This window comes from Streptomyces sp. JLYT201, assembly GCF_059448825.1.
Map to the genome: position 1 here is coordinate 6,325,101 of NZ_CM182551.1, position 223,589 is coordinate 6,548,689.

Consider the following 223,589-nt stretch of genomic DNA (forward strand, 5'->3'; position numbering starts at 1 on the left):
CGGATCAGGCGCTCGGCGCCGTCTCGCGGCCCTCCGCCATCTTCTGCCGTACGTAGCCCACGACCATCAGGAGCAGCGTCAGACCGCCCGTGTAGTACAGCTGCGTACGGGTCTCCTCCTCGCGGGCCATCAGGACGAACACGGTGGCCATCCCGGCGAGCGCCACGTACGTCAGCCAGGGGAAGAGCCACATCTTCACGACGAGCGTCTCGGGGGCCTCGCGCTCCAGCTTCTTGCGCAGCCGCAGCTGGGCGGCGGCGATGAAGAACCAGACGACGAGGATGATCGCGCCGATGGTGTTGAGCAGCCACTGGAAGATGTCGTCGGGCCGCCAGTAGCTGAGCAGCACGCACAGGAAGCCGAAGGCCGACGAGGTGAGGACCGCGATCCGCGGCACGCCGTTGAAGAGCCGCCCCAGGGCCTTCGGGCCCTGGCCGCGCTGGACGAGCGAGTTGGCCATGCGGGAGGCGCCGTAGATGTTGGCGTTCATCGCGGAGAGCAGGGCGATCAGGATGACGACGTTCATGATCTGGCCCGCGCCGTCGATGCCGAGGTGGTCGAGCGTGGCGACGTACGGGCCCTTGGTGGCGACCTCCTCGGAGGTCCAGGGGAGCAGCGTCACGACGACGGCCATGGAGCCGATGTAGAAGATGGCGATGCGCCACATCGCGGTGCGCACGGCCTTGGCCACGCCCTGGACGGGGTGCTCGGACTCGGCGGCCGCGATGGTGACCGTCTCCAGGCCGCCGTAGGCGAAGACGGAGGCGAGCAGGCCCACGATGAGGCCGTCCACGCCGTTGGGCATGAAGCCGCCGTGCCCGGTGAGGTTGGTGCTGCCCGGCGCCTCGGTGTCGGGGAGCCAGCCGAGGATCGCGAGCACGCCGATGGCGAGGAAGAGGACGATCGCGGTGATCTTCAGGGCGGCGAACCAGAACTCGAACTCGCCGAAGTTCTTCACGGCCGCGAGGTTCGTGGCGCAGAACATCAGCATGAAGAGGGCGACCCAGGCCCACTCGGGCACGCCGGGCACCCAGCCGTGCACGATCTGCGCGGCGCCGATGCCTTCGAGGCCGACGGCCACGCAGAGCAGGAACCAGAAGGACCAGCCCGCCGTGAACCCGGCCCAGGGGCCGAGGGCCCGCTCGGCGTGCACGGAGAAGGAGCCGGACGCGGGGTTGGCCGCCGCCATCTCGCCCAGCATGCGCATGACGAGCATGACCAGGGCGCCGGACAGCGAGTAGGCCAGGATGATCGAGGGCCCCGCGGCGGCGATGGCCTTCCCGGAGCCCACGAAGAGCCCGGCGCCGATGACGCCGCCGAGGGCGATCATCGACAGATGACGCTGCTTGAGGCCGTGCCCGAGAGGTGCGTCGGCCTGGGGTGGTGCGTCTTTCACGGACGTCTGAGACATGGGCGTCCCTGTTCGCTAGCGGGGAGACGGAAGGAAGGAACCGCGCGGGAACCACAGGGGGAAGTGGGGCACAGTCTGAGCACTGGCACCGCTCACAGGGAACAGTTGACCGGTATACGGACACGACGCTCACACAAGGTGAAGACGTCTTCACGATTTCGTCATACTCGCGTGATCCGGCGGGGTGTTCCGGCCGTGATGTCGCGCCGGTGTCATACGCCGTTCGTAGAAGAGTTACGTACGGCGCGTACGACGCGTCGCCCACTCCCGCAGCAGCGCCACGGCGATCACCGCCGCCGTGGCGCCCGCCGACCACAGCAGCTGCGGGCGCGCGCCGTCGTCGCGCAGCATCAGCGCGATCACCACGCCCATCCCGGCGAGCGCCGCCCACGTCAGCCAGGGGAAGAACCACATCCGCAGGGTCAGCCGCTCCGGTGCCTCGCGCTCGATGCGGCGGCGAAGGCGCAGCTGCGAGACGGCGATCAGCGCCCAGACGAAGAGGAGGGCCGCGCCGACCGAGTTGAGCATGTAGAGGAAGACGGAGTCGGGCCACTTCAGATTGAGCAGCACCGAGACGAAGCCGAAGGCCACCGAGGCGAGCACCGCGCGCCGCGGCACCCCGCCCCGCGACACCTTCAGCAGGCCCCGCGGCGCCTCGCCGCGCTCGGCGAGCGAGAAGACCATGCGCGAGGCGCCGTACAGATTGGCGTTCAGGGACGACAGGAGCGCCACGAACACCACGATGTTCATCAGGGTCCCGGCCGCGGGGACGCCGATGGAGTCGAGCACCTTCACATACGGGCTGAACCCGGCCTGCTGCGCCGTCCACGGCAGCACCGTCACGATGACGAGCATCGAGCCGACGTAGAAGAAGAGGATGCGGTACACGGCGCTGCGCACCGCGCGGGCCACGGCGCGCACCGGGTCGTCGGACTCGGCGGCCGCGATCGTGACGATCTCCAGGCCGCCGAAGGCGAAGAGGACCACGACCACGCCGGAGACCACCCCGTCCCAGCCGAGCGGCAGGAAGCCGCCCTCGCCGGTGAGGTGGGTGAACCCGACCGGGTCGGTGTCCGGGAGCAGCCCGAAGACCGCGAGGAGCCCGAGCACCAGGAACGCGACGATCGCGAAGACCTTCAGGGCGGCGAACCAGAACTCGAACTCGCCGAAGTTCTTCACCGCCGCGAGGTTGGCGCCGGTGAAGAACACCATGAAGAGGAGCACCCACGCCCACTGCGGCACGCCCGGCACCCACGCGTGCGCGATCCGCGCCGCCCCCGTCGCCTCCACGGCGAGCACGACGACGAGCAGGAACCAGTACATCCAGCCGACCGAGAACCCGGCCCAGCGGCCCAGGGCCCGCTCGGCGTGCACGGAGAACGCGCCCGAGGAGGGCATCGCCGCCGACATCTCGCCGAGCATCCGCATCACGCACATCGCGAGCGCGCCCGCGATCAGATACGACAGGACGATGCCGGGCCCGGCGACCGCGATCCCGGCGCCCGAACCGACGAACAGGCCGGCCCCGATGACGCCGCCGAGGCCCAGCATGGTCAGGTGGCGCTGCTTGAGGCCGCCGCCGAGGGGCTCGGCGGGGCCGAAGGGGTCCGCGGGAGCCGTCGAGGACACCCCCGAGTCGGGCCGCTGGTGATCGTGCATCGGGCTCAGCTGACTCTCAGGGTGCTCGTGGTGCTCGGGGTGCGCGTGGTGCTCAGAGGCGAGTTGGTGAGACTCCACAGTCTCACCGGCGCGTGCCCCTGAACGCAAAACCCGGCCCCGGCATTCCTGACCTCCGTGACCAGCATCACGCCCGGCCGGGTGTGGGCCGTGCCCTTTGTACGGAGCCCACCAAGCCGGAGCCGCTCCCTTTGTCATCCGCGCCCCCTGATGGGGTGCCCGCCCCGGGGTTAGGGTCAGGTCGTCCCACGCACCACCTGCCCCCAGACGTCCCAGAACCGCGGAGTCCCGATGAGCACAGCCGCCGCCACCACCCGCCCGGGCCAGGTCCTGGCCGACCTGATCCCCGCCTCCCGTCTGCGCGACGCGACCCTCGTGCTCGGCGGCGCCGCGCTCACCGGCCTGGCCGCCCAGCTCTCCGTGCCCGTGCCGGGCTCGCCGGTGCCGGTGACGGGGCAGACCTTCGCCGCGCTCCTGGTCGGCACCGCGCTCGGCGCGCGCCGAGGCTTCCTGTCGCTCGCGCTGTACGCCCTGGTGGGCATGGCGGGCGTGCCGTGGTTCGCCGAGGCCAAGTCCGGCTACGGCATGCCCTCGCTCGGCTACGTCCTCGGCATGATGCTCGCCGCCGCCGCGGTGGGTTCCCTGGCCCGGCGCGGCGCCGACCGGAACGTGCTGCACACGGCCGGGACGATGGTCCTCGGCTCCGCGATCATCTACGCCGTCGGCGTGCCCTACCTGGCCGCGTCCACCGGCATGTCCCTGACCGAGGCGGTCGCCGCGGGCCTCACGCCGTTCCTGATCGGCGACGCCCTCAAGGCGGCCCTCGCCATGGGCGCGCTGCCGCTGTCGTGGAAGCTGCTCGGCGACAAGGGCTGACCCGGCGACAAGGGCCGACCCGGCGACGGGGGCCGGGCGGCCCGGGCCGCCGCCCGGCGGCTCAGCCGACGTTGTAGTTCCGCCTGAAGAGGTTCGCCGGGTCGTACGTGGCCTTCAGCCCGGCGAGCCTCTTTCGCGTGTCCGCGTCGTACACGCCCTCGGGGCGGTCGCCGCCCGCCAGCGCGAAGTTCACCGCCCGCCCCACCGCGTGCCGGGCCAGCGGGGCGAACGCCCGCGCGTACAGCTCCCGCAGCGCCTCGCGGTCCGTGCCCTCCAGGGGCGACAGGATCCGCACCGCCCAGGCCGCGCTCCGGTGCGGCACGGCGTTGTCGTGGCGGACGGGCCGGGCGAGCGCGCCGCCCAGGTGGTTGAGCTGGACGACGTGCATGTGGTCCGCGGCGGGCCCGGTGAGCGCGAGCAGCCGCTCGGCGCCCGGCAGGTCCAGCTCGGTGAGCATCAGGTTGTCGCCGTAGTAGGAGTGCGGGAAGTCCGGGTCGTTGTGGATCGTGTGGCTCTGGGCGTACGGCAGCTCGCGCAGGGTGTCCGAGACGGTCGGCCCGAGCGCGCGCAGCGGCGCCACGAGCCGCTCCCCGTCCTCGGCCGTGCCGGTGTAAGCGATGCGCACCGTCACCAGATAGCGGCCCCGCAGGTGCGGCGGGAGCTGGTCGAGGTCCGGGTAGACCAGGGCGGCGAGCGACGAGGTCAGCTCGTCGGGCAGGGTCTCGGCCCAGGCGGCGTAGCCGCGCAGGACCGCCGCCGGGTCGACCGCGCGGCCGTCGAAGGTGAGGGCCCCGCCGTACAGGCGCGCCACCGGCACCAGGCCGATCTCCAGGGCGGTCACCACGCCCAGGTTCGCGCCGCCGCCGAGCAGGCCCCAGAACAGCTCGGGCTCGTCCGCCGCCGTCACGTGCCGCAGCGTGCCGTCCGCCGTCACGACGTCCACCGCGCGCACGTGGTCGGCCGCGTAGCCGAACTCCCGCGCCAGGATGCCGATCCCGCCGCCGAGCGTGTACGAGACGACACCCACGCCCGGCGCCGAGCCGTTCAGCGGGGCGAGGCCGTGCTCCGCCGCGGCCGCCACGACCTGGCCCGAGCGCGCCCCCGCGCCGACCCGCGCGGTGCGCGCCCCGGCGTCGACGGTCACGGAGTCCATGCGGCGCGTGCTGATCAGGACGCCGCCCCGCGCGGCGTCCGGCAGGCCGTGCCCGGTGGCCTGGACGCCCACGGGCAGGCCCGCGGCGGCCGCGTACCGCACGGCGGCCACGACGTCCTCGGCGTCCGACGCGGCGAAGACCACGTCCGGCCGCTGGGCGAAGCCGGTCTGGAAGCCCGCGATCTCCTCCTCGTACCCCTCCTGACCGGGGCGGAAGGTGAGTCGCTTGGCGGTGGGGTCGCTGAGTTCCACGGGTTCCTCCGTCGTGCGTGGTGCGCGGCGATCGCGCTGACGGAGGTCACCCTGCCGCCGAAACCTGACAGGTGCCGTCAGGTTTCCCCGCACCTCGGCCGGTCCGCCCGCACACGGCGGCGGGGTGCCGCCCGGACCTGAGCCCGGACGGCACCCCGCCGCCGTGAACCGATGAGTACTCCTGCGTGCTCCCTCGTGTTACGAGGAGACCCGCCCCCGGGGCGCCACCTTCTCGCGGACCAGGGCGATGCCGAGGACCAGGGCGCCGACGAGCAGCGAGAGCACCATCTGCTTGCGCCCGGCGTCGTCGTACAGCATGTAGACGATCACGAACGAGATCATGCCGATGGTGACCCAGGTCAGATACGGGAACAGCCACATCTTCACGACGAGCTTCTCCGGCTGCTCGCGCAGGATGATGCCGCGCATCTTCAGCTGCGTGAAGCAGATGACGAGCCACACGAACAGGGCGACCGCGCCGGACGAGTTCAGCAGGAAGTCGAAGACGGTCTCGGGCCACTGGTAGTTGAACCACACGGCGGCGAAGCCGAAGACGACCGAGCCGAGGATCGCGGTGCGCGGCACGCCCGAGGCGGTGGTGCGGGCGAACGCCTTGGGGGCGTCGCCGCGCTCGCCGAGCGAGAAGGCCATGCGCGAGGCCGTGTACAGACCGGAGTTGAGGCAGGAGAGCACGGCCGTCAGGACGATCACGTTCATGACCTGACCGGCGTGCGGGATGCCGATCGAGTTCAGCGCGGCGACATAGGAGCCGTCCTTGACGATCGTCTTGTCGTTCCACGGCAGGAGCGTGATGACCACGAAGATCGAGCCGAGGTAGAAGACGCCGATGCGCCAGATGACGCTGTTCGTGGCCTTGGTGACGGCGCGCTGCGGGTCCTCCGACTCGCCGGCGGCCAGCGTGACGATCTCCGAGCCCATGAAGGAGAAGACCACCATCAGGACGCCGGTGAGGATCGCGCCCGCGCCGTTGGGCATGAAGCCGCCCGCGTCGGTGAGGTGCTTGAAGCCGTCGCCCGGGTTGTCCGAGCCGGGCAGGACGCCGAACACGGCGAGCAGGCCGATGAGGACGAAGCCGCCGATCGCGACGACCTTGATGCCCGCGAACCAGAACTCGAACTCGCCGTAGGAGCCGACCGAGACGAGGTTGGTGGCCGTGAGCACCACCATGACGATGAGCGCCCAGCCCCACTGCGGGACCGCGGGCACCCACTCGTTGAGGATCACGGCACCGGCGGTCGCCTCGACGGCGAGCACCACGACCCAGAAGAACCAGTACAGCCAGCCGATGGTGAAGCCCGCCCAGCGCCCGAGGGCCTGGTCGGCGTAGGCCGAGAAGGAACCGGAGGACGGCCGCGCCGCGGCCATCTCGCCGAGCATCCGCATCACGAGCACGACCATGGTGCCCACGAGCGCGTACGACACCAGGATCGCGGGGCCCGCGGCCTTGATGCCCGAGGCGGACCCGACGAAGAGACCCGCTCCGATCACGCCACCGATGGCGATCATCGACAGATGGCGGTTCTTGAGACCGGCCTTGAGGCCGTCACCGTCGCCGTTCCCGCTCCCCGGCTGGGATTTCACAGGCCCGCCGGGGGTGCTGTCTTCCTTCGCAAGGGACGGTTGCGAGGTCATAGGCAGATCCTTTGGTTCACGGGCAAGAGCTTCCGCATTAAAAGCTCATGGGCGTACGGGACGAAAGACCCGTCTCCGGATCGTTGTATTCAGCGGAATGCAGAGTGAACGATCGGTCACTGACGATGACCGGACACCGGATTGGCCTGAACCAATCGGCGCCCGAAGAGTCGCCGAAGACCTCCCGGAGCCCCCTCGAAGCACCGCCGGGGAACTGCCGAAGAGCGGCCGAAGACCGGACCCACGACGGCTTCCCGCCGCCGCTCGTGCCACACTCGGAGCCATGCGCGTGTACCTCGGCTCCGATCATGCCGGTTACGAACTCAAGAACCACCTCGTCGAATGGCTCAAGGCCCACGGCCACGAGCCCGTCGACTGCGGGCCCCACATCTACGACGCCCAGGACGACTACCCGCCCTTCTGCCTCCGCGCCGCGGAGAAGACGGCCGCGGACCCCGACTCCCTCGGCATCGTCATCGGCGGTTCCGGCAACGGCGAGCAGATCGCCGCGAACAAGGTGAAGGGCGTACGGGCGGCTCTCGCCTGGAGCGAGCAGACGGCGGCGCTCGGGCGCGAGCACAACGACGCGAACGTGATCTCCATCGGCGGGCGCATGCACACCGAGGCCGAGGCGACCAAGTTCGTCGAGATCTTCCTCGCGACGCCGTACTCCGGTGAGGAGCGGCACACCCGCCGCATCAAGATGCTGTCGCGCTACGAGACCTCGGGCGAGCTGCCCCCCGTCCCGCCCCACCACCCGCAGGCCTGACCCCACAAGGGCTTCGCCCCGGACCCGCCGCTGAAGTGCCAGCCTCTCCGGCGTTTGAGGAGCGGGGGTCTGGGGGCGGAGCCCCCAGTTCGGGAAGGGGCGCCCGCGCGCGGAGCGCGCTAATGGACACGGCGGGGCGCCCCCGCGAGGGACCCCGACAGGAGGCGAAACCGTGCCGGAAGGGCACACCATCCACCGGCTCGCGGCCGATCACCGGAGCCGGTTCCAGGGGCACCCCGTGCACGCCACCAGCCCCCAGGGCAAGTTCTCCGACGGCGCGGCCCTCGTGCACGGCCAGCCCCTGGACACCGCGGAAGCGCACGGCAAGCACCTCTTCCTCGGCTTCGCCGCGTCCGGCTGGGTCCACATCCACCTGGGCCTCTTCGGCAAGTACACCTTCGGCGACGCCCCCGCCCCGCCGCCCACGGACACCGTCCGCCTGCGCCTGGCGAACCCCCACCACTACAGCGACCTGCGCGGCCCCACCACCTGCGCGCTGATCACGGACGGCGAGAAGCAGGAGATACACGCCCGCCTCGGCCCGGACCCGCTGCGCCCGCAGGACGGCGAGAACGACCCGGACCGGGCCTGGCGCCGCGTCTCCCGCAGCCGCACCACCATCGCCGCCCTCCTCATGGACCAGAAGGTCATCGCGGGCGTCGGCAACGTCTACCGGGCCGAGGTCCTCTTCCGCCACGGCATCGACCCGTACACGCCCGGCAAGGACCTCACGCACCGCCAGTGGACCGCGATCTGGGCGGACCTGGTGGAGCTGATGCGCGAGGGCGTGCGCAACAACCGCATCGACACCGTGCGGCCCGAGCACACCCCCGAGGCCATGGGCCGCCCGCCGCGCGTGGACGACCACGGCGGCGAGGTGTACGTGTACCGCAGAGCCCGGATGGCCTGCCACATCTGTGGCGGCGAGATCCGCACCGCCGATCTCGCCGCCCGCAATCTGTTCTGGTGCCCGGAGTGCCAGCGCGGCCCGTCCGGCGCCTGAGGACGAGCGCGCGGCGCGACGACCCGCGCGGAGCCCCCGGCTAGAACCCGTGCGGCAGCCAGGGCGCGACCTGCGACCCGAAGGCCAGGCCCGCCTCCGCAAGCGCCCCGGGGCGCAGCTCCCGCACCCGGCCCGCCCGGGCGAGCTCCGCGAGGGACACACCGCCCAGGTACGCCGAGCCCAGCTCCCGTACGGACAGGGCGAGGTCGGCGGGCGCGTCGTCGTCGACGCGCTTGCAGGAAGCGCCCTTGGGATCGCCCGTGAGCCGCCAGCGCCCCTCGTTCCAGGGACAGAACGCGTCCGCGACGTCCAGGACCACGTCCACGGGCGCCTGGTACGTGCGCGCCTCCAGGGCCGCGCCGACCTCCACCAGACGTACGTGCAGCGAGTCGCGCATCACGAGTCCGCAGCGCCGCACGTCCGAGACGAGGTGGAACAGCGGGTCGTCCACCGGGAGGTTGAGCGACTCGACCCGAGAGGTCAGGTCGATGTCGCAGAGGAAGCGCCACAGCGCGGCGTGCGCTGCCGGGTCCAGCGCCTCCACGGCGCGCACCCGGACCACGCCCTTCGGGCCCTGGACCTCCCAGTCGGACTTGACCGCGAAGTGCGCGTACCCGACGACCTCACCGGCGCGCTCCGCGAGCACGCACTGCAACGGCGAGGCGCCGTCGCGGTCCCGCTCCGGGTCCAGGAGCGGCAGGCGCTCCCAGCCCGGCTGCCGCGCCAGCATCCCGGGACGGCCGGGCACCACGCGCGCGTACACCGCCTCGCAGGCCGCCGCGGCCTCGGCCGGGACCGCGTACCGCAGACGCACCTCGTCCGTGCCCTCGGGCACGGTGAGACGCACCCGCGGCGTGTCGATCGACACGTTGAACAACCACGTCGCCACGCCGTACCCGAACCGGCCGTAGATCGCGGGTTCGGAGACCGTCAGGGCGGCCAGCGCCTCCCCGCGCTCCCGCAGGTCGTCGAGCTGCCGCCGCATCATCGAGGTGAGCAGGCCGCGGCGGCGGTGCGTGGCCGCCACGCTCACCATCGTGACGCCCGCCGTGTCCACCAGGGCCCCGCCGGGCACCGTCATGCGGAAGCTGAAGGCCCCGGCCGTACCGACGCACTCCTCGCCGTCCCAGAGACCGAGGCAGCGGTCGAGTTCCGTCAGCGCGTCCCACAGCTCGCGCTCCTCCGGCGCCTCGTGGAGCCCGCCGAAGGCCCGCTCCAGCGTTCCGTACCAGCGGTCCCAATCGCTCTGGCCCAACTCCCGCAAGTCTGCTGTCATATGCCATGCCTACCAGGGCTCCTGGGACGCGGCGACATGTTTTCCGCGTACCGGAACGCGCGTGTGGACGCTGGGCGCGGAGATACGGGCGAGGTGCCCCTGAAGGGGGACAAGAGGTACCTCCCGTGCGAAGCGCCTGGCCCGGTGGATAGGGTCCACGAGCAATGGCGGTACGACGAAACAAGCGCGAGCGGCGCGCACCGCGTGAGCGGCGCGCCGCAGCCGAGACGTTCCCGGCCCGGATGAAGAAGCGGCTCCACCGGGCCCGCATAGGGCTGCGCAAATCCGGAGTGGACTACTTCCGGGGCGACGGCTCGGACTGGGTGGCGCTCGCCGCGCTGCTCCTGACCGTGCCGGTGATCACCGTGTGCACGATCGTCAACCCGGTGTGGTTCTCGCCCTCCGTCCTCGTCCTGCCGATCGTCGCGGGCGGACTGCTGCTCAGGCCCTCCAGCCTCCTCGGCCTGTACGCGGCGTCCGCGGCCGCCCTCATCGTGGAGTCCGCCCGGCTCGGGCCCTACACCGAGGGCCCGGCACGGGTCACTCCCGGCACCGTCCTGACCGTCGCCGCGTGCGGCTTCTTCGGGCTGCTCATCGCCCAGTTCCGCAGCCGGGTCGGCGTGCCGTGGCGCGGCGGCGGAACGATGCTGTTCGACCTGCGCGAGCGCATCCGCGTACAGAGCAAGCTGCCGAAGCTGCCGCGCGGCTGGCACCGCGAGATGGCGCTGCGCCCGGCGGGCGGCCAGTCCTTCTCCGGCGACTTCGTCGTCGCCGCCCGCACCAACGGCGGCCGGACCCTGGAGGTCGTCCTCACGGACGTCTCCGGCAAGGGCATGGACGCCGGGTCGAGGGCGCTGCTCCTGTCCGGCGCGTTCGGCGGCCTGCTCGGGTCGCTGCCGCCGCACGCCTTCCTGCCCGCCGCCAACGGCTATCTGCTCCGCCAGGACTGGGACGAGGGCTTCGCCACGTCCATCCACCTCGTCCTCGACCTGGAGACCGGCGACTACGAACTCCTCTCCGCCGGGCACCTCCCCGCGCTCCAGCTGAGCGCGGGCACGGGCCGCTGGGAGGAGAAGGCCGGGGAGGGCCCCCTCCTCGGGGTGTACGACGGCGCCCAGTTCGACCCCGTCAAGGGCTCCCTGCGCCCCGGTGACGTCCTCATGCTGTTCACCGACGGCATCGTCGAGACCGCCGACCGCGACATCGGCGAGGGCATCGACCGCCTCACCGGCGAGGCCGACCGCTACGTCGCCGGCGGCTTCCACGGAGCCGCCTGGCACCTCATCGAAGCCGTGGCCAAGGACGTCAACGACGACAGGGCCCTCCTGCTCCTCTGCCGCGACGCCTGACCTGGCCCCTGGGCCTTGAACCGCCCCCACCGCTACCGCGGCGGGGTTTCCTCCCACCCGCCCACCCGTGCCCCCGCCTTTTCGGTGCTTCGCGCCTCGTCCTCAAACGCCGGACGGGCTGGATCTGTCGCCGGTCGCGGCAGATCTTTCAGCCTCTCCGGCGTTTGAGGAGCGGGGGTCTGGGGGCGGAGCCCCCAGGATCGGGAAGGGGTGGGTCTGGGGCGCGCCGCGAGGGCCCGGCCTGGCGCCCCCCGGGGGCAGGTGGGGGAAACCCCACCCCTCATTCGCCGGTGCACCTCATGGCCCGGGCAGGGCCCTGATCCGTAGGTTCGATGCATCGAGCACGCACCGGACGACGGAAGGGCTGGGCAAGCCATGGGGCTGCGCAAGAAGAGGCAGCGGGGCGAGCGGACCACGACCCCCGCCCCCGCGGAGAGGGCACCGTACGGCGCCCCGTCCGACCGGGCGGTGGAGCTGCGCGGCGTCCGCCGCCAGTACGGCCGCGGCGACCGGGCCGTGCACGCCCTGCGCGGCATCGACCTCGCCCTGCCCCGCGGCAGCTTCACCGCCGTGATGGGCCCCTCCGGCTCCGGCAAGTCCACGTTCCTGCAGTGCGCGGCGGGCCTGGACCGCCCCACGGCCGGCACGGTCCACCTCGGCGGCACCGAGATCACCGGCATGAGCGAGAACAAGCTGACGGCCCTGCGCCGCACCCGCCTGGGCTTCGTGTTCCAGGCCTTCAACCTGCTGCCCTCGCTCACCGTCGAGCAGAACGTCCTGCTGCCGATGCGCCTCGCGGGCCACCGGCCCGACCACCGCAAGGCCGCCGACGTCCTGGCCCGCGTGGGCCTCGGCGACAAGGGCAGGCGCCGCCCGGGCCAGCTCTCCGGCGGCCAGCAGCAGCGCGTCGCGATCGCCCGCGCCCTGGTGACCGAGCCGGACGTGGTGTTCGCCGACGAGCCGACGGGCGCCCTGGACACGACCACGGCCGCCGAGATCCTCGGCCTGCTGCGCTCGGCCGTCGACGGCATGGGCGCCACCGTGGTGATGGTCACCCACGACCCGGCCGCCGCCGCGTACGCGGACCGCACGCTGTTCCTGGCCGACGGCGAGATCGTGGACCGCCTGGAAGGCGCGTCGGCCGCGCGGATCGCGGACCGGATGCGTGCCCTGACGGCGCCCGCGGCCACGCCCGCGCCCCCGTACGCGGGAGTGGCGGCGGCATGAGCTTCGTCCCGAACGGCCTGGCCCGCGCGGCCGTCCGCTTCAAGCCCGCCGCGTTCGTCGGCACGTTCGTCGCGCTGATGATGGCGTCCCTGATCGTGTCGGCCTGCGGCATCCTCCTGGAGACGGGCCTGCGCGCCTCCGTGCCGCCCACCCGCTACGCGGACGCGCCCGTCGTGGCCGCCGCCGACCAGCGCGTCCACTTCGGCAGCGGCGACAGCGCCTCCACCGAGCCGGTCCCGGACCGGGCCCGCCTCGACGGCTCCCTGGTCGCGAAGGCCGCGGCGGTGCCCGGGGCGCGCACGGCCGTCGGGGACGTCACCTTCCCGGTGGCGCTCGCGGGCGGGGGCGGCGGCAAGGCCCTGACCGCGCACGGCTGGGGAGCCACCGCCTTCACCGGCGAGAAGCTCACGGCGGGCCGCGCGCCCGCCGCGGGCGAGGCGGTCCTGGCCCGGGCCGGGGCCCGCGTCGGCGACCGCGTGACGCTGACCACGGCCGCGGGCCCGCGCGAGGTCCGGGTCTCCGGCACGGTCTCCGGCGCCGCCGAGCCCACCGTCTGGTTCCCCGACGCCGACGCGCTCCGCCTCTCCGGGCACCCGGGCCGCGTCGACGCGATCGCGGTCCTGCCCGAGGACGGCGTCACCGAGGCGGCCCTGAAGGCCCAGGTCGCCAAGGCCCTCGACGGCAAGGCGAAGGTCCACACGGGCGAGGACCGCGGCGGCGTCGAGGACCCCTCGCTCGTCGGCGCCGAGGAACTGCTCACCGGCCTCGGCGGCTCCTTCGGCGGCATCGCCGCGGTGGTCGCGGTCTTCACCGCGGCGGGCACCGTCGCGCTCTCCGTCGGCCAGCGGGCCCGGGAGTTCGCCCTGCTGCGCGCCATCGGCACGACCCCGCGCCAGGTGCGCCGCACCATCGCCACCGAGACGCTGCTCGTCGCCCCGCTCGCGGGCGCCCTCGGCTGTCTGCCCGGCATCGCCCTGGCGAGCTGGTGGTTCGGGCAGCTCAAGGACCGCGGCGCCGTCCCGGACGCGGTGGACCTCGCCGTGTCCTGGATCCCGCTCGTCGCGGCGGCGGGCACGGCCGTCCTCACCGCCCTGCTCGCCGGGTACGCGGCCGCGCGCCGCCCCTCCCGCATCAAGCCGGGGCAGGCCCTCAGCGAGGCCTCGGTGGAGCGGCTGCGGCCCGGCTGGATCCGTACGCCGCTCGGCATCGCCGCGACCGTGGGCGGCATCGTCCTGTCCCGGGTCGCCGCCACCTCGACCGGCGACGACGCGGCGAACGCGGCCCTCGGCGTCGTCATGCTGTTCATGCTGGCGGTGGCGCTGCTCGGCCCGCTGGTGGCCCGCGGCTGCGCGGCCCTCTTCGGCCTGCCGCTGCGCGGCGCGGGCGCCTCCGCGTCCCTCGCGGCCGCCAACTCCCGTACGAACGCCCGCAGGCTGGCCTCCGCCATCACCCCGATCGTCCTCGCCATGGCGTTCGCCTCCACGCTCGTCTTCATGCACACCAGCGAGGACAAGGTGACGGCCGACCAGCAGCGGGAGGGCATCACCGCCGACCACATCGTCACGTCCGGCGCGGGCTTCGGCCCCGGCGCCGTGCGCGAGGCGGCGAAGGCCCCCGAAGTGACCTCGGCGGTCGGCCTGTTGAAGACGTCCGTGCTCATCCCCATGGGCTCCGGCGGCGACCGCTGGCTGCAGTCCGCGTCCGCCCAGGGCGTCACCGGCTCCGCCGCGGACCTCGCAGAGGTGCAGGACCTGAACGTGGAGACCGGCCGACTGACCCTGCGCGAGGGCGAGATCGGCCTCGACGCGAACCTCGCGACCTCCGCGCACCTGAAGACCGGCGACCGCGTCGAGCTGCGCCTGCCCGACGGCACGAAGATCCGGCCGACGCTCACGGCGACGTACGAGCGGGGCCTCGGCCTCTCCCAGGTCACGCTGCCCGCGGCCGCGGTGCGCCAGCACGTCACGGCCGCGCTCGACACGGAGATCTGGACGAAGGGCGGCACGGCGGCCGGGCTGAAGTCCCTCGGCACGGTCAGCGACCGGGACGGCTACACCACCGCCCAGTCCCTCGACCGGAAGCTCAACGCCTGGGCCAACACCGTCATGGCGGCCGTCCTCGGCGGCTTCGCGGCCGTCGCCGCCGTCAACACGCTGGTGATGACGGTCCTCGACCGGCGCCGCGAGCTCGGCATGCTGCGCCTGATCGGCTCGACCCGCCGCCAGGTCATGCGGATGGTCCGCTGGGAGGCCCTGCTCGTGACCTGCGCGGGCGTGCTCATCGGTACGGCCATCGCGCTCGCCACGCTGGTGCCGATGGTGCGCGGCCTCACCGGGGAGTCCCCGTACGTCCCGCCCCTGCTCTACGCGTCCTTCGCGGGCTCGGCCATCCTCCTGGGCCTGCTGGCCACCGCGCTCCCGGCCCGCGCGGCCCTGCGGCACTCCTAGGGCCCGGCCGACGGGCCGGCCCCGGCCGCGAGCACAGCCCCAGGCTCCGAGCAACTGACGGCCTGGGGCTGTGCGTTCGGGGGGGCCTAGCGGGCGGACGCTCCCGTCCGCTCCCGCGCGACCTCGGTGGCGTCGCGGCGGAACGCCCACTCCATCCGGGGTTCCATCGCGAAGCGGAACACCCGCCGCACCACCGGCGTGCACAGCGCCGTGACCACCGCCGCGGCCACCACCGAGACGAACACCTCGCCCAGCGGCCGGTGCAGCCACGGGTAGTCCTCGAACCAGCCCCAGAACCGGGAGCCCTTCGCGAGGAACCCGTGCAGCAGATACCCGTACAGGGTGCCCGCGCCCAGGACGGTGAACCACATCTTCCGCCGCGGCACCCATGCGAAGAAGCACGCGGTGAGCACCACGGAGCAGCCGAAGAGCGCCAGCGTCATCACGACGCCGACCCACCACGGCACGCCCAGCTCCTGGGCGCTCTCGCGCCGGTAGAACCACACCGACGTCATCCGCGGCGCCGCCCAGTAGGCGAGCGCGACCGCGCAGGCGAAGACGGGCACCGACAGGATCCGGACCTCGCGCCGCCGCACCAGCTGGAAGTGCTCGGGCTTCAGGAACAGGCCGAGGACGAAGAACGGCATGAACTGCAGGACCCGTTGGAGGTCCAGGTCGTCGCCGATGTCGGGGGAGATGACGGCGAGCAGGGCCACGCACAGGGACAGCGGCACCGGCCAGCGCACGACCTTCCACAGCGGGACCGTGAGGCGCCACACGAACAGGGCGATCAGGAACCAGGTCAGGTACCAGGGGTCAAGCAGGCTGATCGGCTGCGTCGGGTCGTCGTCCGCCCACCGCTTGAAGAAGGTGTAGGCGACCTCGAAGACGACGTACGGCACGGCGACGCCCGTCACCAGGCGCTTGAGCCGGTCGGGCCGCATGTCGAAACTGCGGGAGAAATAGCCGGAGATCAGGATGAAGGCCGGCATGTGAAACGTGTACACGGTCATGTACAGCGCCTCGGCGGTGCGGCTGTGGTCGGTCAGCGGCTCCCATGCGTGGGCCATCGCGACGAGCACGATCGCCAGGTACTTGGCGTTGTCGAAGAACGCGTCGCGCTGCTTGGCGGGGCGTCCGGCGGGGCCGGTGGCGGAGCGCGGGGCGGGAGCGGCGGGCTGGGGGGAGGGGCGGGAAGCGGGTCCAAAGGAGTGCGGGGCCGTCTCCTGTACGGGGGGCAGCGGTGCCCGGTGCCGGCCGTGCGGCTGCACGGAGTTCGTCACGGGCCCTCCCACCCAGAGCTCGGTGGGACGATCCGGGACCGCACTGCGCTTACGGGGGTCATGGCAGCGTGGAACATCTGGGGCACCCTAGCGCCGCCCCGCTGTTCCCGTAAAACTCTCGGCTCATTCATTCGTGCAATGCCTCGCCAATACGCTCGTAACGACGTCGACAACCCCGGCCGGTCCGTCTGTCCGCCGCTCGGCCGGGTTCCCGCAATTAGGCCCCGGGTACCCGCGGCGAAAGACCGAAAACTCACTGATCGCTGTCCGATACGTCACCACTCGTACCGCTTAAATCGTGCATAACGCCTGCGGGCGACTCTGGTGAAATGTCCTGGTTGATCGGTCCGTGATGGGTTATGGGAACCCGTGCGATGTGTTCTCGGCCACCATTCGAATTCCCGGTGAACTGCCGGTGCGGGAACCGGGGCGCGGGGTCGTACGGCGATGGCTGGCCATGGAAACGATCACGTCGAATTCGCCCTCCAGTGGAACCGTCGAATTGCCGTACGGATGCGGGCGGCATCCGTGCGGCGCGCGCCCCGCGACCCTCCGGAACGCGGGTGGGACGGGTGCGTCACTGGTCAACGCGTGGCCGACGATGTGTCACCGGCCGCATAGGGCGGTCGTGTTGGTGGCACGATGGTTCCTGGCGGGGGTGTGCGGGGCCGTACCCCCCGGGCGGGAGAGCGACCGACCTAGGGTGTGATGAGTGTGGCCATTTCGCTGTCAGTGGTACTGCTGTTGGCGATCGTCCTCGTCTTGATGATTCGTCAAGGGAACATCAAGGTATGGCCTGCCATCGTCGCGGCGACTTTCGGCTTCACGCTCGCCTCGACGGGAATGGCGGACGACATCCAGGAGCTTCTCAACTCCTTGGCGGAGACCATCGGCGACATACAGTTCTGACGGCTGAAGGCCGGCCGCGGCGACACTGGGGGGTCTGGGAGCGGTGGCGCTGCGGGAAACGGACCCTGAGGACGTCGGCGGCTATCCGGTCGAGGACCGCCTGGGCTCGGGCGGGATGGGCGTCGTCTATCTCGCGCGCTCCGCGTCCGGACGGCGCCTCGCGGTCAAGGTCGTGCACGCCCAGTACGCCGATGATCCGGAATTCCGCGCCCGGTTCCGCCGCGAGGTCGAGGCCGCGCGGCAGGTCAGCGGCGCCTTCACCGCCCCCGTGGTGGACGCCGACGCGGACGCGCCGAGCCCGTGGATGGCCACGCTCTACATCCCGGGCGAGAACCTGGGCGAGTACGTGCGCCGCCACGGCCCGCTGCCCGCGGAGCGCCTCCCGGAGCTCGCGGCGGGCCTCGCCGAGGCGCTGCGCGACATCCACCGCGTGGGCGTCGTCCACCGCGATCTGAAACCGGCCAACGTGATGCTGGCCGACGACGGCCCCCGCGTCATCGACTTCGGCGTCTCCCGCGCCGCCGAGGCCCTCGCCGGGGACCCCCTCACCCAGACCGGCCGCGTCATGGGCACCCCGCCCTACATGTCCCCGGAGCAGCTCACCTCGCCCCGTGACGTGGGCCCCGCGTCCGATGTCTTCTCCCTCGGCTCCGTCCTGGTCCACGCCGCCACGGGCCGGGGTCCCTTCGACGACGTCTCCCCGTACGAGACGGCGACCCGCGTCGTCGAGGGCGACGCCCGGCTCGACGCCGTACCCCCCGACCTGCGCGCCCTGGTCACCCTCTGCCTGGCCAAGCACCCCAAGGAGCGCCCGACCCCGGACGAACTCCTGGCCCTGCTGCGGGGCGACCCCGTGCCGCCGCGACCCGCACCGCCCGCCGACGGCGAGCCCGCACCGCGCCCGCGCCGCCGCAGGCTGCTGATCGCCGGGGCGGTGGGCGGGGTGCTCGCCGCCGCGCTGACCCTGGGCGCGGTCCAGTGGCTCAAGCCCGACGGTGCCGCGGCCCGGGACCTGCCGTCCGGCTGGCGGGCGTGGCAGGCGCGGGACACCCGCACCGAGGACGGGGACGACAGCCCGTTCAGCCGCTGCGTCGTCGCCCACGCCGGGTTGGTCTGCGCGGGCGGCGGTGCGAAGGCGGTGCGCTTCTCCCTCGCCACCGGGAAGCTCGCCTGGGGCGGCGAAGCCGCCGCGGGCGCGGGCGGAGTTCCCGGCGAAGGCACCGTCTTCGGCACGTCGGGCGACCGTGAGCGCGTGTACGTATACACGGACAAGTCGGTCGAGCCCGCTGGGGGCGATCCCCCCGATCCCGCCTACGAGCTCCAGGCCCTCGACAGCCGGACCGGCGCGGTGCTGTGGAGCCGGGCGCCCCTGTGGAAGCAGCGCGGTCCTGCCCCGCCCAACTCCGATCCGGAGCTCGGCGACGCGGCCGTCGTGAACGGCGGCCTCCTCGCCCGCTACGGCGTCGCGGCGGACCGGTACGCGCTGCTCGCCGACCGCGCGCAGGGGAAGCCCCGCTGGCAGCGCCCCCTGCCCGTCCCGGACAGCTGCGGCGTCAACGCCGCCGCAGGGCAGGGCTATCTCGTCTGCCTGTCCGAGAAGGAGACCCGGGTCTCGCGCCTCGACCTGACAACGGGCAAGCCGACCTGGACCGTCCGGTTCCCCGGCGTGCTGCGGCTCCTCGGGCAGGCGGACGGGCGGCTGGTCTTCGGGCAGAGCGGCGTGGGGCGGCTGGGCGGGAACCTGGTCTTCTCCCGGAAGGAGGAGGGCGCGGCGCACCGCACCCTGGTGACCGTCGACGTGACGTCCGGCGGGCACGCGGTCCGCTCCGTGCGCCTCTCCCACCGCCAGCCCTCGGCGGCGACCGCCACCCTCAGCGGCGGCACCGTCTACTACACGCTCTGGAGCGGCCGTGTGAGCGCCGTCGACCCCCGCTCGGGCCGTCAGCTCTGGAGCAGCGACTCCGAGGTGGAGAACCCGGGCCCGCCCCTCGCGGGGGAGCACCACGTCTTCCTGACGTCCCCCAGTGGCCGCCTCGGCGCCCTCGACCGGCGCACGGGCAAGGTGGACTGGTCGCGCCCCGCGCGCAGCACCGACGTGCTGTCCTCCTCGGACACTCCCGGCGCCCCGCTGACCCTCGTCGGCGACGCCCTCTACGTCCCCTACGGCGTCCGCTCCGTCTACAGCGTCGACATCCGCAACCCGTGACGCCTGCGCACGGGTGCGAACACGGGTGCGCGCGGGCGTGAAAAAGCCTCCGGCCTGGTGTCCGGGGATGAACCTGGACGCCGGGCCGGAGGCCGTGGAGCGGGCGACGGGAATCGAACCCGCGTAGCTAGTTTGGAAGACTAGGGCTCTACCATTGAGCTACGCCCGCACAGCTGGTGCAGCGGCTCGCAGATCGGCGAGCGCGGCACGGCATGCATCGTAGCGGGTCACGGCGGTCCGCCGCACACCCCCGTCCCCGCGCTCCTCGCGCGCTCCCGCAAGCGGGCGCCGCACCCCCCGCGGGCATGTACCCTACGTGTCGCACCGACGGGGTGTGGCGCAGCTTGGTAGCGCGTCCGCTTTGGGAGCGGAAGGCCGTGGGTTCAAATCCCGCCACCCCGACCAGCAGGATCTTTCCAGCTCAGTGGCCGGTTTCCCGGGCCGAAGATCCGGATGTGGGCGCTCCGGCCGGATTCGCGGCCTGTCTTCGGCCCGTCTTTCAAGATCGCATTGTGGGTCGGCTCCCGCGTGCCGTTACTATGCAAGCTGTGTGCCCGTGTGTCTCTCGACCGGGCAGAAACCCAAGCAGTCAGCCCACAAGGAGACCGAACCGTGAAGAGCGCCGTGGAGACCCTGAACCCGACCCGGGTTCGGCTCACTGTCGAGGTGCCCTTCGAGGAGCTCAAGGACAGCCTCGACGCGGCGTACAAGAAGATCAACCAGCAGGTCACGGTGAAGGGCTTCCGTAAGGGCAAGATCCCGGCCCGGGTCATCGACCAGCGGTTCGGCCGCGGTGCTGTGCTGGAGGAGGCCGTCAACGACGCCCTCCCGAAGTTCTACACGGAGGCGGTCAACGAGGCCGAGCTCAACGTCCTGGGCCAGCCCGAGGTCGACATCACCGAGCTGAAGGACAACGAGACCCTCAGCTTCACCGCCGAGGTCGACGTCCGCCCGACCATCGAGATCCCGGACTACTCCGGCATCGAGGTCGAGGTCGACGCGGTCGAGGTCAGCGACGAGGACGTCGACAAGGCCGTCGAGGACCTGCGGGGCCGCTTCGCGTCCACCGCGCCGGTCGAGCGCGCCGCCGAGGACGGCGACGTCGTGACGATCGACCTGGAGGCCAAGGTCGACGGCGAGGTCCTGGAGGACGGCGTCGCCAGCGGCGTCTCGTACACCATCGGCTCCGGCGAGCTCCTCGAGGGCATCGACGACGCCGTGAAGGGCCTGGCGGCCGACGGCGAGGCCACCTTCACCTCCGAGCTGAAGGGCGGCTCCGCGGCGGGCAAGGAGGCCGAGGTCACCGTCAAGGTCACCCAGGTCGCCAAGCGCGAACTGCCGGAGCTGGACGACGACTTCGCGCAGCTGGCGTCCGAGTTCGACACCCTGGACGAGCTGAAGGGCGACAGCCGCAAGCGCCTGGAGACGGCCCGCCAGTTCGACCAGGCCACCCAGGCCCAGGAGCGCGTCCTGGACAAGCTCCTGGAGCTCGTCGAGGTGCCGGTCCCCGAGAAGCTCCTCGAGGACGAGATCCGCACCCGCAAGCACAACCTGGAGCACCACCAGCTCGGCCAGATGGGCCTCGACCTCGGCAAGTACCTGGAGATCCAGGGCAAGACCGAGGAGGAGTTCGACGCCGAGACCCGCGAGCAGGCGGTCAAGGGCATCAAGACCCAGTTCATCCTCGACGAGCTGGTCAACAAGGAGAAGCTGAACGTGAACCAGGAGGAGCTCACCGAGCACCTCATGCGTCGCGCCCAGTCCTCCGGCATGAGCCCCGACCAGTTCGCCCAGGCCGTCGTCGAGGGCGGTCAGGTCCCGATGCTCGTCGGCGAGGTCGCCCGCGGCAAGGCGCTCGCGGTGGTCGTCGAGGCCGCCACGGTCAAGGACACCAACGGCCAGGTCGTCGACCTCGACGACGAGGACGAGGACGAGGCCGCCGAGGGCGAGGCCGCCGAGGCCGCCGCCGAGGCGGACAAGGCCGGTGAGGAGAAGGCCGAGGCCTGATCCCCCCAGTAGTACGTGAAGGGCCCCCGGGACACCCGTCCCGGGGGCCCTTCACGCCCCGCGGGGGCTACGCGTCCGCCTCTTCCGGAGCGTCCGCGGGCGCTGCTCCGCGGCGGGCCGGACGGGCAGTTCCCCGCGCCCCTGCGGGCGCTGTGCGCAGGGCGCGCTACCTGCGCTCACAGCGAACAGTTGCCCTTGCGGGATTCCCCGAAGGGGGCCGCGCGTTAGGGTCCATGAATACGGGGGCAGTGGAGTCGTTGCCCTCAGAACGAAGATGCTGAGACGGCCGGTGCCGTCAGAGACGAGCAGGTGGATACGTGACGAATCTGATGCCCTACGCAGCCGGTGAGCCGTCCATCGGTGGTGGCCTCGGCGACCATGTCTACAACCGGCTGCTCGGCGAGCGCATCGTCTTCCTCGGCCAGCAGGTCGACGACGACATCGCGAACAAGATCACGGCGCAGATGCTCCTCCTCGCGGCCGACCCCTCGAAGGACATCTACCTCTACATCAACAGCCCCGGCGGCTCGGTGACCGCCGGCATGGCGATCTACGACACCATGCAGTACATCCCGAACGACGTGGTGACGATCGGCATGGGCATGGCCGCCTCCATGGGCCAGTTCCTGCTGACCGGCGGCACCGCGGGCAAGCGCTTCGCCCTGCCGCACACGGACATCCTGATGCACCAGGGCTCCGCGGGCATCGGCGGCACGGCCTCGGACGTCAAGATCCAGGCCGAGTACCTGCTGCGCACCAAGCAGCGGATGGCCGAGATCACCGCCCGCCACTCCGGCCAGACGGTCGAGGCGATCATCCGCGACGGTGACCGCGACCGCTGGTTCACCACCGAGGAGGCCAAGGAGTACGGCCTCATCGACGAGATCATCAGCGCCGCTTCCGGTGTTCCGGGCGGCGGCGGCACGGGCGCCTGAGAAGGCGCCCAGGGGGCCCGTGGAGGCCCCCGCCCGGGGCGGCCCGCAGCCGGCCGGCCCCAGCCGACCAAGCCCACGCTCATCACCAGGACGGAACACCTCAGATGAACAGCTTCCCCCTCAGCGGCCAGCCCGCGGGCCTGCACACCGGCCCCCAGGTGGACAACCGTTACGTGATCCCGCGCTTCGTCGAGCGCACGTCGCAGGGCGTGCGCGAGTACGACCCGTACGCGAAGCTCTTCGAGGAGCGCGTGATCTTCCTCGGCGTCCAGATCGACGATGCCTCCGCCAACGACGTCATGGCGCAGCTCCTGTGCCTGGAGTCGATGGACCCCGACCGGGACATCTCGGTCTACATCAACAGCCCGGGCGGCTCCTTCACCGCCCTGACGGCCATCTACGACACGATGCAGTTCGTGAAGCCGGACATCCAGACGGTCTGCATGGGCCAGGCGTCCTCCGCCGCGGCCGTGCTCCTGGCCGCCGGCACCCCCGGCAAGCGGATGGCCCTGCCGAACGCGCGCGTGCTGATCCACCAGCCGTCCGGTGGCACCGGCCGCGAGCAGCTCTCCGACCTGGAGATCGCGGCCAACGAAATCCTCCGGATGCGCACGCAGCTCGAGGACATGCTGGCCAAGCACTCCTCGACGCCGATCGAGAAGATCCGCGAGGACATCGAGCGCGACAAGATCCTCACCGCCGAGGACGCGCTCGAGTACGGCCTGATCGACCAGATCATCTCCACCCGCAAGATGAACAACTCCGCGGTCGCCTGATACTCGTCCGGGGAAACCGCAGCACCAACTGCCCGCTCCTTGGCGCGGTCGCGTCGGTCCGTGGCGATCTGCGACATTTCGTAGTTCTTCACGGTTCCGCGTAGCAGCGAACCGCGCCAAGGGGGGCCCGAACGGGGGGCCAGGCAAGGTACCGTCGGATACAAGGCACCAGGAGCCGCTGGACCAACGGCGTCTCCCAGGCGAAGGGGAAGCACACCGTGGCACGCATCGGTGACGGCGGCGATCTGCTCAAGTGCTCGTTCTGCGGAAAGAGTCAGAAGCAGGTCAAGAAGCTCATCGCAGGCCCGGGCGTGTACATCTGCGATGAGTGCATCGACCTCTGCAACGAGATCATCGAGGAGGAGCTCGCCGAGACGAGCGAGGTCCGCTGGGAAGAGCTGCCCAAGCCCCGCGAGATCTACGAGTTCCTCGAGGGGTACGTAGTCGGCCAGGAGCCCGCCAAGAAGGCCCTCTCCGTCGCCGTCTACAACCACTACAAGCGCGTCCAGGCCGGGGAGAACGGCGGCGCGCAGGGCCGCGAGGACGCCATCGAGCTGGCGAAGTCCAACATCCTGCTGCTCGGCCCCACCGGCTCCGGCAAGACGCTGCTCGCCCAGACCCTGGCCCGCATGCTGAACGTCCCCTTCGCCATCGCGGACGCCACCGCGCTCACCGAGGCGGGGTACGTGGGCGAGGACGTGGAGAACATCCTCCTCAAGCTCATCCAGGCCGCCGACTACGACGTCAAGAAGGCCGAGACGGGCATCATCTACATCGACGAGATCGACAAGGTCGCCCGGAAGAGCGAGAACCCGTCGATCACGCGTGACGTTTCGGGTGAAGGCGTCCAGCAGGCCCTCCTCAAGATCCTGGAGGGCACGACGGCCTCGGTCCCGCCGCAGGGCGGCCGCAAGCACCCGCACCAGGAGTTCATCCAGATCGACACGACGAACGTGCTGTTCATCGTGGGCGGTGCCTTCGCGGGCCTGGAGAAGATCATCGAGGCCCGGGCGGGCGCGAAGGGCATCGGCTTCGGCGCCACCATCCGCTCCAAGCGGGAGCTGGAGGAGAAGGACCAGTTCGAGGACATCATGCCGGAGGACCTGGTGAAGTTCGGGATGATCCCCGAGTTCATCGGCCGCCTGCCCGTCATCACCTCGGTCCACAACCTCGACCGCGAGGCCCTGCTCCAGATCCTCGTCGAGCCGCGTAACGCGCTGGTGAAGCAGTACCAGCGACTCTTCGAACTCGACGGTGTGGAGCTGGACTTCGAGCGCGAGGCCCTGGAGGCCATCGCGGACCAGGCGATCCTGCGCCAGACCGGCGCGCGCGGCCTGCGCGCCATCATGGAGGAGGTCCTCCAGTCGGTGATGTACGAGGTGCCGTCCCGCAAGGACGTGGCCCGCGTCGTCATCACGGCGGACGTCGTCCACTCCAACGTGAACCCGACGCTGGTCCCGCGCGAGGTGCGGGGCCCGGGCGCGGGCGAGCAGAAGTCGGCCTAGCCCGACCCCGTCCGAACGACCAGGGGCGCCCAGCGAGTTGACCTCGCCGGGCGCCCCTGTCGCATGTGCCGCTCAGCCGCGGCCGTGCGGGCGGCTCACCGCTTCACCCGGACCTCGGAGCGCAGCTTCCTCGCCGTCTCCGCGGCGTCGTCAAGGGACGGGTTCTTGCCCGCCACGACGTCCGCGATCGCCATCGGCATGGAGAGGCCGACCGTGCTGTGGTCGCCCCAGATGCACACGGCCATCCGCGCCTCCTTGGGGCCGGAGCCCGAACCGCCGCTCGTGCCGGAGCCCTTCTCGACGCGGGCCTCCTGGCACTTGAGGACGAAGCCGTCGGCGCTGAAGTCCCGGGGGCTGCCGACCATTTCGCCGGAGCTGCCGCCGTTCGCGCTGTCCTTCTTCGCGTCGGCCTTGGCACCGGCGAACAGGGCGTCGACGGTCTTCTCAGGGTCCTCGATCTCTCCGTAGACCCCGCCGAACTGGATCAGCTTGCCGCCCAGCGGATTGGCCCGGTCGCGCACCTCGTAACCCGCGTGCACGGAGGTGGGGTCCTTCACCCCGTGCTTCTCGGCGTCGTCGAGGTCGTCGAAGCCGCCCGACATGGTGCCGCTGCCCTTCTTGTACTCGCCGAGCACGGTCTCGGGCGCGATCAGCTTGTGCGGCCCGTCGTCCTTGACGGCCACGGAGGCGCTGTCGCCGCCACCGAGCACGAAGTACGCGCCGACGCCGATCGCCGCGACCACCGCGACCGCGCCGATGATCAGGCCCGCCTTCTTGCCGCTGCCGCTGCCGCTGCCGCTCTGCGGGGGCGGGGGCGGCGGCACCTGCCCGTACGGCATCTGCCCGTAGGGCGCCTGCGGAGGCTGTCCGTAGCCGGGCGGCGGGGCCTGGGGTGGCTGGGGCGGCTGCTGGCCGTACGGGCCCGGCTGGTACTGGGTCATCGAGGTTCCTCTGTGCTGGTGCTGCGCGAAGGGCCCGGCCGGAGCACCCGGCCGGACCCTATCGCTGGTGCTGACTGACCCTGCGGGTCAGGCCTTGACGCGGACTTCCTTGCGGAACTTGGCCGCGGTGGTGGAGGCCTCTCCCAGGTCGGGGCTCTTGCCGCCGAGCGCGCCCGCCACGTCCGTGGTGATGACGACGCCGATCGTGCTGTTGTCGCCCCAGATGCACACGGGCATCTTCATCTCCTTCGGGGCCTGGGACCCGGCCGACGAGGACGAGCCGGAGCCCAGGTCCACCTTCATCTCCTGGCACTTCATGATCGCGCCGTCGAGTTCGGAGGGGTTGTACGACTTGGGCTCGCCGATCGGGGTGAGCTTCTGGCTGCTCGATCCGGCGCCGGAGGACGAGTCCGACTCCTCGGAGAAGCCGTCCTGCGCCCTGGTGAACATGTAGTCGACGACCTTCTCCGGGTTGTCGATGTCCCCGTAGAGGCCGTTGAGCTGGAGCAGCTTCTGTGCCAGCGGGTTGTCCTTGCTGCCCGACTCGTACTGCACGGTCAGGTCCTTGGCGTTCTTCACACCGTTCTTCTCGGCCTTCGCGCGGCTCTCGGAGGTCATGGAGTCCTCCTTGGACTCCTTCTTCGTGTAGTCGCCGAGCACGGTCGCGGGCGCCGTCAGCTTGTGCGGGCCGTCGTCCTTGACCGAGCCGCTGCCACCGTTGTCGTCGCCCGCGAACAGGAAGTAGCCGCCGACCGCGACCGCCACGACCACCGCGACCGCGCCGATGACGGCGCCCGTCTTCTTGCCGCCGCCTCCGCTCGGCGGCGGGGGCGGGGGCACCTGCCCGTAGGGAGCCTGCGGCGGCTGCCCGTAGGGGGCCTGGGGCTGGCCGTAGGGGGCCTGCTGCGGCGGGACGCCCTGGGGCGCCTGCTGCGGGTAGCCGTAGCCGGGCTGCTGCGGGGCCTGGGGCGGGTAGCCGTAGCCGGGCGGCGGGGCCTGGGGCGGCTGCCCGTAGGGGCCCGGTTGCTGCGGCTGGCCGCCGCCGTACGGACCGGGCTGCTGGCCCCCGTACGGACCAGGCTGCTGGCCGCCGTACGGGCCCGGCTGGTTGAAGCTCATTGCTGGGGTTCCCTCCGTTAACTGCTGCTGCGAGCGCGTGCGCGCGTCACTTCTTCACGCGGGCCGCGTCGCGGTACTTGGCGGCGAGGTCGGCGACGTCGTCCGTCGCCATGCCGTCCCCGCCGGAGATGAAGGCGGCGGCGTCGGTGGCGGTCACGATGCCGGCGGTGCTCCGGTCGGACCAGGCGCAGATCGGGATCTCCAGGCTCTTGCCGCCCTCGGAGACCTTGGCCCGCTGGCACTTCATCAGCGCGTTGTCCAGGGCGTCCGGCGAGACCGACTCCGGGCTGCCCTGCCAGGTGACCTCTTCCTTGCCGCCGTCGCTGTCCTTCTCCGTCTGCTCGTGTATCTTCTCGAACGCCTTGTCGATGGTCTTCTCCGGGTCGCTGATCTCACCTGACATGCCGACGACATTCAGGCCCTTCGTCTTGAGCCCGGAGCCGGACTTGTAGTTCGCCTTCTCCTGCACGGCGTCCTTGATGCCGATCTCGGCGGCGTCGTCCTTGCCCGCGCTGTCCAGCGGGCCGCCGGAGGAGTCCGACGAGGTGTCCTTCTGGTACTCGCCGACCGAGGCCGGGGACACCAGCTTGTGCGGCCCGTCGTCGCTGACCGAGCCGGAGCCGCCGTCGTCGCTCCCGACGACGAAGTACGCGCCGACGCCGATCGCCGCGACCACCGCGACCGCGCCGATGATCAGGCCCGCCTTCTTGCCGCCGCCTCCGCTCGGCGGCGGGGGCGGCGGGACCTGTCCGTAGGGAGCCTGCGGCGGCTGCCCGTAGGGAGCCTGGGGCGGCTGCCCGTACGGGGCCTGCGGCTGGCCGTAGGGGGGCGCCTGCGGGGGCTGCTGGGGGTAGCCGTAGCCGGGCGGCGGGGCCTGCGGCGGCTGGCCGTACGGGGGCTGCGGGGGCTGGCCGCCGTAGGGGCCGGGCTGCTGGGGCTGCCCGCCGCCATACGGCCCCGGCTGCTGCGGCTGCTGGCCGTCGTACGGGCCCGGCTGGTTGTAGCTCATGCTGAAGCTCCCCCTCGAACGCGTGTGTGCGCCTACGTTCTCCCGCACGTTTATGTGTTCCCGACATCCTGACCGACGCCTGGAGCACCGTGGGGCCCGGGGAGTCAACCGTTACTGAAGATTCCGGTTTCGGGACCACACTGTGACACCCCTAAACTGGGCCCGTGACCGAGAACGCTCAGCAGCAGCCTCCAGCGACCACTCCCGAGCTCCCGACGCAGTACGCACCGGCCGAGGTAGAGGGGACGCTGTACGAGCGCTGGGTAGAGCGCGGTTACTTCGACGCGGACGCGAAGAGCGACAAGGAGCCCTTCACCGTCGTCATCCCCCCGCCGAACGTCACCGGCAGCCTGCACCTGGGCCACGCCTTCGAGCACACCCTCATCGACGCCCTCACCCGCCGCAAGCGCATGCAGGGCTACGAGGTGCTGTGGCAGCCCGGCATGGACCACGCCGGCATCGCCACGCAGAACGTGGTGGAGCGCGAGCTCGGCAAGGAGGGCAAGTCCCGCCACGACCTCGGCCGCGAGGCCTTCGTCGAGCGCGTCTGGCAGTGGAAGGGCGAGTCCGGCGGCCAGATCTCCGGCCAGATGCGCCGCCTCGGCGACGGCGTCGCCTGGTCCCGTGAGCGCTTCACCATGGACGAGGGCCTCTCCCAGGCCGTCCAGACGATCTTCAAGCGGCTCTACGACGACGAGCTGATCTACCGCGCCGAGCGCATCATCAACTGGTGCCCCCGCTGTCTGACCGCCATCTCCGACATCGAGGTGGAGTACCAGGACGACGACGGCGAGCTCGTCTCCATGACGTACGGCGAGGGCGACGAGACGATCGTCGTCGCCACCACCCGCGCCGAGACCATGCTGGGTGACACCGCCGTCGCCGTGCACCCCGACGACGAGCGGTACAAGCACCTGGTCGGCAAGCAGATCAAGCTGCCGCTGACCGACCGCTCCATCCCCGTCGTCGCCGACACGCACGTCGACCCGGAGTTCGGCACCGGCGCCGTCAAGGTGACCCCGGCGCACGACCCGAACGACTTCGAGATCGGCCAGCGCCACGACCTGCCGAACATCACGGTCATGGACGAGCACGCGGTCATCACGGTCCCCGGCCCCTTCCAGGGCCTGGACCGCCTGGAGGCCCGCTCCGCCATCGTCGGCGCGCTGCGCGCCGAGGGCCGCATCGTCGCCGAGAAGCGCCCGTACTCCCACTCCGTGGGCCACTGCTCGCGCTGCAAGACCACCATCGAGCCGCGGCTCTCCATGCAGTGGTGGGTCAAGGTCGGCCCGCTCGCCAAGGCCGCCGGTGACGCGGTCCGCGACGGCAAGGTCAAGATCCACCCGCAGGAGATGGAGAAGCGCTACTTCGACTGGGTCGACAACCTCCACGACTGGTGCATCTCGCGCCAGCTGTGGTGGGGCCACCGCATCCCGGTCTGGTACGGCCCGAACGGCGAGATCGTCTGCGTCGGCCCCGACGAGCAGGCGCCCACCGGCGAGGGCTGGACGCAGGACACCGACGTCCTCGACACCTGGTTCTCCTCCGGTCTGTGGCCGTTCTCCACGCTCGGCTGGCCGGAGCGGACGGAGAGCCTCGCGAAGTTCTACCCGAACTCCGTCCTGGTCACCGGCTACGACATCCTCTTCTTCTGGGTCGCCCGGATGATGATGTTCGGCCTGTACGCGATGGACGGCACCCCGCCGTTCCACACCATCGCCCTGCACGGCATGGTCCGCGACCAGTTCGGCAAGAAGATGTCGAAGTCCTTCGGGAACGCGGTCAACCCGCTGGACTGGATGGACAAGTACGGCTCCGACGCCCTGCGCTTCACCCTGGCGCGCGGCGCCAACCCCGGCGTCGACGTGCCGATCGGCGAGGACTGGGTCCAGGGCTCCCGCAACTTCGCCAACAAGATCTGGAACGCGACCCGCTTCGCGCTGATGAACGGCGCCACGGTCGAGGGCCCGCTGCCGGACGCCGCCGAGATGTCGGCCACCGACCGCTGGATCCTCTCGCGCCTCAACACCGTGGTCGCCGAGGTCGACGCGTACTACGAGGACTACCAGTTCGCGAAGCTCTCCGACGCCCTCTTCCACTTCGCGTGGGACGAGGTCTTCGACTGGTACGTGGAGCTGTCCAAGACCACGTTCATGGCGGGCGGCCCGGCCGCCGAGGTCAGCAAGCGCGTCCTCGGCGAGGTCCTCGACGTCACGCTGCGCCTGCTCCACCCGGTCGTGCCGTTCGTGACGGAGACCCTGTGGACCACGCTCACCGGCGGCGAGTCCGTGGTCATCGCGGAGTGGCCGACCGACTCCGGCTTCCGTGACGCGGGCGCCGAGAAGGAGATCGCCTCCGTCCAGGACCTGGTCACCGAGGTCCGCCGGTTCCGCGCCGACCAGGGCCTCCAGCCCGGCCAGAAGGTCCCGGCCCGCCTCACGCTCGACGGCACGCCGTTCGCCGCGCACGAGGCCGCCGTCCGCCAGCTCCTGCGCCTCCAGCCGGAGGGCGAGGGCTTCGCGGCCACGGCGACCCTCCCGGTCGCGGGCGCCACGGTCGCGCTCGACCTGTCCGGCACGATCGACGTGGCGGCGGAGCGCAAGCGGCTCGCCAAGGACCTGGCCGCCGCCGAGAAGGAGAAGGCCCAGGCCACCGCCAAGCTCGGCAACGAAGCCTTCCTGGCGAAGGCCCCCGACCAGGTGGTCGACAAGATCCGCGGCCGCCTCGCCAAGGCCGACGAGGACATCGCGCGCCTCCAGGCCCAGCTGGACAACCTCCCGGCGGCGTAAGGCAGTCCGCCCGCAGGCACGCGAAGGCGCCCGGAACTCACCTGAGTTCCGGGCGCCTTCGTCATGCCCCCGCGCGTACTCCCGGCCGGTCAGGCCTCCGTGGCGACCGGCCCCGTGCCCACCGCCTCCGCGTTGCGGCGCGTCTTCGCCCAGCCGTTGCGGCCGCGCAGCAGGCGCAGGAAGCCGCGCGCCGCCACGATGAACACGTGGTACGCGTACACCCACAGGGCGAGACCCCACAACAGGCCCGTGAGCCGGGAGCGGTCGGGCGCGTAGTCACGGCGGTAGAGCGGACCCCAGGCCACGAACGGCAGCACCGACAGGGCGCACAGGCCCAGGATCAGCGGCCACGCGCCGAGGAACGCGTCGCGCATCGAGCCGCCCACGACGACGCTGCCGAGCAGCAGCACGCTGAGGACGAGCGTCGCGACGTGCGCGAGGGGCTGCATGAACGTGTACAGGGTCTCCAGGACGCCGCGGCCCGAGTAGTGGCGCGACGCGACGATGCGCGGCGCGTACCGCACGCACTGGAGGTTGCCCTGCGCCCAGCGGGTGCGCTGGGTGAGGAAGCGGCGCAGGCGCGGTAGGCCCTCCTGCGAGACGTAGGTGTCGGCGATGTGCGCGATCCGGTAGCCGCCCAGGATCATGTGCAGGCCCAGCTCGTAGTCCTCCAGGAGCGCGTCGCGCTGCCAGGGGCGGCGCTCGGTGGCGGCGATGTGGTCCAGGGCGGTGAGCCGGGTGAACTGGCCGTTGCCGCCCAGGCCCACGGAGCCGGTGCGGCCGCGCAGCAGCTGCATGCCCGCGTTGGACACGGCGAACTCCATGTCCTGCATGCGCACCAGGAGCCGCGCCACGGCGTTGGCGAGGCGCCCGCGCTCGGGCAGCGGCGGCCGCTCCTCGTCGACGTTGCGCATCCGCACGCTGACCTGGACGCCGCCCACCTCGGGGTCGGCGAACCCGGCCGGGCCGCTGACCCGGGCGAGGGCGTCCGGGGCGAGCCGCCCGTCGGCGTCCACGACGCACACGACGACCAGGGACCGGTCGGTGTCCGCGGGCAGGAAGGCGTTCAGCGCCGCGTACGCGGAGTTGAGGGCCGCGCCCTTGCCGATGCGGGCGTCGGGGCGGCGCCGCGAGACCAGGTGCACCCGGGCGTCGTCCGCCGCGAGTGCGGTGACGACGGCCGCGGTGGTGTCCTCGCTGTCGTCGTCGACGACCCAGACGTGCGCGGCCGGGAAGTCGGCCCGCAACTGGGCGACGGTCGTGCCGATGACGGTCTCCTCGTCGCGGCACGGCACGAAGAAGTGCCAGGTGAAGGGGGCGGAATCGCCTTCCGCGGCCTCGGGGCGGCGCACGTAGGCGTGGCGCGATCCGGCCCAGTACAGCAGGAAGCAGGCGAGCAGCAGGAACGGCAGGGCGTAGAGCAGGACGTGGGGGGTGATCATGGAGTCCTCGGGCGGGTGGGGGACGGGGGAGGGGCCGGTCAGGCGGCGGCGGGGAGCTCGCGTTCGGTGCGGCCCGCGGCGAGGGCGCCGAGGAGGACGGCGATCCGCTGAGAGGCGAGCCCGTCGCCGAACGGGGACGGCAGCCCGGCGAGGTGCCGCAGGCCCTCCTGGCCCTCCGCGAGGCGGCGGCGCGCCGCGCGGCCGATCTCCCGGCCCGGCGGGACGAGCTCGGCGAACCCGGCGTCCATGGCCTCGGGCCGCTCCGTGGACCGGCGTACGACGACCAGGGGCCGGCCCAGGACGGTGGTCTCCTCCTGGATGCCGCCCGAGTCGGACACGATGACGGCGGCGTGCCGGGCGAGGCCGAGGAACTCGCCGTAGCCGAGCGGCGCCAGCTCGGTGAGCGGTTCGAGCAGGTGCGTGAGCCCGGCCGCCTCGATCCGGGCGCGGGTGCGCGGGTGGACGGCGAACAGGACCGGCAGCTCCTCGGCGAGGGAGGCGAGCTCGCGCAGGACGGCGGCGAGCGCGGCGGGGTCGTCGGTGTTCTCCGGGCGGTGCGCGGTGGCGAGGACGTAGCGGTCGGCGCTCACGCCGTGCGCGGCGAGCAGCGCGGCGCGCTCGTCGGCGGCGGGCAGGTGCTCCTGGACCGCCTCGACGACGGTGTTGCCGGTGACGGTGATCCGCCCGGCCGGGACCCCCTCGGCGCGCAGCAGGTCGCGGTTGTCCTCCGTGGCGGCGCAGAGCACGTCCGCGAGCTGGTCGATGACGACGCGGTTGTGCTCCTCGGGCATCGCCCGGTCGTGGCTGCGCAGGCCCGCCTCGACGTGGACGAGCGGCAGCGAGCGGGCGTTCGCGGCGAGCGCTCCGGCCAGGGCGGCGTTGGTGTCGCCCTGCACCACGACGGCCAGCGGCGGCTCCTCGGCGAAGAGGGCGTCGAGCTGGGCCAGGGCCGCGGAGATCTGCACGGCGCGGGGCTTGCCGCCGATGCCGTCGAGCAGGGTGGGCTCGGGCAGGCCAAGCTCGGTGAGGAAGCGGCCGGAGAGCGCGGCGTCGTAGTGCTGGCCGGTGTGCACGAGGTGTGCGGCCGGGCCGAGCACGCGGACCAGGTGGGCGATCTTCACCAGTTCGGGGCGGGTGCCGATGACGATCGCGACCGAGCGGGGCGGGAGGGCGGGGGCGTGCAACGGGGCTCCTGGCGGGTGGGGCTTGGGGATACGCAGGAGCTTGTGGGGCGTGGGTTGCGGGGGTGGCTCGCCTTCGGTTGCCCAACGGTTGCGGAGCCTGCGGCCGCGCGTGTTCAGGTCCAAGGCCCTGGCCCACTGGTCCTGCCGGCGTGGGACCTAGGTCCCGCGCGGGGCGCCCCTGGCCCGCCCCTTCCCGATCCGGGGGCTGCCGCCCCCGTGCCCCCGCTTTTCGGCGCTTCGCGCCTCGTCCTCAAACGCCGGACGGGCTGGATCTGTCGCCGGTTGCGGCTGTGTTTCAGCCTCTCCGGCGTTTGAGGAGCGGGGGTCTGGGGGCGGAGCCCCCAGGAAGCGGGAAGGGGCGGGTCTGGGGCGTCCCACGCGGGATCAGCCCTCGCCCCGGTAGCGGTAGCCGAGGCCCCGTACCGACTCCAAGGGGTCGTCCCCCTCACCGACCGCGAGCTTGCGGCGCAGCCGGAGCACCGCGAACTTCACCCGCTCCCGCCCGGACCCGCCCGGATCGTCCCAGACGAGGTCGAGGAGCTGCTCGATGGTGACGACCCGCCCCCGGTTGCGGACGAGGACCTCCAGGAGCCGGTACTCGATCGCGCTCAGCCGCGTCTCGTGGCCCTGCCACACCGCCGACCGCCGCTCGGGCACGAGCCGCAGGCCCGCCTCGACGTAGTCGCCCCGCCACTGCTCGGGGTTGGAGCGCCGGAGCAGCGCCTCCACGCGGGCGAGCAGCTCGACGTGGTCGAAGGGCTTGCACAGGTAGTCGTCGGCGCCGGAGCGGAGGCCGCGGACGCGCTCGGCGGGGCTCGTGCGGCCGGACAGGATGAGGACGGGCAGGTCGGTGAGGTCGCGGGTGCGGTCGAGGACCTCCCAGCCGTCGAGGCCGGGCAGGACCAGGTCGAGCACCATGAGCGCGGGCCGCCGGGCGAAGAGGAGCTTGAGCGCGGCCTGCCCGTCGTCGGCGGTGACGACGTCGTACCCGGCGCGGGTGAACAGGACGCGCAGGGCGAGTCCCAGGTCGGGGTCGTCCTCGACGAGCAGCAGCCGGGTCATGCCGGGCCGGTCCCGGGCGGACCGCCGAGCGGCAGCCACACCTCCACGCTGGTGCCGTGCCCCTCGTCGCTGTGGACGGCGACGGTGCCGGAGTGCAGCCGTACGGCGTCGCGGACGACGCTCAGGCCGAGGCCGGTGCCCGGGTAGCCGCCGCGCCGGGCGTTCGGGGCGCGGACGAACTCGGTGAAGACCTCCTCCTGGAACTCCTTGGGGATGCCGATGCCGCTGTCGGCGACGGTGATGCGCCAGCCGGGCGGCGCGGGCGGCTCGTCGGTGCCGGGGCCCTCGCACGGCCGGGCGGTGACGGTGACGGTGCCGCCGGCGGGGGTGAACTTCACGGCGTTGTCGAGCAGCGAGGTCAGTGCCCGCTCCAGCTGGTCGGCGTCGCCGGTCAGCGGGGGCGGCTCGCCGCCGGGCAGGTCGAGGGCCACGAAGACGCCGTCGCGGGTGGCCCACGGGGTGATGTCGTGCACCAGGCGGGTCAGCAGGCGGCCCGGGTCGAGCGGGGCGAAGGACGGCGGGGCGCCGCTCGCGGCCTCCGCGTACCGGTGCAGGAGCCCGTCGGCCATGTCCTGCATGCGGGTTGCGGCCCGCCGGATCGTGTCCAGGTACGCGCGCTGGGCCTCGTCGAGGGCACCGCCCGCGGGGTCGCTGAGGAGTTCGCAGAAGGTGAGCACGGTGGCCAGCGGGGTGCGCAGCTCGTGCGAGGTGCGGGCGGCGAACTCGGCGCGCTCGCGGGCGAGGTCGCCGAGCGTGTCGATGTGCCGGTGCAGGTCGGCCTCGTAGCGGCGCTGCTCGGTGACGTCCTCGACGAGCCACAGGACGCCCAGGTGCCGCTCGCCCGCGTCGATGGGCTGGCGGCTGCGGCGCAGCGTGCGCCCGTCGCGCAGGCGGAGCTCGGCCTTGCGGACGAACTGGCCGCGCAGCGAGCGCAGCGCGGCGGTGTCGCGCTCCGGGAGCAGCCGCGTCACGGCGTCGGCGATGGGGTCGGCGGGGGCGCCCGTCGAGGTGTCGACGCCGTGCAGGCCGCAGATCTCCGTGAACTGGGGGTTGGCCGCCACGACGCGGCCGTCGTCGCCGACGAGCAGCGCGCCCATCGGGATGGCCCGCAGCACGGCCGCGGAGAACGGGGCGTGCAGGCCCCGGGGCTCCGTCGTCATGCGCCGGGCCTAACCGGCGGGCTCGGCCGCGGGCGGGCCCAGCGGTTCGGGGCCCGGCGCCGGGGCGAGGCCGAGCCGCTCCAGCTCGGCGTCCGCGAGGGCGTCCAGGGTGCGCGGGTCGGCGGTGCGCCAGCCCTCGGCGAGGCTGCCGGGGGTCGCGCCCGGCAGGGCGGCGGCGGTCTCGGCCACCTCGTCGAGGGGGCGGAGCAGGGCGCGCAGGGCGAGCAGCTCGCGCCCGTTGGCGAAGGCGCCCAGTTCCCGGGCGGCGGCGGCCTGCCGCACCCAGCGCACCCGGCGCGGCAGCCAGAGCGCGAGGACGAGGCCGACGGGCAGCAGGAACAGGCCCGCGGCGGCCACGGCGAGCGCGGCGCGCAGCGTCACCGGGTCGACGTCGTCGACGAAGCCGACCACCGAGCGCAGCGCGGCGCCCACGTCGTCGCCGACCAGGGGCAGGCGCGCGGCGGGGGACCGCGACGAGGCGACGCCCGAGTCGGGGCCGGGGTGGCCGAGCAGCACGGCGAGCCGGTAGGCGACGAGGGCGGCGGCGGTCCACAGCGCGGTCCACGCCAGGACGGCCGCGTCCCCGGCGAGCTGACGGGCCCTGCGACCCGGATTCTGGGCATACCACATGGTCCGATTGGAACGCCGGTCCGCGCGGGGACGGGGCCGCCGCGCCGGGGAGTACACCCGTTGTCGTACGAGGACGGCGCCCGGCCCCGGCCCCCGCGGTGCGGCACGTCACGCCCCGCGGTGCGGCACGTCACGCCGTCGGGCGGGCGCGAGGGACGAAAGTCTGATGTGTCGGGTCAAAAGCCTCAGCGATGATGGAGGGGACATGCACGAGTGGCCCGCCGCTGTCACGGCGCTCAGCCAGGCGGCGGCCGCGGGCCGTCGCCTCGCTCGGCGTTGCACGCGGGAACCTCGTGTACTGGATCTCCTCACGGCGGGCTCCTGCCTCGCCCTGATGGCCCTCGACGTGCCGGGCCTGGCCGCGGCCGACAACTCGCTGACCGGGGTCACGGCCGCGCTCGTCCTGACGGCGGGCGCGGCGACGCTGCTGCTGCGGCGGGTCGCGCCGTGGGTGCCGTACCTGGTGGCGCTGGTGCTGCTCGGCTGGCTGCACGAGCTGACGCTCGCGCAGTTCGCCCTGTACTCGCTGGCCCGCTACCGCGGCCGCCTGGCCGGGGCCGTGGGCGTGATCGGCTATGTGTCCTTCGCGTACGTGATGTTCAATCTGCCCGGCTGGCCGGTGCACAGGGGCGACACGCTCAGCGAGTTCCTCAGCCTCGTCGTGCCGATCGGGGCGCTCGCCGCGGGCGTCGGCGTCGCCGCCAACCGGCAGGACCTCGTCCGCGCGCTCCAGGCCCAGCGGGCCGAGACGGAGGCGCTCCAGGCGGTGCAGCGGGAGCGGGCGCGCATCGCGCGCGACGTGCACGACTTCGTCGGCCGCGAGCTCACGCTGCTCAGCGTCCGCTCCCAGGTGCTCGCGCGGCGCGCGGCGGGCGGCCCGCACGCCGACGGCTTCGAGGAGCTCTCGGAGACCGCGCGCTCCGCGCACCGCATGCTGAACGAGATCATCGTCCAGCGCGGCGTCGACGGCCGCCCCACGCCGGGTGTCGAGGCCCTCCCCGAGCTGGTCCGGCGCAGCGCCCTCGCGGGCAGCCCCGTCGACCTCCACGTCGACGCCGCGGCGCACCGCCTGTCGCCCCTGCGCCAGGCGGCCGTGCACCGGGTGGTGCAGGAGTGCCTCACGAACGCGGCGAAGTACGCGCCCGGGGAGGTCATCACGGTCCGCGTCACCGTCCGGGAGGGCCGCCTGCGCGTCCGCGTCAGCAATCCGCTGCCCGCCCCGTGGGGTGCCGGGGAGCCCGAGGGGCCCGCGGCGCCCGTGTCCGCGGGGACCGGGACGGCCGGGATGGGCGAGCGGGTCTGGACCCTGGGCGGCACGTTCTTCGCGGGCCCGCGCGACGGCTCGTACGAGGTCGACGCCGACCTGCCCGCCGACGAACCGGCCTGACCTTTCAGCCCGTCCGGCGTTTGAGGACGAGGCGCGGAGCGCCGTAAGGAGCGGGGGCACGAGGGCGGCAGCCCCCGGATCGGGAAGGGGCGGGTCCGGGGCGCTGCCCGCGAGGGCTCACGCCGCCGACATCACCCGCTCCAGGCCGTCGAAGTCCTCCACGCACTTGCCGCACCCCAGCGCCACGCTGTCCAGCGGATCGTCGGCCGCGAAGACGGGAATCCCGGTGGCGGAGGCGAGCCGCAGATCGAGCCCGGGCAGCAGCGCCCCGCCCCCGGTGAGGACGATGCCGTGCTCCATGACGTCCCCGGACAGCTCCGGCGGACACTCCTCCAGGGTGGCCCGCACCGCCGCGATGATCGCCTCCACGGGCTCGTCGAGGGCGGCCCGCACCTCCCGCACGGTCAGCTCCACCGTCTTCGGCAGGCCGCCCACCTTCTCGCGGCCCCGCACGGTGAAGGTGCGGTCCTCGAAGGAGTCCTCGCCGGGCACCGGCCACGCCGAGCCGATGCCGACCTTGATGTCCTCGGCGGTGCGCTCGCCGACGAGGAGGGCGTGCTCCTTGCGGACGTAGTCGGTGATCGCGGTGTCGAGGCGGTCGCCGCCGACGCGCAGGGACTGGGCGGTGACGATGCCGCCCAGGGAGATCACGGCGACCTCGGTGGTGCCGCCGCCGATGTCGACGACCATGGAGCCGCGCGGCTCCGCCACGGGGAGCCCCGCGCCGATCGCCGCCGCCATCGGCTCCTCGACGAGGTGCACGGCCCGCGCCCCGGCCCGCTGCGCGGCGTGCACGATGGCGCGCCGCTCGACGGGCGTGACGCCGCTGGGGACGCACACCACCATGCGCGTGCGCGGGCGGCGCCCCGGGACGGCCTTGCGCACGAAGTGCCGGATCATCTCCTCGGCCGCCTCGAAGTCGCTGATCACGCCGTCCTTGAGGGGGCGGATGGCCCTGATGGAGCCGGGCGTGCGGCCGATGGTCTCCTTGGCCTCCGTCCCGACGGCGAGCGCGGCGCGCGCCCCGTCCTTGACGGCGACCACGGACGGTTCGTTGAGCACGATGCCCTGACCGCGGACGTACAGAAGCGTGTTGGCGGTGCCGAGGTCGATCCCTATGTCCATGATCGCCAAGTTTGCCGGGTCCGTTCGGGTGACGGAGGGACCAAAGTCCCGAATCGGACAGGTCTGAAGTCCCGACCCGTGGCGGAGACGGTCCGCGCGGCCTCCGCGGGCAGCAGCCGGGGGCCGGTCGGGCCCGGGGGAGCGGGGCCCGGGGCGGGCGGGGCCCCGCCCGCCCGGCCGCTGTCGGTGGGTCTCCGTAGACTGGCGTGCGTGAGTGACCTCCCTCCGAACGACAGCCCGCGCGACGACGAGACCGGCCCGGCCGACTCCTTCGACCAGTTCGACGACATCGTCGCCGCCGAGACCGAACGCGACCCGGACCTCGCCGTGATCGAGGCGGGCAGCCGCACCCTGCGCACCCAGGGCGGCCCGCCGCAGGGCGACGTCCCGGCCCGCCCCGCCGACCCCGAGGTGGACAGGGCGCTGCGCGAGGTCGAGAGGGAGCTCGCGGCCCGCTGGCCCGAGACCAAGCTGGACCCGTCGCTGCGGCGCATCGCCCTGCTGATGGACGTCCTGGGCGAGCCCCAGCGCGCGTACCCGTCGATCCACATCACGGGGACGAACGGCAAGACGTCCACGGCCCGCATGATCGAGGCCCTCCTCGGCGCCTTCGAGCTGCGCACCGGGCGGTACACGTCCCCGCACGTCCAGTCGATCACGGAGCGCATCAGCCTGGACGGCGCCCCCATCGACCCCGAGCGGTTCATCGAGGCGTATCAGGACATCAAGCCGTACGTGGACCTCGTCGACGCCAAGGAGGAGCACCGCCTCTCCTTCTTCGAGGTGCTCACGGGCATGGCGTACGCCGCCTTCGCGGACGCCCCGGTCGACGTCGCCGTCGTCGAGGTCGGCATGGGCGGCACCTGGGACGCGACGAACGTGATCGACGGCGCGGTCGCCGTCGTCACCCCCATCGACCTGGACCACACCGACCGCCTCGGCAGCACGCCCGCCGAGATCGCCGTCGAGAAGTCCGGGATCGTCAAGCAGGACGCGACGGTCATCCTGGCCCAGCAGCCGGTGGACGCCGCGCAGGTGCTCCTGAAGAAGGCCGTCGAGGTGGACGCGACGGTCGCCCGCGAGGGCCTGGAGTTCGGGCTCCTCGGCCGCCAGGTCGCCGTCGGCGGACAGCTGCTCACGCTGCGCGGCCTCGGCGGGGAGTACGAGGAGGTGTTCCTGCCGCTGCACGGCGAGCACCAGGCGCACAACGCGGCGGTGGCGCTCGCCGCCGTCGAGGCGTTCTTCGGCGTCGGCGCCCAGCGCGTGGAGCCCCTGGACATCGAGACGGTCCGCAAGGCCTTCGCCTCGGTGGCGTCCCCGGGCCGCCTCGAAGTCGTCCGCCGCTCGCCCACGGTCGTCCTCGACGCCGCGCACAACCCGGCGGGGGCCCGTGCCGCCGCCGCGTCCATCAGCGAGGTCTTCGACTTCAGCCGGCTGATCGGCGTCCTCGGCGTGAGCGACGGGAAGAACGCGCGCGGCATGCTGGAGGCCTTCGAGCCGATCTTCGCCGAGGTCGTCGTCACGCAGAACTCCAGCGACCGCGCGCTCGGCGCCGACGAGCTCGCGGCCATCGCCGTCGAGGTCTTCGGCGACGACCGGGTCCAGGTCGAGCCGCGCCTGGACGACGCCCTGGAGGCGGCGATCACCCTCGCCGAGGAAGAGGGCGAGTTCGCGGGCGGCGGCGTCCTGGTCACCGGCTCCGTCATCACCGTGGGCGAGGCCCGACTGCTCCTGGGGAGGGGCTGACCGCTGTGCGTACGCTCTGCTCTTCGACCCTCATCGGCGAGTTCCTCGTCATCGGCTTCGCCGGTCTGGTCGCCATGAAGGACCCGGACCTGGAGACGAGCACGGTCTGGACGGTGTGCGGCGTCGCGATGGCCCTGTCCGTCCTGCTGTGCGGCGTGGTCACCCGGCCGGGTGGGGTCCAGCTCGGCTGGGCCCTCCAGGTCGCGCTGATCGCCAGCGGCTTCGTGGTGCCGATCATGTTCTTCATGGGGGCGATGTTCGCCGCGCTGTGGTGGGCGTCCGTGCACTTCGGCCAGAAGATCGACGAGGCGAAGGCGCGCTTCGCGGCCATGGCCGAGCAGGGGGAGGCCTCCGGGGGCTGACCCGGCCTCCCCCCCGGGGCCCCAGGGCCGTGCGTCGCGCTGCGCGCTCGCCTCAACCGCCGGACGGGCTTTCTTCGGCCTCCGGCCTCGTCCTCAAACGCCGGACGGGCTATTTCCCCGAACTGCCGGAGTGGCCCGATATCGCGCTCACCCGATGGCCACCCTCCGTAGTGCCCCCGGTATCGTGCGGAATCCATCCCATGTGATCGTGAAAACACCTCTTGGAGCCGCACACCATGAGCCAGCGCACGCTCGTTCTTCTCAAGCCCGACACCGTCCGCCGGGGACTGATCGGGGAGGTCCTCGGCCGAATCGAGCGCAAGGCCGGCTGGACCATCTCCGCGCTGGAGCTGCGCACCCTGGACCAGGACACGCTGGAGGCGCACTACGGCGAGCACAAGGGCAAGCCGTTCTACGAGCCGCTGGTCGCGTTCATGGCCTCCGGCCCGGTGGTCGCCCTCGTCGTCGAGGGTGAGCGCGTGATCGAGGGAATGCGCCAGCTCGCGGGCCCCACCGACCCGATCGCCGCCGCGCCCGGCTCCATCCGCGGCGACTTCGGCAGCATCGTCCGGGAGAACCTCGTGCACGCCTCCGACTCCGAGGAGTCCGCCGAGCGCGAGCTCAAGATCTTCTTTCCGGGTCTCGTCTGAGGCTCCGGGTTCTGACATGTAGTCAGTGCGATTAGTCAGTGCGATCGCTCCACCGACCAGGGACGGCCGAAGAAATTCGGCCGTCTTTTGGCATATGCGCCCCGATTGGGGGAACCCGTGCCTCGGATGGCACGTCTCCAAGAGCGGGGCACCACATCATCTGCTGACAATGGCGGAGACCCTCGCGCCGTGTGCGTGCGGGCGAGACTACGATGGAAGCCTCCACGCCACACAGCACCCACCTCGCCTACCTAACAAGCCATCACACGCTCCACTAGGGAAGGCCAGACGCATCCTCATGGGGAACAACATGTCGTTCATCGGCCGTGACATGGCTGTCGACCTCGGGACCGCCAACACGCTGGTGTACGTCAGGGGTCGGGGGATCGTACTCAACGAGCCGTCCGTCGTCGCGATCAACACCAACACCGGCGGCATCCTCGCGGTCGGCGCAGAAGCGAAGAAGATGATCGGGCGCACGCCCGGCAACATCGTCGCGGTGCGTCCGCTGAAGGACGGCGTCATCGCCGACTTCGAGATCACCGAGCGGATGCTCCGCTACTTCATTCTGAAGATCCACAAGCGTCGCTATCTGGCCCGTCCGCGCGTCGTCGTCTGTGTGCCCTCCGGCATCACCGGGGTCGAGCGCCGCGCCGTCATCGAGGCCTCCTCGCAGGCGGGTGCCCGCCAGGTGCACATCATCGAGGAGCCCATGGCCGCGGCCATCGGCTCCGGCCTCCCGGTCCACGAGGCCACCGGCAACATGGTGGTGGACATCGGCGGCGGCACCACCGAGGTCGCCGTCATCTCCCTCGGCGGAATCGTCACGGCACAGTCCATCCGCGTCGCGGGCGACGAGCTGGACAACGCGATCATCCAGCACATCAAGAAGGAGTACTCCCTCCTCCTCGGTGAGCGCACGGCCGAACAGATCAAGATCACCATCGGTTCCGCGTACGACATGGACGCCGACGAGCACACCGAGATCCGCGGCCGCGACCTGGTCTCCGGCCTGCCCAAGACCGTGGTGATCTCCGCGGCCGAGGTCCGCAAGGCGATCGAGGAGCCCGTCAACGCCATCGTCGACGCGGTCAAGACCACGCTCGACAAGTGCCCGCCCGAGCTGTCCGGCGACGTCATGGACCGCGGCATCGTCCTGACCGGCGGCGGCGCGCTCCTGCGCGGCCTGGACGAGCGGCTGCGCCGCGAGACGGGCATGCCGATCCACATCGCCGAGGACCCGCTGGACAGCGTGGCGCTCGGCTCCGGCAAGTGCGTCGAGGAGTTCGAGGCGCTGCAGCAGGTGCTCGACGCCCAGCCGCGTCGCTGACCCCTGCGGGACGCGCCGAGAAGGCGGCGGCCCGCCGTGTGACACCAGGCGCCCGGTCACTACAGTGGCCGGGCGGCCGCGTCCGCTGACCGGACGTCACGACCCGCACACGACCTGACGTGAAAAGGTCCGCCGTACGAGTGCCTGCCGCCTCGTGCGGCGGATCGTTGATATATAGGCAAGGCATAAGAATTCCGCGGACTTCGGGGCTCCGGGGCCCCCGCGGGCTCACATTCCGCAGATTCCTACTTGAGGAAGGCACGGCCGCCGCACGTGAGGGACACACGAGAGAGCCGGCTGCTCCTGGTGCTGCTGATCGCCATCGCGTTCGCACTGATCACGGTGGACATCCGTGGTGGCGAGGACTCACCGGTCGACGGTGCCCGACAGGCCGCCGCCACGGTCTTCGGCCCGGTCGAGGACGGCATGGCGGGCGCAGTGGACCCGATCGGCAACGCCATCGGCGCGGTCCGCGACTCCGGTGGCCGCCACGACCGCATCGCCCAGCTGGAGCGGGAGAACGCCGCGCTCAAGGCCAAGCTCGGCAGCGACGACCGCAACCGCAGCCGGGTCAAACAGCTCGACTCCCTGCTCAAGACGGCGGGCGCGGGCCAGTACGGCATCAAGGGCGCGGAGGTCATCGGCATAGGAGCAGCCCAGGGCTTCTCCTGGACGGTCACCATCGACGCGGGCGCGAACGACGGCCTCAAGCGCGACATGACGGTCCTCAACGGCGACGGCCTGGTCGGCCGCGTCACCACCGTCGGCCCGTCCACCGCGACGGTCCTGCTCGCCAACGACCCCGACTTCACCGTCGGCACCCGCATGGAGAAGACCGACGAACTCGGCTTCGCCTCCGGCCAGGGCGACCGCCCGCTGCGCGTCCAGATGCTCAACGGCAAGGCGAAGATCAAGAAGGGTGACCGGCTGGTCACCTTCGGCTCCCAGGCCGACAAGCCGTTCGTGCCGGGCGTCCCCGTCGGCCAGGTCGTCCGCGTCGACCCCTCCGGCGGCGACCTGACCCGCAACGTATACGTCCGGCCGTACGTCGGCTTCACCAAGCTGGACGTCGTCGGCGTCGTCGTCGAGGCCCCCCGCAAGGACCCCCGCGACACGGTCCTGCCCGACAAGCCCGCCAAGCCCAAGCCCGCCCCGACCGTGACGGTCACCGCGACGCCGTCCGGGCAGGCCCCCGCCGACGGAGCCGACGGCACCGCGCAGAACGAGCAGTAGGAGCACTGACACCATGCGCTTCAACCGGATCCTGCTCTCCGGCGCCCTCGTCGTGGTCGCCCTCGTCGTCCAGGTCAGCGTGCTCGCCCGGCTCCAACTCCCGGGCGCCGTACCCGACCTGGTCCTGCTCACCGTCCTCGGCCTCGCCTTCGTGTACGGCCACGTCGGCGGCGCCCTGATCGGCTTCGGCGCGGGCCTGCTCACCGACCTGGCGCCGCCCGCCGACCACGCCGCGGGGCGCTACGCCCTGGTGCTGTGCGTCATCGGCTACCTCGCGGGCCTCGCCAAGCCCGAGACCGGACGACTGCGCTCCGCCAGCGGCCCGCTCTTCGTCGTGGTCGGCGCCGCCGTCGGCTCGACGCTCCTGTACGCGGGCGTGGGCGCCCTCGTCGGCGACGACGCGGCCCGCCACGTCGGCCTCGGCGGACTCCTGTTCACGGCCGCCCTGTACGACCTGCTGCTCGCGCCGTTCACCATTCCGCTGATCATCGCGCTCGCCCGCCGCGCCGAGAACGACCCGCTGGGCGAGACCGCCTCGGGCGCCAAGGCCGCCGACGTCTCCTCGGGCTTCCTGTCCTCCGGCACCGGCCTGAGCATCGGCAGCCAGCGCGGCGGCGGCCTGCGCACCAAGGCGGCCAAGGTCCGCGCCGCCCGCGCCGGACGCATCAAGGGGGTCAAGCGCCTGTGAGCGCACCGCAGTCGACGCACGCCGAGGCCGCGCACCCGTCGGCGTACGGAACCAGGGGAGGAGCGCAGCAGTGACCAACGCCCACCCGTCGCCCGCCACCGCCCTTCCGAAGAATGGGCCGCGCCCATGACCAACATTCCTGAGACGGGCCGCACACCACGCGTCCAGATCCGCCTCGTCGTCATCCAGATCCTCGTCGTCTCGCTGCTCCTCACCCTCGGCGGCCGCCTGTGGTACCTCCAGGTCCGCAACGGCGCCGAGTACGCCGAGGAGGCCTCAGGGAACCACGTCCAGCAGGTCGTCCAGCCCGCCGTGCGCGGCGAGATCCTCGACGCCCGCGGCGTGCCCATCGCCGACAACCAGACCCGCCTCGTGGTCTCCGCGTCCCGCACCGAGCTGATGAAGATGAAGGACGACGGCAAGGGCGTCCTCGCCAAGCTCGCCGACGTCCTCGGCATGAGCGCCAAGGACGTCTCCGACAAGGTCCGGCTCTGCGACTCCAAGACCCCGCAGCCCTGCTGGAACGGCTCGCCCTACCAGCCCATCCCCATCACCGACGAGGCCACGCCCAAGCAGGCCCTGCAGATCCGCGAGCGCTCCGAGGACTTCCCCGGCATCACCGCCGAGCCCACCGCCGTGCGCCGCTACGCCGCCCCCGGCAAGTCCAACACCGCCCAGGTCCTCGGCTACCTCTCGCCGGTCACCGACGAGGAGATCAACAAGGCCAAGGACACCGACTCGCCGTTCCTGCGCTCCGACCAGGTGGGCCGCTCCGGCCTGGAGCGGACGTACGACAAGCAGCTGCGCGGCAAGGCGGGCGTCACCCGCTACGAGGTCGACAACCTCGGGCGTGTCATAGGGAAGGCCAAGTCCGACAAGGCCGAGCCCGGCTCGAACGTCGTGACCAGCATCGACGCCCGCGTCCAGGCGGTGTCCGAGTACTGGCTGAACAACGCCATGAAGAAGGCCCGTGACGAGTTCGACAAGAACACGGGCGAGAACTACAAGGCCGACGCGGGCGCCGTCGTCGTCATGGAGAACAAGACCGGGCGCGTCGTCGCCATGGCCTCCAACCCGACGTACGACCCGAACGCCTGGGTCGGCGGCATCTCCGGCAAGGACTACGCCAAGCTCACCGGCAAGAAGTCCAACTACCCGCTCCTGAACCGCGCCATCCAGGGCCAGGCCGCCCCCGGCTCGATCTTCAAGGTCATCCCGACGACCGCCGCGGTCAACGCGGGCTACGAGTTCAACGGCCGCTATCCCTGCCCCAGCTCGTACTCCATCGGCGGCCAGGTCTTCAAGAACTTCGAGTCCCAGGGCCACGGCAGCATCACCCTCGGCCAGGCCCTCGAAGTCTCCTGCGACACCGTGTACTACAAGCTGTCGCACGACGAGTGGCGCAAGGACGGCGGCAACAAGCCCGCGAAGGACCCCAAGGACTGGTTCTACAGGACCGCCCACCAGTTCGGCCTCGGCAAGGAGACCGGCATCGACCTGCCGAACGAGGTCAGCGGCCGCGTCCCCGACCGCCAGTGGAAGAAGGACTACTGGAAGGCCAACAAGGACGCCTGGTGCAAGCAGGGCAAGAAGAGCGGCGACTACGCCGAGCGCATCGCCTACGAGAACTGCCTCGAAGGCATGAAGATGCGCGCCGGTGACTCCGTCAACTACTCCATCGGCCAGGGCGACACGCTCGTCACGCCCATCCAGATGGCCACGATCTACTCCGCCATCGCCAACGGCGGCACCCTCTACAACCCCACCGTCGGCAAGGCGATCATCAGCCCCGACGGCAAGCACGTGGAGGAGATCAAGCCCCAGGCGCACGGCAAGCTGCCCATGGACGCGGCCCTGCGCAAGGACATAGACGGTGCCCTCGCCGACGTCGCCACCAAGGGAACCGCCGCCTGGCGGTTCGGCGGCTGGCCGCAGGACAAGATCCCGATGCACGCCAAGACGGGCACCGCCGAGGTCTACGGCAAGCAGACGACGTCGTGGTTCGCGACGTACACCAAGGACTACTCGATCGTGATGACGATCTCCCAGGGCGGTACGGGCTCCGGCGCGTCCGGGCCCGCCGTGCGCCAGATCTACAACGCGCTGTACGGCCTGGACGACAGCGGCAACCAGGACCTCAAGAAGGCCCTGCTGCCCCACCCGCAGAAGTCCCTGCCGAAGATCGAGGCCGACGGCTCCATCGACGCCCCGAAGATCAAGCCGTACAAGCCCGGCAAGCCCAAGCCGCCCCAGGAGCTGACCGACCAGCAGCAGGACCAGCAGCAACAGGACCAGCAACAGGACCAGGACCAGCAGCAACAGGATCAGCAGGACCAGGACCAGCAGGAACTCGCGGGCGCGCCCGCGGGCTGGAGGCGCGACTGATGGCCGGCACCAGCGGTTTCTCCGTCTCGGGCTACGGCCCCGAGCGCTCCACCATGGCCCGCCTGTTCGCCCGCGACTCGCTGCTGCGCAGGCTGGACTGGTGGATACTGCTCGCCGCCCTCGCCCTCTCCGTGATCGGCTCGGCGCTCGTCTACTCGGCGACCCGCAACCGCACCGAGCTGGTCGGCGACGACCCGTACGCCTTCGTGACCAAGCACGTGATCAACATCGGCATCGGCCTGGCGCTGATGGCGGGCACGATCTGGCTCGGCCACACCATGCTGCGCACCGCCGTGCCGATCCTCTACGGCATCTCGGTCTTCCTGATCCTGCTCGTCCTGACCCCGCTCGGCGCGACCGTCAACGGCGCCCACGCGTGGATCGTCATCGGCGGCCAGTCGCTCCAGCCCTCCGAGTTCTGCAAGATCACCATCATCCTGGGCATGGCGATGATGCTCGCGGCCCGCGTCGACGCGGGCGACCGGGAGCACCCCGACCACCGCACCGTCGTCCAGGCCCTCGGCCTCGCCGCCGTACCGATCATGATCATCATGCTGATGCCCGACCTCGGCTCGGTCATGGTGATAGTGATGATCGTCCTCGGCGTGCTGCTCGCCTCCGGCGCCTCCAACCGGTGGGTCTTCGGACTGCTCGGCGCGGGCGCGCTCGGCGGCGTCGCCATATGGCAGCTCGGCGTCCTCGACGACTACCAGATCGCCCGCTTCGCCGCCTTCGCCAACCCCGCGCTCGACCCGGCGGGCGTCGGCTACAACACCAACCAGGCCCGCATCGCCATCGGCTCCGGCGGCCTCACCGGCACCGGGCTCACCCACGGCTCCCAGACCACCGGCCAGTTCGTGCCCGAGCAGCAGACCGACTTCGTCTTCACCGTCGCGGGCGAGGAACTGGGCTTCGTCGGCGCGGGCGCGATCCTGCTCCTCCTGGGCGTCGTCCTGTGGCGCGCCTGCCGCATCGCCCGCGAGACGACCGAGCTGTACGGCACGATCGTCGCCGCCGGAATCATCGCCTGGTTCGCCTTCCAGGCCTTCGAGAACATCGGCATGACCCTCGGCATCATGCCCGTGGCGGGCCTGCCGCTGCCCTTCGTCTCCTACGGCGGAACCTCCATGTTCGCCGTCTGGGTGGCCGTCGGCCTCCTCCAGTCGATCAAGGTCCAGCGGCCGCTGTCGGCCTGATCCCGTCGCCGGGGCGCCCAGGGACTGCCGGGCGCCCCGGAACGCGTCTAGATTCGGCTCATGGCGGAGACGAAGCGCGAGATCGAGCGGAAGTACGACGCCGGGGCCGGGCAGGGCCTCCCCGACCTACGCGGCGTCGCCGGAGTGGCCGACGTCATCGACAAAGGCGTCGCCGACCTCGACGCCGTCTACTACGACACCCCCGACCAACGCCTGGCCGCCGCCGCCATCACCCTGCGCCGCCGCACCGGGGGCTCCGACGCGGGCTGGCACCTGAAGCTCCCCGTCTCCCTCGCGGACGACGTGCGCGACGAGATCCAGGCCCCCCTGTCGGACGACGTGCCGCCCGCGCTCACGGGGCTCGTCCGCGCCCGGGTGCGCGACACCCCCCTGGTGCCGGTCGTGCGCCTCCGCTCGGCGCGCGCCGTACGCCACCTCGTCGACGCCTCCGGCACCCTCCTCGCGGAAGTCAGCGTCGACGACGTACGGGCGCAGCGCCTGCACGACGGCTCCGCCACGGCCGCCTGGACGGAGATCGAGGTCGAACTGGCGGAGGAGACGGCCCTGGCCCTCCTGAACAAGGTCGAGAAGAGGCTGAACAAGGCGGGGGTGAGCCGCGCGAAGTCGACGTCGAAGCTGGCCAGGGCCCTGGCGGAGACGGCGGGCCCCGCCGGGAGCGAGCGTCCGGCGCGGCCCCCGGCGCCCGGCACGGACGACTCGGCCGGCACCCACGTCCTGGCGTACCTCCACGCGCAGCGCGACGCCCTCGTGGCGATGGACCCCGCCGTCCGCCGGGACCTGCCCGACTCCGTCCACCAGATGCGCGTGGCGACCCGCCGCCTCCGCAGCGCCTTCAAGACGTACCGCAAGATCCTCGACCGGACCGTCACCGACCCGCTCGGCGAGGAGCTGAAGTGGCTGGCCGGCGAACTGGGCGTGGACCGCGACCGCGAGGTCCTCACCGAGCGCCTGACGGCCGCCCTCGCGGACGTCCCCCGCACGCTGCGCCTCGGCCCGGTCCGCGCCCGCCTGCGGATCTGGTCGGTCGCGGGCCGCACCGGATCGCGCCGCAAGACGGTCGCCGTCCTCGACTCGGCGCGCTATCTGGCCCTCCTCGACGCCGTCGACGCGCTGCTCGCCGACCCGCCGCTGCGCGAGGCCGCCGCGGCCCCCGCCGGGGACGCCCTGCCCAAGGCGGTGCTCAAGGACTTCGACCGGCTCGCGGCCCGCGTGGACCAGGCCCTCGCCCTGGCCCCCGGCGAGGAGCGCGACCTGGCGATGCACGAGGCCCGCAAGGCCGCCAAGCGCGCCCGGTACGCGGGCGAGGCCGCCAAACCCGCCTTGGGCAGGCCCGCGAAGCGCTTCGCCAAGCGGATGAAGGCCGTGCAGAGCGTCCTCGGTGAGCACCAGGACAGCGTCGTCGCCCGCGAGGCCCTGCGGAACCTGGCGATCCAGGCGCACGCGGCGGGCGAGTCCGCGTACACCTGGGGCCTGCTGTACGGCCGCGAGGAGGCGGCCGCGGCGGACCGGGAGCGGGAACTGCCCGAGGTGTGGGCCAGGGCGGCGGCACCGAAGGTGCGGGGCGCGCTCGGCGGCTGAGCCCGCGGCGGGGTGGGCCGATCGAGGTACGGGGCGCGGCCCCGATCACGTTAGGCTTGAGGGTCACCCCTGTCAGCTCACGAAGGTCCAGCGATGTCTGTCGAGTCGGTTTTCCCGCAGCTCGAAGCCCTGCTCCCGCATGTGCAGAAGCCGATCCAGTACGTAGGCGGCGAGCTCAACTCCACGGTCAAGGAGTGGGACGCCTGCGACGTCCGCTGGGCGCTCATGTACCCGGACGCGTACGAGGTCGGTCTGCCCAACCAGGGCGTCATGATCCTCTACGAGGTCCTGAACGAGCGCGAGGGCGTCCTCGCCGAGCGCACGTACAGCGTGTGGCCGGACCTGGAGGAGCTGATGCGGGAGCACAAGGTCCCGCAGTTCACGGTGGACAGCCACCGGCCCGTCAAGGCCTTCGACGTGTTCGGCCTGAGCTTCTCCACGGAGCTCGGCTACACGAACATGCTGACGGCCCTGGACCTCGCGGGCATCCCGCTGGAGTCCAAGGACCGCACCCTCGACGACCCGATCGTCCTCGCCGGCGGCCACGCGGCCTTCAACCCCGAGCCGATCGCGGACTTCATCGACGCGGCGATCATCGGCGACGGCGAGCAGGCCGTGCTCGACATGACGGAGATCATCCGCGCCTGGAAGGCCGAGGGCCGCCCCGGCGGCCGCGAGGAGGTCCTCTTCCGCCTCGCGAAGACCGGCAGCGTCTACATCCCGGCCTTCTACGACGTCGAGTACCTCCCGGACGGCCGCATCGGCCGCGTCGTGCCGAACAAGTCCGGCGTGCCGTGGCGCGTGTCCAAGCACACCGTCATGGACCTCGACGAGTGGCCCTACCCGAAGCAGCCCCTGGTCCCGCTCGCGGAGACCGTCCACGAGCGCATGTCCGTGGAGATCTTCCGCGGCTGCACGCGCGGCTGCCGCTTCTGCCAGGCGGGCATGATCACGCGCCCGGTGCGCGAGCGCTCGATCACGGGCATCGGCGAGATGGTCGACCGAGGCCTGAAGGCCACGGGCTTCGAGGAGGTGGGCCTGCTCTCCCTCTCGTCCGCCGACCACTCCGAGATCGGCGACATCGCCAAGGGCCTCGCGGACCGCTACACCGAGGACAAGATCGGCCTGTCCCTCCCCTCCACCCGCGTGGACGCCTTCAACGTCGACCTGGCCAACGAGCTGACGCGCAACGGCCGCCGCTCCGGCCTCACGTTCGCCCCCGAGGGCGGCAGCGAGCGCATGCGCAAGGTCATCAACAAGATGGTCTCGGAAGAGGACCTCATCCGGACCGTCGCCACCGCGTACGGCAACGGCTGGCGCCAGGTGAAGCTGTACTTCATGTGCGGCCTGCCCACCGAGACCGACGACGACGTCCTGCAGATCGCCGACATGGCGATGAACGTCATCCAGAAGGGCCGCGAGGTCTCCGGCTCGAACGACATCCGCTGCACGGTGTCCATCGGCGGCTTCGTGCCGAAGCCCCACACCCCCTTCCAGTGGGCGCCGCAGCTCAGCGCCGAGCAGACGGACGAGCGCCTGGCCAAGCTGCGCGACAAGATCCGCGGAGACAAGAAGTACGGCCGCTCCATCGGCTTCCGCTACCACGACGGCAAGCCCGGCATCGTCGAGGGCCTCCTCTCCCGCGGCGACCGCCGCATCGGCGCCGTCATCCGCGCCGTCTACGAGGACGGCGGCCGCTTCGACGGCTGGCGCGAGCACTTCTCCTACGACCGCTGGATGGACTGCGCCGACAAGACCCTGCCCGCCTTCGGCGTGGACGTCGACTGGTACACCACCCGCGAGCGCACCTACGAGGAGGTCCTGCCCTGGGACCACCTCGACTCCGGCCTCGACAAGGACTGGCTCTGGGAGGACTGGCAGGACGCCCTCGACGAGACCGAGGTCGAGGACTGCCGCTGGACCCCGTGCTTCGACTGCGGCGTGTGCCCGCAGATGGACACCCACATCCAGGTCGGCCCGACCGGCAAGAAGCTGCTGCCGCTGACGGTCGTCAAGTAGGCAATCCAGGTCGTCGCAGTTCGGAAACGGGGGGAACGGGGGGCCGGTGACGGCGTCTCACTAGGTATGGACCTTGAGAAGGGGCTCCCGCCGGAGCCGCGGCCGCAGCCGCAGTGGGAGCCGTGGCCCGAGCGGGTGCCGGAGGCGGCTGCCGAGGCGGTGGCCGGCTCGCCCGTGTCGCTGGCGAAGGACGTCCCCGAGCCCGCCCCGCGGGCCGAGGGGTGTCTCGTGGTGGCGCTGCGGCTGCCGGTGCGGATCGTGGTCCTGGTGCTCGTGGTGCCGGTGCGGATCGTGTGGGACGCCCTGGTGGTGTGCGCGCGGTTCGTGTACGACCGGGCGCTGCGGCCGGTCGGGCGGGCGCTCGGGTGGGTCTGGCGGGGGATCGCCGCCGTCCTCGCCTTCATCGGCAAGGTCCTCTTCGTCTGGCCCTGGGTGGCCCTGTGGCGCTATGTGGTCAGGCCGCTCGGGCTCGGGCTCCTCTGGCTGGTCCGCCTGCTGGTCGTCGTCCCCGCCGTGTGGGCGTACCGGCGGGTGCTCACACCGGTCGGGCACGGGCTCGTGTGGCTGGGGCGGATGCTCGTGGTGGTGCCCGCGCGATGGCTGTACGCGCGTTTCCTGACACCGCTCGGGCACGGTCTCGCGTGGCTCGCGCGGGGCGTCTGGTGGGTGGTGCGGGGCATCGGCCTCGGGTTCTGGTGGGTGCTGCGGGGCATCGGGATCGTCGTCGGCACGCTCTTGCGGTGGATCTTCGTGGTGCCCGCCGTCGCCCTGTGGCGGTGGGCGCTCGCGCCGGTCGGCCGGGCCGTCGCGTTCGTCGCGGGGGAGATCGGGGACGCGTTCGGACACGCATGGCGGATCGCCGGGCACGTCTCGCGGGCCGTGTGGCACTTCCTCTGCCGCCTCTTCAAGCTGCTGTGCGTGGAGCCGGTGCGCTGGGTGTACCGGCACCTCTTCACGCCGGTCGGGCACGTCCTGCGCGACGCGCTCTGGCGCCCGGCGGGCCGGGCGGCCCGGGCCGTGGGCCACGTCGCCCGTGCGGCACTCGGCTCCGTGCGCGAGAGCGCGCGGGAGGCCCGGGCGGACTTCCGGCGGCTGCTGTTCGGCACGTCCCGCGAGAAGGTGCCCGTCACCGGCGCTGCCGAGGCCCGGCGGGAACCGGACACTGTCCGGGGACGTACCCTAGGCAGTGGTACGACCCCACTCACGAAGGACTAGACCACTGGGCAAGCGACAGCCCGAAGGCCCGCCGCCCGCGCCCGTGGCGCAGCGCATCCGTCTGCGTTACACCAAGCGCGGCCGCCTCCGGTTCACCAGCCACCGCGACTTCCAGCGCGCCTTCGAGCGGGCGCTGCGCCGCGCCGAGGTGCCCATGGCGTACTCGGCGGGTTTCACCCCGCACCCGAAGGTGTCGTACGCCAATGCCGCACCCACCGGCACGGGCAGCGAGGCCGAGTATCTGGAGATCGCGCTCACCGAGCCCCGCGACCCGCAGAAGCTGCGGGAGCTGCTCAACGAATCGCTGCCCGCCGGGCTCGACATCACGGACGCCGTCGAGGCCCGCACCTCCGGGCTCGCCGACCGCCTCACCGCCTCCGTGTGGGAGCTGCGCCTCGACGGCGTGGAGACCGCCGACGCCGAGCGGGCCGCCGCCGCCTTCCGCGCCGCCGAGACCGTCGAGGTCCAGCGGCGTACGAAGAACGGGATGCGCACGTTCGACGCCCGCGCCGCCGTCGTGAGCCTGGGCGCCCTCGGCCCGGAGGAGCTCGCCTCCGTCGCTGATAGGCCGACCGACAAGCCCTGTGCGATACTGCGGCTGGTTGTACGGCACGTGACACCTGCCGTCCGACCCGACGACGTCCTGTCCGGTCTCCGAGCTGTGGCCGACCTGGCGCCGCCGGTCCCCGCAGCGGTGACCAGGCTGGCGCAGGGGCTTTTCGATGAAGAGACCGGCACGGTGACCGACCCGCTCGCGCCCGACCGCGAGGCAGTCACGGCCGCCCCGGCCGATCGGCATCCCGATGCGGGGGCCGCCGCAGCTGCCGCCGCGAAGGCGCCGGTGCCGGAAGGTCCCGCGTAGGGGCGCTCGCCGAGCACACCGCAGCGCCGCCCTTGGTACTCGGGAGCCACCTGGGCCGGGCGGCGCACTGACCAGAAGACTTTCGCCAGGCCGTCCGCCAGGAGCGTACGGAACCGGCGAGACAAGACATAGACAGCTCCCGTGCGGCGCCCACGCCCTCGGATGGCGGCCCCGCGCGACACGCGAGGGCCGCGGGTACGTCCGGTTTACGGCGCGGCGCCCGGGAGCGTGACGGGAGAACCGCCCGCATGCTTGAGCCGAACGACCCCACTGAGGGCTCGCAGAACAGCAGCACCCCCAGCGACACGCTGCCGCCGCGCCGTCGGCGCCGCGCCGCGTCGCGCCCCGCGGGACCGCCCGCGGGCACCGCCACGGACGCCGCGCCGGCCATACCGGCCGCCCCCGCCACCGTGGACCCGGACGCCGAGGAGACGGACGAGACGGCCGCCGAGGCCCTCGCCGCCGAGCAGGCCGAGGCCGAGGCCGCCCAGCCGTCGGTCGCCGAGGCCGCCGAGACCGTTGAGGCGGCTCCTGTGGCGCGTACGCGTCGGCGTGCGACGCGCAAGGCGTCCGCTCCGGCCGGTGCGCCCAAGGCTGCCGAGGAGGCCCCGCAGGAGGCCGCTCCCGCTGCCGCCGAGCCGGTGGCCGCCGACGCCGCCGAGACCGTTGAGGCGGCTCCTGTGGCGCGTACGCGTCGGCGTGCGACGCGCAAGGCGTCTGCCCCGGCCGGTGCGCCCAAGGTCGCTGAGGAGGCCCCGCAGGAGGCCGCTGCCGCTGCCGCCGAGCCGGTGGCCGCCGAGACCGTCGCCGTCGAGCCGGTCGCCGTCGAGCCGGAGGCCGAGGCCGCGCTGCGGCGTGCGCGCCGCCGTGCCACCCGTGGCGTGACCGCGCCCACCGCCGAGCCGCAGGCCGAGGCCGCGCGGGCCGAGGAGCCCGCCGTCGAGGCCCCGCAGGCCTCCCAGGCCCCCCAGGCCGCGGAGGAGGCCGAGTCCGCCGCGCCGCGCCGTTCGCGCCGCCGTGCCACGCGTGCCGTCTCCGCCCCCGCCGCCGAGCCGCAGGCCGAGGAGACCCCCGACGTGCCGGAGACCCCCGCCGCCGAGGCCCCCGCCGCCGAGTCCGAGGCGCCCCGCCGCGCCCGCCGCCGGGCCACGCGCGCCGCGGCCGCGCCCGCCGCCGAGGCGGAGACCGCGCAGGCCCCGAAGGCCGCCGAGGCGCCGCAGGCCCCGCAGGCCGCCGACGAGGCCGACGCCTCGCCGCGCGCCCGGAGCCGTCGTCGCGCCACCCGCAAGGCCGCCGCCGGGTTCACCGCGCCGCCCGCCGAGTCGCGTACCCGGGGCGAGGACGAGGGCGGTCGGCGCCCCGCGCGCCCCGCCGTCGCCATGTTCCAGGCGCCGGTGTTCACCGAACCGATGTTCCAGACCCCGGAGCGCGCCGCCGCCGCTGCCGCCGCCGAGGCGGCCGAGGCGGAGACCGCGCCCGAGCCCGCCCCCGCGGCCCCCGCCGCGCCCGCCGCCGAGGAGGAGACGGGCCCGCGCCGCCGCCGTCGCCGCCGCGCCGCCGACGAGCAGCCCGTCGAGGCCCCGCAGCCCGTCGAGGCCGTGGAGCCCGCCGAGGCCGAGGAGCCGCAGGACGCCGACGCCGAGGCCGAGACCGGTGACGCCGCCGAGGGCGAGGAGGCCGGCGAGCGCCAGGGCCGCCGTCGCCGTCGTGGTGGCCGTCGCCGCCGTCGCGGTGAGTCCGCCGACGCCGACGGCATCGACGGCTCGGACGAGGACGTCGCCGCCGAGCAGGCGGAGCAGGACGCCGAGGACACCGCCGAGCAGGCCGCGGAGGACGCCGAGGAGGCCGACGAGGCCGCCGAGGGACCGGCGGGCTCCAGCAGCAGCCGTCGCCGTCGCCGCCGTCGTCGCCGCGCCGGTGACGCCGCCGAGAGCGAGCCGGGCGAGGGCGACCCGGAGCGCACGGTCGTGAAGGTCCGCGAGCCGCGCAAGAAGTCCGCGGACGACGGCACGCCGAGCGACGAGGTGCAGTCCATCAAGGGCTCGACCCGTCTGGAGGCGAAGAAGCAGCGCCGCCGCGAGGGCCGCGAGCAGGGCCGCCGCCGGGTGCCGATCATCACCGAGGCCGAGTTCCTGGCCCGCCGCGAGGCGGTCAACCGCGAGATGATCGTCCGCCAGAACGGCGACCGCACCCAGATCGGCGTCCTCGAGGACAACGTGCTCGTCGAGCACTACGTCAACAAGGAGCAGTCGACGAGCTACGTCGGCAACGTCTACCTGGGCAAGGTGCAGAACGTCCTGCCGTCGATGGAGGCCGCCTTCATCGACATCGGCAAGGGCCGCAACGCCGTCCTGTACGCCGGTGAGGTCAACTTCGAGGCGCTCGGCATGGCCAACGGGCCGCGCCGCATCGAGTCCGCCCTGAAGTCCGGCCAGTCCGTGCTCGTGCAGGTCACCAAGGACCCGATCGGCCACAAGGGCGCCCGCCTGACCAGCCAGGTCTCGCTGCCCGGCCGTTACCTGGTCTACGTGCCCGAGGGCTCGATGACCGGCATCAGCCGCAAGCTGCCCGACACCGAGCGGGCGCGCCTGAAGACCATCCTCAAGAAGATCGTCCCCGAGGACGCGGGCGTGATCGTGCGCACCGCCGCCGAGGGCGCGAGCGAGGACGAGCTGCGCCGCGACGTCGAGCGGCTCCAGGCGCAGTGGGAGGACATCCTCAAGAAGTCGAAGATGACCACCACCAGCTCGCCGAGCCTGCTGTACGGCGAGCCGGACATGACCGTCCGCGTGGTCCGCGACATCTTCAACGAGGACTTCTCCAAGGTCATCATCAGCGGTGACGACGCCTGGCAGACCATCCACGGCTACGTCTCGCACGTCGCGCCCGACCTGGCGGACCGGCTCCAGCGCTGGACCTCCGAGGTCGACGTCTTCGCGACGTACCGGATCGACGAGCAGCTCGCGAAGGCGCTCGACCGCAAGGTCTGGCTGCCCAGCGGCGGTTCGCTGGTGATCGACAAGACCGAAGCCATGGTCGTGATCGACGTCAACACCGGCAAGTTCACCGGTCAGGGCGGCAACCTCGAAGAGACCGTCACCAGGAACAACCTGGAGGCGGCCGAGGAGATCGTGCGCCAGCTGCGCCTGCGCGACCTGGGCGGCATCGTCGTCGTCGACTTCATCGACATGGTCCTGGAGTCCAACCGCGACCTGGTCCTGAGGCGGATGCTGGAGTGCCTGGGCCGGGACCGTACGAAGCACCAGGTCGCCGAGGTGACCTCGCTGGGTCTCGTCCAGATGACCCGCAAGCGCGTGGGCCAGGGCCTGCTGGAGTCCTTCTCCGAGACCTGTGTCCACTGCAACGGCCGCGGTGTGATCGTGCACATGGACCAGGCGACGTCGGCCGGTGGCGGCGGCAAGCGCAAGAAGCGCGGCCGCGGCGGTGCCGAGCACACGCACGAGGCCCCCGCCGCCGTCGAGGCCGAGGACACCGCCACGGAGACGGCGGCCGAGGTCGAGGCGGAGACCGCCGCGCCGGTGGCCCTGCCCGAGCCGGACTTCGCGGCGGACGAGGAGCTGTACAGCAGCGCCGCGGAGGCCGAGGCGGCCGCGGCGTCCCGGGGCCGTTCGCGGCGCCGGGCCACGCGCCGCGCGTCGGCTCCGGCGGGCGCGCCCCAGCAGGAGCAGGCCGCCGATGCTCCCTCCGCGACCGCGCGGGCCGAGCAGCCCGAGCAGTCGCCCGAGGCCGAGCGCCCGGAGTCCGGAAGGAAGGCCAAGAAGGCCAAGTCCGGCACGGCGAAGGCACGGTCCGCGAAGGCCGAGGCCGCGCAGGCCGAGCCCGTGCGGAGCGAGCCCGTGACGGCCGAGGCCGATGCGGTGGAGCCCGTCGAGGCCGCCCCGGTGGCCGAGGCCCCGGCGCCCGCCGTCGAGGACGACGCCGCTCCCAAGGGGCGTACGCGCCGCCGCGCGACCCGTAAGGCGTCGGCTCCGGCCGGTTCGCCGAAGGCCGCGGGCGACGCCGAGGTGATCGTCACGGAGGCCGCCAAGCCGGAGCCGACGGCCCCGGCCGAGCCGGAGCCGGTGGCCGCTGCCGCCGAGCCCGTCGCGGAGCCGGTCGCACCGGCCGTCGCGGAGCCCGTCGCCGAGGCCCCGGCCCGGCCGCGTCGCCGCGCCGTCCGCAAGGCGACCGCGCCGACCGCGTCGGAGGACGCGGCCGTGGTGGTCCTGCCCGCGGCGGACAAGCCCGCGGAGCAGCCCGGCACGGTGGAGCGGACGGACGAGGCCGAGCAGGCCGCCCCCGTCGCCGAGCCGGAGCAGGCCCCCGAGGCCCCGTCCGCGACCGCCGCCGAGGCGGCCACGGACGAGGCCCCCGAGGCCGAGGCCAAGGCCGCCAAGAAGACGGCCCGCAAGACGGTCAAGAAGGCCACTGCCAAGAAGGCCGCCACGAAGAAGACGGCGGCCAAGAAGACGGTGGCCAAGACGGCGGCGGCCAAGAAGACCGCCGCCAAGAAGACGACCGCGAAGAAGACGACGGCCAAGAAGGCGGCGAAGAAGACCACCGCCAAGAAGGCCGCGGCGGCCGAGCAGTCGTCGCCGTCCGCTGTCGCGGCCGACGCGAGCTGACCCGCGAGGGTTCAGCGACCGCGGAGGTCAGCAGCTCGGAGCCCCCGCCCGGCGTACGCGCCGGGCGGGGGCTCCGGCGTTCCCGCGCTCCACCATCACCTATCCGTTGGGGATGTCCGCTTGAGGCCCGTACTTGGTGCCGGGGCGGGATACCTGTAAGACTCACGGGGTCCGTTGAGCAAGGGGAGGGATGGACATGGCGGGAGCACGTCCACACGGGATACGCCTGAGGGGCACGGGGCGCCACCGGGCGGTACGCCCCGCCAGGGGAGGGCGCCAGGCAGCCGCGCTGGCCACGGTCCTGTCGGCCGCCACCCTGCCGGGCGCGGCCACCGCCACCGCCGCGCCCGCCGGGACGCCCGCCTGGCCCGAGGGCCCCGTCTTCAACGACCCGCTGGGCACCGTCGACCAGCAGCACGCGATCCAGACCCGGCTCATCGAGCTGACCGACGCGGCCGTGGAGGGCTCGACCATCAAGGTCGCCGTCTACCACGTCTGGGAGGCGCCCATAGTCGAGGCGCTCGTCGGCGCCCACAAGCGCGGGGTCAACGTACAGATCCTGCTCGACTCGACCAGCAAGACGGACCGCCCGGACAACACCGCGTACGCCACGCTCGTCAACGAGCTCGGTGCCAACCGGACCAAGTCCTCCTTCGTGACGCTGTGCCCGCCGAACAAGTCGTGTCTCGGCGACCCGCAGTACGGCAAATCGATCATGCACAACAAGTTCTGGCTGTTCTCCGAGGTCAAGGGGGCCCGGGACGTCGTCGTCCAGACCACGTCGAACTCGACCCCGTCGGCGCACACCAAGTTCTTCAACGACGCGCTGCTGCTGCCCGACAACCCGGCCATGTACGACGCGTTCTCCGAGTACTTCACCGACATGGTCGGCAGGAACTGGGAGGCCTGGGACTACCGCACGGTCAGCAGCGGCCGCTACAAGGCGTACTTCTTCCCGCGCGTCGGCACGGTCAACGAGACCGACACCATGTACTCGGTCCTGAACAACATCTCGTGCACCTACAAGGACGCGCGCGGCGTCAAGCGCAGCACCAAGGTCCGCGCCTCCATCTTCAAGATCACGCGCAAGCAGATCGCCGACAAGCTGGTCTCCCTGCAGAAGGCGGGCTGCTCCGTCGACCTGGTGTACGCCGAGACGGACAGCGCCAGGAGCCAGAACGGCAGGCCCGGCACCTGGGAGGGGCTGCACAAGCCCGGCGGCCCGGCGCTGCGCTGCTTCAACGACGACCGGGACCCGCTCAGGCCCGGCCAGAAGCTCGTCACGCCGTACATCATCCACAGCAAGTACGTGCTGATCGACGGCAAGTACGACGGCAAGATCAAGAAGGTGTCCTTCACCGGCTCGCAGAACTACACCGCGCCCGCGCTGCGCGAGAACGACGAGCTGATCGTCAAGGTCGACGACGACGCCGTGCACAACACGTACCTCAAGCACTTCAACCGCGTGAAGAAGGTGGCGTGGCCCGGCACCAAGGACAAGACGGACCTGTGCCGCGGCGTGAAGCCGCTGCCGCCGGACGGTGAGAAGCCCACGCACTAGGGCGCGGGTCACAGGGGGCGGAGCCCGGTTTGACCCGTACGGGTGGGCCCCGTAATCTTGACCGTCGGCGTGTCCATACGTGCGCCCATCCTCGTAAACCTTCTTCCCTCCCGGAATTCCTACGGATCTTCGGGAGAGGCCGACCGCGCTGTCGCGCCGGGCGGCTGGACTGCGGGGATTCCGTTCCGAGCGAGAGAGAGATCCGCGTGTACGCCATCGTGCGCAGCGGTGGTCGCCAGCACAAGGTTGCTGTCGGCGACATCGTTGAGGTTGACAAGATTTCCACCGCCAAGGTTGGCGACACGGTCGAGCTCTCGACCCTGCTCGTTGTCGACGGCGAGTCCGTGACCAGCGACCCGTGGGTCCTGGCCGGCATCAAGGTCACGGCCGAGGTCGTGGACCACCACAAGGGCCAGAAGATCGACATTCTGCGCTACAAGAACAAGACCGGCTACCGCCGTCGCCAGGGTCACCGTCAGCAGTACACGGCGATCAAGGTCACCGGCATCCCCACGGCTGCGAAGTAAGGGACTGAGACAAGATGGCACACAAGAAGGGCGCATCGTCCACCCGGAACGGTCGCGACTCCAATGCTCAGCGGCTCGGCGTGAAGCGCTTCGGCGGTCAGGTCGTCAACGCCGGTGAGATCCTGGTCCGCCAGCGCGGCACCCACTTCCACCCGGGCTCGGGCGTCGGCCGCGGCAAGGACGACACCCTGTTCGCCCTGGACGCCGGCGCGGTGGAGTTCGGTACCCACCGCGGCCGCAAGGTCGTGAACATCGTCCCGGTCGCCTGAACGGCACTCTGACCGGAACTTTCGCGAGGCGGACCTCACTTCCCTGTCGGGAAGCGGGTCCGCCTTTCGCGTGTTTTGAATAGACACAGCACAGCTAGACACTTTCGTACTCCTCCGGCCCCGCGGCCGGGGGGACCCTTCCAGGAGGCACTGAACCATGACCACCTTCGTGGACCGCGTCGAGCTGCACGTCGCCGCGGGTAACGGGGGCCACGGCTGTGCCTCCGTCCACCGTGAGAAGTTCAAGCCGCTCGGCGGCCCGGACGGCGGCAACGGCGGCCGTGGCGGCGATGTGATCCTGGTCGTCGACCAGTCGGTCACCACCCTGCTCGACTACCACCACAGCCCGCACCGCAAGGCCACCAACGGCAAGCCCGGCGAGGGCGGCAACCGCTCCGGCAAGGACGGCCAGGACCTGGTCCTGCCGGTGCCGGACGGCACGGTCGTCCTGGACAAGCAGGGCAACGTCCTCGCCGACCTCGTCGGCCACGGCACCTCCTACGTCGCCGCCCAGGGCGGCCGCGGCGGCCTCGGCAACGCGGCGCTCGCCTCCGCCCGGCGCAAGGCCCCCGGCTTCGCGCTGCTCGGCGAGCCCGGTGACGCGGGCGACGTGGTCCTGGAGCTCAAGACCGTCGCGGACGTGGCGCTCGTGGGCTACCCGAGCGCGGGCAAGTCCTCGCTGATCTCGGTCCTGTCCGCCGCCAAGCCGAAGATCGCCGACTACCCGTTCACGACGCTCGTGCCGAACCTCGGCGTCGTCACCGCGGGCTCCACCGTCTACACCATCGCCGACGTGCCCGGCCTCATCCCGGGCGCGAGCCAGGGCAAGGGCCTCGGCCTGGAGTTCCTGCGCCACGTCGAGCGGTGCAGCGTGCTCGTGCACGTCCTGGACACCGCGACCCTGGAGTCCGACCGCGACCCGGTCTCGGACCTCGACGTGATCGAGGCCGAGCTGCGGCAGTACGGCGCGGGCCTGGAGAACCGCCCCCGGCTCGTCGTCCTCAACAAGGTCGACATCCCCGACGGCCAGGACCTCGCCGACATGGTCCGGCCCGACCTGGAGGCGCGCGGCTACCGCGTCTTCGAGGTCTCCGCCGTGGCCCACAAGGGCCTCAAGGAGCTGTCGTTCGCGCTCGCCGAGTTCGTCGCCGGGGCGCGGGCCGCCAAGCCCCAGGAGGAGGCCACGCGCATCGTCATCCGGCCCAAGGCCGTCGACGACGCGGGCTTCACCGTGACGCGCGAGGACGACGAGGGGGCGCCGCTGTACCGCGTCCGCGGTGAGAAGCCGGAGCGCTGGGTCCGCCAGACCGACTTCAACAACGACGAGGCCGTCGGCTACCTCGCCGACCGGCTCAACCGCCTCGGCGTCGAGGACCAGCTGATGAAGGCGGGCGCCCGCGCGGGCGACGGCGTCGCCATCGGCCCCGAGGACGACGCCGTCGTCTTCGACTGGGAGCCGTCGATGTCCGCCGGCGCGGAGATGCTCGGCCGCCGCGGCGAGGACCACCGCTTCGAGGCGCCGCGCCCCGCCGCGCAGCGCCGCCGCGACCGCGACGCGGAGCGCGACGAGTCGGAGCGGGAGTTCAAGGACTTCAACCCGTTCTAGCGGTACGTGGCCGCCGTCACCCCACGGCCCGCACAGCGAAGGGGCCCGGAGCGAATCACTCGCTCCGGGCCCCTTCGGCGTACGAAGAGCTACGCGGACTCCAGCTCCTCCGCGGCGGCCTCGGCCGCCTCGGCGGCAGCCTCCTCCGCGGCCTCCTCCCGCTGCGCGGGGATCTCCGCGGCGACCCGCGCGGCGGCGCGTGCGCGCCGCGCGTCGGACTTGGCGCACAGCGCCATCGCCGCCGCGTTGAAGCGGACCAGGGAGGGCGGGTCGGAAGGACCGAGGAGGTGCTCCTTGAGCTCGGCGCGCGCCTCGGCGTACACGTCGAGGGCGGGGTCGCGCACGGCGGCCAGGAGCGCGGGCACGCCCTCGGCCTCGGGCGACAGGATGGCCGCGGCCCGCACCGTCGGGAAGCCGGCGCGGAAGTCCGCCTCGCTCAGACCCGAGGTGTTGGCCACCGCGTACGGCTTCTCGCTGCTCAGCCAGTCGGACACGACCGAGGAGACGTCGCTGATGAGCACGTCGGCCTGGTTGAAGCAGGAGAAGATCGCCGGTCGCGACTCGGTGATGATCTGGTGCTCCCACTCCGGCAGGGCCGCCCAGTAGGCGGTCTCCCAGGCGAGCGTCGCCTCGATGATCGCGGCGCGGATGTCGCCGTCGGGCTTGCCCTGGAGCATCATGCGCTCCTGTTCGTCCGCGCCCTTGCGGAACTTCTTCGCCGTGAGGAGGTTCAGCTCCTCGGTGCGCCGGACCAGCTCGGCCTCGGCCTCGGGGCCGGGCCGGGCGCCGGAGCGCCGGCCGTTGGCCTCGCGGATCATGGCCTTGATGCGCTCGTTGGCGGCGCCCGCGGCCGGGATCTGGGAGCCGGTCATCGGGTGCGGCTTGTAGATCAGGCGCACACCGGGGTCGGCGAGCAGGTTCCGGACGATGTTCTCGCCCGCGAGGATGACCGAGGTGTTGCCGGGGTTGCCGTCCCAGCCCTCCCAGGTGGGCGCGTACAGGACGGTCGTGTACGCACCGGTGGGCGGGCCCGCGTACGGGCGGATCGGGGACAGCTGCGGACGGCCGACCTCGACGACGTCCTGGTCGGCCACGCCGATGTCGGCGAGCTGGTAGCGCTCGCGCGCGGCGGGACCGGCGACCCACACCTCGTCGTACGCCTTCGCGTACGGGTTGCAGGAGGACAGCTTGTCGCTCTCGCCGTGGTTGATGAAGGCGTGCTTGATCGACGGGATGCGCAGCACCTGCGAGGTCTTCGCGGCGTTCGCCGGGTGCAGGAGCATCTTCAGCGTCGACTGCTCCAGGGAGAACATCGTGGCGACCTTCGGGAAGCAGATGATCGGCACGTCCGTGGAGTCGATCTTCTGGACCATGAAGCGCTCACGGAGCACGATCAGCGGGTTGCCGTCGAGCTGCGAGAGCGTGGAGAGCCACATGTTGGCCTGGTACGCGGAGGTGGTGCCGCCGGAGAAGTACATGCCGACGGTCGGCTGGTAGTCGGCCAGCCACTGGTCGAGCCACTCCATGACCGCTTCGGCGTTCTTGGCGCGCTTCCTGGGAAGCAGCCAGGTCATGAGGTGGACGACGCTGCCGCCCAGGAGCGCCAGGGAGATGCCGAGGCCGATGCCGCCCCAGTACGCGTCGGTGGTGGCCGCCGTGAGCAGCAGGCCCAGGGTCGTCGGCACCGAGAACAGGAGCAGGCGGCGCGCGTGCTGGCGGGCCAGCAGGCGCGGCGGCGCGGCGGTGAGGTGCAGCGCGGACGTGTCGATGTTCCGCGTGAGCACCGGCAGCTGACGGCTGCGGCGGACCATGACGGCGGTCGCCGTGCAGGTGAAGTGCAGGGCGAAGAAGACGAGCAGCGAGACGGTCAGCGGCGACTGCTCGGCGAGCGGGTCGATGCCGTCGATGCGCAGCAGGCCGACGAGGATCAGCATGTCGCGCAGCAGCTGCCGGACGATGACGTCGAAGCGGACCTTGCCGAGCAGGGAGAGCAGCCCCGGCTGCTTGTACTGCAGGTAGATGTCGAGCGCGAGGTTCGCCGCGGAGGCGGCGATGAACACCGGGACGTACGGGATCAGCGCGGTGGCGAGCTGTGCCGCGAAGAGTGCGAACATCGTCAGCAGCGCGGTGAGCTGCACGATGCGGCGGTTGGCGAGTCCGGCGGAGGGCACGGGCTTGAGCTCCTGGCGGGGGGCGGTCGGACAGGGCGGGGGCGGTGCGGGAATCCGGGTGAGCGGACGAGGTCATCGCGCACTCGGATAAGTAGAAGACCCCTGACCGTATGACGCCGGGTGCCTCCCTAGCAATCTTCCGTGATGCTAATCACCGCATACAGGGGCAAAGGTCACAGGCTGGATGGGCCGAAATCCCGCCGCGTGGCTGCTTGACGTCCCCGGGGAGTCCGCGGGGCGTCCTCGTACGGTCCACCGGCCGGAACGCCGGGGCACCCGGCCCCGGTCTTCGCGTAGATTCGCAGGACCAGCAGCATCGGGATCATTTGGGGAAGCGCGTGACTAGGCAGGGCGTGGCAGAGGCGCACCGGGTCGTCGTCAAGGTGGGGTCCTCCTCGCTGACCACCGCTTCGGGGGGCCTCGACGCGGATCGCGTTGACGCGCTCGTCGACGTGCTGGCCAAGCACCGCAGCGGAGGGGAGCGCGAGATCGTGCTCGTGTCCTCCGGTGCCATCGCCGCCGGGCTCGCGCCGCTCGGCCTGCCCCGCCGCCCCAAGGACCTGGCCCGCCAGCAGGCCGCGGCCAGCGTCGGCCAGGGCCTGCTCATGGCCCGCTACACGGCCTCCTTCGCGCGCTACGGCCTCCGCGTCGGGCAGATCCTGCTCACCACCGACGACACCAGCCGCCGCGCCCACCACCGCAACGCCTCGCGCACCCTCGACGAGCTCCTCGCCATGGGCGCCCTGCCGGTCGTCAACGAGAATGACACCGTCGCGACCGACGAGATCCGCTTCGGCGACAACGACCGGCTCGCCGCCCTCGTCGCCCACCTCGTCCGCGCCGACCTGCTCGTGCTGCTCTCGGACGTCGACGGCCTGTACGACGGCGACCCCGCGGCCGAGGGCACCGCCCGCATCGGCGAGGTGCGCGGCCCCGCCGACATCGCGCACGTCAAGATCGGCAGCGCGGGCAAGGCGGGCGTCGGCACCGGCGGCATGGTCACCAAGGTCGAGGCCGCCCGGATCGCCGCGGCCGCGGGCATCCCCGTCGTGCTGACCTCCGCGAGCCACGCGGCGGACGCCCTCGCGGGCCGGGACACGGGTACGTACTTCCACGCCACCGGGCGCCGCTCGGCGGACCGCCTGCTGTGGCTCCAGCACGCCTCCGCGCCCCGGGGCGCCCTCACGCTCGACGAGGGGGCCGTCCGCGCGGTCGTGGAGGGCCGCAAGTCGCTCCTGCCCGCGGGCATCGCGGCCGTCGAGGGCGACTTCGTCGCGGGCGACCCGGTCGAGCTGCGAAACCCCGCGGGGCGGGCCGTCGCCCGCGGCCTGGTCAACTTCGACGCCAAGGAGCTGCCCCGGCTCCTCGGCCGCTCCACGCGCGAGCTCGCCCGCGAGCTCGGTCCCGCGTACGAGCGCGAAGTGATCCACCGCGACGGCCTGGTGGTCCTGCACCCCTGAGGCGCCCGGCCGCCGGGCCGCGCCCCGCCGCTCCCGCGCCCCTGAACACGCGCTCCCGTGAACCCCTGTGCGGCCCGCCCCGGTATCCCCGCCCACCCCATCGACACCAGCGGAAATCAGGCCGAAAACAGGCACGAACGCCGTTCATGGACCGGCTCGCCCGAGGGGAAACTCCGGAAAATCGCCCCGAGAGACCGCTTGTCCTGCTCAACTTTGTGGCAAGGCAGTTCCGCACGACCGTTGCGTAACGACCGTTGCGCATCCGCATGAGGACTGGTTGAAGGAGGCCGTCGTGAGACGAGTGCGCCCAGGGGCGGCGTCCCGCGGGCCGGCTGAGCGCGCCCTGACGAGCGTCGCCGCGGGGGCGGCGTACACCGGGGACGCGGGCGGTGACCACGACCGGGAGACAGGCGCGCGGCAGCCGGACGAGAGCCCCCGGGAGACGGGCGGCGAGCGCGCCGAGGCCCCGCGCCTGTGGCACGTGACACTCAGCGTCTCCGGCACCAGGACCCCGTTGCAGGAGGTCAGGCGCGGACTCGAACAGCTCGCCCATGACCACCCCTTTCTGCTGACCAGCCGGTACGCCCAGGACCACGCGGAGATCCGCTACTGGGAAGAGGCCCGCGACCTGCACGACGCCGCGGCGGTCGCGCTGCGCCTGTGGGGCGAGCACCGGCAGACCGCGCAGCTGCCGCCCTGGGAGATCGTCGGCCTCGAAGTGATCGACCGCGACACGTATCACCAGCGCATCGCGGAGGGGTACGGACCGCTGCCCGCGACCCCGGTCGGCGTCCACCCCTTCTGAGCAGGGGGAGCGCCCGTAGGGGCGCGGGGAACCGCGCGACCCGGCCACGACGCCCCCGCGCACGCCCGACACCCTGGTGCGGCCCGCCCTGAAAGCGCCCCCACCGGCGGGGTTACGCACCACTGGTCATTACCGGCCATGTCTCGCGGACTGGGAAACCGGCTGGACTGCCCCGGGCACGCGGTTACCCTGCCCCCATGACCGCGCCGCTCTCTCCGTACGACAACATGACCCCGGTCGCCCAGGCCGCCTACCGTGCCCGCGCCGCCGCCGCGCAGCTCGCGCCGCTGCCACGGGCCGCGAAGGACGACGCGCTGCTCGCCGTCGCCGACGCCCTGGAGGTGCGCACGGCGGAGATCGTCGGGGCCAACGCCGAGGACGTCGAGCGCGCCCGCGCGGCCGGGACCAGCGAGGCGATCGTCGACCGGCTCACGCTCACGCCCGAGCGCGTGCGCGCCATCGCCGCCGACGTGCGGGACGTCGTCGCCCTGCCCGACCCCGTCGGCGAGGTCGTGCGCGGCTCCACGCTGCCCAACGGCATCGACCTGCGCCAGGTCCGCGTCCCCCTCGGCGTCGTCGGCATCATCTACGAGGCCCGCCCGAACGTCACCGTGGACGCCGCGGCCCTGTGCCTGAAGTCCGGCAACGCGGTCCTGCTGCGCGGTTCGTCGTCCGCGTACGCCTCCAACACGGCGCTGGTGCGCGTCCTGCGCGACGCCGTCGGCGGCGCCGGGCTCCCGGCCGACGCCGTCCAGCTCGTGCCCGGCGAGAGCCGCGAGTCCGTGCGCGAGCTGATGCGCGCCCGCGGCCTCGTCGACGTCCTGATCCCGCGCGGCGGCGCCTCGCTGATCAGGACGGTCGTCGAGGAGTCCACCGTCCCCGTCATCGAGACCGGCACCGGCAACTGCCACGTGTACGTCGACAAGGACGCCGACCTCGACATGGCCGTCGAGGTCCTCATCAACTCCAAGGCGCACCGCGTCAGCGTCTGCAACGCCGCCGAGACCCTCCTGGTGCACGCCGACGTCGCCGACGCCTTCGTGCCGCGCGCCCTGGACGCGCTCGCCGAGGCGGGCGTGACCGTGCACGCCGACGAGCGCGTCCAGGCGTACGCCCCCGCCTCGAAGGCCACCGTCGTCCCGGCGACCGCCGAGGACTGGGAGACCGAGTACCTCTCGTACGACATCGCGGCCGCCGTCGTCGACTCCCTGGAGCAGGCCGTCGAGCACATCCGGCTGTGGACCTCCGGGCACACCGAGGCCATCGTCACCACCTCGCAGCAGGCGGCCCGCCGGTTCACCCAGCTCGTGGACTCCACGACGGTCGCCGTGAACGCCTCCACGCGGTTCACCGACGGCGGCCAGTTCGGCTTCGGCGCCGAGATCGGCATCTCCACGCAGAAGCTGCACGCGCGCGGGCCGATGGGCCTGCCGGAGCTGACCTCGACGAAGTACATCGTGACCGGCGACGGACACGTGCGCTGAGCCCTTCCGGCCCCCGCCCGTCGGGCGGGGGCGTTCGGGGTCACAACCGCTGAATTCCCTTTCCGTCTGCCCAAATCCACCACTCCAGGTCTACGCTGGACGCGTGCCGGAGGACGTGGGGGGCACGCCGTTCGCAGGCGGCGGGGAGCCCGACGACGACCGCGACCACGGGGGTGCGGACGACGAGTTCGCCTCCGTGGTCTTCGACGAGGACTTCGTGCGGGCCGCGGAAATCCACGAACCCACCGCCGTGGAGCGCCTCCTGGCTGCCGCCCAGGCCCGCGCCGAGGCCGAGGCCCGCCGCGGCCGAGCCCGCCGCTCCGGCTCCGACGCCCGGGACGCGGCGGACGACGACTTCGACGACTACGCCTACGACGGATACGGTCCGGACGACGGCGTCTTCGGCCCCGGCCGTGACTTCGACGAACTCGACGACCTCGACGACGCGGAGCTGATGGAGGACGGCCGCGGGCGCTACGGCCGGCGCGGCGGCAAGGTCCGCTGGCACCGCCCCGTCGCCTGGATGCTCGCCCTCCTGATGGGCATAGGCATGGTGGCCTTCGCCTTCGCCGCGGTGTACCGGGGGGCGTCGTCCGGCCGCCAGGACCGCATACCCCCGCCCGCGACCACCGAGGTCGAGCAGACCAGGGGCGCGGGCGAGGCCGGCGGCCCCTCCGCGTCGGCGGAGTTCGGCCAGCCCGCCGTGCCGGCCGAGCCGCGCACGCCCTGACACCCTCCCGCGAACCCCCGCGCGAGCTCGGCGAACGTGCTGACGCTGCACGTGAGGAGTTGTCAGAACTTGTCGTGTACCAGGGCGTTTACCGCGCGTCCCGGAGACCTACCCTGAAGGTATGGGCGGGCCAGGAGAACCACCTGCGGGGACACCCGAGGGCGCTCCCGGAGGTGAGGACGAGTACCGATCCGTCGTCTTCGACGAGTCGTTCGTACGCGCTGCGCGATTACAGGAGCTCTCCGCGCGCGAGCGGATGGGCGACCACGCGCGCGCCGTCCGCCGCAGGCCCGGCCCGCACCGCAGGCTCTCCCGGCAGGTGGTGATCCTCGTCGTCCTGATCACCGTCGCCTTCGGCACCGCCATCTACATGGGCGTGCGCCACCCGTACGAGACCCCCGTGGCCCGCCGCCCCGAGCCGCTGCGCATGACCGTCATCCCGCTCGCCCCGCAGGGCCGCGTGCCCGGCGCCGAGAAGGCCGCCGACCTGTTCGCGAGGAGCCCGGCCGCGCAGTTCGGCGTCGGCGCCAGCGGCATCGCGCTGCCCGCCGCCCGCCGCACCGCGCACTTCACCGAGGACCAGGTCGTCGCCGCGCTCGCCACCGCCAAGGACTACCTCGTCGAGTCCTCGCTCGACCCGGACGTGCTCAGCGGCCGCTCCGTGCGCTCCCCGCGGGTGCTGCTCGACCCCGCCCAGCTCGACCAGTTCGACCGCAGCTTCAGCCGCCCCGCCGCCGACGGGCGGCACGCGCCCACCGGCTGGCTGGTGCGGTTCGACCCGGCGCGGACCGCGCTCGCCGACCCGGGGGTGCGGGTGAACGGCACGCTGCGCGCCGACGAGACCGACAAGGAGACCCTCGAAGTGGCCTCCGACCACACCTTCGTCTACGCGCTGCGGCCCGCGGGCGCGGACAGCCACGCCCGCGCCTCGCTGTTCACCGTCCGCCGCGAGCTGCACTTCCGCTTCGACCGCGACGACCTGCGCATGCACCAGGCCGAGCTGCTCGTGAGCTACGTCCAGGCCGGGCCGCTGAGCTGCGCCGCCGACAGCACGCGGCTGCTGCGGCCGCTGCTCGCGGGCCAGGCGGCGGGCCCCGGCGGCCCCGCGGGCACCGACCCGTACGCGACGGGCCGGGCGACGGCGCTGTGCGGGTCGCTGGCGGGGGCGGGCAGGGCCGGGACGTAGCGGGCGGGCGGTCGGCGGGGCGTGCCCGACCGGCCGGGGCGTGGCCGACCGCCGGGGGGGCGTGGCCCCGGCCCGGGGCTACTTCTCGCCGGGGCCTTCCGCGGGCCCGGTGCCGCCGGGGCGCTCGGAGGAGCCTCCGCCGCCCTGGCCCGTGAACCGGCCGCGCAGCTTCCCGCCGAGGTCGCCCGCGCCGCCCGCGATGTCCGTGACCAGCTTCATCAGCGGATCCTTGCTGTTGCGCACGGTGTCCGCGTACGACGACGCCGACTGCCGGAACGAGTCGGAGACGGAGGTGTCCTTGTCGTCCTGGCGGCGCGGGTAGTGGCCGTCCATGAGGCGCTGGTAGTCGCGGGTCGCGGCCCACTTCTTCAGCTCGGCGGCGCGCACGGTGGTGAAGGGGTGGGAGCGCGGCAGCACGTTCAGGATCTTCAGGACGGAGTCGCGCAGGTCGCCGCCCGCCTCGTACTCCTCGGCCTGCTCCAGGAAGGCGTCCACGTTCATCTCGTGCAGGTGGTTGCCGCCCGCGATCTTCATCAGGCCGCGCATGGACGCCTGCAGGTCCTGGCCGACGAGCAGGCCCGCGCGGTCGGCGGACAGCTCCGACTTGCGGAACCACTCGCGCAGCGCGGTCACGATCGCCATGATCGCCACATTGCCGAGGGGGATCCACGCCACCTTCAGGGCGAGGTTCGTCAGGAACAGCAGGATCGTGCGGTAGACCGCGTGGCCGGACAGGGCGTGGCCCACCTCGTGGCCGACGACCGCGCGCATCTCCTCCTCGTCGAGCAGTTCGACCAGGCCGGTGGTGACCACGATGATCGGCTCGTCGAGGCCGATGCACATCGCGTTGGGCTTCGGGTCCTGCGTGACGTACATCGGCGGGACCTTCTCCAGGTCCAGGATGTAACAGGCGTCCCGCAGCATGACGTTGAGGTGCGCGAACTGGGCGTCGGACACGCGCACGGAGTCCGAGAGGAACAGCAGCCTGAGGCTGCGCTCGGGCAGCAGTCCGCTGAGCGCCTTGAAGACCGTGTCGAACCCGCTGAGCTTGCGCAGGGCCACCAGGGCCGAGCGGTCCGCCGGGTGCTCGTACGCCCGGGACGAGATGCCGGGGAAGCGCCTGCGCTGCCTGCTCGGCACGCTCTCCTGGCCGGTGCCCGTGCCGTCGCCGCCGCTGCCTGTGCCGTCGTGGCCGCTGCCCGTGCCGTCGTGGCCGGTGTGGCCGTCCTGGCCGTCGTGGTTGCCGTTGGTCATGCCGCATCCCCCATGTCGTGTCCGTCCGTCGCGTCCGCAATCGTGCCCCCGAGACGGGGCCCAGCCTAGGCGGAGATACCGTGACGGGGCAGCGCACAGAAGGAGCCATCCGCCATGGAGTACATCTCTTCCGCCGACGCCCTCACCCTGGCCGCCCACGCGGCCGACAAGCAGGGCCCGGGCAACCTGCTCCGCGTCGTACTGATCGTGATGGTCGTCGGCTGCGTCCTCGTGGGCTGGCTGTTGCTGCGGGGATACCGGAAGTGACGGGCCCGGGGAGCCCCGGCAGGGCGCCGTCGCCGCACCGGCACACCCCGCATACGATGTGCCCAAGTCTTTACCCCGATCCCACACCGGATAGGTCCTGCTGACGATGAGCCTCCACAGCACCGCCGCCCAGCTGGTCACCCTCGCGTCCTCCGAGGGCGGCGAGCACACCGACCAACACGCGAGCCTGAGCCCCTACGTGACCGGCGGCGGCGCCTTCGTCGTCCTGCTCCTGCTGCTGTGGATCACCACGCGCTTCAACCGCGACCGCTGAGCCCCGCGCTCCGGGGCCGTACGGCTGGAATCCGGGTCGCCCGGCGGGGCCGGTAGTGTCTGCACGCATGGGAGAGCAGGACATGCCGACCGGCCCGCAGGGCGGACCTGGCACAGGCCCGGCGAGCGCCGCCAAGCGCCGCCTGGGCGTCATGGGTGGAACGTTCGATCCGATCCACCACGGACACCTGGTGGCGGCCAGTGAGGTCGCCGCCCAGTTCCACCTCGACGAGGTCGTGTTCGTACCGACCGGGCAGCCGTGGCAGAAGAGCCACAAGCTGGTCTCGCCCGCCGAGGACCGCTATCTGATGACGGTCATCGCGACCGCCGAGAACCCGCAGTTCTCGGTCAGCCGCATCGACATCGACCGCGGCGGCCCCACGTACACCACGGACACCCTGCGCGATCTGCGCCGCCTCAACCCCGACACGGACCTGTTCTTCATCACGGGCGCCGACGCGCTCGGTCAGATCCTCACCTGGCGGGACACCGAAGAGCTGTTCTCGCTGGCCCACTTCATCGGCGTCACCCGCCCCGGCCACACCCTGGCCGACCCCGGCCTGCCCGAGGGCGGCGTCTCCCTCGTGGAGGTCCCGGCCCTCGCGATCTCCTCCACGGACTGCCGCTGCCGGGTCGCCAAGGGGGAGCCCGTCTGGTACCTGGTGCCGGACGGCGTGGTGCGTTATATCGACAAGCGCGAGCTGTACCGCGGCGACTGAGCCGAGAGGGGCACCGGTGAACGACCGACAGTACGACCCGTACGGCGGCGAGTACGAGGGTGACGCGGCGGCTCAGTACGAGATCGTCGGGTACGACGAGTACGGGCGGCCGGTCTACCAACTGGTGCCCCGCCAGGCGGCGGCCCCCGCGTACGACACGTACGCCGCGCAGCCCCAGCACCAGCCGCAGCCCCAGCAGGCGTACGGGTACGACCCGTACGCCCAGGGGACGGGGCAGCAGCCCGCCGCGACCGGGTACCCGCAGGCGTACGACGCGTACGCCACCGGAGCTTCATACGACACCGGAACTTCGTACGGCACCGGTACCTCTCACGACACCGGTACCTCTCACGACACCGGTACCTCTCACGACACCGGTACCTCTCACGACGGCGGGACGTCCCACGACGGCGGGACCGCGTACGGCACGGCGGAGCAGACCGGCTGGATTCCGCAGCAGCAGCAACAGGAGCAGCAGCAGGCTCAGGTACCGCAGCAGGCTCAGGGGCAGCAGGCCTACCCCGCGCCGGAGGCGGCGGCGGAGGACGGGCGCGGCGGGCAGGGCGGCGCCGGGGCCCAGGGCACCGACGAGCCCCGCGAGTACCGCACCGAGCAGTTCTCCTTCATCGAGGAGCCCGACGAGGACTCCGAAGACGTCATCGACTGGCTGAAGTTCACGGAGAGCCGTACCGAGCGGCGCGAGGAGGCCAAGCGGCGGGGCCGCTCACGGATCGTCGCGCTGGTCGTCGTACTCGCGCTCGCCCTGGTCGGCGGCGTCGGCTATCTGTGGGCCGCGGGCGACCTGCCCGGCCAGTCGGACGAGAAGTCCGGCGGCGCGGCTGCCGCCGGGCCGCAGAAGCGCGACGTCGTCGTCGTGCACCTGCACAACACCAAGGGCGGCGGCACCTCCACCGTGCTCCTGGTGAACAACACCACCACCAAGCGCGGCTCCGCCGTCCTGCTGCCCAACTCCCTCGCCCTGACCGGCGACGACGGCACCACGACCACGCTCGGCAAGTCCGTCGACGACGACGGCTCGACCGGTACGCGCGAGGAACTGGACACGCTGCTCGGCACCAAGGTCGAGGGCACCTGGCGCCTCGACACCCCCTACCTCAACAACCTCGTCGAACTCGTCGGCAACATCGACATCGACACCAACGCCGACGTGCCCGACCCCAAGGCCAAGCGCAAGGGCGAGGCGCCGCTCGTCAAGAAGGGCGAGCAGCAGACCCTGAGCGGGCCGATGGCCGTCGCCTACGCCACCTACCGCGCGGCGGGCGAGGGCGAGAACGCGCAGCTCGCCCGGTTCGGCCAGGTCATGCAGGGTGTGCTGCGCAAGCTGTCGTCCGACCCGCAGGCCGCCACGGTCACCGTGCAGTCGCTCGCGCAGATCCTCGACCCGTCCCTGAAGGAGAAGGACCTCGGCACCTTCCTCGCCAAGCTCGCCGACCGCGCCAAGGGCGGCGACTACACCACCGCGCTCCTTCCGGTGCGCCAGGACGGCACGCTGACGGACAAGGCGGCCGCCGGTGTGGTCAAGGACGTGCTCGGCGGCGTCGTGAAGAGCCCGGAGCAGGGCGCGTCGGTGCGCGTCGGGGTGCGCAACGCCACCGGCGCCAAGACCGCCACCGAGAACGCCCGCATCGCCCTCGTCAACGGCGGCTACACCTTCGTCGACGGCGGCACCGGCTCCGCGCCCGCCACGTCCTCGCAGGTCACCTACGGTGACGCGGACAAGAAGAAGGAGGCGGCGGAGGTCGCCAAGACCCTGGGCCTGCCCGCGAGCGCCGTCCGCAAGGGCGACCCGGCGTCGAACGCGGACGTGTCCGTGGTGCTCGGCCGGGACTACAAGGGCCGCTGACGCCGCTGAGCCGCCGGGCCCGCTGAGCCGCTGGGCCCGCTGAGCCGCCGGGCCCGGCGGCAGGGCTGTCTAGGTCTTCGCCGGGTCCCGCCGGGGCCGTCGGCAGGGCTGCCTCCAGGGGCCGCGCGGTGGCGTCCGTTCCGCCCGGCTCCCCGGTGATCGAATAATCGTCTGGGGAGCCGTCCGTAGTCCGTGAGACCCTTGACGGGTATTGCCCATCTGAAGGAAAGCTCTCTAGTGACCGCCACGGACCGCTCCACCGAGCTCATCACCGTCGCCGCCCAGGCGGCCGCCGACAAGCTCGCGCACGACATCATCGCGTACGACGTCAGCGACGTGCTGTCGATCACGGACGCCTTCCTGCTCGCCTCGGCGCCGAACGACCGCCAGGTCAAGTCGATCGTCGACGAGATCGAGGAGCGCCTGAACAAGGAGCTCGGCGCCAAGCCGGTGCGCCGCGAGGGCGACCGCGACGCCCGCTGGATCCTCCTCGACTACGTCGACATCGTCGTCCACGTCCAGCACAGCGAGGAGCGCGTCTTCTACGCCCTCGAGCGGCTGTGGAAGGACTGCCCCGAAATCGAGCTGCCCGCCGACGCCAAGGCCACGCGCGGCAAGGCCGCGGAGCACGCCAAGCTCCAGCAGGCCGCCGAGGAGGCCGAGGAGATGCGTCACCTCGGTGGTGAGCTGCGGTGACTGCCCGCGGCTGCCGCATCATCCTGTGGCGGCACGGCCAGACGTCCTGGAACCTGGAGCGCCGCTTCCAGGGCTCCACGGACATCGAGCTGACCGAGGCCGGTGTCGCCCAGGCGCGGCGCGCCGCCCGGCTGCTCGCCTCGCTGAAGCCGGACGCGATCATCGCCTCCGACCTCAAGCGCGCCGCCGCGACAGCCGCCGAGCTCGCCGCCGTCACAGGCCTCGACGTCACGCACGACGAGGGCCTGCGCGAGACGTACGCGGGGGAGTGGCAGGGCCTCACCCACGAGGAGATCATCGACCGCTTCGGCGAGCAGTACGCCGCCTGGAAGCGCGGCGAGCCGGTGCGGCGCGGCGGCGGTGAGCTGGAGACCGAGGTCGCCGACCGGGCCGCTCCCATCGTGCTGCGGCACGCGGAGAAGCTGCCGGAGGACGGCACACTCGTCGTGGCCAGCCACGGCGGCACCATCCGTACGACCATCGGCCGCCTCCTCGGCCTGGAGTCGCACCACTGGGAAAGCCTGGGCGGGCTCTCCAACTGCTGCTGGTCCGTCCTCGGCAAGGGCGCCCGCGGCTGGCGCCTCCTCGAGCACAACGCGGGCACGCTGCCCGAGCCGGTGCTCGGCGACGACGACTAGCCCGCAGGTCACGCCCCTCGTGGCCGGTCCCGACGCGGATTTCGCGTTTGGGCAGGTGGCAGGCTAAAGTTCTTCTTGTTCGCCCCGCAGAGCGGGAAGAACACAAGGGGCTATAGCTCAGTTGGTAGAGCGCTTGCATGGCATGCAAGAGGTCAGGAGTTCGATTCTCCTTAGCTCCACAGTCCCGGTCCCGTCCCCGTCAGGGGGCGGGACTTTTTGTTGTCCGTGGTTTTCCTGTCCAGCGTTTCTCGCGCTCGGCGTTCTTGTGACGGGCGGTCGCGAGCTCGGCGTTCTCGTGCTGGGCGATCGCGAGCTCGGCGTTCTCGCGTCTGGCGATCTCGCGCTCGGTGTTCCGTCGCTCAGCGGCCGGTCTTCGCGTGCCGCAGCTCCCGGAGCCGGGCCGTTCCCCTGCGGGTCTCCTCGTCGTCCGGGGTGTAGGCCACGATCCGGCACTCCGGCATGCCGTTGATGGACAGCGAGACCGACGTCATCCGCAGCTCGCCGACCGCCGCGTGGCGGAACGTCTTCACCCGCGGCCCCGGGGGTATGACGTTCCCGCTCGCCCAGAGCTCCGCGAACTCCGGGCTGGCCAGGGACAGCCCGCGGATGAACTCCTCCCAGGCGGGTTCGCCCACGTGCCGCCCGTACGCGCCGCGCAGCGTGGCCACCATCACCGGCAGCTCCGCGTCCCGGAAGACCAGCGGACAGTCGCACTTGCGGATCACGAAGAGCGTCCACAGGACGTTCGACACGCCTATGGCCTCCGTCTCCGGGACCATGAACAGGTCCCGGTAGGCGGGGTTGGTGGCGAGGATGTCGTACCGCGTGTTGTAGACCACGGCCGGGTGCGGGTCCAGGGCGTCGATGATGCCCTGGATCTCGGGGCCGACCGTCTCGGCCACCGCCTCGTGCCGGACGGCGTACGGCACCTCGGCCAGGTGGTACAGGTGCTCGCGCTCCGCCCGGTCCAGGCGCAGGGTGCGGGCGACGGCGTCCAGGACCTGCGCGGAGGCGTTGATGGGGCGGCCCTGCTCCAGCCATGTGTACCAGGTCACACCGACGCCGGAGAGCTGGGCGACCTCCTCGCGGCGGAGCCCCGGAGTGCGGCGGCGCGGGCCCGGCGGCATGCCCACGTCGGCCGGGGTCACCCGGGCCCTGCGGCCGCGCAGGAAGGCGGCCAGCTCGGGGCGCCGCCGGGTCGCGGAGGTCGCGGCCGTGGGGGTGCGGGCGGCCGTGGAGGCGGCCCCGGCGTCGGCCGTGCGGGGCGCCCGACCAGTGGCCGACCCCCGTGCGGCACCGGCCGGACGCCCTGCACCGTGGACGCCGGGGAGCGCCTGCGGGTTCGACGGGCCCGGCGGGGTGCGCGGGGCCGCGCGGCCGGGAGCGGCTTCACCGGACGTGGGGCCCGGTGTGGAGGCGGGGGCCCGCTGGTCGGACGTGGGGCCCGGTGCGGAGGCCGGGGCCGCTCGGCCGGGCAGGGGGCCTGGAGGCACGGCGCCGGGCGCCGGCGCCGCCGCGCCGGGCGCGGGTCCCGGTGCGGCGCGGCCCGGTGCGGAGCGCGGGCGTGCCCTGCTCGTCGTGTCCATCGTCGTCACGTCCCCCACCGTCACGTCCCCCACCGTCACGTCCCCCACCGTCACGTCCCCCACCGTCACGTCCCCCCATCGTCAACGTCCGGCCCGCCCCGTGCCAGGTGCTGTCAGTACCAGCATCCGCGGGCTCTCACTACCTGTACCGAACCGTCGGCACGCTCATGTGCATGACGACCACAAGACCATCGGCCCCGAGTCCGGTCTCAACTCCCGCATCCAGTAAAGCCCCTGGCACTGACAATCGCCCGGGACGCGTGCTCGCGGCCGTGCTCGCGGCCCAGTTCATGGCGCTGCTCGACGTGTTCATCGTGAACGTCGCGGCGCCCACGATCCGTACCGACCTGCACGCGTCCGGCGCCGGGCTGCAACTCGTGATCGCGGGCTACACCATCACGTACGCCGTCCTGCTGATCACCGGCGCCCGGCTCGGCGAGCTGCTCGGGCACCGGCGCGTCTACCTCACCGGGCTCGCCCTGTTCACCGCCGCGTCGCTGGCCTGCGGCCTGAGCCAGAGCACCGGCCAGCTGATCGCGTTCCGCCTGGTCCAGGGCGCGGGCTCCGCGCTGCTCATTCCGCAGGTCCTGAGCCTCATCCAGCGCACCTTCACCGGGGAAGCCCGGGTGCGGGCCCTCGGCGCCTACTCGGCGGTGCTCGCCACGGGGGCCGCGGCCGGGCAGGTGGTCGGCGGCGTCCTGGTCAGCGCCGATCTGTTCGGCACCGGCTGGCGCCCGGTGTTCCTCGTGAACGTGCCGGTCGGCGTGGTCCTGCTGGCGCTCGCCGCCCGCGTCCTGCCCGCCGACAGCGCCCCGCCGGCCGGGCGCGCCCGCGGCCTCGACCTGCCGGGCCTCGTCCTGCTCGGCGCCACCGTCTCGCTCTTCACCGTGCCCCTGGTCCTCGGCGAGCAGAAGGGCTGGCCGCTGTGGACCTGGCTGTCCCTGGCCGCCTGCGCGGTGTTCTTCGCCCTGTTCTGCGGCTACGAGTCCCGCCTGGCCCGGCGCGGCGGGGCGCCGCTGATCTCGCCGAGGCTGCTGCGCGCCCCGGGCATGGGCGTCGCCGTCCTCCGCCTCGCCGTCATCATGGCGGTCAACGCGGGCTTCCTGTTCGTGCTCACGCTGCACTTGCAGGGTGGGCTCCACTACAGCGCGCTGCGCGCGGGGCTGACGTTCGCCCCGACCGCCATGCTCTTCGGCGCGGTCGGCCTGACCTGGCGGAAGTGGCCCCGGGCCGTCCAACCGGCGCTCGTCCCCTGCGGATTCGCGCTCACCGCGGTGGCGAGCCTCGCCGTGGGGCTGCTGCTGCGCGACGGCCGCGACGTCGGCGGCTGGCTGTACGTGGCGTTCGTCGCCGTGGGCGTCGGGATGTCGCTCGGCTTCAGCCCGGTCCTCACGCGCGCGTTGGCGACGGTCAGGCCCGAGGACGCGGCGGACGCCAGCGGCCTCCTCGCGACCGTCACCCAGCTCGGCCAGGTGACGGGTGTCGCGGTCTTCGGCGCCCTCTTCCTCGGCCGGCTCGAGTCACCGGGGGCTCCGGGAGCGTATGCGTCGGCGGACGCGCTCCTGGTGTGCTTCTACGCGCTCGCCGCGGCGGCTGCCCTCGGGGCCGTGTCCGGACTGGTACGTATGCGTCGCTGACCGGCTCGCCGTGGTCGTGGCAGAATTCGGGGGGCCGGAAGGGGTCTGCACCAGTGCGCCGACGGTGACCCGACGGGAGGGAGAGCGCGATGCCTGCGAGCATCCTCGAGGAGGCCGGCGGCCTCCCCGAAGTGGCGAAGATACGGTCCGGTGACGCCACGCTCCTCAACTGCCCTTCCTGCGGCTCGTCCCACGTCGCCCAAGTCCTCGGTGACAACGGCGGAGTCAGTTACGTGTGCACGGCCTGCGGCCACAGCTGGAGCTGATCGATGGGTGCACACAGGCGTAAGTGCGACTGGTGCGGCAGCGGTACGCCGATCGTCCGCGACATGGAGCCGGTGAACCCGGACTACCAGTACTGGTGCGAGGAGTGCGCGCGGGCGCTGATCATAAAAGGCGACCCCATCGAGACGTACCGGGAACTCGAAGGCGAGCCGATCTACGGCCGTCTGCTCGACGAGCACTGCACGCTCAAACGCTTCTACTCCTTCGCCACCGCCTGAGCGCGGACCCGAAGGGGCCTCTCCAGACACTCCGCGCGCCCGCGGGGCCCGCGCCGCACGGCGGCCGCCGCCGCCGCGAGGAAGCCGAAGGCCGCCAGCGGGTACACCGCCGACAGACCCATCTGGCCGACGCTCTGGCCGAGTTCGGGCCGCCCCGGACGGTGCGGAACCCACCACAGGGCGTACGAGCAGAACACCACGACCAGCCCGCCCGCGGCCACCCCGCGCACCGGCCCGCCCCGGCGCGCGGCCCGCGTCCACAGGAGCAGCGCCATCGGCACCCACCACACCCAGTGGTGCGACCACGACACGGGGCTGACGAGCAGCGCCGTCGCCGCGCAGGCGGCCGCGCCCCAGGCCCGCTCCCCGCGCACCGCGGCGGTCACCGCGACCCCGAGGCCGCCCGCGCACACCAGCACGGCGCCCGCCGTCCACCACGGTCCGGGCTCCCCGGTGTGCAGCAGCCGGGCGAGCACCCCGCGCAGCGACTGGTTAGCCGTCTGCTCCGTGTGTCCGGCCCGGCCCGTCTCGAAGACCACGCGGGTCCAGAAGCGCCGGGAGTCGTCCGGCAGCACCACGGCACCGGCCGCCGTCGTCGTCAGGAACGCCCCGGTGGCCACGCACGCGTGCCGCAGGGCGGGCGGCCACCCGCCCCGCCGTACCGCCTCCACGACACCGACGAGCAGCAGGAACACCGCGAACAGCGCCGGGGTGAGCTTGATCGCCGCGGCCACCCCGATGCCCACTCCCGCCCACCGGTGGTCCGGGCGCCGGGTCAGGTCCCACAGCACCAGGACCGCGAGGAGCAGATTGATCTGCCCGTAGCGCAGTGTCGTCCACACCGGCTCCGACCAGACGGCGATCGCCGACACCCACAGAGCGGTCTCCACGCGCGCGTGCCCGGGCTGCCCCCTTCCGGGCGCGTGCCCCCGCCCGTCGATCAGCCGCAGGCACAGCCGGACGAAGACGACCAGCAGGAGCAGGTTCCCGGCCGTCGCGAGCATCCGTAGGTCCGCGACGTCCGGCACGGTCAGCGGCGTGAAGAGCAGCGCGGCGAACGGCGGGTACGTCATGGGCAGGTGCGCCTCGGTCGCGCGCAGCGCGTACAGGTCGCCGCCCGCACGCGCGGTCGCGCCCTCCGCGCGGTAGACCATCAAGTCGATCATCGAGACGTCGGCAGCGCGCTGAGCCGCCCAGAACGTCACGAAGGAGAGCACGCAGGCCCCGGCGGCGAGCGGTACGCGGCGGCGGGCGGCGACGGACACGATCACGGTCACGACGCGGGACGGTAGCCCCGCCGTGCGTCCGGAACGGAAACGATTTGGTGGTGCGGGGGGTCCACCGTGTAATGTTGGCGGAGCCGCCGGGGAAACCGGGCGGAACACAGCAAGGGGCTATAGCTCAGTTGGTAGAGCGCTTGCATGGCATGCAAGAGGTCAGGAGTTCAATTCTCCTTAGCTCCACAGTGAATGAAGAGCGGGCCACCCGGATCGGGTGGCCCGCTCTCGTGTGTCCTCCTCGTGTCCTACGCCCGTCCGCTGCCCAGGGCGCGGCGTCCGCGCCCGCGCGAGAGCATCGGCAGGGTCCGGGGTGCGCCGGGCGCCGCCGGGTCCTCCTCGACGCGCAGGGCGAGCGCGGGGCAGCGTCGCACGGCGCGCTGGGCGCGGGCTTCCGCGTAGCGCGGCACCGCCGCCTCCGCGACCGACGGGAAGCCGTCGGGGCCCAGCTGGATCAGCTCCGGGACGATGTCGGCGCACAGGCCGTGTCCCTGGCACAGCGTCCAGTCGACGGCGAGCTTGCGGCCGCTGGGCGCCTCGCCCTGCGGCGCGTCGTCCTGGAGGGGCAGCACGCCCTCCACCGGGCGCCCGCAGCCGTCCCCCAGGACGTGTGCCGCCAGGTCGTCGGTGAAGGCCGCGATCGTGGACTCCAGGAAGGCCGCCGAGCCGTCGGGATGCTTGCAGGCGCCGCGCCGCTTCACCGCCCGCGTCACCTCGCGCAGCGCCTCAAGGGCGGTCGGTCCGCCGCCGTCCAGGACGTCCGCGAGGCCGCGCGCGGCAGCGGGCAGGCCCAGGTAGCAGGGTCCGCACTGGCCCGCGCTCTCGGCCGCCAGCCAGTGGGCCACGCGCAGGGACTCGCCGAGCGGGCAGGTGCCGGGGCCGATCGGCAGCACGGCGCCCGCGCCCAGCGCGCCCCCGCAGGCCTCCAGGGCGGCACGGGAGACGACGGCGTCGTGCGCGGTGACCGGGTCCAGCCACTTGCCGTGGTAGCCGCCCGTCAGGACGCCCTGCGGCAGCGGGGGAGCGCCCGCGAGCTGCAGAACGTACCGCAGCGGGACGCCCGTTGGGACCTCCACCACCATGGGGCGCGCGACGGCCCCGGAGACGGTCAGCAGGACGGTGCCGGGCTCGTCGCGCAGCCCTGTGCGGCGGTAGCGGTCCGCGCCGGTCCGGGCGGCGACCGCGAGCTGCGCGAAGGTCTCCGCGTTCGACAGGAGCGTGGGCGCGCCGCCCACCCCGGAGTCCGCGGTGCGGACCTTGCGTCCCGGAGGTAGCGCGGGACCGCCGTCCGCAGAGCGTACGAGCGCGGAGGACTCGCCGGTCACCATGCGCACGGGGTTGCGCTGCACGCGCGCGCGAAGGCGCGAGCCGCGCCGGTCGCTCAGGCCCCGCTCGGCGAGCGCGGCACGCACCGACGCCTCCGTGGAGTCACGGGTCACACCGACGATCAGGGTGCGTGCGCCGAGGGCCTCGGCCGCGAGCAGGGCGCCGTCCAGGATGAGGTGCGGCGCGCGGTTGATCAGGACGGTGTCCTTGCGGCAGGCGGGCTCGTCCTCGCTGCCGTTGACGACGACCACGGGGCGTACGCCGCGGCGGATCGCGGACTCGGCGACGGCCCGCAGCTTCGTGGCGAACGGAAAGCCCGCGCCGCCGCGGCCGCGCAGCCCGATCGCCTCCGCGAGCCCGGCCAGCTGCTCGCCCGCCACGGGCCTGAGCGGTCCGTGCACCTTCAGGTGCATGGCGAGGTCGAGCCGCTCGACCAGATCGAAGCCCGAGGTCAGCAGCGGAAGCCCGACGACGCGGACTTCGGGGACGTCGGGCAGGGACGCGTTCACTTGCTGCCTCCGGCGGGCGCGTTCCAGGGCTCACCGGTGCTGGGTGCCTGGAACGGGCCTAGTAGGGGTTGCGCGGCGGCCCCGTCGCCTTCGCGCGCGGGCTCGTAGGGCGGGTCGTCCGCGGGCGGGTGGTAGACGGGCCGGGACCCGGTGTCGTAGCACCCCTCGGAGTGCGGGCCCGGTCCGTCGGGGCCGAACCGGGTGTCTCCGTAGTCGTGTTGCGTGTCCTGAGGGCCTACGGAGTCGTATCGCACGCCCGGGGATTCGTATCGGCTGTCTACGGAGTCGTACCGGGTGTCTACGGAGTCATACGAAAACGGGGGGCCGGGCGCCTCGGCGGGAGGCGGGGGCGAGGGCGCGGGCCAGCGGGGCGCGACGGTGGGCAGGACCTCGGTGGTCCTGAGGTCCGGTGGGAGGTCGGCCTCGTCCTGGTCGGGGGGTGTGGCGAGCGCGCGGTAGGCGGCGGCGATGCCGGTGACGGGGGCCTGCTCGGCAGGGATGCCGCGGTCCCCGGGGGCCGTGCCGGGGAGCGGGGCGGTCCCGGGGTCCCGGACGGCCGCCCGGGCGCGGCGGCGCGACCGGCCGGGCGCCCCGCGGCCGTCGGGTTCCAGGACGGCGAGGATCCGGGCGGCCGCCTTGCGCTTGACCGGGGGCGGTGCCGCCCGCAGCGCCATGGCTCCGGCCACCGCGACGAGGCACAGGCAGTACAGGGCGACCACCCACGGCTTCGGCGGACGGCCCGCGTACAGGCCGTGGATCAGGGCGGCGCACCAGGCCGGGTAGGCGAGCATGTGCAGGGCCCGCCAGCGCGAGGCGACCTGGACCGGTGAGGCGAAGGCGCTGCGCAGGGCGCCGGTGACGGCGGTGGTGACCATCAGGAGGCCGGCGAGCGACCCCAGGCCGATGAGGCCGTCGCCGCCGGTGAGTCCGAGGCCGAAGGGGATGACCGCGCCCACCAGGGACACGTGGTCGAGCGCGAGTTTGACGGTGCCGTGCAGGAGCAGGAAGCCGACGGCGCCGACCGCGGTGGCCCGGTGCACGGCCTGGGCGAGCAGGCGCTGGCGGGAGCCCAGGAAGAGGCGGTCCGAGGCGACCAGGCCCCAGGCGACGGACGCGGTCAGGGAGACCAGGGACAGGACGCCGGTGGTGTAGTCGAGGGCGGCACGGAAGTCGTCGCCTCCCGCGAACACCAGCAGGGGTATCAGGAGCAGCGCGGCCGTGGTCAGCAGGCCGCGGGCCGCTCTGCCCGGCCCGGCGAACGAGCCGGTGAACGGCCCGGCCGACGAGCGGAGCGAGGGGGAGCCGGATAACACGGGGCTCCGGGGACGCTTGCGGTGCGGGTGCAGAGGGTTCATGGGGGCGACTCCGAAATGGTCCGGTCGCCGCATGCTAAGTCGCCCCATACCGGCGGGTACGTGGTTTGAGTTATTGCGTTGTTATCAAAGTGCGACTCGATCTTGGTGTTGCCCCGATAGTGGGCGGTACGCGGGGTAATCCTTGGCCAAGGGTGAGCCTCCGCTTTCCGTGCGGTACCGCGGTCCGGATCCGGCCGGAGCGGGACGAACTGCGTCGCCCGGGCTCGGGGCCCTGCGGTACTCTGACGCCATGCGTGCCGTACGCCTTCTGCTTAGCGGGCCGCGCTGATCAGTCCCGACCGCCCAGTGAGCGTGGTCGGAATCGGCGCGGCGTCCCCTCCTGTGCGAGGGGCATTTTTATTTGGCCGCACGGCCGTTTCCGCAGGCAGAGACGATCGATGGAGCTTTGAGGACCATGAGCGAGACGAATTCCTCCGCCACCGCCGAAGGCGCGGGGGGCGCCCCTTCGGCCGCCGAGGCGGCCGCGCCGCACCGCTACACGGCCGCCCTGGCGGCCGAGATCGAGGCGCGCTGGCAGGACGTCTGGGACGCCGACGGCACGTACGAAACACCCAACCCGAGCGGTGACCTGGCCGGCGACCCGGAGCTGGCGGCCCGCCCCAAGAAGTTCATCATGGACATGTTCCCGTACCCCTCGGGTGCGGGCCTGCACGTGGGTCACCCCCTGGGGTACATCGCCACGGACGTGTTCGCGCGCTTCCAGCGCATGACGGGCCACAACGTCCTGCACTCCCTGGGCTTCGACGCCTTCGGCCTGCCCGCCGAGCAGTACGCGGTGCAGACCGGCACGCACCCGCGCGTGTCCACCGAGGCCAACATCGCCAACATGAAGGCGCAGCTGCGCCGTCTGGGCCTGGGCCACGACAAGCGCCGCTCGTTCGCGACGATCGAGCCGGAGTACTACAAGTGGACCCAGTGGATCTTCCTTCAGATCTTCAACTCCTGGTACGACGACGAGCTGCGCAAGGCCCGTCCGATCGCCGACCTGGTCGCCCAGTTCGAGACCGGTGAGCGCGTCGTACCGGACTCCACGCGCGCGTGGAGCGAGCTGTCCGCCACGGAGCGCGCCGACGTCCTGAGCGGCTTCCGCCTGGCCTACGCCTCCGAGGCCCCCGTCAACTGGTGCCCGGGCCTGGGCACCGTCCTGGCGAACGAGGAGGTCACCGCCGACGGCCGCTCCGAGCGCGGCAACTTCCCGGTCTTCAAGTCCAAGCTGCGCCAGTGGAACATGCGCATCACGGCGTACGCCGACCGCCTGCTGGAGGACCTGGACGCGCTGGACTGGCCCGAGGCCATCAAGCTGCAGCAGCGCAACTGGATCGGCCGCTCCGAAGGCGCCCGCGTCGACTTCCCCGTCGGCTCCGGCGACGCGGCGATCACGGTCTTCACCACCCGCCAGGACACCCTGTTCGGCGCCACGTACATGGTCCTGGCGCCCGAGCACGAGCTGGTCGACTCGCTGGTCCCGGCCGCCTGGCCCGAGGGCACCCACGAGGTGTGGACCGGCGGCCACGCGACGCCCGCCGAGGCCGTCGCCAAGTACCGTGCCGTCGCCGCCGCCAAGTCCGACGTCGAGCGCCAGGCCGACGCCAAGGAGAAGACCGGCGTCTTCACCGGCGTGTACGCCACGAACCCGGTCAGCGGCGAGCGCGTCCCGGTCTTCATCGCCGACTACGTCCTGATGGGCTACGGCACCGGCGCGATCATGGCCGTCCCGGCGCACGACACCCGCGACTTCGCCTTCGCGCGCGCCTTCGAGCTGCCGATGCGCTGTGTGGTCGAGCCCTCCGACGACCGCGGTACGGACCCGTCGACGTGGGACGAGGCCTTCGCCTCGTACGAAGCGAAGATCGTCAACTCCTCCGGTGACAACGTCTCCCTGGACGGCCTGTCCGTCGTCGAGGCCAAGGCCCGCGTCACCGAGTGGCTGGAGCGCGAGGGCATTGGCCGCGGCACCGTCAACTTCCGGCTCCGCGACTGGCTGTTCAGCCGCCAGCGCTACTGGGGCGAGCCCTTCCCGATCGTCTACGACGAGGACGGCGTCGCCCACCCGCTGCCCGAGTCCATGCTGCCCCTGCCGCTGCCGGAGGTCGACGACTACTCGCCGCGCACCTTCGACCCGGACGACGCCGACACCCGGCCGGAGACCCCGCTGTCCCGCAACGAGGACTGGGTCAACGTCACGCTGGACCTGGGCGACGGCCCCAAGAAGTACCGCCGCGAGACCAACACCATGCCCAACTGGGCGGGCTCCTGCTGGTACGAGCTGCGCTACCTGGACCCGCACAACGACCAGCAGCTGGTCGCCCCCGACATCGAGCGCTACTGGATGGGCCCGCGCGCGGGCCAGCCCACCGGCGGCGCCGACCTGTACGTCGGCGGCGCCGAGCACGCCGTGCTGCACCTGCTGTACGCGCGCTTCTGGTCGAAGGTCCTGTTCGACCTGGGCCACATCTCGTCGGCCGAGCCGTTCCACAAGCTGTTCAACCAGGGCATGATCCAGGCGTACGTCTACCGCGACAGCCGTGGCTTCCCGGTCCCGGCCACCGAGGTCGAGGAGCGCGACGGGCAGTACTTCTTCGAGGGCGAGCCGGTCAAGCGCGAGCTGGGCAAGATGGGCAAGTCCCTGAAGAACGCGGTCACCCCGGACGAGATCTGCGAGGAGTACGGCGCGGACACCCTGCGCCTGTACGAGATGGCGATGGGCCCGCTGGACGTGTCCCGCCCGTGGGACACGCGCGCGGTCGTCGGCCAGTACCGGCTGCTGCAGCGCCTGTGGCGCCTGATCGTCGACGAGGCCACCGGTGAGGCGACCGTCGTGGACGCGGAGCCCGGCGAGGACGCGCTGCGCGCCCTGCACAAGGCGATCGACGGCGTCCGCCAGGACCTGGAGGGCATGCGGTTCAACACCGCCATCGCGAAGATCACCGAGCTGAACAACCACCTGACCAAGGCCGGCAGCGCGGTGCCGCGCTCCGTGGCCGAGCGTCTGGTGCTGCTGGTGGCGCCGCTGGCCCCGCACATCGCCGAGGAGCTGTGGCGCCGTCTGGGCCACACCGACTCGGTCGTCCACCAGGACTTCCCGGTCGCCGACCCCGCGTACGTCGTGGACGAGACCGTGACCTGCGTCGTGCAGATCAAGGGCAAGGTCAAGGCGCGCTTGGAGGTCTCCCCGGCCATCTCCGACGACGAGCTGGAGAAGGTCGCCCTGGCCGACGAGCGGGTCGTGGCCGCGCTGGGCGGCGCGGGCATCCGCAAGGTCATCGTGCGGGCGCCGAAGCTGGTGAACATCGTTCCCGCCTGACCCTTCCCAGGCGCCCGCCCGGACGCTCGCCGCGCTCCGGACGGTCGGTGAGGCGATGAGTGACCGGCCGGACCCCGCACGGGGTCCGGCCGGTCAACTGTTCGTCGGGCGGGGTACGTTGCCCCGAGCACGCCGCGGCGTCGGGCCGACGTCTCCGGGTAGTCCCCTACGGGCAGGTTCCGGGTTCCGCTGGAACCCTCGACCGGCCTGCTGCGTTTACCGTGGAGAGGCAGACGGGCCCGTCCGCCGACGACCTCACCGACCGCCCCGCCCGGCCGAAGGAGAAGCATCGTGGAAGCCGTGATCGCAGTGGTCGCGCTGCTCTTCGTGCTGTTCCTGGCAGTCGGGGCGTATGCGGTGGTCAAAGCCGTGGGCGCCGCCAAGCGCGGCGTGGACCGCACCCTCTCGCAGGCCCGCCGGACGGTCGAGGACACGACGCTGCGCGCGAAGACGTTCGCGCAGCCCGGCGCCGTCGGTGAGCTGGCCCAGCTCCGGCTCACCCTGCGCACATCGATGCGGGCCACCCAGGACGCGCTGCACGCGGGCGTCGCCGAGGACCCCTCGCTGCACGAGTCCCTCGCGCTCTTCGAGCGCCTGAGCGTCCACGGCCACGAGCTGGACGACGAGCTGAAGCGCCTGGAGAGCGAGCCGGACCGGATCACCCTGAGCCAGCGCCTGCCCTCCCTGAAGGAGCGCACACAGCAGATCACGAAGGCGGCGGACTCCCTGCGCTGGGCGGCCCGCGACCGCGCTCACAAGTTCGCGGACGACGATCTGGACCTGCTGCGCACCCAGATCGACATGGAGGCGGGCGCCCTGCGGCACTGGACGACGGAGCCGTCCGACCCCCAGCCCACCGCGTCCTCCGCGCCCTCGGCCTCGCCGTCCTCCACGTCGCCGTGGCCCGACCCGGCCCCGGCGGAGTCGTCGCCCCAGCCCGGCGCGACGGCCCCCACGGAGCGCTCCGACCGCACCGCCCAGGAGCCGACGAGACCCGCGATCACGCCGCCGAGCCCGCAGCCGACGTATCCCTGGGAGAAGCAGACCAAGCCGGAGAGCACCACCTGAGCCCGTGTGATCCGCTGTCGGCGCCGTCGCGAGGCATCGGTCCGCCCGGAGTCTGCCCGGCGCCGCCCGGCCCGTCATGGGGGCCGTCGCCCGGGTGACGGGGTCGGACTGCCGCGTCAGGGTTCCTGCGGGTAATCTCCAGCTCATGTCCCGCCATGTCGCGATCGTCACCGATTCAACGGCCTACCTGCCGCAGCGGACGATGGAGCGGCACGGCATCACCGCGGTGCCGCTGACCGTGGTACTCGGCAATCAGGCCCTCGAAGAGGGCACCGAGATCTCGGCCCGTTCCCTCGCGCTCGCCCTGCAGAAGCGTCGGCCCGTGACCACGTCCCGGCCGAGCCCCGAGGTCTTCGCCCGCACCTACCGCGAGGTCGCCGAGGCGGGCGCCACGGGCATCGTCTCGCTGCACCTGTCGGCGGAGTTCTCCGGGACGTACGACGCGGCCGTCCTCGCCGCGCGCGAGGCACCGGTGCCGGTGCGCGTCGTCGACACCGGCATGGTCGCGATGGCCCTCGGCTTCTGCGCCCTCGCGGCCGCCGAGGCCGCCGAGTCGGGCGGCTCCGTGGACGAGGCGGTGTCCGCCGCCGAGAAGCGCGCCGCGAGCACGTCCGCGTACTTCTACGTGGACACCCTCGACTACCTCCGCCGCGGCGGGCGGATCGGCGCGGCCCAGGCGCTCCTCGGCTCCGCGCTCGCCGTGAAGCCGCTGCTCGAACTGGACGGCGGGCGCATCGAGCTCCTGGAGAAGGTGCGCACCGCGTCGAAGGCGATCGCCCGGCTCGAGGAGATCGCGGTCGAGCGGGCCGGTGCGCACGAAGTCGACATCGCGGTCCATCACCTGGCGGCGCCCGAGCGCGCCGAAGCGCTCGCGGAGCGGCTCAGGGAGCGCGTGCCGTCACTGGCGGAGCTGCACGTCAGCGAGGTGGGCGCGGTGATCGGGGCGCACACCGGGCCGGGCCTGCTCGGAGCCGTCGTGTCGCCTCGATGAGGTGACGTGGATATCGGCCGGGCCTCGTATGGGTGACCGAGTTATCCACAACTCCCTGGTAGTCCCCGGGAATTGACCAAGATCAACGCGCTTTCCGCAGGCTGTCTAGCGTCGTTGGCATGGAACTTCGATCACCTTCACGGACAGCGGCAGGCGCGGCGAGCGGAGAGCCGAGCCCGGCCTCCCCCGTCCGGGAGACGCATCGCCACGCCCGACGGCGCGCCCGGCGCAGGCGGGCCGCGGCGGAGGCGATGCGGCTGCGGGCGGAGACGCTCTTCGCCGGGGCCGCCGGGGCCGGGCCCGGTCCTGTGGGGCTTCGCCGAGCGGGAGTTGGGGCGGCGGAGCGTGGTGCGCCCGCGCTGCCGCCGACCTCGGTCGAGCAGGAGCGCGCTGGGGCCGTTCCGGAGGCGGAGGACGCGTACGACGGGCCCTCGCGGGCGGCCCCCTCGTGGCGGGTGAGGGTCGGGCTCGCCGTGCGGGAGCGGCTTCCGGTCTGGGTGCAGCGCAGATGCGGCCTGGAGCGGCGGAGCGTGCTCGCGCTCGGGGTGGTCCTCGTCGTGGCGGCGGTGTTCGCGGCCCAGCATTTCTGGAGCGGCCGGGCGCAGCCGGTCCGGGCGCCGGACGTGGTGGGTGAGGCGGCGGCGCCCGGCCCTGAGGGAGGCCCCTCCCCGTCACCGGGAGCGCTGCCGGACGCGGGGCCGCCCTCGGGGGCTGAAGGGGCTGAGAGCGGCCAGGGGGCCGGTGCGGGACAGGACGGCGGCGCCGGGGCCACGGGCGTGGCCGGTGCGGCGAGCGGCGGGCTCGTCGTGGACGTCAGCGGCAAGGTCCGCAGCCCTGGTGTCCTCCGCCTGCCCGCCGGCTCCCGCGTCGCCGACGCGCTGCGGGCCGCGGGCGGGGTGCGCCCCGGCACGAAGACCGACGCCCTCAACCGCGCCCGACTGCTCGTGGACGGGGAGCAGCTGGTCGTGGGCGGGCCCGCGCCCCCGGCCCCCGGGGTGCCCGCAGGGGGAGCGGCGGTCGGACCGCCCGGTGCCCCCGGAGCGACCACGGGCCCCGTCGCGCTGAACACCGCCACGGCTGAGCAACTGGACACCCTGCCAGGCGTCGGCCCGGTCCTCGCGCAGCACATCATCGACTACCGCGCGGAGCACGGCGGCTTCCGCTCGGTGGACGAGCTCCGCGAGGTCAATGGCATCGGCGACCGACGCTTCGCCGACCTGCGGAATCTCGTGCGGCCATGAGGCGGCCGGGTGCGCGGCCAGGCGTGCGGCCGGTGGCCGAGGGGCAGGTGGGGGCGGGGCGCGCGGACGCCCGTGCCGCTGGGGCCCACCGCCTGGGCTCGGCCCACCCCCGCCAGGAAGGCCCGGCGGACCTGCGTCTCGTGCCGCCCGCCCTGGCGGCCTGGGCGGCCGCGGCCCTGGCGCTGGACGCCCCGCCCCGCCTGGTGGTGGGCGCGGTGGTGGTCTGTGTGGTGGTCGCCGGAGCCCTGCTGGTGACGTGGACGGCGTGCGGGCGCCCGTCGGCCGGGACGCGCGGCCGTCTGGGGCGGTGGCGGGGCGGAGCCTGGGGGCGGGTCAGTGTGGCGGCCGTCCTGTTGTGCGCCGGGGCGGCGGCGGCCTCGGCGGGGCTGCACGGGGCGGATCTGCACCGGGGCCCGGTCCCCGGGCTCACCCGGGAGTACGCCACGGTGACGGCGGAGCTGGAGGTGACGTCGGACCCGCGCCGCACCAGACCCCGGGTCACGGGCGACCGGCCGATGCCACCGGCCGTGATGCTGAACGCGGACGTCGTGCGGGTCACGGAGACGGACGGCACGACGACCGCGACGCGGACACCGGTGCTGGTCATCGTGCGACAGGAGGAGAAGGAGGCGGAAAGCGACACCGGCACCGGCACCAGCACCGGCACCGAAGGTCCGCAAGGAGCGTCGGAAGCGCGAGCGGAAGCACGCGGGACCGGGAAGCGGCGGGACTCTCCGTGGCTCGGGCTGCTGCCGTCCACGCGGCTGCGGGTGCGGGCGGACCTCGTGCCACCGCTGCCGGACAGCGGAGGCATCGCGGCAGTGCTGCGCGTGCCGGGGGACCGGGGGCCACAGGTGATCGGGGAGCCCTCGCGGGCGCAGCGGTTCGCGGGAGGGCTGCGCGGAGGGCTGCGGGAGGCGACGGACGGGCTGCCCGCCGACGCTCGGGCGCTGCTGCCGGGGCTGGTGATCGGGGACACCTCCCGGGTGCCCCCGGAGCTGGAGCAGGCGTTCCGGGCGACCGACCTGACGCACTTGTTGGCCGTGAGCGGTGACAACATCGGCCAGACAGATGGGTTACGGACAGAGATAAGTACTGCTGAATGCGTATCCAGGGTTACTGGTCCTCGGGCGGGCCGCCGTCCTGCGCGATCTCGTTGATGAGCGTGAGGGTGTCATCGAGGCGGTACCGGAGGCGCTCGACGAGCAGGATCAAGCCAGCCGCGCCCATGTCCGCAAGGTCTGCTGCCCGCGCCGTTTCCAGGTCTCGACGCGCGTAGTCCACGCGGGCCAGCTGAGCGTTCGTGAGGGGCCTGGCGGAGGGGGTGGGCTGCTCTGTCATGTCTCCTACCTGGTGGTTGGTGCCCGGCCGCCGGGCGGATGTGTGCGCTGTGCAGGCAATCGTTGACAGGGATTCGACGGCGAGGCAAGGGGGTGCCCGGTATGTCGCTCGAACGTGAGTCGCATTTCTTAGGTCTAGGCCAGTGGCCAGAACTATCCGGTCACGCATGATCACACAATGTAGGTTTCAACCTACAGACAATCCAGCATGATCAGCCGAGCGTTGACGGGTGCAGCCCGCCCGCCCATCCGACTCGGTGCTCGCCCGGCGCCGCGCCGTCGGCGAGCGCATCCGGGCAGCCCGACTGAACGCTGACCTGACTCAGGAACGCGTCGCCCTGGAGACCGGCCTCGACCGGCCCTCTGTCGTGCGCATCGAGCAGGGGCAGCAGACCCCCACGCTCGACACTCTCTTCCGGATCTCCGACGCCATCGGCGTCCCGCTCGCCGACCTCGTCCGCTGACTCAAGGCTGCGGACAGGTCCCGGTGTGCCGGTAGCTGAGCTCCGTCCCGCGCGGGCCCTGCCACAGGTGCGGCTGCCACAGCTCCTCGGGCCGCATGATGCTCAGGCACTCCATGCACCAGACCGCCGGCCGCCTGATGCGGCGCCGGGCTTCTATGTGCGCGGCCCGCAGGGTCCCCACGGTGGAGCACGGCGCGTGCTGGAGGCAGGCAGCACAGCCGAGCAGGTGGTCGTGCCAGTCGACGGCCGTTGCCACGGACCGGAGATGAGCCGCGTAGCAGGCCTTGCAGGCGTGCGGCCACCAGTCCCGCTCGGCGGTACGCCCGCCGCGGATGTCGACGCCGTCGCCAGGGCGCAGGACCGTCGGGCACCAGACGCAGACGGCGCCCTGCCGCTGCTGCACGGTGAGGGCGGGGCCGCGCTCGACGATGGCCAGCAGCAGGGTCTCGGCGACGCCGGGCGCGCTCACCGGGGCCCCGGCGGGCAGGTGTGGTCGACGGGCGGGTACACCGCCAGGGCCCGCAGTCTGCGGGCCAGCTCGGCGACGCGCAGCGCCGCGCCGGTCGGACCGTCGCCCGGGGTCGGCTCCTCGCCCTCCATCGCCAGGGCGTCGTGCGTCGCGTCGATCACACGCTGGTGCGTGTACCAGGCGTCGCTGCGCACGCGCTCGGCCGCCGCGGCCTGCTCCGCCTGCGGCAGGCGCAGGAGGATCTCCGCGACGATGCGCCGGTGCAGGGCGGCGGTTTCCTCGGGCGCGGGCGGGTCTCCGAGCGCACCGAAGCCCCGGGCCACCAGTTCCTCCAGCGACGACAGGTCGGCGGCCATCACCAGCCCACCACCTGCGGCATGTCGATCAGTGCGAGCCTGCCAGTGATCGGTCGCTTACTCGGCATTGCGATCGCGCTCCTCTCGTCAGCGGGTGTTCAGGCTGTGCTGCACAGCGCGTCGGAGCCGGTCTACGTTGGTGAGCAGCCGGGTGGCTGACGGCTCTACGGTCCAGTGCAAGGACGGCTCCGAGGCACCCAGCGGCGGCACGACGATGTACGTGGCGCGACCGCATGCCACGGTCTGAGGCAACCTCCAGCCCTCAGTCGCCCCTGGGGCCACGAGGAAGTAGTGGATCCTCGTCCACGGGTCGCAGATCACGGCTCCGCACCCGTCTCCCAGAGTGGCGATGATCCGCAGTCCCAGCGTTCGAGGGGTACGGACGGCGTCGAAGTCGACGCCTGCCTCGACGTGCCAGACCATGCCCGTTGGCGGGAGCCAGGGCAGTTGGGCTCTCACAGCGGCTCTCACGCGGCACCTCCCGCGAGGCACCAGCCGCACCGCACGATGGGCCATATCCGGCTGCGGAGCACGACGTGCCCGGCCGGTACAAGGAGCCTGCTGACGGTGCCGCAGTACCAGCACGCCCGGCCGTGCTGGCGAGCGATACTCACGCGCCCCTCGACGCGGATCGGCGCGGCGGCTGTAGCCCTGGCCATCCCTGCTCCCATCTGCCTGGACTTCGTGGACAGACAGATGATGGGCGTCTACAAGGGCCACAAGGACTACAAGGTGTATCCCCTCCAGTCCCCCGTCCGGAGCTCTACACGGCGCCGATCCACTCCGCGAAGGCCGTCAAGTCCTCGGCGTCCGCGCGACGGAGACGCCGCAGCGTGGCCGCGGTCTCGCGGGCCCACGGGTGCCCGCGGGTGTGCTGAGGGGCAACGAGGCGGGCGACCTGCAAGCTCTCCCACGCGTCATCGGTCAGTCCAGCCCACAGCTGCGCGCGCGAGAGCTCGATCCAGAAGCTGGACTGCCGCTCGGCCGGCAGGTCGTCGGGTGGGGTCCACTCGCTAGCCACGTCGAGGGCGCGGCCGACGTGGCCGCTGCCGAGGCTGACGGCCACGGAAACCTCGTGGATGCGTACCGAGTCGGGGCCGAACGCGGTTCCCTGGTACTCGTCTTCGGGCACGGCGTCGCCGAGTCGACGGGCCTCCGCGAGGTGGGTGTCGGCAGCATCAGCGTTGGCGGCGCGCCCGGCGATGACCGCGGCACGCATGTGCAGTGCACCCAGAACGGCCTGTTCCTCCGCGCTCGACGGTGATGGGCTGGCGTCGATGGCCTGCTCCAGGGCAAGCAGGCCCGGGCCATGGGCGCGAGCGGCGAAGAACGTCTCGGTGCGTACGTACGCGACCGCGCTGCCCAGGAGCGGGTCCTCGGAGTGGCCTGCTGCCCAGCGCATCAGCTCGATGAGGCGCGCAGAGAGGTCGTGGTGGCCGTACTTGTAGGCGACGGCGTCGGCGGCGCGGGCGATGCCGACGAGTAAGCGGGCGGCGTGCTGCTGGTCGGGGCCCGTCGTGTAGTGCAGCGAGCGGAGCGCGTCGTCGAGCAGCGTGGGGGCGTGCTTGGCGATGCGGGTGTACTGCGCGGCGAGGCGCCAGTTGACGGCCTCGTCGGCTGCGGCGTGCAGCTCGGCGAGCGTACGGCGGGGCGGGCCCAGGGGGATGTCGTATCCCGCGATGGATGCGGAGATAGCGGGGAGGGCAGTCCGAATGCGGCTGAGGGCGATCGTGTCGCCGGTGACGAGGCGGCCGGGATCCACGCCGAGCGCTGCCGCGATGGATTCGAGGGAGTCGTCGCTAGGGGCCCGGGCGCCCCGCTCAATGGCCTTGATCATGGCGAGCGAGAGGTACGCGGTGCGGGCGAGGTCTGTTTGGTTCATCCGGCGCGCGTGGCGGATGGCCGCGATACGGCGACCTACCTCGCGCTTGCTGTCGGCGGGCATACTGGCTCCAGTTCGGGGCGTCCACTCCGAACCGTACCCGCGCGACTACGTGCCGGATACGTGAACGGCCCCTCCTGTCTGGGCAGGTGGGGCCGTTTCAGTGGTGGTCAGTCGGCGATCATGGATGTCAGTTCGGTGAGGGTGCCGATGCTCCAGTCCGCGGCCGCCGCGACGTCCGGGTCGTCCGCCCACAGGTGGCCCCAGGGACCGCGACGGATGTGTGCGGCCCGCAGCCCAGCGCGCTTGGCCGGGTACAGGTCGTTGGCCGGGTGGTCGCCCACGTACACGGTCTCGTGAGGCACCGCTTGGGCGATCTCCAGCACCCGGGCGAAGAACTCCGGGTCCGGCTTGGCCACTCCCCAGTCGCCCGAGGTCACGATCACATCGGCGGGCAGGTCCAGGCCGCGCATGAGCTCCCCCATGCGGCCGGTCTGGTTCCCCGCGATGATGACGCGTACGCCGAGCTTGCGGAGCCCGGAGAGCGCTGGTCTGACGTCGTCGTAGAGATCGCTCTCGTCGAGGAACTCGCCATGCCCGGCAGCTTCGCGTGCCGCGTACTCGGCGGCGATGTCGATGCCGGGCCGGGCCAGACGCACAGCGTCCGCATTGTCGCGCCCCTGGGCGACGACGGCGCCGACGAGCGCGGACAGGGTATGGCGGGGGATGCCGAGCCAGTCCGCCCACGATCCCCAGTAGCGATCGTCTCGGGTGATGGTCTCGCCGACGTCGAAGACGATGGTCTCAATCACCTCTACGAGCCTAGGGCGTTGCGCCGCCACGAACTGACCGGTACTGCTCCTGTGCCGTGGCCGCTGTCGGCGCGACCGCCTACGCTGGCAGGCATGTCCCCCAACCCCAGCCCCCGGGCCGCCGCGCGCCCTGCTGCGGCCGTGAACGAGGACATCCGCGCCCTCTGGCGCGACCCCCGCGTCCGACTCACCGCCCCCCAACGGGCCCTGTACGAACGCCTGCTCGCCGAGTGGGCCGCCGCCATCCACGCAGACATCGTCACCGCAGCCTGACCCTCACCCGTACTGCCGACGCTGCGGATCCAACGCCGCAGCCTGCGGCCCGCGCTTCCGCTCCGGCTCCTCCGGCGGCGCACTGTCCCGGCGGCACACCAGCGCATCCGGATCATCCGGCGGCGGCTGAAGGGAGTACCCGTCCGGACACGTCTGCCCGTCCCGGCCGGGCTCACCGGGCTCTCCCGGCGGGCCCTGCTCGCCCCGCGCGCCCGCCGGCCCCGGCTCGCCCTGCGGCCCGGGCGGGCCCGCGGCCCCGTCCTTGCCGTTCGCGCCGTCGGCCCCGTCCGCTCCCGGCGCGCCCGCGGCGCCGCTCGGGCCCGGCGACCCAGCCGACCCGTCCGTGCCGTCCTTGCCCGCGGCGCCTGCCTTCCCGTCGTCCCCGTCCCGGCCCGGCCGCCCGGACGGCCCGGTGTCGCCGAGCTCGCCCGCCGGACCGCTCGGGCCCCGCGGCCCGGTCACGCTGCGCCCCGGCTCACCGCGGCTGCCGGGCGGGCCCGCGACGGGTTTCGCACCGAGGCCCTGCACCTGGCGCGCGAGCGCGTCTCTCGCCTTGTTGGCCGTGCGCAGGTCATCGCTCAAGGCCTGCACGCTGAGCACGATCCACGCGATCGCCACCCCGAGTACGACCGCCGCGAGTACCGCGAGGAGGTCGCCGCGGCGCCACCGCCGCTCCTCAGCCCGGATCTGCCCCCGCGTCATCAGCCCGCCCCTCGCGTCAGCAGGATGATCACCGGCAGGAGGATCCCGACCAGCGGCACGACCACCGCACCGATCAGCCATCTCCTGGTGGCGACGATCCGCTCCGCGTCCTTCTCCCTCAGCGTCTCCAACGTCGTGACCCGCGCGGCCAGTGCCTCGTGCCGCAGGTCGTACACCTCTTGGCTGACCTTGGTGTCGATGCGGCGGCCGAGCTGCTGGATGTCGTCGCGGACGTCGGCGAGGCGGTCCTCGAACCTGCGGACCACCTCGCCGAGAGTCGGCTCGTCAGCCACCGCTCACCCCGCGGTCAGACCGAGGTCGGCCTGCGCGGGCTGTCCGCCATGGCCACGGTCTCCGTCAGCCCGGGCCCGACCGGCCCGCCGCTGGTGACCATCCCGGTGAGCACCGCGGCGATCGCGGCCAGGCCGCCGACGCTGGCGGCCTGGCCCCAGTCGACGTCGAGGACGCCGAGGCCGTCGCCGGTGATCAGCGCGAGCACGGACTGTGCGAAGGTGCGGGCGGCGCGCTCGGCGGTCGCCCTCCAGAATGCGGTGGTTCCCATGGTCAGGTCCTTTCCAGCTTCGTGACTCGGGCTTCGAGGGCGGCCAGTCGCTCCTCGACGGTGCGCGGTTTCGGGGTGGGGGTGGTTGTGCCGGGCGACCACGAGGCCGGGTGGCGGAGCCGCTCGGCGACGCGGGCCCGGACGGCGGGCATGGTGATGCCGGGGCCGCGGGGGTCGGTCTTGCCGGGCTGCCAATCGGCGTGGCCGATCACGGAGGTGGCCCCGTCCTTGCCCCAGCCGTGCGCGCGGCAGATCGCGGCGGCCGCGCGCACGATCGCCTCCACCTGCACGCTCGGCCAGGGGTCGTCGCCGTCGCCGAGGTTCTCGCACTCGAAGCCGTAGAAGTGGCGGTTGCCGTCCGTGTTGGCCTCGTTGTCGGGAGGCAGGGCCTTCTCGGCGATGACGGCGCGCAGCACGTCGTCGTCGCCGAGGCCCGCGTGGTTGGCGCGGCCGTAGCCGACGAGGTGGACGCGGCCGTCCTTGGTGATGACGCCGTGGCACAGCGGGCCCGGCAGGCCCTCGTAGCCGTCGCGGCAGATGGCGACGGTGCGGGCCGAGCCGGACGTGACGGTGTGGTGGATCATCACGCCGTGCACCGGCCCCCAGGGGCCCTTGTGGTTGCGGTTGTGGTGCTCCCAGTCGCCGACCTCGACGACGGTCACGCCCTCGTCTCTGAGGACGTCGGCGAACTGGGCAGGGGTCATCGGTCGGGCCATGGTCCGGCCTCCTTGGTCGTGCTGATGGGGAAGAGCGGCCGGGTCATGGCGAGACCACCACCCAGCGCGCCGCGTACGCCGTGGCGCTCCCGTGCCAGATCAGCGAACGGTTCTCGTCACGCACGAGCCACCCGCCCACAGCGATCGTCTTGCGGGAGCCCTCGCCGTCCCGGAGGATCAGCGGCGCCCCGTCGGCGGAGAGCACGGTGTACGTGCCGTCGAGGAACTCCGAGGCGAGGACTGCGCCGTTGGAGCCGTCGTACTGCGCGCTCTCACGGCGCTCGGTCACGATGGGCATGAGAGCCTCACGCAATCCGCTGGTACGTCAACCAGCTGTCGGTGTAGAGGACGGTCGCGGTCGCGTTAGATGTGTTTTGTGCCCATTGCAGCGAAATGTTTCCGGCAGTCGAACTCATCCGGAACAAGCCGCTGACCGGGGTGAAGTGGATGCTGTCGCTGGTGCCGTAGCCCGTGCGGAACGACGCGACGTCGTTGGTCTCCGTGCGAATCGAGTAGCCAGCCGTTCCCGAGGCGCCGGTCCCCGAGCCGGGCATGAGCCACGCCCACTCGCCGAGGCAGCCGGACGGCACCGCGAACTGGAGTTTGATGTCCGGGGTGGGGTCCGTGAAGTACTTGATCCAACCGACCATGGTGTAGACCGCGTTGGCCTCGGCCGCGAAGACGAGGTGCGTATCGTCGGCGAAGGTCGTCGTCGCCGACCTGCTCTCGTCGGCCGTCTTCCTCAGCGTCTGCGGCTGCATCGCGCGCAGCAGCGAAGCCTGAACCCGCTGACCGGCAGCCAGTGGTGGATACGACTCAGGCACGGCGCAGCCTCCTTACAGGGCGAGGATCGTCGGGGTGGCCAGGCGCACATCCGCGCCCGCGGCATGAGACTTCGTGACCCCGTTGACCGCGCGGGTCACGGTGAACGTCTGCGGGTTCACGACCCGCAAGTTCTGGTAGCGGATCACCGGGTTCACGTTCGTGTTCGAGGACGACGAGATCGACCGGACCCCGACGTACGTAGTCGTCGTGATCGAACCGTCCGTCACGGAGACCTGCCAGTTCGGCATCTCCACCGGGTCCGACGCGAGCCACGCTTTCGCCTTCAACGCGGCGCCACGGACCTGGAAACGGATCCGGTAGTACGTGCCCGCGACGTACGTGTCCGGCAGGGTGTAGCTGCCGAGCGAGGTCTCCGTCGCGTTGACCCGCTTCCGGATCGTCAAGATCAGAGTGTTCGACGTGGTGAACTCGATGCGGGCCATGTACAAGTTGTCCGAGTCGAGGTAGCGGCCGGTCGGCCCGCCGGACAGGAAGCCGCCTGTCGCCAACGCGCTCGATGCGACGTCGACGTAGTAGTCGAAGTCCGTGAACACGACCTCCGTGAAGGTGCGACGCGAGGCGTTCACCGAGGCCAACGTGTGCGACCCCACATTGCTCCCGACCGCGTAGTCCGCTGCGGTCCCGCCGCCCGTTGACCACGCCTGCCCGGTGTCCGCGCTGCCCCAGCCGGAGGCGACGGTGCGGTTGAACGTGTCCGTCAGCCAGTTGCTCACCGCGGTCACCCGCATGACCTCGCCGCCCACACGGATATCCCACGGCGCCTCGGCCGCATCGGTCGTCCACAGCGTGTCCTCGCCCGCCGACGGCACCACCGTCAGCGACGTCGCCCCCGACGACACCGCACTGAGCAGCTCCGAGCCGTCGGTGTCGATGCGGGATGCGCTGCTGTCGAGGTAGCCCACGGTGTACGGGCTGGCCGGGGCGCAGGTGAGGGTCAGCTTGTGCTCGAAGTGGCTGATGGTCTCCTCGACGCCGAGGATGAGCTGGTCGATCGTGTCCGGCGGCAGCCAGCTCGGCGGGTTCTGGATCTGGACGCGGTCGCCCTGCCGCAGGCCGAGCACGGCCCGCTTCAGCGCGGGGTTCGCGACGAACGAGGGGTGCGCCAAGTGCACGGAGATCTGCGGGTGTCGGGCCTCGTCGACCGTGCCGAGGTGCACTCGCCACGCCGCCTGGTCCCGCAGTGTCGCCGTGTCCGTGCTGCTCAGGTTCAGCGTCACGTCCGTGCCGTACACGCCCACGCCCGCGGGCGGCAGCGCCGTCGACAGGGCTCCCTCGGTCTCCTCGTACGTGGCGCTCACGCCGTTGACGGTGACCGTGACCTTGTTCTGCGTTCGCTGGTCGTCCTCCACCGGCACCGGCACCTGCGCCAGGTGGTAGCTCGAGTAGTCGAGCGTGAGAGCCGGGTCCTGGTTGTACAGCGACGCCCGCGTCCGATACCCCAGCCCAAGCACGGCCTGGGACTCGTAGAGCATCCCGCCGTCCGCCTCGACGCACTCCCGCATCAACGACAGCGGGTTCGAGCGGCCCTGCGCGCCCATGTCCACCGTGTCGTCGAGATCACCGACCCAGTCGACCGGGATGCCCTCCTCGCCGCACAGCCGCTGGATCCGGCGCCCGGCCGCCTCACCGATCGGGTTGAGGCGCACGCCGAGCGCGGTCGCCGCGGTGATCGCGTTCTCCAGCGTCACGTGCCCGATCGCCACACCCGGCAGGGTCGCGGTCGCCGCGAGGTTCCACCGACTCGCCAGCCCGAAGCTGACCTTCGTCACCCGCGACACCTGCGTCGCGAACGCCGTATCCGTGACCGAGTACGTCACCGAGCTATTCACGTCCGTCAGCCGCAGCGCCCGCAGCACATCCGCACCCGACTCCGCCAGCTCGATCGACACGTACAGCTGCCGCCCCCGCACGTCGAGCGTGTGCGGCAGCGACACCCCGAGCACCAGACCGTCCGCGTCCAGCTGCGTCAGCTCTACGCTGCGCGTGCTCGCGATGTATGCCAGCTCCCACGCCTGCGCCGCCCCGGGGCTGTAGTTGAGCTGGTCGATGGTGCAGATGACCTTGCCGTCGGAGAGGCCACCCGCGGGGATGGCCACCAGGAAGCGCACCTGCGTGGCCGTCGGCTCGTCGTAGCGGGCCACGCCACCCGACACCGAGCCCGCGCTCAGGGACGGCAGCGGATCGCTGGCCTTGACACCGTCGTACGCTGCGGGCGCCGGCGTCCCTGTCCACCGCATCGGCGAACCCGAGACGAGCGCCGACGCGAGCTGCGTCGACTCCGCCGGGTCCTCGCACGGCCAGTACGCCACCACGCTGGAGCTCAGCGGGTCCGTGACCGCGGTGTAGATCACCGACCGCTCCGGCGCCGGACCCTGCGCCAGGCGCCGGATGATGCCGCTCACCTCGACGTCCGTCCACACGTCGTTGCCGGTCGTGTCCCAGCCCTGCGCCCAATTGGCGACCTCCCCCCAGAGCCGGTAGCTCTTACCGCCGAGCCCGTCCGGCACGCTGATCCGGATCGGCTGGTTGCGGCCGAGCAGCCCGTAGTACGGCCCGCTCGGGTTCCGAGGGCTGAACCGGCCGTCGGTGTTGCGCAGCTGCAACGCGGCGGTGCCGTGCTCGGTCTGCGAGCCCTCATCCCGGATCCCGCGCGTGATCCGGATGCCCCCGCTGTCGTCCCGGACCATCGTGTACGCGGTGATGTCGACCCACTCGCCGTCGATCCACACCTCGACCGTTACCGGTTCGCCGTTGGAGGCCTCCCCAGACGGACGCGAAGGACCAGGCAGGTTCGCCATACGGCGCTGCCAGCCCATCACCCGTGCTGCGACACCTCCCGGCACTGGTCAGCCCACCTCGGTGTAGACGACCCAGCAGCGCATATCCACCGCTGTCGTCGGGGTCGTCGCGCGCACGCGAAGGAACCTGCTGGCGGCCATGATCGGACGCTCGTCCGGCATCCACTGGTAGGCGTACGTGTACGGCGACTCCGAGGTCGTCGAACTCAGGGAGACCACGTCGAAGGTGCGGGACGCCGTCGTCGTGCCCTCGGCCGTCGCGGTGTACCCGGTGAGAGCCGTACCACCCACGCACAGCGACGCAGTGCCGTTCGGGTCCAGAGGCTGGATGCCCGAGGTGACATGGGCGGTGACGGTAGCGGCCACGTCTGTCTGGATGAGCTCGACCACGCCGTCCGCGCCGGAGGTGTCGTCGATACTGAAGCCCCAGCTGAGAAGCTGGATCTGCCTGGTGCTGGGTGTCGCCACCTGGAGCATCGTCTTGATCGCGGTGCCGGTGGTCACCTGCTGCTGGGCAGCTGTCGTCGGTGCTGGCCCGTTCCATACCTTGTACGGCAATTCGACTCCCTAGAACGTGGTTGCGAAGGCTGCCTTCAGGCCGCCGCGCGTACGTACCTCGCGGAGCCCGGTGTCGATCCACAACTGGCCGAAGTCCCGGCCAGCGATGCTGAGGTTGATCACGAGTGGCTGGCTGCTCAACGGGGCCGAGGAGGCAGCCATGCGACGGGAGTCCGGATTCGAGCGGACGTGGGACCCCACCGGCAGGTCGAGAAGCTCGGGCCCCTGCTCACCCACCCACGTCAGGCCGCCACGCACACCGCCCGACGCGGCCGCGCCGACGATCCCGCCGCTGGCTTTCCGGCCCCGCAGCCCGCGCGCGATGCTCTTCTCCAGGGCCTTCGCGAGACGGGCCATGGCCTTCTCCAGCTTGTCCTGCTGCTTCTGGAGGCCCTTGACCAGCCGTTCCTGAGCCTTGATCGCCGCGCCGTAGAACGCGCCCGCCGCGGTCTTCCCGGAGGCGAGCGCCGCCTTCGCGATCTGAGCTTGCAAGGCGTTCATGGACTTGATCTCCGAGGGCGACGCCCGCAGCAGCGCCCCGGCCGTGTCCAGGCCGCCGCCCTCGATCCCGGCCTCAGCGATCTGCCGCAACAGCCCCTTGTCCAGGCCGCGCTTCTTCAGGGCCGACAGGGCCCCGGCGAAGGCAGTCGCCTTGTCCCGCGACGCGACGAGCCCACCCATGATCGACGCCGTCGTGACCGGCGCGCCGTCCTGCCCACCACCGCGGACGATGCCCGCCGACGACAGCACCCCGGACCGCACCGACTCCCGCAGCTGCGAGGCACTGGACCGCAGGTCGCTGAGCTTGTCCTTCGCCTTGTCGAGCGCCCCGTTCACCTTGGCCAAGGCCTTCTCGTGTCGGATCAGCCCCTTAGCCGCCGAGTCCAGAGCCCGCAGCAGGCGCCGCTCCGTGCCCCCGGTCGTCGCCCTCTTGATGTTCCCGCGCGCGGCGTTCAGCGCCGAGACCAGCGACCCCAGGTCCGAGGGCGCGCCGAGGGCCTTCTCGAACGGGTCGCGCTGATACCCCGCGCGCCGCCCGAAGTGGCTGATGCCGAACTGATCCCAGAGCTGATTGCGGGCCTCGCGCTGCACCCGTGCCGCCTCGCGCGCCCGCTCGGCCCGCTGCGCTTTCGTCAGGCCGCCCCGCTTCAGACCCGCGATCTTCAACCGGCCTTCGTTCAAGGCCTCCATGAAGGGGATGCCGTACTTCTGCACTGCTTTGGACTGCATGACGAACTCGGTGGCAGACACCGCGGCGCTCGCACCTGATGCGAACGTGGCGAAGATCGAGTCCGAGGTTGGAGTGCCGGGCCCTCGCACCGGCCCTCCGTTCGGGAAGTGCTGCACATCTCCGCCCGCTGCGAGGCGACGCACGGGCCCGCCTTGGGCCCGGAAGGAGTCGGCCTGCCGCTTCACCGCGTCCGCCGTCGTACGGATCTCACGGCGCACGTGCTCGGAGATCGTCAGCCGCCGCGTCGTGATCGTGATCGACTTCGAGGACAACCTGTCCCTGGCACCCTGCACAGCTCGGATGTTGGCCAACGCCGAACCCGTACGCGCCGTCACAGACAAGCGCCCATCAGGCAGCCGCTTGACCTTGAACCCGACTGCCTCCAGAGCCTTGATCGCGGAGCCGGACAGGGCCTTGACCGTGACGGACTTCGAGCCCGGAGTCGACTTGATCTTGCGGATCACCGCGTTCAGACCCGCGATCGCGTCCTCGCGCTCCATCCGGATCTTCGTCTTCTTGGTGTTCGGGATCCGCATGATCTGACTCGCGAGCTGCTTCGCCTCCGACGCCGACAGCCCCATCGCCTGCGCGTGCCGGATGAACTCGCGCCGCCCGCGCGCGTAGATCCCGTTGACCTGCTCCCAACTGCTGCCCGACTCACGGGCACTGGCAGCGGCATCCTTGGTCTTCGTCGCCAGGTCGCTGAGCGCCGTCGCTGCTGCCTGAGCTTTCGGAGAGTTGACGTCCAACTGCCCGTTGACCATGCGCAGGCTGCCCGCGTTCTCCTGCGCTGCCTTCGCCGCCGCGTCGATGCTCGCCTCGAAACCGATCATCCCGCCGAGCGCCGCACGGTGAACGTCGTTGAGGGCCTCGATGCTCTGCCGCAGCCCATCAGCGCTCTGCTTCTGCGCGTTGAGCTTCTCCTGCACCGAGATCGCCTGCGCGCCGAACAGACCCATCGACTGAGCCGCCAGCTGCGCCTCGAACGCCTGATCTGCCAGCGCGCTCTTGTAGTCGTCCAGCTTCCCCTTCAGGTCGCCGACGTCACCGCCACCCTCGCGATACGCCCTCTTCAACGCCTCGAACGCCTGGGCCGCCTGCTCGGCCTTGCCGCCCTTCACCAAGTTCGCGAGCGCGTCGTCGATCGCGTTGAGGTTCTCCGTGGCCTCCTTCACCGGGGTGCTGTCAGAAGTCCCCAGAGAGAAGATCTTGACCAGCCCCTGCTGGACCTTGTCGACGGTCGACGGGTCAGACACCGACCGGATCTTGTCGTACAACCCGCCCAAGTCCTTGCCGAACAGCCGCGCGGCCTCGCCCCCGGCCTTCCCCGACGTGCTCAGCCTGCCCAGCGACGTCGTCAGCCGGTCGACATTCGGAGGCGCCTCCCTGCCCAGGGAGCCGAGCTTCGAGACCGCCACGACGAGCAACCCGATCCCGGCCGCGATCACGCTGGCCTTCGCCGCCCGCGACAGCGTCCCGAACGCCGCCGCCAGCCCGGCCAGGCCCCCGCCGGCGCCCGCCGCAGCAGCCCGCATCGCAGCCAGGGACCCGCCGAACGCCGCGATCCCGCCTGCCGCACCGCCCAGCCCCATGGCAGCGATTCGGACGGCCTTGAACACGACGACGAACTGGAGCAGCGTCGAGAGGACGTCGGTGGGGATCGCGTTGACGAGCTGCGCGAAGGCGTTGACGAAGCTCAGGATGCCGACGCCGACGTCCGATGCTGCCGCGACGACGTGCACGAGCGCGCGGCTGAGGTTGCCGAGGGTCTCGGCGACCTGCGGGCCGACCTCGCGGACGTACGACATGAACTCGCCGAGCTGCGAGCTGCCCGCGCCGCCGGACATCACCCGCATGAAGTGCACCAGGCCGTCCGTGGCCCGGGACAACACCCCGCCTGCGAACTGCGCGAACGTGTCCATCAGCCGGTCGAACCCGCTGGAGTTGACGCCGCCCGCGAGCACGGTCATCAGCCGGTCGAGCTCGCTGCTCGTCGACCGCACCAGCGGCGTCAACCGGGGCAGCAGCCCCCCGAACGTCGCGAAACCCTTCGTGACCACCGGCATGGAGTCCCCGGCCAGCGAGTTGGACCACGACTTGTACTGGTCCTTGAACACGCTCAGCGCGGCCGCCGCCCGCCGCGTCGCCGGATCCATGTCCTTCACCGACCGCAGGTACGCGGCCTCGGCCTTCGCTGCCTGCTCGGAGGCCTTCCCGTGCTCCGCGACGGCATCGCGGTACTTCTTCTCCGCCTCCCCTGCCTTCATCATCGCCATGACCTGGCCGCCGACCGCGAGCCCGAACGCCGCCACCGCCACGCCCGCGGCCGCCAAGTTCCCCGCGATGGGCGCCGCCGCAGCAGCGATCGGTATCAGCGCAGGAGACAGCAGCAGCGCGGCCTTCCGCAGCCCGTTCATGCCGCTGTCGGCGCCGCCGCTGGACGTGCGGATGGTGCCGAGGTTCCCCCGCAGTCCGCCGAGCGTGCCCGTCAGGCGCCGCATGCTCGCGTCGAGATCATCCGTATCGGACCGCAACGTGCGCGAGCGGTCGCCGAGGTCCCCGAGCCGCGTCGTGGCGGTCTGCGCACGGGTGTTGAACGTGCGCAGCGCGCCGCCAGCCGCTGCCGTGCGCCCGTGGAGGTCATCCATGGAGGCAGCCGCCGCTGCTGCCCGCCCTCGCAGCGTGCGCAGCGCGCGAGAGGCGTCTTGGGCCTCCTGCTGGAGGCGGTTCAGGGCGGTGGCCGCGGCGAGGCACCGGAGCGCCAACCGATCGATGGCCTGCCCGGTGTCCCGGGCGCCGGAGCGTAGGTCCCGCATGGCCTGGCCAGCGGCAGCGATCTGGCCGGTGTCACCCGTCGTGGTGATCGAAAGCCGTACAGGCGGCTCAGAGCGCAGCGCCCTGAGCGCTGCCCGTACGCGGGCGATGCCCACATCGGTTCGGTCATCGACCGTGACCGGGATGGAAGTGGCGGCGCCGCGCAGCCCGTTGACGATGGTCTGGCGGACGGCGGTGACACCGGACCGCGTCTGGTTGGCGACACGGACACGGATCTCGATGTCATTCCCCACCGCCAACCACCTCCTCCTGCGGGGTGCCGCGTCGTTCGATCTCTAGGAGCCGCAGGAGTTCGGGGTCCTCTGCGAGCAGGGTGGACAGGGTGTAGCCGGGGAAGCGTGCGAGGAGCCCGAGGATCAGGCGGGCACGGCGGTACTCTCCGGGGGCAGTGACAGGGTTTCCGTCGGAATCGAGACCACCAGGGATGGCTCGCCATCGGTCGAGGGCTTGTCCAAAGGGGCCGGGACCCCAGCGACGGCGTTCTGCCAGGCGTCGACGATCGCCAAGTTGAAGTCGAGGTCCAGGCCGCAGATCCCCTCGAACGTCGTCGCGACGGGCACGCCGGTCTCGGGGTCCTCGACGTTCCACTCCACGAGCCGGTCGGCCATCAGCTCAAGCATCGAGCGGATGGCCTCCTCGCTCCCATCGGCTCGCGCCGTGTCGAGGTCGATCATCTGGCCGGTGTTCAGACCGCGGATGCGGACCTCAAGGCCCGCGTACTCCTCGCCCTCGAACTCCAGGGTGTAGATCTTCTGCTTCGGGCGATATCCCATCGCGGTTGCCCCTTACGCCCAGGTCGGGACGGTGCCGTCGGCCAGGACGCCGGGCACCGCCCACGTCAGCTCGCCGGAGTCGGCCCTGGTCAGCGGGTAGTCGGTGTACAGCAGCTCGCCCGCCAGGGTCTGCCCGGACACGGTGAGCGTCGTCGTGCGAGCCACGGAGGTGCTGGTGACCGTCTTGAAGACGTCGTGGGACTGGTTCGCCGCGTCGTTGAAGACCCCGTTCAGCGTCACCGACATGTCCGCGAGCAGCAGCAGCCGCTCGTACGCCGAGCGGTCGATGCCGGTGATGTCCTGCACGCCGCGCGGGGTGGCGAGCTGGAGGTTGGTGATGTCGTTCTTGATCGCCCTCGCCGTGCCCGATGCATCGTCCACCGATGCCGTCGTCCAGCCGAGCCCGCTCTCCTTGGCCATGGTTCATCCCTTCCGGTGTGCGTCTGCGAGCCCCTGCTGGTGCTCCGCGAAGTTCTCCACCCAGTGCTCCGGGCGCGCGTGCTGCCGGGCCGGGGTGCCGCGGGGATTGCCCCGCCAGTCGCCGTCACGGACCACGTACAGCTCCGGCCGGTCCAGGCGCGTGCGGTGCTGCCCGGCGCGGAAGCAGGCCTGCCCGGCCTCGAACACGAGCCACGTCTCGCCCTCGGCGACACGCAGCTCGTGGTAGCGGCGGCCGGAGGTACGGGCGGCGTGGAGCAGCTGCTCGTCCAGGCCCTCGACGCGCACACGCCAGCCCAGGCGGTGATCGGCGCAGTCGACTTCCGCACACGTGGCCTTGCGCCAGTGCGAGGAGACGGGCGCGAGGATCGCGAACGTGCGGTAGGCCTCGGGCGGCATCTTCGGCTCGATACGGTTCACGACGTGCAGCATCAGAAGACCACCCCTGCGATCTCGTTCTTGACGACCACGACGGCGAAGGCCAGCGAGCTGAACCCTCCGGTCGTGACGGTGACCGCGCGCAGGTAGCGGCGGACCGTGGACACGTTCGAAATGGCGATGCGCTCGGCGGTGTGCCCGGCGGTGAGCTGGGTGAAAGACAGTCCGGCGACGTCGGCGAAGCTGACGTTGTCCGCCGAGTCCTGGATCTTCACGGTCACGTCGGTGCCCGTCATCGCCATCGCCTGGAGGTAGGCCTGCGCGCCGAAGGCGGCCGAGGCCCCGGTGTCGATGCTGCTGCCGTTCGTCGCGGCGGTGTCGGTGCGGACCCCCGCGGTCAGGGAGCGGCCCCACTCCACGCCGAACGCGTTGCACTGCGCCTCGACCTGGAAGGTGAACTCGCCGCTGTCGCCCCGGTTCCCGTCGTAGTTGATCTGCTTGGCGACCATCGCCGCGGCCGGATTGCCCAGCGTCGTGCCACGGAAGTACGTGGTGATCACGTCGGTGGTCGGCAGCGTGGACAGCCGATCGTGCGCGCGGTCCGTGCTCGGGTTGAAAAACGCCTGCCAGCCCATGGTTCCGGTGCGCAGGCCCCCGATCCGCTCGGGCGCGCTCTTGTCGATGCCCGTGACCTCGATCGGCGCGGGGCCACCGGAGACGGTGACGCTGCCGATGTCGCCGGAGACGTCGTAGCCGTGCACGTAGAAGTTGTCACCGAGTCCCGACTGCTTGGCCACCTATGCCACCTCTTCCCAAAGATCGTTGACCACGCAGGGCAGCCAGATGGTCATGACGCGGAACTGGACGCCGTCCTGGGCGAGGTAGCCAGCGCGGGCCCGCAGCGGCTGCCCGTGAACGCCGAGCAGGTCGACGTGCCGGAGCAGACCGCCGAGGGTGAAGTCCCCTGCGTAGGCGCGGCACAGGGCGTCGACGGCCGTGACGACGGCCGGGTCGATGGCGTCCGCTGGCTCCTGCTGCGCTGAGGTGTACACGCGCACGTTGAAGACGAGCAGCGTGGACACCGAGTCGAGACCGGAGCTGCGGATCGCCATCGTGTCGTCCACCCAGACAGCTGCGGCCAGACCGCCCGTCGCCGGAGCGCTCTTCGGCTCGTGCTGGTTGACCATCTCGAAGTGCCCCGAGGCCAGCGCGTGTGAGACGACCGCGTCGAGGAGACCGATGATGTCGAGGGCCACAGGTCAGCCCCCCATCTCAGGCAGGCGGCGCTGCACGGCACGCTCGGCGATCTGCGGGCCGCGCGCGGCCACAAGGCCCTTGGTGCGGCGCCAGTGCCTGTAGCCGGGGAAGCGCGTCACCGGCGAGTTGCGGCTCCCCACGCCCTCCAGCCACGGCCCGTACACCACGCCTTGGTCGTGCACCAGCGACGTGTCCGCCGTGACGCGCGTCGTGGTCACCCGGGACTCGTAGTAGCCCGTGGGGTGCCGGAATGCGCCGCCCATCAGCGTGAGCGCGTACGTCTCGGCGAACTCGGCGATGTCCTCGCGGGCGTCGTCGCAGGCGTCCTGTATGGCCCGCTCAGCCCGCCCGTCGAACAGCGGCCCCTCGAAGCTGATGCTCATACCGCTCTCACCCGGCCCTTCCGGCCGTGCGAGTCGTACACGCGCTGGCGCAGGCCCGAGAGCGCCGTGGCGTCCATCGAGCGCTCGCTGGTGCCGCCCTCGCCCGACTTCCGCGTCCGCGCGTACCCGGCCGACTCGTTGGTGACCTGCGTGACCGCCTCGGCGATCGTCAGGTCCCGGACCGGGCCCGGCGGATCCCACCGCTGCACGGCCGCGCTCAGGGAGTGCGTGGCCGCGGTCGTGCCGAGCGCGCCGCGCGTGACGGCCAGCGTCCGCGAGGCGTAGATGTCGACACCAGCAGCGTGCGCGGCCAGGACGCTACCGTCCCAGGCCCGGCGCACGGTCAGGGTGTTGCCCGCGATGTCGACGATGAGCATCCGCTCCGACTCGACGAGCAGCACCTCGTCGACGGCGTACGCCGTGCCGTCGCTGACAGCCAGCGTGACGCCGTTGGCCTGCGCCGTCAGGCCCGCCCCGCCGAGGTTCTGCCCGCTGTCGGCCATCGCCCGGCCGGTGACAAGCAGCCGCTCGGAGTCGATCCGCAGCACCGAGCCCACCCCGAGCCGGGCAGCCGCGGCCCCGTCCACGCTGATCGTGGTGGCGTTGGTCGACGAGACGGCGGCAGTGAGAGTGCCGGCCGCGGTCTCGTCGTCTCGGTACCCCCACAGGCCGCTGATGCTGATGTCGCGCTGGTGGGTGTTCCCGCCGCCGTAGGCAGCGTCGCTGTCGAGGTCGAGCTCCAGGCGGCCGTACGGCGGCCCCGTCCGGTTGGGCTCCAGGAAGTAGTCCGTGCCGGGGATGACCGTGCCGCCGGAGGAGAGGGCGATGACGGAGATGAGCTCGGAGTCGTCCAGCCACAGCCGCCACGGGCGCGCACCCTGGGCGTTCGGCCAGTCGAAGTACCGGGTGCCCAGCTCCGGGGCGAAGCGGCGGTGGCACAGCGCCTCGACGTCGCGCGATGCGGACTCCAGCGCCCGGTCGATCTGCGCGCTGTTCCTGGCGGTCAGCTTGGAGTCGAGGGCGCGCATCACGTCCTCACGCGTCGCGTACCAAACACCCATCTCTGTCACCTCCTCTCGTCGTGTCGTTGCTGGTCAGGGGCTAGGCGTCAGCGGAGTCCGGCGCCGACGTATCGGCCTCCGGGCCGCCATCCGTCCCACTCGCAGAAGGGCTCTCCGTCCGGGCCTTCCTTGAGCGGCTCGCCGTCGTGCGGGCACGCGACGGGCGGGGCGTCTCGCTCTGCTCGGGCGAGGTCTCGTCCTTCTCGGACGATGCTGAGGAGCTGCTCCCAGGAGATGACTCCTCACCTCCCTGCTCGGCGGTCTCGTCGACCGGCTCGGCATCGGGTTCGGCGGCGGCGTTCGTGGCCCCGCCGTGCACGCGGATCTTCGCCATGGCTCCGTCCTCTTCGTGGTCCGTCGAGCGGCAGTTGGGGCATGCCGGGAGTCCCACCGCATACAGGGCCGTGCACTCCCGGCATCGCCACAGCGCCATGTCAGGCCGCCGCCACGGACGCGCCGTTGTCGAGCGGGATATAGGTGAGGTCCCACTTCACGCTGCCGGTGTTCGAGGCCGCGCAGTCCAGCAGGATCGACCCGGGCTTCAGCACGATCGGCTGCGCCGGGACCTTGTTCGACGGCAGGAAGTTCAGCGCGTCCTGCATCGCAGTCGCCGGGGTCCCGGTGATCGAGTACATCGTCCCGACCGCGTCCGCCGTGATGTCCAGGACCGCACACAGGTCCTGCGTGGCGCCCGCGTCGGTCGGGTCGAAGGTCAGCTTCGTGTTGTCGGCCTGGGTCTGGATGACCGTGGTCACCTCGCCGATCAGCGACGTGATGAGGACCTTGCCGCCGGAGATCGTGAACAGCGTGGACGTGGTGGTCTGCGGCAGCGCCGCCGTGGCCCGCTGGACCTTCACGCCGCACAGCAGCGAGCGCAGCTGGTCGCCCTGGATGAGAGTCGTCATCGCTCAGACCCCCATCGCCGGGAAGTTCGCCGGGGTGCGCTGGGTCATCAGGTCCCGGGTGACCGCGTTGACCGTGCCCGCGCCGGTGGAGGTCAGCTTCACGTACTTGTACGTGTCGCTGAGGCTGGTGCCCTCGACCTCGACGACCATGGCGTTCTGCGTCGCAGCTGCTGCGGTGACGACGGTCGCCGCTGCGGCCTGCGTGCGCCGAGTCCAGGCGTCCGTGCCGTTGCCGGTGTTCGTGTGGTACTCAGTGATCACCGCGAGGTTCTGCGCGCCGGTGCCGGAGGCGTCCTTCGCCTCCTGGAGGGTGTACGTGTCGCCCGCAGCGCCACCGAGGTAGCAGATGAACATGATCCCGGACGCTTCACGCAGGTTGATCCACACGCCGTCCGCTGCGGGCGTGGTGTTGGCCAGCCGCCCGAGTGCCTTCTGGCCCATGAGGGCCTCCTGTCTTGGGTGTCCTGTCGGGGCGACACTGCCGACCCGGATGGAAGCCGCCGCCGGGGTGTGAATGCCAGCGGCAGCCGGGGCTTAGCGGGCTGCCAGCTCGACGAACGGGCTGAGCGTGTTACCGCCGTTCTTGGGGGTGATCGCGGACTTCAGCCACGGGCGGCCGTCGACGCGCTGAATGATCCTGAACGTGGTCTTGTCGGAGCCGAAGTTGAAGTCGGTGGACGAGTCGGCGGTCATGGTCTGGCGGTCGCCGACGAGGTAGTACGACAGGTCGACGAAGCTGATGTCGCCGCGGTCGCCGAGCGCACCGGCCTTCTCCGAGATGATCAGGGGACGTCCGAAGATGGACATCGGGGCGGGGCCGGTCGCGTTGACGACGAATACCGCGTTGCCGCCGGTGCCGACCGACAGGGCCATCGTGAGGAGCTCGGGAATCGCGTCCGGGGAGCAGATCCACACCGCGCTGGGCAGCGACGACGGCAGCATCCGCGCGTACATCTTGACGATGTTCTCGTAGACGATCGTGTCCGCCGCCTGCCCGGACTCGGCAGCCACGGCGATCGAGGCGGTGTTGCCCGAGCCCATGAACCCCAGGGGCTCGCCCACGCCCGACCCGGCCATGAACTTGGCGTCCTCCTCGAACGCCAGGGCCTTCGGCCACAGCGACTCGATCAGAGCACTGAAGGACACGATGGAGTCCTGGAGCAGTTCGTTCGGCACGGCGGAGAGGCCCGTGAGCTTCTTCGCGTCGAGCTCGGCCCGGCCGAACTTCGGGTTGGAGTCGACGAGCGCTGCGCCCTCCTCACCCCAGTAGGCGACCATGCCGCCGAACACCGACGACTGGTTCGACGTGCTGTCGATCATCGGGAAGGGGACGCGGGCACTGTCCATGGGGACGACGGTGGCGAGCGGCCGGACGACGGACATCTCCAGCGCGATCTGGAGCAGTTGCGACCGCAGCGCCTCCGGTACGAGGAACCCGCCGTCGGACGGGGAAACGCTGCCAGCCGCGTTGCGCAGCACCGTCAGCTTCTCCGCGACGGAGGCTTCCGGGCTCTTGTGCCAGATGGTGCGGACGTAGTCGATGTTGTTGACGAACGTCGAGTCGAGGACGGCGCCGGGGGCCTCCGGGTTGTGGGCGGTGCCCTGTCGGTGGCTCGTGAGCATGTTCCCGTTGCCGCGCTTGGCCTGCGGATCGAGGTTGAGGCGCTTGACCTCGCCCTTGTCGCCCTTGCCTCCGCTCTCGCGGAGCATCTCGGCGGTGACGCGCTGCACCTCCTCGTCGACGAGGCGCTTCAGCTCGGTGTTGTCGCCCTGCTGCTGCTCGCCGTACGCGGTGATGAACTCCGTAAGGGAGTCCCGCGACGCTGCGATCTCCTTGACCCTGCTCGGATCGGCGAGGATCTCCGCGAGCTCTTCAGCGTTGCGCGGGACGGGCGTCTTGGTCGGTGTGGCCACTGTGCCTCCTTCAGGCTTCCGCCGCCGCGGGCGACGCTTCAGGCTTGGTCAGATTCGAGACGAGCGCCGACCAGTCGTCCGCGTCGTCGGTGAGGTGGGCGACCATGTCCGCCCAGTCGTCAGCTGGCTCCGCGGGAGCGGGGACGGGTGCCGGGGCGGCCACCGCCGTCTCGGGCGGGGCCTCCCCGGGCACCTCGCCGGAGGGCTCGGCGCCGACCGATGCTGTGGGATCGGCCGGCGCCGTCACGGCGGCCCGGAGCTTGGCCACCGCCTCCTCGCCGAGGAGGTCAGCGAGGCTGACCACGAGCTGCGGCGAAGGGTCGTCGGGCACTGCCTGTGCGCGCGGCGAGGCGGGCGTCGGCGTCTCCGGCCGCTGGGGGCCCGTGTAGCCGTACGCGGTCAGGTCGTAGCGGCGCTGCATCTCCGGCTCGGCGCCAGGCTCTTCGGGCTCCGGCTCGTCGGCGCCGGGCTTCTTCGGCAGGGGCAGGACCTCGTCCGCCAGACCTGCGTCGATCGCGTCCTCGGGCAGGTACCAGGTCTCGGCGCGCATCCGCTCGCGCCACTGCTCGCGGGTGCCGCCCGCCTTCGCGGCGTACGCGTCGGCGATGTTGTCCGACATCAGGTCGAGGAGCTCGGCCATCTCCTCCATGTCGCTGGCGTTGCCGAGGCACACGCCACTCGCATCGTGGATCATGACCATCGTCTGCGGGGCCATGACGACGCGGTCCCCGGCCATCGCGATGACGGACGCGATGCTCGCGGCGATGCCGTCGACCTGGATCGTGACGTTCGCGGGGTGAGAGCGGATCGCGTTGGCGATGGCTACGCCTTCGAAGACGGAGCCGCCCGGCGAGTTCACCCGGACCCGCATGCGAGGGGCGGTGATCTGCTTCAGGTCGGCGATGAAGTCGTCGGCCGTCGCTCCCCAGAAGCCGCCGATCTCGTCGTACAGCATCACCTCGGCCTCGTCCGGGTCCGCGGCGTTGGTGATGCGGTACCAGGACCGGGCCTCGATGCCGAGCTGCGCGCGCTGCTTCTCCGTCTGCTCACGCTGGCGGGCGACGAAGCGGGCGACGTTGGCGGGCAGAGTGATCATTCGTCGTCCCTCGTCTTCTTCCGCTTGACGACCTTGCAGCGGCACTCGTTGCCGTACTCCGCGCCCACGCACTTCACGTAGCCCTGGCCGCCCGGGTAGTCCCGGTAGGCCTGCGCGCGGTTGCGGTAGACGGTGCCGTCGTTGTCCGCGCAGGGCTGGCAGGTGTCGTCGTCGATGACCGCGACGGCCTCCCACCGCATCGCGGCCTCGACGTCCCCGCCCGCGCCGCCGACGAGCCCGGCGACCGCGGTCTGCCACGCGTCCGTCGGCTCCTCCACCGGCACGCCCTCCTGCGGCGCCGGGCCGGGCGGCACGGGCCCCTCCGGGGCGGGCTTCTCCGGAATGTCGAAGCCGAGCATCGGCAGGATCGTCGGCGCGAGCAGCGGGGCCCGGGTGACGAGCTTGATGAGGAGCTCCCGGTCGGGGTCCGCGCCCGGGGCGCCGAACTGGATCTCCGGCAGGTCGAACGCTTCGAGGACCGCCGGGCCGTACGCGCCCGCTTCGATCAGCGCCGCGGCGGCGCCGACCTTCGCGGTGAGCGTGGTCGCCTCGGTCTCGGCGTCCGGCGGGACGGGGTTCTCGTAGTCGAACTCCAGGCCCTCGGCGGTCCGGCCGAACATCGGCAGCAGCTCGTGGTTGAGCGCGGCCTTGATCCGCTCCAGGCGAGGGATCGTCATCTGCTCGGCGAACCACGCCTTCGCCGCCAGTGCGGAGGCTCGGTTGATGTCCTCGAAGTCCCCGATCGCGGTCTTCGAGATCCCGTACGCCTCGCGGACCCGGTCGGCGGTGGCGCCACGGAGCTCGACGAACTGCATGTCCCGTTGGCTGATGGTGCGGTCGACCCACTTGCCGTGCTCCAGGATCGCCACGCGGTGGGCGTTGCCGACGCCGCGGTGCTGCTCGTTCCACCGGGTGCGAAGATCGTCGAACTCGGTGTCGCTCAGGGCCTGCGGGACCTCGATGATCCCGCCCGGCTGCGCGCTGTTGACGAAGAAGGCCCGCGACCACTCCGCCGCGTATCGGCTGGTGTCGAGGTCGGGCAGGATCGACAGCACCGGGGAGAGTCCGCGGTACGGGTCGAGGGGGTTCGGCCTGCGGAGCTGGATGACCTCGTCGAGCTCCAGGGGTATCTGCTCGCCGTCGGGCGACGTGTACACGTAGCGCTTCAGGAAGCGGTCGCGGTCCGGGACCGGGACGATGCGGTCGGGCCGGACGGGCCACATCTCCAGCGGGAGTCTGATGCCCGGCGCCCGGGCGATGACCCACCAGGCCTCGCCGGTGAGGTCGAAGTGCTGCTGGAACGACTCGACGAACTCCTGCCGCGGCATGAAGGCGTTGGGCTTGTTCCACAGGTCCAGTGCGGCGTGGGAGGTGACCTCGTCGCGGTCCTCGGTGCGGCCGGACTTGGCCTTGCGGTAGAGCTTCCAATCGACGAGGGCCGTCGCGTTGCTGGTCCGGTCGACGATCGCGAAGAGCGTGCCGACCGCAGACATGGAGCGCATCTGGCTCTCGGCGTCGCGGCGCTGCATGAAGGCGCCGTACGTGGCGGAGCGGCCGACGAGGGGGACGGGGAGGTCCGCGGCGGTGCGGTTGAGGAGGGCGCCGAGGAGGGTTCTGGCCACCGGCCCCTCCCTTCGTGCTACCTGCCGTAGATCCGCCAGCTCAGGACGAGGCAGCCGATACCCGCAGCGGCGACCCCTGCCGCCACATGGATCAACATGGCGGAACCCGACAACAGGATGATGCCAGACGTGTCAAGCAGAGCAGGCATCGCTGCATTCAATCTACGCACTGACCTGCTCATTAGGCTCTGCTTCGAGTTCACAGCCACCTCACCCTCGTCCGGCTTCCACTGTAGAAGGCCAACAAAAGAGCGTCGGCGTTGTCCGGTGACCGCCCCAGCCGCCTCCTGATCTCGTCCTTCGGCTCCACCTGGATCCGCCCCTGCGCGTCGACGTCCCACAGCGGCGCGAGCAGCTGCGCGACCGTCGTGTCGTCGTTGGCCATGGCGGACAGGTCCCAGCCCTTGCGTTCGGACAGGCCACGCCCGATCTCCCACCAGATCTCGGCCCGCAGGTTCTTGTACTTGTCGGGCTGGCTGGCCTTCTCGGAGACGTTCACGGCGACTATCCGCGCGCTGTGCTTGCCCTGGCTCGCGAGGTTCCGTAGCTCGCCGATCACACCGAACCCCACGCCGATCGAGTCGACCTTCACCGCGGTCGCGCCGCTCTCCGTGAGCGCCTGGAGCACGAGTGGGGCGATCTTCTCCGGGCGGTCCGTGTGGGCCCGCCACTCCCGCCCGGCGCGGTGACCGCGGCGCTCGCGGATGACGGTCTCGTCCCCGCCGCCGCCGACGTCGACGCCGAGCTCGACGGGCTCCAGGTCGGCGGCCTTGAGCCTGGTCTCGGGGTCGATGCGGCAGGCCGCAATGTCGGAGGCGCGGACTACACGGTTGGGGGCGTCCTCGCTGAACTCGCCCAAGACCTTGCTGCGGTAGAGGGGGTTGTCCTCGCCCCACTCCTTCGCTTTCTCCTCCACCCACTCCCTGCCTACGAGGGCCTGCGCCACCGGATCCGGGACTTCCTCGCCGGTCAAGTTGGGGGTGTCGAACGCCGAGATGCCGATCACGTGCCAGCCGCCCCCCGGTACGCAGACCTTCCGGAAGTGCGACGAGGGCGAGTCCGGGTTGCCGATCGCCAGGATCCGGCAGTCCGCGTTCGTCGTCAGCGCGTCGGCCGCCACCCACAGCTGCTCCGGGATCCCGCACGCCTCGTCGAGGATGACCAGCACGTAGCGGGCGTGGATGCCCTGGAACGCGGACTCGTCGTGATCAGCGGGCTTCCGGCCGAACGCGACGAGTTCGTCGTCGATGTGCCACTCAGTCTGGTTGACACGGCCGGCGAGCTTGCCGCGGCGGTGGGTGCGGCGGATGTAGCGCCACAGGATCGCGCGGACCTGCGCGAAGGTCGGCGCGCTCGTGACGACGAAGGCCTCGCCGGGCGGGTGCGTGTCCAGCCACCAGGAGGCGACCAGCGAGGCGGTGTGGGACTTGCCGGCGCCGTGGCAGGACCGTACGGCGGTGCGGCGGTGGTCTCGGACGCTGAGCATGATCTCGCGCTGCTTCGACCAGACGATCTGATCGAGACGCTCGGTGACCCAGCCGACGGGGTCGTGCGCGTACAGGCGGGTGCGCTCGCGGAGGTTGCGGTGGTCGACCTGGCGGCGGAGCTGGTCGCGTATCTCCCGCAGGGCCTTGGTGTCTCCGGCGCGCACCAGCTGCTCGATCTGCTGGCGGACTCCGTCACGCGTGGGCGTCGTCACCAGCGCCGTCCGGGCCGAGCGTGGCGTCGAGGAGTCGAGTGATCTCGCGGCCGAGTTGCTCGGCTTCGACGCTGACGCGGGATGGGGCGTCGAGGCCGAGGAGCTTGCGGAAGCTCTCGCGGGTGCGCAGTGCGCGGTCGACGGCCTTCAGTTTCATCTCGTCGTCGACGAGCGGGGCGCCTGTGTCGTCGCGGACGATTTGGCCGTAGGAGACGACGTAGTGATCGCGCTGCAGGACGTCGAGGACCTCGTCGTACATCGCCTCCAGGCGTGTGAGTTCGAGGTTGATGAGGTTCTTGGCGGAGCCTTCGACGGCTTCGCGGACGGCGCGGCGGACGGCCTCGCGGGCGGATGCCTTGCTCAGGCCGAGCTCGTCGGCGATCTTCGGGTAGCTGTGGCCTTCGGCTCGGAGTTCGGCGGCGCGGGCGTCGCGTTGGGCGGTGTCGAGGCTGCGTTCGTAGCGGCCGGTGGTCTGGTTCCGGGCGTCTTGGTTGGGGTTGGCCACGGTGCCCGCCCTCTCGCCGGTGTTGTGGTCTGGTGGTTTTTGATGGTAGCGATGCGCGCAACTGGTGGATGGTGCGCAGCGGCGAGGCCCGCTCCCGGGCGGTGGGAGCGGGCCTCTGGCGCGCGGCGCGACGATCAGCATCGGCGGGGGCGGAGCGGCTTCAGTGCACGAGAGCGGCGCCCGGGATCGCCCGCATGACGGGCAGCTCCCGCCCTCCGCCCTCCTCGTCCCAGTCGGTGAAGGCCTCGACCGGGCCGATGCCCGGCAGGTCGACGGTGACCGTGATCTCGGTGGCGGTCCAGGTTGTGGTGCTGCCGGTGCGCTGCACGGTCCGGGTGGTGACGGCGCCGCCGACGCGCTGGTACACGGCGTCCAGCTCGTGCTGGTCCCACATGCCGACCCGGCGGGCGGTCTCGCCGTCGCCTTCCGGGGGCGGGTAGCCGGGCAGGCCGAGGGCGGTCCGCACGCGGGCGGCCAGGGTGGCGTCAGCCTGGGCGCGGTTGGCCTGCTCGATGTCGTGCAGCTCCTGGGCGCAGCCGGGGCAGGTGCGCATGAAGGGGGAGGTGGGGTGGCGGCGGCAGGTCTGGAGTTGCATGGGGTTCTCCTAGGCGGCGAGGGCGTCGGCGAGGAGGTCGACGCGGGCGAGGGCGGGGAGGTCGACGGGGTAGAGGACGGTGATGGTGGCGAGGCCGCGGGCGGGGCGGGGCTCGTCGGTGGCCGGGCGCTCGATGGCGTACGCGGTGCGGTGGACGGTGTAGGCCTGGATGCGGTCGAGCCGGAAGGAGCGCATCTCCGCCGTGTCGCGGTCCATGGCGCGGAGGACGATGTCCCCGGCGGTGGTGACGATCAGGTCGGCGATCTCGATGGTGCGGATCGTCTCCGAGCCGTCGGCCTTCGTGTAGGTGATGGTGACCGGGTGGCGGCGGTCGAGGGCTTTGATGAGGCGGGTGAGGGTCTGGTGCTGGGTCTCGCGTGCGGTGTGCCTCATCGGTGCCCCCTTGGCGCGGCTTCCTTGTGCCACCCATGTTGGCCTACTTGGTATGCCTAAGTCAACAGGGTTGGCCTTTCTGGTTGGCCAATCTTGTGGGAGAGTCGGGGCATGGACACCGCCAAGCTCGAACTCGCAGCCCAGCGCTACCGCGAAGCCGAAGCCGCACTCGACTCCGCGCGCGCCGACCTCCAAGCCGAGGCCGTCACCTTCCTCCGGCAGACGGACGAGCGCGGCGCACAGGCCGCCGTCGTGAGAGTCACCGGGTGGACACGCGAGTACGTGCGTAGGCTGATGAAGAGCAGCGAGGGGAAGAGCGCATGAGCGACACTTCCGGCCCTTACCCCGTCGATGTGTTGTGGCGTCGGCTGGTCGAACTGGGAGCCAGCAAGAGCGAAGCGACCACCCTGGTGAAGGACTATGCGCGTGAGGTGATCGAGCAACACCACCGTGAGGCTGACCAGGCCAGTCAGCCACCCAGCGGGTCTGCCGTGACAGTGACACTGCTGCCTGTGGATACCGCTGAGGCGGTCACCTTCGAGGTGCCCGCTGTGCCTCGGGTTGGCGAAACGATCACGTTGGAGGGTGACGCCTCGGGGGCCGGAGAGCCGCGTCTCCGCTTCTATCGTGTCGTGAACGTCGACTGGACCCTGTCTCGGAATGAGTCGGCCGTCGTGCTTGAACTCGATCCCGTCGCAGACGATGGCGCGGGCCCGGTGCGCCCGGACGAGGAGCCCACGCTATGAGTCTGGCCACGCGCCTTCAGGCGCTGCTCCGCTCGCGCAGCAGCGCCACGCCTGACCACGGCGACTCTCGCAACGACCCGCCGTGTGACCGCTGCGGCAACAGCACCGGAAAGCCGTGGCTATTGCAGAACGCGCGTACTCACTGGCACTGCGATCCCTGTAAGGCGAGGGTCGCGGAAGAAATGTTCGACATGTACCGGACGATGAAGGAGCAGCAGGACCGCCTGTTCCAACTGCGCGTTGACCTGGCGTCCCGCGAGAACCCCACCGCGTGAAGGCGGCCCCGCCCGGACGACCGGAGCGGGGCCGCTCACCCACCGCCTACGGCCGCACCGGGAAGCTCGTGCAGCCCGGATCGTCCAGGCAGTCGCCGAGTGCGTCCCCGCTCGTCTCGTTCACCTTCTCCACCGCGTCCATGTACATGTCCTCCCGACTCGCCTCCGGCACCTTCGCGCACGCCTCGGGCTCCGGGTCCTCGTCGACCTCCGGATCGAAGTCGGCCGGACGCGCTTCGATGGTGTCCATCCAGGCCTTGATGCAGGCGCGCCGCTGCTCGGCCGCGTCGACGGCCGTCTTGGACGACTTCGGCTTCTCGGGCTCGGTGTTGGAGCTGGAACAGCCCGCGAGCACGAGCGAGGCGACAGCGAGTACGGCGATGCAGGTGCGGCGCATGGGGTCCCCCGGGGATGGTGTGGCCCCGGAGCGTAGCGGCGCGCAGGCCGTGATCGTGCAGTAACGGCGAAGACCCCACCGCGCGAGGAGCGCGCGGCAGGGCCGGGGCGCCGGTCACATGTCGGAATGCGGGCCAGCGTGGAACGGGGCGTCGGCGGGCTCGGTACGGAACGCCTCCTCGGCGGCCTCCTCACGGTCGAGGTCGGCGCAGTGGGCGCAGGGGCGGCTCCTGTCAGGGTCCGCGTCCCGGTTGGGGCAGTCGGGCCAGTGCGGGTCGATGCTCGGGTGGTCTTCCATGGGGTGATGGTCCTCTCTGAGTGAGTGGGGCAGGGCGTACGGAATTGCGAAGGCCCCGCTGCGTCATCGCGCAGCGGGGCCGTTGCGGGCGCGGCCCGGCGTGTGCTGAGGCGGCCTAGACGTCCCACCCTTCCTGGCGAGGCCGCCCTCCCTCGGACTCAGGCACGCGCGGATCAATCCAGGCGATCAGAGCGCCCGGCGACCCCTCCTCGCCGGTGTCCAGTGGCACGCCGTGGTGCTTGGCCATGGCGCGCTGCTCCTCGGCCAGGTCGTGCGCGAACGCGTCCAACAGGGCCTCGATCAGGCCGTCAGCATGCTCCTCATCGAGGCCCGGGTTGTTGCGGAGCATCTCGCGCAGAACCGCCTCATGGGCTTCGCGCAGAACCGCCACATGGTCGTCGCTCTTATCGCTCATCCGGACATCCTCTCGCCATACTTTCGGCCACCGTGGGTCTTCATCGAGATCGCCTTCACTGGCCGTCTTTCGGGGTGCCGGGTACGGGCTTGGGCTCGGTGGGGTAGTAGCCGCCGCGGCTGGCCTGGTAGTCGGTGGCGTGGGCCGGGTCGGGCTCGGCGTCGTGGGGTGGGCGGATGGGCATGTCTTGCGGGAGCGGTGCCACGATGGCGGTCTCCTGTCTCGTGTCGCGGGATGGGTGGTCCGGGGCGGCCGGTCTGCTGGCCGGCGGGCGGCCGCCCTGGGGCTTGTGGGTCAGGAGCCGTTGAGGCGCTCCTGCGCGATCTTGTTCAGCTCGGTGAGGTTCTCGTCCCACGTGCCAGCACCTTCGAGGAGGGCGTGGACGGTGATGTCGGCGGCTCGCTCGGGGTCTCCGGCGTCGACGGCGGCCTTGGCTGCGTCCAGCTGGTTCTCGTAGAAGTCGCTCATGAGGTCTCCTTGGGTCGTCGTCTCGGGTCGGGCTGGTGTCAGCTCTGGCCGGTGCCGATGGCGCTGCCGGGGGGCGCGCTGAGCTGGCCGTGTTCGGCGAGGTTCTCGTCGTGGTGCTGAGGGCAGAAGTGCAGACTGCGGCCTTTGGGCTCGCCGCAGTACTGGGTGGAGAGGTAGCCGTAACGGATCTGCTCGCCGCAGATTTGTCCGGCGGGGTCGGGGTCGGTGTACGTGGTCTTCGGCATGTGGGCTCCAGGTGTCGGTCGGCAAGGAGTCGTTGGCGTGGCCGTGGGCGGGCTGTCTCACTTCTTGACGTGGTGGTGGCGGATGGTCTCGGTGGGGTCGGTGACGAGGCGCCCGCCGTGGCCGATGTCCTCTACACGCAACCCCTCTCCGGTGGCCCCTTCCGGGGTGTCGTCGTCGTTGTCGTCGGGGCGCTCACCTGCACCGACGACGCCCCGAGAGGGGTAGGCACGCTCGGGGGGCGGGACCTCGTCCCAGCGCAGCCCGGCCGATGCCGAACGGCCGGTCATCCGCACGTCCTTGACCGGCCACCCCTGCGCGGCCGCTGCGGCGCGCACCGCGTCGGTGGTCGTGCGGAGGTGCTCGGCGAGCGGCCGTAGCTGCGCGTGCGGGGTGCCGATGTCACGCACCGCGGCGACCAGTTCGGCGGGCGAGACGGGCGGGGGCCCGGCCGGGGGCTGCTCGGCTGCGGCCTCGGTCGGCGTCTCGTCGGCCGCGGCCGGTGTGTCCTCTGGCTCCTCGGGGGCTGCGGCTGCGGGCTTCTTCGGCTGCCAGCCGGGGCGGCCCGTCCGGTAGGCGGCGATGGTCCAGGCGAGGGCGGCAGTCCACAGCAGCCAGGACCAGGCGCCGGACTCGACGCGTAGGTAGATCCCGCCGAGGACGGCTGCGCCGACCTTGCGGGCGAGGGCAGCGGTCCCGACCACCAGGCCGATCTTGATGCACCACTTCAAGCCCGAGGAGCGGCCGAGCCAACCGCGCAGGCTCGTGTACAGGGCGCGGGCCCGGGTGGCCGCGCGGCTGCCGAGGTAGACGGTCAGGCGGCCGCTGCCGGTGTAGACGCGGACTCCGGCGGTGCGCAGCCACTGCACGGTCGTGGGCGTGCTGGAGGGCTCGCTCATGCCAGCGTCCCCTTGGCCAATCCGCCGATGGCCCAGAGGCCGACCCCGTTGGCGCCGTCGACCACCTGCTGCGCGACCAGGGCGGCGGTGCCGGTGCTCACGCACAGCAGCACGCCGACCAGGACGCCGCGCCACCACTTGCCCCGGGCCGTCTTGGGGATCTGCTTTCGCAGCAGCCACAGCGCGACGGCCAGGGCGGAGACGACGATGGCGCCGTACTGGTCGATGCGCGGCGTGGCGGCGGTCCCCAGCCTCCGGCTGGGCGTGCCCGTCAGCCACTTCATGGTCACGTCGCCGATCGAGTTGCCGCCCCAGCGAAGGAACTCCGCGAGAGATCCGAGGAGTCCGGCGGGGCAGGCGATCATGAGGATGCCGCAGACGACGCCGAAGCCGAGCGGGAGCAGCGCCTTGGGATCCCGGCCGCCGCCCGTCCCGGCCGGGCCCGCGCCCCCGCCGCCCTTGTGCCAGCGCCACAGCTCGGTGCCGAGCAGGGCCAGGCCGAAGGCGAAGCCCGCGGTGGAGATGGTGGTGGTCGTGTACTGGCCTGCGGCCAGGGTCATGGTGCTCATGCGGGGCGGACTCCGGTCAGGGCGTAGACGAGCGTGGTGACGGGCAGCGTGAGGGCGGTGGCGAGGACGACGGCCCACAGCAGGAGGCGGGCGCCCGCGGCGCGGATCTTCGGCCCCCACAGATCCGGGTCGGCGCCCGCGGCCTCGGCGCGGCGGGCGTTGTCCAGCAGTGCGAGGACGGCGATTGGGACCCCGGCCATGACCCAGGCCCCGGCGAGGGATTCGTCGTCGCGTACGGACTGCAGGACCCAGGCCCACGGGCCGGTGAACGGCAGGCTGAGGGCGGCGAGTCCGGCGTTGTAGCCGATCCGGATCCGCTCCCACCACCGCTGGTCCGGCTCCGGATCCGGGATGGGGGTGCCGATGGTGACGTGGACGTGGACGTCCACCGGGATGGGGTCCGGGTGCGGGACGGGCTCGGCTCGCGGGGGCGCGGCGGGAGGCAGCGGCGGCTCCGGCACGGCGAGCCGGGGCGGCGGAGACGGGGGCGGCTGCAGCGGCGGCCACGGGGCGGGCGCGGGGCCCGCCGGGCCGGGGATGACGCGCGTCGGGATGATCGGCTTGCCCGGGTCCTGGGTCATGCCGCCCACCCCGCGCACCACAGGCACACCGTGAGCGCGCACGTCCACGTGGTCCCCACCCAGACGCGGCCGTCGCCGTAGGCGGCGAGTGCGGCGAAGGCGCTGACGGCGGCTGCGGCCATGGCCAGGGGCGGGAACAGGATGAGGGAGAGGAGCACGAGGGCCACGAGCCCGGCGGTGACCGCGGCCCCGGCGAGGACGGCTCTGTACCAGCCGTGCTCCCGGTAGACCTGCCAGGCAGTGAGGGCGCCGGGGGTGAGCCCGGCGGCGATGAATGCGGCTATGAGCAGCATGTCGGGGTCCTAGTGGATGAGGTGGGCGGCGAGCGCGCTGGCGGCGGTGGCCGCGGTGAGGGTGGCGGCCGGGCGGCGGTGTCCGTACGCGGCCGCTGTGACCGCGAGGAGCAGCGCGAGGGCCTCGGTGAGTACGGCGCTGGCGGGGCTGGTGAGCCCGACGGCGACACACAGGTGCCAGCCGTCGGTCACGTCCTTGAGGAGGCTGGTCTGGGTCATCGCAGGGCGGGGAGGAGGAAGGCGGTCAGCAGGGTGAGGGCGGCGATGGTGAGGCCGAGGGCGCGGGCGAAGGTGAAGAGCGGGTGGGGGTGGCGTTCGCCCCACGTCGCGGCGGTGCTGGACAGGGTGAGGCCGAGGGCCGCGACGGCGACGAGGCAGAGTTCGAAGGTCACCAGGCCCCCAGCTCGGCGAGCGCGCGCAGGGCGACGTAGGCGGTGAGGATCCAGGCGGCGAGGCGGGGTCCGGGCTGTGCGCGGGTGCTGGTGGCGACGGTGCCGCTGAGGAGACCGGCGGCGAGCAGGACGTAGATCATGCGTAGCCCTCCCCGCCCCTGCCGATGACCTCGTCCCCGTCCTGCCTCTTCGCGGCCCGCGACAGGGCCGTGCGGACGTACTGCTCGGTGACGACGAGCCGCCGCTCCCGCAGGATCCGCTCGGCGATCTCACGGGCCCGCGCATCCGGCCCAAGGACAGATGCGGCCTCAACGACAGCCGCCTCCACGGTGACGGGCGGCAGGCCGCTGACCAGCGGCGCATCAACCGCATCCGGTCGATACGCCGTGTGCTGGTCGGGCGGGCCGTGCAGGACGAGCGCGACCTCGACCGCGTCGACGACGACGCCGTACGTGCGGAGGAGATCAGCGAGCTCGGCCGGGGCCATATCCGGGTGCGCATCGTGCACGACGCGGATCGCATCCGCCCGATGCATGGTGCTCAGCTTGTGCCGCAGCACGTCCTTGGCCGAGTCCGTGCTGGCAGGTACGTCCTGCGTAGGCGCGGCGGTGAGCATGACCGCGAGCGCGGCGTCCGCGCCGTCGCGGAGACGCCCACGCTGTACTTCGACGAGGCCGGTGGCCAGCTCGTGGTCGCCGCGGCCGAGCTTCCCGACGAGCTTCCACGACTTGCTCGTGGCGCTGGCGCGCCTGCCGGTGTCGGGGTGCCCGTTGGCGACGGCCTGTTCGTAGGCGAGCTTCTGCACCAGGCGGGCGGTGCGCTGCTGCGCCTCGATGTCGACGCCGGTGGTGTAGATGACGATGCGGCGGGCGATCAGGCCGAGGCCTTCGGCGGCGCCGCACATGGCGAGCGGGGTGACCGCGTACACGACGGCCTCCGTCGGGTCGTCGGCGACGAAGCCGCCGGTGACGGAGGCGCCCGCGGGGGCCAGCCACAGGCCGGTGCGGACGACGAGCGGAGTGGCCTGGCCGAGCATCGTCAGCGCGAGCATCGTCAGGGCGAGGACGAGGGTGAGGCCCTCGCCGGCGGCCACGACGCCGATGGCGGTTGCGGCGCGTCCGAATTCGGCGAGGGTGTTGCTGTAGGTGCCGATGCCGCCTGCGATGCCGACGCCGAGCATGGGCAGGGCGGCGGCGGACAGGATGGCGATCTGCCAGGTGGCGAGGTCCTTGCGGGTCACCGGGTGCCTCCGTGCTCGTTGCCGTGTGCGCGGGCGATGGCGAGTTGGTCGCGGGCGGCGGCCTGGGTGGCGGGGTCGTGCGCGTGGGCGTAGTCGCGGGCTGCGGCGGCCTGGAGGGCGGCGATGCGCTCGGCCTCGGTGGGCTGCTCGGTCATCGCGGTTGGACCCCCTCGGCGGCGAGGGCGGCGAGCAGCTGGCGCATCCGGTGGTCCAGCGCGACGCTGTGGCGGATCAGGGCCCGGTGGTCGTTGATGTCGACCTGGTCGCCTGCGGCGAGGATGCGGCGCGCCTGGTCGAGGGTGATGGCCAGGGAGGGGACGTAGCCGAGGGTGCTGCCGGGCTTGTGCAGGGGTGCGGTCGGCTCGCTCATCGCAGCCTCCTCGCCACGCCGCGCAGCACCTGAGCCTGGACGTGGTGGGTGTTGCCGTCGACTCCGGCGGGGATCGCGGCCCAGGCGCGGCGTGCGGCCGTATCGGCGACGGTGGTGGGCAGGGTGTGGAGGCGGGCGGCGACCGCGACGGTGACGGCGCGGCGGAGGGCGGCCTCGGTGACCGGGCGGGCGGCGCCCATACCCTCCAGCACGTCGGCCGCAGTCGTGAGGACCTGGCGGGCGTACGTGGGGGTGGGCTGGTCAGGTGGTGGATCGATACGCTCAGGCATGTGGGCCTGCTCCTGTCGCTGGGAGTTGGTCCCGGCCCCGACCGGCAGGGTGAGAGCTCCGGCCGGGGCCAACTTGTTGATGAGCACGGGGCACGCGCTCAGTCCGCCGTACAGCGGACGATTGTCACCGTACAGCGGGCGCTGTACGGTGTCCAGCGTTGGTGCTCCCAGACGGGAAGGGAGCGGCCGTGGCCGATCAGCCGGATGGCGAAGAGGAGGTGCGGATCGTGACGGACGTCGTCGACTCGCTGGAAGCGCTGGAAGATCCAGCCGAGCGGGCGAAGCGCGCGGGCAGGCTGCTCGCCGAGTGGCCGGTCCAGGGTTCGCGCCTGCGGGAGATCCGGCAGGAGGCGGTCGTGGCCATGCGCGCGGAGAAGATCAGCTATCGACAGATCGCGAAGACGTTGGGGATCTCGCTGGCGCGCGTGCAGCAGATCGAAGCTGGCGAACGCGGCAAGAAGGTGAAGTCTGAGGAGTAGCCGCGCGCGGCGGGGCCCCGGCCTGAACGGCCGGGGCTTTCGTGTGCCGCCGCTCGGCGCGCGCCGTCGAGAGCCATGGCGCGAGGCGGCTTAAAATCGCTGCTCGTGGCAGATATCCCCGATGACCTGATCATGCTGGAACGTTCCTCCGAGGAGGCTCGCGCGCGGCTGGCCGGGCTCGATGGTGAGGCGTTCGAGGAGCAGTGGCGCGCCTGGCGTGCAGCCGCCGAGAAGTTCCAGGCCGCGGTCACCGAGCACGCCGCGCGCGAGGACATGACCATGCCGCGCAACCAGCTGGAGCAGGCGGTGAAGCGGGCCGTGCGGCATGCCGAGGAGGACCCGGCCGAGTAGGGCGCCCCGCCCCGCTCGGCGTGCTGGACTGCTCGGGCTGCCGCACGCTGGAGGCATGGTCTCCGCCACGCCCGTAGTGATCTACCCGCCTGACGAGGAGGGCGGTCGGCGTGTCCGGATCGACGGCACGATCCTCGGCCGGGTGTACAGCGTCCGCGATGTCGCGGCGTTCATGCAGGAGGCCGGGCTCCAGGACTTCGACGAGATGGACGTGGTGCGGTCCTCGCTGATCGAGTGGCGCGGGGGCGGGCCCGAGGTCTGGACGCGCTGACCGGGCGGGCGTAGCGTCGGCCGCTACTTGGGAGAGCCCGGCCCGCTGGTCCTGTCCGGATCTGCGGGCCGCGTGCTGCGCAGGGCCCCGGGCGCGGCTCGGTCGTGGCGCCTCACCGCTTCCTCGTGCCGGGCAATGAGTTCATCGTCGGTCATCCGCGCGGTGCGCTCGGTCTCTTCGAAGGCGACGATCACACGCTCGTCCTTGGTGGGCCAGTACTCGATCACGCGGCACTTGTATGCCTTTTCAGCCATGACGCCCCCTATTCGAGACAGGGCGTTCAGCGTGGGTCCGCGGGCGGTGCAGGTCAATACGCCGGAGCCTGGTTTCTATGCTGCGATGCCTTGGCCGCGTCCGGGCTGGTAGTGCCGAAGGGCGAGCCAGGTGTCCGGGGTGTAGACGCACAGGCACCAGTCGCACTGCACGGCCCGGTCCGGGTACGCGTGCAGCGGCCGCCCGCACACGGCGCCGGTCGTGTCGGTGGCGATGCAGCGGCCGAGGTACTGAGGTTCGTCGGGGTCGCGGCCGGGCTGGATGACGGCGTAGGCGCGGCCGACGAGGGTGCGGATGTCGGTGGCGAGGTCGGGGGCGGCGTACCAGCGGGCGATCCAGTCGAGGTGCCTGTCGAGTGCCGTGGCGGCGATGGTGACGCGGTGTTCGAGGGAGACGGCGCGCGGGGGCGGGGCCATGCCGCGGGCGTCGTGGACTGCGGTGCGCCAGTCTTCGAGGACGCCGACGATGCCGCCCTCGGCGCGCAGGTCGAGGGGCTCTTCGCGGAGTGGGAGGGGGGCTTCGGCGCGGGGGGTGCGCCCGCTGACGAACGGCGCGCCGCGGCCGGGCGGGAGCCATGCGGCCAAGACGGCCCACAGGGCGGGGAGTTGGTGGAGGCGGCGGCTGGTGGCGCGTACGCAGGGGGCGCAGAGGAACCCGCCGGTCGTGAGGTCGTTGTGGGTGCAGTGTGGGCAGGTGGTCATCGCTCCCCTGCCTTTTCGATGTCCCAGTTGCGGTCGGCGTCGGCGCATTCGCGGACGCTCGGACCCTCGTTGTGGGCCTTGTGCGGTATCGCGCCAGGTGCGGTGTCGGTCCACTGGAGCCGGAGTCCGGTGTCGGTCTCGCCTACATGGATCTCGTGGTCGGGCGTGGTGTTGTGGGTGGCGGAGCGCCAGCAGCGCGCGATGCCGTGGTGCGAGGTTTTCCAGGTGGCGGTGCAGCAAGGGGCGCCGGGCGTAGCGCGGCCGTCGCGGTCTTCGTCCTCTTCGGTGGTTCTGGTCGCTTGGGTCGCTGCCGGGTCGGGCTCGTTGAGGGCGGCGAGTGCGCGTTCGGCGCAGGCCCGGTAGCCGCGCTGCCAGTCGGTCACGTCGTCCTTGTCGGCGAGGTGCACGGCTACGCGTACGCGGGCGACGGCGGCCTTCGCCTGCTCCAGATGCTGACGCAGTGCCTGCGATTCCACTCGGCAGTCCGAGGCGACGGCGCTCTGCATGTCGGCGTCGTGCTGCTCCTCGTTCACATGCTGCCGTAGAGCGGTTTGCTCGGCGGCGGTGAGGCCGTTGTGGGCGCGGTCGATGAGGACGCGGAGGCTGACGCGGCGTGCGGTGCGTGCTGCTTGGTCCTCGTCGGTGGTCTGTTCGGTCACTTGTTCCTCCGTGCTGCGCGCGCGAGGGCTCGCCGGGTCGCGCGGTTCGGTCGGGGGGCGGGTGCGGTGTCGTCGACGAGTTGCTCGAAGCGGACGAGGCGCTGCTCCCAGGTGGCCCCGGGGCGCGGGTGTGCTCGCCCCGGGGCGCGGACGACGGGCCGGTCACTGCGGCTCCAGGGCGTAGCCGGTCCGGCGGGGCGCGCCGCTGCGGGTGATCGGGCTGTCGTGCAGCTGGCCGACGAGGATCCACCGGGGCCGTTTGCCGGTGGCGGCGTCGACGACGTGGGCGCGTGCGTCGCCGGGCCGGTAGGACTCGATGAGGAGTCGGGTGGTCTCGTGGGGGTTGCAGGAGCGGTAGGTCTGGCCGGTCTGGATCATGCGGCGGTCCCGTGGTCGAAGTCGGCCTCCAGGGAGGCGATGACGGCGCGCTCGTGGGCGTCGAGCGGGGCCCCGTCCCGGTGCGTGCGGGCGGCGGCCGGACGTGGGCAGTCGGGCGCGGGCCGGGCGGCGAGCTCGGCGCGGCGGGCGTGGAAGCGGGCCCGGCGGTCGAGTACGGCCTCGCGGCGCCCGCACCAGGCGAGGACCGCCGCGCCGTAGACGGTGGCGAAGGCGGCGGGCCAGTAGTCGGTGGTGGCGGTGGCCGCGGTGGCGGCGAGGAGAGTCCAGGCGCCGGCGCGGCAGGCGAGGGCGCGGTGGTGTGGGGTCATGGCTGGCTCCCGAGGATCGCTTGGGCGACGGCGAGGGCGTGGTCGCCGTCGATGGCGACGGCGTATTCGTCGGTGCCGTCCTGCGCGATACGTCCGGCGATCACGTCGGCTTGCAGGTCCAGCCAGTCGGCGAGAGCGAGCCCGACGCCGGGGTGCATGGCGGCGATGTACTCCAGGTCGCGGCCGCCGCGGTCTCGTGAGTGCCGGCCGTTGGACCACGTCGGCACCATGGCCACGGTGCACTGCTCGCGTTTGCCCGTGGTCGGGTCGGTGCCGTCGATCCACGAGCCGCGTTCTCCCTCGGGCAGGGGCGCGGTGACGGTGGACTTGTAGCGGGTGTTGAGCGGGCGCTTCCACGGGCCGGGGGTGGCGTCGGTGGCGATTTTGCGCATGTTCGCGGCGGCGGTGCGGAGTTCGTCGGTGGGGTTGGTCATGGGCTGACCTCGATCTCTGAGAGCGGGACGCGGCGTTCGAGCTGGCGGTGGAGCTGGCGGACCCGGGCTGTGGCGCCTGGGTCGCGGCGTGAGAGGGCGCGGCGGGCGAGCGGTGGGAGTTGGTTCCAGCAGGTCCAGCACAGGTACTGGTGGGGGCGGCGGGTGCTGTGGCAGGTGGGGTTGGGGCAGGGCGTGGTCATCGCTGCTCGCCCGTTCGGCGCCGTAGCTCATCCTGTGCGGCGAGGCGCTGCTGTGCTTCGGTGAGGCACTCGCGGTACGGCTTGCCGGTCTCGGCTTGGATCTGGCGGGCGAGCTTCTGCGCGGGAGTGCGCTTCTTCTTGGTCACGGTTGGCTCCTGGTGCGAGTGGGGCGGCGAGGGCCTGAGCGCCCGCCTGGGGCTCGTGCGTGGCGGCGGGCGTGGATTCGGGCCTGGAGGCGTCCGCGAGCCCAGGAGGGGCGCCTGTGGCCGTTTCTGAGGGTGTTCCAGGCCCACGCGACGGCGGCGGTGAGGCTGGCGACGGCGAGCGCGAAGGCCGCAGCGAAGATGACGATCCACACCGCGAGGGCGCGGAGCAGGACGAAGGCCGTGGCGATCGCGTCGCCGATCACGTCGGCTCCGGGGTGTGCTCGGCCTCGATGACGACCGTGGTGGTACGGCGGGCGATGCGGTACTCGAACTCCGGCCGCATGCGGCGGCGGGCGGTGAGCCTGGCCAGCACGAAGTCCAGGTCGGTCGACGTGCTGCTGCACTGCTCCCAGGAGCCGTCGGGCTGCGCGGCCTGCACGAAGTACTCGACGGTCGTTCGCCGGTCCTCGAAGCGGGCGTTGATGGCCGGGTAGAGATCCGGGAAGGCGAAGCAGGCGTCGACCACCAAGGCCATCGTCTGCGAGTCCTTCAGACAGCCCTCTGACCGGTCGCGCATGAGGCCCTGGACGTAGCCCATGACGGCGGCATCGTGGAACAGCGCCCGCTCGCGCTCGGTGAGCGAGTCGAGGAACGCGGCGACGGCTTCGGCGCGGGCGTTCTCCCGCTGCTCGAAGTAGGCCAGCAGCGGTGCAGGGAGGTCGGTGGTCACCGGACTTCACCTGCCTGCTGCGCCTTGTCGGCCATGCGGCGCAGCTCGGCGTCGGCAAGAGCGAGGAGCCAGCGGCGCACGCCCTCGGCCGCAGCGGAGTGGACGTTCAGGTACGCCCCGTTCGCGGCGTCGCGGAACGCCTCGGCCCGGATCGCGGCCCGGTCGGCGGGCGCAGACGGCGCGGCGGCCTGCTGCCCGCCGTGCAGCGGGTGCCCGTCGAGCGCGGCCCGGATCCGCACCACCGCCTCCTGCTGCATCGCGGCCCGCTGCGTGTCGGGCTCGGTGCGCGTCTCCCCGTCGATCGCATCGGCCACCGCGCGGACCCGAGCCAGTGCGGCGCGGGGGTCGGTCCGCTTGTGGTGGTCGGCTTCGGCCTTGGCCATCAGCTCGTCGTGCTCGACGTCGATCGGCCGGACGTGGCGGCCAGGCTTCTCGGTCATGGTCTTCCTCAGGTGATCGTGATGGACTTGGTGGTGCGGCCGCCCCGATACCCGCGGGGCGGCCGTCCTGCTGCTCACTACTCCGCGGCGGCCTCGTCGGGCTCCACACCGGCGTCGTGGAGCGCCCGGCCGAAGTCCTCGACGAGCGCGGTCCTTACCTCCTCGGGCACGTCCGGGGAGAACGCGAAGTGCACCCGGGCCAGGGGCCGGTGGTCACCGTTGATGGTGATCGCGTGCTCGGTGGACGGCGTCAGGCCGTCGGCGCCGAGGTTGATCGCCCACGCGGACACGTCGGCCGCGCCGGTGATCAGGTCGTGGATCTTCCGCTGCGCCTCGCTGTACGCCGCGCCGTCGTCGGCCGAGTGGGGCAGGAGTCCGGCCCACCGCATGCCGACGTTCTCGGTCCGGCCGTCGACGGTGCGGGTCCCCTTGGTGCGCTCGACGAACTCGTTCTCCATGGACTCGCCGACGCCCATGAGGTCAGGGTCTTGGAGGAGCTCGGCGTGTTGGCGGGCGGCTTCGTGGCGGAGGTCGGCGTCGGTGTACGGGCGGTCGGTCATGGTGCTCCTTCGTGGTGTCGGGTCGGTGTTCGTGGCGCTCACTGCTGCGCGGTGTCGCGTGTCGGCCACCACTTCTCGTGGGCGTCCTGCCGGCACAGCGCGCACAGCCCGTCGTGCCGGGTCCGGGTCTCGCACCCGCGGCACGTCGACGTCGGCCGGGCCGGGGGCTCGCCGCCGCGCATGACGGCCACGCAGGCCGCACACAGGCCCTCGGGCAGCTCGGCGTCGGGCTGGGTCTCGACGAGCTGCTCCGCGGGGACGACGGCGAGGGCGGCGCAGCCGGTGAGGGCGAGGGCGCCGGGTTCGGGGGCGGGGAAGAAGACCGGGGCGGGGAGGACGTGCCGGTACTGCGGGTCGGCGTCGGCGTAGGGGCTGTGGGGGTTGGGGGTGAGGCGGTCGGTCATGTGCTGCTCCTGGGGTTGGTGTGTGCTGGTTGGTGGGGTGGCTGGTTGGAGCGGTCAGGCGGTGGGGTGGCTGGGGCAGTGGTTTTCGGGTGGGGCTCGCGACGCTCGTCCTCGTCCCTTTAGGGGGACGAGGGACGGGACGAGGTCGCTGACGTCGTCCCCACCTCGTCCGGGACGAGGTCGGGACGAGGTCGTGGGGGGTGTGTTTGTGCTGGTGGGGTGGGGTGCGACCTCGTCCCGTGATGGTGTGTCAGATCGGGACGAGGTGCGTTTCAAGATCGGGACGAGGTCGTTACGGCTGTGGCCTGCGGTTTTGCGGTGACCTCGTCCCGCGCGGACCATGATCGGGACGAGGTCGGGACGACGTGACTCGCTGGTAACTTCGGTGCTTTTGGAGAACCCCCAGGTCGCCTCTCGCCGGGCGGCCGCCGGGGTCCACCTCGTCCCGATCTCTGGGACGAGGTCGGGACGAGGTCGGCGCCTCGCTGACCAGCGGAAACCTGGCGTGCGCAGCGGGCCGTCCGAAGATCGGGACGAGGTCGCGGCGTGAGCCGGGACGAGGTCGTTGCGCGCGGCGGTCACGACTCGCCTCCGTCCTCGGCCGGAAGCCGGTGCAGGGTCGCGCTGCGGGGCCCGGGCTCGGCCACCACGCGACCGGCGTGGACCAGGCGGGTCAGGGCCCGGCGTGTCACGGATGCCCGGCCGGAGATGAGCTCCTCCACGGCCTTCTTGCTCATCGGCTCCTTGGCCTTGGCGACGATCTTCAGCACCTGCTCCTCGCGCTCGCGGATCTCCTCCTCTTCCTGCGCGGCCTTCTTCTCCTCGGCGGTCTGCTCGGCCGGGTCCGGGGCGTGCTGGATGGGCGGGTAGAGGTGCGCCTCGGCGAAGTCCTCGCCGTTGGAGCGGATGACGAGGTCGGCGAACCAGTGCATGGGGTTGCGGCCGCCGGGCAGGGCGTGGCGGCGGACTTGGGCGGGCCGGTCCTTGGCGATGCGGAGCCGGGAGCGGCCTTCGGTGTTGATGCCGAAGGGGCGGACGGCTTCGAGCATGTACTGGACGCCGTCGACGGCGTTGAGCTTGTGGACGCCGCCGAGGGCGTAGCGGCCTCTGCTCTCGTTGTTCTTGACGACGTGGTCGAGGGGGACGACGGCGGCGCCGGTGTCGGCGAGGGGGCGCAGGAGCATGCGGCCGAACTTGGCGATCTCGGTGTTCTCTTTGAGCTCTAGGCCGAGCATGACCATGGCCTCGGTGACGCCGTCGACGATGATCAGGGAGGGGCCGAGGTCGCCGATGCGGGCGATGAACGCCTTGAGGGCGGCCGGGGTTGGGGTGGTGCCGGGGCGGACGTAGTGGAACTTCTGGATGAGGTCGTTCGGGTTGGCGCCGATGAGGAGGAGGCGGGAGACGACGCCTTCTTCGGAGTCCTCGAAGTCCATGTAGACGACGTGGTTGCCGCGGTTGATCTCGGTGAGGCAGGAGACGAGGGCGACCCAGGACTTCCCGGCTTCGGACTCGCCCTGGATGCCGTTGACGCGGCCGGGGTAGAACAGGCCGATGCCGTCGTCGCGGGCGCCGGCGGTGGGCTGGACGGGCTTGTGGGAGCCGTCGAGGACAGGGGCGAGGTCGGTGAACGACCAGCCGGTGTCGTCGGTGCTGCGGGGCCCGGTGGCTTGGGTGGCGCGGGTGACGCGTTCGCGGACGAGGTCGAGGACGTCAGCGAGGTCCCCCTCACCGGAGCGGACGAGGCCTGCGGCGCGGTCGAGTTCCTCGACGGCGCGGCGGCGTACGGCGGTCTCGTGGACGATCTCGGCGTAGTACTCGGCGTTGGCCGCGGTGGGGACCTGCTGGACGAGGTTGTGGAGGTAAGCGGCGCCGCCGACGCGCTGAAGTTCGCCGCGCTTGGTGAGTTCGGCAGCGACGGTGACGGGGTCGACCTGTTCGCCGCGGACGGCCATCACGGTGATGGTGTCGTAGATCGTTTCGTGGGCGGGCCGGTAGAAGTCGGGGCCTTCGAGGACCTCCTTGACCTCCGCGATGGCGCGTTCGGACAGGAGCATGCCACCGAGGACGGACTGTTCGGCGTTGAGGTCCTGCGGGGGCAGGCGCCGGAGGCCGTCTTCGTCCGCCGTGTCGCGCGGGATGTGGCGGACGTTGTCCACGTGGGGCTCCTCAGAACAGGGTGTCGGGCTCGGGTGCGGGCCGGACGGGTGGGGCCGTGCAGCGGTGTTCTGTGACGTGTGGGTGGGGGCAGTTGGGCGGGTGGGTGGAGCCGAGCCAGGTGAGTTGGCGGGCGCCGAGGCTGGTGGTGCGTAGGCACCAGATGAGCCGGTTGGGGCCGCGTAAGGCCTGCTGCTCGGCCGGGGTGAGGGGGGTGAGGTCGGCGGTGACGGTGAGGGCGGCGCGGTCGCCGACGAGCTGGCGGAGGACGGGGACGCCGCACGAGGGGCAGGTGTGGGGGCCGCCGCCCCTCGCACGGGCGGCCATCACGCGTCCGCTGTCGTGCTGGCGAGGCGCCCGGGCCCGGGCTGTGGTTCGGGGCGCCGGGCAAGGGCGGCAGGGGTGTGGGCGGGGCAGCGCCAGCCGGTGAGGTACCGGCGGACGCCGTCCGCAGCCTGGCACCGGCGGCGCTCGGGCCCGATCCAGTGGCCGCAGGTGCGAACCTGCCTGGAGCCCCTCATGCCGCGGCCTTCGAAGTGCCCGTGCGGCGCAGCCGGTTGTCCGCGTCCGTGTTCGCCCGGCGGCACGCGGCACAGGCCACCTCACCGTGCTTCTTGTGCCGCTGGTAGCCCGCCCGGGTTCCGCACAGTGCACCCTCGTCGCGGAGCATCCCGTCTGTGAGGTGGTCGGCGCGATGGCACTCCTTGCCGCAGGTACGGCGTACGGGCCCCACCGGCTCACGGCCATGGCCGAGGAGGAACGCGGCGCGCAGGGAGGTGTACTTGGCGCCCTGGAACTTCAGCTGCTTGGCGCCGTACCACAGGACGTGGCCGTCCTTGGTGCGGGCGGTGCGGCGGGCGAACGCCTCTGCCAGGGTTCGTGGCGGCGGCTGCCTCTGGGGCTTCGGCTTTGGAGGCTTGATGGCGCTGGGCTGGTGGCCGTGCTGCTTGGCCAGGGCGCGGCGTTCTGTGTCGGTGAGCCCGCCGCGGACGCCCCATTGGTTGTCGTCGGTGTTGAAGGCGTCGATGAGGCATTCGCGCCAGACAGGGCAGGGGCGGCAGACTGATTTGGCGCGGGCGATGGCGGCGGCGTTCTTGTCCGGGAACATCCAGTCGGGGTCGATGTTCTTGGCGCGGCAAGCTGCCTTGGTCGGCCACTCGTGGGCGGATTCCGTGTCAGGGACGGAGTTGGTGTAGCTCATCGCGTGGTCACCGCCTCGCGGTCGGGCCACCGCACCGAGTCGAGGGCGCGGCGCCGGTCGTCGGCGACGACAGCGAGCGGGTAGCCGAGCCAGTGCAGGCCCATCGCCATCAGGACGTAGGCGTCGGCCTCGTCGTACCGCGCGGGCCCTTCGGTGGTGATGCCGTACGTGTCGGCCACGGCCTGCCGCAGGATCGCCTTGAGGCCCGTGCCTTTCAGCCGCTTCCCGGTCTCCGGGTCGGTGGGCGCCGCGGTGCCGACCGCGTAGATCATGCGCTGGCCCGGGGTGACGACGGCGTAGGGGATGCGGCGCTTCCACAGGGCGTGGCGGACCATCCACCGCATCGCGGCGAGGGCGTCGGCGCCCTGGTTGTTGTGGCCGTAGGCGGCGCCTTCGATGACGACGAGTGCGGCGTGGCGGGTGTGGTCGGCGATACCGGCGAGTTGCTGCTCGAAGCGGGAGTGCTGGGACTGGCCGCGCGCGCGGACGTAGTCGGTCCAGCCCTCGCCCGCGATGCCGGTGATGCCCATCGCGACGTCGAGGCCGATCACCTTGGGGACGCTGGTGGTGGGCCGGGGCCCGGCCGCCGCGGGGGCGGCCGGAGCCTCAGAGCTGGCCAGAGGCAGCATCATGACGCACCCCCAGGAGGCGGTGTCTCGGCCTGGCACGTCCAGCAGCGGCGGGACCCGTCACGGCGCATGGCGTGGAACGTGATGCGCTGCTCGGCCGGGCAGGGCGCGGACTCGTTGGCGACGACTTCGTCCTGGTCGAGGAGCAGCTCCAGCTCGGCCTCGTCGAGCAGGCCGTACGTGATCGGGCCGTCGGCCGCGATGACCGGGTCGTCGGGGAGCAGGACTACGTGTGGCCGGTGCCGGCCGTTCGGGCGGAAGACCTGGCGTAGGACTCTTAGAGGGCTGGTCATGAGTTCTCACCTGCCTGGCGCGGGGCCGGGATGAGCGGCCACTCGGTGCGCACGGTGTCGGCCTGGTGCTCCTTGCCGGGCGTGCGCCGGAAGTAGTCCGCGAGGCCCTCGGCCTGCTCGCGCGCCCACTCGATCTGCTTCTCGTGCAGGAAGTCGAGCGACGCCGAGCCGATCGACGGCTCTTTCTGCCCGATGCGCCAGGCGACCCGGCACGCGGCGATCGCGTCGGCGTCCGCCGAGTGCGCGCCGTCGAGCCGGACCTGGTAGGTGCGGCAGAGATCTTCGAGCTTCCGACCGCCGCGCCGGTACCGATCGATCTTCTTGTCCAGAACGCGGGGATCGATGACGCGCAGGTCGTCGCCGACAGTGTCGACGAGCGGCTGCACGCCGTGGCGGCGCGCCTCACGGTCGAGCATCGTCAGATCGAAGCTCGCGTTCATCGCGACGACCGGGGTCCCGGCGAGGACGACCTCGGCGAGCGCGGCGACGACCTGCTCGACGACCTCGGCCGCGGGGCGCCCCTCGGCGCGGGCCTGCTCGGTGGTGATCCCGTGGACCTTCGCGGCTTCCTCGGGGATCTCGACGCCGGGGTCGGCGATCCAGGTTGCGGACTGGGTGGGGTGTCCGGCGCCGCACTGGACGACGCAGGCGGTGACGATGCGGTCGGTCTCGACGTCGACGCCGGTGGTCTCCAGGTCGAAGCCGCACAGACGGCCGGTGTACCAGGGGCTCACGCGCCACCCCCGGTCCGCTCGCCATAGATCCGGCGCCCGAGATCGTCGAGGGTCTCCCAGTCGCCGGTCTCGTTCTGCACCTTTCGGCCGAGCATCCGCAGGTTCCCCAGCTCGTAGCCGATCTGCTGGAGACGGCCGGGCGACGTCTTCTTGTCGAGGATCTCGTCGCGGTACGACTCCGCAGACCGGGCCGGTGCCTCGTTGCCGCGCACCGTGGCGTCGGCGTCCGGGTCACGGTCCTCGGTCGGGACCATGCCGCCGGTCAGCATCAGCGTCCGCAGCGCGACCGACTGCGCCTTCGGCGTGGAGCGGCTGCCGGTGTCGGTGGCCTCGCCCATGGTCTGGGTCTCGATGAAGTCGCCGCTGGGGCCGTACACGCGGTAGGTCACCGAGGCGGTGCACTCGCGCATCTTGCCGCCCTTGGCGGTGGTGATGTCCCGGTACTCCGCCGTGGTCTTCACGGGGAAGACGGCGACCCCGTGCTTACGGCAGATCGGCCCGAAGGCGTTGTAGACGGCGTCCACGCCACGGAAGTTGAAACGCCCGGCACTGCCGCCCTCGAAGCGCTGCGCCTTGCGCACGACCCGGACGTCGCCCATGACGCGCAGCCAGGCGGTGATGGCGTCGACCTTGTCCGGGTCGCCGGTGAGGTCGGCGTCGCTGACGTCCGGCTCCTCGTACGGGCCGGGATCATAGGTGGTGTCCGGCTGTTCGTCGGTGGCCGAAGTGCGGCCCGCGGCTGCGGCTGCGTTCTCGCGCAGTCCCATCAGGAGTCCCCCTTGAAGTTCTTGGCGATGGCCAGGCGCTCGCCCGGCTTGGCCGTCACGCAGGCCGCGTAGGCGTCCGGCCAGCGCTCGGCGAGGAGTTCGAGGTCGATGGCCGGGCGGCCGTTGGTCGGCTCCATCGAGAAGGCGCGCTCGCCGTTGACGTGGGCCTCGCGGGCCCCGCCGAGGGCGGCCAGGAGCCGGGCCTTCGCGGCGTCCTTGTGCTTCTTCGCGTCGCGCTCGGCGAGCCGCGCGTGCTCGTAGTCCGTGAGCGCGTCGATGGCGTCGATGTGCCGGTCGATGTCGACGGTTCCGGCGCGGTCGGGGTGCATGCGCCGGTACAGGTCGACGAGGACCTCGCCGTCACCGACCGGCTCGGGCGGCTGCGCGGCCCGGACCTGGCCGAACCAGAAGCGCTCGCACGCGGTGACGACGTCCGCCGTCACGTCGGTGTGCTGGTCGGCGCGCACGGTGCCCTGGTGGTACTCGTTGCCGCCGATGAGGACGGCGTAGTGCATGTGCTCGTAGCCGTTGACCGCGATCTGCCACAGCATCTGTGCGAGAACGTCGTCCGGTGGCCCGGCGTGCCACTGCGCGGACTTGAACGCCGAGCGGGTCTTCACTTCGAGGGCGCACGGGGTGCGGTCCTCGGTGAGCGGGCACTCGGTGACGCGCCGGTCCAGCGTGGTGAGCATCCACGGGTTGGCCTCGTGCGCGACGAGGCCGACGCGGCGGATCACGGAGCGGTTGCGCATCGCCCAGTGACGGGCGACGGGCTCTTCGTGGACGGTGCCCCAGTAGGCGGCCTCGCCTGCGTCATCGGGGAGTTGGTCGTGCTTGTCGTGGTAGACGTGCAGGGGGGTGCGTTCCTTGACAACGCCGAGGATGGCGGGGACGTCGGAGGAGCCGATGCCGGAGCGGCGGGCGGTGAGCCAGTCGGCGCGGTCGGCGTCGGCGGGGAGGATGAGGCGGCCGGTCGGGGTGACCTTCCGGCCGGGCGCCGAGGCCGCGGTGGCCCCGGCGCGCACGGTCGTCGTCATGCGGCACCTCGCAGCGGCTGGCACGAGCAGCCGGTCGACACCCGCGGGTCGCAGTGCTCCTGATGCCGTAGCGCCACGGGCGCGGGCGGGCGGAGCATGGTGGTCGGCCACACCGCGCGGCCGTACGCGGCCTCGTGGCGGGCGGCGATCGCCCGGGCCCCAGCCGCACCGGCGAGAACCTCACCGCGCTCGATCTGCCCGAGCACCCGCTCGGCGTCATCGCGTGGCGTCATCGCGCGCCACCTCCCAGGTACCGCACGAGGACCAGGCACCCGTACTCCGTGAGCCGCAGATTGGTCTCGAACGCACCGACCGGCAGGTAGGGCAGCGACGTGCGCAGCTTGGCCCGGCCGCCGATCCGGATGTCGTGGGCGGTGCCCTCGGCGGACTGCCGGGACCGGTACTCGCCGACCAGCTGCCAGTGGCCGGGGGCCTGGCGGGCGCGGGCGGCGACGGCGGCGTGGTTCACGCGCGGCCGATGAACGAGGCGGCTCATCGGCGGTCCTCCTTCGGGGACTGCACGCCCGCCACGTCGAACCAAGCCTCGGCGTCGCGGTGTGGGAGGCCGCTGGTCTCCTCGCCGTCGATGGGGGCGCCCATGGCGGTGGCGGCGGCGAGAGCGAGCGTCGCGTGAACCTGCGCCTCGGCGACGAGGCGCGCGGATCGCTCGGGGGTGCTGTCGTCCTCCCACCCCCTGAGCAGGCGACGTTCGGCCTCGCGATAGTGCTCGGGCCCGGTCATGAGCGGCCGTCCTTCCTGGTGGCGAGGAGGTAGAAGCGGCCGGACTCCGGCCCATGCACGGTGAGGTGACCCCGGCGGGCGAGCTCGGCCAGGTCGTGAGCGCAGGTGCTGCGCTTCGGGTCGGTACCGAGGCGGCGTCGCACGTCCTGCACGCGGGCAGTGGTCCACCGGCCGCCGTGGGTGCGGATCGTGTCGAGGAGCTGCTCCAGGCGCCGCTCGCGAGACGAGCCCGTGTCGCCGGGGGCAAGCCAGCGGGCGACCTTCGTGCGGGTCTCGACGTCCAGCAACAGGGCGACGGGGCGCCCGTCCTCGGCGACCGCGCCGATGGTGAGCACGGGCTCCTCTTCGGGCGCGGGCTCGATGGCCACGTCGAAGCGGGACACGATCAGCGGCTCGGGCAGGGCCGTCTCGGGCAGCATCAGCAGGTTGTCCGGCCGAATGGCGCCGCGCTTGGCCTTCGACGCCAGCACACTGATCGCGTCGGCCCGGACCTTGTCCTCGTGAGTGCTGCCCGCGCGCTCCTCGCGTGCCTTCTTGACCAGCCAGGCGACGACGTCCGCGGTGGGCAGCATCTCCGGAATAGCGCTCCGCTCGCGCAGCCGCTCGACCTCGGCGGCCAGCACCCGCCCGATCTCCGCGAGCGTGGCCTCCGACGACGAGCCGCCGTACGAGGCGGTCGACCACGTCGGCGCCGTGCGCTCCTGGTACTGCCGCAGTCGCGCGATGGCGACGTCCGGCGTCATGACGGACTCGCTCATGCGGCAGCACCACCCTCGCGCGGCGCCGGGACCACCACGGCCGGGGCCGGGGCCACCGCCTGCAGCCGGTCCGCCAGCTGCGCCACCGCGGGCCCGTACAGCGGCAGTTCGAAGCCGATCGCGGTCGTCAGCTTCTCGACGAGGAGGTCCTCCGGCTCCCACCCGTCATGCCGGTGGGCGTCGGCGTTGCGGCGGTCCTCCTCGATCTCCACCAGGAGATCCATCAGGTCCGGGTTGTCCACGATCGTGGTGATCACGGACGTGAGGTAGTGCTCGACGTCCAGCGTCGCGCCCGACGGGAGGCGGCGGACGTACAGCCGGAACGGGCCGGTGACGGCCGGGCGGCGGAAGAGGCGGTGCCAGATGAGGCGGATGCGGTTCATCGGGTGGCTCCCTTCGGAGCGGAGAGGGAGAGGAGGAACAGCACCGCGGCGGCCGTCAGCACGAGGTGCACGTACGCGACCAGCACGGCCGCGCGCAGCCAGGCGGGCGTCAGGTGCTCGGCGTCGACGAGCAGCAGCCACGGCGCGATCGACGCGGCGAACACGCTGGTGGCCAGGCAGATTGCGCCAGCGATCTCGGACGGGGACTCGGCGATCATTCGTCGGCCTCCTCGTCGTACGCGGAGGCGACCTCCAGCGGCGTCACGACGTAGCCGGTGCCGCGGATCAGCGCACCGATCTCGGCTGGGGTGACTTCCAACTCGTATTCGGCCTGATCGCGGACATCGTCGGTCCACCAGCTCAGGTGCCGGATAGAACCGGCGGGCTCCTCCTGCCGGACCTTGGCCTCGCAGTGGGCCTGTGCGGCCTCACGGGTGGTGTACAGGCCCATCACGATCGACTCGTGCGACGCCCGGAACACCGTCAACGGCGGCGCTTCGGCGGGCTCGTCCTCGCTGACGGCCTGCGTCGGCGCGCCCTCCGCGAGGAACGCGGCGACCACCGGGAACATGGCGTCCACGGAACGCCGGGCAGCCGCCTCTTCCACCGACGAGCCCGCCACGCTCTCCCAGGCCCCGTACGCCACGGCCCTCTGCACGAGCACGGCCTCAGGCCAGCAGTCCCGATACCGGCGGAGACGGGCCTCCTGCTCGGCTCGGTCGGTCAGCGTGCCGTCGCACAGCACGTCACCGTCCGGCATGCGGATGCCGTACTCGACCGCCGCGACCTCCGAACCCGGGCCCACCGGCACCGGCAGCACATCCGCCGACCCGATGATCCCGAGCTCAGCCAGATCCGCCAGCGACGCCAGCACGCACTCCGGAACACCCGGCACCGCACCAGCCACCGCGTACAGAGCGCGGCCGTCCACCGTGACCGCATGACGCAGCCACGACACGTGATCCCGGGTCGTCACCGCGACCGGGTCATGCGACGACGGGGCGCTCATGCCGCCACCTCGCAGGCATCCGCGGCCGACTCCAGCACCGCCACCGCCGACTCCGTCGTACGGCCCTCGGCGTCGCCCCACTCGTCCACGTGGAACGCGAGCGCCATCTCGTCCGTGGCGTACGGCTCCTCACCGCGCACGAGCAGCCGGTGCGCGAGGAACGCGACCGCCCGGCGGGACTCATCCGACGGCCGGTGCGGGTCCGCGGTCGTCACGTAGTTCAGCGACGCCACGATCGACATCGGCCGCATCGCGTGCGGCGTCGTCAGGCGCCGGTCGAAGGGGTCCTCGACGAAGTCGCCTTGGTGCAGCGTGTTCGTGGCGAGGATGCGCGCAGCGGCGCGGAAGGTCTGAGGGTCGGCAGCGAGTCCGCTGGTGGGCGGTCGATCGCTAAGGTGTGTGGTCACGGTGACCTCTTGCTTTCTGTGGGTTGGAGGCGCCGTAGTCGTGGGGGTCGCCGGGCCGGGAAGTCGGGCGGCCCCTGCGGCGCGCGGGGTGAAATTCAGGCGGCGTCGGTGTCGGCGGCGCTGGCCGCCTTCCGGGCCTTCCTTGCCAGGACCCGGGCTGTCGGGCCCGCCAGGATGGGGCGGAGCCAGTCGATGACCTCGGGATCCGGGTCAGGGGCGGCGGCGACGCGCTCATGGATCTGAGCGATGACGTCGGGGCCGAGTAGCGCGAGGCGCTCTCCCGGGGTCACGCCGCGGCCTCGATCGGGACGCGCTTCATGACGCTGCGCAGATCAATGCCGTACGTCTCGGAGATGCGCATCGCGGAGTTCAGGTCGGGCTGTGCCTCGCCGCTGAGAATTCGGTAGACGGATGACTCGGAGATACCGGTGCGGCGGGAGATGGCGTAGCCGGTGGTGTCCTTGGCCTTCGAGGCGATCTCCAGCAGCTTGCTGACGTCCAGGCGGAACACGTGCTCACTCCTCCCGTTGCTGGTAGCAGGGGATTCCTTGCTCACGAGCAAGACTCTGGCACGAGTCTCCCTCCCGCGCAAGGGTGCTTGCAGGGTAGGGAGGGTGAATTTCGGCAAGGCTCTGCCGATTGAAGCGCTTCCACCTGCGCATATGCAGATTCCTGGCCGACGAGTGACCCTTGCTAGGGAGGGCGAGTCTGGCTTACTCCCTAGGTAGGGAGGTAGAGTTCCGGAACATGACGAACGCCCGCACCCCCACACGCGCGCAGCAGTTCGCCGCCGTCGTAGTGCCGGCCGCCGAGCGCGCCGGATACCAAGGCTTCGGCGCCAAGGCCCGTTTCGCCCGAGACACCGGCATGGCCGAGAGCAGCGTCAGTCGACTTTGGCTTGGAAAGACCCTTCCCGAGCCGCGCTTCTACGCCAAGATCGCCGAACTGGTAGGCGTAGACCTGGGTGACCTCCTCGTGCAAGGAGGCGTTCTGTCACCCGAATCGCTCCAGTCACTGTCCGAAACAGATCGATCGCAGGTACGCTCTACCTTCACTCCGGAGGAAGCGGCCGATCGGCTCGGAATCCGTGACGAAGTGGGGCGCCAAATGCTCTACGCAACCATCGAGCGCCTCAAGCGTCTTGAAGATGACGCCCCCGAGAGTGACAGCGGGGGTGCAGCAGCACAGATGTGATGCGGGGGTGCACATGGGGCAAATGCACGGAGCACTGGCCATGGCTACGGCAGGCACTGCTGTAACCCTGTCGGTCGGCCTGTCGGTGGCCATCTACGGCGCCCTGCGCGGCGACCTGGCACACACACTCGGTGGCACGTGCCTCAGCTTGACCTCGCTGATGGCGATCGCGTTGGTCTTTCTTCACCGCTGGGTCACCGACACCAGAGATGAGCGGCGAAGCCTCGCGGACGCCACCAGACGGGCGCAAGACGAATGCACCCGCTACATCGCAGCCCAGGCGGCACTCGAAGCGGAACAGGCGAGGTTGAACCGCGACGCCGCAGCCGAGCGTCAGCAGATGGTCGCACGGCTCGATACCGAACGACGCTCGCTCGCAGACGAGTTCGAAGAGAACCGATCCACTCTGATTTGCCAGAGCTTTGAGCAGGGGTTCCGCGCGGCTCGCAGTGGCGAACTGGCCGAACCTCAAGCTCAGAACAACCTCATTCGCTTCCCGAGGCAGCCGCAGAATCGTCTTCCCGAGCACCAGCGCCCCGGCCAGACCGTCGTGCCTTGAAGCCGGGCTCGTTAACAAACGTCAACCGGATACGACCGGGCTCGATCGCCCGCACACCGCGGGCCCGCGCTTTGAACAACTGGATGTTCACCACGGCCCGCAGGACGGTCCGCCTCTGCTCAATGGTCATCTCCTCGGACCATGCCTCAGCGCGATCCTCCCGGCTCAGCAAAGCCTGAACTACAGGCGGAGCCCCAGTGGGAACATCCGCCTCGCTCTCGGCTTCGTCGATCAAGGGGAGCAGACGGCTCTCCAGTGCGGCCAAGGAGGCGACCGACAGCACCGGCGTCACGCCGTCCTCCTTGAAAGAGGAGGCGTTCTCCCGGGCCTCCTGGAGTTGTAGCTCCAGCGCAGCCTTCCGAGCGCGCGCCCGCTCCGCCGCTTTCTCGTGGTCGACGGACTGGAAGAACGCGCGAGCTGCCTTCGAACCGAGCCACGTGAGTACCGCCTCCTCGACGTAGGCCTCCAGTTTCGCCTTCCGCATCACCGTGTCGTAGCGCTCGCCGCACTGGTACCACAGGTGCCCCCGGGCCTTGAGAACCTTCAGGTACGGAGCCTCGCTGCACTCGCCGCACGTACCCAGGAACGACAACACGTGCTTGACCCTGGAATCATGAGTCCGCGCCCGCTCGGGGGCCCCAAGGATCGCCTGTACGGCGTGATACACCTTGATGAACTCCTCATCGTCGTCCCCGTTCGAGATCGGCGCCCACGTCGCTTCGCCAAGAACCTCGCCCTGGTGCACCCGCAGACCTGCGTACGCCGGGTTCCGGAGTATCCCCGAGAGGTGGTAGTACTCCCACCGGTACCCAGGCGTGCGATCTCCCGAAGCCCGCAAGTCCTTGAGGATCGAATACGCGCTGTCGCCGGCAGCCACGCGGTTGAAGATGTCGACGACGATTGGCCCGCGCTCCTTGTGGACGTACTGCTCGATGAGATCACCAGTGTCGGGGTCGTACCGACGGGCGTACCCCCACGGGATGCGACCGTGAGGGGCGCCCTTCTTCGCCTGAGAGCGGGTCGTCCGCAGGACGCGGTCACGGATTCCTTCAGCCTCGTCCTCGGCCGCGATGGCGTCTTGGGCGGTGGCTTTGCGGTCCTCGCGCTTGGACAGGTCGTAGACCTGGCCGTTGTAGCAGAGGAAGACCCCCGCGTTCATGCAGGCGTTGCGGAGGCGGATGTAGGCCTCGATGTCGCGGTAGTACCTGGATGCCTCCCAGGCGACGACGATGCGGCCTCTCCCGGCCTCGATCGCGGCGAGGAGGGCCTCGAAGTCCTTGCGCTGCTTGCGAGCGTGCCGGGAAGCGGAGCGGTCGACGTCTTGGTCGAACACCTCGACGACCGGCCAGCCGTGGGTGTCGCAGAGGTCGCGTCCGGACTCGATCTGCGCGGCGACACTCGTCCCCTTCTTCTTGGGGTCGCGGCTGGCGCGCCCGTAGAGGAGGGCGGGGAAAGGGCCCTTGTGCACGAGGTGGAGGTACTCGGGTGCGAGCGGCATGGCAGGACGGTAGTCCTACTCATCTGTCTTGCATAGGTTGAGTGGGGCCAACCTCACGATCGTCCTGGCGCTGCTCATCGGCCCGCCGGGGACGGCCCACCGGGCCGAACGGCGCGGCCTGGCACCACGGTTGGGCCTTCCGTTGCGGGCGACGGCGCTGCTCGGGGGCGTGCTGACGCTCGGCTTCGTGCTGGTGTGCAGGCCTGAGCCGAGTGTGGTGCGGGCGGCGGCGTGCGGTCTGGTGGTGCTGCTCGCCCTCGGCACGGGGCGGCGCAGATCGCTGATCCCGGCGCTCGCCGCCGTGGTCCTGGTGCTCGTCCTCTACGACCCGTGGTTGTCGCGGAGCTATGGCTTCCTGCTGTCCGTGCTCGCCACGGGGGCGTTGCTGACGCTCGCGCCGAGGTGGAGCGCCGGGCTTCGGCGGCACGGGGTGCCGGGGCGGCTCGCCGAGGCGCTGGCGGCCGCCGCGGCGGCGCAGGCGGTGTGCGCGCCGGTGGTGGCGGTCCTCGCGGCGCGGGTGAGCCTGGTGGCGGTGCCGTGCAATCTGCTTGCGGAGTTCGCGGTGGCGCCCGCCACGGTGCTCGGGTTCGCCGCGCTCGCGGTGGCGCCGGTGGCGATGCCGGTGGCCAAGGCTCTTGCGTGGGGCGCGAGTTGGCCGACCGAGTGGATCGCGGGCATCGCGCGGGCGGGGGCGGCACTGCCCGGGAACGGGGTGGACTGGCCGGGCAGTTGGCGCGGCGCGCTGCTGCTCGCCGCCGTCACTGGGGTGCTCGTCCTGGTCGGCAGGCGGCTCGTGCGGCACCCGTGGGCGTGCGCGGCGTGCGCGCTGCTGCTGCTCGCCGTGGTCGTCCAGCCGCCGCCGCTCACCCGGGTCATCGCGGGTTGGCCGCCGCCCCGGTGGCGCCTGGTGATGTGCGATGTGGGGCAGGGGGACGCGACCGTCCTCGCGGCGGGGCCCGGCGCCGGGGTGGTCGTCGACACGGGGCCCGACCCGATGCTCGTGGACCGCTGCCTGCGGTCGCTCGGCATCACACGGGTGCCCCTGGTGCTGCTCACGCACTTCCACGCGGACCATGTGGCGGGGCTGCCCGGGGTGCTGAGGGGGCGTTCGGTGGGGGCGATCCAGACGACGGGGTTCGGGGAGCCGCCGGGGCAGGTGGCGTTCGTGCGGGCACAGGCGGCCGCGCGAGGGGTGCCGGTGACGCGGGCCGAGGCCGGGGAGCGGCGGCGCACGGGGGAGCTCGACTGGCGGGTGCTCTGGCCCGCGCCGCGCCCGGCGCCGGACCCGGAGGGGGCGAATGACGCCAGCGTCACGATCCTGGTGCGCACCCGGGGCCTCACCCTGCTCCTGCTCGGCGACCTCGAACCGCCCGCACAGCGAGCCCTGTTGCGCACCCCGGAGGGGGCGGCGCTGCCGCGTGTGGACGTCCTGAAGGTCGCTCACCACGGGTCGGCGTATCAGGATCCGGAGCTCCTGCGGCGGGCTGGGCCGCGGCTGGCGCTGATCTCCTGCGGGGCGGACAACTCCTACGGACACCCCTCGCCCCGCACGGTGGCCGCGCTGCGCGGGATGGGGGCGATGGTGGTGCGGACCGACGTGGACGGTGCCATCGCGGTGGTCGGGGGGCGGGCGGGCGGCGGGCCCGGGGAGAGGGGCGGAGGGGCCGCCGGGGTCGCGGGCGGGGGAGAGGAGGCGGAGCTGGGGGTGGTCACGCGCCGGTCCTGAGGCGGTGTCGAGGGCCGGTCCTGAGGCGGTGTCGAAGGGGTGCCGAGGGGGAGAGATCAATTCGGGTCAGCCGGACAGTCGGAGCAGTTCTTCTGTTTCTGCAATGTTCTTGCTGAAGTGGGCGCGTTTGCATCGAAAGCCGCAACGGTGATCGAATGCCTCTTCGTTATAAGTGTTGTCAAGGCCCGCGGAGGTGCGTCGCAGTGTTCGGCCGTTGGCTGGGAAATCGTTGGAGCCGAGGAGGGCGTTCCGGCCCGCTGTCGGCGGTGGCGGTCCCGCCAGGTGCCGGGGTGCTCAGCTGCCGGGTGCTCGACCCCGTGAACGAGTCGGTGCAGCACGCGGAGCTGTCCGTCACCGACACCATGGGGCGCAAGGTCGTCAGCGGTGGGACGGACCCGTTCGGGTCGTTCGTGACGGCGGTTCCCGCGGGGGAGTACCGGCTCGCGGTGTCGGCGGAAGGGTTCACGCCGTACCGGGCGAACGTCACGGTCGCCGAGGGCGCGCACGCGTCGATGGGCGACGTGACGCTCCAGGTGGCGCAGCTGCCGACGCTCCCGGACTCGGGGGACTGGGACATCGACCCGATGCACTCCACCATCGGGTTCACGGCGCGGCACATCGGGCTCGCGCGCATCCACGGGCGGTTCAACACGTTCGCGGGGGCGATCCGTCTCGCCGAGCGGATGGAGGAGTCCGCGATGCACGTGGTGATCGACGCCGCGTCCATCGACACGGCCGTCAAGATGCGCGACGACCACCTGCGGTCCGGTGACTTCCTGGACGTCGAGCGGTACCCGACGATGGAGTTCTACAGCGACCGCTTCGTGCACAAGGGCGGCAACCGCTGGGCGATCACCGGCGCGCTGTCGCTGCACGGCGTGACGCGGACGGTGACGCTCGACGCCGAGTACCTGGGCGTCGGCCAGGGCATCCAGGGCGAGACCCGGGCGGCCTGCCGCGCGACGACCGAGCTGCACCGCGACGACTTCACGATCACCTGGCAGACCATGCTCGCCCGGGGCATCGCCGCGGTCGGCGCCAGCATCACCATCGAGCTGGACATCCAGGTCGTGCCGAAGAGCGTCGCCGCCGCGGCCGCGGCGTAGGCCTCAGGGGGCTTCCAGCCAGCCCTCGTACTCCGCGGCGAGGCCGTCGAGCGCCGTCGGGTCAAGGCGCCGCTCGGGGTCCTCGACGACGACCAGCCACTGGGCGTCCTCGGCGTCGTCCTCGCCCGCCAGCGCGTCGCGTACGAGCTGGGGCTCCTCGGCCACGCCGAAGCGGTCGGGGAGCTCTTCGGCGACTTCTTCCGCCGCGTCGCGGTCGGGCAGCACCAGGACATGTCGTACGTCGGTCACCTGGCCATTCTCGCCCACGGGCGGCCGGGGCCCGGACGTGGTCCCGGCGGCGCCCCCGGCTGTCGGTGGCGCGTGGGATGCTTGACGGCGATGGCCAGGAAGAACGCACAAGACGACCCGCTCGCCCCCGTCACGGTAGCCGTGGGGCAGGAGGACCTGCTGCTCGACCGTGCCGTGCAGGAGGTCGTCGCCGCGGCCCGCGCCGCGGACGCCGACACCGATGTGCGGGACCTCACCCCCGACCAGCTGGCGCCGGGGACGCTCGCGGAGCTGACCAGCCCGTCGCTGTTCGCCGAGCGCAAGGTCGTGGTCGTGCGCAGCGCGCAGGACCTGTCGGCGGACACGATCAAGGATGTGAAGGGGTACTTCGGCGCGCCCGTGGAGGAGATCACCCTCGTGCTCCTGCACGCGGGCGGTGCCAAGGGCAAGGGGTTGCTCGACGCGGCCCGCAAGGCCGGGGCGCGGGAGGTCGCCTGCCCCAAGATGACCAAGCCCGCGGACCGGCTCGCGTTCGTGCGGGGAGAATTCCGTACGCTCGGGCGCTCGGCGACGCCGGAGGCCTGCCAGGCCCTGGTGGACGCGATCGGCAGTGATCTGCGGGAGCTCGCCTCTGCCGCGGCGCAGCTGGTCGCGGACGTCGAGGGGACCATCGACGAGGCGGTCGTCGGGCGGTACTACACCGGGCGGGCCGAGGCCTCCAGCTTCACCGTGGCCGACCGGGCCGTGGAGGGGCGGGCCGCCGAGGCGCTGGAGGCGTTGCGGTGGTCGCTCGCCACCGGGGTCGCGCCCGTGCTGATCACGAGCGCGCTCGCGCAGGGCGTGCGGGCCATCGGGAAGCTGTCCTCCGCCCGGGGCGGGCGGCCCGCCGACCTGGCGCGGGAGCTGGGGATGCCGCCCTGGAAGATCGACCGGGTGCGGCAGCAGATGCGGGGGTGGTCTCCCGACGGGGTGGCGGTGGCGCTTGCCGCTGTCGCGGAGGCCGATGCGGGGGTGAAGGGCGGGGGGGATGATCCCGAGTACGCCCTGGAGAAGGCGGTCGTCGCCGTAGCCCGCGCAGCCCGCCCCCGCCGCGCCTGACCCGGCCCCGGCCCCGAGCCCTCGACACTGGCCCCACCTTGGGCCTGACCCGGTTCCGAGCCCCCGGCACTGGCCCCACCTTGGGCCTGACCCGGTCCCGAGCCCCCGGCACTGGCCCCACCTTGGGCCTGACCCGGCCCCGAGCCCCGGCACTGGCCCCTCCCGGGCCTGCCCCGGCCTCGGGGCCCCGCGCACCGGCTCCTCCCGGGCCGGGCCTGACCCAGTCCTGAGCCGGCCCACGCAGGCCCCGGCCGCCCCAGCCCGCAGAGCCCTTGCGCCCCCTGGCCACGCCCGCTCAGGGCCCGGCCCACGTCCGGGCACGTGCCCCCTCCCGTAGGCCCCCGTGCGGGCTGTTCGGCACCGCCGGTCCCATTCGGCCTGGTTGCTCGCCGTCGCGGCGGGATTCTTCTTCCCCAATCCCGCCCCTTCCCGAATCCGGGGGCTCCGCCCCAAGCCCCGGCCGCAGCTCCGGCCCCAGTCCCGGCCCCCAGTCCCCGATCCCAAGGCTCAGAGACCAGCCAGGCCTCCCAGCCCCCAAGCCCCGGCTCCGCCGGAACACCGGAATTCGGAACCACCCCGAACGCCAAAAGCCCCACCCCCGCCCCGGGGAAGGGGCGGATGTGGGGCCTTTGGTTACGCAATGTGTTGAGCTCGCACCCGCGTGGCGAACGCAGGCCGCGTGCGAGCTCGAGGTGTCGGTCGGGAGCGGATGAGAGAGGGCCCGCTCTGGGTCCGGCCGACGGTTACATCAGGTGTGGTCCAGAAGGACTCAGCCCTGGAGGGACGCGACCTTCGAAGCAAGCGCCGACTTCTTGTTGGCGGCCTGGTTCTTGTGGATGACGCCCTTGGAGACGGCCTTGTCCAGCTTGCGGTTGGCGTCGCGCAGGGCGACGGTGGCCTTCTCGACGTCGCCCGCGACGATGGCCTCACGGGTCTTGCGGATCGACGTCTTGAGGGCGGACTTGACCGACTTGTTGCGCAGGCGCGCCTTCTCGTTGGTCTTGTTCCGCTTGATCTGGGACTTGATGTTCGCCACGAAAGAGCCTTTTCAGGTTCAGGTACCGCTGGTTTCTCTGACATGCGCCTCGCGCTGAGAGGGCTACGAGACACAGCTGACCACGGTACCAGCCCCCTTCGGGGCGGCCCAAACCGATGGGCACGGCCCACCCGTGGGACCATGGAGGCTACGTATCGATCCGACCCGAGGCATAAGGCGCCTCAAGAGACAGGACCCTGCGTGCCCGCGACCCCTAAGAATGTGCCCGAACCGAGCCGTACCGACCCGGCTCTGATCCGCAATTTCTGCATCATCGCGCACATCGACCACGGCAAGTCCACGCTCGCCGACCGCATGCTCCAGCTGACCGGTGTGGTCGAGCAGCGCCAGATGCGCGCCCAGTACCTCGACCGCATGGACATCGAGCGTGAGCGCGGCATCACGATCAAGTCCCAGGCGGTGCGTCTGCCCTGGGCCCCCACCGAGGGCCCGGACCAGGGCAGGACGCACATCCTCAACATGATCGACACCCCGGGACACGTGGACTTCACGTACGAGGTCTCGCGGTCGCTCGCCGCGTGCGAGGGGACGATCCTGCTCGTCGACGCCGCCCAGGGCATCGAGGCGCAGACCCTCGCCAACCTGTACCTGGCGATGGAGAACGACCTCAAGATCGTCCCGGTGCTCAACAAGATCGACCTCCCGGCCGCCCAGCCCGAGAAGTTCTCCGAGGAGCTCGCGAACCTCATCGGCTGTGACCCGGAGGACGTCCTCAAGGTCTCCGCGAAGACCGGGCTCGGCGTCGAGGCGCTGCTCGACCGGGTCGTGGCCGAGGTCCCGGCGCCCGTCGGCGTCGCGGACGCACCCGCCCGCGCGATGATCTTCGACTCGGTGTACGACTCGTACCGGGGCGTCGTGACGTACGTCCGTGTCGTCGACGGCCAGCTCAACAAGCGTGAGCGGATCCGCATGATGTCGACGGGCGCGACGCACGAGCTCCTGGAGATCGGGACGAACTCGCCCGAGATGCTCGCCGCCGACGGCCTCGGCGTGGGTGAGGTGGGCTACCTCATCACCGGTGTGAAGGACGTGCGCCAGTCCAAGGTCGGTGACACGATCACCTCCCTGCACAAGGGCGCCACCGAGGCCCTCGGCGGGTACAAGGACCCCAAGCCGATGGTCTTCTCGGGCCTGTACCCGCTGGACGGCTCGGACTACCCGGAGCTGCGCGACGCGCTGGACAAGCTCCAGCTCAACGACGCCGCGCTGGTGTACGAGCCGGAGACGTCCGCCGCGCTCGGCTTCGGCTTCCGCGTGGGCTTCCTCGGCCTGCTGCACCTGGACGTGATCCGTGAGCGCCTGGAGCGGGAGTTCGGGCTCGACCTGATCGCCACCGCGCCGAACGTGGTCTACCGCGTGATCATGGAGGACGGCGCCGAGCACGTCGTCACCAATCCGAGTGAGTTCCCCGAGGGGAAGATCGACCAGGTCTTCGAGCCCGTGGTGCGGGCGACCATCCTCGCGCCGTCGGAGTTCATCGGCTCGATCATGGAGCTGTGCCAGAACCGGCGCGGCGTCCTGCTCGGCATGGACTACCTCTCCGAGGACCGCGTCGAGATCCGCTACACGCTGCCCCTCGCGGAGATCGTCTTCGACTTCTTCGACCAGCTGAAGTCGAAGACCCGCGGCTACGCCTCGCTGGACTACGAGCCCACGGGCGAGCAGTCCGCGCAGCTCGTCAAGGTCGACATCCTGCTGCACGGCGACAAGGTCGACGCGTTCTCGGCGATCACGCACAAGGACGCGGCGTACGCGTACGGCGTACGGCTCGTCGCCAAGCTGCGCGAGCTGATCCCGCGGCAGGCGTTCGAGGTGCCGGTGCAGGCCGCCATCGGTTCGCGGGTCATCGCCCGCGAGACCATCCGTGCCATCCGCAAGGACGTCCTCGCCAAGTGCTACGGCGGTGACATCTCGCGCAAGCGGAAGCTGCTCGAGAAGCAGAAGGAAGGCAAGAAGCGGATGAAGATGGTCGGCTCCGTGGAGGTCCCGCAGGAGGCCTTCATCGCGGTGCTCTCCAGTGACGAGGGCCCCAAGAAGAAGTAGCCGTCCACCCGGCCGCCGCCGGGTTCCCCGCTGTGTGGAAAGCGCTCGTCCGTCGCCCGGACGAGCGCTTTTCGGCTGTCGGCCGGCGCCGCGCCCGGCCGGCGGCGAGCCGTGCTTCCTGCTGTCGGCGAGTGCCGCGCGGCGGCCGTCCCGTCGTCCGGCGGCGGTGAAGCTACCGCCCCGTTCTGTAGAAAGTGACAGGCAGCAGCCCCTTACGTGGCGGGCGTCCGGCCTCTACCCTGATCACTGCTCGGAGGTTACTCGCAAGTTAAACAACGCGCCTGGAGTGGCAGCGGAGCGCAGTAGCCCCCGCAGCCGGCCAGTAGCCACACGCAGCCAGCCAGTAGGACGCACCGTCGCGGGCCCGGAGGATGTCGTGAGCGACACACAGACCTTGATCGAGAACCGACCGCCTTCGGTGGCGCACCTCCTGCTGGAGCGCGTCGCGGCCACGCCGGAGGCCGAGGCCTACCGCTATCCCGTCCCCGCGGCCTCGGGCGAGGGCCCGGACGACTGGAAGTCGCTGAGCTGGGCGCAGGCCGCCGAGCGCGTCGACGCCGTGGCGGCGGGCCTCATCGATCTGGGCCTCGCGCCCGAGGACCGGGTCGCCCTCGCCTCGGCCACCCGCATCGAGTGGATCCTCGCCGACCTCGGCATCATGTGCGCGGGCGCCGCCACGACGACGGTCTACCCGCAGACCAACGCCGAGGAGTCCGCGTTCATCCTCGCCGACTCCGGCAGCCGGGTCCTGCTCGCCGACAACGCGGAGCAGCTGGTCAAGGCGCGTGCGCAGCGGGCGAACCTGCCCGACCTGAAGCACGTCGTCGTCTTCGACCCGGCGGGCGTCGAGCCCGCCGACGACGACCCCGAGGGGTGGGTGCTCACCCTCGCGGACCTGGAGGCGCGCGGCGCCGCCCACCTGGAGAAGAACCCGGACGCGGTCAGGCAGCGCATCGAGGCGATCAGGGCCGACCACCTCGCGACGATCATCTACACCTCGGGCACCACGGGCCGCCCCAAGGGCGTGCGCCTGCCGCACGACAACTGGTCGTACATGGCCAAGGCCATCGCGGCGACCGGCCTGCTCTCGGCCGAGGACGTGCAGTACCTGTGGCTGCCGCTCGCGCACGTCTTCGGCAAGGTGCTCACCAGCGGGCAGATCGAGCTGGGGCACGTCACCGCCGTCGACGGCCGCGTGGACAAGATCATCGAGAATCTGCCGGTGGTCCAGCCGACCTACATGGCGGCCGTGCCGCGCATCTTCGAGAAGGTCTACAACGGCGTCGTGGCCAAGGCCCGGGCCGGCGGCAACGCCAAGTACAAGATCTTCCAGTGGTCGGCGGAGGTCGCCCGCGAGTACGCCAGGACCAGCCAGGACAACTTCCGCAGGACCGGTGTGGCCTCGGTGCCCTTCGGCCTCGGCGCCAAGCACAAGGTCGCCGACAAGCTGGTGTACGCCAAGCTGCGCGAGGCCTTCGGCGGGCGGCTGCGGGCCGCGGTGTCCGGCTCGGTGGCGCTCGCCCCGGAGATCGGCTACTTCTTCGCGGGCGCCGGGATCCACGTCCTGGAGGGCTACGGCCTCACCGAGTCCTCCGCGGCCTCCTTCGTCAACCCCGGCGAGGCCTACCGCACCGGGACCGTCGGCAAGCCGCTGCCCGGCACCGAGGTGCGGATCGCGGACGACGGCGAGATCCTGCTGCGCGGCCCCGGCATCATGGAGGGCTATCACAAGCTGCCCGAGAAGACCGCCGAGGTCCTGGAGCCCGACGGCTGGTTCCACACCGGCGACATCGGGGAGCTGTCCCCCGACGGCTATCTGCGGATCACCGACCGCAAGAAGGACCTGTTCAAGACCTCCGGCGGCAAGTACGTCGCGCCCACGGAGGTCGAGGGCCAGTTCAAGGGCGTGTGTCCGTACGTCTCCAACATCCTGGTGCTCGGCGCCGACCGGAACTTCTGCTCCGCCCTCATCGCCCTGGACGAGGCCGCCATCATGGGCTGGGCCGGGGAGAACGGCCTGGCGGGCAAGAGTTACGCCGAGGTCGTCGCGGCCCCCGCCACCGTCGCCCTCATCGAGGGCTACGTACAGCAGCTCAACGAGGGCCTCCAGCGCTGGCAGACCCTCAAGAAGTTCAAGCTGCTCCCGCGCGACCTCGACGTCGAGCACGGCGAGCTGACGCCGAGCCTGAAGCTCAAGCGCCCGGTCGTGGAGCGGGAGTACAAGGACCTGATCGAGGAGATGTACGCGGGCGCACGCGAGGCCTGAGCCCACGCCCGCGGCGCGGCGGGGTGCGGCGGGGCGGTCACGCGCTCCGTCTGCGCCGCATCTCCCGCAGGATCTCCTCCATGCGCGCGATCTGGCGGCTGATGTCCGCGATGTCGTCGAAGCCCCGGTCCGCCAGCTGCCGCTCGACCGCCGCGAGGCGCAGCGACAGCTCGTCGAAGTGCTCCTGCTCGCGCGCCAGCATGTGCTCCAGCTGCTGGTTCTTGCGGTGCAGCTCCAGGAACACGGTGACCTTCGCGCGCAGCACCCACGGGTCGAAGGGCTTGGTGAGGTAGTCCGCCGCGCCCGTCGCATAGCCGCGGAAGGCATAGCCCGCGTCGTTGTCGGTGCCCGTCAGGAAGATGATCGGCACGTCCTTCGTCTGGTCGAGGCGCTTGATGTTGGACGCGGTCTCGAAGCCGTCCATGCCCGGCATCCGTACGTCGAGGAGGACCACGGCGAACCGCTGCCGCAGCAGGGCCTTCATCGCCTCCTCCCCTGAACGGGCGCGTACCAGCGGTTCGTTCAGGGACCCCAGGACGGCCTCCAGGGCCACGAGATTGTCCTCCATGTCGTCGACGAGGAGGATGCTCGCGCGGTCCGCTGTGGTGGCCTCAGTGCTCATGGTGACAGTGCCTCACTCGGTCGTCGTCGGAATCGCGGTATCCCCTTGAGTGCCGCGCGGTTCCGTATCGGCGGTTTCTGCGGGTGCCGCGCCGGCGGCTTCCCCGCGCTCGCTCGCCTCCGGGGGCCCGTCGGTCTCCACGGACCTGGCGGTCTCCGGGGACGCGGGCGCCTTGGGATCCGCCGGTTCGCCCTCGGGGTCCAGGAGGGCACAGACGACGGTGAGCAGCTGATCCACGTCCACCGGCTTCGGGACGTAGTCGGTGGCGCCCTGCGAGATGGCCTTCTCGCGGTCGCCGGGCATGGCCTTGGCGGTCAGGGCCACGATGGGCAGACCCGTCCAGCGCGGGGAGCGGCGGATGGCGGCGATGGTCTCGTAGCCGTCCATCTCCGGCATCATGATGTCCATCAGGATCAGGTCGGTGTCGGGGTTGCGCTCCAGGGTCTCGATGCCCTCGCGGCCGTTCTCCGCGTAGAGGACCACCAGGCCGACGCGGCTGAGCACGTGGGTGAGCGCGAAGACGTTGCGGATGTCGTCGTCGACGATGAGCACCCGGCGGCCCGGCAGGACCCGGCCCGCGTGCCCCTCCTTCCAGGCCTCCAGCTTGGTCGGCGCGGGCCAGTTGTCGTCGGCCTCGGGCACGGTGTGCGCCGACAGGGCCATCTGCTCCCGGGGCTCGGGCGCGGGCACCGTGCGCGAGGACGCGTACGCCACCGCCGCCGCGCCGTGGCCGGGGTGCACCACGGGCACGTACAGGGTGAAGGTGGAGCCCTCGCCGGGGTGGGACTCGGCGGTGATGCGGCCGCCGAGCAGGCCCGCGATCTCGCGGCTGATGGACAGGCCGAGTCCGGTGCCGCCGTACTTGCGGTTGGTGGTGCCGTCGACCTGCTGGAACGCCTCGAAGATCACCGGGAGTTGCTCGGGCGGGATGCCGATGCCGGTGTCCTTGACGGTGAAGCTGATCAGGTCGCCGCGGTCGCTGAGCAGCGGGTCGGGGGACTGCTTGACGTGCTGCACGCTCAGCTCGACGCGGCCGTTCGCGGTGAACTTGACCGCGTTCGACAGGAGGTTGCGCAGGATCTGCTGGAGGCGCTGCTCGTCGGAGAACATCTCGCGCGGCACGTCGTGGCCGACCGTCACGTCGAAGGCGAGGCCGCGGTCGAGCGTGAGCGGGCGGAACGTGGCGTGCACATAGTCCAGGACCTTGATCAGCGGCAGCTTCTTCGGGCGTACGTCCATGCGGCCCGCCTCGATCTTCGACAGGTCGAGGATGTCGTTGATCAGCTGGAGCAGGTCCGAGCCCGAGCGGTGGATGGTGGTGGCGAACTGCACCTCCTGGTCGGACAGATGGCCGTCGGGGTTGTCGGAGAGCAGCCGGGCGAGGATGAGCAGCGAGTTCAGCGGGGTGCGCAGCTCGTGCGACATGTTCGCGAGGAACTCCGACTTGTACTGCGACGAGGTGGCGAGCAGCGCCGCCTTCTCCTCCAGTTCGGCGTTCGACCGGCGCAGCTCCGCCTGCTGGCGCTGGAGCTCGTCGGAGCGCTCCTGGAGCTGGGTCGCGAGCCGCTGCGACTCGCTGAGGAGGGACTCCGTACGGGAGTTGGCGATGATCGTGTTGATCGCGACGCCGATGGTGTTCACGAACTGGTCGAAGAACGCCAGGTGGACGTCGGAGAAGCGGGAGAACGTGGCCAGTTCGATCACACCGAGCAGCTTGTCCTCGAAGAGGATCGGGATGATCACGACACTCGCGGGCGAGGCGTCACCGAGACCCGAATGGATCTTGATGTAGTCGGGCGGCACCTCGTCGAGGAGGATGCGCTTCTTCTCCAGGGCCGCCTGGCGCACCAGGCCGTGCGCGGGCATGCCGGTGGTGTCGACGAGGAAGCCCTGCTCCTCCATGCCGGTGTCCTGGGCCGAGCCGTACCCGGCGATGAAGGCGAGCCCCTTCGCGGGCGAGGCCTGCAGCGGCGCGGTGCCGTCGGCGTCCGGGTTGGCCAGGAAGAACGCGCCGTACTGGGCGTTCACCAGCGGGGTCAGCTCGCGCAGGATCAGGTCGGCGACCTCCATCAGGTCGCGGTGGCCCTGCATCAGGCCCGCGAGGCGGGCGAGGTTGGACTCCAGCCAGTCCTTGGCGCGGGTGGTCTCACGCAGGTTGGACACCATCAGATTGATGTTGTCCTTCAGCTCGGCGACCTCGCCCCTGGGCTCGACGGTGATGGAGCGGGACATGTCGCCCTGCGCCACCGCGGACGCGACCTCGGCGATGGCGCGGACCTGCGTGGTCAGGTTGAGCGCCAGCTCGTTCACGTTCGTGGTCAGGCGCTTCCAGGTGCCGTAGACGCCCTCGACGCGGGCCTGGCCGCCGAGCTGGCCCTCGGAGCCGACCTCGCGGGCGACGCGTGTCACCTCGGACGAGAAGGACGACAGGGTGTCCACCATCGTGTTGATGGTGGTCTTCAGCTCCAGGATCTCGCCGCGCGCGTCCACGTCGATCTTCTTCGACAGGTCACCCTGGGCGACGGCGGTCGCGACCTGGGCGATGTTGCGCACCTGGCCCGTCAGGTTGTCCGCCATGTAGTTGACGTTGTCGGTGAGGTCCTTCCACACGCCGGACACGCCGAGGACCTGGGCGCGGCCGCCGAGGCGGCCGTCGGTGCCGACCTCGCGGGCCACGCGTGTCACCTCGGCGGCGAAGGCGCGCAGCTGCTCCACCATCGTGTTGACGGTGTCCTTGAGCTCCAGGATCTCGCCGCGCGCCGTCACCGTGATCATCTTGGACAGGTCGCCGTTGGCGACGGCCGTGGTGACCTGGGCGATGTTGCGGACCTGGGAGGTGAGGTTCGACGCCATGAAGTTGACGTTGTCGGTCAGTTCCTCCCAGACGCCGCTGACGCCGCGCACCTGCGCCTGACCGCCGAGGTTGCCCTCGGTGCCGACCTCGCGGGCCACGCGCGTGACCTCGTCGGCGAAGGCGGACAGCTGGTCGACCATCGTGTTGATCGTCGACTTCAGCTCCAGGATCTCGCCCTTGGCCTCGACGGTGATCTTCTTCGACAGGTCGCCCTGGGCGACGGCGGTCGACACCAGGGCGATGTTGCGCACCTGCGAAGTGAGGTTGTCCGCCATGAAGTTGACGTTGTCGGTGAGGTCCTTCCACACGCCCGACACGCCGCGTACGTGGGCGCGGCCGCCGAGGTTGCCCTCGGTGCCGACCTCGCGGGCGACCCGGGTGACCTCGTCGGCGAAGGCGGAGAGCTGGTCGACCATCGTGTTGACGGTGTCCTTGAGCTCCAGGATCTCGCCGCGCGCGTCCACGGTGATCTTCTGGCTCAGGTCGCCGTTGGCGACGGCCGTGGTGACCTGGGCGATGTTGCGGACCTGTGAGGTGAGGTTCGACGCCATGAAGTTGACGTTGTCGGTGAGGTCCTTCCACACCCCCGACACGCCGCGCGCCTGGGCGCGGCCGCCGAGCCTGCCCTCGGTGCCGACCTCGCGGGCCACGCGCGTGACCTCGGCGGCGAACGCCGACAACTGCTCCACCATGGTGTTCACGGTGAGCTTCAGTTCGAGGAGCTCACCGGTGGCCTCGACCGTGACCGTGCGGGTGAGGTCGCCCTGCGCCACGGCCGTGGTGACGAGCGCGATGTCGCGGACCTGCGCGGTCAGACGCGAGGCCATCGTGTTCACGGCCTCCGTCACGTCGCGCCAGCTGCCCGAAAGGCCCCGGACCTTGGCGCGGCCGCCGAGCCTGCCCTCGGTGCCCACCTCCCGGGCGACGCGCGTGACTTCCCCCGTGAAGAGGGACAGCTGGTCGACCATCGTGTTGACGGCGCGCCCCAGCCGGCGCAGATCGCCGCGCAGCTCGCGCGAGCCGTCGTGCAGGTCGACGCGCTGGGTGAGGTCGCCGCCCGCGACGGCGTTCAGGACCCGGGTGGCGTTCGTGGCGGGCGCGACCAGGGACTCCAGGAGGGAGTTCACCTCGATGATCCGGGTGGCCCAGCTGCCCTGGCCCGGGCTGGCCGTGAACCGCTCGTCGAGCCGCCCGTGGCGCACCATCTCCCTGCGCACCCGGATGAGCTCGCCGTCGAAGTGCGTGGAGCGGTCCACGAGTTCGTTGAAGACCGTGATCAGCTCGGACGTCAGGCCCGAGCCGCTCAGCGGCGCCTTGGTGAAGTTCCCGTCGCGGGCGGCCCGCATGGCGGCGAGCAGGGCCCGCAGACTCGCGGTCTCGGCCTCGGACATCCCCGGGGACGGGGCGCCGATGGCGGGCAGTGCCTCCGCGCCCGGGGGCTCGGCGGGCGCGGGCAGCTTGGCGCGCGCGGTGGGGGAGCGGCGGGCGGCGGAGGCGCGCGACACCTTCCCCGGTTCCTTGCTCCCGGGGGCGGCAGGTGGTCGGGTGGGCGGAGTCGGCGGGGGAGTACCGGCGGCTGGGGGCGGCGTCTGGCCAGGCGATGCCATGGGAAAGTCCGAGGTCACTGTGGAGTGGGGGAGCGGAAGGGGGCCGGGTGCCTCTGCGGAGGCGGAGGCGGAGGCGGGTGCCGGGGTCCGGGCGGATGCCGGCGTGTCTGCCGATGCCGAAATCTGACCGTGTCCGGGCGCGGGCTTAGCACTGTTCTCACTCATGATGGCCCACTTCGGTAACTCGGTGCTTATGGGCCCAGTCAGTCTGTCACTCTGTCCGTGTCGCCTGAGGCGTAACGTCCGAACTGCTCAGGAGCCGCACTGTGGGGGCCATTCCGATGCCACGGGAGACCGCTGTCCGCGCCTCCGTCGAGCCCGCTGCACGCCCAGGGCCATCGACGGTAGTGCGCACGTCCCTGCCTGGAAACCCGCTTGCGCCCTCCGCCGCGCGCCGGTTCGTCCGCGCGGCGCTCGCCGACTGGGTGGAGCTCGCGGTGCCCGCCGCCGCCCGGATCAGCGACCGGCTCGTGGACGACGCGGTGCTCCTGGTCAGCGAGTTGGTGACGAACGCGGTGGTGCACGCGGGCACGTCCGTCGAACTGCTGTGCCGCCTGGACGAGGTGACGCCCGGCGAAGGCCCCTACGACGGCCTCGACTACGACGGCCTCGACGCCCTGGTCGTGGAGGTCTCCGACCACCACCCGGCGCGCGCCGTGCGCAGCGAGCCGCGCTCCCCCCACCCCGGCACGCCCGAGTACGGCCGCGGCCTGCAACTCGTCGCCACCCTCGCCGAGTCCTGGGGCATCACCTACCGCTCGGGCACCAAGACGGTCTGGGCGCGCCTCCCCGTGGACCACGAGCGGATGCTCGCCGACCTCCCCGACTTCGAGGCGTACGCCGGTGAGACGGCGCTCCAGCGCGGGCTCCGCTCCGCCGAGATCCTCGCCCCGGCGCCCAAGCGGGTCGCGCACGACACGGAGTGGATCAACCGGGGCGCGCTCACGTTCCTCGCCGAGGCCTCCGACATGCTCGCGGGCCAGTTCGACGAGAACCTGGTCGCGGCCCTCGCCGGACAGCTCCTCGTGCCCCGGCTCGCGGACTGGTGCGCGGTCTGGCTCGACGACGAGGCCGACAGCGCCGGGCGCGCGGCGGGCGCCCGCGCCCCCGGCACCCACCTCGTGCGCGTCTGGCACACCAGTGAACAGCGGATAGAAGAGCTGCGCCGCGTCCTGGAGAAGGAGCCGCCGAGCCTCGCCGGCACGGCGGGCCCCGGCGCGGTGCCCGTGTCCTGGCCGGGCGACGCCTTCGGCAGCGACTCCACCGGCGCCGCCGTCGCCTACCGCCTGGTGGCGGGCGGCCGGAGCCTCGGCGCCCTGGTCATCGGCCGGGCCGGCCTGCCGCGCTTCCCCGACGAGGTCACCGGCCTCGTCGAGGACTTCAGCCGCCGCGTGGCCCTCGCCATCAGCGCCGCCCGCCGCTACCAGCGCCAGGCCACCATCAGCCGGGTCCTCCAGCGCGGACTGCTGCCGAGCACCGTCGCGGAGATCCCCGGCGTGCAGAGCGGCGTCGTGTACGAGCCGCGCGAGCAGGGCGGGCCCGGCGGCGACTTCTACGACGTGTTCCCCGCGGGCGACGGCCGCTGGTGCTTCGCCCTCGGCGACGTCCAGGGCAAGGGCCCCGAGGCCGCCGTCGTCATCGGCCTGGCCCGCCCCTGGCTGCGGCTGCTCGCCCGCGAGGGCTACCAGGTCGCCGAGGTCCTCGACCGCCTCAACCAGCTCCTCCTCGACGACGCCACCGAGGCCGCGGACGCGGCGGCCGCCGTCGTGGCCGTCGCGGGCGGCCAGGGCGTGTCGCCCGAGGGCGCCACCGCGCGCTTCCTGTCCCTCCTGTACGGCGAGCTCGTGCCGTACGACGGCGGGGTGCGCTGCACGGTGGCGTGCGCCGGGCACCCGCTGCCGCTGCTCCTGGGCGCCGACGGCCGGGTGCGGCCCGCCACCGGGCCGCAGATGCTCCTCGGGGTGGTCGACGACGAGACGTACACGAGCGAGACCTTCGACCTGCTCCCCGGCGACACGCTGCTGTGCGTCACGGACGGCGTCACCGAGCGCCGCGGCGGCGGGCGCCTCTTCGACGACGGCGACGGGCTCGCCACGGCCCTCGCCGACTGCGCGGGGCTCGACGCGGAGCTGGTGGCGGAGCGGATCCGCCGCCTCGTCCACGAGTTCTCGACGCGGCCGCCCGACGACGACCTGGCGCTCCTGGTGCTCCAGGCCCGCTGACCCCGGGCCGGTGGGGACGGAGGGGACCCGCGGACCGGGCCCATAATGGAAGGTATGCCTTCCGCCCTGCCCGATGGAGAACCCGTGCCCCAGGACGGGACGCTCCCCCCGTCCGCCCTGGGCGGAACGGCCCCACTCGGCTTCTACCTGCACGTTCCGTACTGCGCCACGCGCTGCGGCTACTGCGACTTCAACACCTACACCGCCCCCGAGCTGCGCGGCACCGGCGGCGTCCTCGCCTCCCGGGACAACTACGCCGAGACCCTCGTCGACGAGGTCCGCCTGGCCCGCAAGGTCCTCGGCGACGACCCGCGCCCGGTCCGCACGGTCTTCGTCGGCGGCGGCACGCCCACGCTCCTCGCCGCCGACGACCTCGTCACGATGCTGAGCGCGATCCGCGACGAGTTCGGCATCGCCGACGACGCGGAGATCACCACCGAGGCGAACCCGGAGTCGGTCGACCCCGCGTATCTGAGCACCCTGCGCGAGGGCGGCTTCAACCGCGTCTCCTTCGGCATGCAGAGCGCCAAGCAGCACGTCCTGAAGATCCTCGACCGCACGCACACCCCCGGGCGGCCCGAGGCCTGCGTCGCCGAGGCGCGCGCGGCGGGCTTCGAGCACGTCAACCTCGACCTGATCTACGGCACCCCCGGCGAGAGCGACGACGACTGGCGGGCCTCCCTCGACGCCGCGATCGGCGCCGGGCCCGACCACGTGTCCGCGTACGCGCTGATCGTGGAGGAGGGCACGCAGCTGGCCCGCCGCATCCGGCGCGGCGAGGTCCCCATGACGGACGACGACGTGCACGCCGACCGCTATCTGATCGCCGAGGAGGCCCTGTCGGCCGCCGGGTTCCAGTGGTACGAGGTGTCCAACTGGGCCACCTCGGAGGCGGGCCGCTGTCTGCACAACGAGCTGTACTGGCGGGGCGCCGACTGGTGGGGCGCGGGCCCCGGCGCGCACAGCCACGTCGGGGGCGTGCGCTGGTGGAACGTGAAGCACCCCGGAGCGTACGCGGCGGCCCTCGCGGAAGGGCGTTCGCCGGGGGCCGGGCGTGAGCTCCTCGCGGACGAGGACCGCCGGGTGGAGCGGATCCTCCTCGAACTGCGGCTCCGGGACGGCTGCCCGCTGTCGCTCCTGAAGGAAGCGGGCCTGGCCGCCTCGCGCCGCGCCCTGACGGACGGCCTCCTGGCCCCCGAGCCCTACGAGCGGGGGCGGGCGGTGCTGACCCTGCGCGGCCGCCTCCTGGCCGACGCGGTGGTGCGGGACCTGGTCGACTGAGGCCGTCCCCGGGTTGCCTGAGGCCGCCCCGGGGCTACGGGGCCGTCACGAAATCGATCAGCTCCTCGACGCGGCCCAGGAGCTGGGGCTCCAGGTCCTTGTAGCTGCGCACCGAGCCCAGGATCCGCTGCCACGCGGCCCCGGTGTTCTCCGGCCAGCCGAGGGCCCGGCACACCCCGGTCTTCCAGTCCTGGCCGCGCGGCACGCGGGGCCAGGACGCGATGCCCAGGGACGAGGGCTTCACCGCCTCCCAGACGTCGATGTACGGGTGGCCGACCACCAGCGCGTGCGGGCTGGAGACCCCGGCCGCGATCCGGGACTCCTTGGAGCCGGGCACGAGGTGGTCCACGAGGACGCCGAGGCGCGCGTCGGGGCCCGGCGCGAATTCCGCGACGATCGCCGGAAGGTCGTCGATGCCCTCCAGGTACTCGACGACGACGCCCTCGATGCGCAGGTCGTCGCCCCACACCTTCTCGACGAGCTCCGCGTCGTGACGCCCCTCCACATAGATGCGCCCGGCGCGCGCCACCCGGGCCCGCGCCCCGGGAACGGCGATCGAGCCGGACGCCGTGCGCGCGGGCCGGGCGGCCGCCGCCGCGGCCTTCGGGCGGACGAGCGTGACGGTCTTGCCCTCCAGGAGGAAGCCGCGCGGCACCATCGGGAACACCCGGTGCTTGCCGAAGCGGTCCTCAAGGGTCACCGTCGGGCCCTCGGCGGTCTTCTCGCAGCGGATCACCGCGCCGCAGAAGCCGGTCCGGACCTCCTCCACCACCAGGTCGACGTCGGCGGGGACTTCGGGAACGGGGGCCGACCTCTTCCACGGCGGGGTGAGGTCCGGGTTGTAGCTGCGCATTCGACAGACGTTATGACATCGCGTGACGTCCCGTCACGGGGACGTGCCCGCGCCGCTCAGCGCACCCCGAACCGCGCCGCCAGCTCCTTGCGTTGGGCCCGTACGAAGGCCGCGTCGACGACCGCCCCGTGCCCCGGCACGTACCGCGCGTCCGGGCCGCCCAGGTCGAGCAGCCGGTCGAGCGCGGCGGGCCACCGCCCGGGGACCGCGTCGGGACCGGCCTGGGGCTCGCCCGACTCCTCCACGAGGTCGCCGCAGAAGACGACCTCGGGCTCTCCGGGCGCGCCGGGCACCAGGACGGCCAGGTCGTGGCCGGTGTGGCCGGGGCCGACGTTCGCGAGGAGGACCTGGACGCCGCCCAGGTCGAGGGTCCACTCGCCGCTCACCAGGTGGCGCGGAAGGACCAGCAGGTCGGTGGCCTCGGCGGCGGCGCGGGCGTCCAGGCCCTGGGAGACGGCGTCCGTGCGCAGGCCCTCGCGGTCCCGGTCGAGCACCGCGTCGACGCCGACCGCGCCGAACACCTCGACCCCGGCGAACGCCGCGGCGCCGAGCACGTGGTCGAAGTGCGGGTGCGTCAGCGCGAGATGGGTCACACGGCGGCCGCCGCCGAGCAGCCGCCGGGCCTCGGCGCGCAGCCACGCGCCCTCCCGCAGGCTGGACCCGGCCTCGATCATCAGGGCGGCCTCGTCGCCGACGACCAGGCCGACCGTGCAGTCCCACACGGGGAGCCGGTACCGCCCCACCCGTGCGGCGAGTCGCTCCCAGCCCGCCTCCCGCCAGTCAGGGGCCGGTGTCACGCTTACGTCCATACGGTGACGCTAGCGCCACCGCCGTGCCCCGGCAGCCGGTGCCCCCGTGCCGCCGGGGCCGCCGCACGGGGCGCGAGCGGGCCGGTGGCACGGGCCACACGTGGGCATGACTAAAGGAGTCGGCCCTTGCCGGGGCTGTACCCGGCGGCCGTACACTGACTCGATGAAGGTTGGCACTCGCGCGTGGTGAGTGCCAGGGTGGGGCCGCCGCGGGGGCCACGGACGAGGGACGACAGGTGGAGGTGTGCGCGATGCTCAGTGAACGCAGGCTTGAGGTGCTGCGCGCCATCGTCCATGACTACGTGGGCACCCAGGAGCCGGTCGGCTCCAAGGCGCTCACCGAGCGTCATCACCTGGGCGTCTCCCCGGCCACGGTCCGTAACGACATGGCGGCGCTGGAGGAGGAGGGGTTCATCGCCCAGCCGCACACCAGCGCCGGGCGCATCCCCACCGACAAGGGCTACCGGCTGTTCGTGGACAAGCTGGCGGGCGTCAAGCCGCTGAGCTCCCCCGAGCGCCGCGCGATCCAGCACTTCCTGGACGGCGCCGTCGACCTGGACGACGTCGTGGGCCGTACGGTGCGGCTGCTCGCGCAGCTGACCCGGCAGGTCGCCGTGGTGCAGTACCCGTCCCTGACGCGGTCGACGGTGCGCCACGTGGAACTGCTCTCGCTCGCCCCGGCCCGGCTCATGCTCGTCCTGATCACGGACACGGGGCGGGTCGAGCAGCGCCTGATCGACTGCCCGGCGCCGTTCGGTGAAACGTCACTCGCGGACCTGCGGGCGCGGCTCAACAGCCGGGTCGCGGGCCGCCGGTTCTCGGACGTGCCGCAGCTCGTCCAGGACCTGTCCGAGTCCTTCGACAAGGAGGACCAGGCCACGGTGGCGACGGTCCTGTCCACCCTCCTCGAAACCCTGGTCGAGGAGAACGAGGAGCGGATGATGATCGGCGGCACCGCCAATCTGACCCGCTTCGGACATGACTTCCCTCTCACGATCCGGCCGGTCCTCGAGGCCCTGGAGGAACAGGTCGTCCTCCTCAAGTTGCTTGGTGAGGCTACGGATTCGGGCATGACCGTGAAGATCGGTCACGAGAACGCCCACGAGGGACTCAGCTCCACGTCCGTGGTCTCCGTCGGCTACGGTTCGGGAGGCGAGGCAGTGGCCAAGCTAGGCGTGGTCGGACCGACCCGCATGGACTATCCGGGAACGATGGGAGCAGTACGCGCAGTGGCACGTTACGTCGGACAGATCCTGGCGGAGTCGTAAGTGGCCACGGACTACTACGCCGTGCTCGGCGTGCGCCGCGACGCGTCCCAGGACGAGATCAAGAAGGCCTTCCGGCGGCTCGCGCGCGAGCTGCACCCGGACGTCAATCCCGATCCCAAGACGCAAGAGCGCTTCAAAGAGATCAACGCCGCCTACGAGGTCCTCTCGGACCCGCAGAAGAAGCAGGTCTACGACCTCGGCGGCGACCCGCTGTCCCAGTCGGGCGGCGCGGGCGCGGGCGGTTTCGGAGCCGGTGGCTTCGGCAACTTCTCGGACATCATGGACGCGTTCTTCGGTACGGCGTCGCAGCGCGGGCCGCGCTCGCGCACCCGACGCGGCCAGGACGCCATGATCCGTCTGGAGATCGACCTCGACGAGGCGGCCTTCGGCACGACCAAGGACATCCAGGTCGACACGGCCGTCGTCTGTACGACGTGCTCCGGCGAGGGCGCCGCGCCCGGCACCTCCGCGCAGACCTGTGACATGTGCCGCGGCCGCGGCGAGGTGTCCCAGGTCACGCGGTCCTTCCTCGGCCAGGTCATGACCTCGCGGCCCTGCCCCCAGTGCCAGGGCTTCGGCACCGTGGTGCCCACGCCGTGCCCCGAGTGCGCGGGCGACGGCCGGATCCGCTCGCGGCGCACCCTCACGGTCAAGATCCCCGCGGGTGTCGACAACGGCACGCGGATCCAGCTCGCGGGCGAGGGCGAGGTCGGCCCGGGCGGTGGCCCGGCGGGCGACCTCTACGTGGAGATCCACGAGCTGCCCCACGCGGTCTTCCAGCGGCGCGGCGACGACCTGCACTGCACCGTCACCATCCCGATGACGGCGGCGGCGCTCGGCACGAAGGTCCCGCTGGAGACGCTCGACGGCGTCGAGGAGGTCGACATCCGGCCCGGCACGCAGTCCGGGCAGTCGATCCCGCTGCACGGGCGCGGCGTCACGCACCTGCGGGGCGGCGGCCGCGGCGATCTGATCGTGCACGTGGAGGTGCTCACGCCCACGAAGCTCGACGCCGAGCAGGAGCGGCTGCTGCGGGAGCTGGCGAAGCTGCGGGGCGAGGAGCGGCCCACGGGGCAGTTCCAGCCGGGGCAGCAGGGGCTGTTCTCGCGCCTGAAGGACGCGTTCAACGGGCGTTAGCGCCTGGACGGTGGGCCCGGCTCCCGGTTGCTCGGCACCCGGGTGCTGTGCCCACCCCTCCCCGGGGCCGTGGCGGGCGCAGCCGCGCGGTGTGGGCGGGCGGGTGGGAGAAATCCCGCAGCGGTAGCGGTGGGGACGCACCCCGCACGAGGCGCCCCCGCCAGACGTGGCACGATGCGCGTATGGTCTCCCCTCTCCACGCTCTCTGTCGTCATCCGATCGTGCAGGCCCCGATGGCGGGCGGGGGCTCGACTCCGCAGCTCGTGGCGGCCGTGTCCGAGGCCGGGGGGCTCGGCTCGCTCGCGGCCGGGTACAAGACCGCCGACGGCATGTACCAGGAGATAAAGCAGGTCAGGGGCCTGACGGCGCGCCCGTTCGGGGTGAACCTCTTCATGCCGCAGCCCGCCTGCGCGGACCCGGCGGCCGTCGAGGTGTACCGCAACCAGCTCGCCGGAGAGGCCACCTGGTACGAGACGGAGCTCGGCGACACCGACGTCAAGCTCGACGACGGCTACGAGGCGAAGCTGGCGATCCTCCGCGACGACCCCGTGCCGCTGGTGTCGTTCACCTTCGGCTGCCCCTCCCGCAAGGACCTCCAGGCCCTGGAGCGGGTCGGCACCACCACCGTCGTCACCGTCACCACGCCCGAGGAGGCCCTGGCCGCGCAGGCCGCGGGCGCCGACGCCGTGTGCGTCCAGGGCGTCGAGGCGGGCGGCCACCAGGGCACGCACCGCGACAACCCGGAGACCGACGGCGCCGGGATCGGCCTGCTGAGCCTCATCACGCAGGTCAGGGAGGCCGTAGAGCTGCCCGTGATCGCCGCGGGCGGACTGATGCGGGGCGCGCAGATCGCCGCGGTGCTCGCGGCGGGCGCCGACCTGGCGCAGCTCGGCACCGCGTTCCTCGTCACCCCGGAGTCCGGCGCGCAGCCGCTGCACAAGCAGGCCATGACCGACCCCCGGTTCGTGCGGACCGAGCTGACCCGGGCGTTCTCCGGGCGCCCCGCGCGCGGCCTCGTCAACCGCTTCATGCGCGAGCACGGCCCGTACGCGCCCGCCGCCTACCCGCAGATCCACTATCTGACGTCCGGCCTGCGCAAGGCCGCGGCCAAGACCGGCGACCCGCAGGCCATGGCCCTGTGGGCGGGCCAGGGCCACCGCCTCGCGCGGCAGCTGCCCGCCGGGGAACTCGTGGAGGTGCTCGTGGCCGAACTCGACGAGGCGCTGGCCGCGGCCGCGGGCCGGGACGCGGGCGGTGCCGCATGACCGCGCCGGTGTTCGTCGTCGACGACTTCACGGGTGCCGCGCCCGGACGGACGTACGTGCTCGAAGGCCCCGAGGGACGGCACGCCGTGTCCGTGAAGCGGCTGCGCGCCGGTGAGGACGTGGTGCTCACCGACGGCGCGGGGCGCTGGGCGCACGGCACCGTGGCCGCCGCCGAGGGCAAGGACCGGCTCCTGGTCGCCCTCGACGACGACGGCGTGCGCGAACAGGACGCGGAGAGCCCCCTGATCACCGTCGTACAGGCGCTGCCCAAGGGCGACCGCGGTGAACTCGCCGTGGAGACCATGACGGAGACCGGGGTGGACGCCGTCGTGCCCTGGGCCGCCTCCCGCTGCATCACGCAGTGGAAGGGCGAGCGCGGCCTGAAGGCGCTCGGCAAGTGGCGGGCGACGGCGCGCGAGGCGGGCAAGCAGTCCCGGCGGGTCCGCTTCCCCGAGGTCGCGGAGGCCGCCACGACCAAGCAGGTCGCGCGGCTCCTCGCGGACGCCGACTTCGCGGGGGTCCTGCACGAGGAGGGCAGCGAGCCGCTGGCCACCGCCCCGCTCCCGGCGTCCGGCCGCATCGTGCTCGTCGTCGGGCCCGAGGGCGGCATCTCGCCGGAGGAGCTCGCGGCGTTCGCCGAGGCGGGCGCCAAGCCGTACCGGCTCGGGCGCAGCGTGCTGCGCACCTCGACCGCGGGCACCGCGGCGACGGCACTGCTCCTCGGCCGCACGGGCCGCTGGTCCTGACCGGACGGACGACTGGACAGATGGCCGCAACCGGTCTACCGCCCGGGCCCGCGCGGTGGCACGCTGCCATCCATGGGGGCTGTGAGGCGACTACCGCGACCTGTCCGGCGTAGGCGGATCCCGGGCCCGGGCACGGCGAGAGGGCGGCGGGTCCTCGTGGCCCTCGTGGCCGTGGCGGCCACCGGCTTCGCGCTGGCCGCCTGCGACCCCGTCGAGGGCGACATGAGCACCTCCGCCATCGCGCTGACCACCGACAAGATGGGCACCGCCGAGCTGGAGCGCCAGCACCTGGACGTGGCCTGGTTCAACTGCACGGCCTCGTTCGTGAAGAAGGACGGCGACGGCAAGCGGAAGGCCACCGACGAGCCGCGCGAGGCCGAGGTGGACTGCCAGGGCAAGTCCGAGGGTGCCGACGGAGGGAAAGCCATCGTCCTCAAGGGCAGGGTCACCGACGTGCGCAACGGCAAGTGCGTCCGAGGCAATCTGACCGCGCGGGTCGAGGGCAAGGAGTGGTTCCGCGTCGACGTGCTCGGCAACTGTCAGGGCGGCAAGGGGAATGACGACGACGGCGACAAGGGCGACGGCGACCACGGCGGCGGCCGCCACACCCCGCCCGCGCGCCACGACCCCGGCCGGGACGAGCCAGGGCCCACCGCCACCGTCACGGTGACCGAGCGGCCGGACCCCACCTGCAACTGCTATCCGGGCAAGTGATCCAAAACGGTGTCCCGCGCGGCGTCGCCTGCTTAGGGTGACGGTGTGACACAGCCTGCCTACCTCCGGTTTCCGCATCCGCACGGCGAGTTGACCGCCTTCACCGCCGAGGACGACGTCTGGATCGCGCCGCTCGACGGCGGCCGCGCCTGGCGGGTCAGCGCCGACAACACGCCCGTCAGCCACCCGCGGATCTCCCCGGACGGCACCACCGTCGCGTGGACGTCGACGCGTGACGGTGCGCCCGAGGTGCACGTCGCACCCGTCGACGGCGGCCCGTCCAAGCGCCTCACGTACTGGGGGAACGCGAAGACGTCCGTGCGCGGCTGGACGCCCGACGGACGGGTCCTCGCGGTCGGCGCGCACGGCCAGGCCTCCTTCCGCCGCACCTGGGCGCACGCCGTGCCGCTCGACGGCGGGCCCGCCGAGAAGCTGCCGTACGGACTCGTCGGCGACGTGGCGCACGGCCCCGACGGCGAAGTCCTGCTCCTGTCCGCGCCGATGGGCCGCGAGGCCGCCTGGTGGAAGCGGTACCGGGGCGGCACGGCGGGCAAGCTGTGGATCCGGACGCGACGGCCCGAGACCTCCGCCGACGCCTCCGCCGCCTCTTCGGGCCCCCGCTTCGCGCGCGTCCACGAAGGCCTCGACGGCAACATCGAGCACCCCCTGTGGGTGGGCGGCCGCATCGCCTTCCTCTCCGACCACGAGGGCGTCGGCGCCCTGTACTCCTCACTGCCCGACGGCACCGACCTGCGCCGCCACACGCCCGTCGACGGCTTCTACGCCCGGCACGCCGCCACCGACGGCACCCGCGTCGCCTATGCGAGCGCCGGTGAACTCTGGCTCCTGGACGACCTGTCGGACGCCGCGCCGCGCAGACTGGACGTCCGGCTCGGCGGGCAGCGCGTCGACCTCCAGCCGCATCCGGTCAGCGCGGCCCGCTGGTTCGGGGCCGCGGCGCCCGACCACGGCGGGCGCGGCAGCGCCGTCTCGGTGCGCGGCGCCGTGCACTGGGTGACGCACCGCGAGGGCCCCGCCCGCGCGCTCGCCGCCGCGCCCGGCGTCCGGGCCCGCCTTCCGCGCACCTTCCGCGTGGACGGCGAGGAGCACGTGGTGTGGGTGACGGACGCGGAGGGCGACGACGCCCTGGAGTTCGCGCCCGCCACCGGCCTCGCCCCCGGCGCGACCCCGCGCCGCCTGGCCGCCGGGCAGCTCGGGCGGGTGCTCGCGCTCGCCGTGGCGCCCGACGGCAGCCGCGCGGCCGTCGCCTCGCACGACGGCCGGATCCTGCTGGTGGAGCGCGAGAGCGGCGAGGTGCGCGAGGTCGACCGCGCCGAACACGGCGAGGCCACCGGCCTCGTCTTCTCGCCGGACTGCGCCTGGCTCGCCTGGTCCCACCCCGGGCCGCGCCCGCTGCGCCAGCTCAAGCTCGCCAACACCGCGGACCTGTCGGTCTCGGAGGCCACCCAGCTGCGCTTCCGCGACTACAGCCCGGCGTTCACGCTCGACGGCAAGCACCTGGCGTTCCTGTCCGCGCGGGCCTTCGACCCGGTCTACGACGACCACGTCTTCGACCTCGCCTTCGTCGGCGGCTCCCGGCCGCACCTGCTCACCCTCGCGGCCACGACGCCGTCGCCGTTCGGGCCGCAGCGGCACGGCCGCGCCTTCGACTCCGCCGAGGGGCCGCACGCCGAGACCCCCGACAGCGAGGGCTCGCCGGTGACCCGGATAGACCTCGAAGGCCTCGTCGACCGCGTGGTGCCCTTCCCCGTCGAGGCCGCCCGCTACAGCACGCTGCGCGCGGCCAAGGACGGACTGCTGTGGCTGCGCCACCCGGTGCGCGGCGTGCTCGGCGCGTCGCGCGCCACCCCGTCGGGGCCCGAGCCCTGCTCCGCCCTGGAGCGCTACGACTTCGCCCAGCGCCGCGTCGAGGAACTGGCGGGCGACGCCGACCACTTCGCCGTCACCGGCGACGGCAAGCGGATCCTGCTGTGGGCCGACGGCAAGCTCAAGGTGGTGCCGAGCGACCGGCGGGCCTCCGCCGACGAGGACAGCGACACCAACATCACCGTCGACCTCGGCCGGGTCCGCCAGGAGGTCGACCCGGCCGCGGAGTGGCGGCAGATGTACGCCGAGGCGGGCCGCCTCATGCGCGACAACTTCTGGCGGCCCGACATGGGCGGCGTCAACTGGGACGGCGTCCTGGAGCGCTACCGCCCCGTCCTGGACCGCGTCGCCACCCACGACGACCTCGTCGACCTGCTGTGGGAGGTCCAGGGCGAACTGGGCACCTCCCACGCCTACGTGGTGCCCCGCGGCGGCTACGGCAGCCGGCAGGGCCTGCTCGGCGCGGACCTCTCGCGCGGCGATGACGGCCTGTGGCGCGTCGACCGGGTCCTGCCGTCGGAGACCTCCGACCCGGCCGGGCTCTCCCCGTTGGCCGCGCCCGGCGTCGCCGTGCGCGCGGGCGACGCGGTCCTCGCCGTCGGCGGGCGGCCCGTCGACCCCGTCACCGGCCCCGGGCCGCTGCTCGTCGGCACCGCGGGCAAGCCCGTCGAGCTGACCGTGTCCCCGGCCGGGGGCGGCGACCCGCGGCACGCCGTCGTGATCCCCGTGGACGACGAGGAGCCGCTGCGCTACCACGCGTGGGTCGCCGACCGCAGGGCCTACGTCCACGAGCTCTCCGGCGGCCGCCTCGGCTACCTCCACGTCCCCGACATGCAGGCCCCCGGCTGGGCGCAGATCCACCGCGACCTGCGCGTCGAGGTGGCCCGCGAGGGCCTGGTCGTGGACGTCCGCGAGAACCGCGGCGGGCACACCTCGCAGCTCGTCGTGGAGAAGCTGGCCCGGCGCATCGTCGGCTGGGACCTGCCGCGCGGCTCCGGGCCGCTCAGCTACCCCGGTGACGCCCCGCGCGGCCCCGTCGTCGCCGTGGCCAACGAGTTCTCCGGCTCCGACGGGGACATCGTGAACGCGGCGATCAAGGCCCTCGGCATCGGCCCCGTCGTGGGCACGCGCACCTGGGGCGGCGTCGTCGGCATCGACAGCCGCTACCACCTCGTCGACGGCACCCTCGTCACCCAGCCCAAGTACGCCTTCTGGATGGAGGGCCACGGCTGGGGCGTGGAGAACCACGGCGTCGACCCCGACGTCGAGGTCGTGGTGACCCCCGACGACCACGCGGCCGGACGCGACCCGCAGCTCGACGAGGCCGTCCGCATCGCCCTGGCCGCGCTGGCCGAGAACCCGGCCAAGACGCCGCCGCCGCTGCCCTGACCGGGACCGGTCCGCCCGTGCGCGGGCGGACCGGTCCCCGGCGGGCCCGCACACACGGGCGGATAGCATGCCGACGTACGCAAACATGATCAGGAGGTTGGACCATGGCGGGCGAACCACAGGACGACTGCTTGTTCTGCAAGATCGTGGCGAAGGAGGTGCCCGCGACCGTCGTCCGCGAGACGGAGACCACCCTCGCCTTCCGCGACATCAACCCCCAGGCGCCGACGCACGTCCTGGTGATCCCCAAGGTGCACTACCCGGACGCCGCGTCCCTCGCCGCCGCCGAGCCCTCGGCCGCGGCCGACGTGCTGCGCGAGGCGGGCGAGGTGGCCGCCCAGGAGCAGGCGGACAGCTACCGCATCGTCTTCAACACCGGGGCCGGCGCCGGGCAGACCGTCTTCCACGCGCACGCCCACGTCCTCGGCGGCCGCGGCCTCCAGTGGCCCCCCGGATAGCACCTCGTGTCCGTACGTGAACTGGTGGTGCTCGGCACCGCGAGCCAGGTCCCGACCCGGCACCGCAACCACAACGGGTACGTGCTGCTGTGGGACGGCGAAGGCATCATGTTCGACCCCGGCGAGGGCACGCAGCGGCAGATGCTGCGTGCCTCCGTGGCCGCGCACGACCTCAACCGCATCTGCGTCACGCACTTCCACGGGGACCACTCCCTGGGCCTCGCCGGCGTCATCCAGCGCATCAACCTGGACCGCGTGCCGCACCCCGTCACCGCCCACTACCCGGCCTCCGGGGAGCACTTCTTCGACCGCCTGCGGTACGCGACCGCGTACCGCGAGACCGTCCGCATCGCCCAGGAGCCCGTCGCCGCCGACGGCCTCCTCGCCACCGCGCCGTCGTACCGCCTGGAGGCGGCGAAGCTCTCCCACCCCGTCGAGTCGTACGGCTACCGCGTCGTCGAGCCCGACGGGCGGCGCATGCTGCCCGGGCTCCTCGCCGAGCGCGGCGTCACCGGGCCCGACGTCGGTGTCCTCCAGCGCGAGGGCAGCCTGCGCGGGATCAGCGTCGACGAGGTGAGCGAGGTGCGGCGCGGACAGCGGTTCGCCTTCGTGATGGACACCCGGCTGTGCGACGGCGTGTACGCGCTCGCCGACGGCTGCGACATGCTCGTCATCGAGTCCACGTTCCTCGACGAGGACCATCGACTCGCCTCCGACCACGGTCATCTGACGGCGGGCCAGGCCGCCGCGGTGGCCCGGGACGCGGGGGTCAGGCACCTCGTCCTCACCCACTTCAGCCAGCGCTACCCGGACCCGTCCGTCTTCGAGCGGCAGGCGCGGGCCGCCGGTTTCGAGGGGGAGCTGACGGTGGCGCGGGACCTGATGCGGGTGCCGCTGCCGAAGCGCAGCCCCTGAGGGCGCGGGGGGCCGCCAGCACCGCTCGGGCCCCCTGAGCCGCCGAGCCCCCCCGGGCCACCGCTCGGGACCCTGGGCCGCCGGGCTTTCCCCCATCGCCCGGGACCCTGGGCCGCCGGGCTTTCCCCACCGCCCCACACTCCCCAGCCCCACACTCCCCAGCCCCCAAGAACGAAGAAGCACCTCATGCCCCTCCCCAAGGCCGAACTCCACCTGCACATCGAAGGCACCCTGGAGCCCGAGCTCGCCTTCGCCCTCGCCGAGCGCAACGGCGTCACCCTGCCGTACGCCGACACCGAGGCCCTCCGCAAGGCCTACCTCTTCCAGGACCTCCAGTCCTTCCTCGACCTCTACTACGGCCTCATGGCCGTGCTCCGCACGGAGGCCGACTTCGAGGAGCTCGCCGACGCCTACCTCGCCCGCGCCGCCGCCCAGGGCGTGCGCCACGCCGAGATCTTCTTCGACCCCCAGGCCCACACCGCGCGCGGCGTGGAGATCGGCACGGTCGTCGAGGGCCTGGGCCGCGCGCTCGACCGCAGCCGCGAGCGCCACGGCATCACCACCCGCCTCATCATGTGCTTCCTGCGCGACGAGTCCGCCGAGTCGGCCATGGAGACCCTGGAGGCCGCGAAGCCCCACCTCCACCGCATCACCGGGGTCGGCCTGGACTCGGCCGAGGTGGGCCACCCGCCGCGCAAGTTCGCCGCCGTGTACGAGGCGGCGGCCGCGCTCGGCCTGCGCCGGGTCGCCCACGCGGGCGAGGAGGGCCCCGCCGCGTACGTGACCGAGGCCTTGGACGTCCTCGGCGTCGAGCGCATCGACCACGGCCTGCGCTGCGTCGAGGACCCGGAGCTGGTCCGCCGCCTGGTCCGCGACCGCGTCCCGCTGACCCTCTGCCCGCTCTCCAACGTCCGCCTGCGCGCCGTCGACGTCCTGGAGGACCACCCCCTGCCGCAGATGATGGCCGCGGGCCTGCTGTGCACGGTCAACTCCGACGACCCCGCGTACTTCGGCGGCTACGTCGGCGACACCTTCCACGCGGTGCACGAGGCCCTCGGCCTCGACGAGGACCAGCTCCGCGAACTGGCCCGCAACTCCTTCGAGGCGTCCTTCCTCGACGGCTCCCCGGAGGAAGAGGCGCTGCGCGCGCGGTACTTGGCGGAGGTCGAGGCGTACCAGTTCGACTAGAGGCCCCCTTTCGAGTGGTCAACCCGGCGCAGCCGCGCCGGAGTTGATCTCGGGCTCGATACGCTCGCCCCTCCTTGATGCCGACCGGGCCGGGAGGGGCGGCGGGCGTGGGCGAGTACACGAAGATCGACGATCTGCGCCTGATCCACGAGATGGGCGTGGGCCTCGGCCGGATCAAGGACGCGTTCGACGGACTCGACAAGCTCACAGGCCGGTACGGGGACGACTTCGGCGACGGCGGTCTGGCGGAGCGCTTCGGTGCGTTCGCGGGCGACTGGGAGAGCCACCGCGAGGAACTCGCCGACGAGGTCGCACGCCTCTCCGGCATCGCGAAGGCCGCCGCGAGGGCGTACGACGGCGTGGACGGCGAGCTGGCCCGCGCCCTGCGCGCCTGTGACAAGCCGAAGAGGCCCTGATGGGCGCCGCCCGGCCCCGGGACTGGCAGCCCCTCGCGGACAGCGACCCCGTCCCCGGCGACCCGGACCGCGTCGAGGAGCTCGGCCGCAAGCTCCGGCGCACCGCCGACGAACTGGAACGGCAGGTCCGCCACCTCAAGGCCGCCGCCGAGGTGACCTCCTGGGACAGCGAAGCGGGCAGCGAGTTCCGCGGCCGGGCCAAGAAGTGCCGGGGCCGTCTGGAAGCCGCGCACCGCCGCTACCGGGCGGCCGCCGATGCCATCGGCGACCGGATCGTCGACCACGGCGGCGACTACGAGTCGAACGCCACCGCGCCCGCCGGCACGTACGTCACCGAACTCCACCGGGCCCAGAAGATCGCCGACATCGCCCGGCGCGAGGCCCGGGACGCGCAGGAGCGGGGCGGCGCCGCGCGGCAGGGCCTCGACGGTGACGTGGGCCGGCGCCGGAAGGCGGAGCTCGAGCAGCAGGAACAGGAGGCCGGGGACGCCCTCGACGCGGCCCGCGCGAAGCTCCGCGAGGCGCGGCGGATCCGCGACGCCGCCGCGCGGCGGGCCCGCGACGCCCTCGACGACGCCGTCCCCGACGACTCCCTCAAGGACGGCCTGCGGGACCGCTTCGCCGCCTTCGTCGCCCGCGTCGCGGCCGTCACCGAGGTCATCGCCAAGTGGGCCGGCCTCGCCGCCCTGGCCGTCGGCTGGATCCCCGCCATCGGCCAGGGCCTGGCCGGCCTCCTGGGCGCGGTCTCCATGGCCGCCACCCTGACGGGCATCGCCTGCACGGCCACGCAGGTCGCCATGGGCGACAAGGAGTGGACAGAACTCGCCTGGTCGGCCGCGGGCCTCCTGGCCATGGGAGCGGGGAAGGCCTTTTCGAAGGTGGCTGGGCGGTATGTTTCGGGGACTTTGCGGAGGATGCGGTTGGCGAAGGGGGGCCGGGAGACTCCGCGTCGGTCCAGGCGAAACCGAAAGGCGCTCAATCGCCAGCTCACGAGAGGCCGACGCATCGAGAAGGGGGACATCTCGGCGTCGCTTCGCGAGCCCGTCACCGAGGTGTTCAAATACTCGACTTGGAAAGGGGGATTTCAGGGTGGATACCGTCAGGCCTGGCGCGAGCTGAAGGAGCGCGGAGGCGGTAATGGACTCATGGGCTCTTTGAGGTCTGTTTCGCTCGCTGACGCCTCCGTGGCCTCCGACCTGAAGGAAGTGAAGCACTTGGGTAAAGCGCTGGGGCAATACGAAGTTGTGAACAAGCTGTCGAGAAGGGCGGCGGGCATGACCATTGCCGGGTCAGGTATCACGGTTGGCGGCTTGTTCATTGACGAGATCCACTGAGGAGGAAGAACGATGCCGACGCCACTCGACGGGACGTCCGGGGTGGAAGACGACTACATCATCGACTTCGATTTCGACGGCGACTGGCTGGGCCTGACGCTCCATGAAGGGTCCCGTGAGGAGGCCCAGCGGGTCGCACTGTCGCTGGCGGAGCAGTTCAACCCTTTGGAGTTGAAGGTTGGGAAGGCTGCCTTGCAGCGCGAGCTGACACAGCGGGCCCTTGATCTGAACGAGGAGAGCCCTGTGCTCGCATGTGCCATGTACTCCGTCGGGGGTGAATTGCTGGCAGAACTGGTGGGCAACACCTACGGGGAGGATGGCGTCCCGAGGCCGTCACCCGCGGAATGGCGCCCCCGGCTCCTCGACTGGGGTGACGCCAAACCGAAGAGCGCGCCTGTGGTGACCGAAATCACGGTCCCTATCGGTCCCGCGCTACGTATTTCCGCGGTGCTGGAAGAGAAGCGTCGCCTCGGCTTCGGTCGCCGTCTTTCCGAGACACTGCGCTACGCGGTCTGGCCGACCGGCCAGGCGGAGATCTACGTGCTTGACGTCGACTGGCTCCACTTCGAACGATCTGACGAAGTCACACACCTGGCCGACAAGCTCATGTCCACCATCCGCCTCGTGCCCGTCCCCTCGGACTTCGACGAGCGGAATGCCGCGGCGCGGAGTGAGGCCTGACATGCTCACTCAAGCTCATTGGGAAACCCCGCCCGCCGAATACGGGATTCTCGTGCCTGAGGGATGGTTCCAGATCCCCCTCGACCCCCCGAAGGAGCGCGACCGGGCCATCGTCGCTCTGGTGGGGCGGCAGTTCGCCGGGGGTGATGGTGGGCCGTTGCTCAGGGAGCGGCTGGTGGGGGAGTTGCGGAAGGGGGCCAAGGGGGCGGGGCGGGTGGGTGGGGTGGAGCTGTATCTGTCGCTGCTGACGCTGGGCGGCGTGCCCCTGGCCTCCTCGCTGCTGGTGAGCCTCACCCCGGACGGCTGGCCCGGCTGCCGGACGGCCGGCGACCTGGCCCGGCGCTTGGCCGCCGAGGTGGTGGAGCTGGCGGGCGCGGGGGAGGCCGTGCGGGAGCGGCGCACCGAGGCGCCGGACCCGGAGCGCCTCATGGGCGGCACCCTCAGCACGACCACGGTGGTCTACAACGTGCCGGTGCCGGCGAGCACGGCCTGGCTCACGCTCACCTTCTCCACGCCCATGGAGGCCCTCGCGCCCCGGATGGTCGAGCTCTTCGACGCCGTGGCGGGGACCTTGCACTGGCAGTGAGGGCATTGACGGCGGCGGTGGGCCTCCCTAGGGTGCGTTCTTATATGTGGACAGCGTTCACCCTGCCGGAGGCGCCATGCTCACTGTCACCGATGTGCGGCTCACCCCCGTGCTCGTCGCCGACCCCCCGCTCCTGAACACCCAGGGACTGCACCAGCCGTACACGCCACGCCTGATCATCGAGGTGGAGACGGAGGACGGCACCGTCGGCGCGGGGGAGACGTACGGCGACGGGAGGTATCTGGAGCTGGCCCGGCCGCTGGCCGCGAAGTTGGTGGGGCGGCGGGTGGGGGACCTCAACGGGCTGTTCACACTGGCGGACGGCATCGGCGTGGACGCCCACCGCGTGGACACCGCCGTCGACGTCGGCGGCCTGCGCGGCGCACAGACCGCGGACAAGCTGCGCCTCTCCGTGGTGTCGGGGTTCGAGGTGGCGTGCCTGGACGCCCTCGGCAAGGCGCTCGGGCTGCCCGTGCACGCGCTGCTCGGCGGCAAGGTGCGGGACTCCGTGGAGTACAGCGGCTATCTGTTCTACAAGTACGCCGCGCACCCGCAGGGCGTGGCCGCCGAGAAGGACGACTGGGGGCCCGCGCTCGACCCGGAGGGCATCGTCGCGCAGGCGCGGGCGTTCGCCGAGCGGTACGGGTTCCGGTCGTTCAAGCTCAAGGGCGGTGTGTTCCCGCCGGCGGAGGAAACCGCCGCCGTCCGGGCGCTCGCCGCCGCCTTCCCGCAGGCGCCGCTGCGGCTCGACCCCAACGGGGCCTGGTCCGTGGAGACTTCCGTCGAGGTCGCCGAGGAACTCGCAGACGTCCTTGAGTACCTGGAGGACCCGGCCCTCGGCACCGCCGCCATGGCCGAGGTCGCCGCGCGGACCTCCGTGCCGCTCGCCACCAACATGTGCGTGACGACCTTCGAGGAGATACCCGAGGCCTTCGCGCGGCGGGCCGTGGGCGTGGTGCTCAGCGACCACCACTACTGGGGCGGGCTGCGGCGGACGCGGGAACTGGCCGCCGTGTGCCGGACGTTCGGCGTGGACGTCTCCATGCACTCCAACACGCACCTGGGGATCAGCCTCGCCGCCATGACGCACGTCGCGGCCACCGTGCCCGGCCTGCGGCACGCCTGCGACACGCACTACCCGTGGCAGAGCGAGGACGTGCTCACCGAGCGGCCGCGGTTCGAGCGGGGGAGCGTCGCCGTCGGCGACGCCCCGGGGCTCGGGGTCGAGATCGACCGCGACCGGCTCGACGCGCTGCACCGGCGGTGGCTGGACGAGGACTTCGCCGCGCTGCGGGACCGTGACGACGACGCGGCGATGCGGCGCGTGAAACCGGAGTGGGTGACTCCGTCCGTGCCGCGCTGGTAGTGGGACCTGTCTGTCGGACCCGTCGGTTACGTTGCCTCCATGGCCGTACCACCTGCCGTACCACCTGTCGTACCCGCCGGAACGCCCGCGGCGCCGGGAAGCACGCGTGCCGCGCCCGGCGGCACCGCCGTGGACCCGCTCAAGTCGGCCCGGCGCGCGGGCGATCCGCCCTGCGACGTGTATCTGACCGGCACCGTGTTCCTGGACATCATCTTCACGGGCCTCGACTCCGCGCCCGTGCGCGGCACGGAGTCCTGGGCCCGGGGCATGGGGTCGAGCCCCGGCGGCGTCGCCAACATGGCGACCGCGCTCGCCCGGCTCGGCCTGCGCACCTCGCTCGCCGCCGCCTTCGGCGACGACCACTACGGGGAGTACTGCTGGGACGCCCTGGAGCAGGGCGAGGGCATCGACCTGACCTCCTCACGGACCGTGCCGGGCTGGCACTCGCCGGTGACGGTCTCCATGGCGTACGAGGGCGAGCGGACCATGGTCAGCCACGGCCACGAGCCGCCGCCGGACGCCCACGCGCCGGACGGCGGCGCGCCCGCGTGCCCGCCCCGCGCGCGGGCCGCCATCGCCTCCCTCACCCCGGGCACGCGCGCCCCCTGGATCGAGTCCGCCGCCCGGCGCGGCACGACGATCTTCGCCGACGTCGGCTGGGACGACACCGGCCGCTGGGACCTGGCGCGACTGCCCGACCTGCGGCACTGTGAGGCCTTCCTGCCGAACGCGGAGGAGGCGATGCGGTACACCCGCACCACCTGCCCGCGCGCCGCCGCCCACGCCCTGACCGAGCACGTGCCGGTCGCCGTGGTCACCCTCGGCGCCGAGGGCGCGTACGCGGTGGACGGGCGCACCGGCGAGACCGCGTCCGTGCCCGCCATCGAGGTGGCGGCGCTCGACCCCACCGGCGCGGGCGACGTGTTCGTCGCGGGCTTCGTGACCGGCACCCTCGCCGACTGGCCGCTCGCCGACCGGCTCGCCTTCGCCGGGCTGACGGCCGCGCTGTCCGTGCAGGAGTTCGGGGGCTCCCTGTCGGCGCCCGGCTGGGAGGAGATCGGCGCCTGGTGGCGGCGGGTGCGCGAGCTCGACCGGCAGGACCCCGTGGCCCTGGAGCGCTACGGCTTCCTGGAGGCGCTGCTCCCGGACGCAGCGCGCCCCTGGCCGCTGCGGCGCGCCGTGCCCACCATCGGCTTCCGGCGTTCCGCCTGAGGCCCCCGGGATCCAACGGCCGTGGAAAAGCCCTACGGCGTTGTCCGTGGTGAGTCGTACTCTTGGCAGTACGAAGGACGCCGAGCGGGGGAGCCCCCGCGACGAGGAGGACGTGCAGGCCTTAAGCGCCGGCCCATGACTCAGACACCGACAGCTCAGACCCCTGCGCAGGCACAGGCGCGAGCCCACTTCACGGTCCCGGCCAAGCACCCGATGGTGACCGTCCTTGGCTCCGGAGACGCCCTGCTGCGCGTGATCGAGCAGGCCTTCCCGGCGGCCGACATCCACGTCCGGGGCAATGAGATCAGCGCCGTGGGGGACGCCCGTGAAGTCGCCCTCGTGCAGCGCCTGTTCGACGAGATGATGCTGGTGCTCCGCACCGGACAGCCGATGACGGAGGACGCAGTGGAACGCTCGATCGCCATGCTCAGAGCGGGCGAGACCGGCGAAGGACCGGACGAGACCCCGGCCGAGGTGCTCACCCAGAACATCCTCTCCTCGCGCGGCCGCACCATCCGCCCCAAGACGCTCAACCAGAAGCGGTACGTCGACGCGATCGACAAGCACACGATCGTCTTCGGCATCGGCCCCGCGGGCACCGGCAAGACCTATCTGGCCATGGCCAAGGCCGTCCAGGCCCTCCAGTCCAAGCAGGTCAACCGCATCATCCTGACCCGCCCCGCCGTGGAGGCGGGCGAGCGCCTCGGCTTCCTGCCCGGCACGCTCTACGAGAAGATCGACCCCTACCTCCGCCCGCTGTACGACGCGCTGCACGACATGCTGGACCCGGACTCGATCCCGCGCCTGATGGCGGCCGGGACCATCGAGGTCGCCCCGCTGGCGTACATGCGCGGCCGGACGCTGAACGACGCGTTCATCATCCTGGACGAGGCGCAGAACACGAGCCCCGAGCAGATGAAGATGTTCCTCACCCGGCTCGGCTTCGAATCCAAGATCGTGATCACGGGCGACGTCACCCAGGTCGACCTGCCGAACGGCACGAAGTCCGGCCTGCGCCAGGTCCAGGACATCCTGGAGGGCGTCGACGACGTGCACTTCTCGCGGCTCACCTCGCACGATGTCGTCCGGCACAAGCTGGTCGGCCGTATCGTCGACGCGTACGAGAAGTACGACAGCGAGAACGGCACGGAGAACGGCTCCCACAAGGGCCGGTCCAGAGGAAAGTAGAAGACACAGCGCCATGTCGATCGACGTCAACAACGAATCCGGCACCGAGGTCGACGAGCAGGCGATCCTCGACATCGCCCGCTACGCGCTGGCGCGAATGCGGATCCACCCGCTCTCCGAACTCTCGGTGATCGTCGTGGACGCCGACGCCATGGAGCAGCTGCACATCCAGTGGATGGACCTGCCCGGCCCCACGGACGTGATGTCCTTCCCGATGGACGAGCTGCGCCCGCCGATGAAGGACGACGAGGAGCCCCCGCAGGGGCTCCTCGGCGACATCGTGCTGTGCCCCGAGGTCGCCCTCAAGCAGGGCGAGGAGGCCCCCACGGCCCACTCCATGGACGAGGAGCTCCAGCTCCTGACCGTCCACGGCGTCCTGCACCTGCTCGGGTACGACCACGAGGAGCCCGACGAGAAGGCCGAGATGTTCGGCCTCCAGGCCGCCATCGTCGACGGCTGGCGGGCCGAGCAGGGCCTCACCGGGCCCTCTCCGGCGCCGACCGTCTCGTAAGCGCATGTCCCTCCAGCTCATCGCGGGCGCCGTCGCCCTGGTCGTGGTGGCCTGGCTCGCCGCCTGCGCCGAGGCGGGCATCGCCCGCGTCTCCAGCTTCCGCGCCGAGGAGGCCGTCCGCTCCGGGCGGCGCGGCAGCGCGAAGCTCGCCCAGGTGGCCGCCGACCCGACCCGCTATCTGAACGTGGCGCTGCTCGTCCGCGTCGCCTGCGAGATGGCGGCCGCGGCCCTCGTGACGTACGCCTGCCTCCAGGAGTTCGACGCGACCTGGGAAGCCCTCGCCGTCGCCATCGGCGTCATGGTCCTCGTCTCGTACGTGGCCGTCGGCGTGTCCCCGCGCACCATCGGCCGCCAGCACCCGCTGAACACGGCCACGGCCGCCGCGTACGTCCTGCTCCCGCTGGCCCGCGTCATGGGACCCGTCCCGCCCCTGCTCATCCTCATCGGCAACGCGCTCACGCCGGGCAAGGGCTTCAGGCGCGGCCCGTTCGCCTCCGAGGCCGAACTGCGGGCCATGGTCGACCTGGCCGAGAAGGAGTCCCTGATCGAGGACGAGGAGCGCCGCATGGTGCACTCCGTCTTCGAGCTGGGCGACACGCTCGTGCGCGAAGTCATGGTCCCGCGCACCGACTTGATCTCCATCGAGCGCTACAAGACCATCCGGCAGGCGCTGACGCTCGCGCTGCGCTCCGGCTTCTCGCGCATCCCGGTCACCGGCGAGAGCGAGGACGACGTGGTCGGCATCGTCTATCTGAAGGACCTGGCCCGCAAGACGCACATCAACCGCGACGCCGAGAACGACCTGGTGTCGACCGCCATGCGCCCCGCCACCTTCGTGCCCGACACGAAGAACGCGGGCGACCTGCTGCGCGAGATGCAGCAGGAGCGCAACCACGTCGCCGTCGTCATCGACGAGTACGGCGGCACCGCCGGGATCGTCACCATCGAGGACATCCTGGAGGAGATCGTCGGCGAGATCACCGACGAGTACGACCGGGAGCTGCCGCCCGTCGAGGACCTGGGCGGCGGCGCCTACCGCGTCACCGCCCGGCTCGACATCGGCGACCTCGGCGAGCTGTACGGCCTGGAGGCGTACGACGACGAGGACGTGGAGACCGTCGGCGGGCTGCTCGCCAAGCAGCTCGGGCGGGTGCCGATCGCCGGCGCCAAGGCCGTGGTGACGCTGCCGGACGAGCGGGCGCTGCGGCTGACCGCCGAGGCCGCGGCGGGGCGGCGCAACAAGATCGTGACGGTGCTCGTGGAGCCGGTGGGAGCCGGCTCCGGGGAGGAGGCCGGACGATGACCCCGCAGGAGCTGCGGACGTTCTGCCTGTCGTTCAACGACGCGGTCGAGGACTTTCCCTTCGGCCCCGAGACGTCGGTGTTCAAGGTGGCGGGCAAGCTGTTCGCCCTGAGCGCCCTGGACCGGCGGCCACTGACGGTGAATCTGAAGTGCGACCCCGAGATCGCCCCGCAGCTGCGGGCCCAGTACCCCGACATCGTGCCCGGCTGGCACATGAACAAGCGGCACTGGAACACGGTCACGGCCGACGCCGACCTGCCCGACCAGCTGGTCCGCGAGCTCATCGAGGACTCCTACGACCTGGTGGTGGCGGGCCTGCCGCGCGCCGAGCGGCTGCGGCTCGACCGCCCCTGAGCGCCGGACACCGAAGCGCCCCCGCCCGCACCGGGCGGGGGCGCTTCGCCGTCCCCGGGCGGCTCAGCGGCGCCGGAGCAGGGCCCGGGACAGCAGGGCCGCCGTGACGAGGACGATCGCGGCGTCGATGGCCAGGACCGTCCGCGTGCCCGCCAGGGTGTCGTCGCCCGTCGTCGCGAGGACGCCGAGCAGTGGGATGCCGATGGTGATGCCGACCTGCTGGGTGGAGGTGACCAGGCCGGTGGCCAGGCCCTGCTCCTCGTCGGGCACGCCCGAGGTGACCGTGACGCCGTAGCTGACGATCGCGCCGAGGTGGAACATGCTGGCCACCGCCACGGCCACGGTCGCGAGCCACACCGACCACGCGCCCTCGCCGATCGCGAGGAGCGCCGCCACGAACACGCCCTGGCCGAGCAGCGAGCCGACGAGCGTGCGGCGCGGCCCGAAACGGCCGATGACCTTCGGCGCGCGCATGCCCGCGAAGACCGACACCACGCCCTGGACGCCGAACACCAGGCCGGTCTCGAAGGCGGACAGGTCCAGGACGTCCTGGAAGTAGAGGGTCAGGACGAAGACGACCGTCGACATCATCGAGAAGGTGACGAGACCGCCGACGTTGCCCCACGCCACGGTGCGGCGGCGCAGCATCGGCAGGGACACCAGCGGCGCCGCCGCGCGCGTCTCGACGTACCCGAAGGCGGCCAGCAGGGCGACGCCCGCGACCAGGCCGACCAGCACGTCGGTGCCGCCGAAGCCGCGCTCGGCGGCCGTGGACAGGGCGTAGATCAGGGCGAGCAGACCGCCGGTGACCGTCACCGCGCCGGGGACGTCCAGACGCGGGCGCTCCGGCGTGCGGGACTCCGGAAGCAGGCCGGGCGCCAGCGGCAGCACGACCAGCGCGAAGACGGTGAGCAGCCCCATCGTGGAGCGCCAGCCGAGGGTGTCGGTGAGGACGCCGCCGAGCACCATGCCGACGGTGAAGCCGAGGGACAGGAGCGTGCCGGAGATGCCGAGCGCCCGGTCGCGCTGCGGGCCCTCCGGGAACGTCGTGGTGAGCAGCGACATGCCGGTCGGCACGATCGCGGCGGCGCCCACGCCCTGGAGCGCGCGCCCGGCCAGGAACGACGCCGGGTCCCAGGCGAAGGTGGCGAGCAGCGAGGCCGCGCCGAACAGCGCGAGCCCGCCGAGGAACAGCCTGCGCCGCCCGAACAGGTCGCCGACGCGGCCGAAGAGCAGCAGGAAGCCGCCGGACGGCAGCGCGAAGGCGGTGACGGCCCACTGGAGCGCGGTGTGGCTCATGCCGAGGTCCGCGCCGAGCACGGGCAGCGCCACGTTCAGGACGGAGAAGTCCAGCGCCACCATGAACTGCGCGGCGCACAGCACGAACAGGATGAGCTTGTCGCGGGGGGAGAGCCTCGGGGGCGCCGCGGCGGGCGCGGGCCCGGCGGGGGCGGTGGGGGACGGAGCGGAGGTGTCTATCGCCATGGTCACGAGCTTGCGGCGGCCGGAATAGCCGTGGGGAGCCGGAACTTATGCTGGTGGTACGACCACCAGGCGGATCGGCGGGCGGATGACGGGGGGAACGGTGGCCAGGGGGACCGGGGAGCGGACCGACGGGGCGAAGTCCCGTCGCCGAGTGGAGCTGCGCGACTTCCTGATGAGCAGGCGCGCCCGGGTGAGCCCGGCGGAGGCCGGACTCCCCGAGGGCGGACGGCGGCGCACGCCGGGGCTCAGACGCGAGGAGGTCGCCGTGCTCGCCGGAGTCGGCGCGTCCTGGTACCAGTGGCTGGAGCAGGGCCGCGACATCTCCGTGTCGCCGCAGGTCCTGGACTCCGTGGCGCGCGTCCTGAAGCTGTCCGGCACCGAGCGCCGCCATCTGTACGTGCTCGCGGGCCTCAATCCGCCCGCGCCGCGGGCCGAGCGGGACGCCGAGCACATGAGCGAGGGCCTGCGGCGGCTCATCGACACCTGGATGCCGAACCCGGCGCACATCATGGACCGCTACTACAACTGCGTCGTCTACAACGACGCGGCCGCCATGGTCCTCGGCATGCGCCCCGAGACCACGCAGAACTGCATCCTCGACTTCTTCACGGACCCCATGTACCGCTCGCGCAGCGTCAGCTGGGAGGAGAACGCGGCCACGCTCGTCGCGCAGTTCCGCGCCGCCTGCTCCGAGAACCCTGACGACGAGGGCTTCCAGGAGCTCCTCGCCCGGCTGCACGCCGTCGGCGAGGAGTTCACGGCGCTGTGGGAGCGGCAGGACATCCGGCCCGCCGGCCTCGTCCACAAGGAGATCGACCACCCCCTCGCGGGCCTCCTGCACGTGGAGTCGACCGCCCTGAAGGTGCCCGCGCGGCCCGACCTGACGATCGTCCTGCACACGCCGCTGCCGCTCGCGGACACGGCGGCGAAGCTGGAGTGGCTGGCCACGCCCCAGGGGCGGCGCGGGGCCATGTACCGGGTGGCCGGCTGAGCCGCCCGCCTCCTTATGCTCGTGCCATGACTGAGCGCACCGACCTCGGCCCCGAGGACCAGAAGATCGTCACCCTCGCGCGTTCGGCGCGGGCCCGCAACGGCGTGCCGGAAGGCGCGGCCGTACGGGACGAGACCGGGCGCACGTACGTCGCCGGGACGGTCGCTCTGGCGTCCCTGGAGCTGTCCGCGCTGCGTACGGCCGTGGCGATGGCCGTGGCGTCCGGGGCGGAGTCCCTGGAGGCGGCGGCCGTGGTCTCCGGCGCGGAGGCCCTCGCGGACGCCGATCTGGCCGCCGTCCGGGACCTGGGCGGCCCCGGCACCCCGGTGTTCCTGGCGGGACCGGACGGCACACCCCGCCTGACCACGCAGGCCTGACCCTCGAGGGGCGCCCCAGGCCCGCCCCTTCCCGCTCCGGGGGCTGCCGCCCCCGTACCCCCGCTCTTTCGGCGCTCCGCGCCTCGTCCTCAAACTCCCCCAAGCTCTTAAGGAGCAGGGGGTACCCCCTCGACGGGCTGAAAGTCTCCGGTGCGGGCCGCGTCCCGTCCGCGGACCGCGGACCAGTCCCGGCCCGCAGGCGAGATGCGGCGCGCAGCGGCACTATTCAGCCCGTCCGGCGTTTGAGGACGAGCGCGTCAGCGCGATGGAAAGGGCGGGCGGGTGGGAGGAGGCCGTGCCCGAGGCGACCCGGGTGGAAAAGATCAGGGAGAATGGGCGGCATGAGCGTGCGAACCCAGACACCCCAGCCGACCCAGCGGAGCGACCACCGTGCGGGTTTCGCCTGCTTCGTCGGCCGCCCGAACGCGGGCAAGTCGACCCTGACGAACGCTCTGGTCGGCAAGAAGGTGGCCATCACCTCGAACCGGCCGCAGACCACCCGGCACACCGTGCGCGGCATCGTGCACCGCCCCGACGCGCAGCTGATCCTCGTCGACACCCCCGGCCTGCACAAGCCGCGCACGCTCCTCGGCGAGCGGCTCAACGACGTGGTCCGCACCACCTGGGCCGAGGTCGACGTGATCGGCTTCTGCCTGCCCGCGGACCAGAAGATCGGGCCCGGCGACCGGTTCATCGCCAAGGAGCTGGCGTCGATCAAGAAGGCGCCGAAGGTCGCCATCGTCACCAAGACCGACCTGGTCGACAGCAAGGCGCTCGCCGAGCAGCTCATCGCGATCGACCAGCTCGCCAAGGAGCTCGGCTTCCAGTGGCAGGAGATCGTGCCGGTCTCCGCCGTCGGCGAGAAGCAGGTGGACCTGCTCGCCGACCTCCTGGTGCCGCTGCTGCCCGAGGGCCCCGCGCTCTACCCCGAGGGCGACCTCACGGACGAGCCCGAGCAGGTCATGGTGGCCGAGCTGATCCGCGAGGCGGCCCTGGAGGGCGTGCGGGACGAGCTGCCGCACTCCATCGCCGTGGTGGTCGAGGAGATGCTGCCCCGCGAGGGCCGCCCGGCCGACAAGCCCCTGCTGGACATCCACGCCAACGTGTTCATCGAGCGGTCCAGCCAGAAGGGCATCATCATCGGCCCCAAGGGCAAGCGCCTCAAGGACGTGGGCATCAAGTCCCGCAAGCAGATCGAGGCGCTGCTCGGCACGCCGGTCTTCCTCGACCTGCACGTGAAGGTGGCCAAGGACTGGCAGCGCGACCCCAAGCAGCTCCGCCGCCTGGGCTTCTAGCCCGCCCGGTCCTCCGACCCGGCGAGGGCCGACCTGAGCCAGTGGTAGGACGCCTTCGGGGTGCGCTGCTGCGTGGCGTAGTCGACGTGGACCAGGCCGAACCGCTGGCCGTAGCCCTCCGCCCACTCGAAGTTGTCCAGGAGCGACCAGACGAAGTAGCCCCGGACGTCGACCCCGGCCGTCATCGCCCGGTGCAGGGCCCGCAGGTGGCCGTCCAGGTACGCGATGCGGTCCTGGTCGTCCAGGCCCTCGTAGGAGCAGCCGTTCTCGGTGATGACCAGGGGCGGGAGCCGGTCGCCGTACCGCTCGCGCAGGGTCAGGAGCAGCTCGGTGAGGGCCTCGGGGACCACCGGCCAGCCGAAGCCGGTCAGGGGGCGCCCGGTGATCTCGCGGGGCGCGAAGGGCAGCTGGGGCGGCAGCGTCACGCCGGAGAACCGCGTGGCGTGCTCGGCGGGGGCGCCCACCTTCGTGGGCTGGTAGAAGTTCACGCCGTACCAGTCGAGCGGCTCGGCGATCACCTCCAGGTCCGCCGCGAGGTCCGGTACGTCGGCGGCGAGCAGCTCCATGACGACCTCGGGGTAGCGGCCCAGGAGCAGCGGGTCGGAGAAGAGCCGGTTGAGCAGGACGTCGTAGAAGTCGGCGGCCTCGCGGTCGTCGGGGCTCTCGGAGGCGGGCCAGGTCGGCCCGTGCGAGTTCGCGATGCCCACGTCCCGGGCGCCCGCCGCGCGCAGCGCCCGCACGGCGAGGCCGTGGCCGAGGAGCTGGTGGTGGGCCGCGGGCAGGGCGTCGAAGAGCAGCCGCTTGCCGGGGGCGTGCTGGCCGAGGGCGTGGCCGAGCAGGGTGTGCTCGGCGGGCTCGTTCAGGGTGATCCACTTGCGGACGCGGTCGCCGATGCGGGCCGCGACCACGGCCGCGTACTCCGCGAAGCGCTCGGCCGTCGCGCGGGCGAGCCAGCCGCCCGCCTCCTCCACGGCCAGCGGCGTGTCCCAGTGGAAGAGCGTCGGCACGGGCCGCACGCCCGCCGCGCACAGCTCGTCGACGAGCCGGTCGTAGAAGTCCAGGCCCCGCTCGCTGACGGCGCCCGTGCCGGTGGGCAGCACGCGTGGCCAGGACACCGAGAAGCGGTACGCGCCGACGCCCAGGTCGCGCACGAGCGCCACGTCCTCGCGGTAGCGGCGCACGTGGTCGCAGGCCACGGCGGCCGTGGTGCCGTCCTTCACGTTCCCCGGCAGGGCCGTGAAGGCGTCCCACACCGAGGGGCCGCGCTCGTCGGCGGCGCCCTCGATCTGGTGGGCCGAGGTGGCCACCCCCCACAGGAAGTCGCGCGGGAACGGGGGCAGCGGGGCGCGGGGGCCCGGGGGGATGGTCGCCATGCGCGGGATCATCCGCACCGGCCGGAACGGAAGTCAACGCCCGTGCGGGCAAAGGGCGCGCAGGCGGCCCTCAGCCGCCTACGCGCCCTCCTTCAGGACCCGGGTGATCAGCTGGCGCTGGTCCTCGGTCAGACGCGGGTCCGCGCAGTACACGGTGCGTCCGTCGACGGTGATCTGGTAGCTGAAGCCGTCGGGCACGCCGATCGGTGGCTCGCCCCGGCCGTCGGCCAGGGCCCGCTCGGCCAGGGCGTGCCACTCCTGGGCGTCCACGCGCGTGGTGGTGTCCACCTCCGCGTGCCGCTCGATGCCCCCGAAACCTCCGGTGCGCTTCACCTGGATAAGCATGGGTCCCTGTCTACTCCAGGCTCCGGTGCCCCGCCAGGCGGCCCCGGGCGGGCCCGACGGCTTCCGGCCGGATCAGGTGGCGGGCACCTTCACCTGTGCCCACGCGTCCAGGACGGCCTTGAGCTCCTCGCCGTCGCCGTACTTGGCGCGGGCCGCGGCGACCGTCAGTTTGGCGAAGTCCGCGAAGGACGCGTCCTGGGCCAGTTCGCCGCCGGTCAGGACGGCGTACCAGATCTGTCCCGCCCGCTCCCAGGCGTGCCCGCCGAGGGCCTGGGCGAGCAGGTAGAAGGCGTGGTTCGGGATGCCGGAGTTGATGTGCACGCCGCCGTTGTCGCGGCCGGTGCGGACGAAGCCGTCCATGGTGGCGGGCTGCGGGTCCTTGCCGAGGACGTCGTCGTCGTACGCGGTGCCCGGGGCCTTCATGGAGCGAAGGGCGGTGCCGGTGACGCGCTCGGCGAGCAGGCCCGCGCCGATCAGCCAGTCGGCCTCGGCGGCGGTCTGGCCGAGGGTGTACTGCTTGATCAGCGAGCCGAAGACGTCCGCCATGGACTCGTTGAGCGCGCCCGGCTGGCCGAAGTACGTGAGGTTCGCCGTGTACTGGACGACGCCGTGCGTCAGCTCGTGGCCGATCACGTCCACGGGGATGGTGAAGTCGAGGAAGATCTCCCTGTCCCCGTCGCCGAACACCATCTGCTCGCCGTTCCAGAAGGCGTTCCCGTAGTCCTCGCCGTAGTGGACGGTGGCGTTCAGGGGCAGGCCGCCGCCGTCGATCGAGTCGCGCTCGAAGTGCTTGAAGAAGACCTCGAAGGTCGCGCCGAGGCCGTCGTAGGCGCGGTTGACGGTCGCGTCCTTGCCGGGCTTGTCGCCCTCGCCGCGCACCTTGCGGCCGGGCAGCTCGGTGCGGTGTTTGGCGTCGTGGACGGTGCGGTGCGGCTTGCCCTCCTCCGCGCCCTTGGGCGCGGCGACGGACGGGGCGCCGATGACGGTGGTCAGGCGGCGCTGGGTGCGCTCGAAGGCGTCCCGCTGGAGGGTGCGGCGGGCCGGTCCGGCGAGGGCGGGGTCCTGGTTCTGGGCGAGGGTGTCCAGGACGAACGGCGGCACGATGGTGCAGAAAACGGGCTCGAACCTCTCCGGGTTCCCCGTTGGGTTGGCGTTCATGCGTGGCAATGTGGCACTGGGTCATGCCGCTGTCACTAGCTGCCACCATGATTGGTGAAATACCGGGATACGGGGCCTGGGCGGCGGCCTGGACTGCTATGGCTTCGCTGGAGGTGTGGTGCTCTTTCCTCTGCGGGTCGTGTGTGGCTGGTCGCGCCGTTCCCCGCGCCCCTGCGGGGCGCCCCCCTGTGCGGCCCCCCTTTAACGCCTTGCCCCCTCGCCCTCAGCCTTTGGACCGGCTGGAATAGCCGCGGAGCACCGATACAGGTCCCGCATAGTGATACGGGACGCCGTATCGGCGGAGGCTCGGTTAGGCTGCTGAGCGTCATGCGTTACGGGCTGCTTCTTCTTAGCTGCCGCGGCGAGGGCCTGTAGTCGAGGCCGACCCCCTCCCCGCGGAGTTCGGTGCTGCGCAAGACCGTCGGCCGTCCAGAAGGACTCACCGAGGAGCCCCGCACACCATGCCGAACTTCCAACGTCCCTCCGCCCTGCCGATCCACAAGTACGGCCAGTACGAGCAGGTGGACCTGCCCGACCGCACCTGGCCCGACCAGCGCATCACCGTGGCCCCCCGGTGGCTGTCCACGGACCTGCGCGACGGCAACCAGGCGCTGATCGACCCGATGTCCCCGGCCCGCAAGCGGGCGATGTTCGACCTGCTGGTCAAGATGGGCTACAAGGAGATCGAGGTCGGGTTCCCCTCCTCCGGGCAGACCGACTTCGACTTCGTACGGTCGATCGTCGAGGACGAGGACGCCATCCCCGACGACGTGACGATCTCGGTGCTCACCCAGGCCCGCGAGGAGCTGATCGAGCGCACCGTCCAGTCCCTGAAGGGCGCCAAGCGCGCCACGGTGCACCTGTACAACGCGACCGCGCCGGTGTGGCGCGAGGTCGTCTTCCGGGGCTCGCGCGACCAGGTCAAGCAGATCGCCGTCGACGGCACGCGCCTGGTCATGGAGTACGCGGAGAAGATCCTGGGCCCGGAGACGGTCTTCGGCTACCAGTACAGCCCGGAGATCTTCACCGACACCGAGCTGGACTTCGCCCTGGAGGTCTGCGAGGGCGTCATGGACGTCTGGCAGCCCGGCGCCGACCGCGAGATCATCCTGAACCTGCCCGCGACCGTGGAGCGCTCGACGCCCTCCACGCACGCGGACCGCTTCGAGTGGATGAGCCGCAACCTGTCCCGCCGACAGTACGTGTGCCTGTCCATCCACCCGCACAACGACCGCGGCACCGCCATCGCCGCCGCCGAGCTGGCCGTGATGGCCGGTGGCGACCGCGTCGAGGGCTGCCTGTTCGGCCAGGGCGAGCGCACCGGCAACGTGGACCTGGTCGCCCTGGGCATGAACCTGTTCAGCCAGGGCATCGACCCGCAGATCGACTTCTCGGACATCGACGAGATCCGCCGGGTGTACGAGTACTGCACGCAGATGGAGGTCCACCCCCGCCACCCGTACGCGGGCGACCTCGTCTACACCGCCTTCTCCGGCTCCCACCAGGACGCCATCAAGAAGGGCTTCGACGCCATGGAGGCCCGCGCGGCCGCCGCGGGCAAGACGGTCGACGACATCGAGTGGGCCGTGCCGTACCTGCCCATCGACCCCAAGGACGTCGGCCGCTCGTACGAGGCCGTGATCCGCGTGAACTCGCAGTCCGGCAAGGGCGGCATCGCCTACGTCCTGAAGAACGACCACAAGCTGGACCTGCCGCGCCGGATGCAGATCGAGTTCTCGAAGATCATCCAGGCGAAGACCGACGCCGAGGGCGGCGAGGTCTCGCCCGGCGCCATCTGGAGCGTCTTCCAGGACGAGTACCTGCCCAACGCGGAGAACCCCTGGGGCCGCATCCAGCTGCGCGCCAGCCAGACCACCATGGGCGAGGACGGCGCCGACACCCTGACCGTCGGGGCGATCGTGGACGGCGACTCCACAGTCCTCACCGGCACCGGCAACGGCCCGATCTCCGCGTTCTTCGCGGCCCTGCAGTCCATCGGCATCGACGCCCGGCTGCTGGACTACCAGGAGCACACGATGAGCGCCGAGGCCTCCGCGCAGGCGGCCTCGTACATCGAGTGCGTCGTCGGCGACAAGGTCCTGTGGGGCGTGGGCATCGACGCGAATACGACACGCGCCTCGCTGAAGGCGGTCGTCTCGGCCGTCAACCGCGCGGCCCGCTGAGGCTGTTCGACCCCCAGTTCGACCGGTGTTTTCGTGGCCCCGCCCGCCCCCTCGGCGGGCGGGGCCACGGCGCGCGGGGCACCTGGTCACGGACCGGCTACCGGCCATCTCCCGTCCGGGGTACTGACGCGGCATCATCGATGTGGCTAACATCACGCCAACGCGGCAGGGCGGCCGCGGAGTCGTGGAGGTGCGTGGTGCTGCCAGACCGGGAACGAGACGGCCGGAACGTCCCCGACTTCCGCGCCCCGGGCGCCCCGCCGGACCGCGGCCGACGCCACGGCCGCCTCGCGGGCCTGGCCCGGGTGCGCCGCCTGATCGGCACCCGCACCGCCTGGACCACCGTCTGCGACGGCGAGTTCTTCTGCCCCGGCTGCGGCGGCGACCGCAACTACCAGCGGCGCAGCGGACACCGCAGGTTCGTCCTGCTCGGCGTGCCGCTGCTCTCCCGCGGCCGGACCGGGCCCGTCGTCGAATGCGCCGCCTGCCAGGACCACTTCGGGCTCGACGCGCTCGACCACCCCACCACCATCCGGCTCGCCGCCATGCTCCGCGAGGCCGTGCACACCGTCGTCATCGCCGTGCTCACCACCGGCGGCGCGGCCTCCCGCAGCACGCTGGACGCGGCCGTCGCCACCCTGCGCGGCGCCGGGTTCGACGACTGCACCGAGGAGCGCGTCGTCGCCCTCGTCAACGCCCTGGCCGCCGACGCCGGCCGCCCCGGCGCCCCCGACTGCGCGCCCGGCCTCGCCATCGAGCTGCACGAGGCGCTCGGCCCCCTCGCCCCGCACCTGGCCCCCGCGGGCCGCGAGGCGCTGCTGCTCAAGGGCGCCCGCATCGCGCTCGCCGACGGGCCGTACACGCCCGCGGAGCGCGACGTGCTCGCCACGGCCGGCTGCGCGCTCACCATCGGCACGGACGACGTGGCCCGCCTGATGGCGGCCGCCCAGCGCACCCCGTCCTGACCGCGACCGCGCACCCGGTGCCGCGCGGGCACCCCCCGTACTCCCCGCGGATACTCCCCGGGGAGTAGTCCCCGGCCCGTGCCACCCGTGGGCGTAACGCCCACCTCGCCCCCGCGTCCGACGCGTCGGCCCTCTCGTGACGGAACTCTGGAAGCCGTCAGACACCGTCACGGGAGGGAGGCCCACCGATGGGGGCCGCGACAACCACCAAGCGCCGGCGAACACGTGCGGTGCCCTGGGTGCTGCTCGGCATCTGGGTCGCCGTCATGGCGCTCGCGGGGCCGTTCGCCGGGAAGCTCGGCGACGTCCAGCACGACCGGGCCGTGGACTATCTGCCGTCGAGCGCCGACTCCACCCAGGTCGCCAGGATCCAGGAGCGGCTGCCCGGCGGCGAGAGCACCGAGCTGGTGCTCGTCTACCACCGCGACGACGGCCTCGAGCCCGCCGACCGCGCGCTCGCGGACCGCCAGGTGGGGGAGATCGACCGGGAGCTCGACCTCGTCGCGACGCCCACGGGGGTGGCGTCGAAGGACGGGACGACCCTGATGTACCCGGTCGCGAGCACCGCACCCGGCACGGACGAGGAGAAGCGGGACGCCTTCGTCAACGACGTGCGGGACGTCGTCAAGGGCGGCGACGGCCTGAGCGTCGACGTCGGCGGGCCCGGCGCGCTCGCCACCGACGCCGGCGAGGTCTACCAGTCGCTCGACGGGCCGTTGCTCTACACGACCGTCGCCGTGGTCGCGGTCCTGCTCGTCCTCATCTACCGCAGCCCGTTCCTGTGGCTCGTGCCGCTCGTCGTCGCGGGCGTGGCCAACGTCCTCTCCATGGGCGTCGCCTACGGCCTCAACCAGGCCTTCGGCACCAGCGTCAGCGGCCAGAGCTCCGGCATCATGACGATCCTCGTCTTCGGCGCGGGCACCGACTACGCCCTGCTCATCGTCTCCCGCTACCGCGAGGAGCTGCGCCGCGTCCAGCGGCCGTACGACGCCATGGTCACCGCCCTGCGCGGCTGCGGCCCCGCCGTGCTCGCCTCCTCCGGCACCGTCGCCGTCGGCCTGCTCTGTCTGCTCGCCGCCGACCTCAACTCCAGCCGGGGCATGGGCCCGCTGGGCGCGGTGGGCGTGCTGTGCGCGCTCGTGGCGATGCTGACGCTGCTGCCCGCGCTGCTCGTGGTGCTCGGGCGGCGGGTGTTCTGGCCGCTGGTGCCCGTCTTCGGCAGCGAGCCGCGGAAGCGCCGCTCGCTGTTCGCCTCCATGGGCTCCTCCGCCGGGCGCAGGCCGCTGGTCGTCCTCGCCTCCGGGGCCGTGCTGCTCGGCGCGCTCGCCCTCGGCGCGTTCAACCTGCCCGGCAACCTCAAGCAGGAGGACACCTTCACCAGCAAGCCCGACTCCATCGCCGCCATGGAGACCCTCGCCGCCGCCTATCCGGAACGCGGCACCCAGCCCATCAACGTCATCGTGCCGACCGACGAGGCCGGTGAACTCCTCGGCCGGGCCCGGTCCGTGGCCGGAGTCGACAGCGTCACGCGCGGCCGCACCGCCGAGAAGTGGACCGAGCTGTCCGTGGTCGCGAAGGCCCCGCCGCAGACGGCCGCCGAGACCGCGACCATCGAGGCCCTGCGCGACGAGCTCGACCCGCGAGGGGCGTACGTCGGCGGGCCGAGCGCCGAACAGCTCGACCTGAAGGACACCAACGCCCGCGACCGCCTGGTCGTCGTGCCGATCGTCCTCGCCGCCGTGCTCCTCATCCTGGTCGCGCTGTTGCGCAGCCTCCTCGCGCCGCTCCTGCTGCTCCTCGCGGTCGTCGCGGTGTGGGGCGCCTCGCTCGGCATCGCGGGCCTCGTCCTCGAGCCGCTCTTCGGCTTCGAGGGCACCGACCCGGGGCTCGGTCTGCTCTCCTTCGTCTTCCTCGTCGCCCTCGGCGTCGACTACGGCATCTTCCTCATGCACCGCATGCGCGAGGAGTGCCTCGCGGGAGCGGAGACCGGCGCCGCCGCGCTCACCGCGCTGCGCACCACCGGCGGCGTGATCGCCTCCGCCGGTCTGGTGCTCGCCGCGACGTTCTCGGTGCTCGTCAACATGCCGCTCGTCCAACTCGTCGAGCTGGGCTTCGTCATCGCCGTCGGCGTGCTCCTCGACACCTTCCTGGTCCGTACGTACCTGGTGACGTCCGCGAGCCTCGCGCTCGGCCGGAAGGTGTGGTGGCCGGGGCCGCTGTCGCGGCGGCCCGCCGCCCCCGCCCCGCCGCGGCGGGGGGAGCCCGAACTGACCGCGGTCCGCTGACCCCGACGCACACACCCGCGGCGCCCCTCCCTGCCGGAGGGGCGCCGCCTTCCTGGATGATGGGGCCGCGCCATGGACACAGCCGCACTCGACCCGTGTCCGCGGGAAGGGGGACCCGACGACGTGCCGTACCCGCCGCCCGCCACCCGCCCCTGGTGGCCGTTCTCCGGAGCGGCGCCGGGCTCGCGCCGCGCCCTGCGCGAGGACGCGCTGTTCGCGGTGGTCCTCGCCGCCTGCGCCGCGCTGCTCGCCGTCGTGATCAAGGACGGCCGGTCGCCGGACGCCCTCGGCTGGGCCCTCCTGCTGTGCGGCCACGTCCCGATCGTCTGGCGCCGCCGCAGGCCGATGACGGTGCTCCTGGCCACCATGGCCTTCGTCGGCCCGTACCACGCCCTCGACTACGACCACGCCGCCGCGACCCACGTGGGCATGGTCGCCCTCTACACCGTCGCCGTCTCCGGGCGCCCCCGCCGCACCCTCCTGACCGGCGTGCACATCATCGCGCTCATCTTCGTCGTCAACACGGGCGTCGGCGGGGACCCGGTCACGGAGGTCGTGCGGATCACCGGCTGGATCGTCGCCGTGCTGCTCTTCGGTACGTACGTCCGCGTGCACCGGCAGTACGTCGCCTCGGTCGTCGAGCGCGCCGAGCGGGCCGAGCGCACCCGCGAGGAGGAGGCGCGGCGCCGCGTCGCCGAGGAGCGGCTGCGGGTCGCCCGCGATCTGCACGACCTGCTCGCGCACAGCATCACGCTGGTCGGCGTGCAGACGTCGGTGGCCGCGCACGTGCTCTCCGCCGACCCCGAGCGCCTGGACCGGGCGGCCGTCGCCGGTGCCCTCGACGACATCGCCGACACCTGCCGGGCCGCGCGCGGCGAACTCCGGGCGACCCTCGAAGTGCTGCGCTCCGGGCCCGAGTCGGGCGCGGCGGCCGACGAGTACCGCGGCCCGCTGCCCGGCATCGACGGCATCGGCGACCTCGCGGGCGCGGCCCGCACGGCCGGGGCGAAGGTCGAGCTCGCGATGGCGGAGGTGACCGCGGTGCCGCCCGTGGTCGGGGCCGCGGCCTACCGCATCGTGCAGGAGGCCCTGACCAACGCCGTGCGGCACGGCGGCCCCGGCCTCGCGGTGCGCGTGGCGATGGGGGAGCGCGACGGCGCCCTGTGCCTGTCCGTGACCGACGACGGCAGCGGGCCCGCCGCACCCCCCGCCGCGCGGTCCGCGCCCGGGTTCGGCATCATCGGCATGCGGGAGCGGGCCCGCAGCGTCGGCGGGACGCTGCAGGCCGGGCCGCGCGAGGGACGGGGGTTCGAAGTGGTGGCGGAACTGCCGCTGGGGGCGCGGGAGTCCGCGCGGGCCGAGGAGGTGGCGCGGTGAAGATCCGCGTGCTCCTCGCCGACGACCAGGCCCTGGTGCGGGCCGCGTTCGCGATGCTCGTGGAGTCGGCGCCCGACATGGACGTGGTGGCCCAGGCGGGCACCGGGCGCGAGGCGGTGGAGCTGGCCCGCGCCCGGCGCGCCGACCTCGTCGTCATGGACGTGCGCATGCCCGACCTCGACGGGATCGAGGCGACTCGCCTCATCGCCGCCGACGAGGACCTCGCCGGGGTGAAGGTCCTCATGCTCACCACGTACGACACCGACGAGCACGTCGTCGAGGCGCTGCGGGCCGGGGCGTCCGGCTTCCTCGTCAAGGACACCAGGCCGGCGGAGCTCCTGGACGCGATCCGCACGGTGGCGGCGGGCGACTCCCTGCTGTCCCCCGGCCCGACGGCCCGTCTCATCGCCCGCGTCCTGCGCCAGCCGGAGGCCCCCGGCGCCGCGGCCGACGCCCCCCGCTCCCTGGCCGCGCTCTCCGACCGCGAACGCCAGGTGCTCACCCTGGTCGCCCGGGGCCTGAACAACACGGAGGTGGCGGAGGCCCTGGGCCTCAGCCCCCTCACGGCCAAGACCCACGTCAGCCGCATCATGGGCAAGCTGACCGCCCGCGACCGCGCCCAGCTGGTCATCACCGCGTACGAGGCGGGCCTGGTCAGACCGGGCGGGTGAGGGCCGCTGCCCCGGGCCGCTACAACAGCCCCGCCGCCGCCAGGTGCTTGCCCACGCGCTCCACGTCCTCCGGGGAGAGCGGGATCTGGGGAACGGCCGTGGTGGGGTGGGCGATGACGCCGCGCAGATGGAGGGCGGCCTTGAAGGCGCCGAGGCTGGAGGAGCTGCGGCCCATCCGGGCGGGGGAGCCCGTCTCGGTCATGCGGAACAGGGCGCAGAGGCGTTCCTGCTCGGCGCGGGCGCCGTCGAGGTCTCCGGCGCGGGCCGCGCGGTAGAGGCGGACGTAGCCGTCGGGGTCGACGTTGCCGAGGCCGGGGACCACGCCGTGCGCGCCCATCGCGAGGGCCGAGTCGACCGTCAGCTCCGAGCCGGTGAGGACGCTGAAGGCGGGGGGCGCGCCGAGCAGGACGCGGCGCAGGCCGCCGTCGTCGCCGCTGGAGTCCTTGAGCCCGGCCAGGGTGCCCTCGACCGCCAGGTCGAGGACGAGGTCGGCGTCGAGCTTGGTGTGCACCGAGACGGGCAGGTCGTACGCGAAGACGGGCAGGCCGCCGCGCTCGGCGACGAGCCGGTAGTGGCGGGCGATCTCGGCGGGGTGGGTGCGGGTGTAGAAGGGCGCGGTCACGACGACGCCGTCGGCCCCGGCGGCGGCCGCGGCCCGCACGTGGTCGAGGACGCGCAGGGTCGTCATGTCGATGGCCCCCGCGAGGACGGGGAGCTGGCCGCCGACGTGGTGGACGACCGCGGACACGACGGTCCTGCGGTGGGCGTCGGGCAGGTACGCCGCCTCCGACGAGGAGCCGAGGACGAACAGCGCGTCCACGCCCGCGCCGACCAGGTGGTCGACGAGGCGCTCCAGCGAGGCGACGTCCACCTCGTTGTCCGGCGTCAGGGGGGTGCAGACGGGCGGGACGACACCGGTCAACAGGGTGGGGAGTGCGGTCATGGAGCCTCCTTGGACGTGGCCGTGGCGGCGGCCGTCGCGGTGGATGCCGGCTGTGACGCCTGTGCCGACTGGCTGACGAGGTCGCGCGTGGTCTCGCCCGCCGGTACGGGGTGGTGGCACCGGAAGCGGTGCGCGGACCCCTCCTCCGTAGTGTCCGGCATGGCCGCCGCGCAGGCGTCGTCCGCCTTCCAGCAGCGTGTCCGGAAGGGGCACCCGCTGGGCGGCCGGGTGGCCGAGGGGACGGGGCCGACGAGCGGGATGGGGTCGATGGGGTCCAGGAGGCCGGGCGTGGCGGAGAACAGGGCGCGGGTGTAGGGGTGCCGGGCCTGGTCGAGGATGTCGGCGGCGGGCGCCTCCTCGACGATCCGGCCCAGATACATGGTGATCACCCGGTCGCTCATCCTGCGGACCGTCTGGATGTCGTGCGAGACGAACACCAGGGCGAGGCCGAGACGTTCCTTCAGATCGAGGAGGAGGTTGAGGATCTGGGCGCGGACCGAGACGTCCAGGGCGCTGGTGGGCTCGTCGGCCACGACGAGTTCGGGCTCCAGGGCCAGCGCCCTGGCGATCGCGACGCGCTGGCGCTGGCCGCCCGAGAGCTGGCCGGGCAGCCCGTCCGCGAGCGCCGTGGGCAGGCCGACCAGGCTCATCAACTCCCGTACACGCTCGTCCCGTTGGGCCGGTCTCCCGCGCCGGTGGACGTCGAGCGGGTCGCGCAGGATCTGGCGGACGGGAAGCCGCCGGTTCAGGGCGGTCGAGGGGTCCTGGAAGATCATGGCGGTGTCGCTGCCGATGGTGGTGCGCCGCTCCGGGGGCTTCATCCGCCACAGGTCGCGGCCGCGGTACGCGACCGTGCCCGCGGTGGGGCGCTGGATGCCCACGAGCACCTTGGCGAGGGTGGACTTGCCGCACCCGGACTCGCCTACGACGCCGACGGTCTCGCCGGGGGCGATGGTCAGGTCGGCGCCGGTGAGCGCGTACACCTTGTCGCGGGAGAAGACGCCGCCGGTGCGGGCCCTGTGCACGACGTGGGCGTCGCGCAGCGCGATGAGCTCTTCAGCGGGCTCTTCAGCGGGCGTCATGGGCGATTCCCTCCCGTGATTCTGGCGGCTGCGGGTCGTTCGTGGCTGGTCGCGCCCGCGCGGCGGAGCCGCTGTCGACACCGTCCCGCGCCCCTTCGGGGCGCTCCGGTGCGGGGCGCTCCCGTGCCGAGGGTTCGTGGGGCGCGAGCGCCGGGTGGTGGCAGGCCGTCCGGTGCGCGGGCTCGCCGAGCAGTTCCGGCGTCGTCGTGCGGCACAGCTCGCTCGCGAGCGGGCAGCGGTCGGCGAAGCGGCACCCGGCGGGGAAGTCGGCGGGCGACGGCACGACGCCCTTGATCTGGGTGAGGCGCTGGGCGGCGGACTCCAGGGAGAGGACGGAGCCGAGCAGGCCGCGCGTGTAGTGGTGGGTGGGGTACTCCACGAGCTCCGCGGTGACCCCGGTCTCGACGATCTGGCCGCCGTACATCACCGCGACGCGGTCGGTGACGTCCGCGACGAGCGCCAGGTCGTGGGAGACCAGGACCAGCGCGAAGCCGAGCTCCGCGCGCAGCCGCAGGAGGAGCTGGATGACCTGTGCCTGCACGGTGACGTCCAGGGCGGTGGTGGGCTCGTCCGCGACGATCAGCTTCGGGTCGCGGGACAGGGCCATCGCGATGAGCACGCGCTGGCGCTGGCCGCCGGACAGCTCGTGCGGATAGCTGCGCAGGGTGCGGTCCGGGTCGAGGCCCACCAGGGAGAGCAGTTCGGCGGGGGAGCGGTGGCCGCCGCGCCGGACGACCTGCTTGAGCTGGGCGCGTACGGTCATCGCCGGGTTGAGGGACGACAGGGCGTCCTGGTAGATCATCGCCATGTCGTGGCCGAGCAGCCGGCGCCGGGCCCGCGGGGGCAGGCCGATGAGCTCCTGCCCGGCGAAGGTGACGTGGCCGCGGACGCGGGCGCCCTTGGGCTGGAGCCCCATGACGGTCAGGGCGGTCAGGGACTTGCCGCAGCCGGACTCGCCCACCAGGCCGAGGACTTCGCCGGGCCGGACCTGGAAGCTGATGCCGTCGACGATGTCGACCCCGCCGTGCCGGGCGTCGAAGCCGATGGCCAGGTCCCGTACGTCCAGGACGGGCGCGCCCTCGGGCAGCGGCCGGGCGCGGGCGCGCAGGCGGGCGGCGGCGTCGGCGAGGCCGGGCAGTTCGAGGACCTCGCCGCTGCCGGGCTCGGGCGCCTCGACCTCGTCCGCGGCGCGGTCCTGCTCGACCTCGCGGCCCGAGGGCGCGGCCCAGGCGTCGGACACGCCTTCGGACAGGACGTTCAGGGACAGGACGGTCAGGAGCATCAGGAGGCCGGGGAAGACGGTGGCCCACCAGCCGCCGGTGAGCACCATGTTCTTGCCGTCGGCGATGACGCTGCCCCAGGACGGGTCGGGGGGCCGCACGCCCGCGCCGATGAAGGACAGCGAGGCCTCGAAGACGATGGCCTCGGCGACCTGCACGGTGCAGAAGACGAGGACGGGCGCGGCGCAGTTGATGGCGACGTGCTTGATCAGGATGTGCGGGGTGCGGGCGCCGACGATGCGTTCGGCGGTGACGTAGTCCTCGCTGTACTGGTCGAGGACGTTGGCGCGCACGACACGGGCGATGGGCGGGGTGAACAGGAACGCGATCGCGCAGATCAGGACGGTGATGCCGCCGCCGAACACGGCGACGAGGACGGCGGCCAGCGCGATGCCGGGGAACGCCATGACGATGTCCAGGACCCGCATGAGGGACTCGTCCACGGCCTTGCGCGAGGTCGCGGCGACCGCGCCGACGACCGCGCCGACGGTGAGGGCAAGGAGGGTCGCGCCGAGCCCGATGGCGAGCGACCAGCGGGCGCCGTACATGAGCCGGCTGAGGATGTCCCGGCCGAGGCTGTCCTGGCCCATCCAGTGGTCGGCGGAGGGGTGCCCGGTGCCGTCCACCAGGGACTGCTGTTCGAGCGGGTCGTGCGGGGCGAGCAGCGGCGCGAACAGGGCGACGAGGACGACGACGGCGAGCACGCCGACCGCGATCCGCGACAGGACGGGCAGCTTGCGCAGCGACCGCAGCCGCAGGCCCGGCCGGGCGAGCCTGTCGGTCAGCGCCTTGCGCGAGGCGAACGGCATCAGGAGGTTCCCCTCAGGCGCGGGTTGACCAGGAGGTAGAGGATGTCGATGACGAGGTTCACCACGACGAAGCCGACGGCGGTGGTGATGACGACGCCCTGCACGACGGCGGGGTCGCCGTTCTTCACCGCGTCGATCATCAGCTTGCCCATGCCGGGCAGGGAGAAGATCGTCTCGATGACGACGGCGCCGCCGAGCAGATAGCCGACGCGCAGGCCGAGCACGGTGAGCGGGTTGATGAGGGCGTTGCGCAGGACGTTGCGGCCGACGACCACGACGGGCGGCAGGCCGCTGCCCACGGCGGTGCGGACGTAGTCCTTGTCGAGCTCCTCGACGACGGCGGTGCGGATGATGCGGGTCATCTGCGCGGCCACCGGCAGGGACAGGGCGAGCGCGGGCAGCGTCATCGTCCTGAGCCAGCCGGTGAAGGAGTCGTTGGGGTTGATGTAGCCGCCGGTCGGGAACCAGCCCAGGTCCACGGCCAGGTACTGGATCATGAGCAGGGCCAGCCAGAAGCCGGGCGCGGCGACTCCGGTCAGGGAGACGACGCGGACGATCTGGTCGGGCAGCCGGTCGCGGTAGATCGCGGCGGTCACGCCGAGCAGCAGCGAGACGACGACGGCGATGCCGAGCCCGAGGAAGGTGAGCTGCATCGTCAGGGGCAGCGCCGTGGTGACCTGGTCGACGACCGCGGAGCGGGTCAGGACGCTGATGCCCATGTCGCCGTGGAGCAGGTCGCCGACGAAGTCGGCATAGCGCACGGGCAGCGGGTCGAGCAGGCCGTTCTCCTCGCGGAACCGGTGCAGTTGCTCGGGGGTGGGGTTGGCGCCCTGGAAGAACGCGGAGGCCGGGTCGACGTCCGAGAAGCGCATGACGAGGAAGACGAACAGGACGATGCCGAGCAGCAGCGGGACGAGCAGGGCGAGGCGGCGGAGCAGGATGCGCAGGATCGCGGTCACGTGGGACGGCTCCTCATTCCGGAGGGGTGCGGCTCCTCGGGGCGCGGGGCGCGCCCGTCAGACCCACCGGGCCTGGAGGAGGTTGACGCCGGGGTAGGGCTGGGGCCTTATGCCGCTGAGCCGCTTGGGGTTCCACGCCGTCATCAGCTCGTTGTGGACGACGGGGTAGAGCACGGCCTCCTCGGCGACGAGGTCGATGTAGTCCTGGACCATCGACTTCTTGCGGGTGGCGTCGGACTCGCGGGTCGCCTTGTCCATGAGCCGGAACAGCTCCTTGGCGCGGGCGTTGCCCGCCCAGCGGGCGTAGCCCATCCAGATGTTCTCGGGGCCGTAGTTGTAGTGCATGATCAGGTCGGCCTCGATGCCGAACTGGTTGGGGTTCGAGGCGGCCGCGACGACCTGGAAGTCCTTCTTCTGGTCCAGCTTGGTGAAGACGGCCGTGGTCTCCTGCGGGTCCAGGGTGGTCTTGACGCCGATCGCGTCCCAGGAGGCCTTGATGGTGGGCAGGCAGTCGCTGATCCAGCTGACGTTGACGGCCATCAGGTTGACCTTCAGGCCCGAGACCCCGGCCTCCTTCAGGAGGGCCTTGGCCTTCTTGGGGTCGTAGCCGTACACGGTCTTGGCCGGGCGGTAGCTGGGGTTGCCCTCGTTCAGGAAGGACGTGGCCGCCTTGCCGTGGCCCTTCAGGGCGACGTCGATCATCTTCGCGCGGTCGATGGCGTAGTGCAGGGCCTGGCGCACCCGCACGTCGTCGAAGGGCTTGTGGGCGGTGTTGAACATCAGGAAGAGGTTGTTCATCCCGGCGCCGCCCTCGACGGTCATGCCGCCGCTCTTGAGCTGCTCGATGTTGGCGTACGGGATGTTGTCGGAGATCTGCGCGTCCGCGCTGCCGCCGGAGATCTTGGCGACGCGCGGGGCGGCCTCCACGATCGTCAGCCAGTTCATCTTCTTGAAGGCGGCCTTGCGGGGCCCGTTGTAGTCGTCGTACGCCTCGAAGGTCGTGTTGGACTTCGGGTGGTGCGAGGCCTGCCGGTACGGGCCCGAGCCGATCGCCTTGCCCTTGGTGGCCTCGTCCCAGGCGCCCGGCGCGGAGTACACGTGCTTCGGCATGATCTTGGCGAGGGTGAGCCGCGCCGCGCCGTCGGGGAAGGGGAACTTGAGTACGAGCTCGACGTTGCGCGCGTCGACCTTGCGGACCTCCTTGAGCCAGGCCGCGAAGAAGCCCTTGGCCAGGGTCTGGGTGCCGGGGTCCAGGATGCGGTCGAAGACGAACACCACGTCGTCGGCGGTGACCGGCTTCCCGTCGTGCCACGTGGCCCCGGCCCGCAGCTCGAACTTCCAGGTCGTGGCCTTCAGGTCGCTCGGCACGGCGGTGGCGAGCTGCGGGTACGGCTCGCGGCTGATCGGGTCGGTGCCGAGGAGCGCCTCGTAGATGTGTTCGTTGCCCGCCATGGCGAACGCGGACGCCGTCTGCGTGGGGTCCCAACTGCCGTCGTTGCCGTAGCCGATGACGGCGGTGAGGGTCCCGCCCCCGCTGCCCCCGGTGTCGTTGGTGGACTCGGGCCCGCCGCAGGCCACGAGGCCGCCGCCGAGGCCCGCGGCCGCACCCAGGGCGCCGGTGTACCGCAGGAAGGACCGCCGACCGGGGCCGTCGCCGTCACGTGTCACGGGGATGGGGTCGCTCACGAGTGCCTCCCTGAAGGAGTGGGGAGAGGGTGCTCCCCACGTACCGGTGCGGATCGGGTGGGGGGACGGTGGGGAGATGCGCGGTGCGGACGCGGGCCCGGGCGGGCCCCGCGGGAGTACGCTGCGGCTCAAAGGTCCGACGTCCTACGTCGTGCTGGCGCAGCGACCATAGGAGCGGGCCAGGGCCTGGTCAAGGTGTCGGACGGGGGTGTTTCGGGACGTGAACGAGGAGAGCGGGCGGCTCCGGTGGTGGCGCGGACCGCTGGGATCCGTGGGCTTCGGCGGGGACTACAACCCCGAGCAGTGGGGCCCGGACGTGCACGCCGAGGACGTCGAGCTGATGCGGGAGGCGGGCGTCGGCCTCGTCACGCTGGGGATCTTCGCATGGGCGCGGACCGAACCCACGCCCGGCGGCCACGACTTCACCTGGCTGGACGACCACATGGACCGGCTCGCCGCCGCGGGCGTGCGGGTGTGCCTGGCGACGATGACGGCGTCACCGCCGCCGTGGCTGGCCCGGCTGCACCCCGGGACGCTGCCCGTCCTGGCGGACGGCACCCGGCTCTACCCGGGCTCGCGCCAGCACTGGTGCCCGTCGAGCCCCGTCTTCCGGCGGTACGCGGTGCGCCTGGTGGAGCGCCTCGCCGCGCGGTACGCGGACCACCCCGCGCTCGCCCTGTGGCACATCGGCAACGAATACGGCTGCCACGTCTCGCGGCACTGCCACTGCGAGGTGTCCGCGGCCGCCTTCCGTACCTGGCTGCGCGCCCGCTACACCACCCTGGACGCCCTCAACGAGGCCTGGTCCACGGACTTCTGGTCGCAGCACTACGCCGCCTGGGACGAGATCCACACCCCGCGCGCCGCGCCGTCCTTCCGCAACCCCGCCCAGCTCGCCGACTACTGGCGCTTCTCATCCGATGAATTGCTCGACTGCTATCGGGCGGAGAAGGCCGTGCTCGCCCGGCTCACCCCCGGCGTGCCCGTCACCACCAACTTCGTCCCCGTCGCCAGGACCCTGGACCTCTTCCGCTGGGCGCCGCACCTCGACGTCGTCTCGTACGACTCCTATCCGGACCCGCACGACCCGGACGCCGCCCGGCGCGCGGCCTTCTCGTACGACGTGATGCGCGGCCTGAAGGGCGGGCGCCCCTGGCTGCTCCTCGAACAGGCGCCGTCGGCGGTCAACTGGCGGCCCCACAACGGCCGCAAGCCGCCCGGCCGGATGCGCCTGGACAGCTGGCAGGCGGTGGCGCACGGCGCCGACGCGGTCCTGTTCTTCCAGTGGCGCCAGTCGCGCGGCGGCGCCGAGAAGTTCCACTCGGCGATGGTGCCGCACGCGGGCCCCGACACCCGGATCTTCCGCGAGGTGAGCGCGCTCGGCGCGGAGCTCGCCGGGCGGCCCGAGCTGCTCGGCGCGGTGCCCGAGCGGGCCGACGCGGCGCTCCTGTTCGACTGGGGCGCCTGGTGGGCCCTGGGCACGGGCGCCCACCCGAGCGAGGTGGACTACCTTCAGGGCGCGCTCGCGTACCACCGGCCTCTCTACGACGCGTCTGTAGCGTGCGACGTGGTGCCGGTCGACGGGGATCTGACGGGCTATCGGCTGCTGCTCGTGCCGCACCTGTACTCCGTGTCGCGGGCGGCGGCCGCGCGCCTGGCGGCGTATGTGGAGGGCGGCGGCACCCTCGTGATGTCGTACTTCTCCGGGATCACCGACGAGCACGACCGGGTGTACCTGGGCGGCTATCCGGGGCCGTTCCGGGAGGTGCTCGGCCTGACGGTGGAGGAGTTCGCGCCGCGCGCGGACGGCGGCTGGGCGGAGGTGCTCCGCCTGGAGGGAGCGGAGGCCGTGCCGGGCTTCGACGGCACGGGCGGCGGTGACGGCGGTGATGGCGGTGAAGGCCCCGCCGTGACCCGGCACGCGTACGGGCGGGGCACCGCCTGGTACGTGGCGTGCGACCCCGGCCCCGAGGCTCTGCGCGCCCTGCTCGACCGGGTGCGCGCGGAGTGCGGGGTGCGCCCGGTGGCGGCGGGGCTCCCCGCGGGCGTGCAGGTGCGGACCCGGGTCACGGCGGCGGGGGAGCGGCTGCGGGTGCGGCTCGACTACCGCGACGGTGCCGTGGCCGTCGAGCGGGACGACGCGTAGGCCTCCCGGTACATCCGGGCGAAGCTGCGCGGCCTCACGCCCGTGACGCGCTCGACGGTGTCGGTGACCCGGTCCTCGGCGCCCCGGCCTATCCCGTCGTCGAGCGCGGCCAGGAGCTCCGCGAACGCGGCGGGCATGCCGCCCCCGGTCAGCCGCGCGGCGAGCGCGTCGGGCGGCACGGCCCGGTGGCGCACGGCGCGGCCCGTGACGCGGCCGACGACCGCCGCCACGTCGGCGTACGACAGCGCCTCGGGGCCGGTGACGACGAGGTCGGGCCCCGGCGGGAGCGGGTCGGTGAGGGCGCGGGCGGCCACGGCGGCGATGTCGTCGGCGTCGACGAAGCCGACGCGTCCGGTGCCGGTCGCGGTGGTGAGCACGCCGTCGCGGCGGATGCTGTCGGCGTGCAGGTGGTCGCCGGTGAAGTTCTGCATGAACCACGACGGGCGCAGCACGGACCACTCCTCGAACAGGCCGCTGTCGGTGAGGAGTTGGTGCACCTGTCCGACCCCGGGCCCGCCCGCCTCGATGGCCGAGGAGCTGAGGAGCACCACGCGCGTCACGCCCGCCGCGCGGGCCCGCTCCAGGAAGGGCCCCATGACGGCGACCGGTTCGGGCTCGGCGACGGGCGGGACCAGATAGGCGCGGTCGGCTCCGCGCAGGGCGTCGGCGTGCGTGTCCGGGTCGTACCAGTCGAACCGGACGGGCCTGACGGGTGCGGCGGGCGCGGCGGGTGCGACGGCGCCGTGGCCCGTCCCGCCCCGGCGGCTCGCGGCGCGCACGGTGTGGCCGAGGGCGGCGAGCCGGGCGGCGACGCGGCTGCCCGTGGTCCCGGTCGCGCCCGTGACCAGGACGGTCAGCGGCTCGGCCGGCTGCGGCGGCTCGGTGGTCCGCGGTGCCTCAGCCATGGACGGCCGCCGTCAGGGACGCGGGGACGGCGAGCGGGTTCCAGTAGTCGCGGTAGCGCACGATCAGGCCGTCCCGGACCGTGACGACGGCGACGTAGGCCATGGCGAAGGGGCCGCCGGTGGCGAGCACGCGGCCCTCGGAGCGCAGCTCCGCGACGATCGTGCCCGGGTCGCCGGTCTCGTGGACCTCCACGTACGGGAACGCGTCGTAAGCGATGTGGTCGGCGAGGCCGCGCAGATACGGGCCGAGGGCGGCGCGGCCGTCGAGCCGCCGGGGGTAGCCGTCGGGCGCGAAGGGGAACTCGGCGACGGCGTCCTCGGCGAAGAGGGCGATCCAGCCCTCCATGTCGCCGCGGATCAGGAGGCCGAGGCCGTGCCGGAACAGCTCGGCGGGGCCGGAGGCCGGGGGTGGGGTGGTGGGCATGGGCGAGTACCGTCCCTTACGATTCGGACTGCTGGTCCGCTTTGACGATACGGACCAGCGGTCCGCTTTGTAAAGGTGAGCTGATGCCCAAGAGCCCCGAGAGTCCTGAGAGCCGCGAGAGCCCTTCGAGCCCCGGGACGCCCGTGCGCAAGGCCCGCGCCGACGCGGCCCGCAACCGCGAGGCCGTCCTCGCCGCCGCCGACGCCCTCTTCGCCCGCAGCGAGAGCCCGCGCGGCGTGTCCATGGACCAGATCGCGGCGGCGGCCGGGGTCGGCAAGGGCACGCTGTTCCGGCGGTTCGGGGACCGGGACGGCCTGATCCGCGCCGTCTTCGACGCGCGCAGCGCGGCGCTGCGCGCGGCGGTGGAGTCGGGGCCCGCGCCGCTCGGCCCGGACACCCCCGCGCGCGAGCGCGTCCCCGCGCTCCTGGACGCGCTCCTCGGCTTCAAGCTCGACAACCGCCCCCTCGCGCTCGCCCTGGAGGAGCCCGGCGGCAACAGCCCCTACCGGTCCGAGCACTACGCCTGGTGGCACGGCGTCCTGCGGGACGCCCTCGCGGCGGCCGGAGGCGTGCCCGACCCGGGGTACGCGGCACACGCGCTGCTCGCGGCCGTGCGGGCGGACCTCGTGGAACACCTGGCTGCGGTGGAGGGCCTGACGGCACGCCGGCAGCGGGAGCGGCTCGCCGCGTACGTGGCGAACGTGCTCGCTTGAGAGCGTCCTCTGAGGGCGCCCTCTGCGGGCGTCCTCGGCCAAGGGAATCCGGGGCGTACGTGGTTATCGAGCGGAGTCGGAAGGCGCGGGAATTCCCTTCCGTCCGCTGTCTCGTCGACCAGACAGCCCGCCCGGGTGTTCCGGAAATACGGACGGCTTCCATCCCCTCAATCCGGTCCCGCGCCGTGCGGCAGCAATGCGCTGCGGTCTTTTCCTCGTACGAGAGGGCGAGTTAAGGTCCGGCAAAGGGACCGGGCGGATTCCGGCGCTTCGCTGAGCCGATTTCCGCCCCGGTCGTGGCGCCGCACGCGCGGCGCTCCTGCTTTCACCATCCACAACAGCTGTACGCGGCTGCCGACACGCGCGCCCCCCGCCCGTGACGGCCGTCGCCGAGCGGCTGCTGACGTGCGCGTCCCCCCGCCCGCGTCGGCTGCCGCGCTCCTTGCACGCGGCAGAGCCGTGCGCGCGGGAAAGGACTCCGTGCGCGCCGGTTCGCTCCTGCCGTGTGCCCCGGTTCTGGGTCCGGGTTGACCTCACGTTCGGCCTATTCCGGAATCAGTAGGAGTTTCTTGTGACCCATCTTCAGGGGACGGGCGCCGGGGCCGCGCAGGCCTCCGGCGCCACCATCGCCGCGGTCTTCGAGGGGCGGGCGGCCGCATCCCCGGACGCCGTCGCCGTGGTCGGCGCCGACGGCGCGTCGATGACGTACGGCGGGCTCGACGAGCGGGCCGACCGCCTCGCCCGCCTGCTGCGGGCGCGGGGGGTGGCCGAAGAGACGCTGGTCGCGGTGGCGCTCGACCGGTCCGCGGAGTACCTCGTGACGGTCCTCGCGGTGCTCAAGGCGGGGGGCGCCTATCTGCCGCTGGACCCCGAATACCCGGCGCGGCGGCTCGCGTTCATGCTGGCGGACGCCGCGCCCGTCGTCGTGGTGAGCGACACGGCCACGGCCGCGAAGCTGCCGGACCACGACCGCGAGCTCCTCCTCCTCGACACCCCGGACACGGCCGCCGCGCTGGCGTCCGCCCCGGCCGGGCCCCCGCCGCGGGCCGGTGACAGGTCCGGCGGGCTCGCCAACGTGATCTACACCTCCGGCTCCACCGGCACCCCCAAGGGCGTGGGCGTCACCCACCGGGGCGTCCTGACGATGGTCGCCGACCCCCGGGTGGCGGGCGGCCCGCACACCACCACGCTCCAGCAGGCCCCCCTGGCCTTCGACGCCTCGACCTACGAGATCTGGATGCCCCTGCTGCACGGCGGCACCGTCGTGGTGGCCCCGCCCGGCGTCCTCGACGGCGAGGGCATGGCCACGCTCGTCACCCGGCACGGCGTCACCGGGACCTTCGTGTCCGCGGGCCTGTTCCGGGTGGTGGCCGACGAGCAGCCGGACGCCTTCGCCGGGCTCGACGAGGTGTGGACCGGGGGCGACGTCGTGCCGCCGGAGGCGGTGCGCCGGGTGCTGCGCGCCTGCCCCGGCCTGACGGTCCACCACGCCTACGGGCCCACCGAGTCCACCGTCTACGCCACCTGCCGCCCCGTCACCTCGGCGGACGCCGTGAGCGAGCCCGTGCCGATCGGCTCGCCGCTGGAGGGGACGCGCGCGTACGTCCTCGACGCCGCACTGCGCCCGGTGGCGCCGGGCGTCCCCGGCGAGCTGTACCTCGCGGGCGAGGGCCTGACCCGCGGCTATCTGGGCCGCCCGGGCCTGACCTCCGAGCGGTTCGTGGCCTGCCCCTTCGACGGGTCCGGCGAGCGCATGTACCGCACCGGCGACCTCGTGGCCTGGGCGGACGAGGGCGAGCTGGAGTTCCGGGAGCGCGCCGACGCCCAGGTGAAGATCCGCGGCTTCCGCATCGAGCCCGGCGAGATCGAGGCCGCCCTGGAGACCCACCGCCAGGTGGCCCACGCGGTGGTCGTCCCGCGCGAACTGGCCGGCGGCCGGGGCAAGCAGCTGGTGGCGTACACCGTGCGCGCCGGTGAGGAGACCTTCGAGGCCGGGCGCGGCGGCGGCACCGGCCACTTCTCCCTGGACTCCGGGGCCGGGCCGGGGGAGCTGCGGGCGTACCTCGCGCAGCGGCTGCCCTCGTACATGATCCCGGCCGCGTTCGTGGTGCTCGACGAGCTGCCCCTGACGGCCAGCGGCAAGGTGGACCGGGCGGGCCTGCCCGACCCCGAGTTCCACGGCGCGGAGTACCGGGCTCCGGGCGACGCCCGCGAGGAGTGCCTGGCCGCGCTGTTCGCCGAGGTCCTCGGCGTGGAACGGGTGGGCGTCGACGACGACTTCTTCGCCGTCGGCGGCGACAGCATCCAGTCCATCCAGGTCGCGACGCGCGCCCGCGGCCAGGGCCTCGCCGTCAGCGCCCGCGACCTCTTCGAGCACCGCACGGTGGCGGCCCTCGCCGAGGCCGTGACCACGGCCGACACCGCGGCGCTCGTGCTCGACGAGCTGGACGGCGGCGGCGTCGGCTTCCTGCCGCACCTGCCCGTCACCCAGTGGGTACGGGAGTGGGGTCCGGGCTTCGGCCGGTTCTCGCAGGCCATGGTCCTCGAACTGCCCGAGGGCATCGACCGCGCGGGTCTCGCGGCGACGCTCGGCGCGGTCGTCGACCGCCACGACCTGCTGCGCGCCCGCCTGACCGAGGAGGGCTCCGACGAAGGCCCCGGCCTGGTGGTCGCGCCCGTCGGCGCGGTGGACGCGGACGCCCTGATCCGCCGCGTCGCCCACGACGGCCCCTGGGACGCGGGCAGGGAGGGCGCTCCCGCCGAGGCCTGGCGCGGCCTGCTGGTTGCCGAACTGGACGCGGCGGCCGGGCGGTTGGACCCGGACGGCGGCGTGATGGCGCAGTTCGTGTGGTTCGACGCGGGCCAGGGGCGCGCCGGGCGGCTGCTCGTCGTGCTGCACCACGTCGTCGTGGACGGCGTCTCGTGGCGGATCCTGATGCCGGACCTGGCCAGGGCCTGGCGGGCGGTCGGCCGGGGCGAGGCCCCCGAACTCGCCCCGGTCGGCACCTCGGTGCGCCGCTGGGCCCACGCCCTGGTGACGGAGGCCCGGCGCCCGGAGCGCGCCGCCGAGCTCGGCCTGTGGCGGTCCATCGTGACCGGCCCCGACCCGGTCCTGGGCGCGCGGCGCCTCGACCCGGCGGTGGACACCGTCGCCACCCTGTCCAAGGTCCGCGTCCAGCTCCCGGCCCACGTCACCGAGACCCTTCTGACGACGCTGCCCGCCGCCTTCCGCGGCGGCGTCAACGACGGGCTCCTGACCGGCCTCGCGATGGCCGTGGCCCGCTGGCGCGCGGCGCGCGGCGTGGCCGAGCCGTCGGCGCTGATCCGCCTGGAGGGCCACGGGCGCGAGGAGGCGGCCGCTCCCGGCGCCGACCTGTCCCGCACCGTCGGCTGGTTCACCAGCTTCTTCCCGGTACGCCTGGACGTGTCGGGCGCCGACCTGGAGGAGGCCTTCGCGGGCGGCCCCGCCGCGGGCACCCTCGTCAAGGCGGTCAAGGAGCAGCTCCTCGCCCTGCCCGACAAGGGCATCGGCTACGGCCTGCTCCGCTACCTCAACCCCGAGACGGCCGCCGAGCTCGCACCGCACTCGATGGGGCAGATCGGCTTCAACTACCTGGGCCGGTTCTCCGCCGACGCCGACATGCCCGCCGAGCTGCGCGGCCTCGGCTTCACCCAGGCGCCCGGAGTGGCCGAGCTGGCCGAGCTGGACGCCGGGCAGGACCCGGCGATGCGGGCCCCCGCCGAGCTGGACATCAACGCGCACGTGTCCGACACCGCAGCGGGCCCCTGCCTCGGCGCCCTGTTCACGGCGCCGGAGGGCGTCCTGTCCGAGGCCGACGTCCAGGAGCTCGCGGAGCTGTGGTGCCGCGCGCTCGAAGGCCTGGCCCGGCACGCCGAGCGGCCCGGCGCGGGCGGCCCGACCCCGTCCGACATGCCCCTGGTGCGGGTGAGCCAGGCCGACATCGACGGCTGGCGGGAGCGCTACCCGGGCCTCACCGACATCTGGCCCCTGTCGTCGCTCCAGAAGGGCCTGCTGTTCCACTCGACGATGGCGCGCGAGTCCGGGGCGGGCTTCGACGCCTATCTGTGCCAGTACACGCTGCACCTGTCGGGGCCGGTGGACGCCGGGCGGCTGCGCACCGCCGCGCAGGCCCTCCTCGACCGCCACCCCGCCCTGCACACCGCGTTCGTGCCGGGGCCCACCGGCGAGCTCGTCCAGCTGCTCGTGGACGGCGTCGCCCTGCCCTGGACGCGGCGGGACCTCGGCGCGCTCGACGAGGCGGCGCAGCGGGACGCCCTGGAGGAGTTCCTGGCGCACGACCTCACCGTCCTTTTCGACCCGGCCGCCCCGCCCATGCTGCGCATGGCCCTGCTCACGCTGGCCCCCGACCGGCACGAGCTGGTCCTGACGGCGCACCACGTGCTGCTCGACGGCTGGTCCCTGCCGCTGCTCACGCAGGACCTGCTGCGCCTGTACGCCGCCGACGGCGACGGGTCCGCGCTGCCGAGGGCCCGCGGCTACCGCGACTACCTGGCCTGGCTGGCCCGGCAGGACACCCGGGACCCGGCCCGGGTGTGGCAGGAGGAGCTCGCGGGGGTCGAGGAGCCCACGCTGCTCTTCCCCGAGGCCGAGTCCGACGCCGACAGCACCGGCATCGGCCTGGCCGACGTGCCCCTGCCGGCGGCGCGGGCGCGGGAGCTGACCCGGCGCGCCACCGAGCTGGGCATCACCCTCAACACGCTGGTGCAGGGCGCCTGGGGCGTCCTCGTCGGGTGCCTGACGGGCCGCCAGGACGTGGTGTTCGCGGCGCCCTCGTCGGGACGGCCGCCCGCGCTCGCGGGGGTGGAGTCGATCGTCGGGATGTTCCTCAACGCGCCGCCGGTGCGGGTGCGGTACTCCCCGGGCGACACCGTCGCCCAGGTCCTCAGGAACCTCCAGCGGCGGCAGGCCGCGCTCCTGGACCACCATCACCACAGCCTCGCCGACATCCAGCGCGGCACCGGGCTGCCGAAGCTGTTCGACACGGCCATGGGCTTCGAGTCGTTCCCCCTGGACCGCGCGGCGGTGGCCGAGGCGAGCGCGGCGGCCGGGTTCACCGTCACCGGTCTGCGCTCGTTCACCGCCAGCCACTACCCGGTGACGGTGTTCGTCTACCCGGACGGCCCGCACCTGCGCCTGGTCGTGCACTACCAGCGGCACGTCCTGGACCAGGCCGCGGCCGACAAGCTCGCCGCCCGGTTCGCCTACGTCCTCGGCCGGTTCGCGGGGGACCCCCACGTCCGGGTGAGCGAGATCGGGGCGCTCGGCGCCACGGAACGCGCACGCGTGCTCCAGACGTTCAACGACACCGCCCGCGAGCGCCCCGAGGAGACCGTCACCGAGGCCTTCGCGCGGCACGTCGCCGAGACCCCCGACGCGCCCGCGCTCACGGAGGCCGACGGCACCACCCTGACGTACCGGCAGCTCGACGGCCGGGCCAATCGTCTCGCCCGGCTGCTGCGCGAGCGCGGCGTGCGCCAGGACGCGGTCGTCGCCGTGTCCGTGCCCCGCTCCGCCGAGTACGTCGTCTCCGTCCTCGCGGCCCTCAAGGCGGGCGGTGCCTATCTGCCGCTCGACCCGGACTACCCGGCCGCGCGCCTGGAGTTCATGCTCCGCGACGCGGCGCCCGCCGCCCTGGTGACCGTCGGGCGGTCGGCCGCCGCGCTGCCCGCGGCCGACTGCCCGCGCCTGGTCCTGGACGACCCCGGCACGGAGGCCGAGCTCGCGGCCGTCGGCGACGGGGCCCTGCCGCCGTCCTGGCACGGGCACCCGGACCGCCTCGCCTACGTCATCTACACCTCCGGCTCGACCGGCACGCCCAAGGGCGTCGGCGTCCCCCATCGCGCCGTGACCGCGCTCGCCGCGGACCGCGTCTACGAGGGCGGCGCGCACGAGCGGGTCCTGATGCACTCGGCGCAGGCCTTCGACGCCTCCACCTACGAACTGTGGGTGCCGCTGCTCAACGGCGGGGCCATCGTCGTCGCCCCGCCCGGACGCCTCGACGTCGCCACCCTCGCCCGGATCGCCGAGGAGCACCGGCCGACCGGGGCCCTCCTCGCCACGGGCCTGTTCCGGGTGGTCGCCGACGAGCAGCCCGAGGTCTTCGCGGGCTTCCGCGAGGTGTGGTCGGGCGGCGACGTGCTGCCCCCGGCCACGGCGGAGCGGGTCCTCGCGGCCTGCCCCGGCACCGAGGTCGTCAACCTCTACGGACCCACCGAGACCACCGTGGGCGTCACGACCCACCGCATGGCGGGCCCCGACGACATCGGCGCGGTGGTGCCCATCGGCCGCCCCCTGGACAACACCCGCCTCTACGTCCTCGACGGGGCGCTGCGGCCGGTGCCGCCCGGGACGCCCGGCGAGCTGTACATCGCGGGCGACCACCTGGCCCGGGGCTACCGGGGCCGGTCCGCGCTGACCGCCGAGCGGTTCCCCGCCGATCCGTTCGGCGTCGCCGGGGGGCGCATGTACCGCACCGGCGACGTGGTCGCCTGGACGCCCGAGGGCCGCCTCGACTTCCGGGCCCGCGCCGACGCCCAGGTCAAGATCCGCGGCTTCCGCATCGAGCCGGGCGAGGTGCAGGCCGCCCTTGAGCAGCACGACGACGTGGCCCAGGCGGTGGTCGTGCCGCGCGAGGACGCGACCGGGCAGGGCAAGCACCTCGTGGCGTACGTCGTCCCTGAGCAGGCCGCGGGTGCCGCCCCGCTGTCGGTGGAGGAGCTGCGCACCTTCGCCTCGGAGTCCCTGCCCGAGCACATGGTCCCGGCCGTCGTCATGGTCCTCGACGCGCTGCCGCTGACCACCAACGGCAAGGTCGACAAGGGGGCGCTGCCCGCGCCCGAGCTGGACGCGAGCACGTACGTCGCGCCGTCCACCGACCAGGAGCGACAGCTCTGCGAGCTGGTCGGGCAGGTGCTTTCCGTCGAGCGGGTCGGCATGGACGACGACTTCTTCCGCCTCGGCGGGGACTCCGTGTACGCGACCCAGCTCGCGAGCCGGATCAGCAAGGCCATGGGGGTGCGGGTGCCGATCCGGGCGGTGTTCGAGGCCAACAGCATCGCGGACCTCGCGCGGACGGTGGCCTCGGCCCCCGCGGACTCCGCGCCCCGGCTGCGCCGCTTCAGTGAGGCCGCGACGTCGTAACCTGCGGGTTCGCTGGGGCTGATCGCGCAGTTCCCCGCGCCCCTTCCGGGGCGCCCCTCACCGGGCCACCTCGCGGATGAAGGCCTCCCAGGCGGCCCCGCCTATCACCAGGGCGGGGCCGCCTGGGACCTTGCTGTCCCGAACCGGGACGACGCCGCCGACGCCGTGAGCGACTTCGACGCAGTTCTCACCGCCGTCGCCGCTGCTGTAGCTGCTCTTGTGCCACTGGGCGGTGCTCAGGTCGACCTCGCGCATCGTCTGTGATCCTCCGCCGCCGTCCGGATCAGGGCCAGGGACGCCTCCGGCGACAACGCGACGGCCCTGAGCAGATCGTAGGAGTCCTGTACACGCTTCACCACCGCTGGTTCGTCCAGGAGATTCCCCGAATGCACACCTTCCGTATAGACAGTTGGCGGCGCATCCTCGAACTCCATCAGCTTCATCATCTTGCCCATCCTTGGATGAGCTCCGGCTGCGAACGGCAGGACCTGTGCCAGCACCTTGCGCTCTCGCACCATCGCTGTGAGGTGGTCCAGTTGCGCAGCCATGATGGCGGCGTCGCCAACAGGCACTCGTAGCGCGGTCTCGTGCAGGATCACCCAGTACACGGGGCGTGTGATGTCGCTCAGGATCAGGCCGCGGTCCATGCGTGCCCTGATCTGTTCCTCGATGTACTCCTCCGCGGCAAGGGGGGTGCTTGCCAGGTAGAGCGCTCGGGCGTATTCGGGGGTCTGGAGCAGCCCAGGAACCAGCGCTGGCTCGAACTCGCAGATCTTTGTCGCCAGTCGCTCCAGCTCCGCGACGTGGGCGAAGTACTCCTCGTACGGTTGATCCTGGATGAGCTTGCGCCACAGTCGTTCGAAAAAGCCATCGGTTTGCAGAACGGCATCGATCCGTTGGGCCACATCCAACTGCGGTTTCCGGATGGCCTGTTCGAATTGGCCGATGTAGCCGCCGGACACAAAAACGCGGGCCCCCAACTCCACTTGGGTGAGGCCCGCGTTCTCGCGCCGTCGCTTTAACTCCGCCCCGAAGAACTCCCAGGCCGCCTGGCGTGACCCATGGGCACCTTTGGCCATGGATAACTCCCCTCCTCTGCGCCGACGTTGTAGAGCACAGACTCCTGCCAACAGTAGACGCACTGCGTCACGGTGGAGACACGAAGCGTGAAATTCAACGGCTGAGGGGAGCCACGTGACGGCGAATGGAGCCACCGGCGAGTCGCACTCGCGGGCGTGTGTGGAAGAGGCGGAGGACACGGTGAAAGAATTGCGCGCTGCCCTGGAGAGGGCGGGAATGTCGTTGCCGTCGCTGCGGGTGGACCCGGCGACCGTCGCGCGGCAGGCGCCGTGCCCGCTGGTGGACCTGGGGCGCTGCTCGGTGGAGGCCGCGGCGCGCCTCGCGGCCCTGCTGCCGGGCAAGGGGGTGCGCCCATGAGGCTTCCCATCGGGACGTACGCGGTGGACACCCGGACCGGGAGGGTCGGCAGGGTGATGGGCCACGAGGGGCCGTACGTACAGCTGCGCCCGTACGGAGGCGGGCGGGAGTGGGACTGCGCCCCGGAGAAGCTCCGGACGGCGACGTCGGCGGAGCGCCTGCGCGCGGCAACGGCGTACGCCAACGCACGCAGCCGGGGGGAGGTGCCTTGACGTGGGGTCCCGCCGTCAGCCGGACCAGGTGATGTTGCAGAGGTAGACGCACTCATGTCGGGGGATGGCGAGAAAGCTGATGAAGCCGCGCCCGGCGAGGAAGTCGAACTCGCGCAGGCCGCCTTCGCGGTCGATCGGCCTGCCGACGCGCTCGCTGCCCGGGCCAAGGGCGGCGAGCTCGGTGGCCAGGCGTTCGACTTCGGCGACCACGCCGGGCGGCAGTCCTTCGGTGAGATATTCCTGGCTCGGATTCCAGTCCCAGGTCCAGTCGCTCACCGGAGTCCGGCCTCGGCTTCTGCGGCTTCCCAGATCTGGCGGATCTCCGTCACGGCGTTCATGGGGTCGCCTTCGCCGGTACTGACGAAGCGCTCCAGCTCTCGCAATCGAGCGGCACGCAGCGGATGCCGTTCGATGGCCACAAAAACGGCCCAGGAGTGGATGAACGTGCGCAGAGGGGCGATGCTCTGGGTCTGTTGTGCGTTCGTCGTGGCTTCGAAAAGGTGCCGGGTCAGCTCGGGAACCCGACTGGGGGCGATCTTGGACACGGCTGCCCGCAGCGCGTCGGGGGTCAGCTCGGGCATCGGGATCAGCGGGCCGTAGGGGCCGTCGCCGGTCTGTGCGCTCATGAGGCCTCCGGTCTGCGGGACTGGTTCTCGTACGCTACCGGTTCGTGGACGGGCGTACGCGGCGAACGACGGGCCGACGGGCCCCGGCCCGCCGCCCCCGGGGCGTACGGGACAATGGGCCCATGAGCCTGTTCCGTGACGACGGTGTCGTGCTGCGCACCCAGAAGCTGGGTGAGGCGGACCGCATCATCACGCTGCTCACGCGCGGGCACGGGCGGGTGCGGGCCGTGGCCCGCGGGGTGCGCAGGACGAAGTCGAAGTTCGGGGCGCGCCTGGAGCCGTTCTCGCACGTGGACGTGCAGTTCTTCGCGCGGGGCAGCGAGCTGATCGGGCGCGGCCTCCCGCTGTGCACGCAGAGCGAGATCATCGCTCCGTACGGTGGCGGCATCGTCACCGACTACGCGCGGTACACGGCGGGCACGGCGATGCTGGAGACGGCGGAGCGGTTCACCGACCACGAGGGCGAGCCCGCGGTGCAGCAGTACCTGCTGCTCGTCGGCGGCCTCCGGACGCTCGCGCGCGGCGAGCACGAGCCGCACCTCGTCCTCGACGCGTTCCTGCTGCGCTCGCTCGCCGTGAACGGCTACGCGCCGAGCTTCACCGACTGTGCCAAATGCGGCATGCCGGGCCCCAACCGCTTCTTCTCGGTCGCCGCGGGCGGCTCGATTTGCGTGGACTGCCGGGTGCCGGGCAGCGTCGTACCGTCGGCGGAGACCCTGACGCACCTCGCGGCGCTCCTGACGGGGGACTGGCGGACGGCGGACGCCTGCGAGTCCCGGCACGCGCGCGAGGGCAGCGGGCTCGTATCGGCTTATCTGCACTGGCACTTGGAGCGCGGGCTGCGCTCGCTTCGGTACGTGGAGAAGTAGCCGCGTGCCGGAGCGGCGCGCGGCCCGCGAAGATCGCTAAGAACTGGAGTAGCTCCCCATGGCACGACGCGGAATCCTCGGACGGTCCCGCCGTGAGTACACCTCGCCCGAGCCCCACCCCTCGGGCGCGCGGCCGCCGAAGATCCCCGGCGAGCTCGTCCCGCAGCACGTCGCCGTCGTCATGGACGGCAACGGCCGGTGGGCCAAGGAGCGGGGCCTGCCGCGCACCGAAGGGCACAAGGTGGGCGCCGAGCGCGTCCTCGACGTCCTCCAGGGCGCGATCGAGATGGGCGTGGGGAGCATCTCCCTGTACGCCTTCTCCACCGAGAACTGGAAGCGCTCGCCCGACGAGGTCCGCTTCCTGATGAACTTCAACCGGGACTTCATCCGCAAGTCCCGCGACCAGCTCGACCAGCTCGGCGTGCGCGTGCGCTGGGTGGGCCGCATGCCCAAGCTGTGGAAGTCCGTGGCCAACGAACTCCTGGTCGCGCAGGAGCAGACCAAGGACAACGACAAGCTGACGCTGTACTTCTGCATGAACTACGGCGGCCGCGCCGAGATCGCCGACGCCGCGAAGGCCCTCGCCGAGGACGTGCGCGCCGGGCGGCTCGACCCGTCCAAGGTCTCCGAGAAGACCCTCGCGAAGTACCTGTACTACCCCGACATGCCGGACGTGGACCTGTTCCTGCGCCCGAGCGGCGAGCAGCGCACCTCGAACTATCTGATCTGGCAGAGCGCGTACGCCGAGATGGTCTTCCAGGACGTCCTGTGGCCGGACTTCGACCGTCGCGACCTGTGGCGGGCGTGCCTGGAGTACGCCTCGCGCGACCGCCGCTTCGGTGGCGCGATCCCGAACGAGGACCAGCTCAAGAAGGGCTGAGAAAAGGGGTGTGGGGTACGGAGTACCCCACACCCTCAAAGGTGGGTGGGCGGGCCACCGGCCCGCGAAGGGCGCGTCAGTCCCGCGCCGAGCAGTCGGCACACGTGCCGAAGATCTCGACCGTGTGCGCCACGTTCACATATCCGTGCTCCGCGGCGATGGCCTCCGCCCACTTCTCCACCGCCGGGCCCTCGACCTCCACGGCCTTGCCGCAGACGCGGCACACCAGGTGGTGGTGGTGCTCGCCGGTCGAACAGCGGCGGTAGACCGCCTCGCCGTCGTTGGTCCGCAGGACGTCGACCTCGCCGGCGTCGGCGAGGGACTGGAGCGTGCGGTAGACCGTGGTCAGGCCGACCGAGTCGCCGCGGTGCTTGAGCATGT

The 223,589-nt window shown here is 72.3% G+C and carries 219 protein-coding genes, 4 tRNA genes and 2 pseudogenes (1 of these 225 only partly in view); 104 read left to right on the top strand and 121 right to left on the bottom strand.

What is annotated here, in order from left to right; all coding sequences use genetic code 11:
* Positions 1-4: 4 nt before the first annotated feature.
* Together AC5WAM_RS26550 and AC5WAM_RS26555 are read right to left on the bottom strand one after the other, a co-directional pair.
* Positions 5-1,411, bottom strand: a complete 1,407-nt coding sequence (locus AC5WAM_RS26550; RefSeq protein WP_366790447.1) for an amino acid permease — start codon at positions 1,409-1,411, stop codon at positions 5-7.
* A gap of 234 nt (positions 1,412-1,645) precedes the next feature.
* Positions 1,646-3,070, bottom strand: a complete 1,425-nt coding sequence (locus AC5WAM_RS26555; protein WP_495519018.1) for an amino acid permease — start codon at positions 3,068-3,070, stop codon at positions 1,646-1,648.
* Between the two features lie 309 nt (positions 3,071-3,379).
* On the opposite strand from AC5WAM_RS26555, the gene AC5WAM_RS26560 reads away from it, so the two are divergent.
* Complete coding sequence (locus AC5WAM_RS26560; protein WP_366790448.1) at positions 3,380-3,964, top strand: biotin transporter BioY; 585 nt, start codon at positions 3,380-3,382, stop codon at positions 3,962-3,964.
* 61 nt (positions 3,965-4,025) lie between these two features.
* Here AC5WAM_RS26560 and AC5WAM_RS26565 read toward each other — a convergent pair whose 3' ends face one another.
* Both AC5WAM_RS26565 and AC5WAM_RS26570 read right to left on the bottom strand, forming a co-directional pair.
* Positions 4,026-5,369, bottom strand: a complete 1,344-nt coding sequence (locus AC5WAM_RS26565) for an FAD-binding oxidoreductase (protein WP_366790449.1) — start codon at positions 5,367-5,369, stop codon at positions 4,026-4,028.
* Positions 5,370-5,567: 198 nt separating this feature from the next.
* The gene (locus AC5WAM_RS26570) at positions 5,568-7,022 is read right to left on the bottom strand and encodes an amino acid permease (RefSeq protein ID WP_495519019.1); all 1,455 of its coding nucleotides are present in this window, start codon (positions 7,020-7,022) and stop codon (positions 5,568-5,570) included.
* Positions 7,023-7,305: 283 nt separating this feature from the next.
* Between AC5WAM_RS26570 and AC5WAM_RS26575 the strand changes: the two genes are divergently transcribed.
* Positions 7,306-7,791, top strand: a complete 486-nt coding sequence (locus AC5WAM_RS26575; protein WP_366790451.1) for a ribose-5-phosphate isomerase — start codon at positions 7,306-7,308, stop codon at positions 7,789-7,791.
* Between the two features lie 172 nt (positions 7,792-7,963).
* Positions 7,964-8,794 carry an Fpg/Nei family DNA glycosylase gene (locus AC5WAM_RS26580; protein ID WP_495519020.1) on the top strand — a complete coding sequence of 277 codons (831 nt, stop codon included), beginning with the start codon at positions 7,964-7,966 and terminating at the stop codon, positions 8,792-8,794.
* 40 nt (positions 8,795-8,834) lie between these two features.
* On the opposite strand, the gene AC5WAM_RS26585 is transcribed toward AC5WAM_RS26580, so the two are convergent.
* Entirely contained in the window at positions 8,835-10,070 is a 1,236-nt protein-coding gene (locus AC5WAM_RS26585) for a GNAT family N-acetyltransferase (protein WP_495519021.1), read from the bottom strand.
* Positions 10,071-10,234: 164 nt separating this feature from the next.
* Here AC5WAM_RS26585 and AC5WAM_RS26590 point away from each other — a divergent pair, with 164 nt between their 5' ends.
* The 3 genes from AC5WAM_RS26590 (at position 10,235) to AC5WAM_RS26600 (ending at position 15,093) form a co-directional block, all read left to right on the top strand.
* Positions 10,235-11,419: a PP2C family protein-serine/threonine phosphatase gene (locus AC5WAM_RS26590; RefSeq protein ID WP_138959732.1), complete on the top strand. Its 1,185-nt coding sequence runs from the start codon at positions 10,235-10,237 to the stop codon at positions 11,417-11,419.
* 375 nt (positions 11,420-11,794) lie between these two features.
* Positions 11,795-12,646 carry an ABC transporter ATP-binding protein gene (locus tag AC5WAM_RS26595; RefSeq protein ID WP_366790454.1) on the top strand — a complete coding sequence of 284 codons (852 nt, stop codon included), beginning with the start codon at positions 11,795-11,797 and terminating at the stop codon, positions 12,644-12,646.
* Positions 12,643-15,093: an ABC transporter permease gene (locus tag AC5WAM_RS26600; protein WP_495519022.1), complete on the top strand. Its 2,451-nt coding sequence runs from the start codon at positions 12,643-12,645 to the stop codon at positions 15,091-15,093. Before AC5WAM_RS26595 ends, AC5WAM_RS26600 begins: the two co-directional genes overlap by 4 nt.
* Before the next feature lie 86 nt (positions 15,094-15,179).
* Here the strand turns inward: AC5WAM_RS26600 and AC5WAM_RS26605 are convergent, their stop codons facing one another.
* Positions 15,180-16,376, bottom strand: coding sequence for an acyltransferase family protein (locus AC5WAM_RS26605; protein WP_495519023.1), 1,197 nt, complete (start codon positions 16,374-16,376; stop codon positions 15,180-15,182).
* A 714-nt stretch (positions 16,377-17,090) separates the two neighbouring features.
* Here AC5WAM_RS26605 and AC5WAM_RS26610 point away from each other — a divergent pair.
* The gene (locus AC5WAM_RS26610) at positions 17,091-17,285 is read left to right on the top strand and encodes a hypothetical protein (protein ID WP_030673834.1); all 195 of its coding nucleotides are present in this window, start codon (positions 17,091-17,093) and stop codon (positions 17,283-17,285) included.
* Positions 17,286-17,328: 43 nt separating this feature from the next.
* Complete coding sequence (locus tag AC5WAM_RS26615) at positions 17,329-19,491, top strand: protein kinase domain-containing protein (RefSeq protein WP_495519024.1); 2,163 nt, start codon at positions 17,329-17,331, stop codon at positions 19,489-19,491.
* A gap of 95 nt (positions 19,492-19,586) precedes the next feature.
* Here the strand turns inward: AC5WAM_RS26615 and AC5WAM_RS26620 are convergent.
* Positions 19,587-19,660, bottom strand: a tRNA-Gly gene (locus AC5WAM_RS26620).
* A gap of 159 nt (positions 19,661-19,819) precedes the next feature.
* On the opposite strand from AC5WAM_RS26620, the gene AC5WAM_RS26625 reads away from it, so the two are divergent.
* From AC5WAM_RS26625 to clpX, 5 genes are all read left to right on the top strand, one after another.
* Positions 19,820-19,896 (top strand) — tRNA-Pro (locus AC5WAM_RS26625).
* A gap of 207 nt (positions 19,897-20,103) precedes the next feature.
* Positions 20,104-21,498: a trigger factor gene (tig, locus tag AC5WAM_RS26630; RefSeq protein WP_495519025.1), complete on the top strand. Its 1,395-nt coding sequence runs from the start codon at positions 20,104-20,106 to the stop codon at positions 21,496-21,498.
* A 329-nt stretch (positions 21,499-21,827) separates the two neighbouring features.
* A complete protein-coding gene (locus AC5WAM_RS26635; RefSeq protein WP_030362534.1) occupies positions 21,828-22,433 on the top strand; it encodes an ATP-dependent Clp protease proteolytic subunit in 606 nt (201 codons plus the stop codon).
* A 104-nt stretch (positions 22,434-22,537) separates the two neighbouring features.
* Positions 22,538-23,209, top strand: a complete 672-nt coding sequence (locus AC5WAM_RS26640; protein ID WP_366790460.1) for an ATP-dependent Clp protease proteolytic subunit — start codon at positions 22,538-22,540, stop codon at positions 23,207-23,209.
* 218 nt (positions 23,210-23,427) lie between these two features.
* On the top strand, positions 23,428-24,714 hold the full coding sequence (clpX, locus tag AC5WAM_RS26645) for an ATP-dependent Clp protease ATP-binding subunit ClpX (RefSeq protein ID WP_030673850.1): 1,287 nt from the start codon (positions 23,428-23,430) through the stop codon (positions 24,712-24,714).
* A 95-nt stretch (positions 24,715-24,809) separates the two neighbouring features.
* Here clpX and AC5WAM_RS26650 read toward each other — a convergent pair whose 3' ends face one another.
* The 3 genes from AC5WAM_RS26650 to AC5WAM_RS26660 all read right to left on the bottom strand — a co-directional run bounded on the left by AC5WAM_RS26650 (position 24,810) and on the right by AC5WAM_RS26660 (position 27,783).
* Positions 24,810-25,655, bottom strand: coding sequence for a hypothetical protein (locus tag AC5WAM_RS26650; RefSeq protein WP_495519026.1), 846 nt, complete (start codon positions 25,653-25,655; stop codon positions 24,810-24,812).
* A gap of 87 nt (positions 25,656-25,742) precedes the next feature.
* Positions 25,743-26,774 (bottom strand): hypothetical protein, encoded by a 1,032-nt coding sequence (locus AC5WAM_RS26655; protein ID WP_495519027.1) that lies wholly within the window; start codon positions 26,772-26,774, stop codon positions 25,743-25,745.
* 46 nt (positions 26,775-26,820) lie between these two features.
* The gene (locus AC5WAM_RS26660; protein WP_495519028.1) at positions 26,821-27,783 is read right to left on the bottom strand and encodes a hypothetical protein; all 963 of its coding nucleotides are present in this window, start codon (positions 27,781-27,783) and stop codon (positions 26,821-26,823) included.
* Positions 27,784-27,947: 164 nt separating this feature from the next.
* Between AC5WAM_RS26660 and AC5WAM_RS26665 the strand changes: the two genes are divergently transcribed.
* Positions 27,948-30,572, top strand: coding sequence for a valine--tRNA ligase (locus AC5WAM_RS26665; RefSeq protein ID WP_366790464.1), 2,625 nt, complete (start codon positions 27,948-27,950; stop codon positions 30,570-30,572).
* 89 nt (positions 30,573-30,661) lie between these two features.
* Here the strand turns inward: AC5WAM_RS26665 and AC5WAM_RS26670 are convergent, their stop codons facing one another.
* The 5 genes from AC5WAM_RS26670 to AC5WAM_RS26690 form a co-directional block, all read right to left on the bottom strand.
* On the bottom strand, positions 30,662-32,014 hold the full coding sequence (locus AC5WAM_RS26670; protein ID WP_172385952.1) for an XrtP-associated glycosyltransferase: 1,353 nt from the start codon (positions 32,012-32,014) through the stop codon (positions 30,662-30,664).
* 38 nt (positions 32,015-32,052) lie between these two features.
* Complete coding sequence (gene wecB / locus AC5WAM_RS26675; RefSeq protein ID WP_366790466.1) at positions 32,053-33,198, bottom strand: non-hydrolyzing UDP-N-acetylglucosamine 2-epimerase; 1,146 nt, start codon at positions 33,196-33,198, stop codon at positions 32,053-32,055.
* 384 nt (positions 33,199-33,582) lie between these two features.
* Positions 33,583-34,299, bottom strand: coding sequence for a response regulator transcription factor (locus AC5WAM_RS26680; protein WP_366790467.1), 717 nt, complete (start codon positions 34,297-34,299; stop codon positions 33,583-33,585).
* On the bottom strand, positions 34,257-35,420 hold the full coding sequence (locus AC5WAM_RS26685) for a PAS domain-containing sensor histidine kinase (RefSeq protein ID WP_366790468.1): 1,164 nt from the start codon (positions 35,418-35,420) through the stop codon (positions 34,257-34,259). The genes AC5WAM_RS26680 and AC5WAM_RS26685 overlap by 43 nt, the downstream gene beginning before the upstream one ends.
* 9 nt (positions 35,421-35,429) lie before the next feature.
* A complete protein-coding gene (locus AC5WAM_RS26690; RefSeq protein ID WP_366790469.1) occupies positions 35,430-36,050 on the bottom strand; it encodes a hypothetical protein in 621 nt (206 codons plus the stop codon).
* Between the two features lie 205 nt (positions 36,051-36,255).
* Between AC5WAM_RS26690 and AC5WAM_RS26695 the strand changes: the two genes are divergently transcribed.
* Positions 36,256-37,437 (top strand): sensor histidine kinase, encoded by a 1,182-nt coding sequence (locus AC5WAM_RS26695; protein ID WP_366790470.1) that lies wholly within the window; start codon positions 36,256-36,258, stop codon positions 37,435-37,437.
* A 117-nt stretch (positions 37,438-37,554) separates the two neighbouring features.
* Here the strand turns inward: AC5WAM_RS26695 and AC5WAM_RS26700 are convergent, their stop codons facing one another.
* On the bottom strand, positions 37,555-38,562 hold the full coding sequence (locus AC5WAM_RS26700) for a rod shape-determining protein (RefSeq protein ID WP_495519029.1): 1,008 nt from the start codon (positions 38,560-38,562) through the stop codon (positions 37,555-37,557).
* Between the two features lie 210 nt (positions 38,563-38,772).
* Here AC5WAM_RS26700 and folC point away from each other — a divergent pair, with 210 nt between their 5' ends.
* The 17 genes from folC (at position 38,773) to obgE (ending at position 62,435) form a co-directional block, all read left to right on the top strand.
* Complete coding sequence (gene folC, locus AC5WAM_RS26705) at positions 38,773-40,308, top strand: bifunctional tetrahydrofolate synthase/dihydrofolate synthase (protein WP_366790472.1); 1,536 nt, start codon at positions 38,773-38,775, stop codon at positions 40,306-40,308.
* 5 nt (positions 40,309-40,313) lie between these two features.
* Positions 40,314-40,670: a DUF4233 domain-containing protein gene (locus tag AC5WAM_RS26710; protein WP_366790473.1), complete on the top strand. Its 357-nt coding sequence runs from the start codon at positions 40,314-40,316 to the stop codon at positions 40,668-40,670.
* Positions 40,671-40,906: 236 nt separating this feature from the next.
* A complete protein-coding gene (gene ndk, locus AC5WAM_RS26715) occupies positions 40,907-41,320 on the top strand; it encodes a nucleoside-diphosphate kinase (RefSeq protein WP_366790474.1) in 414 nt (137 codons plus the stop codon).
* Positions 41,321-41,630: 310 nt separating this feature from the next.
* Positions 41,631-42,650: a rod shape-determining protein gene (locus AC5WAM_RS26720; protein WP_030362602.1), complete on the top strand. Its 1,020-nt coding sequence runs from the start codon at positions 41,631-41,633 to the stop codon at positions 42,648-42,650.
* Positions 42,651-42,923: 273 nt separating this feature from the next.
* A complete protein-coding gene (gene mreC / locus AC5WAM_RS26725; protein ID WP_366790475.1) occupies positions 42,924-43,883 on the top strand; it encodes a rod shape-determining protein MreC in 960 nt (319 codons plus the stop codon).
* Positions 43,884-43,896: 13 nt separating this feature from the next.
* Positions 43,897-44,571 (top strand): rod shape-determining protein MreD, encoded by a 675-nt coding sequence (gene mreD, locus AC5WAM_RS26730; protein WP_138959711.1) that lies wholly within the window; start codon positions 43,897-43,899, stop codon positions 44,569-44,571.
* A gap of 126 nt (positions 44,572-44,697) precedes the next feature.
* Complete coding sequence (mrdA, locus tag AC5WAM_RS26735) at positions 44,698-46,956, top strand: penicillin-binding protein 2 (protein ID WP_495519030.1); 2,259 nt, start codon at positions 44,698-44,700, stop codon at positions 46,954-46,956.
* Entirely contained in the window at positions 46,956-48,152 is a 1,197-nt protein-coding gene (gene rodA, locus AC5WAM_RS26740; RefSeq protein WP_138959709.1) for a rod shape-determining protein RodA, read from the top strand. The genes mrdA and rodA overlap by 1 nt, the downstream gene beginning before the upstream one ends.
* A 60-nt stretch (positions 48,153-48,212) precedes the next feature.
* Positions 48,213-49,751, top strand: a complete 1,539-nt coding sequence (locus tag AC5WAM_RS26745; RefSeq protein ID WP_495519031.1) for a CYTH and CHAD domain-containing protein — start codon at positions 48,213-48,215, stop codon at positions 49,749-49,751.
* Positions 49,752-49,844: 93 nt separating this feature from the next.
* Entirely contained in the window at positions 49,845-51,770 is a 1,926-nt protein-coding gene (locus AC5WAM_RS26750) for a TIGR03960 family B12-binding radical SAM protein (RefSeq protein ID WP_495519032.1), read from the top strand.
* 174 nt (positions 51,771-51,944) lie between these two features.
* Positions 51,945-52,985: a hypothetical protein gene (locus AC5WAM_RS26755; protein WP_495523656.1), complete on the top strand. Its 1,041-nt coding sequence runs from the start codon at positions 51,945-51,947 to the stop codon at positions 52,983-52,985.
* Between the two features lie 4 nt (positions 52,986-52,989).
* Positions 52,990-53,847, top strand: coding sequence for a TIGR03936 family radical SAM-associated protein (locus AC5WAM_RS26760; RefSeq protein ID WP_495523657.1), 858 nt, complete (start codon positions 52,990-52,992; stop codon positions 53,845-53,847).
* Positions 53,848-54,095: 248 nt separating this feature from the next.
* Positions 54,096-58,472, top strand: coding sequence for an Rne/Rng family ribonuclease (locus AC5WAM_RS26765; RefSeq protein WP_495519033.1), 4,377 nt, complete (start codon positions 54,096-54,098; stop codon positions 58,470-58,472).
* Between the two features lie 196 nt (positions 58,473-58,668).
* Complete coding sequence (locus tag AC5WAM_RS26770) at positions 58,669-60,033, top strand: phospholipase D-like domain-containing protein (protein ID WP_495519034.1); 1,365 nt, start codon at positions 58,669-58,671, stop codon at positions 60,031-60,033.
* A 206-nt stretch (positions 60,034-60,239) separates the two neighbouring features.
* Positions 60,240-60,560, top strand: coding sequence for a 50S ribosomal protein L21 (gene rplU / locus AC5WAM_RS26775; RefSeq protein WP_030673925.1), 321 nt, complete (start codon positions 60,240-60,242; stop codon positions 60,558-60,560).
* Positions 60,561-60,574: 14 nt separating this feature from the next.
* Positions 60,575-60,829, top strand: coding sequence for a 50S ribosomal protein L27 (gene rpmA / locus AC5WAM_RS26780; protein WP_010986870.1), 255 nt, complete (start codon positions 60,575-60,577; stop codon positions 60,827-60,829).
* A 157-nt stretch (positions 60,830-60,986) separates the two neighbouring features.
* Complete coding sequence (obgE, locus tag AC5WAM_RS26785; RefSeq protein WP_495519035.1) at positions 60,987-62,435, top strand: GTPase ObgE; 1,449 nt, start codon at positions 60,987-60,989, stop codon at positions 62,433-62,435.
* Between the two features lie 89 nt (positions 62,436-62,524).
* On the opposite strand, the gene AC5WAM_RS26790 is transcribed toward obgE, so the two are convergent.
* Entirely contained in the window at positions 62,525-64,606 is a 2,082-nt protein-coding gene (locus AC5WAM_RS26790) for a hypothetical protein (RefSeq protein WP_495519036.1), read from the bottom strand.
* 353 nt (positions 64,607-64,959) lie between these two features.
* Here AC5WAM_RS26790 and proB point away from each other — a divergent pair, with 353 nt between their 5' ends.
* The 5 genes from proB (at position 64,960) to AC5WAM_RS26815 (ending at position 70,271) form a co-directional block, all read left to right on the top strand.
* Positions 64,960-66,066 carry a glutamate 5-kinase gene (proB, locus tag AC5WAM_RS26795; RefSeq protein ID WP_495519037.1) on the top strand — a complete coding sequence of 369 codons (1,107 nt, stop codon included), beginning with the start codon at positions 64,960-64,962 and terminating at the stop codon, positions 66,064-66,066.
* 292 nt (positions 66,067-66,358) lie between these two features.
* On the top strand, positions 66,359-66,871 hold the full coding sequence (locus tag AC5WAM_RS26800) for a DUF8830 family protein (protein WP_366790496.1): 513 nt from the start codon (positions 66,359-66,361) through the stop codon (positions 66,869-66,871).
* A gap of 197 nt (positions 66,872-67,068) precedes the next feature.
* The gene (locus tag AC5WAM_RS26805; protein ID WP_495519038.1) at positions 67,069-68,355 is read left to right on the top strand and encodes a glutamate-5-semialdehyde dehydrogenase; all 1,287 of its coding nucleotides are present in this window, start codon (positions 67,069-67,071) and stop codon (positions 68,353-68,355) included.
* 103 nt (positions 68,356-68,458) lie between these two features.
* Complete coding sequence (locus AC5WAM_RS26810) at positions 68,459-69,085, top strand: SCO2584 family spore wall biosynthesis protein (protein ID WP_366790499.1); 627 nt, start codon at positions 68,459-68,461, stop codon at positions 69,083-69,085.
* 121 nt (positions 69,086-69,206) lie between these two features.
* Positions 69,207-70,271: an SCO2583 family membrane protein gene (locus AC5WAM_RS26815; protein WP_495519039.1), complete on the top strand. Its 1,065-nt coding sequence runs from the start codon at positions 69,207-69,209 to the stop codon at positions 70,269-70,271.
* Positions 70,272-70,349: 78 nt separating this feature from the next.
* Here the strand turns inward: AC5WAM_RS26815 and AC5WAM_RS26820 are convergent, their stop codons facing one another.
* Positions 70,350-71,525, bottom strand: a complete 1,176-nt coding sequence (locus tag AC5WAM_RS26820; protein ID WP_495519040.1) for a M48 family metallopeptidase — start codon at positions 71,523-71,525, stop codon at positions 70,350-70,352.
* A 114-nt stretch (positions 71,526-71,639) separates the two neighbouring features.
* Here AC5WAM_RS26820 and AC5WAM_RS26825 point away from each other — a divergent pair, with 114 nt between their 5' ends.
* The 7 genes from AC5WAM_RS26825 to AC5WAM_RS26855 all read left to right on the top strand — a co-directional run bounded on the left by AC5WAM_RS26825 (position 71,640) and on the right by AC5WAM_RS26855 (position 76,161).
* Positions 71,640-71,792: a hypothetical protein gene (locus AC5WAM_RS26825; protein WP_171075740.1), complete on the top strand. Its 153-nt coding sequence runs from the start codon at positions 71,640-71,642 to the stop codon at positions 71,790-71,792.
* A gap of 106 nt (positions 71,793-71,898) precedes the next feature.
* Complete coding sequence (locus tag AC5WAM_RS26830; RefSeq protein WP_366790502.1) at positions 71,899-72,066, top strand: hypothetical protein; 168 nt, start codon at positions 71,899-71,901, stop codon at positions 72,064-72,066.
* A 67-nt stretch (positions 72,067-72,133) separates the two neighbouring features.
* Positions 72,134-72,784, top strand: coding sequence for a nicotinate-nucleotide adenylyltransferase (nadD, locus tag AC5WAM_RS26835; RefSeq protein WP_138959694.1), 651 nt, complete (start codon positions 72,134-72,136; stop codon positions 72,782-72,784).
* A gap of 16 nt (positions 72,785-72,800) precedes the next feature.
* Complete coding sequence (locus AC5WAM_RS26840) at positions 72,801-74,648, top strand: LCP family protein (protein WP_495519041.1); 1,848 nt, start codon at positions 72,801-72,803, stop codon at positions 74,646-74,648.
* Between the two features lie 237 nt (positions 74,649-74,885).
* A complete protein-coding gene (gene rsfS, locus AC5WAM_RS26845) occupies positions 74,886-75,344 on the top strand; it encodes a ribosome silencing factor (protein ID WP_138959692.1) in 459 nt (152 codons plus the stop codon).
* A complete protein-coding gene (locus AC5WAM_RS26850) occupies positions 75,341-75,982 on the top strand; it encodes a histidine phosphatase family protein (protein ID WP_366790504.1) in 642 nt (213 codons plus the stop codon). The genes rsfS and AC5WAM_RS26850 overlap by 4 nt, the downstream gene beginning before the upstream one ends.
* Positions 75,983-76,088: 106 nt before the next feature.
* Positions 76,089-76,161 (top strand) — tRNA-Ala (locus AC5WAM_RS26855).
* A 180-nt stretch (positions 76,162-76,341) separates the two neighbouring features.
* Here AC5WAM_RS26855 and AC5WAM_RS26860 read toward each other — a convergent pair.
* Positions 76,342-77,163, bottom strand: coding sequence for a helix-turn-helix transcriptional regulator (locus AC5WAM_RS26860; RefSeq protein ID WP_366790548.1), 822 nt, complete (start codon positions 77,161-77,163; stop codon positions 76,342-76,344).
* Positions 77,164-77,840: 677 nt separating this feature from the next.
* Between AC5WAM_RS26860 and AC5WAM_RS26865 the strand changes: the two genes are divergently transcribed.
* The 3 genes from AC5WAM_RS26865 to AC5WAM_RS26875 all read left to right on the top strand — a co-directional run bounded on the left by AC5WAM_RS26865 (position 77,841) and on the right by AC5WAM_RS26875 (position 79,708).
* Positions 77,841-79,205, top strand: a complete 1,365-nt coding sequence (locus AC5WAM_RS26865) for an MFS transporter (RefSeq protein WP_495523658.1) — start codon at positions 77,841-77,843, stop codon at positions 79,203-79,205.
* 89 nt (positions 79,206-79,294) lie between these two features.
* Positions 79,295-79,471 carry a hypothetical protein gene (locus AC5WAM_RS26870; RefSeq protein WP_171075738.1) on the top strand — a complete coding sequence of 59 codons (177 nt, stop codon included), beginning with the start codon at positions 79,295-79,297 and terminating at the stop codon, positions 79,469-79,471.
* A 3-nt stretch (positions 79,472-79,474) separates the two neighbouring features.
* Positions 79,475-79,708, top strand: a complete 234-nt coding sequence (locus tag AC5WAM_RS26875; RefSeq protein ID WP_016643127.1) for a hypothetical protein — start codon at positions 79,475-79,477, stop codon at positions 79,706-79,708.
* On the opposite strand, the gene AC5WAM_RS26880 is transcribed toward AC5WAM_RS26875, so the two are convergent.
* Entirely contained in the window at positions 79,687-80,985 is a 1,299-nt protein-coding gene (locus tag AC5WAM_RS26880; protein WP_495519042.1) for a glycosyltransferase 87 family protein, read from the bottom strand. The genes AC5WAM_RS26875 and AC5WAM_RS26880 overlap by 22 nt on opposite strands.
* Before the next feature lie 113 nt (positions 80,986-81,098).
* Between AC5WAM_RS26880 and AC5WAM_RS26885 the strand changes: the two genes are divergently transcribed.
* A tRNA-Ala gene (locus tag AC5WAM_RS26885) sits at positions 81,099-81,171 on the top strand.
* Between the two features lie 62 nt (positions 81,172-81,233).
* Here the strand turns inward: AC5WAM_RS26885 and AC5WAM_RS26890 are convergent.
* The gene (locus AC5WAM_RS26890; protein WP_366790508.1) at positions 81,234-82,820 is read right to left on the bottom strand and encodes a ferredoxin; all 1,587 of its coding nucleotides are present in this window, start codon (positions 82,818-82,820) and stop codon (positions 81,234-81,236) included.
* The gene (locus AC5WAM_RS26895) at positions 82,817-84,133 is read right to left on the bottom strand and encodes a ferric reductase-like transmembrane domain-containing protein (protein ID WP_495519043.1); all 1,317 of its coding nucleotides are present in this window, start codon (positions 84,131-84,133) and stop codon (positions 82,817-82,819) included. Before AC5WAM_RS26895 ends, AC5WAM_RS26890 begins: the two co-directional genes overlap by 4 nt.
* A gap of 457 nt (positions 84,134-84,590) precedes the next feature.
* Between AC5WAM_RS26895 and leuS the strand changes: the two genes are divergently transcribed.
* From leuS to AC5WAM_RS26920, 5 genes are all read left to right on the top strand, one after another.
* Positions 84,591-87,500, top strand: coding sequence for a leucine--tRNA ligase (gene leuS / locus AC5WAM_RS26900; protein WP_495519044.1), 2,910 nt, complete (start codon positions 84,591-84,593; stop codon positions 87,498-87,500).
* A 291-nt stretch (positions 87,501-87,791) separates the two neighbouring features.
* Positions 87,792-88,568, top strand: a complete 777-nt coding sequence (locus tag AC5WAM_RS26905) for a hypothetical protein (RefSeq protein ID WP_495519045.1) — start codon at positions 87,792-87,794, stop codon at positions 88,566-88,568.
* Positions 88,569-88,713: 145 nt separating this feature from the next.
* Positions 88,714-89,559: a DegV family protein gene (locus AC5WAM_RS26910; protein ID WP_138959686.1), complete on the top strand. Its 846-nt coding sequence runs from the start codon at positions 88,714-88,716 to the stop codon at positions 89,557-89,559.
* A 119-nt stretch (positions 89,560-89,678) separates the two neighbouring features.
* Complete coding sequence (locus AC5WAM_RS26915) at positions 89,679-90,800, top strand: ComEA family DNA-binding protein (RefSeq protein WP_495519046.1); 1,122 nt, start codon at positions 89,679-89,681, stop codon at positions 90,798-90,800.
* Positions 90,801-90,832: 32 nt separating this feature from the next.
* The gene (locus tag AC5WAM_RS26920; protein ID WP_495519047.1) at positions 90,833-91,960 is read left to right on the top strand and encodes a ComEC/Rec2 family competence protein; all 1,128 of its coding nucleotides are present in this window, start codon (positions 90,833-90,835) and stop codon (positions 91,958-91,960) included.
* On the opposite strand, the gene AC5WAM_RS26925 is transcribed toward AC5WAM_RS26920, so the two are convergent.
* The gene (locus AC5WAM_RS26925; RefSeq protein ID WP_495519048.1) at positions 91,917-92,141 is read right to left on the bottom strand and encodes a hypothetical protein; all 225 of its coding nucleotides are present in this window, start codon (positions 92,139-92,141) and stop codon (positions 91,917-91,919) included. The two genes, AC5WAM_RS26920 and AC5WAM_RS26925, sit on opposite strands and share 44 nt — an antisense overlap.
* 229 nt (positions 92,142-92,370) lie before the next feature.
* Here AC5WAM_RS26925 and AC5WAM_RS26930 point away from each other — a divergent pair, with 229 nt between their 5' ends.
* Positions 92,371-92,604 carry a helix-turn-helix domain-containing protein gene (locus AC5WAM_RS26930; protein ID WP_495519049.1) on the top strand — a complete coding sequence of 78 codons (234 nt, stop codon included), beginning with the start codon at positions 92,371-92,373 and terminating at the stop codon, positions 92,602-92,604.
* Between the two features lies 1 nt (position 92,605).
* Here the strand turns inward: AC5WAM_RS26930 and AC5WAM_RS26935 are convergent, their stop codons facing one another.
* From AC5WAM_RS26935 to AC5WAM_RS26950, 4 genes are all read right to left on the bottom strand, one after another.
* On the bottom strand, positions 92,606-93,073 hold the full coding sequence (locus tag AC5WAM_RS26935; RefSeq protein ID WP_495519050.1) for a hypothetical protein: 468 nt from the start codon (positions 93,071-93,073) through the stop codon (positions 92,606-92,608).
* Positions 93,070-93,429: a DUF6415 family natural product biosynthesis protein gene (locus AC5WAM_RS26940; RefSeq protein ID WP_495519051.1), complete on the bottom strand. Its 360-nt coding sequence runs from the start codon at positions 93,427-93,429 to the stop codon at positions 93,070-93,072. The genes AC5WAM_RS26935 and AC5WAM_RS26940 overlap by 4 nt, the downstream gene beginning before the upstream one ends.
* 763 nt (positions 93,430-94,192) lie before the next feature.
* Positions 94,193-95,374 carry a helix-turn-helix domain-containing protein gene (locus tag AC5WAM_RS26945; RefSeq protein ID WP_495519052.1) on the bottom strand — a complete coding sequence of 394 codons (1,182 nt, stop codon included), beginning with the start codon at positions 95,372-95,374 and terminating at the stop codon, positions 94,193-94,195.
* Positions 95,375-95,481: 107 nt separating this feature from the next.
* The gene (locus tag AC5WAM_RS26950) at positions 95,482-96,123 is read right to left on the bottom strand and encodes an HAD family hydrolase (RefSeq protein WP_495519053.1); all 642 of its coding nucleotides are present in this window, start codon (positions 96,121-96,123) and stop codon (positions 95,482-95,484) included.
* 93 nt (positions 96,124-96,216) lie between these two features.
* Here AC5WAM_RS26950 and AC5WAM_RS26955 point away from each other — a divergent pair, with 93 nt between their 5' ends.
* Complete coding sequence (locus tag AC5WAM_RS26955; protein WP_495519054.1) at positions 96,217-96,396, top strand: hypothetical protein; 180 nt, start codon at positions 96,217-96,219, stop codon at positions 96,394-96,396.
* 3 nt (positions 96,397-96,399) lie between these two features.
* On the opposite strand, the gene AC5WAM_RS26960 is transcribed toward AC5WAM_RS26955, so the two are convergent.
* The 25 genes and pseudogenes from AC5WAM_RS26960 to AC5WAM_RS27080 form a co-directional block, all read right to left on the bottom strand.
* Positions 96,400-97,098: a collagen-like protein gene (locus tag AC5WAM_RS26960; RefSeq protein ID WP_495519055.1), complete on the bottom strand. Its 699-nt coding sequence runs from the start codon at positions 97,096-97,098 to the stop codon at positions 96,400-96,402.
* Positions 97,098-97,391: a hypothetical protein gene (locus AC5WAM_RS26965; RefSeq protein ID WP_495519056.1), complete on the bottom strand. Its 294-nt coding sequence runs from the start codon at positions 97,389-97,391 to the stop codon at positions 97,098-97,100. Before AC5WAM_RS26965 ends, AC5WAM_RS26960 begins: the two co-directional genes overlap by 1 nt.
* Positions 97,392-97,405: 14 nt before the next feature.
* Positions 97,406-97,660 (bottom strand): holin, encoded by a 255-nt coding sequence (locus tag AC5WAM_RS26970; protein ID WP_495519057.1) that lies wholly within the window; start codon positions 97,658-97,660, stop codon positions 97,406-97,408.
* Between the two features lie 113 nt (positions 97,661-97,773).
* Positions 97,774-98,376, bottom strand: a pseudogene (locus AC5WAM_RS26975) (N-acetylmuramoyl-L-alanine amidase); the annotation flags it as partial.
* 43 nt (positions 98,377-98,419) lie between these two features.
* Entirely contained in the window at positions 98,420-98,665 is a 246-nt protein-coding gene (locus AC5WAM_RS26980; protein ID WP_495519058.1) for a hypothetical protein, read from the bottom strand.
* A gap of 16 nt (positions 98,666-98,681) precedes the next feature.
* Entirely contained in the window at positions 98,682-99,200 is a 519-nt protein-coding gene (locus tag AC5WAM_RS26985; RefSeq protein WP_495519059.1) for a hypothetical protein, read from the bottom strand.
* Between the two features lie 12 nt (positions 99,201-99,212).
* Positions 99,213-101,951, bottom strand: coding sequence for a hypothetical protein (locus AC5WAM_RS26990; protein WP_495519060.1), 2,739 nt, complete (start codon positions 101,949-101,951; stop codon positions 99,213-99,215).
* A gap of 117 nt (positions 101,952-102,068) precedes the next feature.
* On the bottom strand, positions 102,069-102,578 hold the full coding sequence (locus AC5WAM_RS26995) for a hypothetical protein (RefSeq protein ID WP_495519061.1): 510 nt from the start codon (positions 102,576-102,578) through the stop codon (positions 102,069-102,071).
* A 9-nt stretch (positions 102,579-102,587) separates the two neighbouring features.
* Positions 102,588-106,877, bottom strand: a complete 4,290-nt coding sequence (locus tag AC5WAM_RS27000; RefSeq protein WP_495519062.1) for a phage tail protein — start codon at positions 106,875-106,877, stop codon at positions 102,588-102,590.
* A 123-nt stretch (positions 106,878-107,000) separates the two neighbouring features.
* Positions 107,001-107,417: a hypothetical protein gene (locus AC5WAM_RS27005; protein WP_495519063.1), complete on the bottom strand. Its 417-nt coding sequence runs from the start codon at positions 107,415-107,417 to the stop codon at positions 107,001-107,003.
* Between the two features lie 12 nt (positions 107,418-107,429).
* A complete protein-coding gene (locus AC5WAM_RS27010) occupies positions 107,430-107,837 on the bottom strand; it encodes a hypothetical protein (RefSeq protein WP_495519064.1) in 408 nt (135 codons plus the stop codon).
* Positions 107,838-107,840: 3 nt separating this feature from the next.
* Entirely contained in the window at positions 107,841-108,275 is a 435-nt protein-coding gene (locus AC5WAM_RS27015) for a hypothetical protein (protein WP_495519065.1), read from the bottom strand.
* An 11-nt stretch (positions 108,276-108,286) separates the two neighbouring features.
* Complete coding sequence (locus tag AC5WAM_RS27020; protein WP_495519066.1) at positions 108,287-109,030, bottom strand: hypothetical protein; 744 nt, start codon at positions 109,028-109,030, stop codon at positions 108,287-108,289.
* Positions 109,031-109,489, bottom strand: a complete 459-nt coding sequence (locus AC5WAM_RS27025; protein WP_495519067.1) for a hypothetical protein — start codon at positions 109,487-109,489, stop codon at positions 109,031-109,033. It abuts the gene before it with no gap.
* Positions 109,490-109,492: 3 nt separating this feature from the next.
* Entirely contained in the window at positions 109,493-109,873 is a 381-nt protein-coding gene (locus AC5WAM_RS27030; RefSeq protein ID WP_495519068.1) for a hypothetical protein, read from the bottom strand.
* Positions 109,870-110,934, bottom strand: a complete 1,065-nt coding sequence (locus AC5WAM_RS27035; protein WP_495519069.1) for a hypothetical protein — start codon at positions 110,932-110,934, stop codon at positions 109,870-109,872. Before AC5WAM_RS27035 ends, AC5WAM_RS27030 begins: the two co-directional genes overlap by 4 nt.
* Positions 110,935-111,368: 434 nt before the next feature.
* Positions 111,369-111,839 (bottom strand): hypothetical protein, encoded by a 471-nt coding sequence (locus AC5WAM_RS27040; protein ID WP_495519070.1) that lies wholly within the window; start codon positions 111,837-111,839, stop codon positions 111,369-111,371.
* 3 nt (positions 111,840-111,842) lie between these two features.
* Entirely contained in the window at positions 111,843-112,280 is a 438-nt protein-coding gene (locus AC5WAM_RS27045) for a hypothetical protein (RefSeq protein WP_495519071.1), read from the bottom strand.
* 93 nt (positions 112,281-112,373) lie between these two features.
* Positions 112,374-113,753, bottom strand: a complete 1,380-nt coding sequence (locus AC5WAM_RS27050) for a phage major capsid protein (protein ID WP_495519072.1) — start codon at positions 113,751-113,753, stop codon at positions 112,374-112,376.
* Between the two features lie 10 nt (positions 113,754-113,763).
* Complete coding sequence (locus AC5WAM_RS27055; RefSeq protein ID WP_495519073.1) at positions 113,764-114,849, bottom strand: head maturation protease, ClpP-related; 1,086 nt, start codon at positions 114,847-114,849, stop codon at positions 113,764-113,766.
* A complete protein-coding gene (locus AC5WAM_RS27060; RefSeq protein WP_495519074.1) occupies positions 114,846-116,471 on the bottom strand; it encodes a phage portal protein in 1,626 nt (541 codons plus the stop codon). Before AC5WAM_RS27060 ends, AC5WAM_RS27055 begins: the two co-directional genes overlap by 4 nt.
* Before the next feature lie 199 nt (positions 116,472-116,670).
* Entirely contained in the window at positions 116,671-118,170 is a 1,500-nt protein-coding gene (locus tag AC5WAM_RS27065; protein ID WP_495519075.1) for a hypothetical protein, read from the bottom strand.
* The gene (locus AC5WAM_RS27070) at positions 118,151-118,675 is read right to left on the bottom strand and encodes a helix-turn-helix domain-containing protein (protein ID WP_495519076.1); all 525 of its coding nucleotides are present in this window, start codon (positions 118,673-118,675) and stop codon (positions 118,151-118,153) included. Before AC5WAM_RS27070 ends, AC5WAM_RS27065 begins: the two co-directional genes overlap by 20 nt.
* 160 nt (positions 118,676-118,835) lie before the next feature.
* A complete protein-coding gene (locus AC5WAM_RS27075) occupies positions 118,836-119,270 on the bottom strand; it encodes a hypothetical protein (protein ID WP_495519077.1) in 435 nt (144 codons plus the stop codon).
* 9 nt (positions 119,271-119,279) lie between these two features.
* Positions 119,280-119,663: a WYL domain-containing protein gene (locus AC5WAM_RS27080; RefSeq protein WP_495519078.1), complete on the bottom strand. Its 384-nt coding sequence runs from the start codon at positions 119,661-119,663 to the stop codon at positions 119,280-119,282.
* 111 nt (positions 119,664-119,774) lie between these two features.
* Here AC5WAM_RS27080 and AC5WAM_RS27085 point away from each other — a divergent pair, with 111 nt between their 5' ends.
* The 3 genes from AC5WAM_RS27085 to AC5WAM_RS27095 are packed head-to-tail and all read left to right on the top strand — an operon-like array spanning position 119,775 to position 120,684.
* A complete protein-coding gene (locus AC5WAM_RS27085; RefSeq protein ID WP_495519079.1) occupies positions 119,775-119,987 on the top strand; it encodes a hypothetical protein in 213 nt (70 codons plus the stop codon).
* The gene (locus AC5WAM_RS27090; RefSeq protein WP_495519080.1) at positions 119,984-120,409 is read left to right on the top strand and encodes a hypothetical protein; all 426 of its coding nucleotides are present in this window, start codon (positions 119,984-119,986) and stop codon (positions 120,407-120,409) included. The genes AC5WAM_RS27085 and AC5WAM_RS27090 overlap by 4 nt, the downstream gene beginning before the upstream one ends.
* Positions 120,406-120,684 carry a hypothetical protein gene (locus AC5WAM_RS27095; protein ID WP_495519081.1) on the top strand — a complete coding sequence of 93 codons (279 nt, stop codon included), beginning with the start codon at positions 120,406-120,408 and terminating at the stop codon, positions 120,682-120,684. The genes AC5WAM_RS27090 and AC5WAM_RS27095 overlap by 4 nt, the downstream gene beginning before the upstream one ends.
* A gap of 46 nt (positions 120,685-120,730) precedes the next feature.
* Here AC5WAM_RS27095 and AC5WAM_RS27100 read toward each other — a convergent pair whose 3' ends face one another.
* From AC5WAM_RS27100 to AC5WAM_RS27180, 17 genes are all read right to left on the bottom strand, one after another.
* Positions 120,731-121,081, bottom strand: a complete 351-nt coding sequence (locus AC5WAM_RS27100; RefSeq protein ID WP_495519082.1) for a hypothetical protein — start codon at positions 121,079-121,081, stop codon at positions 120,731-120,733.
* A gap of 114 nt (positions 121,082-121,195) precedes the next feature.
* On the bottom strand, positions 121,196-121,378 hold the full coding sequence (locus tag AC5WAM_RS27105) for a hypothetical protein (RefSeq protein WP_495519083.1): 183 nt from the start codon (positions 121,376-121,378) through the stop codon (positions 121,196-121,198).
* A gap of 115 nt (positions 121,379-121,493) precedes the next feature.
* Complete coding sequence (locus tag AC5WAM_RS27110) at positions 121,494-121,793, bottom strand: hypothetical protein (protein WP_495519084.1); 300 nt, start codon at positions 121,791-121,793, stop codon at positions 121,494-121,496.
* Positions 121,794-121,848: 55 nt separating this feature from the next.
* Entirely contained in the window at positions 121,849-121,977 is a 129-nt protein-coding gene (locus tag AC5WAM_RS27115) for a hypothetical protein (RefSeq protein ID WP_495519085.1), read from the bottom strand.
* Positions 121,978-122,087: 110 nt separating this feature from the next.
* Positions 122,088-122,261, bottom strand: a complete 174-nt coding sequence (locus tag AC5WAM_RS27120) for a hypothetical protein (RefSeq protein WP_495519086.1) — start codon at positions 122,259-122,261, stop codon at positions 122,088-122,090.
* Positions 122,262-122,299: 38 nt separating this feature from the next.
* Positions 122,300-122,506: a hypothetical protein gene (locus AC5WAM_RS27125; RefSeq protein WP_495519087.1), complete on the bottom strand. Its 207-nt coding sequence runs from the start codon at positions 122,504-122,506 to the stop codon at positions 122,300-122,302.
* Positions 122,507-122,563: 57 nt separating this feature from the next.
* Positions 122,564-123,403: a hypothetical protein gene (locus tag AC5WAM_RS27130; RefSeq protein WP_495519088.1), complete on the bottom strand. Its 840-nt coding sequence runs from the start codon at positions 123,401-123,403 to the stop codon at positions 122,564-122,566.
* Positions 123,400-123,972, bottom strand: a complete 573-nt coding sequence (locus tag AC5WAM_RS27135; RefSeq protein ID WP_495519089.1) for a hypothetical protein — start codon at positions 123,970-123,972, stop codon at positions 123,400-123,402. Before AC5WAM_RS27135 ends, AC5WAM_RS27130 begins: the two co-directional genes overlap by 4 nt.
* Complete coding sequence (locus AC5WAM_RS27140; RefSeq protein ID WP_495519090.1) at positions 123,969-124,553, bottom strand: hypothetical protein; 585 nt, start codon at positions 124,551-124,553, stop codon at positions 123,969-123,971. The genes AC5WAM_RS27135 and AC5WAM_RS27140 overlap by 4 nt, the downstream gene beginning before the upstream one ends.
* The gene (locus AC5WAM_RS27145) at positions 124,550-124,846 is read right to left on the bottom strand and encodes a hypothetical protein (protein ID WP_495519091.1); all 297 of its coding nucleotides are present in this window, start codon (positions 124,844-124,846) and stop codon (positions 124,550-124,552) included. The genes AC5WAM_RS27140 and AC5WAM_RS27145 overlap by 4 nt, the downstream gene beginning before the upstream one ends.
* A 9-nt stretch (positions 124,847-124,855) precedes the next feature.
* The gene (locus AC5WAM_RS27150; protein ID WP_495519092.1) at positions 124,856-125,065 is read right to left on the bottom strand and encodes a hypothetical protein; all 210 of its coding nucleotides are present in this window, start codon (positions 125,063-125,065) and stop codon (positions 124,856-124,858) included.
* A complete protein-coding gene (locus AC5WAM_RS27155) occupies positions 125,062-125,238 on the bottom strand; it encodes a hypothetical protein (protein ID WP_495519093.1) in 177 nt (58 codons plus the stop codon). Before AC5WAM_RS27155 ends, AC5WAM_RS27150 begins: the two co-directional genes overlap by 4 nt.
* Complete coding sequence (locus AC5WAM_RS27160) at positions 125,235-125,378, bottom strand: hypothetical protein (protein WP_495519094.1); 144 nt, start codon at positions 125,376-125,378, stop codon at positions 125,235-125,237. Before AC5WAM_RS27160 ends, AC5WAM_RS27155 begins: the two co-directional genes overlap by 4 nt.
* Positions 125,375-126,478, bottom strand: coding sequence for a conjugal transfer protein (locus AC5WAM_RS27165; RefSeq protein WP_495519095.1), 1,104 nt, complete (start codon positions 126,476-126,478; stop codon positions 125,375-125,377). Before AC5WAM_RS27165 ends, AC5WAM_RS27160 begins: the two co-directional genes overlap by 4 nt.
* Positions 126,475-126,633: a hypothetical protein gene (locus tag AC5WAM_RS27170; RefSeq protein WP_495519096.1), complete on the bottom strand. Its 159-nt coding sequence runs from the start codon at positions 126,631-126,633 to the stop codon at positions 126,475-126,477. Before AC5WAM_RS27170 ends, AC5WAM_RS27165 begins: the two co-directional genes overlap by 4 nt.
* On the bottom strand, positions 126,630-126,848 hold the full coding sequence (locus tag AC5WAM_RS27175; RefSeq protein WP_495519097.1) for a hypothetical protein: 219 nt from the start codon (positions 126,846-126,848) through the stop codon (positions 126,630-126,632). Before AC5WAM_RS27175 ends, AC5WAM_RS27170 begins: the two co-directional genes overlap by 4 nt.
* Positions 126,845-127,138, bottom strand: a complete 294-nt coding sequence (locus tag AC5WAM_RS27180; protein WP_495519098.1) for a hypothetical protein — start codon at positions 127,136-127,138, stop codon at positions 126,845-126,847. Before AC5WAM_RS27180 ends, AC5WAM_RS27175 begins: the two co-directional genes overlap by 4 nt.
* A gap of 188 nt (positions 127,139-127,326) precedes the next feature.
* Between AC5WAM_RS27180 and AC5WAM_RS27185 the strand changes: the two genes are divergently transcribed.
* The 3 genes from AC5WAM_RS27185 to AC5WAM_RS27195 all read left to right on the top strand — a co-directional run bounded on the left by AC5WAM_RS27185 (position 127,327) and on the right by AC5WAM_RS27195 (position 128,239).
* Entirely contained in the window at positions 127,327-127,617 is a 291-nt protein-coding gene (locus tag AC5WAM_RS27185) for a helix-turn-helix domain-containing protein (protein ID WP_495519099.1), read from the top strand.
* A gap of 105 nt (positions 127,618-127,722) precedes the next feature.
* A complete protein-coding gene (locus AC5WAM_RS27190) occupies positions 127,723-127,968 on the top strand; it encodes a hypothetical protein (RefSeq protein ID WP_495519100.1) in 246 nt (81 codons plus the stop codon).
* A gap of 55 nt (positions 127,969-128,023) precedes the next feature.
* Positions 128,024-128,239 carry a hypothetical protein gene (locus AC5WAM_RS27195; RefSeq protein WP_495519101.1) on the top strand — a complete coding sequence of 72 codons (216 nt, stop codon included), beginning with the start codon at positions 128,024-128,026 and terminating at the stop codon, positions 128,237-128,239.
* A gap of 23 nt (positions 128,240-128,262) precedes the next feature.
* Here AC5WAM_RS27195 and AC5WAM_RS27200 read toward each other — a convergent pair whose 3' ends face one another.
* The 29 genes from AC5WAM_RS27200 to AC5WAM_RS27340 all read right to left on the bottom strand — a co-directional run bounded on the left by AC5WAM_RS27200 (position 128,263) and on the right by AC5WAM_RS27340 (position 144,120).
* Positions 128,263-128,493: a hypothetical protein gene (locus AC5WAM_RS27200; protein ID WP_495519102.1), complete on the bottom strand. Its 231-nt coding sequence runs from the start codon at positions 128,491-128,493 to the stop codon at positions 128,263-128,265.
* 75 nt (positions 128,494-128,568) lie between these two features.
* Positions 128,569-129,213, bottom strand: coding sequence for a hypothetical protein (locus AC5WAM_RS27205; RefSeq protein WP_495519103.1), 645 nt, complete (start codon positions 129,211-129,213; stop codon positions 128,569-128,571).
* Positions 129,210-129,872: a hypothetical protein gene (locus tag AC5WAM_RS27210; protein WP_495519104.1), complete on the bottom strand. Its 663-nt coding sequence runs from the start codon at positions 129,870-129,872 to the stop codon at positions 129,210-129,212. The genes AC5WAM_RS27205 and AC5WAM_RS27210 overlap by 4 nt, the downstream gene beginning before the upstream one ends.
* A gap of 162 nt (positions 129,873-130,034) precedes the next feature.
* A complete protein-coding gene (locus AC5WAM_RS27215) occupies positions 130,035-130,250 on the bottom strand; it encodes a hypothetical protein (protein WP_495519105.1) in 216 nt (71 codons plus the stop codon).
* Entirely contained in the window at positions 130,247-130,579 is a 333-nt protein-coding gene (locus tag AC5WAM_RS27220) for a hypothetical protein (RefSeq protein ID WP_495519106.1), read from the bottom strand. The genes AC5WAM_RS27215 and AC5WAM_RS27220 overlap by 4 nt, the downstream gene beginning before the upstream one ends.
* Positions 130,576-131,013: a hypothetical protein gene (locus AC5WAM_RS27225; RefSeq protein ID WP_495519107.1), complete on the bottom strand. Its 438-nt coding sequence runs from the start codon at positions 131,011-131,013 to the stop codon at positions 130,576-130,578. Before AC5WAM_RS27225 ends, AC5WAM_RS27220 begins: the two co-directional genes overlap by 4 nt.
* Before the next feature lie 196 nt (positions 131,014-131,209).
* On the bottom strand, positions 131,210-131,359 hold the full coding sequence (locus tag AC5WAM_RS27230; protein WP_171075969.1) for a hypothetical protein: 150 nt from the start codon (positions 131,357-131,359) through the stop codon (positions 131,210-131,212).
* 259 nt (positions 131,360-131,618) lie between these two features.
* Positions 131,619-132,089, bottom strand: a complete 471-nt coding sequence (locus AC5WAM_RS27235; RefSeq protein WP_495519108.1) for a hypothetical protein — start codon at positions 132,087-132,089, stop codon at positions 131,619-131,621.
* Positions 132,086-132,529 (bottom strand): hypothetical protein, encoded by a 444-nt coding sequence (locus tag AC5WAM_RS27240; protein WP_495519109.1) that lies wholly within the window; start codon positions 132,527-132,529, stop codon positions 132,086-132,088. The genes AC5WAM_RS27235 and AC5WAM_RS27240 overlap by 4 nt, the downstream gene beginning before the upstream one ends.
* Before the next feature lie 77 nt (positions 132,530-132,606).
* Entirely contained in the window at positions 132,607-133,089 is a 483-nt protein-coding gene (locus tag AC5WAM_RS27245; protein ID WP_495519110.1) for a hypothetical protein, read from the bottom strand.
* 38 nt (positions 133,090-133,127) lie between these two features.
* Positions 133,128-133,493, bottom strand: a complete 366-nt coding sequence (locus AC5WAM_RS27250; protein ID WP_495519111.1) for a hypothetical protein — start codon at positions 133,491-133,493, stop codon at positions 133,128-133,130.
* A 578-nt stretch (positions 133,494-134,071) separates the two neighbouring features.
* The gene (locus AC5WAM_RS27255; protein ID WP_495519112.1) at positions 134,072-135,652 is read right to left on the bottom strand and encodes a DnaB-like helicase N-terminal domain-containing protein; all 1,581 of its coding nucleotides are present in this window, start codon (positions 135,650-135,652) and stop codon (positions 134,072-134,074) included.
* 10 nt (positions 135,653-135,662) lie between these two features.
* On the bottom strand, positions 135,663-135,977 hold the full coding sequence (locus AC5WAM_RS27260) for a hypothetical protein (RefSeq protein ID WP_495519113.1): 315 nt from the start codon (positions 135,975-135,977) through the stop codon (positions 135,663-135,665).
* A 190-nt stretch (positions 135,978-136,167) separates the two neighbouring features.
* A complete protein-coding gene (locus AC5WAM_RS27265) occupies positions 136,168-136,851 on the bottom strand; it encodes a WhiB family transcriptional regulator (RefSeq protein ID WP_495519114.1) in 684 nt (227 codons plus the stop codon).
* Complete coding sequence (locus AC5WAM_RS27270) at positions 136,848-137,483, bottom strand: hypothetical protein (RefSeq protein WP_495519115.1); 636 nt, start codon at positions 137,481-137,483, stop codon at positions 136,848-136,850. Before AC5WAM_RS27270 ends, AC5WAM_RS27265 begins: the two co-directional genes overlap by 4 nt.
* Positions 137,480-137,773, bottom strand: coding sequence for a hypothetical protein (locus tag AC5WAM_RS27275; RefSeq protein ID WP_495519116.1), 294 nt, complete (start codon positions 137,771-137,773; stop codon positions 137,480-137,482). The genes AC5WAM_RS27270 and AC5WAM_RS27275 overlap by 4 nt, the downstream gene beginning before the upstream one ends.
* Entirely contained in the window at positions 137,770-138,507 is a 738-nt protein-coding gene (locus AC5WAM_RS27280) for a 3'-5' exonuclease (RefSeq protein WP_495519117.1), read from the bottom strand. Before AC5WAM_RS27280 ends, AC5WAM_RS27275 begins: the two co-directional genes overlap by 4 nt.
* Positions 138,504-139,274: an ERF family protein gene (locus tag AC5WAM_RS27285; protein WP_495519118.1), complete on the bottom strand. Its 771-nt coding sequence runs from the start codon at positions 139,272-139,274 to the stop codon at positions 138,504-138,506. The genes AC5WAM_RS27280 and AC5WAM_RS27285 overlap by 4 nt, the downstream gene beginning before the upstream one ends.
* Positions 139,274-140,311, bottom strand: coding sequence for a YqaJ viral recombinase family nuclease (locus tag AC5WAM_RS27290; protein ID WP_495519119.1), 1,038 nt, complete (start codon positions 140,309-140,311; stop codon positions 139,274-139,276). Before AC5WAM_RS27290 ends, AC5WAM_RS27285 begins: the two co-directional genes overlap by 1 nt.
* Positions 140,308-140,544, bottom strand: a complete 237-nt coding sequence (locus AC5WAM_RS27295) for a hypothetical protein (protein WP_138964266.1) — start codon at positions 140,542-140,544, stop codon at positions 140,308-140,310. The genes AC5WAM_RS27290 and AC5WAM_RS27295 overlap by 4 nt, the downstream gene beginning before the upstream one ends.
* Positions 140,541-140,807, bottom strand: coding sequence for a hypothetical protein (locus tag AC5WAM_RS27300; RefSeq protein ID WP_495519120.1), 267 nt, complete (start codon positions 140,805-140,807; stop codon positions 140,541-140,543). Before AC5WAM_RS27300 ends, AC5WAM_RS27295 begins: the two co-directional genes overlap by 4 nt.
* Positions 140,804-141,052 carry a hypothetical protein gene (locus AC5WAM_RS27305; protein WP_495519121.1) on the bottom strand — a complete coding sequence of 83 codons (249 nt, stop codon included), beginning with the start codon at positions 141,050-141,052 and terminating at the stop codon, positions 140,804-140,806. Before AC5WAM_RS27305 ends, AC5WAM_RS27300 begins: the two co-directional genes overlap by 4 nt.
* The gene (locus tag AC5WAM_RS27310) at positions 141,049-141,810 is read right to left on the bottom strand and encodes a hypothetical protein (RefSeq protein WP_495519122.1); all 762 of its coding nucleotides are present in this window, start codon (positions 141,808-141,810) and stop codon (positions 141,049-141,051) included. Before AC5WAM_RS27310 ends, AC5WAM_RS27305 begins: the two co-directional genes overlap by 4 nt.
* A complete protein-coding gene (locus AC5WAM_RS27315) occupies positions 141,807-142,193 on the bottom strand; it encodes a hypothetical protein (protein WP_495519123.1) in 387 nt (128 codons plus the stop codon). Before AC5WAM_RS27315 ends, AC5WAM_RS27310 begins: the two co-directional genes overlap by 4 nt.
* Entirely contained in the window at positions 142,190-142,411 is a 222-nt protein-coding gene (locus AC5WAM_RS27320) for a hypothetical protein (protein WP_495519124.1), read from the bottom strand. Before AC5WAM_RS27320 ends, AC5WAM_RS27315 begins: the two co-directional genes overlap by 4 nt.
* The gene (locus AC5WAM_RS27325; protein WP_495519125.1) at positions 142,408-143,202 is read right to left on the bottom strand and encodes a hypothetical protein; all 795 of its coding nucleotides are present in this window, start codon (positions 143,200-143,202) and stop codon (positions 142,408-142,410) included. The genes AC5WAM_RS27320 and AC5WAM_RS27325 overlap by 4 nt, the downstream gene beginning before the upstream one ends.
* Positions 143,199-143,609 carry a DUF6197 family protein gene (locus AC5WAM_RS27330; RefSeq protein WP_495519126.1) on the bottom strand — a complete coding sequence of 137 codons (411 nt, stop codon included), beginning with the start codon at positions 143,607-143,609 and terminating at the stop codon, positions 143,199-143,201. Before AC5WAM_RS27330 ends, AC5WAM_RS27325 begins: the two co-directional genes overlap by 4 nt.
* A gap of 95 nt (positions 143,610-143,704) precedes the next feature.
* On the bottom strand, positions 143,705-143,899 hold the full coding sequence (locus AC5WAM_RS27335) for a hypothetical protein (protein WP_495519127.1): 195 nt from the start codon (positions 143,897-143,899) through the stop codon (positions 143,705-143,707).
* The gene (locus tag AC5WAM_RS27340; RefSeq protein ID WP_495519128.1) at positions 143,896-144,120 is read right to left on the bottom strand and encodes a helix-turn-helix domain-containing protein; all 225 of its coding nucleotides are present in this window, start codon (positions 144,118-144,120) and stop codon (positions 143,896-143,898) included. Before AC5WAM_RS27340 ends, AC5WAM_RS27335 begins: the two co-directional genes overlap by 4 nt.
* Positions 144,121-144,356: 236 nt before the next feature.
* On the opposite strand from AC5WAM_RS27340, the gene AC5WAM_RS27345 reads away from it, so the two are divergent.
* Complete coding sequence (locus AC5WAM_RS27345; protein ID WP_495519129.1) at positions 144,357-144,803, top strand: helix-turn-helix domain-containing protein; 447 nt, start codon at positions 144,357-144,359, stop codon at positions 144,801-144,803.
* 40 nt (positions 144,804-144,843) lie between these two features.
* The gene (locus AC5WAM_RS27350) at positions 144,844-145,362 is read left to right on the top strand and encodes a hypothetical protein (RefSeq protein WP_495519130.1); all 519 of its coding nucleotides are present in this window, start codon (positions 144,844-144,846) and stop codon (positions 145,360-145,362) included.
* Here the strand turns inward: AC5WAM_RS27350 and AC5WAM_RS27355 are convergent.
* The gene (locus AC5WAM_RS27355) at positions 145,289-146,860 is read right to left on the bottom strand and encodes a recombinase family protein (RefSeq protein WP_495519131.1); all 1,572 of its coding nucleotides are present in this window, start codon (positions 146,858-146,860) and stop codon (positions 145,289-145,291) included. The genes AC5WAM_RS27350 and AC5WAM_RS27355 overlap by 74 nt on opposite strands.
* A gap of 37 nt (positions 146,861-146,897) precedes the next feature.
* Here AC5WAM_RS27355 and AC5WAM_RS27360 point away from each other — a divergent pair.
* Positions 146,898-148,586, top strand: a pseudogene (locus tag AC5WAM_RS27360) (ComEC/Rec2 family competence protein); the annotation flags it as partial.
* 203 nt (positions 148,587-148,789) lie between these two features.
* A complete protein-coding gene (locus tag AC5WAM_RS27365; RefSeq protein ID WP_495519132.1) occupies positions 148,790-149,692 on the top strand; it encodes a YceI family protein in 903 nt (300 codons plus the stop codon).
* Between the two features lie 3 nt (positions 149,693-149,695).
* Here the strand turns inward: AC5WAM_RS27365 and AC5WAM_RS27370 are convergent, their stop codons facing one another.
* Positions 149,696-149,941 carry a hypothetical protein gene (locus AC5WAM_RS27370; RefSeq protein WP_138959682.1) on the bottom strand — a complete coding sequence of 82 codons (246 nt, stop codon included), beginning with the start codon at positions 149,939-149,941 and terminating at the stop codon, positions 149,696-149,698.
* 90 nt (positions 149,942-150,031) lie between these two features.
* Here AC5WAM_RS27370 and holA point away from each other — a divergent pair, with 90 nt between their 5' ends.
* The gene (holA, locus tag AC5WAM_RS27375) at positions 150,032-151,018 is read left to right on the top strand and encodes a DNA polymerase III subunit delta (RefSeq protein ID WP_366790517.1); all 987 of its coding nucleotides are present in this window, start codon (positions 150,032-150,034) and stop codon (positions 151,016-151,018) included.
* A 769-nt stretch (positions 151,019-151,787) separates the two neighbouring features.
* Here holA and rpsT read toward each other — a convergent pair.
* On the bottom strand, positions 151,788-152,054 hold the full coding sequence (gene rpsT / locus AC5WAM_RS27380) for a 30S ribosomal protein S20 (protein ID WP_242717949.1): 267 nt from the start codon (positions 152,052-152,054) through the stop codon (positions 151,788-151,790).
* 201 nt (positions 152,055-152,255) lie between these two features.
* On the opposite strand from rpsT, the gene lepA reads away from it, so the two are divergent.
* A complete protein-coding gene (lepA, locus tag AC5WAM_RS27385; RefSeq protein WP_366790518.1) occupies positions 152,256-154,118 on the top strand; it encodes a translation elongation factor 4 in 1,863 nt (620 codons plus the stop codon).
* 376 nt (positions 154,119-154,494) lie between these two features.
* Entirely contained in the window at positions 154,495-156,384 is a 1,890-nt protein-coding gene (locus AC5WAM_RS27390) for an AMP-dependent synthetase/ligase (protein ID WP_495519133.1), read from the top strand.
* Between the two features lie 37 nt (positions 156,385-156,421).
* On the opposite strand, the gene AC5WAM_RS27395 is transcribed toward AC5WAM_RS27390, so the two are convergent.
* A complete protein-coding gene (locus AC5WAM_RS27395; protein ID WP_366790521.1) occupies positions 156,422-157,006 on the bottom strand; it encodes a response regulator in 585 nt (194 codons plus the stop codon).
* Between the two features lie 12 nt (positions 157,007-157,018).
* The gene (locus AC5WAM_RS27400; RefSeq protein WP_495523659.1) at positions 157,019-161,206 is read right to left on the bottom strand and encodes a HAMP domain-containing protein; all 4,188 of its coding nucleotides are present in this window, start codon (positions 161,204-161,206) and stop codon (positions 157,019-157,021) included.
* A 542-nt stretch (positions 161,207-161,748) separates the two neighbouring features.
* On the opposite strand from AC5WAM_RS27400, the gene AC5WAM_RS27405 reads away from it, so the two are divergent.
* Together AC5WAM_RS27405 and hemW are read left to right on the top strand one after the other, a co-directional pair.
* The gene (locus AC5WAM_RS27405) at positions 161,749-163,689 is read left to right on the top strand and encodes a SpoIIE family protein phosphatase (RefSeq protein WP_495519134.1); all 1,941 of its coding nucleotides are present in this window, start codon (positions 161,749-161,751) and stop codon (positions 163,687-163,689) included.
* Positions 163,690-163,734: 45 nt separating this feature from the next.
* Positions 163,735-164,970, top strand: coding sequence for a radical SAM family heme chaperone HemW (hemW, locus tag AC5WAM_RS27410; protein ID WP_495519135.1), 1,236 nt, complete (start codon positions 163,735-163,737; stop codon positions 164,968-164,970).
* Between the two features lie 34 nt (positions 164,971-165,004).
* Here hemW and AC5WAM_RS27415 read toward each other — a convergent pair whose 3' ends face one another.
* Together AC5WAM_RS27415 and AC5WAM_RS27420 are read right to left on the bottom strand one after the other, a co-directional pair.
* Positions 165,005-165,823: a DUF3097 domain-containing protein gene (locus AC5WAM_RS27415; protein ID WP_495519136.1), complete on the bottom strand. Its 819-nt coding sequence runs from the start codon at positions 165,821-165,823 to the stop codon at positions 165,005-165,007.
* Between the two features lie 56 nt (positions 165,824-165,879).
* Positions 165,880-166,632, bottom strand: a complete 753-nt coding sequence (locus AC5WAM_RS27420) for an MBL fold metallo-hydrolase (protein ID WP_366790524.1) — start codon at positions 166,630-166,632, stop codon at positions 165,880-165,882.
* A gap of 251 nt (positions 166,633-166,883) precedes the next feature.
* Between AC5WAM_RS27420 and hrcA the strand changes: the two genes are divergently transcribed.
* From hrcA to AC5WAM_RS27515, 19 genes are all read left to right on the top strand, one after another.
* Positions 166,884-167,900, top strand: coding sequence for a heat-inducible transcriptional repressor HrcA (hrcA, locus tag AC5WAM_RS27425; protein WP_138959673.1), 1,017 nt, complete (start codon positions 166,884-166,886; stop codon positions 167,898-167,900).
* Positions 167,901-169,037: a molecular chaperone DnaJ gene (gene dnaJ / locus AC5WAM_RS27430; protein WP_366790525.1), complete on the top strand. Its 1,137-nt coding sequence runs from the start codon at positions 167,901-167,903 to the stop codon at positions 169,035-169,037.
* Positions 169,038-169,219: 182 nt separating this feature from the next.
* Positions 169,220-170,302: a nitronate monooxygenase gene (locus tag AC5WAM_RS27435; RefSeq protein ID WP_495519137.1), complete on the top strand. Its 1,083-nt coding sequence runs from the start codon at positions 169,220-169,222 to the stop codon at positions 170,300-170,302.
* Positions 170,299-171,048, top strand: coding sequence for a 16S rRNA (uracil(1498)-N(3))-methyltransferase (locus AC5WAM_RS27440; protein ID WP_495519138.1), 750 nt, complete (start codon positions 170,299-170,301; stop codon positions 171,046-171,048). The genes AC5WAM_RS27435 and AC5WAM_RS27440 overlap by 4 nt, the downstream gene beginning before the upstream one ends.
* A gap of 156 nt (positions 171,049-171,204) precedes the next feature.
* On the top strand, positions 171,205-171,762 hold the full coding sequence (locus AC5WAM_RS27445; RefSeq protein WP_495519139.1) for a hypothetical protein: 558 nt from the start codon (positions 171,205-171,207) through the stop codon (positions 171,760-171,762).
* Positions 171,763-171,807: 45 nt separating this feature from the next.
* Complete coding sequence (locus AC5WAM_RS27450; RefSeq protein WP_495519140.1) at positions 171,808-175,038, top strand: S41 family peptidase; 3,231 nt, start codon at positions 171,808-171,810, stop codon at positions 175,036-175,038.
* 104 nt (positions 175,039-175,142) lie between these two features.
* Positions 175,143-175,496, top strand: coding sequence for a histidine triad nucleotide-binding protein (locus AC5WAM_RS27455; protein WP_138959668.1), 354 nt, complete (start codon positions 175,143-175,145; stop codon positions 175,494-175,496).
* A gap of 6 nt (positions 175,497-175,502) precedes the next feature.
* On the top strand, positions 175,503-176,411 hold the full coding sequence (locus AC5WAM_RS27460; protein WP_366790530.1) for a ribonuclease Z: 909 nt from the start codon (positions 175,503-175,505) through the stop codon (positions 176,409-176,411).
* Positions 176,412-176,597: 186 nt separating this feature from the next.
* On the top strand, positions 176,598-177,599 hold the full coding sequence (locus AC5WAM_RS27465) for an adenosine deaminase (RefSeq protein ID WP_366790531.1): 1,002 nt from the start codon (positions 176,598-176,600) through the stop codon (positions 177,597-177,599).
* A gap of 107 nt (positions 177,600-177,706) precedes the next feature.
* Positions 177,707-178,015 carry a hypothetical protein gene (locus AC5WAM_RS27470; protein WP_495519141.1) on the top strand — a complete coding sequence of 103 codons (309 nt, stop codon included), beginning with the start codon at positions 177,707-177,709 and terminating at the stop codon, positions 178,013-178,015.
* Positions 178,015-179,349: a hypothetical protein gene (locus AC5WAM_RS27475; protein ID WP_495519142.1), complete on the top strand. Its 1,335-nt coding sequence runs from the start codon at positions 178,015-178,017 to the stop codon at positions 179,347-179,349. Before AC5WAM_RS27470 ends, AC5WAM_RS27475 begins: the two co-directional genes overlap by 1 nt.
* Before the next feature lie 12 nt (positions 179,350-179,361).
* The gene (locus tag AC5WAM_RS27480; protein WP_495519143.1) at positions 179,362-180,030 is read left to right on the top strand and encodes a hypothetical protein; all 669 of its coding nucleotides are present in this window, start codon (positions 179,362-179,364) and stop codon (positions 180,028-180,030) included.
* A gap of 52 nt (positions 180,031-180,082) precedes the next feature.
* Positions 180,083-180,616, top strand: coding sequence for a hypothetical protein (locus AC5WAM_RS27485; RefSeq protein ID WP_495519144.1), 534 nt, complete (start codon positions 180,083-180,085; stop codon positions 180,614-180,616).
* A 76-nt stretch (positions 180,617-180,692) separates the two neighbouring features.
* Positions 180,693-181,982 carry a glucarate dehydratase family protein gene (locus AC5WAM_RS27490; protein WP_495519145.1) on the top strand — a complete coding sequence of 430 codons (1,290 nt, stop codon included), beginning with the start codon at positions 180,693-180,695 and terminating at the stop codon, positions 181,980-181,982.
* Between the two features lie 39 nt (positions 181,983-182,021).
* Entirely contained in the window at positions 182,022-183,194 is a 1,173-nt protein-coding gene (locus tag AC5WAM_RS27495) for a carbohydrate kinase family protein (RefSeq protein ID WP_366790537.1), read from the top strand.
* Between the two features lie 135 nt (positions 183,195-183,329).
* Positions 183,330-184,382: a PhoH family protein gene (locus AC5WAM_RS27500; protein WP_399612484.1), complete on the top strand. Its 1,053-nt coding sequence runs from the start codon at positions 183,330-183,332 to the stop codon at positions 184,380-184,382.
* A gap of 13 nt (positions 184,383-184,395) precedes the next feature.
* Positions 184,396-184,893: an rRNA maturation RNase YbeY gene (gene ybeY / locus AC5WAM_RS27505; RefSeq protein ID WP_138959660.1), complete on the top strand. Its 498-nt coding sequence runs from the start codon at positions 184,396-184,398 to the stop codon at positions 184,891-184,893.
* A gap of 4 nt (positions 184,894-184,897) precedes the next feature.
* Entirely contained in the window at positions 184,898-186,196 is a 1,299-nt protein-coding gene (locus AC5WAM_RS27510) for a hemolysin family protein (RefSeq protein ID WP_366790538.1), read from the top strand.
* Positions 186,193-186,549, top strand: a complete 357-nt coding sequence (locus tag AC5WAM_RS27515; protein ID WP_366790539.1) for an MmcQ/YjbR family DNA-binding protein — start codon at positions 186,193-186,195, stop codon at positions 186,547-186,549. The genes AC5WAM_RS27510 and AC5WAM_RS27515 overlap by 4 nt, the downstream gene beginning before the upstream one ends.
* A 63-nt stretch (positions 186,550-186,612) precedes the next feature.
* Here AC5WAM_RS27515 and AC5WAM_RS27520 read toward each other — a convergent pair whose 3' ends face one another.
* Positions 186,613-188,034, bottom strand: a complete 1,422-nt coding sequence (locus AC5WAM_RS27520) for an MFS transporter (RefSeq protein ID WP_366790540.1) — start codon at positions 188,032-188,034, stop codon at positions 186,613-186,615.
* 172 nt (positions 188,035-188,206) lie between these two features.
* Here AC5WAM_RS27520 and AC5WAM_RS27525 point away from each other — a divergent pair, with 172 nt between their 5' ends.
* The 3 genes from AC5WAM_RS27525 (at position 188,207) to era (ending at position 190,697) form a co-directional block, all read left to right on the top strand.
* The gene (locus tag AC5WAM_RS27525) at positions 188,207-189,025 is read left to right on the top strand and encodes a helix-turn-helix transcriptional regulator (protein ID WP_495523660.1); all 819 of its coding nucleotides are present in this window, start codon (positions 188,207-188,209) and stop codon (positions 189,023-189,025) included.
* A 26-nt stretch (positions 189,026-189,051) separates the two neighbouring features.
* The gene (locus AC5WAM_RS27530) at positions 189,052-189,402 is read left to right on the top strand and encodes a cytidine deaminase-like protein (RefSeq protein WP_366790541.1); all 351 of its coding nucleotides are present in this window, start codon (positions 189,052-189,054) and stop codon (positions 189,400-189,402) included.
* Between the two features lie 332 nt (positions 189,403-189,734).
* Positions 189,735-190,697, top strand: a complete 963-nt coding sequence (era, locus tag AC5WAM_RS27535) for a GTPase Era (protein WP_366793482.1) — start codon at positions 189,735-189,737, stop codon at positions 190,695-190,697.
* Here the strand turns inward: era and AC5WAM_RS27540 are convergent.
* The 3 genes from AC5WAM_RS27540 to AC5WAM_RS27550 form a co-directional block, all read right to left on the bottom strand.
* Positions 190,694-192,070 carry a GH1 family beta-glucosidase gene (locus AC5WAM_RS27540; protein WP_495519146.1) on the bottom strand — a complete coding sequence of 459 codons (1,377 nt, stop codon included), beginning with the start codon at positions 192,068-192,070 and terminating at the stop codon, positions 190,694-190,696. The genes era and AC5WAM_RS27540 overlap by 4 nt on opposite strands.
* A gap of 78 nt (positions 192,071-192,148) precedes the next feature.
* Entirely contained in the window at positions 192,149-192,415 is a 267-nt protein-coding gene (locus tag AC5WAM_RS27545; RefSeq protein WP_366793484.1) for a protealysin inhibitor emfourin, read from the bottom strand.
* A gap of 72 nt (positions 192,416-192,487) precedes the next feature.
* Positions 192,488-193,573, bottom strand: coding sequence for a M4 family metallopeptidase (locus tag AC5WAM_RS27550; RefSeq protein ID WP_495519147.1), 1,086 nt, complete (start codon positions 193,571-193,573; stop codon positions 192,488-192,490).
* Positions 193,574-194,034: 461 nt separating this feature from the next.
* On the opposite strand from AC5WAM_RS27550, the gene leuA reads away from it, so the two are divergent.
* The 5 genes from leuA (at position 194,035) to AC5WAM_RS27575 (ending at position 201,054) form a co-directional block, all read left to right on the top strand.
* On the top strand, positions 194,035-195,756 hold the full coding sequence (leuA, locus tag AC5WAM_RS27555) for a 2-isopropylmalate synthase (RefSeq protein WP_366793486.1): 1,722 nt from the start codon (positions 194,035-194,037) through the stop codon (positions 195,754-195,756).
* Between the two features lie 296 nt (positions 195,757-196,052).
* Entirely contained in the window at positions 196,053-196,721 is a 669-nt protein-coding gene (locus tag AC5WAM_RS27560) for a TerB family tellurite resistance protein (protein WP_495523661.1), read from the top strand.
* Positions 196,722-196,909: 188 nt separating this feature from the next.
* Complete coding sequence (locus tag AC5WAM_RS27565) at positions 196,910-199,006, top strand: MMPL family transporter (RefSeq protein WP_495519148.1); 2,097 nt, start codon at positions 196,910-196,912, stop codon at positions 199,004-199,006.
* Positions 199,007-199,078: 72 nt separating this feature from the next.
* Positions 199,079-200,383, top strand: coding sequence for a sensor histidine kinase (locus AC5WAM_RS27570; RefSeq protein WP_495519149.1), 1,305 nt, complete (start codon positions 199,079-199,081; stop codon positions 200,381-200,383).
* Positions 200,380-201,054, top strand: a complete 675-nt coding sequence (locus AC5WAM_RS27575) for a response regulator (RefSeq protein WP_366793489.1) — start codon at positions 200,380-200,382, stop codon at positions 201,052-201,054. Before AC5WAM_RS27570 ends, AC5WAM_RS27575 begins: the two co-directional genes overlap by 4 nt.
* Positions 201,055-201,073: 19 nt before the next feature.
* Here AC5WAM_RS27575 and AC5WAM_RS27580 read toward each other — a convergent pair whose 3' ends face one another.
* From AC5WAM_RS27580 to AC5WAM_RS27600, 5 genes are read right to left on the bottom strand one after another with little or no spacing between them, the layout of a single operon-like run.
* Positions 201,074-201,997, bottom strand: a complete 924-nt coding sequence (locus tag AC5WAM_RS27580; protein ID WP_495519150.1) for a dihydrodipicolinate synthase family protein — start codon at positions 201,995-201,997, stop codon at positions 201,074-201,076.
* Entirely contained in the window at positions 201,994-203,079 is a 1,086-nt protein-coding gene (locus tag AC5WAM_RS27585) for an oligopeptide/dipeptide ABC transporter ATP-binding protein (RefSeq protein WP_495519151.1), read from the bottom strand. Before AC5WAM_RS27585 ends, AC5WAM_RS27580 begins: the two co-directional genes overlap by 4 nt.
* On the bottom strand, positions 203,066-205,168 hold the full coding sequence (locus AC5WAM_RS27590) for a dipeptide/oligopeptide/nickel ABC transporter permease/ATP-binding protein (protein WP_495519152.1): 2,103 nt from the start codon (positions 205,166-205,168) through the stop codon (positions 203,066-203,068). The genes AC5WAM_RS27585 and AC5WAM_RS27590 overlap by 14 nt, the downstream gene beginning before the upstream one ends.
* Positions 205,168-206,127, bottom strand: a complete 960-nt coding sequence (locus tag AC5WAM_RS27595) for an ABC transporter permease (RefSeq protein ID WP_366793494.1) — start codon at positions 206,125-206,127, stop codon at positions 205,168-205,170. The genes AC5WAM_RS27590 and AC5WAM_RS27595 overlap by 1 nt, the downstream gene beginning before the upstream one ends.
* 57 nt (positions 206,128-206,184) lie before the next feature.
* Positions 206,185-207,813 carry an ABC transporter substrate-binding protein gene (locus AC5WAM_RS27600; RefSeq protein WP_366793495.1) on the bottom strand — a complete coding sequence of 543 codons (1,629 nt, stop codon included), beginning with the start codon at positions 207,811-207,813 and terminating at the stop codon, positions 206,185-206,187.
* A 220-nt stretch (positions 207,814-208,033) separates the two neighbouring features.
* Here AC5WAM_RS27600 and AC5WAM_RS27605 point away from each other — a divergent pair, with 220 nt between their 5' ends.
* Complete coding sequence (locus tag AC5WAM_RS27605) at positions 208,034-209,959, top strand: beta-galactosidase (RefSeq protein ID WP_495519153.1); 1,926 nt, start codon at positions 208,034-208,036, stop codon at positions 209,957-209,959.
* On the opposite strand, the gene AC5WAM_RS27610 is transcribed toward AC5WAM_RS27605, so the two are convergent.
* Positions 209,917-210,864: an NAD(P)H-binding protein gene (locus AC5WAM_RS27610; protein WP_495519154.1), complete on the bottom strand. Its 948-nt coding sequence runs from the start codon at positions 210,862-210,864 to the stop codon at positions 209,917-209,919. The genes AC5WAM_RS27605 and AC5WAM_RS27610 overlap by 43 nt on opposite strands.
* Positions 210,857-211,288, bottom strand: coding sequence for a nuclear transport factor 2 family protein (locus AC5WAM_RS27615; RefSeq protein WP_495519155.1), 432 nt, complete (start codon positions 211,286-211,288; stop codon positions 210,857-210,859). Before AC5WAM_RS27615 ends, AC5WAM_RS27610 begins: the two co-directional genes overlap by 8 nt.
* 83 nt (positions 211,289-211,371) lie before the next feature.
* On the opposite strand from AC5WAM_RS27615, the gene AC5WAM_RS27620 reads away from it, so the two are divergent.
* A complete protein-coding gene (locus tag AC5WAM_RS27620) occupies positions 211,372-212,001 on the top strand; it encodes a TetR/AcrR family transcriptional regulator (RefSeq protein ID WP_495519156.1) in 630 nt (209 codons plus the stop codon).
* 571 nt (positions 212,002-212,572) lie between these two features.
* Entirely contained in the window at positions 212,573-219,184 is a 6,612-nt protein-coding gene (locus AC5WAM_RS27625; protein WP_495519157.1) for an amino acid adenylation domain-containing protein, read from the top strand.
* A gap of 57 nt (positions 219,185-219,241) precedes the next feature.
* On the opposite strand, the gene AC5WAM_RS27630 is transcribed toward AC5WAM_RS27625, so the two are convergent.
* Positions 219,242-219,439, bottom strand: coding sequence for a DUF397 domain-containing protein (locus AC5WAM_RS27630; RefSeq protein ID WP_366793501.1), 198 nt, complete (start codon positions 219,437-219,439; stop codon positions 219,242-219,244).
* Positions 219,421-220,263, bottom strand: coding sequence for a helix-turn-helix domain-containing protein (locus AC5WAM_RS27635; protein WP_366793502.1), 843 nt, complete (start codon positions 220,261-220,263; stop codon positions 219,421-219,423). The genes AC5WAM_RS27630 and AC5WAM_RS27635 overlap by 19 nt, the downstream gene beginning before the upstream one ends.
* 217 nt (positions 220,264-220,480) lie before the next feature.
* Here AC5WAM_RS27635 and AC5WAM_RS27640 point away from each other — a divergent pair, with 217 nt between their 5' ends.
* Both AC5WAM_RS27640 and AC5WAM_RS27645 read left to right on the top strand, forming a co-directional pair.
* Positions 220,481-220,621: a hypothetical protein gene (locus AC5WAM_RS27640; protein ID WP_495519158.1), complete on the top strand. Its 141-nt coding sequence runs from the start codon at positions 220,481-220,483 to the stop codon at positions 220,619-220,621.
* Positions 220,618-220,833 (top strand): hypothetical protein, encoded by a 216-nt coding sequence (locus tag AC5WAM_RS27645; RefSeq protein WP_030674182.1) that lies wholly within the window; start codon positions 220,618-220,620, stop codon positions 220,831-220,833. Before AC5WAM_RS27640 ends, AC5WAM_RS27645 begins: the two co-directional genes overlap by 4 nt.
* Positions 220,834-220,848: 15 nt before the next feature.
* On the opposite strand, the gene AC5WAM_RS27650 is transcribed toward AC5WAM_RS27645, so the two are convergent.
* Both AC5WAM_RS27650 and AC5WAM_RS27655 read right to left on the bottom strand, forming a co-directional pair.
* A complete protein-coding gene (locus tag AC5WAM_RS27650; protein WP_495519159.1) occupies positions 220,849-221,109 on the bottom strand; it encodes a hypothetical protein in 261 nt (86 codons plus the stop codon).
* Positions 221,106-221,459, bottom strand: coding sequence for a hypothetical protein (locus AC5WAM_RS27655; RefSeq protein WP_366793505.1), 354 nt, complete (start codon positions 221,457-221,459; stop codon positions 221,106-221,108). Before AC5WAM_RS27655 ends, AC5WAM_RS27650 begins: the two co-directional genes overlap by 4 nt.
* 122 nt (positions 221,460-221,581) lie before the next feature.
* On the opposite strand from AC5WAM_RS27655, the gene recO reads away from it, so the two are divergent.
* Both recO and AC5WAM_RS27665 read left to right on the top strand, forming a co-directional pair.
* Positions 221,582-222,328: a DNA repair protein RecO gene (recO, locus tag AC5WAM_RS27660; protein WP_172386327.1), complete on the top strand. Its 747-nt coding sequence runs from the start codon at positions 221,582-221,584 to the stop codon at positions 222,326-222,328.
* 58 nt (positions 222,329-222,386) lie between these two features.
* On the top strand, positions 222,387-223,208 hold the full coding sequence (locus AC5WAM_RS27665) for an isoprenyl transferase (RefSeq protein WP_399612415.1): 822 nt from the start codon (positions 222,387-222,389) through the stop codon (positions 223,206-223,208).
* A 76-nt stretch (positions 223,209-223,284) separates the two neighbouring features.
* On the opposite strand, the gene AC5WAM_RS27670 is transcribed toward AC5WAM_RS27665, so the two are convergent.
* Positions 223,285-223,589 carry the 3' portion of a Fur family transcriptional regulator gene (locus AC5WAM_RS27670; RefSeq protein ID WP_495519160.1) on the bottom strand. It continues 109 nt past the right edge of the window, so only the last 305 of its 414 coding nucleotides appear in the window; its start codon lies off the right edge, out of view; its stop codon occupies positions 223,285-223,287.

What these genes read in the sequence shown, in the direction of transcription:
- AC5WAM_RS26550 (WP_366790447.1), bottom strand. Translation starts at nt 1,411, where the DNA reads ATGTCTCAGACGTCCGTGAAAGACGCACCACCCCAGGCCGACGCACCT.
- AC5WAM_RS26555 (WP_495519018.1), bottom strand. Translation starts at nt 3,070, where the DNA reads ATGCACGATCACCAGCGGCCCGACTCGGGGGTGTCCTCGACGGCTCCC.
- AC5WAM_RS26560 (WP_366790448.1), top strand. Translation starts at nt 3,380, where the DNA reads ATGAGCACAGCCGCCGCCACCACCCGCCCGGGCCAGGTCCTGGCCGAC.
- AC5WAM_RS26570 (WP_495519019.1), bottom strand. Translation starts at nt 7,022, where the DNA reads ATGACCTCGCAACCGTCCCTTGCGAAGGAAGACAGCACCCCCGGCGGG.
- AC5WAM_RS26575 (WP_366790451.1), top strand. Translation starts at nt 7,306, where the DNA reads ATGCGCGTGTACCTCGGCTCCGATCATGCCGGTTACGAACTCAAGAAC.
- AC5WAM_RS26585 (WP_495519021.1), bottom strand. Translation starts at nt 10,070, where the DNA reads ATGACAGCAGACTTGCGGGAGTTGGGCCAGAGCGATTGGGACCGCTGG.
- AC5WAM_RS26590 (WP_138959732.1), top strand. Translation starts at nt 10,235, where the DNA reads ATGGCGGTACGACGAAACAAGCGCGAGCGGCGCGCACCGCGTGAGCGG.
- AC5WAM_RS26595 (WP_366790454.1), top strand. Translation starts at nt 11,795, where the DNA reads ATGGGGCTGCGCAAGAAGAGGCAGCGGGGCGAGCGGACCACGACCCCC.
- AC5WAM_RS26600 (WP_495519022.1), top strand. Translation starts at nt 12,643, where the DNA reads ATGAGCTTCGTCCCGAACGGCCTGGCCCGCGCGGCCGTCCGCTTCAAG.
- AC5WAM_RS26635 (WP_030362534.1), top strand. Translation starts at nt 21,828, where the DNA reads ATGCCCTACGCAGCCGGTGAGCCGTCCATCGGTGGTGGCCTCGGCGAC.
- AC5WAM_RS26640 (WP_366790460.1), top strand. Translation starts at nt 22,538, where the DNA reads ATGAACAGCTTCCCCCTCAGCGGCCAGCCCGCGGGCCTGCACACCGGC.
- AC5WAM_RS26650 (WP_495519026.1), bottom strand. Translation starts at nt 25,655, where the DNA reads ATGACCCAGTACCAGCCGGGCCCGTACGGCCAGCAGCCGCCCCAGCCA.
- AC5WAM_RS26655 (WP_495519027.1), bottom strand. Translation starts at nt 26,774, where the DNA reads ATGAGCTTCAACCAGCCGGGCCCGTACGGCGGCCAGCAGCCTGGTCCG.
- AC5WAM_RS26660 (WP_495519028.1), bottom strand. Translation starts at nt 27,783, where the DNA reads ATGAGCTACAACCAGCCGGGCCCGTACGACGGCCAGCAGCCGCAGCAG.
- AC5WAM_RS26670 (WP_172385952.1), bottom strand. Translation starts at nt 32,014, where the DNA reads ATGATCACCCCCCACGTCCTGCTCTACGCCCTGCCGTTCCTGCTGCTC.
- AC5WAM_RS26685 (WP_366790468.1), bottom strand. Translation starts at nt 35,420, where the DNA reads ATGACGACGGAGCCCCGGGGCCTGCACGCCCCGTTCTCCGCGGCCGTG.
- AC5WAM_RS26690 (WP_366790469.1), bottom strand. Translation starts at nt 36,050, where the DNA reads ATGTGGTATGCCCAGAATCCGGGTCGCAGGGCCCGTCAGCTCGCCGGG.
- AC5WAM_RS26695 (WP_366790470.1), top strand. Translation starts at nt 36,256, where the DNA reads ATGCACGAGTGGCCCGCCGCTGTCACGGCGCTCAGCCAGGCGGCGGCC.
- AC5WAM_RS26700 (WP_495519029.1), bottom strand. Translation starts at nt 38,562, where the DNA reads ATGGACATAGGGATCGACCTCGGCACCGCCAACACGCTTCTGTACGTC.
- ndk (WP_366790474.1), top strand. Translation starts at nt 40,907, where the DNA reads ATGAGCCAGCGCACGCTCGTTCTTCTCAAGCCCGACACCGTCCGCCGG.
- AC5WAM_RS26720 (WP_030362602.1), top strand. Translation starts at nt 41,631, where the DNA reads ATGTCGTTCATCGGCCGTGACATGGCTGTCGACCTCGGGACCGCCAAC.
- mreD (WP_138959711.1), top strand. Translation starts at nt 43,897, where the DNA reads ATGCGCTTCAACCGGATCCTGCTCTCCGGCGCCCTCGTCGTGGTCGCC.
- mrdA (WP_495519030.1), top strand. Translation starts at nt 44,698, where the DNA reads ATGACCAACATTCCTGAGACGGGCCGCACACCACGCGTCCAGATCCGC.
- rodA (WP_138959709.1), top strand. Translation starts at nt 46,956, where the DNA reads ATGGCCGGCACCAGCGGTTTCTCCGTCTCGGGCTACGGCCCCGAGCGC.
- AC5WAM_RS26745 (WP_495519031.1), top strand. Translation starts at nt 48,213, where the DNA reads ATGGCGGAGACGAAGCGCGAGATCGAGCGGAAGTACGACGCCGGGGCC.
- AC5WAM_RS26750 (WP_495519032.1), top strand. Translation starts at nt 49,845, where the DNA reads ATGTCTGTCGAGTCGGTTTTCCCGCAGCTCGAAGCCCTGCTCCCGCAT.
- AC5WAM_RS26765 (WP_495519033.1), top strand. Translation starts at nt 54,096, where the DNA reads ATGCTTGAGCCGAACGACCCCACTGAGGGCTCGCAGAACAGCAGCACC.
- AC5WAM_RS26770 (WP_495519034.1), top strand. Translation starts at nt 58,669, where the DNA reads ATGGCGGGAGCACGTCCACACGGGATACGCCTGAGGGGCACGGGGCGC.
- rpmA (WP_010986870.1), top strand. Translation starts at nt 60,575, where the DNA reads ATGGCACACAAGAAGGGCGCATCGTCCACCCGGAACGGTCGCGACTCC.
- obgE (WP_495519035.1), top strand. Translation starts at nt 60,987, where the DNA reads ATGACCACCTTCGTGGACCGCGTCGAGCTGCACGTCGCCGCGGGTAAC.
- AC5WAM_RS26805 (WP_495519038.1), top strand. Translation starts at nt 67,069, where the DNA reads ATGACCGCGCCGCTCTCTCCGTACGACAACATGACCCCGGTCGCCCAG.
- AC5WAM_RS26815 (WP_495519039.1), top strand. Translation starts at nt 69,207, where the DNA reads ATGGGCGGGCCAGGAGAACCACCTGCGGGGACACCCGAGGGCGCTCCC.
- AC5WAM_RS26820 (WP_495519040.1), bottom strand. Translation starts at nt 71,525, where the DNA reads ATGACCAACGGCAACCACGACGGCCAGGACGGCCACACCGGCCACGAC.
- AC5WAM_RS26825 (WP_171075740.1), top strand. Translation starts at nt 71,640, where the DNA reads ATGGAGTACATCTCTTCCGCCGACGCCCTCACCCTGGCCGCCCACGCG.
- AC5WAM_RS26830 (WP_366790502.1), top strand. Translation starts at nt 71,899, where the DNA reads ATGAGCCTCCACAGCACCGCCGCCCAGCTGGTCACCCTCGCGTCCTCC.
- nadD (WP_138959694.1), top strand. Translation starts at nt 72,134, where the DNA reads ATGGGAGAGCAGGACATGCCGACCGGCCCGCAGGGCGGACCTGGCACA.
- AC5WAM_RS26870 (WP_171075738.1), top strand. Translation starts at nt 79,295, where the DNA reads ATGCCTGCGAGCATCCTCGAGGAGGCCGGCGGCCTCCCCGAAGTGGCG.
- AC5WAM_RS26875 (WP_016643127.1), top strand. Translation starts at nt 79,475, where the DNA reads ATGGGTGCACACAGGCGTAAGTGCGACTGGTGCGGCAGCGGTACGCCG.
- leuS (WP_495519044.1), top strand. Translation starts at nt 84,591, where the DNA reads ATGAGCGAGACGAATTCCTCCGCCACCGCCGAAGGCGCGGGGGGCGCC.
- AC5WAM_RS26910 (WP_138959686.1), top strand. Translation starts at nt 88,714, where the DNA reads ATGTCCCGCCATGTCGCGATCGTCACCGATTCAACGGCCTACCTGCCG.
- AC5WAM_RS26915 (WP_495519046.1), top strand. Translation starts at nt 89,679, where the DNA reads ATGGAACTTCGATCACCTTCACGGACAGCGGCAGGCGCGGCGAGCGGA.
- AC5WAM_RS26925 (WP_495519048.1), bottom strand. Translation starts at nt 92,141, where the DNA reads ATGACAGAGCAGCCCACCCCCTCCGCCAGGCCCCTCACGAACGCTCAG.
- AC5WAM_RS26940 (WP_495519051.1), bottom strand. Translation starts at nt 93,429, where the DNA reads ATGGCCGCCGACCTGTCGTCGCTGGAGGAACTGGTGGCCCGGGGCTTC.
- AC5WAM_RS26945 (WP_495519052.1), bottom strand. Translation starts at nt 95,374, where the DNA reads ATGCCCGCCGACAGCAAGCGCGAGGTAGGTCGCCGTATCGCGGCCATC.
- AC5WAM_RS26955 (WP_495519054.1), top strand. Translation starts at nt 96,217, where the DNA reads ATGTCCCCCAACCCCAGCCCCCGGGCCGCCGCGCGCCCTGCTGCGGCC.
- AC5WAM_RS26960 (WP_495519055.1), bottom strand. Translation starts at nt 97,098, where the DNA reads ATGACGCGGGGGCAGATCCGGGCTGAGGAGCGGCGGTGGCGCCGCGGC.
- AC5WAM_RS26970 (WP_495519057.1), bottom strand. Translation starts at nt 97,660, where the DNA reads ATGGGAACCACCGCATTCTGGAGGGCGACCGCCGAGCGCGCCGCCCGC.
- AC5WAM_RS27005 (WP_495519063.1), bottom strand. Translation starts at nt 107,417, where the DNA reads ATGGGATATCGCCCGAAGCAGAAGATCTACACCCTGGAGTTCGAGGGC.
- AC5WAM_RS27010 (WP_495519064.1), bottom strand. Translation starts at nt 107,837, where the DNA reads ATGGCCAAGGAGAGCGGGCTCGGCTGGACGACGGCATCGGTGGACGAT.
- AC5WAM_RS27030 (WP_495519068.1), bottom strand. Translation starts at nt 109,873, where the DNA reads ATGAGCATCAGCTTCGAGGGGCCGCTGTTCGACGGGCGGGCTGAGCGG.
- AC5WAM_RS27035 (WP_495519069.1), bottom strand. Translation starts at nt 110,934, where the DNA reads ATGGGTGTTTGGTACGCGACGCGTGAGGACGTGATGCGCGCCCTCGAC.
- AC5WAM_RS27040 (WP_495519070.1), bottom strand. Translation starts at nt 111,839, where the DNA reads ATGACGACTCTCATCCAGGGCGACCAGCTGCGCTCGCTGCTGTGCGGC.
- AC5WAM_RS27045 (WP_495519071.1), bottom strand. Translation starts at nt 112,280, where the DNA reads ATGGGCCAGAAGGCACTCGGGCGGCTGGCCAACACCACGCCCGCAGCG.
- AC5WAM_RS27055 (WP_495519073.1), bottom strand. Translation starts at nt 114,849, where the DNA reads ATGATCACTCTGCCCGCCAACGTCGCCCGCTTCGTCGCCCGCCAGCGT.
- AC5WAM_RS27075 (WP_495519077.1), bottom strand. Translation starts at nt 119,270, where the DNA reads ATGCAACTCCAGACCTGCCGCCGCCACCCCACCTCCCCCTTCATGCGC.
- AC5WAM_RS27080 (WP_495519078.1), bottom strand. Translation starts at nt 119,663, where the DNA reads ATGAGGCACACCGCACGCGAGACCCAGCACCAGACCCTCACCCGCCTC.
- AC5WAM_RS27085 (WP_495519079.1), top strand. Translation starts at nt 119,775, where the DNA reads ATGGACACCGCCAAGCTCGAACTCGCAGCCCAGCGCTACCGCGAAGCC.
- AC5WAM_RS27090 (WP_495519080.1), top strand. Translation starts at nt 119,984, where the DNA reads ATGAGCGACACTTCCGGCCCTTACCCCGTCGATGTGTTGTGGCGTCGG.
- AC5WAM_RS27095 (WP_495519081.1), top strand. Translation starts at nt 120,406, where the DNA reads ATGAGTCTGGCCACGCGCCTTCAGGCGCTGCTCCGCTCGCGCAGCAGC.
- AC5WAM_RS27100 (WP_495519082.1), bottom strand. Translation starts at nt 121,081, where the DNA reads ATGCGCCGCACCTGCATCGCCGTACTCGCTGTCGCCTCGCTCGTGCTC.
- AC5WAM_RS27105 (WP_495519083.1), bottom strand. Translation starts at nt 121,378, where the DNA reads ATGGAAGACCACCCGAGCATCGACCCGCACTGGCCCGACTGCCCCAAC.
- AC5WAM_RS27110 (WP_495519084.1), bottom strand. Translation starts at nt 121,793, where the DNA reads ATGAGCGATAAGAGCGACGACCATGTGGCGGTTCTGCGCGAAGCCCAT.
- AC5WAM_RS27115 (WP_495519085.1), bottom strand. Translation starts at nt 121,977, where the DNA reads ATGCCCATCCGCCCACCCCACGACGCCGAGCCCGACCCGGCCCACGCC.
- AC5WAM_RS27120 (WP_495519086.1), bottom strand. Translation starts at nt 122,261, where the DNA reads ATGAGCGACTTCTACGAGAACCAGCTGGACGCAGCCAAGGCCGCCGTC.
- AC5WAM_RS27125 (WP_495519087.1), bottom strand. Translation starts at nt 122,506, where the DNA reads ATGCCGAAGACCACGTACACCGACCCCGACCCCGCCGGACAAATCTGC.
- AC5WAM_RS27130 (WP_495519088.1), bottom strand. Translation starts at nt 123,403, where the DNA reads ATGAGCGAGCCCTCCAGCACGCCCACGACCGTGCAGTGGCTGCGCACC.
- AC5WAM_RS27135 (WP_495519089.1), bottom strand. Translation starts at nt 123,972, where the DNA reads ATGAGCACCATGACCCTGGCCGCAGGCCAGTACACGACCACCACCATC.
- AC5WAM_RS27140 (WP_495519090.1), bottom strand. Translation starts at nt 124,553, where the DNA reads ATGACCCAGGACCCGGGCAAGCCGATCATCCCGACGCGCGTCATCCCC.
- AC5WAM_RS27145 (WP_495519091.1), bottom strand. Translation starts at nt 124,846, where the DNA reads ATGCTGCTCATAGCCGCATTCATCGCCGCCGGGCTCACCCCCGGCGCC.
- AC5WAM_RS27150 (WP_495519092.1), bottom strand. Translation starts at nt 125,065, where the DNA reads ATGACCCAGACCAGCCTCCTCAAGGACGTGACCGACGGCTGGCACCTG.
- AC5WAM_RS27160 (WP_495519094.1), bottom strand. Translation starts at nt 125,378, where the DNA reads ATGATCTACGTCCTGCTCGCCGCCGGTCTCCTCAGCGGCACCGTCGCC.
- AC5WAM_RS27170 (WP_495519096.1), bottom strand. Translation starts at nt 126,633, where the DNA reads ATGACCGAGCAGCCCACCGAGGCCGAGCGCATCGCCGCCCTCCAGGCC.
- AC5WAM_RS27175 (WP_495519097.1), bottom strand. Translation starts at nt 126,848, where the DNA reads ATGAGCGAGCCGACCGCACCCCTGCACAAGCCCGGCAGCACCCTCGGC.
- AC5WAM_RS27180 (WP_495519098.1), bottom strand. Translation starts at nt 127,138, where the DNA reads ATGCCTGAGCGTATCGATCCACCACCTGACCAGCCCACCCCCACGTAC.
- AC5WAM_RS27195 (WP_495519101.1), top strand. Translation starts at nt 128,024, where the DNA reads ATGGTCTCCGCCACGCCCGTAGTGATCTACCCGCCTGACGAGGAGGGC.
- AC5WAM_RS27200 (WP_495519102.1), bottom strand. Translation starts at nt 128,493, where the DNA reads ATGGCTGAAAAGGCATACAAGTGCCGCGTGATCGAGTACTGGCCCACC.
- AC5WAM_RS27205 (WP_495519103.1), bottom strand. Translation starts at nt 129,213, where the DNA reads ATGACCACCTGCCCACACTGCACCCACAACGACCTCACGACCGGCGGG.
- AC5WAM_RS27215 (WP_495519105.1), bottom strand. Translation starts at nt 130,250, where the DNA reads ATGATCCAGACCGGCCAGACCTACCGCTCCTGCAACCCCCACGAGACC.
- AC5WAM_RS27220 (WP_495519106.1), bottom strand. Translation starts at nt 130,579, where the DNA reads ATGACCCCACACCACCGCGCCCTCGCCTGCCGCGCCGGCGCCTGGACT.
- AC5WAM_RS27225 (WP_495519107.1), bottom strand. Translation starts at nt 131,013, where the DNA reads ATGACCAACCCCACCGACGAACTCCGCACCGCCGCCGCGAACATGCGC.
- AC5WAM_RS27240 (WP_495519109.1), bottom strand. Translation starts at nt 132,529, where the DNA reads ATGACCGAGAAGCCTGGCCGCCACGTCCGGCCGATCGACGTCGAGCAC.
- AC5WAM_RS27245 (WP_495519110.1), bottom strand. Translation starts at nt 133,089, where the DNA reads ATGACCGACCGCCCGTACACCGACGCCGACCTCCGCCACGAAGCCGCC.
- AC5WAM_RS27250 (WP_495519111.1), bottom strand. Translation starts at nt 133,493, where the DNA reads ATGACCGACCGCCTCACCCCCAACCCCCACAGCCCCTACGCCGACGCC.
- AC5WAM_RS27260 (WP_495519113.1), bottom strand. Translation starts at nt 135,977, where the DNA reads ATGGCCGCCCGTGCGAGGGGCGGCGGCCCCCACACCTGCCCCTCGTGC.
- AC5WAM_RS27265 (WP_495519114.1), bottom strand. Translation starts at nt 136,851, where the DNA reads ATGAGCTACACCAACTCCGTCCCTGACACGGAATCCGCCCACGAGTGG.
- AC5WAM_RS27270 (WP_495519115.1), bottom strand. Translation starts at nt 137,483, where the DNA reads ATGATGCTGCCTCTGGCCAGCTCTGAGGCTCCGGCCGCCCCCGCGGCG.
- AC5WAM_RS27275 (WP_495519116.1), bottom strand. Translation starts at nt 137,773, where the DNA reads ATGACCAGCCCTCTAAGAGTCCTACGCCAGGTCTTCCGCCCGAACGGC.
- AC5WAM_RS27285 (WP_495519118.1), bottom strand. Translation starts at nt 139,274, where the DNA reads ATGGGACTGCGCGAGAACGCAGCCGCAGCCGCGGGCCGCACTTCGGCC.
- AC5WAM_RS27290 (WP_495519119.1), bottom strand. Translation starts at nt 140,311, where the DNA reads ATGACGACGACCGTGCGCGCCGGGGCCACCGCGGCCTCGGCGCCCGGC.
- AC5WAM_RS27295 (WP_138964266.1), bottom strand. Translation starts at nt 140,544, where the DNA reads ATGACGCCACGCGATGACGCCGAGCGGGTGCTCGGGCAGATCGAGCGC.
- AC5WAM_RS27300 (WP_495519120.1), bottom strand. Translation starts at nt 140,807, where the DNA reads ATGAGCCGCCTCGTTCATCGGCCGCGCGTGAACCACGCCGCCGTCGCC.
- AC5WAM_RS27305 (WP_495519121.1), bottom strand. Translation starts at nt 141,052, where the DNA reads ATGACCGGGCCCGAGCACTATCGCGAGGCCGAACGTCGCCTGCTCAGG.
- AC5WAM_RS27310 (WP_495519122.1), bottom strand. Translation starts at nt 141,810, where the DNA reads ATGAGCGAGTCCGTCATGACGCCGGACGTCGCCATCGCGCGACTGCGG.
- AC5WAM_RS27315 (WP_495519123.1), bottom strand. Translation starts at nt 142,193, where the DNA reads ATGAACCGCATCCGCCTCATCTGGCACCGCCTCTTCCGCCGCCCGGCC.
- AC5WAM_RS27320 (WP_495519124.1), bottom strand. Translation starts at nt 142,411, where the DNA reads ATGATCGCCGAGTCCCCGTCCGAGATCGCTGGCGCAATCTGCCTGGCC.
- AC5WAM_RS27325 (WP_495519125.1), bottom strand. Translation starts at nt 143,202, where the DNA reads ATGAGCGCCCCGTCGTCGCATGACCCGGTCGCGGTGACGACCCGGGAT.
- AC5WAM_RS27345 (WP_495519129.1), top strand. Translation starts at nt 144,357, where the DNA reads ATGACGAACGCCCGCACCCCCACACGCGCGCAGCAGTTCGCCGCCGTC.
- AC5WAM_RS27350 (WP_495519130.1), top strand. Translation starts at nt 144,844, where the DNA reads ATGGCTACGGCAGGCACTGCTGTAACCCTGTCGGTCGGCCTGTCGGTG.
- AC5WAM_RS27355 (WP_495519131.1), bottom strand. Translation starts at nt 146,860, where the DNA reads ATGCCGCTCGCACCCGAGTACCTCCACCTCGTGCACAAGGGCCCTTTC.
- holA (WP_366790517.1), top strand. Translation starts at nt 150,032, where the DNA reads ATGGCCAGGAAGAACGCACAAGACGACCCGCTCGCCCCCGTCACGGTA.
- AC5WAM_RS27395 (WP_366790521.1), bottom strand. Translation starts at nt 157,006, where the DNA reads ATGAGCACTGAGGCCACCACAGCGGACCGCGCGAGCATCCTCCTCGTC.
- AC5WAM_RS27400 (WP_495523659.1), bottom strand. Translation starts at nt 161,206, where the DNA reads ATGCGGGCCGCCCGCGACGGGAACTTCACCAAGGCGCCGCTGAGCGGC.
- AC5WAM_RS27405 (WP_495519134.1), top strand. Translation starts at nt 161,749, where the DNA reads ATGCCACGGGAGACCGCTGTCCGCGCCTCCGTCGAGCCCGCTGCACGC.
- hemW (WP_495519135.1), top strand. Translation starts at nt 163,735, where the DNA reads ATGGAAGGTATGCCTTCCGCCCTGCCCGATGGAGAACCCGTGCCCCAG.
- AC5WAM_RS27415 (WP_495519136.1), bottom strand. Translation starts at nt 165,823, where the DNA reads ATGCGCAGCTACAACCCGGACCTCACCCCGCCGTGGAAGAGGTCGGCC.
- AC5WAM_RS27420 (WP_366790524.1), bottom strand. Translation starts at nt 166,632, where the DNA reads ATGGACGTAAGCGTGACACCGGCCCCTGACTGGCGGGAGGCGGGCTGG.
- hrcA (WP_138959673.1), top strand. Translation starts at nt 166,884, where the DNA reads ATGCTCAGTGAACGCAGGCTTGAGGTGCTGCGCGCCATCGTCCATGAC.
- AC5WAM_RS27435 (WP_495519137.1), top strand. Translation starts at nt 169,220, where the DNA reads ATGGTCTCCCCTCTCCACGCTCTCTGTCGTCATCCGATCGTGCAGGCC.
- AC5WAM_RS27440 (WP_495519138.1), top strand. Translation starts at nt 170,299, where the DNA reads ATGACCGCGCCGGTGTTCGTCGTCGACGACTTCACGGGTGCCGCGCCC.
- AC5WAM_RS27455 (WP_138959668.1), top strand. Translation starts at nt 175,143, where the DNA reads ATGGCGGGCGAACCACAGGACGACTGCTTGTTCTGCAAGATCGTGGCG.
- AC5WAM_RS27465 (WP_366790531.1), top strand. Translation starts at nt 176,598, where the DNA reads ATGCCCCTCCCCAAGGCCGAACTCCACCTGCACATCGAAGGCACCCTG.
- AC5WAM_RS27475 (WP_495519142.1), top strand. Translation starts at nt 178,015, where the DNA reads ATGGGCGCCGCCCGGCCCCGGGACTGGCAGCCCCTCGCGGACAGCGAC.
- AC5WAM_RS27480 (WP_495519143.1), top strand. Translation starts at nt 179,362, where the DNA reads ATGCCGACGCCACTCGACGGGACGTCCGGGGTGGAAGACGACTACATC.
- AC5WAM_RS27490 (WP_495519145.1), top strand. Translation starts at nt 180,693, where the DNA reads ATGCTCACTGTCACCGATGTGCGGCTCACCCCCGTGCTCGTCGCCGAC.
- AC5WAM_RS27495 (WP_366790537.1), top strand. Translation starts at nt 182,022, where the DNA reads ATGGCCGTACCACCTGCCGTACCACCTGTCGTACCCGCCGGAACGCCC.
- AC5WAM_RS27500 (WP_399612484.1), top strand. Translation starts at nt 183,330, where the DNA reads ATGACTCAGACACCGACAGCTCAGACCCCTGCGCAGGCACAGGCGCGA.
- ybeY (WP_138959660.1), top strand. Translation starts at nt 184,396, where the DNA reads ATGTCGATCGACGTCAACAACGAATCCGGCACCGAGGTCGACGAGCAG.
- AC5WAM_RS27510 (WP_366790538.1), top strand. Translation starts at nt 184,898, where the DNA reads ATGTCCCTCCAGCTCATCGCGGGCGCCGTCGCCCTGGTCGTGGTGGCC.
- AC5WAM_RS27515 (WP_366790539.1), top strand. Translation starts at nt 186,193, where the DNA reads ATGACCCCGCAGGAGCTGCGGACGTTCTGCCTGTCGTTCAACGACGCG.
- AC5WAM_RS27520 (WP_366790540.1), bottom strand. Translation starts at nt 188,034, where the DNA reads ATGGCGATAGACACCTCCGCTCCGTCCCCCACCGCCCCCGCCGGGCCC.
- AC5WAM_RS27525 (WP_495523660.1), top strand. Translation starts at nt 188,207, where the DNA reads ATGAGCAGGCGCGCCCGGGTGAGCCCGGCGGAGGCCGGACTCCCCGAG.
- AC5WAM_RS27530 (WP_366790541.1), top strand. Translation starts at nt 189,052, where the DNA reads ATGACTGAGCGCACCGACCTCGGCCCCGAGGACCAGAAGATCGTCACC.
- era (WP_366793482.1), top strand. Translation starts at nt 189,735, where the DNA reads ATGGGCGGCATGAGCGTGCGAACCCAGACACCCCAGCCGACCCAGCGG.
- AC5WAM_RS27540 (WP_495519146.1), bottom strand. Translation starts at nt 192,070, where the DNA reads ATGGCGACCATCCCCCCGGGCCCCCGCGCCCCGCTGCCCCCGTTCCCG.
- AC5WAM_RS27545 (WP_366793484.1), bottom strand. Translation starts at nt 192,415, where the DNA reads ATGCTTATCCAGGTGAAGCGCACCGGAGGTTTCGGGGGCATCGAGCGG.
- AC5WAM_RS27550 (WP_495519147.1), bottom strand. Translation starts at nt 193,573, where the DNA reads ATGAACGCCAACCCAACGGGGAACCCGGAGAGGTTCGAGCCCGTTTTC.
- leuA (WP_366793486.1), top strand. Translation starts at nt 194,035, where the DNA reads ATGCCGAACTTCCAACGTCCCTCCGCCCTGCCGATCCACAAGTACGGC.
- AC5WAM_RS27565 (WP_495519148.1), top strand. Translation starts at nt 196,910, where the DNA reads ATGGGGGCCGCGACAACCACCAAGCGCCGGCGAACACGTGCGGTGCCC.
- AC5WAM_RS27570 (WP_495519149.1), top strand. Translation starts at nt 199,079, where the DNA reads ATGGACACAGCCGCACTCGACCCGTGTCCGCGGGAAGGGGGACCCGAC.
- AC5WAM_RS27580 (WP_495519150.1), bottom strand. Translation starts at nt 201,997, where the DNA reads ATGACCGCACTCCCCACCCTGTTGACCGGTGTCGTCCCGCCCGTCTGC.
- AC5WAM_RS27585 (WP_495519151.1), bottom strand. Translation starts at nt 203,079, where the DNA reads ATGACGCCCGCTGAAGAGCCCGCTGAAGAGCTCATCGCGCTGCGCGAC.
- AC5WAM_RS27590 (WP_495519152.1), bottom strand. Translation starts at nt 205,168, where the DNA reads ATGCCGTTCGCCTCGCGCAAGGCGCTGACCGACAGGCTCGCCCGGCCG.
- AC5WAM_RS27610 (WP_495519154.1), bottom strand. Translation starts at nt 210,864, where the DNA reads ATGGCTGAGGCACCGCGGACCACCGAGCCGCCGCAGCCGGCCGAGCCG.
- AC5WAM_RS27615 (WP_495519155.1), bottom strand. Translation starts at nt 211,288, where the DNA reads ATGCCCACCACCCCACCCCCGGCCTCCGGCCCCGCCGAGCTGTTCCGG.
- AC5WAM_RS27620 (WP_495519156.1), top strand. Translation starts at nt 211,372, where the DNA reads ATGCCCAAGAGCCCCGAGAGTCCTGAGAGCCGCGAGAGCCCTTCGAGC.
- AC5WAM_RS27630 (WP_366793501.1), bottom strand. Translation starts at nt 219,439, where the DNA reads ATGCGCGAGGTCGACCTGAGCACCGCCCAGTGGCACAAGAGCAGCTAC.
- AC5WAM_RS27635 (WP_366793502.1), bottom strand. Translation starts at nt 220,263, where the DNA reads ATGGCCAAAGGTGCCCATGGGTCACGCCAGGCGGCCTGGGAGTTCTTC.
- AC5WAM_RS27640 (WP_495519158.1), top strand. Translation starts at nt 220,481, where the DNA reads ATGTCGTTGCCGTCGCTGCGGGTGGACCCGGCGACCGTCGCGCGGCAG.
- AC5WAM_RS27645 (WP_030674182.1), top strand. Translation starts at nt 220,618, where the DNA reads ATGAGGCTTCCCATCGGGACGTACGCGGTGGACACCCGGACCGGGAGG.
- AC5WAM_RS27655 (WP_366793505.1), bottom strand. Translation starts at nt 221,459, where the DNA reads ATGAGCGCACAGACCGGCGACGGCCCCTACGGCCCGCTGATCCCGATG.
- recO (WP_172386327.1), top strand. Translation starts at nt 221,582, where the DNA reads ATGAGCCTGTTCCGTGACGACGGTGTCGTGCTGCGCACCCAGAAGCTG.
- AC5WAM_RS27665 (WP_399612415.1), top strand. Translation starts at nt 222,387, where the DNA reads ATGGCACGACGCGGAATCCTCGGACGGTCCCGCCGTGAGTACACCTCG.